Source organism: Halovivax ruber XH-70, from assembly GCF_000328525.1.
Lineage (GTDB): Archaea > Halobacteriota > Halobacteria > Halobacteriales > Natrialbaceae > Halovivax > Halovivax ruber.
Map to the genome: position 1 here is coordinate 2431706 of NC_019964.1, position 225740 is coordinate 2657445.

General features: G+C 65.3%; 212 protein-coding genes, 4 tRNA genes and 3 pseudogenes (1 of these 219 cut by a window edge). 104 read left to right on the top strand and 115 right to left on the bottom strand.

Annotated elements, in window-relative coordinates; all coding sequences use genetic code 11:
- Positions 1-233: 233 nt before the first annotated feature.
- On the bottom strand, positions 234-524 hold the full coding sequence (locus HALRU_RS11700) for a HalOD1 output domain-containing protein (RefSeq protein ID WP_015301595.1): 291 nt from the start codon (positions 522-524) through the stop codon (positions 234-236).
- A gap of 162 nt (positions 525-686) precedes the next feature.
- Here HALRU_RS11700 and HALRU_RS16295 point away from each other — a divergent pair, with 162 nt between their 5' ends.
- The gene (locus tag HALRU_RS16295) at positions 687-1043 is read left to right on the top strand and encodes a DUF7344 domain-containing protein (protein WP_015301596.1); all 357 of its coding nucleotides are present in this window, start codon (positions 687-689) and stop codon (positions 1041-1043) included.
- Between the two features lie 282 nt (positions 1044-1325).
- Here HALRU_RS16295 and HALRU_RS16300 read toward each other — a convergent pair.
- Positions 1326-1463, bottom strand: a pseudogene (locus HALRU_RS16300) (DUF7389 domain-containing protein); the annotation flags it as partial.
- 369 nt (positions 1464-1832) lie between these two features.
- On the opposite strand from HALRU_RS16300, the gene HALRU_RS11710 reads away from it, so the two are divergent.
- On the top strand, positions 1833-2645 hold the full coding sequence (locus HALRU_RS11710) for a hypothetical protein (RefSeq protein ID WP_015301597.1): 813 nt from the start codon (positions 1833-1835) through the stop codon (positions 2643-2645).
- Between the two features lie 154 nt (positions 2646-2799).
- Positions 2800-3405, top strand: a pseudogene (locus HALRU_RS11715) (transposase).
- Between the two features lie 417 nt (positions 3406-3822).
- Here the strand turns inward: HALRU_RS11715 and HALRU_RS11720 are convergent.
- From HALRU_RS11720 to HALRU_RS11760, 9 genes are all read right to left on the bottom strand, one after another.
- Positions 3823-4602, bottom strand: a complete 780-nt coding sequence (locus tag HALRU_RS11720) for a helix-turn-helix transcriptional regulator (RefSeq protein ID WP_015301602.1) — start codon at positions 4600-4602, stop codon at positions 3823-3825.
- Positions 4603-5440: 838 nt separating this feature from the next.
- Positions 5441-5512: transfer RNA gene (locus HALRU_RS11725), tRNA-Ala, on the bottom strand.
- A gap of 66 nt (positions 5513-5578) precedes the next feature.
- On the bottom strand, positions 5579-6184 hold the full coding sequence (locus tag HALRU_RS11730; RefSeq protein ID WP_015301603.1) for a rhomboid family intramembrane serine protease: 606 nt from the start codon (positions 6182-6184) through the stop codon (positions 5579-5581).
- Positions 6185-6308: 124 nt separating this feature from the next.
- Positions 6309-6617 carry a 30S ribosomal protein S10 gene (gene rpsJ, locus HALRU_RS11735; protein ID WP_007703032.1) on the bottom strand — a complete coding sequence of 103 codons (309 nt, stop codon included), beginning with the start codon at positions 6615-6617 and terminating at the stop codon, positions 6309-6311.
- Positions 6618-7883, bottom strand: a complete 1266-nt coding sequence (tuf, locus tag HALRU_RS11740) for a translation elongation factor EF-1 subunit alpha (RefSeq protein ID WP_015301604.1) — start codon at positions 7881-7883, stop codon at positions 6618-6620.
- A gap of 221 nt (positions 7884-8104) precedes the next feature.
- A complete protein-coding gene (locus HALRU_RS11745; RefSeq protein WP_015301605.1) occupies positions 8105-9157 on the bottom strand; it encodes a homoserine dehydrogenase in 1053 nt (350 codons plus the stop codon).
- Positions 9157-9723 carry an ACT domain-containing protein gene (locus HALRU_RS11750; protein WP_015301606.1) on the bottom strand — a complete coding sequence of 189 codons (567 nt, stop codon included), beginning with the start codon at positions 9721-9723 and terminating at the stop codon, positions 9157-9159. The genes HALRU_RS11745 and HALRU_RS11750 overlap by 1 nt, the downstream gene beginning before the upstream one ends.
- Before the next feature lie 198 nt (positions 9724-9921).
- Positions 9922-10293 carry a NifU family protein gene (locus HALRU_RS11755; RefSeq protein ID WP_015301607.1) on the bottom strand — a complete coding sequence of 124 codons (372 nt, stop codon included), beginning with the start codon at positions 10291-10293 and terminating at the stop codon, positions 9922-9924.
- Positions 10294-10388: 95 nt separating this feature from the next.
- Positions 10389-11369, bottom strand: a complete 981-nt coding sequence (locus HALRU_RS11760) for an ROK family protein (RefSeq protein WP_015301608.1) — start codon at positions 11367-11369, stop codon at positions 10389-10391.
- Positions 11370-11554: 185 nt separating this feature from the next.
- Between HALRU_RS11760 and HALRU_RS11765 the strand changes: the two genes are divergently transcribed.
- Entirely contained in the window at positions 11555-13054 is a 1500-nt protein-coding gene (locus HALRU_RS11765) for a sensor histidine kinase (protein WP_015301609.1), read from the top strand.
- Between the two features lie 146 nt (positions 13055-13200).
- Here the strand turns inward: HALRU_RS11765 and HALRU_RS11770 are convergent, their stop codons facing one another.
- Positions 13201-16374 carry an ATP-binding protein gene (locus HALRU_RS11770; protein WP_015301610.1) on the bottom strand — a complete coding sequence of 1058 codons (3174 nt, stop codon included), beginning with the start codon at positions 16372-16374 and terminating at the stop codon, positions 13201-13203.
- A 114-nt stretch (positions 16375-16488) separates the two neighbouring features.
- Here HALRU_RS11770 and HALRU_RS11775 point away from each other — a divergent pair, with 114 nt between their 5' ends.
- The gene (locus HALRU_RS11775; protein WP_015301611.1) at positions 16489-17229 is read left to right on the top strand and encodes an SDR family NAD(P)-dependent oxidoreductase; all 741 of its coding nucleotides are present in this window, start codon (positions 16489-16491) and stop codon (positions 17227-17229) included.
- A gap of 214 nt (positions 17230-17443) precedes the next feature.
- On the opposite strand, the gene HALRU_RS11780 is transcribed toward HALRU_RS11775, so the two are convergent.
- Both HALRU_RS11780 and HALRU_RS11785 read right to left on the bottom strand, forming a co-directional pair.
- Positions 17444-18487 (bottom strand): BtrH N-terminal domain-containing protein, encoded by a 1044-nt coding sequence (locus HALRU_RS11780; protein WP_015301612.1) that lies wholly within the window; start codon positions 18485-18487, stop codon positions 17444-17446.
- Between the two features lie 114 nt (positions 18488-18601).
- The gene (locus HALRU_RS11785) at positions 18602-19147 is read right to left on the bottom strand and encodes a VOC family protein (protein ID WP_015301613.1); all 546 of its coding nucleotides are present in this window, start codon (positions 19145-19147) and stop codon (positions 18602-18604) included.
- 78 nt (positions 19148-19225) lie between these two features.
- On the opposite strand from HALRU_RS11785, the gene HALRU_RS11790 reads away from it, so the two are divergent.
- Entirely contained in the window at positions 19226-19675 is a 450-nt protein-coding gene (locus tag HALRU_RS11790; RefSeq protein WP_015301614.1) for a PaaI family thioesterase, read from the top strand.
- 80 nt (positions 19676-19755) lie between these two features.
- Here HALRU_RS11790 and paaK read toward each other — a convergent pair whose 3' ends face one another.
- The 5 genes from paaK to HALRU_RS11815 all read right to left on the bottom strand — a co-directional run bounded on the left by paaK (position 19756) and on the right by HALRU_RS11815 (position 26090).
- On the bottom strand, positions 19756-21039 hold the full coding sequence (gene paaK, locus HALRU_RS11795) for a phenylacetate--CoA ligase PaaK (RefSeq protein WP_015301615.1): 1284 nt from the start codon (positions 21037-21039) through the stop codon (positions 19756-19758).
- Positions 21040-21254: 215 nt separating this feature from the next.
- The gene (locus HALRU_RS11800; RefSeq protein ID WP_015301616.1) at positions 21255-21977 is read right to left on the bottom strand and encodes an ABC transporter ATP-binding protein; all 723 of its coding nucleotides are present in this window, start codon (positions 21975-21977) and stop codon (positions 21255-21257) included.
- The gene (locus tag HALRU_RS11805; RefSeq protein WP_015301617.1) at positions 21974-22774 is read right to left on the bottom strand and encodes an ABC transporter ATP-binding protein; all 801 of its coding nucleotides are present in this window, start codon (positions 22772-22774) and stop codon (positions 21974-21976) included. The genes HALRU_RS11800 and HALRU_RS11805 overlap by 4 nt, the downstream gene beginning before the upstream one ends.
- Complete coding sequence (locus HALRU_RS11810; protein ID WP_015301618.1) at positions 22774-24822, bottom strand: ABC transporter permease; 2049 nt, start codon at positions 24820-24822, stop codon at positions 22774-22776. The genes HALRU_RS11805 and HALRU_RS11810 overlap by 1 nt, the downstream gene beginning before the upstream one ends.
- A gap of 11 nt (positions 24823-24833) precedes the next feature.
- Positions 24834-26090 (bottom strand): ABC transporter substrate-binding protein, encoded by a 1257-nt coding sequence (locus HALRU_RS11815; protein ID WP_015301619.1) that lies wholly within the window; start codon positions 26088-26090, stop codon positions 24834-24836.
- Between the two features lie 201 nt (positions 26091-26291).
- Here HALRU_RS11815 and HALRU_RS11820 point away from each other — a divergent pair, with 201 nt between their 5' ends.
- Positions 26292-27068: a proteasome assembly chaperone family protein gene (locus tag HALRU_RS11820; RefSeq protein ID WP_015301620.1), complete on the top strand. Its 777-nt coding sequence runs from the start codon at positions 26292-26294 to the stop codon at positions 27066-27068.
- Between the two features lie 113 nt (positions 27069-27181).
- On the opposite strand, the gene HALRU_RS11825 is transcribed toward HALRU_RS11820, so the two are convergent.
- The 5 genes from HALRU_RS11825 to HALRU_RS11845 all read right to left on the bottom strand — a co-directional run bounded on the left by HALRU_RS11825 (position 27182) and on the right by HALRU_RS11845 (position 39348).
- Positions 27182-28351 carry an SPFH domain-containing protein gene (locus HALRU_RS11825; protein WP_015301621.1) on the bottom strand — a complete coding sequence of 390 codons (1170 nt, stop codon included), beginning with the start codon at positions 28349-28351 and terminating at the stop codon, positions 27182-27184.
- Positions 28352-28428: 77 nt separating this feature from the next.
- Complete coding sequence (locus HALRU_RS11830; protein WP_015301622.1) at positions 28429-36933, bottom strand: outer membrane protein assembly factor BamB family protein; 8505 nt, start codon at positions 36931-36933, stop codon at positions 28429-28431.
- 1 nt (position 36934) lies between these two features.
- Positions 36935-37372 carry an ester cyclase gene (locus tag HALRU_RS11835; RefSeq protein WP_015301623.1) on the bottom strand — a complete coding sequence of 146 codons (438 nt, stop codon included), beginning with the start codon at positions 37370-37372 and terminating at the stop codon, positions 36935-36937.
- Positions 37373-37635: 263 nt separating this feature from the next.
- Positions 37636-38271, bottom strand: a complete 636-nt coding sequence (locus HALRU_RS11840; RefSeq protein WP_015301624.1) for a hypothetical protein — start codon at positions 38269-38271, stop codon at positions 37636-37638.
- A 78-nt stretch (positions 38272-38349) separates the two neighbouring features.
- Positions 38350-39348, bottom strand: a complete 999-nt coding sequence (locus tag HALRU_RS11845) for a winged helix-turn-helix domain-containing protein (RefSeq protein ID WP_015301625.1) — start codon at positions 39346-39348, stop codon at positions 38350-38352.
- Positions 39349-39586: 238 nt separating this feature from the next.
- Between HALRU_RS11845 and HALRU_RS11850 the strand changes: the two genes are divergently transcribed.
- The 3 genes from HALRU_RS11850 to HALRU_RS11860 all read left to right on the top strand — a co-directional run bounded on the left by HALRU_RS11850 (position 39587) and on the right by HALRU_RS11860 (position 43985).
- The gene (locus tag HALRU_RS11850) at positions 39587-40012 is read left to right on the top strand and encodes a universal stress protein (protein ID WP_015301626.1); all 426 of its coding nucleotides are present in this window, start codon (positions 39587-39589) and stop codon (positions 40010-40012) included.
- A gap of 210 nt (positions 40013-40222) precedes the next feature.
- Positions 40223-43222, top strand: coding sequence for an excinuclease ABC subunit UvrA (gene uvrA / locus HALRU_RS11855; protein ID WP_015301627.1), 3000 nt, complete (start codon positions 40223-40225; stop codon positions 43220-43222).
- A 172-nt stretch (positions 43223-43394) separates the two neighbouring features.
- Positions 43395-43985, top strand: coding sequence for a flavodoxin domain-containing protein (locus HALRU_RS11860; RefSeq protein WP_015301628.1), 591 nt, complete (start codon positions 43395-43397; stop codon positions 43983-43985).
- A gap of 61 nt (positions 43986-44046) precedes the next feature.
- Here HALRU_RS11860 and HALRU_RS11865 read toward each other — a convergent pair whose 3' ends face one another.
- Positions 44047-45054 (bottom strand): Acg family FMN-binding oxidoreductase, encoded by a 1008-nt coding sequence (locus tag HALRU_RS11865; RefSeq protein ID WP_015301629.1) that lies wholly within the window; start codon positions 45052-45054, stop codon positions 44047-44049.
- 324 nt (positions 45055-45378) lie between these two features.
- Here HALRU_RS11865 and HALRU_RS11870 point away from each other — a divergent pair, with 324 nt between their 5' ends.
- Positions 45379-47319 carry a serine hydrolase gene (locus HALRU_RS11870; RefSeq protein ID WP_015301630.1) on the top strand — a complete coding sequence of 647 codons (1941 nt, stop codon included), beginning with the start codon at positions 45379-45381 and terminating at the stop codon, positions 47317-47319.
- A 102-nt stretch (positions 47320-47421) separates the two neighbouring features.
- On the opposite strand, the gene HALRU_RS11875 is transcribed toward HALRU_RS11870, so the two are convergent.
- Positions 47422-48873 carry a PAS domain-containing sensor histidine kinase gene (locus HALRU_RS11875; protein ID WP_015301631.1) on the bottom strand — a complete coding sequence of 484 codons (1452 nt, stop codon included), beginning with the start codon at positions 48871-48873 and terminating at the stop codon, positions 47422-47424.
- Positions 48874-48990: 117 nt separating this feature from the next.
- Between HALRU_RS11875 and HALRU_RS11880 the strand changes: the two genes are divergently transcribed.
- A complete protein-coding gene (locus HALRU_RS11880) occupies positions 48991-50004 on the top strand; it encodes a WD40/YVTN/BNR-like repeat-containing protein (RefSeq protein ID WP_015301632.1) in 1014 nt (337 codons plus the stop codon).
- Here HALRU_RS11880 and HALRU_RS11885 read toward each other — a convergent pair.
- Both HALRU_RS11885 and HALRU_RS11890 read right to left on the bottom strand, forming a co-directional pair.
- Positions 50001-50843, bottom strand: a complete 843-nt coding sequence (locus HALRU_RS11885; RefSeq protein WP_015301633.1) for a hypothetical protein — start codon at positions 50841-50843, stop codon at positions 50001-50003. The genes HALRU_RS11880 and HALRU_RS11885 overlap by 4 nt on opposite strands.
- A complete protein-coding gene (locus tag HALRU_RS11890) occupies positions 50843-52042 on the bottom strand; it encodes an outer membrane protein assembly factor BamB family protein (RefSeq protein ID WP_015301634.1) in 1200 nt (399 codons plus the stop codon). The genes HALRU_RS11885 and HALRU_RS11890 overlap by 1 nt, the downstream gene beginning before the upstream one ends.
- A gap of 186 nt (positions 52043-52228) precedes the next feature.
- Here HALRU_RS11890 and HALRU_RS11895 point away from each other — a divergent pair, with 186 nt between their 5' ends.
- From HALRU_RS11895 to rdgB, 5 genes are all read left to right on the top strand, one after another.
- Complete coding sequence (locus tag HALRU_RS11895) at positions 52229-52558, top strand: 30S ribosomal protein S24e (RefSeq protein WP_015301635.1); 330 nt, start codon at positions 52229-52231, stop codon at positions 52556-52558.
- Between the two features lies 1 nt (position 52559).
- Complete coding sequence (locus HALRU_RS11900) at positions 52560-52694, top strand: 30S ribosomal protein S27ae (protein ID WP_015301636.1); 135 nt, start codon at positions 52560-52562, stop codon at positions 52692-52694.
- A gap of 105 nt (positions 52695-52799) precedes the next feature.
- Complete coding sequence (locus tag HALRU_RS11905; protein ID WP_015301637.1) at positions 52800-54509, top strand: bifunctional N(6)-L-threonylcarbamoyladenine synthase/serine/threonine protein kinase; 1710 nt, start codon at positions 52800-52802, stop codon at positions 54507-54509.
- Between the two features lie 171 nt (positions 54510-54680).
- Positions 54681-54953: a DUF5808 domain-containing protein gene (locus HALRU_RS11910; protein WP_015301638.1), complete on the top strand. Its 273-nt coding sequence runs from the start codon at positions 54681-54683 to the stop codon at positions 54951-54953.
- Positions 54954-55033: 80 nt separating this feature from the next.
- Complete coding sequence (rdgB, locus tag HALRU_RS11915) at positions 55034-55594, top strand: RdgB/HAM1 family non-canonical purine NTP pyrophosphatase (RefSeq protein WP_015301639.1); 561 nt, start codon at positions 55034-55036, stop codon at positions 55592-55594.
- 36 nt (positions 55595-55630) lie between these two features.
- On the opposite strand, the gene HALRU_RS11920 is transcribed toward rdgB, so the two are convergent.
- From HALRU_RS11920 to HALRU_RS11940, 6 genes are all read right to left on the bottom strand, one after another.
- The gene (locus tag HALRU_RS11920; protein ID WP_015301640.1) at positions 55631-56104 is read right to left on the bottom strand and encodes a DUF7384 family protein; all 474 of its coding nucleotides are present in this window, start codon (positions 56102-56104) and stop codon (positions 55631-55633) included.
- Complete coding sequence (locus tag HALRU_RS15750; protein WP_015301641.1) at positions 56097-56234, bottom strand: hypothetical protein; 138 nt, start codon at positions 56232-56234, stop codon at positions 56097-56099. The genes HALRU_RS11920 and HALRU_RS15750 overlap by 8 nt, the downstream gene beginning before the upstream one ends.
- Before the next feature lie 128 nt (positions 56235-56362).
- On the bottom strand, positions 56363-57478 hold the full coding sequence (locus HALRU_RS11925) for an N-acetylmuramoyl-L-alanine amidase (protein WP_015301642.1): 1116 nt from the start codon (positions 57476-57478) through the stop codon (positions 56363-56365).
- A gap of 94 nt (positions 57479-57572) precedes the next feature.
- Complete coding sequence (locus tag HALRU_RS11930; RefSeq protein WP_015301643.1) at positions 57573-58442, bottom strand: dihydrodipicolinate synthase family protein; 870 nt, start codon at positions 58440-58442, stop codon at positions 57573-57575.
- Positions 58443-58664: 222 nt separating this feature from the next.
- Positions 58665-59003, bottom strand: a complete 339-nt coding sequence (locus HALRU_RS11935; protein ID WP_015301644.1) for a DUF7344 domain-containing protein — start codon at positions 59001-59003, stop codon at positions 58665-58667.
- A 108-nt stretch (positions 59004-59111) separates the two neighbouring features.
- Positions 59112-59792: a helix-turn-helix domain-containing protein gene (locus HALRU_RS11940; RefSeq protein ID WP_015301645.1), complete on the bottom strand. Its 681-nt coding sequence runs from the start codon at positions 59790-59792 to the stop codon at positions 59112-59114.
- A gap of 218 nt (positions 59793-60010) precedes the next feature.
- Here HALRU_RS11940 and HALRU_RS11945 point away from each other — a divergent pair, with 218 nt between their 5' ends.
- Positions 60011-60205 (top strand): hypothetical protein, encoded by a 195-nt coding sequence (locus HALRU_RS11945; RefSeq protein ID WP_015301646.1) that lies wholly within the window; start codon positions 60011-60013, stop codon positions 60203-60205.
- A gap of 145 nt (positions 60206-60350) precedes the next feature.
- On the opposite strand, the gene HALRU_RS11950 is transcribed toward HALRU_RS11945, so the two are convergent.
- Positions 60351-61007 (bottom strand): lactate utilization protein, encoded by a 657-nt coding sequence (locus HALRU_RS11950; RefSeq protein ID WP_015301647.1) that lies wholly within the window; start codon positions 61005-61007, stop codon positions 60351-60353.
- A gap of 184 nt (positions 61008-61191) precedes the next feature.
- On the opposite strand from HALRU_RS11950, the gene HALRU_RS11955 reads away from it, so the two are divergent.
- The 3 genes from HALRU_RS11955 to HALRU_RS11965 all read left to right on the top strand — a co-directional run bounded on the left by HALRU_RS11955 (position 61192) and on the right by HALRU_RS11965 (position 62771).
- Positions 61192-61869, top strand: a complete 678-nt coding sequence (locus HALRU_RS11955; RefSeq protein WP_015301648.1) for a TIGR00266 family protein — start codon at positions 61192-61194, stop codon at positions 61867-61869.
- Between the two features lie 97 nt (positions 61870-61966).
- Positions 61967-62257, top strand: a complete 291-nt coding sequence (locus HALRU_RS11960) for a transcriptional regulator (RefSeq protein ID WP_015301649.1) — start codon at positions 61967-61969, stop codon at positions 62255-62257.
- Positions 62258-62396: 139 nt separating this feature from the next.
- Positions 62397-62771: a DUF7344 domain-containing protein gene (locus HALRU_RS11965; RefSeq protein WP_015301650.1), complete on the top strand. Its 375-nt coding sequence runs from the start codon at positions 62397-62399 to the stop codon at positions 62769-62771.
- A 43-nt stretch (positions 62772-62814) separates the two neighbouring features.
- Here the strand turns inward: HALRU_RS11965 and HALRU_RS11970 are convergent, their stop codons facing one another.
- From HALRU_RS11970 to HALRU_RS11990, 5 genes are all read right to left on the bottom strand, one after another.
- Positions 62815-63795: an aminotransferase class IV gene (locus HALRU_RS11970; protein WP_015301651.1), complete on the bottom strand. Its 981-nt coding sequence runs from the start codon at positions 63793-63795 to the stop codon at positions 62815-62817.
- On the bottom strand, positions 63792-64526 hold the full coding sequence (locus tag HALRU_RS11975) for an anthranilate synthase component II (RefSeq protein WP_015301652.1): 735 nt from the start codon (positions 64524-64526) through the stop codon (positions 63792-63794). The genes HALRU_RS11970 and HALRU_RS11975 overlap by 4 nt, the downstream gene beginning before the upstream one ends.
- The gene (pabB, locus tag HALRU_RS11980; RefSeq protein WP_015301653.1) at positions 64523-66106 is read right to left on the bottom strand and encodes an aminodeoxychorismate synthase, component I; all 1584 of its coding nucleotides are present in this window, start codon (positions 66104-66106) and stop codon (positions 64523-64525) included. The genes HALRU_RS11975 and pabB overlap by 4 nt, the downstream gene beginning before the upstream one ends.
- A 219-nt stretch (positions 66107-66325) precedes the next feature.
- Positions 66326-67120: a helix-hairpin-helix domain-containing protein gene (locus tag HALRU_RS11985; RefSeq protein ID WP_015301654.1), complete on the bottom strand. Its 795-nt coding sequence runs from the start codon at positions 67118-67120 to the stop codon at positions 66326-66328.
- A 71-nt stretch (positions 67121-67191) separates the two neighbouring features.
- Complete coding sequence (locus HALRU_RS11990) at positions 67192-68067, bottom strand: shikimate dehydrogenase (protein WP_015301655.1); 876 nt, start codon at positions 68065-68067, stop codon at positions 67192-67194.
- Between the two features lie 174 nt (positions 68068-68241).
- Between HALRU_RS11990 and HALRU_RS11995 the strand changes: the two genes are divergently transcribed.
- Together HALRU_RS11995 and ftsZ are read left to right on the top strand one after the other, a co-directional pair.
- Entirely contained in the window at positions 68242-69612 is a 1371-nt protein-coding gene (locus tag HALRU_RS11995; protein WP_148680524.1) for a D-aminoacyl-tRNA deacylase, read from the top strand.
- Positions 69613-69834: 222 nt separating this feature from the next.
- Positions 69835-71073, top strand: coding sequence for a cell division protein FtsZ (gene ftsZ / locus HALRU_RS12000; protein ID WP_015301657.1), 1239 nt, complete (start codon positions 69835-69837; stop codon positions 71071-71073).
- 227 nt (positions 71074-71300) lie between these two features.
- Here the strand turns inward: ftsZ and HALRU_RS12005 are convergent, their stop codons facing one another.
- Positions 71301-71630, bottom strand: coding sequence for a 2Fe-2S iron-sulfur cluster-binding protein (locus HALRU_RS12005; protein WP_015301658.1), 330 nt, complete (start codon positions 71628-71630; stop codon positions 71301-71303).
- Between the two features lie 135 nt (positions 71631-71765).
- Here HALRU_RS12005 and HALRU_RS12010 point away from each other — a divergent pair, with 135 nt between their 5' ends.
- The 6 genes from HALRU_RS12010 (at position 71766) to HALRU_RS12035 (ending at position 78086) form a co-directional block, all read left to right on the top strand.
- A complete protein-coding gene (locus HALRU_RS12010; RefSeq protein WP_015301659.1) occupies positions 71766-73175 on the top strand; it encodes a geranylgeranyl reductase family protein in 1410 nt (469 codons plus the stop codon).
- Between the two features lie 10 nt (positions 73176-73185).
- Positions 73186-74232, top strand: coding sequence for a Zn-dependent protease (locus HALRU_RS12015; RefSeq protein WP_015301660.1), 1047 nt, complete (start codon positions 73186-73188; stop codon positions 74230-74232).
- A 120-nt stretch (positions 74233-74352) separates the two neighbouring features.
- Positions 74353-75033 (top strand): LemA family protein, encoded by a 681-nt coding sequence (locus tag HALRU_RS12020; RefSeq protein WP_015301661.1) that lies wholly within the window; start codon positions 74353-74355, stop codon positions 75031-75033.
- A 6-nt stretch (positions 75034-75039) separates the two neighbouring features.
- The gene (locus HALRU_RS12025) at positions 75040-75837 is read left to right on the top strand and encodes a hypothetical protein (RefSeq protein WP_015301662.1); all 798 of its coding nucleotides are present in this window, start codon (positions 75040-75042) and stop codon (positions 75835-75837) included.
- A 105-nt stretch (positions 75838-75942) separates the two neighbouring features.
- Positions 75943-77157: an MFS transporter gene (locus HALRU_RS12030; RefSeq protein WP_015301663.1), complete on the top strand. Its 1215-nt coding sequence runs from the start codon at positions 75943-75945 to the stop codon at positions 77155-77157.
- A gap of 116 nt (positions 77158-77273) precedes the next feature.
- Positions 77274-78086: an aminoglycoside N(3)-acetyltransferase gene (locus tag HALRU_RS12035; RefSeq protein WP_015301664.1), complete on the top strand. Its 813-nt coding sequence runs from the start codon at positions 77274-77276 to the stop codon at positions 78084-78086.
- A 6-nt stretch (positions 78087-78092) separates the two neighbouring features.
- Here HALRU_RS12035 and HALRU_RS12040 read toward each other — a convergent pair whose 3' ends face one another.
- The 3 genes from HALRU_RS12040 to HALRU_RS12050 all read right to left on the bottom strand — a co-directional run bounded on the left by HALRU_RS12040 (position 78093) and on the right by HALRU_RS12050 (position 80430).
- On the bottom strand, positions 78093-78347 hold the full coding sequence (locus HALRU_RS12040; protein WP_015301665.1) for a hypothetical protein: 255 nt from the start codon (positions 78345-78347) through the stop codon (positions 78093-78095).
- A 344-nt stretch (positions 78348-78691) separates the two neighbouring features.
- Entirely contained in the window at positions 78692-79966 is a 1275-nt protein-coding gene (locus tag HALRU_RS12045; protein WP_015301666.1) for an amidohydrolase, read from the bottom strand.
- 140 nt (positions 79967-80106) lie between these two features.
- Positions 80107-80430, bottom strand: a complete 324-nt coding sequence (locus HALRU_RS12050) for a 30S ribosomal protein S10 (protein ID WP_015301667.1) — start codon at positions 80428-80430, stop codon at positions 80107-80109.
- 96 nt (positions 80431-80526) lie between these two features.
- Here HALRU_RS12050 and HALRU_RS12055 point away from each other — a divergent pair, with 96 nt between their 5' ends.
- The 3 genes from HALRU_RS12055 (at position 80527) to HALRU_RS12065 (ending at position 83090) form a co-directional block, all read left to right on the top strand.
- Entirely contained in the window at positions 80527-80967 is a 441-nt protein-coding gene (locus HALRU_RS12055; RefSeq protein WP_015301668.1) for a bis(5'-nucleosyl)-tetraphosphatase, read from the top strand.
- 295 nt (positions 80968-81262) lie between these two features.
- A complete protein-coding gene (locus HALRU_RS12060; protein ID WP_015301669.1) occupies positions 81263-82000 on the top strand; it encodes a hypothetical protein in 738 nt (245 codons plus the stop codon).
- 61 nt (positions 82001-82061) lie between these two features.
- The gene (locus tag HALRU_RS12065) at positions 82062-83090 is read left to right on the top strand and encodes a DUF5787 family protein (protein WP_015301670.1); all 1029 of its coding nucleotides are present in this window, start codon (positions 82062-82064) and stop codon (positions 83088-83090) included.
- A gap of 11 nt (positions 83091-83101) precedes the next feature.
- Here the strand turns inward: HALRU_RS12065 and HALRU_RS12070 are convergent, their stop codons facing one another.
- Complete coding sequence (locus HALRU_RS12070) at positions 83102-83725, bottom strand: alpha/beta hydrolase (protein WP_015301671.1); 624 nt, start codon at positions 83723-83725, stop codon at positions 83102-83104.
- 135 nt (positions 83726-83860) lie between these two features.
- Between HALRU_RS12070 and HALRU_RS12075 the strand changes: the two genes are divergently transcribed.
- Positions 83861-84661, top strand: a complete 801-nt coding sequence (locus tag HALRU_RS12075; protein WP_015301672.1) for a PspA/IM30 family protein — start codon at positions 83861-83863, stop codon at positions 84659-84661.
- A 417-nt stretch (positions 84662-85078) separates the two neighbouring features.
- Entirely contained in the window at positions 85079-85633 is a 555-nt protein-coding gene (locus HALRU_RS12080; protein ID WP_015301673.1) for a hypothetical protein, read from the top strand.
- Here the strand turns inward: HALRU_RS12080 and HALRU_RS12085 are convergent.
- The gene (locus tag HALRU_RS12085) at positions 85630-86001 is read right to left on the bottom strand and encodes a hypothetical protein (protein WP_015301674.1); all 372 of its coding nucleotides are present in this window, start codon (positions 85999-86001) and stop codon (positions 85630-85632) included. The genes HALRU_RS12080 and HALRU_RS12085 overlap by 4 nt on opposite strands.
- 196 nt (positions 86002-86197) lie before the next feature.
- On the opposite strand from HALRU_RS12085, the gene HALRU_RS12090 reads away from it, so the two are divergent.
- The 3 genes from HALRU_RS12090 to HALRU_RS12100 all read left to right on the top strand — a co-directional run bounded on the left by HALRU_RS12090 (position 86198) and on the right by HALRU_RS12100 (position 88884).
- Positions 86198-87022: a M48 family metallopeptidase gene (locus HALRU_RS12090; RefSeq protein WP_015301675.1), complete on the top strand. Its 825-nt coding sequence runs from the start codon at positions 86198-86200 to the stop codon at positions 87020-87022.
- A 201-nt stretch (positions 87023-87223) separates the two neighbouring features.
- Complete coding sequence (locus HALRU_RS12095; RefSeq protein ID WP_015301676.1) at positions 87224-88270, top strand: hypothetical protein; 1047 nt, start codon at positions 87224-87226, stop codon at positions 88268-88270.
- Positions 88271-88386: 116 nt separating this feature from the next.
- Positions 88387-88884, top strand: a complete 498-nt coding sequence (locus HALRU_RS12100) for a LabA-like NYN domain-containing protein (protein ID WP_015301677.1) — start codon at positions 88387-88389, stop codon at positions 88882-88884.
- Between the two features lie 134 nt (positions 88885-89018).
- On the opposite strand, the gene HALRU_RS15755 is transcribed toward HALRU_RS12100, so the two are convergent.
- Positions 89019-89195: a hypothetical protein gene (locus tag HALRU_RS15755; RefSeq protein ID WP_015301678.1), complete on the bottom strand. Its 177-nt coding sequence runs from the start codon at positions 89193-89195 to the stop codon at positions 89019-89021.
- Between the two features lie 172 nt (positions 89196-89367).
- Here HALRU_RS15755 and HALRU_RS12105 point away from each other — a divergent pair, with 172 nt between their 5' ends.
- The 4 genes from HALRU_RS12105 (at position 89368) to HALRU_RS12120 (ending at position 92022) form a co-directional block, all read left to right on the top strand.
- Positions 89368-89841, top strand: a complete 474-nt coding sequence (locus HALRU_RS12105) for a PUA domain-containing protein (RefSeq protein WP_015301679.1) — start codon at positions 89368-89370, stop codon at positions 89839-89841.
- A 54-nt stretch (positions 89842-89895) separates the two neighbouring features.
- Positions 89896-90735, top strand: a complete 840-nt coding sequence (locus tag HALRU_RS12110) for a hypothetical protein (RefSeq protein ID WP_015301680.1) — start codon at positions 89896-89898, stop codon at positions 90733-90735.
- Between the two features lie 161 nt (positions 90736-90896).
- Positions 90897-91268 (top strand): nascent polypeptide-associated complex protein, encoded by a 372-nt coding sequence (locus tag HALRU_RS12115; RefSeq protein WP_015301681.1) that lies wholly within the window; start codon positions 90897-90899, stop codon positions 91266-91268.
- Positions 91269-91275: 7 nt separating this feature from the next.
- On the top strand, positions 91276-92022 hold the full coding sequence (locus HALRU_RS12120) for a methyltransferase domain-containing protein (protein ID WP_015301682.1): 747 nt from the start codon (positions 91276-91278) through the stop codon (positions 92020-92022).
- Between the two features lie 52 nt (positions 92023-92074).
- Here the strand turns inward: HALRU_RS12120 and HALRU_RS12125 are convergent, their stop codons facing one another.
- From HALRU_RS12125 to HALRU_RS12135, 3 genes are all read right to left on the bottom strand, one after another.
- Positions 92075-92305, bottom strand: a complete 231-nt coding sequence (locus tag HALRU_RS12125; RefSeq protein WP_015301683.1) for a YgaP family membrane protein — start codon at positions 92303-92305, stop codon at positions 92075-92077.
- A 346-nt stretch (positions 92306-92651) separates the two neighbouring features.
- Complete coding sequence (locus HALRU_RS12130; protein ID WP_007702818.1) at positions 92652-92960, bottom strand: transcription factor S; 309 nt, start codon at positions 92958-92960, stop codon at positions 92652-92654.
- A 297-nt stretch (positions 92961-93257) separates the two neighbouring features.
- Positions 93258-93512, bottom strand: a complete 255-nt coding sequence (locus HALRU_RS12135; RefSeq protein WP_015301684.1) for a DUF5789 family protein — start codon at positions 93510-93512, stop codon at positions 93258-93260.
- A gap of 140 nt (positions 93513-93652) precedes the next feature.
- Here HALRU_RS12135 and HALRU_RS12140 point away from each other — a divergent pair, with 140 nt between their 5' ends.
- Entirely contained in the window at positions 93653-94951 is a 1299-nt protein-coding gene (locus tag HALRU_RS12140; RefSeq protein WP_015301685.1) for an MFS transporter, read from the top strand.
- Positions 94952-95034: 83 nt separating this feature from the next.
- Positions 95035-95538, top strand: coding sequence for a DUF5797 family protein (locus HALRU_RS12145; protein ID WP_015301686.1), 504 nt, complete (start codon positions 95035-95037; stop codon positions 95536-95538).
- Between the two features lie 43 nt (positions 95539-95581).
- Here the strand turns inward: HALRU_RS12145 and HALRU_RS12150 are convergent, their stop codons facing one another.
- Positions 95582-96820: a polysaccharide deacetylase family protein gene (locus HALRU_RS12150; protein ID WP_015301687.1), complete on the bottom strand. Its 1239-nt coding sequence runs from the start codon at positions 96818-96820 to the stop codon at positions 95582-95584.
- A gap of 281 nt (positions 96821-97101) precedes the next feature.
- Here HALRU_RS12150 and HALRU_RS12155 point away from each other — a divergent pair, with 281 nt between their 5' ends.
- Positions 97102-97503 carry a pyridoxamine 5'-phosphate oxidase family protein gene (locus HALRU_RS12155; protein ID WP_015301688.1) on the top strand — a complete coding sequence of 134 codons (402 nt, stop codon included), beginning with the start codon at positions 97102-97104 and terminating at the stop codon, positions 97501-97503.
- Positions 97504-97616: 113 nt separating this feature from the next.
- Here the strand turns inward: HALRU_RS12155 and HALRU_RS12160 are convergent, their stop codons facing one another.
- On the bottom strand, positions 97617-97799 hold the full coding sequence (locus HALRU_RS12160; protein ID WP_148680525.1) for a DUF5786 family protein: 183 nt from the start codon (positions 97797-97799) through the stop codon (positions 97617-97619).
- Positions 97800-98095: 296 nt separating this feature from the next.
- Positions 98096-98773, bottom strand: coding sequence for a DUF7504 family protein (locus HALRU_RS12165; protein WP_015301690.1), 678 nt, complete (start codon positions 98771-98773; stop codon positions 98096-98098).
- Between the two features lie 685 nt (positions 98774-99458).
- Between HALRU_RS12165 and HALRU_RS12170 the strand changes: the two genes are divergently transcribed.
- On the top strand, positions 99459-100811 hold the full coding sequence (locus HALRU_RS12170; RefSeq protein WP_015301691.1) for a ribonuclease J: 1353 nt from the start codon (positions 99459-99461) through the stop codon (positions 100809-100811).
- A gap of 466 nt (positions 100812-101277) precedes the next feature.
- Positions 101278-101517, top strand: a complete 240-nt coding sequence (locus tag HALRU_RS12175; protein ID WP_015301692.1) for a hypothetical protein — start codon at positions 101278-101280, stop codon at positions 101515-101517.
- A gap of 49 nt (positions 101518-101566) precedes the next feature.
- Here the strand turns inward: HALRU_RS12175 and HALRU_RS12180 are convergent, their stop codons facing one another.
- From HALRU_RS12180 to HALRU_RS12190, 3 genes are all read right to left on the bottom strand, one after another.
- Positions 101567-102004, bottom strand: coding sequence for a hypothetical protein (locus tag HALRU_RS12180; protein ID WP_015301693.1), 438 nt, complete (start codon positions 102002-102004; stop codon positions 101567-101569).
- A gap of 168 nt (positions 102005-102172) precedes the next feature.
- Positions 102173-103417, bottom strand: coding sequence for a hypothetical protein (locus tag HALRU_RS12185; protein ID WP_015301694.1), 1245 nt, complete (start codon positions 103415-103417; stop codon positions 102173-102175).
- 93 nt (positions 103418-103510) lie between these two features.
- Positions 103511-103583, bottom strand: a tRNA-Pro gene (locus HALRU_RS12190).
- 280 nt (positions 103584-103863) lie between these two features.
- Between HALRU_RS12190 and HALRU_RS12195 the strand changes: the two genes are divergently transcribed.
- Complete coding sequence (locus HALRU_RS12195) at positions 103864-105582, top strand: alkaline phosphatase family protein (RefSeq protein WP_015301695.1); 1719 nt, start codon at positions 103864-103866, stop codon at positions 105580-105582.
- Positions 105582-107129 carry a flippase gene (locus HALRU_RS12200; RefSeq protein ID WP_015301696.1) on the top strand — a complete coding sequence of 516 codons (1548 nt, stop codon included), beginning with the start codon at positions 105582-105584 and terminating at the stop codon, positions 107127-107129. The genes HALRU_RS12195 and HALRU_RS12200 overlap by 1 nt, the downstream gene beginning before the upstream one ends.
- A 214-nt stretch (positions 107130-107343) precedes the next feature.
- On the opposite strand, the gene trmY is transcribed toward HALRU_RS12200, so the two are convergent.
- The gene (gene trmY, locus HALRU_RS12205; RefSeq protein ID WP_015301697.1) at positions 107344-107940 is read right to left on the bottom strand and encodes a tRNA (pseudouridine(54)-N(1))-methyltransferase TrmY; all 597 of its coding nucleotides are present in this window, start codon (positions 107938-107940) and stop codon (positions 107344-107346) included.
- Between the two features lie 105 nt (positions 107941-108045).
- On the opposite strand from trmY, the gene HALRU_RS16190 reads away from it, so the two are divergent.
- The 4 genes from HALRU_RS16190 to HALRU_RS12220 all read left to right on the top strand — a co-directional run bounded on the left by HALRU_RS16190 (position 108046) and on the right by HALRU_RS12220 (position 111302).
- Positions 108046-108213, top strand: coding sequence for an HVO_A0556 family zinc finger protein (locus tag HALRU_RS16190; RefSeq protein WP_015301698.1), 168 nt, complete (start codon positions 108046-108048; stop codon positions 108211-108213).
- A gap of 108 nt (positions 108214-108321) precedes the next feature.
- Complete coding sequence (locus HALRU_RS12210) at positions 108322-109101, top strand: alpha/beta fold hydrolase (RefSeq protein ID WP_015301699.1); 780 nt, start codon at positions 108322-108324, stop codon at positions 109099-109101.
- Positions 109102-109176: 75 nt separating this feature from the next.
- On the top strand, positions 109177-110475 hold the full coding sequence (locus HALRU_RS12215) for an AMP-binding protein (protein WP_245547745.1): 1299 nt from the start codon (positions 109177-109179) through the stop codon (positions 110473-110475).
- Positions 110476-110576: 101 nt separating this feature from the next.
- Positions 110577-111302 carry a type 1 glutamine amidotransferase gene (locus HALRU_RS12220; protein WP_015301701.1) on the top strand — a complete coding sequence of 242 codons (726 nt, stop codon included), beginning with the start codon at positions 110577-110579 and terminating at the stop codon, positions 111300-111302.
- On the opposite strand, the gene HALRU_RS12225 is transcribed toward HALRU_RS12220, so the two are convergent.
- The 3 genes from HALRU_RS12225 to HALRU_RS12235 are packed head-to-tail and all read right to left on the bottom strand — an operon-like array spanning position 111303 to position 113453.
- Positions 111303-111761 (bottom strand): MaoC/PaaZ C-terminal domain-containing protein, encoded by a 459-nt coding sequence (locus HALRU_RS12225; RefSeq protein WP_015301702.1) that lies wholly within the window; start codon positions 111759-111761, stop codon positions 111303-111305.
- A 16-nt stretch (positions 111762-111777) separates the two neighbouring features.
- Complete coding sequence (locus tag HALRU_RS12230; RefSeq protein ID WP_015301703.1) at positions 111778-113004, bottom strand: acyl-CoA dehydrogenase family protein; 1227 nt, start codon at positions 113002-113004, stop codon at positions 111778-111780.
- Complete coding sequence (locus tag HALRU_RS12235) at positions 113001-113453, bottom strand: RidA family protein (RefSeq protein WP_015301704.1); 453 nt, start codon at positions 113451-113453, stop codon at positions 113001-113003. The genes HALRU_RS12230 and HALRU_RS12235 overlap by 4 nt, the downstream gene beginning before the upstream one ends.
- Positions 113454-113743: 290 nt before the next feature.
- Here HALRU_RS12235 and HALRU_RS12240 point away from each other — a divergent pair, with 290 nt between their 5' ends.
- Positions 113744-114577, top strand: a complete 834-nt coding sequence (locus HALRU_RS12240; protein WP_148680527.1) for an SDR family NAD(P)-dependent oxidoreductase — start codon at positions 113744-113746, stop codon at positions 114575-114577.
- 58 nt (positions 114578-114635) lie between these two features.
- Entirely contained in the window at positions 114636-115403 is a 768-nt protein-coding gene (locus HALRU_RS12245) for an enoyl-CoA hydratase/isomerase family protein (RefSeq protein ID WP_015301706.1), read from the top strand.
- A 54-nt stretch (positions 115404-115457) separates the two neighbouring features.
- On the opposite strand, the gene HALRU_RS12250 is transcribed toward HALRU_RS12245, so the two are convergent.
- Entirely contained in the window at positions 115458-116831 is a 1374-nt protein-coding gene (locus HALRU_RS12250; RefSeq protein ID WP_015301707.1) for a hypothetical protein, read from the bottom strand.
- Positions 116832-117062: 231 nt separating this feature from the next.
- A complete protein-coding gene (locus HALRU_RS12255; RefSeq protein ID WP_015301708.1) occupies positions 117063-118712 on the bottom strand; it encodes an acyl-CoA synthetase in 1650 nt (549 codons plus the stop codon).
- 275 nt (positions 118713-118987) lie between these two features.
- Between HALRU_RS12255 and trpB the strand changes: the two genes are divergently transcribed.
- Positions 118988-120145 carry a tryptophan synthase subunit beta gene (gene trpB / locus HALRU_RS12260; RefSeq protein ID WP_015301709.1) on the top strand — a complete coding sequence of 386 codons (1158 nt, stop codon included), beginning with the start codon at positions 118988-118990 and terminating at the stop codon, positions 120143-120145.
- 13 nt (positions 120146-120158) lie between these two features.
- Here the strand turns inward: trpB and HALRU_RS12265 are convergent, their stop codons facing one another.
- Complete coding sequence (locus HALRU_RS12265; protein WP_148680529.1) at positions 120159-121136, bottom strand: alpha/beta hydrolase; 978 nt, start codon at positions 121134-121136, stop codon at positions 120159-120161.
- 171 nt (positions 121137-121307) lie between these two features.
- On the opposite strand from HALRU_RS12265, the gene kynU reads away from it, so the two are divergent.
- The gene (gene kynU / locus HALRU_RS12270; protein WP_015301711.1) at positions 121308-122615 is read left to right on the top strand and encodes a kynureninase; all 1308 of its coding nucleotides are present in this window, start codon (positions 121308-121310) and stop codon (positions 122613-122615) included.
- 76 nt (positions 122616-122691) lie between these two features.
- On the opposite strand, the gene HALRU_RS12275 is transcribed toward kynU, so the two are convergent.
- On the bottom strand, positions 122692-123858 hold the full coding sequence (locus tag HALRU_RS12275) for an indoleamine 2,3-dioxygenase (RefSeq protein WP_015301712.1): 1167 nt from the start codon (positions 123856-123858) through the stop codon (positions 122692-122694).
- Between the two features lie 229 nt (positions 123859-124087).
- Between HALRU_RS12275 and HALRU_RS12280 the strand changes: the two genes are divergently transcribed.
- The 6 genes from HALRU_RS12280 (at position 124088) to HALRU_RS12305 (ending at position 131222) form a co-directional block, all read left to right on the top strand.
- Positions 124088-124939, top strand: coding sequence for an LLM class flavin-dependent oxidoreductase (locus tag HALRU_RS12280; RefSeq protein WP_015301713.1), 852 nt, complete (start codon positions 124088-124090; stop codon positions 124937-124939).
- A 4-nt stretch (positions 124940-124943) separates the two neighbouring features.
- Complete coding sequence (locus HALRU_RS12285; RefSeq protein WP_015301714.1) at positions 124944-127109, top strand: oxidoreductase; 2166 nt, start codon at positions 124944-124946, stop codon at positions 127107-127109.
- Positions 127110-127243: 134 nt separating this feature from the next.
- A complete protein-coding gene (locus tag HALRU_RS12290; protein WP_015301715.1) occupies positions 127244-128407 on the top strand; it encodes an acyl-CoA dehydrogenase family protein in 1164 nt (387 codons plus the stop codon).
- 665 nt (positions 128408-129072) lie between these two features.
- Positions 129073-129486 carry an HIT family protein gene (locus tag HALRU_RS12295; protein ID WP_015301716.1) on the top strand — a complete coding sequence of 138 codons (414 nt, stop codon included), beginning with the start codon at positions 129073-129075 and terminating at the stop codon, positions 129484-129486.
- Between the two features lie 123 nt (positions 129487-129609).
- Positions 129610-130782 carry an MFS transporter gene (locus tag HALRU_RS12300; RefSeq protein WP_015301717.1) on the top strand — a complete coding sequence of 391 codons (1173 nt, stop codon included), beginning with the start codon at positions 129610-129612 and terminating at the stop codon, positions 130780-130782.
- Between the two features lie 116 nt (positions 130783-130898).
- Positions 130899-131222, top strand: a complete 324-nt coding sequence (locus tag HALRU_RS12305; RefSeq protein ID WP_007702698.1) for a 4Fe-4S dicluster domain-containing protein — start codon at positions 130899-130901, stop codon at positions 131220-131222.
- Between the two features lie 258 nt (positions 131223-131480).
- On the opposite strand, the gene HALRU_RS12310 is transcribed toward HALRU_RS12305, so the two are convergent.
- Positions 131481-131867 carry a DUF5611 family protein gene (locus tag HALRU_RS12310; protein ID WP_015301718.1) on the bottom strand — a complete coding sequence of 129 codons (387 nt, stop codon included), beginning with the start codon at positions 131865-131867 and terminating at the stop codon, positions 131481-131483.
- A 58-nt stretch (positions 131868-131925) separates the two neighbouring features.
- A complete protein-coding gene (locus HALRU_RS12315; RefSeq protein ID WP_015301719.1) occupies positions 131926-132702 on the bottom strand; it encodes a DUF7093 family protein in 777 nt (258 codons plus the stop codon).
- Between the two features lie 117 nt (positions 132703-132819).
- Between HALRU_RS12315 and HALRU_RS12320 the strand changes: the two genes are divergently transcribed.
- The 3 genes from HALRU_RS12320 (at position 132820) to HALRU_RS12330 (ending at position 135161) form a co-directional block, all read left to right on the top strand.
- On the top strand, positions 132820-133116 hold the full coding sequence (locus HALRU_RS12320) for a DUF6432 family protein (protein WP_015301720.1): 297 nt from the start codon (positions 132820-132822) through the stop codon (positions 133114-133116).
- 147 nt (positions 133117-133263) lie between these two features.
- Positions 133264-134445: a CAF17-like 4Fe-4S cluster assembly/insertion protein YgfZ gene (gene ygfZ / locus HALRU_RS12325; RefSeq protein WP_015301721.1), complete on the top strand. Its 1182-nt coding sequence runs from the start codon at positions 133264-133266 to the stop codon at positions 134443-134445.
- A 113-nt stretch (positions 134446-134558) separates the two neighbouring features.
- Entirely contained in the window at positions 134559-135161 is a 603-nt protein-coding gene (locus HALRU_RS12330; protein WP_015301722.1) for a hypothetical protein, read from the top strand.
- Between the two features lie 60 nt (positions 135162-135221).
- Here HALRU_RS12330 and HALRU_RS12335 read toward each other — a convergent pair whose 3' ends face one another.
- On the bottom strand, positions 135222-136304 hold the full coding sequence (locus HALRU_RS12335) for a geranylgeranyl reductase family protein (protein ID WP_015301723.1): 1083 nt from the start codon (positions 136302-136304) through the stop codon (positions 135222-135224).
- A 211-nt stretch (positions 136305-136515) separates the two neighbouring features.
- On the opposite strand from HALRU_RS12335, the gene HALRU_RS12340 reads away from it, so the two are divergent.
- Positions 136516-136833 (top strand): cupin domain-containing protein, encoded by a 318-nt coding sequence (locus tag HALRU_RS12340; RefSeq protein WP_015301724.1) that lies wholly within the window; start codon positions 136516-136518, stop codon positions 136831-136833.
- Between the two features lie 93 nt (positions 136834-136926).
- Complete coding sequence (locus HALRU_RS12345) at positions 136927-137346, top strand: PaaI family thioesterase (protein WP_015301725.1); 420 nt, start codon at positions 136927-136929, stop codon at positions 137344-137346.
- Positions 137347-137386: 40 nt separating this feature from the next.
- Here HALRU_RS12345 and HALRU_RS12350 read toward each other — a convergent pair whose 3' ends face one another.
- From HALRU_RS12350 to HALRU_RS12370, 5 genes are read right to left on the bottom strand one after another with little or no spacing between them, the layout of a single operon-like run.
- Positions 137387-137962, bottom strand: a complete 576-nt coding sequence (locus tag HALRU_RS12350; protein WP_015301726.1) for a GTP-dependent dephospho-CoA kinase family protein — start codon at positions 137960-137962, stop codon at positions 137387-137389.
- 22 nt (positions 137963-137984) lie between these two features.
- Entirely contained in the window at positions 137985-138182 is a 198-nt protein-coding gene (gene spt4 / locus HALRU_RS12355) for a transcription elongation factor subunit Spt4 (protein WP_015301727.1), read from the bottom strand.
- A 2-nt stretch (positions 138183-138184) separates the two neighbouring features.
- Entirely contained in the window at positions 138185-138754 is a 570-nt protein-coding gene (locus HALRU_RS12360) for a DNA-directed RNA polymerase (RefSeq protein ID WP_007702661.1), read from the bottom strand.
- Entirely contained in the window at positions 138755-139195 is a 441-nt protein-coding gene (locus HALRU_RS12365) for a PIN domain-containing protein (RefSeq protein WP_015301728.1), read from the bottom strand.
- Positions 139192-140430, bottom strand: a complete 1239-nt coding sequence (locus HALRU_RS12370) for a translation initiation factor IF-2 subunit gamma (protein WP_015301729.1) — start codon at positions 140428-140430, stop codon at positions 139192-139194. Before HALRU_RS12370 ends, HALRU_RS12365 begins: the two co-directional genes overlap by 4 nt.
- A gap of 158 nt (positions 140431-140588) precedes the next feature.
- Here HALRU_RS12370 and HALRU_RS12375 point away from each other — a divergent pair, with 158 nt between their 5' ends.
- Entirely contained in the window at positions 140589-141593 is a 1005-nt protein-coding gene (locus HALRU_RS12375; protein ID WP_015301730.1) for a winged helix-turn-helix domain-containing protein, read from the top strand.
- A gap of 77 nt (positions 141594-141670) precedes the next feature.
- Here the strand turns inward: HALRU_RS12375 and HALRU_RS16135 are convergent, their stop codons facing one another.
- The 3 genes from HALRU_RS16135 to HALRU_RS12385 all read right to left on the bottom strand — a co-directional run bounded on the left by HALRU_RS16135 (position 141671) and on the right by HALRU_RS12385 (position 143105).
- Positions 141671-141793: a hypothetical protein gene (locus HALRU_RS16135; protein ID WP_015301731.1), complete on the bottom strand. Its 123-nt coding sequence runs from the start codon at positions 141791-141793 to the stop codon at positions 141671-141673.
- A 42-nt stretch (positions 141794-141835) separates the two neighbouring features.
- On the bottom strand, positions 141836-142147 hold the full coding sequence (locus tag HALRU_RS12380; protein ID WP_007702644.1) for a DUF7091 family protein: 312 nt from the start codon (positions 142145-142147) through the stop codon (positions 141836-141838).
- Positions 142148-142253: 106 nt separating this feature from the next.
- A complete protein-coding gene (locus tag HALRU_RS12385) occupies positions 142254-143105 on the bottom strand; it encodes a hypothetical protein (protein WP_148680530.1) in 852 nt (283 codons plus the stop codon).
- A gap of 278 nt (positions 143106-143383) precedes the next feature.
- Between HALRU_RS12385 and HALRU_RS12390 the strand changes: the two genes are divergently transcribed.
- Together HALRU_RS12390 and HALRU_RS12395 are read left to right on the top strand one after the other, a co-directional pair.
- Positions 143384-144313: a single-stranded DNA-binding protein gene (locus tag HALRU_RS12390; protein ID WP_015301733.1), complete on the top strand. Its 930-nt coding sequence runs from the start codon at positions 143384-143386 to the stop codon at positions 144311-144313.
- Position 144314: 1 nt separating this feature from the next.
- Positions 144315-144941, top strand: coding sequence for an RPA family protein (locus HALRU_RS12395; RefSeq protein WP_015301734.1), 627 nt, complete (start codon positions 144315-144317; stop codon positions 144939-144941).
- A gap of 156 nt (positions 144942-145097) precedes the next feature.
- Here HALRU_RS12395 and HALRU_RS12405 read toward each other — a convergent pair whose 3' ends face one another.
- From HALRU_RS12405 to HALRU_RS12420, 4 genes are all read right to left on the bottom strand, one after another.
- On the bottom strand, positions 145098-145598 hold the full coding sequence (locus HALRU_RS12405) for a DUF367 family protein (RefSeq protein WP_015301735.1): 501 nt from the start codon (positions 145596-145598) through the stop codon (positions 145098-145100).
- 90 nt (positions 145599-145688) lie between these two features.
- Positions 145689-147560, bottom strand: coding sequence for a Rieske (2Fe-2S) protein (locus HALRU_RS12410; RefSeq protein ID WP_015301736.1), 1872 nt, complete (start codon positions 147558-147560; stop codon positions 145689-145691).
- Positions 147561-147864: 304 nt separating this feature from the next.
- Positions 147865-149076, bottom strand: a complete 1212-nt coding sequence (gene ilvA / locus HALRU_RS12415; RefSeq protein ID WP_015301737.1) for a threonine ammonia-lyase — start codon at positions 149074-149076, stop codon at positions 147865-147867.
- A 327-nt stretch (positions 149077-149403) separates the two neighbouring features.
- Positions 149404-149820, bottom strand: a complete 417-nt coding sequence (locus HALRU_RS12420) for a gamma-glutamylcyclotransferase family protein (protein WP_015301738.1) — start codon at positions 149818-149820, stop codon at positions 149404-149406.
- A gap of 71 nt (positions 149821-149891) precedes the next feature.
- On the opposite strand from HALRU_RS12420, the gene HALRU_RS12425 reads away from it, so the two are divergent.
- Together HALRU_RS12425 and HALRU_RS12430 are read left to right on the top strand one after the other, a co-directional pair.
- Entirely contained in the window at positions 149892-151274 is a 1383-nt protein-coding gene (locus HALRU_RS12425) for an MATE family efflux transporter (RefSeq protein WP_171814992.1), read from the top strand.
- 90 nt (positions 151275-151364) lie between these two features.
- Positions 151365-152621 carry a hypothetical protein gene (locus tag HALRU_RS12430; RefSeq protein WP_015301740.1) on the top strand — a complete coding sequence of 419 codons (1257 nt, stop codon included), beginning with the start codon at positions 151365-151367 and terminating at the stop codon, positions 152619-152621.
- Between the two features lie 39 nt (positions 152622-152660).
- Here the strand turns inward: HALRU_RS12430 and HALRU_RS12435 are convergent, their stop codons facing one another.
- Positions 152661-152903, bottom strand: a complete 243-nt coding sequence (locus HALRU_RS12435) for a hypothetical protein (RefSeq protein WP_015301741.1) — start codon at positions 152901-152903, stop codon at positions 152661-152663.
- A gap of 83 nt (positions 152904-152986) precedes the next feature.
- Entirely contained in the window at positions 152987-154135 is a 1149-nt protein-coding gene (gene citZ / locus HALRU_RS12440) for a citrate synthase (RefSeq protein ID WP_015301742.1), read from the bottom strand.
- 169 nt (positions 154136-154304) lie between these two features.
- Here citZ and HALRU_RS12445 point away from each other — a divergent pair, with 169 nt between their 5' ends.
- Positions 154305-155789: a stage II sporulation protein M gene (locus tag HALRU_RS12445; RefSeq protein WP_015301743.1), complete on the top strand. Its 1485-nt coding sequence runs from the start codon at positions 154305-154307 to the stop codon at positions 155787-155789.
- 73 nt (positions 155790-155862) lie between these two features.
- On the opposite strand, the gene HALRU_RS12450 is transcribed toward HALRU_RS12445, so the two are convergent.
- Positions 155863-157260, bottom strand: coding sequence for a hypothetical protein (locus HALRU_RS12450; RefSeq protein ID WP_015301744.1), 1398 nt, complete (start codon positions 157258-157260; stop codon positions 155863-155865).
- 195 nt (positions 157261-157455) lie between these two features.
- Here HALRU_RS12450 and HALRU_RS12455 point away from each other — a divergent pair, with 195 nt between their 5' ends.
- The 3 genes from HALRU_RS12455 (at position 157456) to argS (ending at position 161501) form a co-directional block, all read left to right on the top strand.
- Positions 157456-158412: a succinylglutamate desuccinylase/aspartoacylase family protein gene (locus HALRU_RS12455; protein WP_148680691.1), complete on the top strand. Its 957-nt coding sequence runs from the start codon at positions 157456-157458 to the stop codon at positions 158410-158412.
- Entirely contained in the window at positions 158412-159623 is a 1212-nt protein-coding gene (locus HALRU_RS12460) for a pyridoxal-phosphate dependent enzyme (protein WP_015301746.1), read from the top strand. Before HALRU_RS12455 ends, HALRU_RS12460 begins: the two co-directional genes overlap by 1 nt.
- Positions 159624-159719: 96 nt before the next feature.
- Entirely contained in the window at positions 159720-161501 is a 1782-nt protein-coding gene (argS, locus tag HALRU_RS12465; protein WP_015301747.1) for an arginine--tRNA ligase, read from the top strand.
- Between the two features lie 126 nt (positions 161502-161627).
- Here the strand turns inward: argS and HALRU_RS12470 are convergent, their stop codons facing one another.
- The gene (locus tag HALRU_RS12470; protein ID WP_015301748.1) at positions 161628-161987 is read right to left on the bottom strand and encodes a DUF7344 domain-containing protein; all 360 of its coding nucleotides are present in this window, start codon (positions 161985-161987) and stop codon (positions 161628-161630) included.
- A 77-nt stretch (positions 161988-162064) separates the two neighbouring features.
- Positions 162065-162895 carry a MinD/ParA family ATP-binding protein gene (gene minD / locus HALRU_RS12475; RefSeq protein ID WP_015301749.1) on the bottom strand — a complete coding sequence of 277 codons (831 nt, stop codon included), beginning with the start codon at positions 162893-162895 and terminating at the stop codon, positions 162065-162067.
- A 135-nt stretch (positions 162896-163030) separates the two neighbouring features.
- Between minD and prf1 the strand changes: the two genes are divergently transcribed.
- Entirely contained in the window at positions 163031-164290 is a 1260-nt protein-coding gene (gene prf1, locus HALRU_RS12480; protein WP_015301750.1) for a peptide chain release factor aRF-1, read from the top strand.
- 255 nt (positions 164291-164545) lie between these two features.
- Positions 164546-166381: a bacterio-opsin activator domain-containing protein gene (locus HALRU_RS12485; RefSeq protein WP_245547746.1), complete on the top strand. Its 1836-nt coding sequence runs from the start codon at positions 164546-164548 to the stop codon at positions 166379-166381.
- 14 nt (positions 166382-166395) lie between these two features.
- On the opposite strand, the gene HALRU_RS12490 is transcribed toward HALRU_RS12485, so the two are convergent.
- The 3 genes from HALRU_RS12490 to HALRU_RS12500 all read right to left on the bottom strand — a co-directional run bounded on the left by HALRU_RS12490 (position 166396) and on the right by HALRU_RS12500 (position 167833).
- Complete coding sequence (locus tag HALRU_RS12490; RefSeq protein WP_015301752.1) at positions 166396-166785, bottom strand: DUF6276 family protein; 390 nt, start codon at positions 166783-166785, stop codon at positions 166396-166398.
- Between the two features lie 25 nt (positions 166786-166810).
- Positions 166811-167521, bottom strand: a complete 711-nt coding sequence (locus HALRU_RS12495; protein ID WP_015301753.1) for a V-type ATP synthase subunit D — start codon at positions 167519-167521, stop codon at positions 166811-166813.
- Positions 167522-167629: 108 nt separating this feature from the next.
- Positions 167630-167833 carry a zinc ribbon domain-containing protein gene (locus tag HALRU_RS12500; RefSeq protein WP_015301754.1) on the bottom strand — a complete coding sequence of 68 codons (204 nt, stop codon included), beginning with the start codon at positions 167831-167833 and terminating at the stop codon, positions 167630-167632.
- A 58-nt stretch (positions 167834-167891) separates the two neighbouring features.
- Between HALRU_RS12500 and HALRU_RS12505 the strand changes: the two genes are divergently transcribed.
- A complete protein-coding gene (locus tag HALRU_RS12505) occupies positions 167892-168110 on the top strand; it encodes a hypothetical protein (protein WP_148680531.1) in 219 nt (72 codons plus the stop codon).
- Positions 168111-168196: 86 nt separating this feature from the next.
- Here the strand turns inward: HALRU_RS12505 and HALRU_RS12510 are convergent, their stop codons facing one another.
- The 8 genes from HALRU_RS12510 to ahaH form a co-directional block, all read right to left on the bottom strand.
- Positions 168197-169621 (bottom strand): ATP synthase subunit B, encoded by a 1425-nt coding sequence (locus HALRU_RS12510; RefSeq protein WP_015301756.1) that lies wholly within the window; start codon positions 169619-169621, stop codon positions 168197-168199.
- Between the two features lies 1 nt (position 169622).
- Positions 169623-171386, bottom strand: a complete 1764-nt coding sequence (locus tag HALRU_RS12515) for an ATP synthase subunit A (RefSeq protein ID WP_015301757.1) — start codon at positions 171384-171386, stop codon at positions 169623-169625.
- A 1-nt stretch (position 171387) separates the two neighbouring features.
- Complete coding sequence (locus HALRU_RS12520) at positions 171388-171714, bottom strand: V-type ATP synthase subunit F (RefSeq protein WP_015301758.1); 327 nt, start codon at positions 171712-171714, stop codon at positions 171388-171390.
- Positions 171711-172763 carry a V-type ATP synthase subunit C gene (locus HALRU_RS12525; protein WP_015301759.1) on the bottom strand — a complete coding sequence of 351 codons (1053 nt, stop codon included), beginning with the start codon at positions 172761-172763 and terminating at the stop codon, positions 171711-171713. The genes HALRU_RS12520 and HALRU_RS12525 overlap by 4 nt, the downstream gene beginning before the upstream one ends.
- Positions 172760-173341 carry a V-type ATP synthase subunit E gene (locus HALRU_RS12530; protein ID WP_015301760.1) on the bottom strand — a complete coding sequence of 194 codons (582 nt, stop codon included), beginning with the start codon at positions 173339-173341 and terminating at the stop codon, positions 172760-172762. Before HALRU_RS12530 ends, HALRU_RS12525 begins: the two co-directional genes overlap by 4 nt.
- A gap of 16 nt (positions 173342-173357) precedes the next feature.
- A complete protein-coding gene (locus HALRU_RS12535) occupies positions 173358-173642 on the bottom strand; it encodes an ATP synthase subunit C (protein ID WP_015301761.1) in 285 nt (94 codons plus the stop codon).
- A 178-nt stretch (positions 173643-173820) separates the two neighbouring features.
- Complete coding sequence (locus HALRU_RS12540) at positions 173821-176127, bottom strand: V-type ATP synthase subunit I (RefSeq protein WP_015301762.1); 2307 nt, start codon at positions 176125-176127, stop codon at positions 173821-173823.
- Positions 176114-176446: an ATP synthase archaeal subunit H gene (ahaH, locus tag HALRU_RS12545; protein ID WP_015301763.1), complete on the bottom strand. Its 333-nt coding sequence runs from the start codon at positions 176444-176446 to the stop codon at positions 176114-176116. The genes HALRU_RS12540 and ahaH overlap by 14 nt, the downstream gene beginning before the upstream one ends.
- A 237-nt stretch (positions 176447-176683) precedes the next feature.
- On the opposite strand from ahaH, the gene HALRU_RS12550 reads away from it, so the two are divergent.
- Positions 176684-177304, top strand: coding sequence for a methyltransferase domain-containing protein (locus tag HALRU_RS12550; RefSeq protein WP_015301764.1), 621 nt, complete (start codon positions 176684-176686; stop codon positions 177302-177304).
- A 179-nt stretch (positions 177305-177483) separates the two neighbouring features.
- Here HALRU_RS12550 and HALRU_RS12555 read toward each other — a convergent pair whose 3' ends face one another.
- Together HALRU_RS12555 and HALRU_RS12560 are read right to left on the bottom strand one after the other, a co-directional pair.
- A complete protein-coding gene (locus HALRU_RS12555) occupies positions 177484-177975 on the bottom strand; it encodes a type IV pilin (protein ID WP_015301765.1) in 492 nt (163 codons plus the stop codon).
- 119 nt (positions 177976-178094) lie between these two features.
- On the bottom strand, positions 178095-179315 hold the full coding sequence (locus HALRU_RS12560) for a DUF7096 domain-containing protein (protein ID WP_015301766.1): 1221 nt from the start codon (positions 179313-179315) through the stop codon (positions 178095-178097).
- Positions 179316-179546: 231 nt separating this feature from the next.
- Between HALRU_RS12560 and HALRU_RS12565 the strand changes: the two genes are divergently transcribed.
- Positions 179547-180725 carry a helix-turn-helix transcriptional regulator gene (locus HALRU_RS12565; RefSeq protein WP_015301767.1) on the top strand — a complete coding sequence of 393 codons (1179 nt, stop codon included), beginning with the start codon at positions 179547-179549 and terminating at the stop codon, positions 180723-180725.
- 223 nt (positions 180726-180948) lie between these two features.
- Here HALRU_RS12565 and HALRU_RS12570 read toward each other — a convergent pair whose 3' ends face one another.
- A complete protein-coding gene (locus HALRU_RS12570) occupies positions 180949-181944 on the bottom strand; it encodes a radical SAM protein (protein ID WP_015301768.1) in 996 nt (331 codons plus the stop codon).
- Between the two features lie 92 nt (positions 181945-182036).
- On the opposite strand from HALRU_RS12570, the gene HALRU_RS12575 reads away from it, so the two are divergent.
- The 3 genes from HALRU_RS12575 to HALRU_RS12585 all read left to right on the top strand — a co-directional run bounded on the left by HALRU_RS12575 (position 182037) and on the right by HALRU_RS12585 (position 186664).
- Positions 182037-183989, top strand: a complete 1953-nt coding sequence (locus HALRU_RS12575; RefSeq protein WP_015301769.1) for a sensor histidine kinase — start codon at positions 182037-182039, stop codon at positions 183987-183989.
- A 99-nt stretch (positions 183990-184088) separates the two neighbouring features.
- The gene (locus tag HALRU_RS12580) at positions 184089-185195 is read left to right on the top strand and encodes a DUF373 family protein (protein ID WP_015301770.1); all 1107 of its coding nucleotides are present in this window, start codon (positions 184089-184091) and stop codon (positions 185193-185195) included.
- A gap of 107 nt (positions 185196-185302) precedes the next feature.
- A complete protein-coding gene (locus HALRU_RS12585; RefSeq protein ID WP_015301771.1) occupies positions 185303-186664 on the top strand; it encodes a hemolysin family protein in 1362 nt (453 codons plus the stop codon).
- Positions 186665-186714: 50 nt separating this feature from the next.
- On the opposite strand, the gene HALRU_RS12590 is transcribed toward HALRU_RS12585, so the two are convergent.
- The 5 genes from HALRU_RS12590 to HALRU_RS12610 form a co-directional block, all read right to left on the bottom strand.
- Positions 186715-187557, bottom strand: a complete 843-nt coding sequence (locus tag HALRU_RS12590) for a polyprenyl synthetase family protein (RefSeq protein ID WP_015301772.1) — start codon at positions 187555-187557, stop codon at positions 186715-186717.
- 60 nt (positions 187558-187617) lie between these two features.
- Positions 187618-190002 carry a methyl-accepting chemotaxis protein gene (locus HALRU_RS12595; protein ID WP_015301773.1) on the bottom strand — a complete coding sequence of 795 codons (2385 nt, stop codon included), beginning with the start codon at positions 190000-190002 and terminating at the stop codon, positions 187618-187620.
- A complete protein-coding gene (locus HALRU_RS12600) occupies positions 190002-191276 on the bottom strand; it encodes an ABC transporter substrate-binding protein (RefSeq protein ID WP_015301774.1) in 1275 nt (424 codons plus the stop codon). Before HALRU_RS12600 ends, HALRU_RS12595 begins: the two co-directional genes overlap by 1 nt.
- A gap of 537 nt (positions 191277-191813) precedes the next feature.
- The gene (locus tag HALRU_RS12605) at positions 191814-192770 is read right to left on the bottom strand and encodes an electron transfer flavoprotein subunit alpha/FixB family protein (protein WP_015301775.1); all 957 of its coding nucleotides are present in this window, start codon (positions 192768-192770) and stop codon (positions 191814-191816) included.
- The gene (locus HALRU_RS12610) at positions 192767-193558 is read right to left on the bottom strand and encodes an electron transfer flavoprotein subunit beta/FixA family protein (RefSeq protein ID WP_015301776.1); all 792 of its coding nucleotides are present in this window, start codon (positions 193556-193558) and stop codon (positions 192767-192769) included. The genes HALRU_RS12605 and HALRU_RS12610 overlap by 4 nt, the downstream gene beginning before the upstream one ends.
- Positions 193559-193737: 179 nt before the next feature.
- Here HALRU_RS12610 and HALRU_RS12615 point away from each other — a divergent pair, with 179 nt between their 5' ends.
- The 3 genes from HALRU_RS12615 to HALRU_RS12625 all read left to right on the top strand — a co-directional run bounded on the left by HALRU_RS12615 (position 193738) and on the right by HALRU_RS12625 (position 195409).
- Complete coding sequence (locus tag HALRU_RS12615; protein WP_015301777.1) at positions 193738-194232, top strand: TRAM domain-containing protein; 495 nt, start codon at positions 193738-193740, stop codon at positions 194230-194232.
- 128 nt (positions 194233-194360) lie between these two features.
- A complete protein-coding gene (locus tag HALRU_RS12620) occupies positions 194361-194981 on the top strand; it encodes a DUF309 domain-containing protein (RefSeq protein ID WP_015301778.1) in 621 nt (206 codons plus the stop codon).
- Positions 194982-195160: 179 nt separating this feature from the next.
- Complete coding sequence (locus tag HALRU_RS12625) at positions 195161-195409, top strand: hypothetical protein (protein ID WP_015301779.1); 249 nt, start codon at positions 195161-195163, stop codon at positions 195407-195409.
- Between the two features lie 3 nt (positions 195410-195412).
- Here the strand turns inward: HALRU_RS12625 and azf are convergent, their stop codons facing one another.
- The gene (azf, locus tag HALRU_RS12630) at positions 195413-196174 is read right to left on the bottom strand and encodes an NAD-dependent glucose-6-phosphate dehydrogenase Azf (RefSeq protein ID WP_015301780.1); all 762 of its coding nucleotides are present in this window, start codon (positions 196172-196174) and stop codon (positions 195413-195415) included.
- Between the two features lie 152 nt (positions 196175-196326).
- On the opposite strand from azf, the gene HALRU_RS12635 reads away from it, so the two are divergent.
- Positions 196327-196743 (top strand): dihydroneopterin aldolase family protein, encoded by a 417-nt coding sequence (locus HALRU_RS12635; protein ID WP_015301781.1) that lies wholly within the window; start codon positions 196327-196329, stop codon positions 196741-196743.
- 148 nt (positions 196744-196891) lie between these two features.
- On the top strand, positions 196892-197296 hold the full coding sequence (locus tag HALRU_RS12640) for a DUF5790 family protein (RefSeq protein ID WP_015301782.1): 405 nt from the start codon (positions 196892-196894) through the stop codon (positions 197294-197296).
- Between the two features lie 22 nt (positions 197297-197318).
- Here the strand turns inward: HALRU_RS12640 and HALRU_RS12645 are convergent, their stop codons facing one another.
- Complete coding sequence (locus HALRU_RS12645) at positions 197319-198059, bottom strand: creatininase family protein (RefSeq protein ID WP_015301783.1); 741 nt, start codon at positions 198057-198059, stop codon at positions 197319-197321.
- A gap of 146 nt (positions 198060-198205) precedes the next feature.
- Here HALRU_RS12645 and HALRU_RS12650 point away from each other — a divergent pair, with 146 nt between their 5' ends.
- Positions 198206-198550, top strand: a complete 345-nt coding sequence (locus tag HALRU_RS12650) for a DUF5789 family protein (RefSeq protein ID WP_015301784.1) — start codon at positions 198206-198208, stop codon at positions 198548-198550.
- Here the strand turns inward: HALRU_RS12650 and HALRU_RS12655 are convergent, their stop codons facing one another.
- Positions 198551-199174 (bottom strand): YIP1 family protein, encoded by a 624-nt coding sequence (locus tag HALRU_RS12655; protein ID WP_015301785.1) that lies wholly within the window; start codon positions 199172-199174, stop codon positions 198551-198553.
- Positions 199175-199389: 215 nt separating this feature from the next.
- Positions 199390-201330, bottom strand: a complete 1941-nt coding sequence (locus tag HALRU_RS12660) for an ABC transporter ATP-binding protein (protein WP_015301786.1) — start codon at positions 201328-201330, stop codon at positions 199390-199392.
- Positions 201331-201554: 224 nt separating this feature from the next.
- Between HALRU_RS12660 and HALRU_RS12665 the strand changes: the two genes are divergently transcribed.
- The 10 genes and pseudogenes from HALRU_RS12665 to ilvD all read left to right on the top strand — a co-directional run bounded on the left by HALRU_RS12665 (position 201555) and on the right by ilvD (position 213099).
- Positions 201555-201628 (top strand) — tRNA-Val (locus HALRU_RS12665).
- A gap of 331 nt (positions 201629-201959) precedes the next feature.
- Complete coding sequence (locus HALRU_RS12670; RefSeq protein WP_148680532.1) at positions 201960-203168, top strand: LeuA family protein; 1209 nt, start codon at positions 201960-201962, stop codon at positions 203166-203168.
- A 440-nt stretch (positions 203169-203608) separates the two neighbouring features.
- Positions 203609-205498 carry a biosynthetic-type acetolactate synthase large subunit gene (gene ilvB, locus HALRU_RS12675; protein WP_015301787.1) on the top strand — a complete coding sequence of 630 codons (1890 nt, stop codon included), beginning with the start codon at positions 203609-203611 and terminating at the stop codon, positions 205496-205498.
- Positions 205495-206154, top strand: a pseudogene (gene ilvN / locus HALRU_RS12680) (acetolactate synthase small subunit); the annotation flags it as partial. The gene ilvB and the pseudogene ilvN, both read left to right, overlap by 4 nt.
- Positions 206155-206323: 169 nt before the next feature.
- Positions 206324-207583 (top strand): ketol-acid reductoisomerase, encoded by a 1260-nt coding sequence (ilvC, locus tag HALRU_RS12685; protein ID WP_015301789.1) that lies wholly within the window; start codon positions 206324-206326, stop codon positions 207581-207583.
- Positions 207584-207722: 139 nt separating this feature from the next.
- Positions 207723-208112, top strand: a complete 390-nt coding sequence (locus HALRU_RS12690; RefSeq protein WP_015301790.1) for a hypothetical protein — start codon at positions 207723-207725, stop codon at positions 208110-208112.
- Positions 208109-209527 carry a 3-isopropylmalate dehydratase large subunit gene (gene leuC / locus HALRU_RS12695; RefSeq protein WP_015301791.1) on the top strand — a complete coding sequence of 473 codons (1419 nt, stop codon included), beginning with the start codon at positions 208109-208111 and terminating at the stop codon, positions 209525-209527. Before HALRU_RS12690 ends, leuC begins: the two co-directional genes overlap by 4 nt.
- A gap of 55 nt (positions 209528-209582) precedes the next feature.
- Complete coding sequence (gene leuD, locus HALRU_RS12700) at positions 209583-210263, top strand: 3-isopropylmalate dehydratase small subunit (protein WP_015301792.1); 681 nt, start codon at positions 209583-209585, stop codon at positions 210261-210263.
- Entirely contained in the window at positions 210256-211308 is a 1053-nt protein-coding gene (locus HALRU_RS12705) for an isocitrate/isopropylmalate dehydrogenase family protein (RefSeq protein WP_015301793.1), read from the top strand. The genes leuD and HALRU_RS12705 overlap by 8 nt, the downstream gene beginning before the upstream one ends.
- Positions 211309-211344: 36 nt before the next feature.
- Positions 211345-213099, top strand: coding sequence for a dihydroxy-acid dehydratase (gene ilvD, locus HALRU_RS12710; RefSeq protein WP_015301794.1), 1755 nt, complete (start codon positions 211345-211347; stop codon positions 213097-213099).
- Between the two features lie 32 nt (positions 213100-213131).
- On the opposite strand, the gene HALRU_RS12715 is transcribed toward ilvD, so the two are convergent.
- Positions 213132-213356, bottom strand: coding sequence for a hypothetical protein (locus HALRU_RS12715; RefSeq protein ID WP_015301795.1), 225 nt, complete (start codon positions 213354-213356; stop codon positions 213132-213134).
- A gap of 481 nt (positions 213357-213837) precedes the next feature.
- Positions 213838-214284 carry a DUF7344 domain-containing protein gene (locus HALRU_RS12720; protein WP_007702473.1) on the bottom strand — a complete coding sequence of 149 codons (447 nt, stop codon included), beginning with the start codon at positions 214282-214284 and terminating at the stop codon, positions 213838-213840.
- 185 nt (positions 214285-214469) lie between these two features.
- On the opposite strand from HALRU_RS12720, the gene HALRU_RS12725 reads away from it, so the two are divergent.
- Positions 214470-214543, top strand: a tRNA-Phe gene (locus HALRU_RS12725).
- Between the two features lie 348 nt (positions 214544-214891).
- On the opposite strand, the gene HALRU_RS12730 is transcribed toward HALRU_RS12725, so the two are convergent.
- From HALRU_RS12730 to HALRU_RS12740, 3 genes are all read right to left on the bottom strand, one after another.
- The gene (locus HALRU_RS12730; RefSeq protein WP_007702471.1) at positions 214892-215098 is read right to left on the bottom strand and encodes a hypothetical protein; all 207 of its coding nucleotides are present in this window, start codon (positions 215096-215098) and stop codon (positions 214892-214894) included.
- Complete coding sequence (locus tag HALRU_RS12735; RefSeq protein WP_015301796.1) at positions 215088-215705, bottom strand: type II toxin-antitoxin system death-on-curing family toxin; 618 nt, start codon at positions 215703-215705, stop codon at positions 215088-215090. The genes HALRU_RS12730 and HALRU_RS12735 overlap by 11 nt, the downstream gene beginning before the upstream one ends.
- 214 nt (positions 215706-215919) lie before the next feature.
- A complete protein-coding gene (locus HALRU_RS12740) occupies positions 215920-216561 on the bottom strand; it encodes a hypothetical protein (RefSeq protein ID WP_015301797.1) in 642 nt (213 codons plus the stop codon).
- 241 nt (positions 216562-216802) lie between these two features.
- On the opposite strand from HALRU_RS12740, the gene HALRU_RS12745 reads away from it, so the two are divergent.
- Positions 216803-217339, top strand: coding sequence for a hypothetical protein (locus HALRU_RS12745; protein ID WP_015301798.1), 537 nt, complete (start codon positions 216803-216805; stop codon positions 217337-217339).
- A 174-nt stretch (positions 217340-217513) separates the two neighbouring features.
- On the opposite strand, the gene HALRU_RS12750 is transcribed toward HALRU_RS12745, so the two are convergent.
- From HALRU_RS12750 to HALRU_RS12760, 3 genes are all read right to left on the bottom strand, one after another.
- The gene (locus HALRU_RS12750) at positions 217514-218860 is read right to left on the bottom strand and encodes a PQQ-dependent sugar dehydrogenase (protein WP_015301799.1); all 1347 of its coding nucleotides are present in this window, start codon (positions 218858-218860) and stop codon (positions 217514-217516) included.
- A 94-nt stretch (positions 218861-218954) separates the two neighbouring features.
- The gene (locus HALRU_RS12755; RefSeq protein WP_015301800.1) at positions 218955-221135 is read right to left on the bottom strand and encodes a beta-glucosidase; all 2181 of its coding nucleotides are present in this window, start codon (positions 221133-221135) and stop codon (positions 218955-218957) included.
- Between the two features lie 179 nt (positions 221136-221314).
- Positions 221315-223000 carry a multicopper oxidase family protein gene (locus HALRU_RS12760; RefSeq protein ID WP_015301801.1) on the bottom strand — a complete coding sequence of 562 codons (1686 nt, stop codon included), beginning with the start codon at positions 222998-223000 and terminating at the stop codon, positions 221315-221317.
- Positions 223001-223297: 297 nt separating this feature from the next.
- Here HALRU_RS12760 and HALRU_RS12765 point away from each other — a divergent pair, with 297 nt between their 5' ends.
- Entirely contained in the window at positions 223298-225121 is a 1824-nt protein-coding gene (locus HALRU_RS12765) for a formate/nitrite transporter family protein (protein WP_015301802.1), read from the top strand.
- A 117-nt stretch (positions 225122-225238) separates the two neighbouring features.
- Positions 225239-225740, top strand: partial view of an acyltransferase gene (locus HALRU_RS12770; RefSeq protein WP_015301803.1) — the beginning only. Its footprint extends 611 nt past the window's final position; 502 of the gene's 1113 nt are visible here — the first part of the coding sequence; the start codon lies at positions 225239-225241; the stop codon falls past the right edge of the window.

Here is a 225740-nt window from a genome sequence, read left to right on the forward strand (position 1 = left end):
ACCGACGCTGGCAGTCTTCGTCGACAGCAGTTCAGGCAGTCGATGGGTGGAGCCCGTCAGTACTCAGCGTCGAACCCGCGCCGAAAGGTGGTGTCCAAGGGAATGCAATGGCTGCTGGCATCGGACCGCACGGCAGAGGTAGGTTTCGGCAACCGATGTGTGCCGAGCAATTGACTGGAGAACTACCAGCAACAGTGGTCTGGAATACGGTCGGCGCGAGAGTAGAGCGACGGTTAATCGACTGGTTCGGGGTCGTGGCTCCGTTCTGTGGGTGGGCGAGCACCCATTCGTGCCTCGTTCGAGTCGACTGTGACAGAGTAATCTGCCGAGACAGTGACTGTGTACCCCGCGTACTCGAATTGAATCTTCCCGTTCGGACGGTTCGTTCCAGCAACCGGTTCGAACACGGCGTCGAGCGCCTCCGGATCGATTACGTCGTAGAGCGGTGGATCGAGCATCGAGGGGTCGATTCCCTCACGCGCAGCGATTTTACTGACAATTCTGACACCAACGGAGTCGGCCATGCTCGTGGTTGGCCCTCGACTGCGATAACGATTGGCGAATATTCCGCGGAGAATTCCACACGCGCAAATAGACTACGCAGGACGGGACGTTCCGCTATACTCACCCACCGCCTCGACACACAGCAATTGGCCTTTATTACACGATGCGTGGTTACAGCGTACATGTCTCGGGGAAATGAGGATGCGCCCAACAAGCACCAACTCTCAGTCGATTTGGTTCTCGAAATCCTGAGTCAGTATCAACGACGAGAGATTCTCCGGTTCTGCCGAGATGCACCCACGAATACGTTCCCGATGCACCAGGTCATCACCCACCTTCGAGACATCGAGGCCGAGCTGAACGACGAAGAGCCGGGAACCGATCACTTACAATCCGTCCTGATGCACGTTCACGGCCCGAAATTGGATACGGTTGGGCTGGTGGAATACGACATCGGTGAGCAGTACATCGAGTACTTTCCCAACGACCAGATCGAAACCGCCCTGGAGCATATCGACCGGATGGAAGACGACTGGTGAGTGGATCTCAGCACTGTCGTCCAATGCGGAAGACTCCGTCGCTGCTGTCGATAGCGGACTGCTCACTCGCTTCCATCGTTCGACGGCGACGGTGTGTATTCGGTACCGTCGTTTCACTCCCTAAGAACAACGTCCTCGTTCTTTATCTCACAGGTGAAAAACGGTTCCCAGTCGTACTCATCGACGACATGTTTTGGGTCCGGGTTGGCCAGATAGAGCGGCAGGACCTCTCACTGATGATCGCCTCCGCTCCTGCTGAGGCGGCGAAAACAGTGATCGCCGCTACCCGTCTTCTTCCTCGGGCTGGATCTGACAGACGTCCTCAGCGAGATTTTGGATGTATGCTCTGAGGATTCTCATGCCCTTGGGAGCGTCTTCGAGGGTCTTGCCTTTCGCCTTCGCGACGATCTTGTCCTGGTCATAAACCACGGAAGTAGGATTAATCTAATACGAAGTGTAGTGAGATAGTAAAAAAGTCAATTACTGATCAATCAATCAGTGGATATGATAATTTCCAATCGGGAACTAATGACCACTTTTTGATCCCAAAATCAACTCCCGTTCAATTCGTTTTAATATACTTCACTTGCCAACTATTGGGATATTCATCAACAATTAGCGTAACCCTCCATCCTGCTGAAATCTACATTGGTCACCCGATGACTGACCCAATACAACCAAACCGAACGAGGCGAAAAAGCGATTAAAGCACTTGGGGTTGGTGTTCTCGGTACCACACTCCCCATAGGATCTGCAGTTGCTCAAAGCAGTCAACAGGGATGGGAATCAATGATCTTCCCATCTGAAGCCCCATTGGACGCAAAGAGGAAGAAAGCCGGTGATGTAGACGGTGTTCAGATCAAGGAACGGAAGGACGGTTCGTGGATAGTGAAAGTGGATCGATCGGAAGCCGAAAAGCCTGATCCCGCTCCTCTCGAGGAGACTCAACGGGCAGTCCGAAACTCGGAGGAAGCTCAGATCAAACAGGAGCTACAGACTCAGACGATTACGCCCGCTAGTACTGACGTGCCAGTAGGGACCCAGTCATATATCTGGCACATGACTCGGGGGGATGAATCATCAAGCTCCTCAGGCCATATTGTAGAATTTGGCGGACAAGATTACGACACAAGTGCGGAAGAAGCAACGGCAGCAACCCTCGGAACTGTCGGTTGGGGTGCAATGACGAGATCGTCATGGATTGGCACCCCGTTCCGTGGAACTGGTTCTGGCACTCAAAGTGCTACAGTAACTGCGTACGGAGACTACAACGGTTTTATGGTAACGGCAGGATCTGGTTCCTTTAGCGCAGATGTGGAATTCGTCCTGCAGAACCTATCAACGAACGCTGAATGGTCCACAACAATCTACCAAAACTCAGGTTCGCTATTAGGGGGCCACGTAACTGGAGAAACAAACTACACTGCCTCTGTTCACCCGGAAATTAGAGCAGGTGATGACTATCTTGCATACACACGATTAGAGACCTCCGTAAATCTAACCGGTGGAGCTGACTGCAGCTCGGATTTCGGCCCTCAAGACGGCGACGATGCGCCCAAGGGTCAAGGTGTGGGGCTCTATTATATTGGGATAGATTTCTGATTTTATCACTCTAAATCCCCATCTCACCAATTAAATATTAAATTAAAAAAATTTGAAATTCTCCTCTTCCCTATCCACAAACGAGCAAAAAGACCTCATCCATCTCAATGAGTCGTCACATCAAATTGGCTGGCGAACCAAGCGACGGTTACCGATAGGTGAGCGGGTTAGGCAGGTTTTCTTCCCACCGCGTGAGCGGTGCTTTGAGCGGTTCCGTCACGCCGGATCCGGCGAGACGGTGAGGTGTGTCCATTGGTAGAGTAACGACGTTGTCAAGCGGGGTATGACCGACAAAGATGTTCATCAGTACTGGCGTGAGAACTGCGAGACGTACCTCAACGACCTTATCGAGACAATATTTGGCAATATCGCTTCAGTCTCGAAGAAATGTTCTACATTGTCAAGGAGATACGATCTGAGCGGACCACCCAGACCGCTCGTGATCTTGATCGGGACTATGAGACAGTTCTCAACTTTGTCCACAAAGTATAGGACGTCAGTGGTGAGGTTGAAGAGATTGACCGCTACGGCGTGTGTGAAGCCGACTAGGTCTACGTAACTGCTCATGAGAAGGGAGTTGAAGACGAAGATTTTCCTCCGCGTGTGGCTGGCGAAGCTCAGCGGAGCCTCGAAACACCATCTCCAGAGGCATCTCAACTTCCTCGGACTGAAACTCAACTCACTGGAAGACTGGTTCGAGAAACCCCTATGTTACAATGTGTCGGTGTGGGCAAAAGGTTTATATATGCTGACAAAATAGTCTTATCCATAATGTCCCTAGGAGAGATTCAGTTGCTCGCGATATTGATAGCTGGTTGCCTAGTCATGCTCTATGGCCTCTATACGGTCTTTAATTTAGGGAGCTTCGTTGCAAACGCTCTCAGGAAGTGAGGCCTATCCTATCTCCGCGGTTTAATCCGGACGAGTGTATGGTTTCCGCGAAGACGTTTCAGTTTGTTGATTATATTTAACGAGGCGGGAAGACGTCACCAATTAGACGTGCTTTTCCGTAACGTTGACGTGAGAGGTTCCTCGCGCTGAAACGCCATAGACACCATGGAGGGGCACTCTCTGCAACACGCGCGATCGACCTCGAAACGAGTGCTCTACTATACCGTAGAAGTGGGACTAAGTTGTCATAATGCAACTGCGATCATTCCTCCCGTCTGAAATTCAACTACCCCTGCGTGATTGGGTCAGCCCTTTCCCGATACTCGCTGTAAGTATCATGTGCCCACGTAACCGCAACATCCGAGTCATTGATTAATACCCCTTTCAATCCTCCTGAAGTGTGTACAGCGATACCCGCCACGTCTCCAATGTCGCCATTAACGAACCATAGGCCGAATGGAAGATTTGCATCGAGGACATACATTGATATATCTTCAGTGGCCACAATCTGATCAAACCGAGCGGGAAAGAATTCCTGAAAGGCTTCAAGCGTGTTTTCTTCCATGATTATTTCGGTATTTAAGCCTTCATCTCTTGTGAGTTCGACGATACCATCGAGATAGAACGGTTTAATTACAGTAACGAATGTACTCAATTCGCTTGAGTTTTTAATATACGAAATGCTCGTTTCGAGGGAAGCCTCAGGAGCGGACGGATTCGTATGGTCAACCTGGCTTCCTCGAAGGAACCGTGAGGTAATGGAACCTTTAGGTAATTCGAGGAGAATATCACTTGATCGGTTTACTTTTTCGATCGTTTCGTGATATTTCTGGTATTCACGTAAGGCAATCATTCCAACGGAAGTCAATTCATATTCATTATCAGGCCGTTCTATACAATCGAGGTCAATGAGATTTCTTATGGCTCGGTTTATTGTGGGCCGGGAGGGCGAGATATTTTCGACGATCTCAGGCTTCGTTTGAGGACGTTTTGCAAGAGTTTCCAGTACCCCGTGCCTTTTTTCGACTACTCTTCGGAGTTCCTTGCTTTCGTCCTGCTCATCCATGGTTGGATATTCTTGTAATTCTATTAAAACCTATTGATATCGCTCACTTTCAAGTGAAATTCGATCTTGAGCCATATGGATTAGGTATCTAGTTCATATCTCATCGGCACGTATACTCTGATATGACCCCCTGGGGTGGTAAAGTAACTGGCGACGAGAAACCGACCCGAAGGCGATCAAACGGATCACGGCTGCGTTGCTGTATCTCGATGGAGACCCACCAGCGGCGATCCAGCAGCTGCTGGACATTGACGGACGACGATTTATGACTGGCTCGACGACGTCGCCGAGCGCGTCAGCTTCGCGCTCGGCGACCGCCCACGCGACGGGAATTCCGCCATACTCACTAACCAACAGTGGAAGGAACTTGCAGGGTGCGGGACGGACGTCCGTGACTCAACATCGCAGAGCGTCGAAGCCGGAACGAACCCCGTCATTGCTGCGCCTCCACTCCGCTGGTTGCCGATGGACACGTTCGATATGAGCCCGTCCGCTCGAGTCGACGGGGACACGAGCGCGCATGACCGACCTCAGAGTGTCCGTCGAGGAGGACGGTACACCGTGCACGGCGCTCCGAACAGCGGAATTCGCGGCTCTTTTCCGGCTCAGGATTGATCGACTCGTTCTCCAGGAGCAGCCGAATCACCGCGTCGGAAAACGTCACGCCGACCACCCCGTTTCACTCGGTAAAATCGCCCGATGGCGTCGGGGCGGAACAAATACCCTCGTCTCACTCCCAAAATTGGCCGTTGATTTCTCACCCGTGGTAGTGCAAATTGTATGGAGAACCGCCGAGGCTGTGGCTACCGGGAGACTTCGAGAAACGTAAGAATTCTGATGGACTCGCTGGGATTTGAACCCAGGGCCTCTTCCTTGCGAAGGAAGCGATCTACCACTGATCTACGAGCCCGCGGAATTTGGTAGCCGGGAGAGCTATTAGTAGCTTGTGTTTCGATGGCGGCGAGGTGCCGCCAGCTCAGACGGAGCGGCGACGGACGTGCGAGGGGACGTCGAGGACGCCGACCCGGCCGGCAACCAGCCCCAGCAAGAACCCCGTAAAGTGAGCGAGCAGGGCGACCCGTGGGGCGGCTGTCGCGAGCGTAATGAGCGCGGCGAGGACGACGAACACACCCAGCGCGACCCACGGAGAGACCTGCACGCGCGAGGCCAGCCCGTCGGAGAGTCGGTTGCCCGCCAGTAGATACCCCATCAGCGCGAAGACGGCACCGCTCGCCCCGAGCACCGGCGTCGCCACGCCGACGATCCCGGTGCCCACGACCTGTGTGATCCCCGCGATAGCGCCCGTCGCCAGGAAGAACGCGTGAAAGCGCAGGTGCGTCGTCGCCCGGGCGACCGGCCAGCCAAAGAGGACGAGTGCGGCGCTGTTCGACAACAGATGACCCAGGTTCTCGTGAGCGTAGACGCTCGTCACGATCGTCCACGGGTTGGCCTCGAGCGGCGGCGCCAGGACGAACAGTCCGGCCATCAACCCGACGCTGAACAGCGCCGCGATCCACTGCAGGACGAAGACCACGGCGAAGATCACCAGCGTCTCGACGAGCGGACTCCCGGAGCGTGCCATACGACAGAATTCGACGGACACTCCCTTAATCGGTCGGACGGTGTCGTCACTCGACGGTCGAGAACGCGAGTCGAACGTGCTGCGAGTACAACGTGCGCGAATCGATCCGAACAGCGGGTGCCGATCAGTCCTCGAGGACGATCTCGATCGAGACGTCGTTCGGCACCTGGATGCGCATGAGCTGTCGGAGCGCACGCTCGTCCGCATCGAGGTCGATCAGGCGCTTGTGGACGCGCATCTCCCAGTGCTCCCACGTCGCCGTCCCTTCACCGTCCGGCGACTTGCGGGTGGGAATTTCGAGCGTCTTCGTCGGGAGCGGGATCGGCCCGCTCAGGTTGACGCCCGTGTTGCTTGCGATTTCGCGGACGTCATCGCAGATGTTGTCCAGGTCCTGCGGGCTCGTCCCGGCGAGACGGACACGTGCTTGCTGCATTTATTTCTCGTCGACGCTCATGACCTTGCCTGCCGCGATGGTCTGACCCATGTCACGGATGGCGAAGGAACCGAGTTCCGGGATCTCGCTGGCCGGCTCGATGCTGAGCGGTTTCTGCGGACGGATGGTGACGACCGCGGAGTCGCCGGACTGGATGAAGTCGGGGTTCTCCTCGGCGACGTCGCCGCTCGAGGGATCCATCTTCTTGTCGATCGACTCGATCGTACACGCGACCTGCGCGGTGTGGGCGTGGAAGACCGGGGTGTAGCCGGCCGTGATGACCGAGGGGTGCTGCATGACGACGATCTGAGCCTGGAAGGTCTCGGCGACCGTCGGCGGATCGTCGGCCGGGCCACAGATGTCGCCGCGGCGGATGTCGTCCTTGCCGATGCCGCGGACGTTGAATCCGACGTTGTCACCGGGTTCGGCCTTCGGGACCTCCTCGTGGTGCATCTCGATCGTCTTCACTTCGCCGCCCACGTCGCTGGGCTGGAAGGAGACGTTGTCGCCGATGTTCATGACACCGGTCTCGATACGTCCGACCGGGACGGTCCCGATGCCGGAGATCGTGTAGACGTCCTGAATCGGGAGTCGGAGCGGCGCGTCCGTCGGCGGCTCGGACTCCGGCAGGTCGTTGAGCGTCTCGAGCAGGGTACGACCGTCGTACCACGGCGTGTTGTCGGAGGTCTCGGCGATGTTGTCGCCCTCGAAGGCCGAGATCGGGATGAACGAGTCGTCGGCGACCTCGAAGTTGACCTGGTCGAGGAGCTGGTTGACCTCGTCGACGACGGAGTTGTAGTCGTCCTCGGAGTAGTCGACGACGTCCATCTTGTTGATGCCGATGATCAGCTTCTCGATGCCCAGGGTGCGCGACAGGAAGACGTGCTCCTGGGTCTGGGGCGCGACACCGTCGTCTGCGGCGACGACGAGGACGGCGTGGTCCGCCTGGGACGCACCCGTGATCATGTTCTTCACGAAGTCGCGGTGGCCAGGGGTGTCGACGATGGTGAAGTAGTACTGGTCCGTGTCGAACTTCTGGTGGGCGATGTCGATGGTGACACCACGCTCTCGCTCTTCGGCGAGGTTGTCCATGACGTAGGCGAACTCGAAGCCACCCTTGCCCTTCTCTTCTGCTTCTTCGCGGTGCTGTTCGATGACGTGCTCTGGGACGCTCCCTGTCTCGTACAGGAGTCGACCCACGAGCGTACTCTTCCCGTGGTCAACGTGGCCGATGATGGCCAGGTTCTGGTGTGGTTTGTCGCTCATTGTTGTAGCTCACGCGCAAAGGCGCTTATACCGGGGATGTTGTCCGGATGTGGTTAAAACCATTTCGAAACCCGCATGAGCGGACCCCGACGCCGTCGTGCGGTTTGCGAGGTGTTCACACGAGGGGAGCCCGATCGCACCGCCGACCGGCCAGGTCGACGGCGAGTTGGCCAGTAAGGTATTCAGGCACCTGCCGTCCAACGTCACCAGCCGATTCGAGCTTACAGCGACGGCAACCGGCCGATGTCCGCGAGCACTGCAGTCGCCGTCTCGGGGCCACCAGCACCGGCGCCGCTGTTGTGTAACGTGCCCGCGTATTCGGTCTCGAACTGGACGATGTTTCGCGTCCCGCTGACCGCCAGCGGGCCGTGTTCGGGGACCAGCCGGGGACCGACGCTGACGCCCTCCCGAGTAGCTTCACCGACGAGACGGATCGTCTGCCCGTCTTCGGCGGCCAGCTCGAGCGCGCTCCGTGGCACGTCATCGATACCGGTCACGTCGGCATCCTCGAGCGAGAACCCGTCGTCCGCGAGGACGTTCGCCAGAATCACGAACTTCAGGGCGGCGTCCGTGCCGTCGACGTCGAACGACGGGTCCGCCTCGGCGACGCCCATACCCTGGGCCTCGGCCAGGACGTGCTCGTAGTCGAGTCCCTCGGTCGCCATCCGACTGAGGACGAAGTTGGCCGTCCCGTTGAGTACACCGCGAACGGCGGTCACGGCGTCCGGTGTCAGGTCCTCGATCGTCGAGCAGACCGGGATCGCCCCGCCGACGGTCGCCTCGAATCGAACGCGACCGGCACTTGCCCCGGCGAGTCGCTGTAACTCGTCATAACGCTCGGCGACGGGGCCCTTGTTCGCCAGGACGACGTGGCAGTCGGCGGCGAGCGCCCGTCGGGCGTGGCCGAATCCGGGCTCGGCGTCGCCGAGGGTCGTCGGCGTCGCCTCGATCAGGACGTCGTAGTCGACCTCGAAGATGGCCTCGGGCGCGGCGTCGCCGACCGGTTCGCCGCGCTCCTTGCGCGCCAGGGCCGACGCGACGTCGATACCGATATCGTCGGTCGTCGCGCCGGACGAATCGGCAGCCGCCTCACCGGACGAGCCAGCTGTCGCCTCACTGGTCGAGTCGGCAGGCGCTCCACCTGTCGAGTCGGCGACCATCGCACCGGTCGAATCGGCGATCCCCACGACCTGGTGGCCGTACTGGCCTGCCAGTTCGGCAACCGAGCGGCCGACGGAACCGGCACCGGCGATCGCGAGACGGTGGCCGGCCATTACGACCGACCCCCGATGAGCGGCTCGACGACGGTGAGGTCCTTCTCGGCGGCGACCTCGCCGACCGCGGCGAGCGCGTCGGCGACCGAGTTGTCCTCGACGGCCAGTTGCAGGCGGGCGCAGGAGGCGCCCTCGGTCCCCTCCGGCGCGGCGAGCGAGACGTCGACGACCGAAGCTCGACCGAATGCCTCGATGCGGGCGAGCGTCTCAGAGAGGTCGGAATCGACCAGGTGTCCGATCAGCACGACGTTGACCGTTCGGTCGTAGCGTCGCTCCCCCGCCTGGATGATCGGGACGCCCGCCGCCTCGAGACGCTCGACCAGTCCGTCGAACTGCGCGGGCGGACACGACAGGTCGATCTCGACCGGAATCGTCCCGCGCGGCGTTCGTTTGTCACGCTCGTGGTGGATCGATCGCAGATTCGCGCCGTGCTCGGTGATCGGCCCGAGCGCGTGTTGCAATCGCCCCGGTTCGTCCTCGAGTTCGAGACGGATCGTGTACGCGGCGTGCTCGTCGTCGGCTGTCGACCGTACTGTCGTCGCACTCCCGCCGTTCTCGTCACTCATCGACGTCACCACGGTTGCGAGCACCGCCACGGGGCTCCATACGGTCACGGACGAGGGTCGGTCCTAAAAGCGTGTAGTCCGACTCAAAATTGGCCGGCGATAGCCGATGGGCCGGGTGCGTGCGAAATCACACGAAGCGGCACTCACAGACGGGCGAGGGCCACAGACGAGTGGCAAGCACAGGTGTCGCGGTGGCGACTACAGGTGATCCTTCCCTGGGTTCGACGAGCCCCAGTCGCCGCGGCCACCTTCGGTTCGATCGATCCCCATGATCGACTCGGCTTGCTCTGGACCGCCGAGTTGCTCGCGCGCATCGGGGACCCTGATGGTGACGTCCTCGATCTCGTCCCACGTGAGGAGTTCGGCCTGGATGTTCCCCGTCGTCACGTCGCTGACCGAGCAGCCGCGACAGCCGCCACCGAGCTCGATCACGACTTCGCCGGTCTCGGCGTCGGCCGTCCTGACGGCGCTCGTCCCGCCGTGCATCTGGATGATCGGCATCTGCGTCGCGAGCCAGCGCTCGACGCGATCGCGAAGCGAGTCCGACGTCTCCGACTCGGACGCTGTCATACTCGACTGTAGGCAGTCCGAAAGGGAATACGTTGGGGTTTCCGTGGGAGCTTGCTGGACACCATCGAGGACCGTGGCGAAACCGGAAAGCGACGCTATTCCCGGACAACAATCGCCGACGCGTCGCCCGACCCGTCGGTGATCGCGCTGGCGAGTGCCCCGCGGAGCACGACCGACTCGCCGAGTGTGGCCGGGGTGACGGCTGGAACGTTCGAGATGACCGCCGTCTGGAGACGCTCCCGGATCGGGTCGATCACGAGTTCCGGGTTGTTCGTCGCGACGGCCCCGCCGATCGAGACGACCATCGGAGCGACCGCGTGGACCAGCGTCGCGATGCCGATCGTGTTCCAGTCGGCGACCCGGTCGATCACCCGCGCTGCGAGCGGGTCGGAATCGGCGGCCGCGAACACGGTCGCCGCATCGAACTCGTCCGATTCGAGTGGAAGGGCGGTCTCGAGGTCGGACCGACGTGCGAGTTCTCGCGCGTACGTTGGGATTCCGCGGCCGGAACAGTAGGCTTCCCAGTGGCCCGCCCGGCCGCAACCGCAGGTGAGCGCCCCATCGGGATCGACGACGATGTGGCCGATCTCGCCGGCGTTTCCGTCCCATCCGGAGAGGACCGAGCCGTCACAGCAGATGCCGGCCCCGATCCCCGACGAGATCGTCACGTAGCACATGTCGTCGGGGTTTCGCGCGGCGTAGAAGCGTTCGCCGATGACACCCGCCGTCGCGTCGTTGTGCAGGGCGACGTCGTCGACGGCGACGAGCCGTTCGACCGGACCGGTGAGCGGGATACGATCGATCGAATCGGGCAGGTTCGCCGGGTCGACCACGGCCCCCTCGGCGAGGTCGAACGGCCCGATCGAGCCGATCGCGGCGTCTTCGATGGCGGTTGGCTCGATCCCGGCGTCGGCACACGCGTCCCGAAGGGTGTCCAGCACGGCTTCCGTGACGTCGATTCCGGTGGGTCCCTGCGGCGTCCGCCGACGGCTGGTCGCGATCGGCTCGCCGGCGTGGTCGCCCACGATCGCACGGACGTTGGTCGCGCCGAGATCGACGCCCGCGAAGTAGGTCATCCAGTGACTCGAACGCCGGCTACGTACTTAACGCCACAGACCGCAACGGAAGCGACCGGACGACCCGGGCACGCCGATTCGGTCCGGGGGACGGACACGGTGACAGCGAGCGCTGCCGGTGACGATCCAGTGACCGACGGTATGCGCCAAAACCTATAGGTTTCCGCCAGTCGTCGTCTCGAGCCATGACGCCGGAGCGCCGAAGGACCGACCCCCGTGGCCGGGCCGAGTCGACCGTCGCGGACGAATCGGAACCGATCGGCGCCCGGGCCGGAATCGCTCGCGAGTCGGTTCGCACCGACGGTGGCGACGCCCAGTCGGACGGCTTCGCGTCTCATCCCGACCCACTCGTCCACGTCGACGCCGACGGTCGAGTTATCGCGATGAACGAGCGGGCACAGATCCTCTTCGGTGACGAACTGTCCGTGGGTTCACCAGCCACGGCGTCGCTCGCTGGGGCGGCCGCGGGCGACGTGATCGAACGGGAAGTGGCAGGGGCCACTCGACAGTTCGAAGTGTACATCGTCGCGGGTCCAGCCCATCGTGTCGACGAGCAGCGAGTGCTTCACGTTCGACCAGTCGACGGATCGACCAGTCACGAGATGGAAGCGACCGAGGCACCAGAATCGGTCCCGAGCACCAGTACCTTCGAACAGTACGAGACCATCATGCAGGTGCTCCCGGATCCAGTCTACGCGACCGACGAGACCGGCACGCTCACGTTCGTCAATCGGGCCTTCACGGAGCAATTCGGCATCGACCGGACGGCTGTCACCGAGTCGGAGATTCACTTCGCCGAGATCACCACCGACGACGGTGCCGCGTCCATCGTCGAGACCCTTCGAACCCTCCTCGACGACGGTGACCCCACTGCCCGGAAGACGATCGAGAGCGTCGTCGTGACGGCCGACGGCCGGCATCTCACGGTCGAGAACTCGCTCGCACTCAGACCGACACACGACGGGTTCGCCGGCGCAGTCGGCGTGTTGCGCGACGTCACCGAACGCCAGCGCCGCGAGGAGATCGTTTCCGTCATGGACCGCGCGCTCAGGCACAACCTCCGCACGAACGTCAACATCATCTCCGGTTACGCCGAGACGCTCGAACCCGTCGTCGACGACGAGCATCGTGAGGCACTCCGGACGATCAAACGATCCGCCACGTGGCTCTCAAAACTCGGTGAGACGATACGGACGCTCGAACGCTCGATCGAAACGGCTCCCGACGGGACCCACCGTGTCGACGTCGAGCGACTCGTCACCGACTGTGTCGACTGGGCCCGCGAGCGACACTCGTCGGCCTCGATCGACGTCACCATCTCGAGTTACGGCGAACTCGACGTGGGCGATCCGATCGAGATCGCCCTTCGAAACGTCATCGAAAACGCCATCGTCCACAACGACGCCGCAGCACCGACCGTGAACGTCTGGGTTGGTGACGCCCCGCAAGAGGGCTGGGTGGAACTCACCGTCGCGGACGACGGCCCGGGAATCCCCGAGACGGAACAGGCGGTCGTCCTCGGGACGGCGATGCCGACGCAACTCGCTCACGGGAGCGGGCTCGGCCTCTGGTTGACCTCCTGGATCGTCCAGGTGTTCGACGGTGAGATGGATATTCAGGCAAACGACCCGACCGGCAGCGTCGTCACCCTCACGCTTCGGCGCGCACGGAATGCGTCCGACTGATACGTCCGAATAACACGTCTGAGTGAGTCGAACGCGATCAAATCGAGCGAGGGCACCACTCTGACTAGACGACGCGGGTCCAGTCGAGCGGCTGACGCGGGTCCAATCGAGCTACTCCTTCGGTGTGACCTGGACTGGCGAACCGGTCACTCGAGTCGACGGTGGAGCTGGTCGACACGCTCACTGTACATCGCGAGTCCATACTCCTGGATCACCCCGTTCGCGACGCTGAGCGAATTCGCCGCCTCGCCGGGCCGGTCGGTGTCGAGTTCGAGTGCACACCGCGCCAACAGCGTCTCACAGCGGTCGACGACTGCACCGAGTGCCTCCTGCGCCTCACACGCCTCGTCGAGTGCTCGCTGGGCCGCCTCGAACGCACCACACCGCCGGCAGGCACGGCCGTACCGGGTGCTGGCCCGTGCTGCGAGGACGCGTTCGTCCGCCTCGTCAACGACGGTCCGGGCCAGCGACGCGAGTTCGTCTGCGGAGTCACGTTCGGGATCGGCGAGCCGGTCAGCGATCGCTTCGAGACGATACGTCATCGCCGCAACGTCGGCTCCGCCGTCGGCCGAGAGCGACGCGGCGGCCTCGTGGTGGGCCAGCGCGTCGGTCACCTCGCCTGTCGATCTGGCGACCAGCCCGAGTGCGTTGCGTGCTGCGGCGACCCGGTCGTCGTTGCCGAGGTCGCGAGCCAGCGAGAGTGCACGTTCGGCGTCCGCGCGTGCGTTCTCGAACTCGCCGGCACAGCGGTTGATAGCCGCCCGAGCCGTGTACGCGAGAACGAGCCCGTCCGACGCACCAAGCCGGTCGAACGCGTCGATGGCCGCCTGACACCGACGGAACGCGAGTCCGAGGCGACCCCGCTCTGTCAGGACTTGCGACAGGTTCGTCCGGGCTTTCGCCGCCCGTTCGTCGCGCCCACTATCCATCGCCGCGTCGATCGCGGCCTCGTACGAATCCGTCGCCAGCGCGAGGTCGCCGCGCGCGTACTGGAGTTCCGCCTGGTTCAGGAGCGAGTCGGGGAGCGTCTCCAGGTAGCCGTACTCCCGTTGAATCGCGAGGGCCCGATCGTTTGCCGCGAGCGCGTCGTCGAGTCGACCGCTCCGGCGGTACACGAGCGCGAGGTTCGTCAGTGACTTTGCCCGGAGGTTCGGATCGTCGAGTCGGTCGAACGCCGCCGCGGCCGCCGCGAGTTTCGCTTCGGCGCACTCGATCTCCCCGGTCATGCCCGCGAGCGTCCCGCGATCGTGGTCGGCAAGCGCCAGGAGCGAGTCGTCCGCTGCATCTGCGGCGACGGCAGCCTGCTGTTCGAACGCATCCCGTGCGTCGGCCAGTTCGCCGCGCTGAATCAAGCCCCAGCCCAGCACGCGATGTAACCGACACCGATCGGCGGCCGGGACGTCGTCGGTGACTGCGCCGAGTCCGGCCGTCGCCGTTTCGATGCCCCGGTCGACGTCACCGCGTTTGACCAGAATCTCCGCCAGCCGGTGGTGCGCCCGAGCCGAATTCGTCGCGTCGGTCGCGCCGTCGCGGGCGGCGACGAAGTGCTCGGCAGCCAGTTCGTACTCACCCCTGACGAATCTGGTCTCACCCAGCGCCAGTTGCAGGTCGGCGACGCGTCGTGTCTCGTCGATCTGGGTCGCGAGATCGAGTGCGCGCTCGTACAGTTCGATCGCGTTCGACCCGGCGTAGCGACGATGCGCCCGCTGCGCCGCTCGTTCGAAGTACTCGATCGCACGTGAGGAGGCGTCGGCTTCCGCACAGTGGTGGGCGATCGTCGCCGGCGGGGCGTCGGTGTCGACGAGCGCGTCAGCTGCCCGTCCGTGGAGTTCTCGACGCCGGTCCGGAGCAGTCGAATCGACGACCGTCTCTCTGACGACCTCGCTCGGGAAGGTGAGCGTCTCGCCGTCGTCGGTCCGATCGAGAAACCGTGCGTCGACGAGCAGCCGAACGTACGCGGAGACGTCCGATTCGGGGAGCGACACGATCGACCGAAGGACGTCCGGCTCGATCCTGTGTCCGAGGATGGCTGCAGCCTCGATGACCGCCCACCCGGCGTCGTCGAGCGGTTCCAGCCGGCGCTCGATCGCCCGTTCGGGAGCTGCCGGAAGCTCGAGCGAGGTGGCTGGTCCAGCCGAATCGGCCGCTGCAGTCGGGTCCGTCGTGGCACCGGATTCGGCCAGCCCGGCGAGGGTTTCGGCGACGAACAGCGGGTTCCCACCCGCCGTCTCGTGTATCCGATCGACGAGCTGAGTCGAGACGTCCGGTCCGCGGGCGAGTCTAACGAGCCGAGCCGTCTCCGCGCGCTCGAACGGTTCGACGACCTGGTCGTCGATCCGGACGTCCGTCGACAGGCGGGCTCGCATCGCCGCCAGCGGTGCGGCGTCGCCGACTGCCCGCGGCCGGTAGACACCGACGAGCATGAGTGGATAGACCCACGCGGCACTCGCCGTTGCGATTCGTTCGAAGAGTGCGAGCGTCGACGCACCGGCGTTGTGGAGGTCGTCCACGACGAGGAGGGTCGGTCGATCGATCACCCGATCACAGACTGCGTCGGCCACGTGTCCCAGCAGCCCCGATCGACGGGCGGCAATCGACGCACCGTCGTCGAGCGTCGCTGCTGGCGGATCGATCAACGCGTCGGGAACCGGTTCGTCGAACGCACGGTCGATCGCTCGTCTGAGCGGGCCGTAGGGTTCGTCTGCGTCTCGCGAACAACGGGCGCGACCGACGGCGACGTCCCGCTCGCGAGCCTGTTCGATCACGCGGGCGCACAGTGTCGATTTGCCCACGCCCCGGTCGCCGGTGACGAACAGCGTTCGACCACCGCGACGATGAATCGACGACAGGGCCGAGTACAGGAACTCAAGTTCCGCTTCGCGACCCACGAACCGCGTCTCGTCCGGTTCTCCGCCATCGTTCGGTTCCACCGGTCGTGGCGGGCTATACACGTCGTTCTCTTGCCAGTCGATTCCCGCAGCTGGCTGGTACTCCTCCCGGTCCGTATCGGGCGGCGAGTCCAGCGTCCGCCGGACGTCACGGGCTCGTGCTCGCCCACTATCGGTGAGTTCGTAGACGGTTCGCTCGTACCCGGCCGCCGTCCGCTGGACCGTCTCCGTGAGGAAGCCGTCCGTGACGAGCCCCGTCAGCGCCTCGAAAACACCGAGGCGGCTGCTGATGTCCGCCGGGTCGATGCCGATGCCGGTGGCGATATCGACCGGGGCAGCAGGCGACTCGGTCTCGGCCCGGGAGCCATCGTGCTCACTGGCGGGGTCCGCTGCCAGATAGAGGCAGACGAGATCGGCCAGCGAGTGATCCATACGACCGCATATCACACCCCTCGATAATGAAGGTGACCGCCACGGGCTGGCTAGAGCGACCCGGCTCACGCTCCCGTCCACTACACCTAACCGACCCGACGGCGAAGCGATCGTATGGACGGACCCGAACTCGACGGACGGACGGTGCTGGTGACCGGAAGCGGGCGGGGGCTGGGGCGAGCGATCGCCCTCGCCGCGGCCGAGCGCGGCGCTCGCGTCGCCGTCCACTACCACACGAGCGCCGACGCTGCGGCGGCCGTCGCCGAAACGGCCGACGAACGCGGCGCACCGGCGACGGCCACCGTCCAGGCGGACGTCACCGACCCCGACAGCGTCGACGGCCTCTTCGCGACGATCGAATCCGAACTGGGACCGGTCGAGTGTCTGGTCAACAACGTCGGTGACTTCGCCCCGGACCACTGGGCCGACATCGACGTCGACACCTGGCAACGCGTCTTCGATACGAACCTCACCGCGACCTGGCTGTGTGCAAAACGAGCGCTCCCCGCGATGCGCGATCGGGCGTTCGGCCGGATCGTCAACGTCGGGTACGCCTCCGCCGAAAAAGGACTCGTCAACCCGAAGAATTTCCCGTACTTCGCGGCGAAAGCGGGCGTCCTCATGTTCACCCGAATGCTCGCCGCCGACACCCAGGACGACGGCATCACCGTCAACGCCGTCTCACCCTACGTCGTCGAGAACTCCGCGGAGTTCCCCGACGAACTGCCCCGCGGCCGGCCCGCCAGTTTCGACGACGTCACGCGGCCGATCCTGTTCTTCCTCGACCCCGCAAACGAGTACGTCAGTGGCGAAAATATCGAGGTCGACGGTGGCTGGCTCCCCGAGAACGTCTGACCGCGAGTGAACGGAGTGAACGAGCGGCTTTTTGGTCCAGATTTTTGCCCGAGCGGTCGCGAGGGAACCGAGCGACCCGAGCGGGAAAAAGGTGGGTGTAGAACCTCGAGGTGGACGGTGGTTGGCTCCCCGAGAACGTCTGACCGCGAGTGAACGGAGTGACCGAGCGGCGTTTTTGTCCAGATTTTTACCCCCGAGCGAGTCAGTAACGCGCTCAGAGAAGCGTCTCGCGAAACGCTCGGAGCAGGCGTTCCTCGCGGTCGGCTACGGCGTGGATCGCCTCGCTCGCCTCGGTCAACAGCGCCTCGAATTCGGGCTCGTCGGCGCTGTCGAGTTCGCTCGCGGTCTTCAGCGTGGCGCCGATGTCGGTCCAGTCGTCGGCGACGGCTGCCGTCCGCTCGGACAGGGCCGGGTCGAGTTCGTCGAGTTTGGGAACCATCCGGTCCAGGAACCTGGCGTAGAGGCAGCGGAAGGTGCCGCCGCCCGTCCCGCGGCGTTCGACGTTCTGGTAGGCGAAGCGGGCCGTCCACTGGGGATCCGGGAGCGAGGACCACGTCGGGACGTCGTCTGCCAGTGCACGAATTCCCGCGACGCCGTGGGTCGCTGGACCGAGCGGACGATCGACCGCCTCCGGTTCGAGAGCGTAGGTGGCCGTCTGTGTGATCGCCGCTCGCGCGGCCGTCGGCAAGTCGACCGTCGGTTCCGGGTCGGTGACGACGAGATGGCGGTAGCCCAGTTCGAAGACGGCCTCGGAAGCCATCGCCGCGCGCAGGTCCGCGAGCGGGATCCGCTGGAGGTCGTCGAACTCGCTGTCCGAGAGGACGACCTCGTCGCCGTCGACCGCGACGACGAGCAGCGTGTGCGGGGCGAAGTGCGTGTCCGTGCCGAAGTACGGGAGGTGGTAGATGTCGGTGTAGACCAGCACCGGGTCGCCCGCGGCCGTCTGCGTGCGGAGTCGGTCGACGATCGCGTTCCAGCGGTCGGCGTCCACGGTGGAATCCGTGGCGACGCCGGGTTCGAAGAGGTCGAAGCCAATCCCGAGGTGGGAGAAGAAGGCGTCCTCGATCCAGAGTGGCCGGCCGAAGAAGCCGCGGTGAGGGCTCTCCGACAGCTCGAAGAATGTGAAGCCGAGACCCGACGCGAGGCCGAAGCTGGTCGGTTCGTCGCTGTCCCAGCCGTAGTGGGTCGCGAGATTGCGGAGCGAGGTCGACCCGCAGTGGTCGCCGGTGCCGTGGGCGTAGCCGTCGACGCGAGACATACGCCGACGTCGGAGGCCGATTCCGATAACGGTTCTGAAGCCCGATGACGGGATCGCACAAGTCAGCCCCTGACTCCCTGCGAGCCGCCCGTACCCGCCCGAATTAGGCACAGTTCAGCGCGACTCGGCCGGGTCGAGATAGCTGTGGTCGGTCAGGAGGTCGTGACCGACCCCGGGTTCGCCGTAGGCCTCGCAGTAGCCGGGTTCGTACTCCATCAACTGGAAGAGGACGCCGCCCGTCGAACGCGGGGAGACGAACGCCTCGCGGTACTTCTCGTGGTCGGCCCGGTCGACGACGCGCAGGTCGTGTTCGCGAAGGTGGGCGACGATGTCGTCGATGGCCGCGACCTCGAACGTGACGTGGTGGAAGCCGGTTCCGTTCCGATCGAGAAAGTCGGTGAGAAACGTGTCCGGGGCGGTCGGCTCGATCAGTTCGATCCGACTCAGGTCGCCCAGTTCGTACTGGATCCAGCGGAAGCCGTCTGCGGGTTCGTCGGCGATCAGCTCCCCGCCGAGAAGTTCGAGCACGGGCGCCAGCGTGTCGCGATCCTCGACGGCGATGCCGACGTGATCGACGCGAATACGAAGATCGCGATCGGGGTTGGCGGCTGTGCTATCGGGGTCGCCGTCTCCGTCTTCTGATGACGACGGCTCTGTCATGGCCACTGCAACGGACGGCATCGACAAGAAGATACCCCCGAAGCGGACATTCAAGGTGGTTCGGATCCAGTCACGGCTATGGACGAGGAGGTCTCTCCCGACCGCGAGGCGCTGATCAGCGACGACCCCTATTGTTCGTTGCTGGGCATCGAACTGGTGTCGATCGGCTCCGGCTCGGCGACCACCCAACTGTCGATCACCGAGGACCACCTGAACTTCCACGGGGTGCCCCACGGCGGCGCCATCAACTCGCTCGCCGACGCGGCCTTCGCCGCCGCCTCGAACGCCGACGGCGACGACGCGTTCGCCCTGGAGACGAACGTCTCCTTCCTCGAAGCCGTCGAGGTGGGGACGACGCTAACCGCGACCGCCCGGCGAACCCACGAGACCCGACAGACCGGCGAGTACGAGGTAGTCGTGACGCCCGATACCGAGGACGGCAGAGCAGACGACGAACAGGAGAGCGCTGGCGACCCCGCCACCGACGGCCGGATCGCGACGTTCCGTGGACGAGTGTACCGACCCTGACAGCCTCACAGCTACGCTATCGACGGGTACTGGACGGATTCGAAGAAGTCGATTCGAGACGGTGAGCGCGCCGACTGCGACTACCGGTGGTCGAAGACGCGCTGGACCTTACCAGTCTCCTGGCGCTCGATCTCGCCGTAGGGGACGACCGAGAGGTCGTCGACCGTGACGTCGAGTACCTCGTGCAGACGACGGTCGATCAGGTCGTGGATCTCGTCGGCGCTCTTCGTCGAGTCGACGTGGCGCTCGACGGTGATCTCCATCGTATCGAGCGTCCCCTCCCGGTAGAGGTCGATGCGGTAGTAGGGAGCCACGTCGTCGATCTCGATCATGAGTTCTTCGATACTACTTGCGTAGACGTTGACGCCGCGGACGATGAGCAGGTCGTCGACGCGGCCGCTGACGTTGTCCATCCGGACCGTGGTTCGGCCGCACGCACACTCGTCGTAGCTGAGGCTGGTGACGTCGCCGGTTCGGTAGCGGATGACGGGCAGCGCTTCCTTGGTGAGCGAGGTGAGCACGAGTTCGCCACGTTCCCCTTCGGGAAGCGGTTCGCCCGTGTCCGGATCGACGATCTCCGGGTAGAAGTGATCTTCCTGGATGTGCATCCCGTCCTGGGCCTCGGCACACTCGACGGAGACGCCGGGGCCGATGAGTTCCGAGAGGCCGTAGATGTCGATGGCGGTGACGTCGAGGGCGGCCTCGATCTCTTCGCGCATCGGGTCGGTGAACGGCTCGGCGCCGATGACGACGGTCGAGAGCGGCAGGTCCGTCGGATCGATTCCCCGGTCTTCGGCGGCTTCGGCAAGGTAGAGGCAGTACGACGGCGTGCTGCCGAGGGCGTCGACGTCGAGGTCCTGAAGGAGATCCAATTGCCCGGCCGTGTCGCCGCCGCCGGCCGGAATCACCGTCGCGCCGAGTTCTTCGATGCCGTCGTGAAAGCCCATCCCGCCGGTGAACAGGCCGTAGCCGTAGGCGTTCTGGAACGTCTGTCCCGGCTCGACGCCCGCGGCGGTCAGCGAGCGAGCCATCACGTCGCGCCAGACCTGAAGGTCGTTCTCGGTGTAGCCGACGATCTTGCGCTTTCCGGTCGTCCCCGACGAGGCGTGGATGCGCTGCACGTCCGCGTCGTCCACCGCGAACAGGCCGTCCGGGTACTGGTCTCTAAAATGTTCTTTCCGCGTGAACGGTAGCGCCGTGATGTCCTCGATCGACTCGATGTCGTCGGGCGAGATGCCGGCGTCGTCGAGCCGTTCGCGATAGAAATCGACGTGCTCGTAGGCGTGTCGAACCGTCTCTCGCAGTCGCTCGCTCTGTACGTCGGTCAGTTCGTCTCGTGGCGTGGCTTCGATATCCTGATACATTGGTCCTCAGTTACGCAGTCTGTCTCGTTCGCTCGCCGGCCGGGCCCCGAATCGGCGTCGAGCGTCGGTCGAATAGTTGCTCGTCGATTCTGTATATTGGTACCGATACGCGAAGGGGCTGCCGCCACCGGGCGACGACAGCCGACCGCTGGGGGTCTGCCATCGCCGACCGGATTGCTGACGCGCTCCCCAGGTCGGTAGCTGGGCGCGAGCGATCACAGCGACACCCCCAGATACCGGTCGAGAACGGCCTCGTCGGCCTCGAGTTCGCTGGAGCCGCCCTCCCAGACGATCTCGCCCCGATCGAGCACGTAGTTGCGGTCGGCCAGCTCGAGGGCGACGTGGACGTTTTGCTCGACGAGCAGGACGGTGATCCCGCGCTCGTTCAGATCGCGCACGGCGTCCATCACGTCCTGGACGATGTAGGGGGCGAGTCCCTCCGTCGGCTCGTCGAGCAGGATGCAGTCGGCCCCGCTGACCAGCGCGCGCCCGATCGTCAGCATCTGCTGTTCGCCGCCCGAGAGGGAGGCTCCGTCGTTGTCGGTTCGATCGGCGAGATTTTCGAACGTATCGAGCACCGCGTCGATCGAGAGGCCGTCGGCGTCGGTCGCACCGCCGTAGGCGGCGAGTTCGAGGTTCTCACGAACGGTGAGTTCCGGGAAGATCCGCCGCTCCTCGGGAACGAGCGCGATACCGCGTTTCGCCGTGTCGACCGCGTCGAGCCCGGTGATCGCCTCGCCGCGGTACTCGATCGACCCGGCGGTCGGTTCGACGATGCCCACGATCGATCGGAGCGTCGTCGTCTTCCCGGCGCCGTTACGGCCGACCAGCGAGACGACCTCACCCTCCCCGACGTCGAGCGAGACGTCCGTGAGGATCTGCGTCTCGCCGTAGCCGGCGTCGACGTTGGCGAGCGAGAGCATCGGATCGGGGCTCATTCGACCATCCCCCCGAGGTAGGCGTCCTGAACGGCCTGGTCCGCCGCGATGGCGTCCGGCGGGCCCGACGCGATGACTTCGCCCTGATTCAACACCGTGATGCGATCGGAGAGGTCCATGACGAGTTCGATGTCGTGTTCGATGAGCAACAGCGTCTGGTCCGCGAGCACGTCCTCGATCAGGTCGATCGTCGCCTCTGTCTCCTCGATGCTCATCCCCGCGGTCGGTTCGTCGAACAGCACGACCTGCGGGTCCGTCGCGAGCACCATCCCGATCTCGAGGCGGCGTTTGCCGCCGTAGTCGAGCGCGGCCGCTTCCTCGTCGCCCACGGACGCGAGGTCGATGCGATCGAGCACGTCGTCGGTACGGGCGTTGATCGTCTCGTGGCGGTCGGTCGGTTTGAACAGCGATTCGAAGAAGCCGTAGTCGTCGCGATGGACCGACTGGGCCGCCAGCCGAACGTTCTCGCGAACGGTGAGTTCCTCGAAGATGTTCAGGATCTGGAACGACCGGCCGAGTCCGCGGTGGACCCGCTCCTGGGGCGCGAGGTCGGTGATCTCCGTCCCGTCGAAGCGGATCGAGCCCTCGGTGACCGGCAGCGCACCCGAGAGTAGGTTGAACAGGGTGGTCTTGCCCGCCCCGTTCGGCCCGATGATGCTCCGGAACTCGCCCTGTTCGATCGAGAGATCGACGTCGTCGACGGCGGTGAACGCACCGAAGCGTTTGGTCAGGCCATCGGTTTCCAGCATTCGGTCGACGACAGACTCGTCTTCGGCAGGTGTCTCAGTTCGCGACATCAGTCACCATCCCCCGTCTGGATCTCTGCAGTCGGTTCCGGCTCGGTTTCGCGGCCTCGATCGGGGGCGAGCGCGGCGAGTTTCTCCGGGATGGAGACGAGTCCCCGCGGGAGAAAGATCACGAACAGGATGAAGACGGTACCGAGTAGTAGTCGCCACCGGTCGGTGTGATCCATGAGGAGTTCCTCCAGTCCGAAGAACGTGAACGCGCCGAGGATCGGCCCGTAGAGCGTTCCCATCCCGCCGAGCAGCACCATGACGACGACTTCGCCGGATTTCAGCCACTCGGTCGCTTCCGGGAAGACGGCGCCGGAGTTGAGCACGTACAGTGACCCCGCGAGCGTCGCGAAGATACCGCTGACGACGAAGGCGCGCCGTTTGTACACCGTCGGATTGTACCCGAGGAAGCGGACACGTTCTTCGTTCTCCCTGATCGCCTTGAGGACGCTTCCGAACGGTGACTGGAGCATCCGACGGGTGACGAGGTAGGCGACGACGAGCGACCCAAGGGCGATGTAGTAGAACAACTCCGTTCCAGTCAGGGAGAGTGGGCCGACGAACAGTGCGATCTCGTCGAGTTGGATGCCGACTCCACCGATCCCGTAATACGCTGAGAAGCCGAACAGGCCTTCGGACCCGCCGGTAAGTTCCCAGCCGAGCCAGCCATCGACGCTGGTCACGACGTTCGTGTATAGTTCAGCGAACGCCAGCGTGATCATCGCGAAGTAGACGCCGTGGACGCGGACCGAGAGAAACCCGACGGCCCAGGCGACCGCCGCACCGACGACGAGCGCGACGCCGACGGCGACGAGCGCTGACTCGGTGCTGTGTACCAGCACGACCGCCGAGACGTACGCCCCAAGTCCCCAGAACAGCGCGTGGCCAAGGGACACGAGGCCGGTGTAGCCCATCACGAAGTCGAGCGCGAGGGCGAACAGTCCCCAGAGCAGGATCCGCACCAGCAGCGTCACGTAGTACGTCGAGAAGACCGATCCGGCTAGCAACGGCACTATCGCCAACAACACGAGGACTCCGACACCCAGTTTGAGGCGAGCGCCATCCGAAAGGAGTCCGCCTCCGGTTCCGGTCAGGAGTTCGCCGCCACCTTCCTCGAACTCGGTGCCGAACAGGCCTCGCGGGCGGACCATCAACACGCCGATCATCAGGAGGAAGATCACCATTCCCTCCAGTTCCGGGGCGTACGGGCGCAGAATCGACTCCTGCAGAACACCGACGGAGAGGCCACCGACGACGGCGCCGCGAAAGCTCCCGAGGCCACCGATGACGACGATGACGAACGCCGGAATGATGATCTGGGTTCCCATCTCGGGCGTGACACCCGATCGACTCCCCAGGATGACGCCGGCAACTGCGGCCAGCGCCGCGCCGAGACCGAAGATGAGCGAGTAGTAGCGGTCGATACCGATCCCGAGGTTCTTGACCATCTGGCGGTCCTGGGCTCCCGCCCTGATGATCAGCCCGAAGCGCGTGTAGGTGAGTATAGCCCAGACGGCGGCTGCGATCGCACTCCCGATGACGATGATGAAGAAGTTGTAGACGCTGAAGGCCCGGCCGAACAACGGAACGGTCCCGCTGATCACATCCGGGGTCGGCAGCGTCTGTGGACTGGTTCCCCAGACCAGATAGATCAGGTCGTTGATGACGATCACGAACCCGAACGTCAACAAAATGTGATACAACGGATTCCGCCCGTACAGCGGCTGGACGGCGTATCGCTCCATCGCGACGCCGATCACGCCGACGATCAGCGGCGCGACGAGGAGGGCCGCGACGAACCCCAAGCCGCCGCCCAACACGCCACTGGTGACGCCCAGCACGGAGATCGCGAAGAACGCCCCCAGCGCGAATAGCTCGCCGTGGGCGAAGTTGATGACGTGCATCACGCCGAAGATGACCGAGAGACCGGCGGCGAGGAGCACGTAGATGAACCCGCGGGTCAGGCCATCCAGCAGTTGCTGTAAATGCTCGGGACCGAGGAATCCGACGACTGCACCGTCGACGAACGACTGTGTAATAGCTCCTCCCATCGTGACGATCGTTACAGCGTACAGCCGGTGTCCTCACATGCCGGTGCGGCCTCCTCGCCATCGAGTTCAGTCAGCAGGTCCACGTCGGCGACCTCGCCGCCGCCAGACGGGGCAACGTTCTCGGCCATCCAGACCGGGTTCGTCGCCTGCTGGTCGCACTCGCGGAGCGTCACGTCGCCGAAGATGGACTCGTAGGTCATCCCGGACAGCGTCTCTCTGACGACGCTGGGATCGCGGGAACCCGCCTCCTGAATCCCCTGCGCGACCATCATGATCGAGCCGTAGCCGACGCGGGAGAAGTTGTCCGGTTGGGCGTCGTACTCGGCCTCGTAGTCCGAGACGAACTGCTGGTTCGTCCCGGTTTCGAGACCGGGAACGTACCGTGTCCCGCTGTAGATGCCCTGGGCGGCCTCGGTCGCGCCCCCGCGGACGACGGCGAACGAACCCGTCGTCGTCACGATCGGGATCTCCTCGTGGAGACCACGCTCGTAGGCCTGCAGGAGGAAGCGGATGAGGTGACCGCCGGTCGCGCCGACCACGAGCGCGTCAGCGTCGGCCGCGTTGTCGGACAGTTGCGTGATGAACGCCTCGAAGTCGGTCGCACTCTCCGCGGGTTCGACGGTCAGAACCTCCTCGTAATCGTCGGTCTGTTCCTGCATCCGCGAGCCGAACTCCTCACCGACGGACTCGCCGTAAGCGTAGTCCGCGAGCGAGTACATGATGCTGCTCCCGAGGTTCTCAGCGGTCCACTGGGCCATCACTTCGGCGATCTGGGCAGTGGATGTCTCGAAGCGGAACACGTACTCGTTGCACTCCTGCCCGGTGATCGAGGTGTCCGCCGCACCGGGCGTGTAGATGACTTCGTTCTGTTCTGCGATGCCGTTGATCGCGAGGGCGACCGAACTCGAGATCGCCCCAGTGAGGAACTGCGCCCCGTCGCGCTCGATCGCCTGATTCGCGGCCTGAATACCGTCCTCCGCGTTGAGCTGGGTGTCGTACTCCTCGTACTCGATCTCGAAGTCGAACTCGTCACTCGCGTTGATCTGTTCGATTGCCAGGCGCTCGCCCTGATTTCGCTCCTCGGCCAGGTCGGCGAAGTCGCCGGTGAACGGTTCGAGAACGCCGAACTGGACCGTGTCGAAATTTTCGTCGTCACCATCGTCGACCTCGTCTGGATCGCCAACGCACCCGGCCAGGGCCGAAACGCCGGCGACGCCCGCCGCTTTCAGCACGGATCGCCGTCGATGATTTGTGATATCACGTGGCATAGGACACGGAGATACGGAGAATACCAACTCCAATAGTCTGTTCCCACTATATAACAGGGTTTTAAATATTGTATCCGGAATTTTCGATGCCCAATACAATCACCAGGAATTACAGCCGTCAGAGACAGCGATTCCGGATTTGAAGTGTGAATCACGACTTTGCAAAGATCCTTGACAGTCCCCGTCGAACGTGCCGGTGAGATGTCCGCAGACTCTTCGACGACCTACGAGCAACTCGCCGAGTTGAGTGCCGACGAGCCGACGCTCATCGAGGGGCTCCCAGGTCACGGACTCGTCGCCTCGATCGCGGTCGATCTGCTCAACGACCAGCTCGATCTCACGCACTGCGGGAACATCACGTCCGACGCGTTCCCGCCAGTCACCACGTTCGACGAGGGATTCGTCCAGGACCTCGTCCGGGTGTACGGCTGTGGTCATCCGGCCGTCATGACACTGCAGAGCGACCTGACGATACCCGAGACAGCCTACGAACCACTCAGTCGATGCGTGATCGAGGACGTCGCGAGCGAGATTGGTCGAGCGATCTTCATCGCGGCCGCTCCGGCGAACTCCGAAGAGCAACTGGGCGAGGTGACGGCGATCGCGACGACCGAGGCGATTCGCGACGAACTCGAGGCGGCCGACATCGAGATGGCCGACGAACGCGGCGTCGTCGGTGGCGTCACGGGTGCACTCGTCAGACAGTGCTACCAGGCCGGCGTGCCCGCCGCGTTGCTCGTCGTTCGCGCCCACCCACAGCTGCCCGATCCCCGCGCCGCGAAGTCCGTCGTCGAAAACGCGCTCGAACCGCTCGTCGACTTCGACGTCGACACCACGCCACTCGACGAACAGGCCGAAGAGATTCAACAGCGCATGCAACAGGTCGCGGATCAGTTCCAGCAAGCCCAGCAGGCAAACGGGCAAGAGGCGACCAACGAGCGACAGTTCCGGTCGAAGGGCTCCGGCATGTACCAGTAGCGGCGACAAGCGACATCCTCGACGGGCCGGATCGTCGGCAACTCGACGTGCAGAACCGATGCCAACCAAGAGGAGACGGTGTCACGACCACTGGCCGCGAACCCTGTCCGGCCTCACTCCGAATCCGACGGTTCGGGCGGGACATCCGTTCCGGCTGATTCGTCCGTTCCGACAGACTCGCCCATTCCGGCTGAATCGTCCATCCCGATGTCCTGGCCCTCCTTGATCGCCTTGGCCTGCTCTTCCATCGCTTCGACGTCCATTTCGGCCTCCGCGTCGATCTCGCCGATCATCTCGGCGATGTCGTCGAGGCCGATCAGTTCGCGGGTCTCTTCGTCGAACTCCAGACTGTCGAGCGTGCCGTCGTCCGTGGCGACGTCGCTGCCGGTCAGGTGCTTGCCGTAGCGACCGACGAGCGAGGACAGTTCCTGCGGGAGGACGAACGTCGTGGACTCGCCCTGGCCGATCTCCGAGAGCGTCTCCATCCCCTTGTCGATGACCGCCCGTTCACCCATCGATTCAGCGGATTTGGCCCGAAGGACGGTCGAGATCGCGTCACCCTGCGCCTCCAGGATCTGGCTCTGCTTTTCACCCTGCGCGCGGATGATGTCGCTCTGTTTGTCACCCTCCGCTCGTTCGACCGCGCTCCGGCGTTCACCCTGGGCCTCGAGAATCATGGCGCGGCGGGTGCGCTCCGCGGAGGTCTGTTTCTCCATCGCTCCCTTGACGTCCTTCGAGGGCGTGACCTCGCGGACCTCGACGCTCTCGACGCGGATCCCCCACTCGTCGGTGGGCTCGTCCAACTCCTCGCGAATGCGATTGTTGATCATCTCTCGGCGAGAGAGCGTGTCGTCGAGTTCCATGTCGCCCAGCACGGCTCGGAGCGTCGTCTGGGCGAGGTTCGACACTGCCGGCATGTAGTCGTCGACCTCGAGGAACGCCCGCTTGGCATCCATGACCCGGATGTAGACGACCGCGTCGGCGGTGACCGGCGAGTTGTCCCGCGTGATCGCCTCCTGGTGTGGGACGTCGATGGTCTGGGTCCGCATGTCGAAGCGGTAGGTCCGCGAGACGAACGGCGGAATGATGTTGAGCCCCGGTTCGAGCAGCCCGCGGTACTCGCCGAAGACGGTCAGCGCCTCGCGATCGTAGGCGTCGACGAATCGGACGGACTGCCAGAGCGTAACGACGACTACGAGGAGCGCGAGCGCACCGATGCCCAAAAGCATCGTCGGGCCGTTCGCGAGCAGTGGTCTGACCGGCACGAACCCGGGTAGTATCATACGGCCACTACGGGTGCCAATCGGAAAGTGTTTCGCCTCGACACCGACCGCGACGGGCACCGCGGCGTCGAAACCCGTCAGGTTCGGGGTCGTCGAAGCGACACAGACGCGACCGCGACGAGGACACCGAGGGCCACCAGGATGCCGAAGCCAGGGATCGCGTCGTCTCCTGATTCGTCTGACTCGCCGTTCCCCGGCGCTTCGTCATCGGTCGGGTCGGTGTCGGTCCCGTCGGTTGTGGGCGATCGGTCGGTAGCTGGCGAGCGATCGGCTGCGTCGTCGGGGTCGGTGACGGTCACCGTCGTCGTCACGGCGTCGTCACCGACGTCGACGCGGACGTCGTACTCGCCGACTGTGAGTTCGGCTTTCGGAATCTCGAACTGCAGTGTCACCCGGTCGGTTCCCTCCAGTTCGAGCACGCGCTCGTCGATCGGCTGTCCGTCGAGATCCAGCGCGACCGTCGTCGTTCCCGACTCCTCGCCGGTGTTTTGAACGGTCGCCGTCACCGTAACTACGTCGCCCGTCTCGACCTCGGTAGGTGCGTCGATCTCCGTGATCTCGAACTGGGCCGGGTCCGGCGATGGGGCGGGCGGAAGCGACGGTATCCCACCGGAGTCATCGGAGAGCGACCCGACATTGATCGTTCTCGCGTCGTGGTTCGTTTGACTCTCGACGTACAGTTTCATCCCGAGTCGGTCGCCCTCGTCCATCCCCATCGCGAGATTCTCGGTCGTCACGAATCCGGGTTCGAGATCGACGTCGCTCTCGTCGACGGGTTCGTCGTCGACGAAGAGGGTGACCGATTGACTATCGGCCGTCTGGCCCCGGTTCTCGACCGCGACATCCACGGCGAGATCGTCGCCGGACGCGTCGGGTTCGCGGACGTTCGTAATGGTGACGTCGAACGTGGGGCGATCGGCGTCGTACACCGGCCCAATCTCGTCGCTGAGACCGTTGCTCGACGCATCAGCGTCGGGGACGTCGCCCTCGGCGACGATGGTGACGGGTGTTCCCAGCTCGATTTCGTCGAGCTCGACCGGGACGACCGCGAACGTGGGGCTCTCCTCGGTGGCGTGCGCGATCGACGCGGGTGCTTCGCCGACCACCGCCCCAGCGTCGTCGACGATCCGCACGGTTGCCTCGGCCGCCAGGTCCCCGCGGTTGGCGACGGAAACGTTCGCAGTGAGGCTGTCGCCGTCCGCAGCGTACTCGACGGCGCCGACCGCGAGATCCGGCCGAAGGAACCACGCCGAGCGCTCGGACTGCTCGATCGTGGCGGCTCCGAGGGATCCGTGGGGATCGAGACGCACCGAATCTGCAACCGTCCGGTTCAGCGCCGCCGTGTCGACCGTCACCGACGCCGTCGCGTTCTCCAGTGGCTCGATCCGCTCGACGGTCGTCTCGGCGATCGTTTCGGTTCCAGTATCGAAGGAGACCGGGACGTCGACCGCCGCTGCGCCGCCGTCGTTTTGCACCACGGCCGAGATCGTCACCGTCGCAGCGTCGATACGTTCGCCAACGATCGACTCGATCGAGAGCGAGGGCGTGGCGGCGACGACGCTCACCTCCTCGACCCCGTCGTGGACCGTCTCCCCGTGGTCAACGTGCAAGTCGAATGTCCCACTCGCATCGACGGACAACACGACCTCGCCGGAGACGGTCTCGCCCGCTTCGAGGGAGTCGTGATCGACCTCGGCGACGACCCCCGTCGCGTTCGAGATTGCGACTGTCACGCCCTCGGTGGTCGCGACGTCGCCGACGTTTCGAAGGTCGTAGGCGACCGTCGACGCCTCGCCGGCGGGGGCCTCGGTCGCAGTCGCTGTGAGGTCGAACGCCGGGCGGAACTCGTGCTCGGCCACGAAGACGTCGTTCACGGCGTCCATGTCGAGCTTCTGGACGGCATAGGCGGCGTAGAAGCCCTCGCCATCGGCGGCCGGCGTCACGTCGGCGAGCCACGCCGTGTGATTGGCCTCGCCCACGGCGACGTGTTCGCGGTCGTGGATCCAGCCGTCGCCCCGGTCCAGCCGGTAGACGAGGTCGTGGGCACTCTCGCCGTCGGTCATCGCGCGGTAGGAGAGGACGGTGTCGTCGCCCGCCGTCGCGAGTGAGAGTTCCGAGACGTCGTGGACGTCCGAGCGCAGGTCGAGGTCTCCGGTGGTGCCGGAAGCCTCGCTCTCGTGGAGGGTCGGGTCGAGAGCGCCGTCGACCCAGACCGTCCGCCCGGCGTCGGTGGCGATCGAGGTGGCGTTGCCCGCGTCGTGGCGGTGCAGTTCCTCGCGGCCGCCGTCGGCGGCTACTCGCTCGGTGACGACCGCTCCGGTCCGGCTCTCGCCGGCGAACGGATCCGCGGTCGGACCCTCGTCGACGGTGGCGTAGGCCAGCGTGACCGCGTCACCGTCGCCCCCGGGCGCGACGCCCAGCGCTGGCAGCGTCGCGTCCTCGATCGACTCCACGTCACCGGCCTCGCCGCTCGCGTCGACGGTCACGTACCGTACGTCGACGCCGGAGACGTTCTCATCCACCAGGCCGACGGCCTCCCAGGCGAGCAGCCACCGGTCCTCGATCCCGACGACCGACGGCGCGGTCTGCATCCCGTCGGTGTCGGTGAGGATCGCTGGCTCGCTCCAGCCGTCACCGTCGTCGATCGCGAACGCGATCTCGTGGCGGGGGAACAGGTCACCTGGGCTCTGGATCTCCCCCTCGTCGACGGACTCGTTCCACGTCGACCAGACGGCGAGGACGCCCTCGTCGGTTGCCGCGAGCGACGGCCGCTCGTCGCTCGTCAGGTCGTCGGTGAGCGACGCGACGTCGGACCATTGCTCCTCGCTCCCGTCGTAGCGCTGGTAGTGCAGGTCGCGGCCGTCGGAGACGTTCTTGTCGCCGTCCTGGGCGCTCCAGACGGTCACGAGGTCGTTGCCGTCGACGGCGATCGTCGGCTGGGTGTCTGCCAGATCCCGATCCGTCAGCCGCTCGACGCCGTCGGCGGTGCCGATCGCTCCAGCACCCGCGGCGGTCGAGACGGTATCGTCCTCGTCGGCGAACGGTCGCTCGCCGTACTTCGAGGCGAACGCCCACTCGGGATCCTCGACCGCCTCCGCGCCCATCGCGAGCGTGAGGCCGTCGTCGAGGCCGCCGCCCCACGTGGCCGGACCGAACGTGGGGCCGTCGCTCCACTCGAGGGGACCACAGAAGACGCCGAGTTCGGCCGAGAGCGTTCCTTCTCCACGGAAGTTCGTCCCGTCGACCTGTTCGCCGAAGTCTCCCTTCCCGTCTATCGAGCCCGAGCCGCCCGTGTGTACGCCACAGCCAAGGATGTCGAGTATCGCGTCGATCGAGAGCGTGAACCCGGCGCCCATCGAGCCCTCTTCGACGTCGGGCTCGCCCGCTTCGTCGAACAGCTCGTCGCCGAAGTCAGCCTCGAGCAGGTGCCTGGAGTCGAGCGTGCTCCCGACGCCGACTTCACCGACCCAGGGTACCGAGAACCCGACGCCCGGACCGGGGACGTTGTACATCTCCCCGTCTACACTCAGGGAGGACGACTCGACTGCCAGATCCGAGTCGAACGTGACCTCGGACACCACGTCAGCCTTCGAGCCCGTGTCGATGAACGGACTGAGGGACGCACCGGCTTCGCCGTCGAAGGTGGCAGTTCCTGCGACGGCGTCCGCGTCGTAGGTGAACGTCGCGATAGGTTCGCTGAACAATATAAACGTGGTATCGGAGGTCGGGAGCCCCTCGACGGTCGTCGTCTCGTCGAGCACCGTTTTCGGTGCCACCATCGTCGTGATCGTACCCTCCGCCCGATCGATCTCGGCGTCCTCGAGCGGGTCCTCGAGCCACTCGGGCGTCTCGAGTACCGACACCAGCTCGGTCATCTCCCACTCACCGCCGTCGGCGGTGACCGCGGTCACCGTCAGCACCTCGTCACCGTCGAGGTCGCCGAGGTCGAACGTCGCCGACGCCTCCTGTGCGAGTCCGTCGGATTGGGGGAGTTTCGTCTGCGTCTCGTCGCCGAGTTCGAAGACGAACTCCTCGACGTCCACCGCCTCAGCGCCGACGGTGTCCATGCTGAGCAGCCTGGCCGTGAACGTCTCTTCCCACTCGACGCCGGAGAGCGGGACGCCGCCGTACTCCCGATCGATCGAGGTCGAGGCCATCGGCTGTGGATCCCACTCGAGCGTCGGTGGCCGGACAGGGACGTCGAACTGTTCTTCGGTGCCGTCGACGTCGGTCACGGTCACCGACCGCGTTCCCCAGGGCCACTCGTACTCGTGGAAGACGAACGATCCCTGAGCCGTAGTTCCGTCGCCGAACTCCCACGTCGGGTTCGCCGCGTCCGACGCGTAGAAGGTGACGGTCTCGTGCGGTTCGGGTTTGGTGGGCCAGAACACGATGCCGAGGTCGTCCGCTTCGACTGCGACGGGTACGGTCTCCGCATCGTCGGCGGTAACGGCCGTGAAGTAGTACTGGCCGACGTCATCGGGACCGGTCTCCCACTCGAGGGTGACCGGCTCGCTCTCGCCGGCGTCGAGGTCGACCGTCTCGCTGGCGAGCATCTCGTCGTCGGCGTCGCGGAGTTCGACCGTCTCGGTTCCGGATTCGTCACCGACGTTCTCGACCGTCGTCTCCACCTCGACGGTCTCGTTCGCGGTCACCGGGGAGTTCGTCGAGTCCAGCGTGAGTTCGAACGTCGCCTGAGTGAACGCCTCGACCGTCACGTCGACGTCGTCCGCGTCTGCACTCGCTTCGACCCGGAGGACGTGGGTGCCGACGTCGTCGCCGTCGGTCTCCCACTCGAAGGCGACCGTCTGGAGGCCGTCGTCGTCGAACGCGACCGTCTCGCTGGCGAGCAGTTCGTCGTTGGGGCCCCTGAGTTCGACCGTCTCGTTGGCCGGCCCATCGCCCACGTACTCGACGCTGACCGCGACGTCGACCGTCTCGCCTTCGACCACCAGCTCGTTCGTCGACTGGATCTCCACGAAGAACAGGACCGGATCGAGCTCGACGCCTTCGGTCGTTTCCTCGCCGGCTTCGACCTCGACGGAATCGACACCGCGGGTTTCGTACTCGTCGGCGCTGACGACGACGACGTAGCTGCCCGAATCCAGGCCGTGGACTTCGTAGCTGCCGACCGCGTCGGTCTCGGCCTGGGCGACCGTCGCGTCGGTCTCGGTGTCGATGACGGCGATCGTCGCACCCGCGACCGGATCGCCGGTGTCGGCGTCGGTGACGGTCCCCGAGAGCGACGGGACGGGTGACGGCACGCCGCCGTGGCTCCGGAGCGTCGGGTAGCTCTCGGTAGTTTCCCAGCGCTCCTCGAAATCCAGTGCGGACATCGCCTCGTCGGCGTCCTCACCGCGCATCTCGTCGGTCTCGAGTCCCACCAGGCCGCTCGTCGTCGCCTCGTTCGCACCGATGGCCGCCGCCTGGGTCGTCGCCTCGACGTCCCAGTAGGCGTCCGTCGCCGTCCCGGCCTGGGCGTTGCCGATCAGTCCGCCCGTCGTCTCCGCGTCCCCGCCGTCGACGAGGCCGGCCGCGTAGGAGGTCTCGAGGGTCGGTGCGGGACGGTCCGGATCGCTCTCCTCGAGCAGTCCGGTCAGCCCGCCGACGTACTCGTCGCCGACCACGCCCGCGACCGCGTACGAGTCCGCGAGCGAGCCGCCGTACTGGGCGCCGGCCATGCCGCCGACCCACCGATCGCCGGTCACGTCGCCGGCGACGCTCGACGTCTCGAGCGTCGAATCGACGAGTTGACCGACGCTGCCGCCGACTCGATCGCCGCCAGAGACGTCGACGTCCGCGTGCGTGTCGGAGACCGAGGCGTTCGCGGCCACGCGGCCGGCCGCACCACCGGCCCACCAGCCGGTCCAGCTATCGACCGACCCCTCGACGGTGGAATCGGCCAGCTCGGACGTCCCCAGATAGCCCACGATGCCGCCGACGTCGTATCCGTCGCCGGCGACGGTGACATCGACGTCCGCGTCGACGCCCTCGATCGACGAGTTGTCGTACGCGCCGGCGACGACGCCGCCTACGGTGCTCGAGTAGCCCTGGGCCGTGACAGAGCTCGTCAGTGTCGCGTTTCGAAGCGTCGAGCGGTCGTCCAGCACGCCGACCGCCCCGCCGACCGTCGAGCCGTCGCCGCTGACCGAGACGCTGTCAGCCTCGACGTCCGCGACCGTCCCGCCGGTCACGGTCGCGACGAGTCCGAGATCGGCGGTGCCGTCGACGGCCACGTCACTGATCGCTAGATCCGTCACGTTCCCGCCGTCGACGGAGCCGACCAGCCCGACTCGATAGTCGCCCGAGACTGTCGCACCGTCGACCGTCAGGCCCGTCACGTTCCCGCCGTCGACAGAGCCAATCAGCCCGACGTCGTCGCCACCCGCGACGCTCGCGTCGGAGATCGTGAGGTTCCTCACCTCGCCGTCCTCGAGGGAGCCGAAGAGACCGACATCGTCCTTCTCGGGCCTGTCGATCGTCAGGTTCGAAATTTCGTGTCCGGCGCCGTCGAACGCGCCCCTGAACGTGACGTCGGAGGCGCCGATTGGCTCGAATCCCGCGCCGCCGTTCCAGTGCTCCGTCTCCACAGCGACGATGTCGTCGCCGAGAACGTAGTGATCCCACCGGCTGTAGCCGCCGCTTACGCGTATCTCGGACGCTACCGTCTGGAGCACGTCGACCGTCGTGATAGCGTGGGGTGAGTCGGCCGAGCCGTCCCCCCAGGGCAGCATATCGACGTCGAGCGTGGTCGTGACGTCGCCCTCGACGACGACGCCGTGCTCGTGGATCGGCGCGTGATCGCCCTCGTACTCGTCGGTGGCGAACTCGACCCGGTGGGTGCCGGCCCGAAGTTCGAGCGCGTACGTACCGTCGGCGCCGGTCGTCGTCTCCCCGATGACGTCCCCGTCGTCGATCGCCGTCACCTCGACGTCCGCGATCGGTTCGCCGTCGCTCTCGTTCCTGACGACGCCGGCCAGGTCGCCGCGCTCGCTCACCAGTATCGGCTTCGTCACCGACGCGGTCGACTCGGCGTCGTCGACGACCTCGAGGGTCACCTTGTACTCGCCCGGCGCGTCGTACGCGTGGGTGAGTACGGGGTCGCTCGTCGTCTCGTCGACGCTCCCGTCACCCGTCAAGTCCCACTGGTAGGTCGCAACCTCGCCGTCGACCGCTGTCGAGAGTGAGGCGTCGAACGTCGTCTCCTCGTTTGTCTCGGGTTCTACCGGCTCGTTGGTGAACGAGGGGAGCAGGTCGCGGTCGTGGTGTCCGAGGGTGCCCGCCAGTACGCGGGAGTCGAGGCTGGTGCCGACGCCCGCGCCGATCGCGTAGAGTCTGCCGTCGCGGCTGCCGACGTAGACGGTCCCGTCGACGACCGTCGGCGAACTCCGGATCTGGTGTCCCGTCTCGAACGACCAGCGCTCCGAGCCGTCCTCGACGTCGAGCGCGTAGAGGTTGTTGTCGTAGCTCCCGACGAACACCGCGTCGCCGGCGACCGTCGGCGAGGACCGGAACTCGCCCGTGTTCAGCCGGCCGACCGTGTAGTTCCACACCTCGGTCCCGTCGTTCGTTCGAACCGCGTGGACGGTTCTGTCCATGGTCCCGACGTAGACGACGTCGCCGGCGACGGTCGGCGACCCGGGAATCCCGCCATCGGTTCCGAACGACCACCGTTCGGCACCGGTGTCCGTGTCAAACGCGTATAGCGCGTGCTCGTGGCTTCCGCTAACCCTGTCGAAGCTCCCTACGTACACCGTCCCGTCGACGACCGTCGCAGACGACTGAACCTGTCCATCGACGGTTCTGCTCCACGCCACGGATCCATCATCCGCGTCGAGGGCGATGACGTTCGCCTCCCCGTAATCGGAAAGGTCGCCGACGAAGACCAGCCCGCCCGCGACCGCCGGCGAGGACCGGACCGAGGCCTCCCCGAAGAACTTCCACTCCACCTCGCCGGTCTCGGCGTCCAGCGCGTAGACGGTCGCGTCGTGCTCCCTGGAGGCGTTCTCGTAGCTCCCGACGTAAACGGTGCCGTCGACTACCGTCGGCGACGACCGAACGCTCGCCCAAGTGGATGCGTTCCACACCTCAGTGCCGTCCTCGGCGTCGATGGCGTAGACCGAATTATCCTGACTTCCCACGTACACCGTTCCGTCGGCGACCGCCGGCGACGAATCCACGGCGTCGCCGGTTTCGAACTGCCACTCGAGGGAGCCATTGTCGACGTCGACCGCGTACACGTTGCCATCGTGGCTCCCCACGTAAACCGTCCCGTCGACGATCGTCGGCGAAGAGCGAACGTCATCGCCGGTGGGATACGTCCAGCGGGCCGTCGGCGGATCTACGTCGGCTGCCGCGGGCTGGGCGGCCGACTCGAGCGACGTGGCGTCGAAAATCTCGAGTCCTCCGTCGCCGTCGTCTCCGTCAGCCACCGCCCCGCCCGTCGTCCCCCAACCGACGAGAGCCAGCGATGCGACGAGCAGGACAACCGTCAGTACGGCGACGGCGATCGCGGGGACGCGAGTCCACGCGCCCGCTTCCGGTCGATATCTCCGCCACCCCTCTGTAGACTCCGTCCCCATCTCAGACGACCTCCGGGAACGCGCCGATCTGCGAGAAGAGCCCGAACGTATCCCAGACGTCGACGGTCTCCACCAGCCGACCGTCGTCCACGCGGAATACGGACGCGCCCTCCAGTTCGAACGAGCGACCGGTCGGCGCGATCCCCATGATCTCGCCGTCGTGGGTGCCGGTCGAGGTGTAGGTGAGGATCACCGCGTTCCCGTCGACGTACGTTTCGCGGACGCTCTTGGTCAGGGTGGGCGATCCGGTCCGAACCGTCCCGACCCACTCTTTCAGCGCGCTCGCCCCGGCGATCGGCTCGTCGAACAAGGGGTCGTAGTGGACGTGTCGGTCCGCGACGAGTTCGTCGATCAGTTCGATATCCCCGGTGCTCCACACCTCGCGGAGCATCAGGTGGGCCGGGTTTGCCGTCGATTTCGGTCCGGTTGCGGCTGTCATCGGAAATTGAGAGAACTTCGAACGTGACGATCATAAGAATAATCTGTATGACAATACTGTGAGTTCGGCTACTATACCGCGATACTGTGATTTTCCATACAGATTGACGGAGAGTGGCCCGTTGCAACCCGGTCGAAGACACCCGCCACTGGCAGGGATCGGAGGAGCCAATAGGCCCTTCAGGAGGATTCTGACAGCTGTAGCTCGCGCGGGGTCCTCACGATTCGAACGCAGTACCACAGGCGAGGTATAAACCTACGATCTCAGGGACACTCGTCGGGAAGCGAGATCGGGTCGGTCGCGCCCCAGGAGTGAAAGTCCGCCTGCGTGGTGGGCCCCTCGATTCGAACCGGATAGCCAGTGTCGACGCTGACGTATATCGTGTCCGGCCCGTCCTCGAACACGTACACCTCCTCGCCACCGATGGAGGCCGTACCGACCGCCGGAAGCGACGCCGTGCTCGCATCCGGTTCCTGCTCGGCGTCGACGTACTGTCCCTGGTCCGCATCGCGACTGTCGGGATCACAGTGGCCCATCACGTTGATGTAGTGCTGGCCGTCGATGCCGTACATTTCGACGACCTGGCCGTCCTCTTCCTCGATTTCGACCCGGTAATCGCCCTCGTAGACGACCTGTGTGCCGCTAGCCGCCATCTCGCCAGTGATGACGAGATCGACGGCGAAGGACGACTCGTATTCGACGACGTCGCCGTAGGTTACGTCATCCGGGGCGGGGCCGGTGTCCTCGACCTCGGCATCGGAGTCGGCGCCCGTGTTCGAACCGAGTGCACCGGAGCCGTCGTCCGGTGCATCCTCGTCGGATAAACAGCCGGCCACAGTAGCCGTCGCCGTCGTTCCAAGCAGTGCGAGCGCACGTCGTCGGGAGATCCCGTCGGACATCGAAGACCACTCGGGTTGCCACGACGATAAGTATAATCTGTATGATATTACTGTCGGGCCGACGACTGTATCGTCGTACTATCCGTCCACTGATAATTTCGTGATGGCATCGACGACTTCGAGCGATTCGTCGAGCGTCAGTTGTAACCGATCGTCGTCACATGGAACGGTCAGTCGGATACGAACCGGGTCGGTATCGACGACGTCTTCGGAGACGGTCTGGGCCAGGTGGAACGTCTCCCACGAGGCGAAGTGGTGGACGGCACCGTGGTCGTGCAGGAACGAGATCAGCGTCGGATGGGCGAAGATAGCGATCGTGAGCGGTCCGCGCGCCACCGATTTACACCGGTTGCACACCGTCGAGACCTCGATCCGGTGGCGTCGATGGCAGTCCGGACAGCCGCCCCGTCCGCCGGGTTCGTGCGGCTCGCAGATATCGAGCGAGCCCTCGACCACGCTCGAGCAGTCGGGACAGACGCCGTGGATGAACGATCGTATCCGGTTGAAGTTGTACGCGAGCGTCGCGTGAAACGCTTCGTCCGGCGTCCTGTGTGACAGCCCCGCCGGCGGGAATGCGAACGTGAACAGGACGCCCTCGTCGCCCGCCGCGTTTTGCCAGATGCCCAGACATTGGCTGCACGAGACCTTCACGTGGTGGTTCTCGTAGGAGACGACGACCGGAGCGTCACACCGAGGGCACGTAGCGTCGATCTCCGCGGTGTCGATACTCGGCCGTTCGCTGACCGTGCCCGCGATGACCGCCCGAGCGATCTCGAAGCCGGCCTCGGTGAGTTCGTACCCGGAATCCGTCCGGCGGACGAAGTGGTCGGTGAGCTGTTCGATGTGGTAGTTGAAGTTCCCGGTGTCGCCGTAGCCGACCCGGTCGTACAGCTCCGAGAACGTGACCGCGGTGTCCCCGTCGTACAGGTCCGCGAATTTGACCACGTTGGCCGGGTCGTCCGGCTCGTACAGTTCCCACAGCGCCCGAACGATCTCGAATCGCGTTTCGTTGGCCAGGACGGCGAAGGCGTCGTCCGGTGCCAGCGTCGCCGCATCGGCCGCGTCCCCACGAGACATGCGCCTCATTCGAAAGTAACGCGTGAAGTACTTTTCCACCGTGGCGCCGGGAGAGCGTTCCCGGAGGGGCGGAGATCGCCGTGGACGGCGCTAACTGGCTCCTCCTGATCCGACCCGGAACGGCCCGCCTCGCCGACCCGTCCGCTCCACGGGCGTGAACGACCCGCCACCGCGCACGATCCACAGGGATCGAACGGGAACGATATTGACCCGTCCGGACGTAGGGACACGCACACCGATGTACGACGCGATCCTGGCGGCCACCGACGGGAGCGATGGGGCGGCGGCCGCCCTCGAGCACGCAATCGCGCTGGGCGAGACGACGGGTGCGACGGTCCACGTGGTCACCGTCGTCGAGAGCACGGACAACCCGATGAAGTTCGGGACCGCCGAGGTGGACGAGCTCAACCGCGCGGCGGAGGAGATCGTCGACGAAATCGTCGACGCTTACGATGGCGAGGGCGTCGACATCACGGGCGACGTTCGCCGGGGCCGGCCGTCGGAAGCGCTCCGTGCGTACGCCGAGGAAGCCGACGTCGACCTGATCGTCGTCGGCGAACGCGGCGCGGGCGGCGTCGCTGGCGCCCTGCTCGGCAGCACGGCCGACCGGCTCTCCCGGACGGCCACCGTTCCGGTGACGGTCGTTCCGGTCGAGGCGGAGTGACTCGCTGACCGGGAAGCGGTCGGTACGTCGCAGGTTGGTTGCCAGCACCTGCGAGATGGAATCCTATTTCCCGACCCACGGACACACGGGTCTGAACCCGACACCGGGCGACGACGAGCTGTGCGGCAGGCCGACCGGCTCGTCCACTTTCACTCCGGTACCGTTCCGAACCGACAGTCCTTACCTCCTCGGGGCGCTGTCGACTGCTAGATGACCGCCGAGCACATCGAGGTCCGCGGTGCCGAAGAGCACAACCTGAAAGACCTCGACGTCTCGATCCCCCGGGAGTCGCTGACCGTCGTCACCGGTCTCTCGGGTTCGGGCAAGTCCTCCCTCGCCTTCGAGACGATCTACGCCGAAGGCCAGCGACGCTACATCGAGAGCCTCTCCGCGTACGCCCGGAACTTCCTGGGCCAGATGGACAAACCCCAGGTCGAGACCGTCGAGGGCCTCTCGCCCGCGATTTCGATCGACCAGAAGAACGCCGCGAACAACCCCCGCTCGACCGTGGGGACCGTCACGGAGCTGCACGACTACCTTCGCCTCCTCTACGCCCGCGTGGGGACGCCCCACTGCCCGGACTGTGGTCGCGAGGTCGGCGAGCAGTCGGCCCAGAACATGGTCGAGCGCATCTTCGAGCTGCCCGAGGGCACCCGCCTGAAGCTCGCCGCACCCGTCGTCCGTGACCAGAAGGGCGCGTTCGAGGACCTCTTCGACGAACTCGTCTCGGATGGGTACGCCCGCGTCGAGGTCGACGGCGAGGAACACGACCTCACGCTCGACCGCCCCGACCTGGACGAAAACTACGACCACACGATCGACGTGATCGTGGATCGGGTGAAGGTCGGTCCCGAAGACCGGCCGCGCATCGTCGACAGCGTCGAGACGGCCTTAGACGAGGCCGACGGCGTCCTCAAGTTGATTCTGCCCGACCCCCCCGAGGCCGCCGCCGACGATCTCGGCGAGGAGGCCCGGCGGACGGGCGATCTGGGGGCGGTGACCGACGACGAGGCTGGCGACGACGCCGACGCGACCGACGCCCAGGACCGGCTCGTCGTCGAGTTCTCGCAGGAACTGGCCTGTACCCACTGCGGGATCGACATCCCGGAGATCGAGACCCGAAGCTTCTCCTTCAACTCGCCCCACGGCGCCTGCCCGGAGTGTGAGGGTCTCGGCGAGACCAAGGAGATCGACGAGGACCTCGTCATCCAGGATTCATCGAAGACGCTCAAGAACGTCTTCGAGCCCTGGAGCTACTCGCGATCGTACTACCAGACGCGACTCGACGCCGTCGCCGAGCACTTCGACGTCTCGCTGTCGACGCCGTTCGAGGACCTGGCTCCGGACGTGCAGGACGCCTTCCTCTACGGGACGAGCGAGCAGGTGCTCTTCGAGCGCTCGACGCGAAGCGGCAGCCGCCGCAAGCGCCAGCGGTTCGAGGGCGTCATTCCCAACTTAGAACGGCGTTACGTCGAGACGGACTCGGACTCGACCCGCGAGCACATCGAGGACTTCATGTCCGCGACCGCCTGCCCAGCCTGTGACGGCACCCGCCTGAAGCCGGCCTCGCGGGCCGTGCTGGTCGACGACACCTCGATCACCGCGATCAACGCGATGAGTATCGGCGACGCGCTCGCCCACTTCGAGTCGATGGAGGCCGACCTCACCGAGCGCGAGCGGACCATCGCCGAGGAGATCTTGAAGGAGATCCGCGCGCGGCTCGGCTTCATGGTCGAAGTCGGCCTCGAGTACCTCACACTCGACCGGGAGGCCTCGACGCTCTCGGGTGGTGAGAGCCAGCGCATCCGCCTGGCGACCCAGATCGGCGCCGGCCTCGTCGGCGTGCTCTACGTCCTCGACGAGCCGTCGATCGGGCTCCACCAGCGCGACAACGACCGACTGCTGAACACCCTGGCAGAGCTTCGCGACCTCGGCAACACCCTCATCGTCGTCGAACACGACGAGGAGACGATGCGCCGGGCGGACACCATCGTCGACATGGGCCCTGGGCCCGGCAAGCGCGGCGGCGAGGTCGTCGTCAACGGCCCGATCGAGGAGGTCAAAGCCTGCGAGGACTCGATCACCGGCGACTACCTCTCCGGGCGCAGACAGATCCCCGTTCCCCAGGAGCGCCGCGAAGCTGACGGCCACCTCACGATCGAAGGCGCCCGCCAGCACAACCTGCACGACCTGGACGTCGAGTTACCCTTCGGCTGTTTCACCGCGATCACCGGCGTCTCCGGTTCGGGCAAGTCGACGCTGATGCACGACATCCTCTACAAGGGCCTGGCACGGGAGATGAACAACAATTTGAGCGTCGTCCCCGGCGAACACGACGCGATCGACGGCATCGACGAGATCGAGACGGTCCGCCTGATCGATCAGTCGCCGATCGGTCGGACCCCGCGATCCAATCCGGCGACCTACACGAACGTCTTCGATCACGTCCGCGAGCTGTTCGCCCAGACCTCGCTCTCGAAACAGCGCGGCTACGAAGTCGGGCGCTTCTCGTTCAACGTCAAAGGCGGGCGCTGCGAGGAGTGTGGCGGCCAGGGGACGGTCAAGATCGAGATGAACTTCCTCTCGGACGTCTACGTCCCCTGCGAAGAGTGTGGCGGCGAGCGCTACAACGACGCGACGCTCGACGTGACCTACAAGGGCAAGACCATCTCGGACGTCCTCGACATGAGTGTCGAGGAGGCCTACGACTTCTTCGAATCCTCGGGACAGATCCGTCGGCGCCTTCAACTCCTCAAAGACGTCGGCCTCGACTACATGCGCCTCGGCCAGCCCTCGACGACGCTCTCGGGCGGCGAGGCCCAGCGGATCAAACTCGCCGAGGAACTCGGCAAGAAAGACAGCGGCAACACGCTCTACCTGCTCGACGAGCCCACGACAGGGCTGCACTCCGAAGACGAGCGCAAGCTCATCGACGTCCTCCACCGCCTGACCGACAACGACAACACCGTCGTCGTCATCGAACACGAACTCGATCTCGTGAAGAACGCCGACCACATCGTCGACCTCGGCCCCGAGGGCGGCGAGAACGGCGGGGAACTCGTCGCGACTGGCACGCCGGAAGAAGTCGCGCGTACGGAAGGGTCCTACACCGGCCAGTACCTGCGCGACCTCCTCCCCGACGTCGACTTAGACGGTCCGCGCGGCCAGCGCGTCGAGCCGGTCACGGCGCCCGCGACGGACGACGACTGAGCGACCCCGCACGCATTTTGGATAGGATTTCCGCTGGAAACGGGCGTAATACCCTCCGGATGGATCTGTAGAACCTCTCCAGACACGTCGGATCGAGTGGCGCCGCCCTGTCCGCTACGCCATCGGGTCGGTACTTTATGGAAAGAGAGCGTAGGTAACTTGGAGATTCGACGTGGTTTCGTTCCTGATACCTTACGGAACCGGTGAGGGCCAGACAGAGAAAGTGGCTACCCACATCGGCGATGCGATCGCGAAGCGTGGACACGATGTCACCGCAGTGGACGTCAACGAGATGGCTCCGGACGTTGTCGTCGATGACTTCGAGGCGGTGCTCGTCGGGGCGTCCGTCCACGCCGGCAACCACCAGACAGCGGTTGCCAACTTCGTCCGAACGAACCAAGACGGACTGGCGGTGAAACCGACCGCGTTCTTTCAGGTGTCACTCTCGTCGGCGAGCGAAGACGGACGGGCGCAGGCTGCTGAATACGTCGAGAAGTTCGTCGAGGACACCGGGTGGCATCCAGATCGAATCGGCCTCTTCGGCGGCGCGTTGCGCTACTCGAAGTACGGATTCCTCAAGCGATTGTTCATGAAACAGATCGCCAAACGGACCATGTCCGACCTGCCTGACGCGGACACCGCTGGAGACGTCGAATTCACGGACTGGCACGAGGTCGAGGCGTTCGCCGCCGATGTCGCCTCGTTCGTCGAAGGTCGGCTCGGACAGACGCCTCCCTCGAAGGAGGGAAACGGGTCCACCTGACAGTAGGTCGACGGTCCCGCGTGGCGGGCGTGCTAGTTGTGGAGACTGCCCAGCGGCAATTTTAGGTCCGTTCGACGAGGAACTTTTCGAGCGGCCAGCGGGGCGTGTGCCCCGCTTCTTCCGCGGCGTAGCCGAGCCGAAACAGGTGCTGGGGCAACGCGTCGTCGGCGTCGAGGAGCGTAGCGAGTTCCGCCCGCATCGCCGGTCGTTCGAGAATTTGGCTCATCGGGTGGACCGCGACCCCCTCGGCCGACGCGGCCAGGGCCAATCGCTGAAAGCTCCGGCCGGTCTCGACTCGCACCGTCGGCGCGTCCGAATCCGTAGTCAGCACGGCGACGATCGGAGCGCTTCGGACGAGTTTCGAGTTCTTCTGGGCCTCGCGACTCCCCACGTTCAGGTGGCTGACGACCGCCTGGCCGATTCGCGCCTTCAGCCAGGAATCGCCGAGGGCACCGGTTCCAATCCAGTACCCCAACTCCCTCCGGTACGCCGAGTCCGCCAGCTGTCGCTGGTCGGCTTCGGCCTGTAACGCCGCGATCGACTCGTTCAGCTCGGGATCGGCTACTAGGCGCACGGAAACGTCGTCCTCGATCACGCACGCCCGCAACTGCTCCAAGAGCGCGTCGGAGACGGCAGTGGCCTCGAATGGGAGATGGTTCGTCGTTCGTTCCGTAATCGCGCCGAACAACCCGAATGAACGGTCCGATGGCGGTTTGGCATCCGGACGCAACGTCACGACCGATATTGGAGTGGCGTCATCGTGATATTCGATCTCGTAACCGAGATCGAAGTGTGCCGCGGCGATGCACAGGTTCTCGATCGCACACCCGAGGCTTACGTACAACTCCCGCTTGTCCGGATCGGCTGCATCCAACCAGCGGTCCTCGGCGGCGTGGATCTCGATCGAACCGCCGTCGACCGTGAACGCCCAGGGCTGGGAGTTGTGACTCGAAGGTGCCAAAATCGCGTACCGGAGGAGGAACCGAGCCCGTTTCTCGATCGACCCGTCAGCTGGGAATTCCGCGGCGTCGATTCGCCACACGTCCTTCGTCAGGTCGTGGGTATCCATAACACGACATTCGACCAGGTATCGTTTCAGTGTACTGCCGGACGGGATGTCGAACGAGTTCGATACGGAGCCGTCGCCAGAACTGCACCGCGATTCGGATCGTGCACTGGACGTGATCACCGCGGCTCCCGTCAGACCGACTCCTTCTACGGTCGGTGACTCGCCGCGCAGCAATCAGGGTGCGGTGACATGTCTCGGTACCACAGTTCGTCACCCCCACTCGGGCAGCTCGGAGAATCCGAAGGAGGGACGTGTCTCTCAACGAGATAACGGGTACACCACCGTCTTATACCGGACGTTCACGTACTGGTATCGCATCGAACCATGGACTCCCGCTCGCGCCGATCTGTTCTCGGCGGACTCGCCGCTCTCGGAGCAGCAAGCGTTTTTGCTCCTCCAATCACCAGTGAAGAAAACGCGGCTCTACCCTGTGCGCAAACAGATGACGGACATCTGGCCAATCCGGACGCGTTCGAGTCCTTTCTCGACGGTCTGGTAACCGCCCAGTTGGAGGCCCACGAGATACCGGGTGCCACGGTCGCCGTCGTTGACGGCGACGAAACGTTTGCGAAGGGATACGGGTTCGGCGACCTCGAATCGAGAACGCCAGTTCGGGGCAACGAAACGCTCTTTCGCATCGGTTCGCTGTCGAAACTGTTCACCTGGACTGCCGTGATGCAAGGCGTCGAACGGGGACGGCTCGAACCCGACGTCGACGTTACCCGGTACCTCGACGAGGTCGAAATTCCCGCGACGTACGAGCAACCGATCACACTTGACCACCTCGGGACGCACACGGCCGGATTCGAAGATCGGGCCCACGGGACGTTCGTGGTGGACAAGACCGATCTCCAACCACTGGAGCAGTCCCTCGTCGAATCGCAACCTGCTCGCGTCCGGCCGCCGGGTCAATTCACCGCCTACTCGAACTACGGTGCCGCGCTGGCGGGCCACATAGCCGCAACGACTGCCGGGACGTCGTTTCAGCGGTACGTCGACGAGAAGATATTCGAACCGCTCTCGATGTCCCGGAGCACGTTTACCCAGCCGGTCCCGGACGATCTTCGTATCGATCTTGCAACGGGGTACACAGCCACGGACGGCGGGTACCAGGATGGTGACTTCGAGTTCGTCGGCATGCCGCCAACGGGTGCGATGAGTACGACCGCGACCGATATGGCACGGTTCGTCCGGGCCCACCTTCAGGACGGAACCGTCGATACCGGACAGCTCCTCGACTCGGAAACGATCACAGAGATGCACCGACGGCGATTCGCGAACGACGACCGAGTGAACGGGATGGCATTCGGCTTTTACGAGATGAGTCGCCACGGGGTGCGCGTGATCGGTCACGCCGGTGACACGCCGACGTTTCACAGTCTCCTCTTTCTCCTCCCAGATCACGACGTTGGGGCGTTCGTTGCGTACAACAGCCCGGGAGGAGTCGACGCTAGAGAGGAGTTCATCGACGAGTTGGTCGACCGATACTTCTCCATAGACGAACCACCAGTTGCGGTTCCAGATAGCCGGCCGACGCGCGAATCGGACCTGGTGGGGACGTATAGATCGCTCAGGAGGCCCTATACGACCTCCGAGAAGTTCATCGGGTTCGGCGAGACCGTCTCCGTCTCGATCGACGAGCGAGGACGGCTAGTTACGACGAACGCCGGGGAAACGAAGCGGTGGGTCGAAGAAGAGCCGCTCTTCTTCCGGGAAATCCGCGGCCCCGACCAGCTCGCATTCCGCGAGACAGACGGAGCCGTCACGCATCTCTTTCTGGGGAGCCGACCCCCCTCAGCCTACGAGCGGCTCTCGATCCTGGAGCGACCGCGGGTTCACGGTGCGATCATCGCCAGCTCGGTACTCACGTTCGTGGCCTCCCTGGTCGGCTGGTCCGGCGCAGCCCTCCGTCGCCGGTATCGTGGCGCTGGACGATCACGGGACGATTCGCTGCTACGGTTCGCACGGTGGACTGGCGGCCTCGCAGCCGCCTGTTTCCTCCTCTTTCTCGTCGGTTTCGTGGCAGGACTGGCGGTGCGACCGACCGAGTTCCTGTACGGAGATCGGCTCCTGTTCCGGCTCCTCACGATCCCCTCACTCCTCGGTGCAGCAGCGAGCATCGTGACGGCCGTCCTGGCCGGCATTGCAATTCGGACGCGAGCGTGGGGCCCCTTGTTGCGAATCTCTTATATGGTGGTCGCTCTCGCCGCAATCGCGTTCACGGCATTGCTCTGGTACTGGAACCTCCTCTGGTATCAGATGTGATCGGTGAGTAGCAATCGGTTTGGACTGTGCAAAGCGACACGGTCCTGGTTCTTCGCGGAATCGAATACGTCGTAGCCAGAATCCGTCCCAGCAGTCACGATGTCACGCCGTCGCCAGCTGTCCGAGCCCGTCGGCCGCCTGCGACTCGTCGTCGCCGTACGTGATCGTCACCTCGGTCCCGCCGGACGAGGGTTGGGCGAACGCGATGTCGCCGCCGGTGTTGGAGACGATCCAGTTGACGAGCCAGAGGCCAAGACCGGACCCGTGTTCGAGCGGCGTCTCCTCCCCGTCGATGATCGCGCGTCGATCGGCCTCGGGGATGCCTGGGCCGTCGTCGACGACCGTGAACTCGAGTCGGCTCGTTCCACCCGTCTCGACGGTCTCGACTGCCACCTCGACGGTCGGGTCCGGGCACGGTGCGTGTTCGACCGCGTTGTCGACCAGTTCGTTCAGCGCCTCGACGATCCGGGCGTCGACCGCCTGCAGCCCGGACTCCTCGACGTGAGAGTGAATCGAGGCGGACGGATACGTCGCCGTCGCCCGATCGACGACGGTGCGAACGGCCTCGGACGGATCGATCTGCTGGACCTCGGTGGGCCCTTCGAGCGTCTGTTCGAGGCCGCGAGCCTTGTCCGCGGTCGCGAGCAGATCGGTGATCTCGTTTCGGATGGGTTCGACGTGGCCCTGGGCCAGCTCCGGCGCCTTCTCGGCGAGGAGATTGGCGTGGCCCTGAATCACCGTGAACGTGTTTCGCAGGTTGTGTCGCAGGACGCGATTCAGGACCTGGATGCGCTGTTCGCGCTGGCGCTGTGTCGAGACGTCGCGGACGACGATGACGTGGCCGTCCTCGACCGCGGAGGAGGTAACCTCTTTGGGAAACGTCGTGCCGTCGGCTCGCCGACCGGTCAACCGACCGCGCCAGTAGCGCTGTTCGGTCAGTTTCGGGATCACCTCGCGTTCGATCGTCGCGAGCGACTCGCTGGTGTAGAGACGATACCACGACTCACCCTCGAGGAGAGCTGGGCCAGGAAAGTCGTAGAGTTCGGCGTAGGCGTCGTTGACGTAGACGTGTTCACCGTCCTCGATGATCGCCATCCCGTCCATCGAGCTGTCCATCGCGCGCGAGAGCCGAGTCGTCTCCCGGTTCTTCGCCGACAGCGATGCGTGGATGTGACCGACCATCGCGCCGAGGGCGCCTCCGATGGTGAACCCGAGGAGTCCGATCTGGAGATAGTCGACTGACCGGCCGAGACGCAACTCGACCAGCACGACCGCCCAGCCGGCAAATAGCGCACCGAAGACGGCGAAGAGGAGCGTCCCGGCAGCGACGAGTTCCGTGCGCCGCGGTGACGGTGACTCGTCGAACGTCCGGAACCCATCCCACAGCAGCGCGATCCCGACCAGCACGAGCAAAAACACGTCCAGGAGCACGAGCGACAGCGAACCCTCGTGGAAGGCCGCGTACGCGGCGGCGACAGCCAGAAAGCCTCCACCGACGAGTGTCACCGAATGGTGACGGAGGGCACGGACGACTGGCTCCGGGGCGAAGCGCATTCGGGGGTCTATCCGAGAATATCACCACTATGGTATAATTGATGTGGCCAAATAGCGACGGCACCTACCGATCGATACCGGCCCAAGAACCATCTGTATCGGCGACAAACGGGCAATATGGACGTCGTTCATCTCGCACTGGCAGACACACTGCTCACGGTAACCGGGACGGGAGCCGATGCGTCGCGTCGAACCCGTTCGCTGGACGCCGGGCGACTGGAGTGTGTCGCCAGTCCACCGACCGACCCCACCACCGTGTTCGTCGGAACGTTCGATGGCGGTGCAGTTCGACTCACGGACGAGGGCGTGGAGTCGCTCGACGTCGGCGGTGAGCTCGATGGTGGCGACGATCCAGTCACGGCCCTGGCGATCTCGCCGCACGACCCGGATACCGTGTACGCTGGAACGGAGCCGAGTCGGCTCTACCGCTCTCGCGACGGCGGCGAAACGTGGACACACCTCGCTGGAATCGCCGACCTCCCCTCGGAGCCGGAGTGGTTCTTCCCACCGCGGCCGGACACCCATCACGTTCGCTGGATCGAGGTCGATCAGTTCGATCCGGATCGCCTCTACGTGGGCATCGAAGCGGGCGCGTTCCTGCTGAGTACGGACGGCGGCGAGAGCTGGCAGGAGCGACCACCGGGCGCACGACGTGACAATCACAGTCTGGAGACACACCCCGACCGAGAAGGACTCGTCTACGCCGCTGCAGGTGACGGGTTCGCCCGATCGACGGACGGCGGCGAAACCTGGGACCACCCGCAGGTCGGGCTCGACCACCGGTACTGCTGGTCGGTCGTCGCCGACCCCAGCGACCCCGAGTCGGTGCTCGTCTCGGCCGCCTCGGGTGCCTCGCAGGCCCACCGCCAGGGTACGGCCGACTCGTACGTCTACCGACTGCAAAGCGAGGACGCCTGGGAACGCCTCGAGGGGACTGGCCTCCCGACGGGCGACGGCGTCGTCAGGGCCGTCTTCGCGACGACGGACGAAGCGGGCGTCGTCTACGGGGCGAACAACACCGGCCTCTACCGGTCGAGCGACTTCGGCGACAGCTGGCGACCCGTCCCGATCGAGTGGGACGACGCGTTCGAGACGCAGACGCCCCGTGGGATCGTCGTGCGGAGCGATTAGGCGCCAACACCGGTATCTCCGTCCTCCGCAGCCGACACCCATTCGAACACGACGACCAAGGTGACCGCTTGCAGCGGGGCGATAAACAGCCCCGTAAGAAGTGTCCCGACGATCGGAACGCTCGCGAGCACCCAGGTACCAAGCCCGAAGAGGAGGATCAATCCGAAGAACGACCAGCCGTGTCCGAACGAGCGCTGATTACTCTCCCTGATCGCGACCGGGAGAGAACGGCCCGCGACGAGCAAAACGGGCGTCAGAAAGAGTCTGACGCCGACGACGGCCGCCACGATCAGTACCGGCACACCGATGAGCAGCGGCATCTCCTGAAACACGCCGAGACCACCGACGAATCGACCGAGCAGGTCGACGGCGACGACGAACCCGAGATAGGACGCGAAACGATCACGAACGGGCGGCGTGTCAATTCTCGCGTCGGCGAGTCCCTGGTTGATGACGATCACGCCCGCAAGGACGATCGACCCGATCACAAGGAATTCCAGCCCGGCAGCCCAGAGCAGATACGGGACGTCGAGATCGATCAGCGCCTGCAGCGGCCGGACCGTCTGGGACTGAGGCGTAGGGTAGAGAGCGTAGTCGACGTTGATCGTTCCAGGCGTCACCGATTCCCACGTGATCGCGGGGATCGGATCCCGACGTCGAAGCACGTCGACTCCAGTCAGCACCAAGGCGAATGCAGCGAACGGGAGGAAGAGAATCGGCTCGCGAACCAGTCGACCGGCGGCGCGTCCGAGAGAGCCGACCGCCAGTCCCGACCGGTCCCTGTGCGTTCCGATATCACCGGACTCGTCGTCGCCAGGGTCGGTCGAATACCCGGACATCACGCTTCCTCCAGGGCGACGATTCGTTCGTGTCCAGCGGCGTACAGGACGCCGTCGCCAACGATCGGCTGAGAGAGCCCGTAGGGACTCTCCCACGTCCACAACCTGTCACCCGTCGCCGCATCGAAGGCGGTCACCTCGTTCGTCCAATTGTACGCCACGTAGACGACCCCGTCGGCGACGATCGGGTCGACCTGGCGGGTGTACTCGACGGACCAGACCTCGTCCCCGCTCGCGAGGTCGATCGCGTGCAGGAATCCGTCGCCGTCGGTCAAAAAGACGGTGTCGTTCGCGACCGCGGCGCTCCCGTCGGTCGCGTTGCCATCGTATTCGTAGGTCCACCGCGTCTGGCCGTCCGTCGGATCGACCAGTACGACCGCGTTCCAATCGGGGACGACGACCCCCTCGCTGGTCGCCGTCGGCGGGAGAATCTCGTCGGCGTCGAGTTCCACCTCCCACAGGGAATCACCGGAGTCGACGTCGACCGCGTGGAGAAAGTTCGGCCAGCTCGCGAGATACGCGACGCCGTCCCGGACGGCCGGGCGGTGGAGCGGGTCACCGAACGTGTCACCGACGGTGTGTTCCCACTCGATGCGCCCGCTATCGCCGTGGAGGGCGACGAATCGACGCGTCTCGGGGACGGCCGCGATAACCGTGTTATCGACGGCTACCGGTGCCGTCGCTATCGGGGAACCGAGCAATCGACCGGCCGGGTCCCGACCTGGCGCGTGCCAGCGTTCGGCGCCGATCGACCAGCCGGCCACTTCGTAGCCACCGCCGGCGTTCAGTCCGAAGATCCCGTCTCGGCCCGTTACCGCCAGCGTATCGGTCTGATAGACGTTGCTGCCGACCCACGACGGAGCGGAGGTATACGATCCCTTCCTGTCGAAGCGTCGCTCACCGGTCGCTGCGTCGAACGCTGCGTGCGTCCGACGACCGACGGCAAAGAGCGTCCCGTCGACGAGGATCGGCGGGGCGGGACCGGCGAACGAGTCGTCGGTTTCTCGCTCCCAGCGGACCGCGACGTCGTCGGTCGGTCCCGAGCCGGCGGGGTTGTGTCCGGTGCCGGCGGCGTCGTGTCGTGGCATGGGCCAGTCCGTCGGCGCCGGTTCGAGTCCGTCCGAGCGAACGGCTCGAACGCCGACAACAGCGGCAGCGAGCCCACCGGCCCCGGCGACGAATCGGCGTCTGGAGGGCATTTTCTGAGCGTTGAACCGCCCCAGTATAAACTCTTGTTATCTCCCAGTCACGTTCGGGCTGGCCCCCTCGCCCCCGGATCGAGCGGTGAGAACGGCCAGGCACCCAGTCGAGCGGACGACGGGCGGGGGTGGCTTCGAAATCCTTTTAGCGCCGACCGGGGGATAGTAGAGTAACTGAGTGATATCATGGACGTCGACATCATCGAAGAAGACGAGAACCCCATGTTGCATCGGACGGACGTTACGTTCGAACTGACCCACGACGACGCCACGCCGTCTCGGCTCCAGGTCCGCGACAGTCTCGCCGCCAAGCTGAACAAGGACGCCAACGAGGTCGTCGTGCGCAACCTCGATACCAAGTTCGGCATGCGAAAGACCGTCGGCGCCGCGAAGGTCTACGAGACCGCAGACGCCGCGACCGAGGTCGAGCAGGACCACATGCTCGAACGCAACAAGATCGGCGTCGACGCCGACGAGGCGGCCGACGACACCGAAGCCGAAGCGGAGGAAGCCTGAGATGAGCCGACACGAACTCTACGCCGACGACGGCACGGTCGAGCGCGAAGAGTGTCCTCGCTGTGGCGACTCCTTCCTCGCCGACCACGGTGACCGCCAGCACTGCGGCAAGTGCGGCTACACCGAGTGGGAATAGCGATGGGCCGGGCGGAGCGAGGCGTATCGACGATCGCGAACGGCCCATTGTGCCGTGAGCGGACGACGAGAACACCGCGCACGCGCTCGTGAGCGCACGATCGCCGTGACTACTTCACCGCGAATTCTCGGGATCGAGGGGACGGCCTGGGCGGCCAGCGCCGCCGTCTACGATTCCGAAACCGATTCGACGTTCATCGAGAGCGACGCCTACGAGCCCGATAGCGGCGGGATTCACCCCCGAGAGGCCGCCGAACACATGCACACGGCCATCCCGCAGGTCGTCGAGGCGGCGCTTTCACACGCCCGCGAGTTGCAGGCCGAAGCCGACGAGTCGACGGGTGACGACCCGGCCGGAATCGCCGCTGACCCGCCGATCGACGCCGTCGCGTTCTCCCGGGGCCCCGGCCTCGGGCCGTGTCTGCGCATCGTCGCGACGGCCGCACGAGCGCTCGCCGGAACGCTGGACGTGCCCCTCGTCGGGGTCAACCACATGGTCGCCCACCTGGAGATCGGGCGCCACACCGCCGATTTCGAGGATCCGGTCTGTCTGAACGCCAGCGGGGCCAATGCCCACCTGCTCGCCTATCGGAACGGGCGCTATCGCGTCCTCGGCGAGACGATGGACACCGGCGTCGGCAACGCGATCGACAAGTTCACCCGCCACGTCGGCTGGTCACACCCCGGCGGGCCGAAGGTCGAGGCCGCGGCGGCGGACGGCGAGTACGTCGATCTGCCCTACGTCGTGAAGGGAATGGACTTCTCGTTCTCGGGGATCATGTCGGCCGCGAAGGCCGCCGTCGACGATGGCACACCCGTCGAAGACGTCTGTGCTGGCCTCCAGGAGACCATCTTCGCCATGTTGACCGAAGTGGCAGAGCGCGCGCTGTCGCTGACTGGCCGCGACGAACTCGTCCTCGGCGGCGGGGTCGGACAGAACGAGCGCCTCCGAGCGATGCTCCGGAAGATGTGCGAAGCGCGCGGCGCGACGTTCCACGCCCCTGAACCGCGATTCCTCCGAGACAACGCGGGCATGATCGCCGTCCTGGGCGCCAAAATGTACGCCGCTGGCGAGACGATCGCGGTCGAGGAATCGGCGGTCGATCCCGACTTCCGTCCGGACCAGGTCGACGTGGTCTGGCGTGGCAACGAGACGGTCGAAGCGAACAGATTCGGGGCGGACGAGGACGATCGGACGACCGTCGACGGTGCCGAAGCCGTCGTCACCGTCGATCGTGAGGCGGACCGGGTCACGAAACGGCGGGTTCCGAAGCCGTACCGACATCCGACACTGGACGAACGACTCCGGCGCGAGCGGACGGCGATCGAGGCGCGACTCACGAGTCTCGCCCGGCAGGTAGGCGTGCCGACGCCGGTGATCCACGACGTCGATCCCTACGAATCGACGATCACGTTCGCACACGTCGGTGACCGGGATTTGCGCGACGCACTCACCACCGAACGCGTGCGGGCCGTCGGACGATCCCTGGCGACCATCCACGACGCCGGGTTCGTCCACGGAGATCCGACCGTCCGGAACGTTCGCGTCGCGACCGGTTCGGACGCAGGCCGGACCGAGCCGGAGGCGGCCGCGGACCGACCATACCTCATCGACTTCGGTCTGGGCTATCACACCGACCACATCGAGGATTACGCGATGGATCTGCACGTCTTCGACCAGAGCCTCGTCGGGACCGCGCCGGACCCGAAACCCCTCCGGGAGGCGGCGATCGACGCCTATCGCGAGGTCGGCGACACGCGGGTCCTCGATCGACTCGCCGACGTGGAAGGGCGCGGCCGGTACGTCGGCGAGTGAGTGCGCAGGGATGGCGGCCCCGATCGGACGCTGTCAGCCTCCACGGACGGATCAGTTCAAGCGACGGGGAGTGATGGCCCTATCAGGCTGACCCGTAGGTCTGTCGCATCGGTTTCACAGCACGCGGACGCTCACGCAATATTCTTGGGCCTTCGCGTCGTATCCGTCGGTATGGCAGACAAACCAACGTCCGGAGAGATCCTGGGAGTGCCGTACAACTTCGAGCGGCCGAGCATCGGTCGAATGCTCTCGTCGTACTGGCAGCCCGGCAAGAGCATGCTGGTCGAGAAACCGTTCGGCGTCGGCTACACGCTCAACCTCGCGAACTGGCGCTCGTGGGTCATCGTCGGTGTCGCTGCCCTCCTGCTGTGGAAGGAGAGTACGGATGGAAGCGACGAAACCGAGGAGAGCGAACCGGTCGAAGTGCTCGTCGACGACGAGTAATCGTTCACAAATTGCTCCCCGGCCGACGCAGCGCTCGATCGATCGACGCGACTATTTCCGTTCGGCGTTGGCTCTCGACCATGAGCCTGCGATTCGTCACCGGCAACGAGGGAAAGGTCCGCGAGGCGCGGGCGTACTTCGACGGGATCACCGACGTCGAACAGGTCGCCTACGACTACGCGGAGGTTCAGGCCGACGACCTCGAGACGATCGCGAGCCGGGGTGCCGTCGAGGCCTACCGCGAACTCGACGGGACGGAGCCGCTCTTCGTCGAGGACTCCGGACTCGCGATCGAGGCCCTCGGCGGGTTTCCGGGGCCCTACTCCGCGTACGTCGAGGACACGCTCGGCATCGAGCGGGTCTGGAACCTCGCCGCCGACGAGGAAAATCGACGCGCCCGGTTCGAGTCCGTGATCGCCCACGTCGACGGCGATCCAGCCGACCCCGACGTCGAGACGTTCACCGGCACCGTCGCGGGCACCATCGTCGCCCCGCGCGGCGAGGGCGGCTTCGGCTACGATCCGATCTTCGCGTACAACGGGGCGACGATGGCCGAGATGGGTGCGACGGAGAAAAACGCCATCTCACATCGCGGTCGTGCGTTCGCCACGTTTGCCGAGTGGCTCGCCGAGGACGAGTGAGTCGGTATCGCGGACGACGACTGAGTCGGTACCCGCTTACGCCCGCGGGTCGCGATCGGGTCCGGGATACGTGCCGCCTTCGACGTGTTCGTAGAGACTCTCGGGATCGAAGAGCGTCGCAAAGGCGTCCGGCGGTCGGATGCTCACGTCGACGCGGGGCTTGATCGTGAGTCCGGCGGTCGCCGAGGTGAGCCGTTCGTCGTCGGAGAGGAGATGGGCAGCCTCGCCGGCGTACGCCGACGCCAGCGCCGGGTGGTCCTCGGCCGGGTGCTCGACGCTGACGCGCTCGGCGGCGAGTCGGTCGCGGTGATCGGCCGCGAGTTCGGCGTCGGCGATGATCGTGACGAGCGCCTCCGTCGCATCAAGCAGGTGGTCGCTCGCGACGAGTTCGACCCAGGAGTGGCGCCGGACGCAGTCGAGCGCCTCGCGTGCATCGGCGCCGACGAGCAGGTCGGCCGCGAGGACGTCCGCATCCGCGACGACGCGTGCTGGATTCGGTCGATCAGCCATCGGTTTCCTCCGTACCGTCGGCCGCCGATGCGGACGCATCGGATCGCTGTCGGTCGAGCGTCTCCCGGATCGTCTCGCGATCGGCGGCTACCGTCGCAGCTCGTTCGAACAGGTCGGCCCAGGTCGTCATCGGGCGGACTTCGGTCCGCGACGAAAAAAGCGTGTGCGTCCGGATTGTGGGGTGCCAGTCGGGCCCAGATGGTCGCGCCGCCAGGATTGGTAGTGGTCGCGCCGCGAGGGTTGGTGGTGGCCAGCAGCTCACTCGTTCGAAGCGAGGTAGTTTCCGGAACACCAGGCCCAGATCCCGTAGTCAGGAACGTGCAATCCCCACCAGCGGATGCCGTCGGCGTCGGTGGGTCCGTTGACGACCGTCGCGGTGGTCCCCTGTGGAAGCGTCTCGACGACGTCGTACCCGAGGCCGGGGCCGTCGCGTGCGTTGAGCGAGGAGGCCGTGGTGACGACCGACTCGTCCATGAAGAACGCGACTTCGGCGAGGTAGTTCCCGGAACACCAGACCCAGGCGTCCTGTTTCGAGAAGTGCAGGCCCCACCAGGTGATGCCGTCGGCCGTCTCTGGTCCGTTCATGATCCGGCCGACAGAGCCCTCCGGAAGGGTCTCGACGACGTCGTAGTCGAGCCCCGGTCCGGATCGTCCGTTGAGATCCGTCGTCGTCATCGCACCATCTTCCATCTCGAACGCGCCATCACCGCCGCCTCCGCCACCACCGCCGTCGCCGTTGCGGACGTAGTCCATGAAGGTGTCGGGGTCCCAGTCCGGCCCAGGACAGGACTTCGACGGCAGGTCGTTGCAGTAAGCGTCCTGCGGTGCGTGGCGGTGACCGATGATGCCGCCGGCCTGATTACAGCGGGCGCTGCCGTACTCGTAGTACTCGAGCGGGATGTCGTACTGATCTGCCAGTTCGCGGACGACGGCCGCCGACGCCTGGTAACACTCCTCCGTGAAGTACCCGCCGTAGTCCGAGTGCCACTCGTGTTCGATCCCGATCGAGGAGGAGTTCGTCCCGCTCGCGTGCCACGCCATATCCTCGTGGTGGACCATCTGTGTGACGTGCCCTGGATCGTAGGCGGTGTGCTCGTAGTTGCTGATCACGTAGTGTGCCGAGACGTTCGCGCTCGGGTCACGGAACCAGTCGATGGCACTCGTGTACGAGCCGACCGTGCAGTGGACGACGATCCAGTCGATCTCCGCCGTGCCTCGATTCGCCGCCGAGTAGTTGCTCGAATCCGCAGCGAGGAACCGGTCCGCTGTGTTCGTCTGTCGGTGCGACGCTCCCGCGGTCATCGAGCCGGCGCCGAACGCGCCGCCGATGCCCGCCGAGAGCCCACTCGTCTTGAGGAAGGTTCGTCGATCCATCGCATCAACAGTGATTTCCAACGGAAGTAATAAATTACTAGCTCCGTTCACCACAACGAGTGGCGCGTCGACGAGCGAATGCGTTCGCCGACGATCACAGTGCGTCGACACGCTCCAGTTGTTCTTCGATAGCTGCCCGCCCGTCCGCATCGAGCGGGCGGAGCGGGGAACGCGGCGTCCCCGCAGGCCGACCACGGAGTTCGAGCGCGGCCTTCACGCCCGCCACGCCGAACTCACTCACGGCGCATTCGTTGAGTCCGGCGATCGTCGCCTGGATCGATCGGGCAGTGTCGCCGTCCCCGCGAGCGTGGGCGGCTGCCAGATTCGCCACCAGTTCCGGAACGAGATTCGCGACCCCCAGAATACCGCCGTCGGCGCCCACGTCGAGCGCCGAGGCGTAGACGCCGCCGCTGCCCACGAGCACCGCGAAGTCCGCATCGGCGGTCAGCCCAACGGTGCGCTGGAGCCGGTCGACGTTCCCCGAGGAGTCCTTGATCCCGGCGATCGTCTCGTGGCTGGCCAGTCTGGCGACCGTCTCGGGAGCGAGCACGCAATCGGTGAATTTGGGCACGCTGTAGAGGTAGATCGGGATCGGACTCTCGTCGGCGAGGTCGCGATAGTAGGTCTCGAGTGCCGCCTGGCCCTGGCCGTAGTACGACGGCGTGACGACCAGCGCGGCGTCGGCCCCCGCGTCGGCCGCCGCCTCCGTCGTCGCGAGGGTGGATTCGAACCCCTCGCGACCAGTCCCGGCGAGGACGGGCCCGTCGGCCGCGTCGGCGACGGTCTCGACGACCGTCTGGCGCTCGCCGGACGTGAGTAACGGCGCTTCGCCGGTGGAGCCACACGGGACGAGAAAGTCGACGCCGTCTGCTTCCAGCCAGGTGACGAGCGACGCGAGCCGGTCGTGATCGACGCTGCCGTCGGCGGCGAACGGCGTGACGATGGGAACGCCAGTACCCTGCATAGCGGCTACTGAACGGCGACCGAGAAAAGTGTCGGGCTCGGGGCGATCTTCGGACGATGCAGCCCGATCGTGAGTTCCCGTCCGTGCGCGTTTGGGCCGATCACCATGCCCAACTGCGTTGGCGCAACGGACACGACTCGGTCGGGGAAATAGTCCCGACTCGTTCATCGGACGGTTCCGACCCGTGCGGCGGAATCGGCTCCGACTCGGTCTGTGGAATCGCTACTCTCCAAGCAAATCGACAGGAGGTTCCGACGCGATTCCGTCTCCCTGCTGGACGAAGGGAGCGATCTCGTTCCACGCGGGGCCTTCACTGATCGTCCCGTCCTCCCGGTCCCAGCAGATGTAGTCCATCGCCTCGAGTTTCGGCAGATGCGCGTGGTGAAGCATTACCCTCACGGAAGCGGCCCGTCCCTCACCACAGTCCGAATCGCCGGCGACACTGCGCGTTGCGTCCGCGACGGAGAGTGGGGCATCCTCCTGTATCGCGGTCAGCACTCGCCGTCGGTGGCCGTTTTGCAGCGCCTCCATAACCTGATCGACAGAAGTCCCGTTGCCCATAGTGTCGAGTGTATAGCCACACAATTACGGACGGTGCATGGCACACGAGGCCGTTAACCCATCCCACCACTCGGTGGATACAGACTGGAGAGCCACAAAGAACAGACGTCAACTAACCCGCTGGAACGCTTCAGACTCCTCGGCTTCCATCGCGATGAGTGAATTCGTCACGAGCGTCTCGATTCCCCGACGCAGTCGTTCGGTAACGGCCTGATCGGAGATACCCAGCGCGTCGCCCATATCCTGTGTGGACACCTGCCGTGGAATCGAATAGTAGCCCTCTTCGACCGCCCGGATTAGCGTCTCTCGCTGGGCGGTCGTCAGCCCATACCACATGCCGGTTCCCGGGCGAACGGGGTTGTAGATTCGACCGACTTCGAGGGAGATACTCGCGTCCGCGCAGTACTCCTGGAAGTCGCTGAGGCGTTCGTGAGTCTGGAAGCGAATTTCGAACTCCCAGGTGCTCGTAGTGCCGGTCGCACTGAGTAGCTGCCCACCGATCTCGGCGATTCCAAGAAAGAAGTCGTCCGTGGTGACGTCCCAGTCGAGTGAATACAGCCGTTCGTTCTTGTGCCGGCTCACTTCGACGATTCGATCCACGGCCGAGTGGTCACGGACGTTCTTTTCGAAAGACTCGCGGGCCTCGTCACTGACCGAGAAGAACGGTACTGCCTTCTCCCCGAGCGGCACCATGGTTTCGAGTTCGACGGTTGCACCGGGGTCCAGCCTGAGAATGCGTCCCAGTTCGAACGCGTCGGCGGGTATCCGGAGGTGAGCGATGACGGCCATTCCCTTCCCTGTGTCTGGGTCCGATCCGTGTAAAAAGGACCTGCATGGTATACCAACCTGCAAGCAAGTGCATGGTCCACCATGGTTAGGGTAGCCCTTTGCGGGCGGCGCGCCTTGCACGAACTGGACCGAACGCCCTGCGCGGATATCGGTCTCGTCAAAGGCGACGAGATCGTGACTAGCGCCACTCTTCGAGTCGTGGTCAGACGGCCCACTCCATGACACGAAATCCACTCACGGACGTCTCGATTACGAGCCCCGGAGAGTTCGAGACCGTTCTCGCCGCAGCCGTCGAAACGGCAATCGGAGCGAACGTAGACGTCCGCAGCGCGTGGGAGTTCGAAACCCGCGGTTCGACCCACAACTGGGAGGTTCAGATCGTCGAACTGGCGAAGGAGTTCGACGACGAGTAACTCGAGTCGCGTCCAGGGCACCTACCACCCTTCCGTCCACGAACAGCGCGACTGCGCCGTCAGGGCAGATTCGATTCTGGCACTACGGACGGCCCGACCGAGAAAACTGGCTCAGAAACGGCGTTCGGACGGGAGGAATCGGCCCTCAGTAGCCGAACTGGTCGCGGACGAGGACGACCGTGGTGCGGCCCTCCTCTAGTTCCTGACGGAAGATGAGCTGTTTGGCGATGGCCGAGTCGACGCCGTAGGCCTCGTTGGCCCGCTCGTTCTCCAGCGGGTAGGCGACGGATTCGAGCCGGTCGAGCGCGTCAGAGAGCGTCGGCACGATCTTGTTCACGCCGCTGACGATGACGACGTTTCCGGCGGCGAAGGGGTACGCGCCGATACGGCTCCCCGATCGGTCGGCCGCGACGAGTTCGCCGGTCTGGGCGATGGCGTTGACGCTACCGAGGAAGTAGTCGGCCGTCTGCGACTCGCGCCGGGCCGCCTGGCGCTCCTCGTCGTCGTCGATGCTCCAGACCTGGTCCGGAAGGCTCTCCCACTCGTGGTCACCCTCGCTCAGGTACTCGACGAACCCGATCTCTTCGAGCGTCGTCGAGTGGCCGTTCATCACGGACGCCCCGGCGGGAATCTGTGACTGGACCGCCGTGAGCGCCTCGTCGGCCGAGTCGACGACCACGACGTCGAAGCCGTGGTCCTCGAGATTCGAGACGGCCTCGTCGATGGCGTCCGCGGCGGGGAGTTCGTCGAGCGACTCGTCGATATCGGTCTGGGAGACGTAATCAGATTTCTGCTGTGACATGGTGCGTGAGTCGACGCTCACAGATAGTGTGAGATCACCCAAAAGTGCTCGCTGACACCGGTGTCGGGAGGTGATACCAGTGTTACTCCGTGAGACCGACGCGGAACCGACGAGGATTTCGAGAGAACACCCAAGTTGATAGTCGGTGTGTCTAATTTCTCTGCTGGAGGAACAATACGTCTCTATGGAAACGACATTCACCCACCAACCGTCGTTCACCCACCTCGTCGTCGAACTCGCAGCTGGCGAAACGATCCTCGCGGAACCCGGCGCGATGGTCGGGCACTCCCCGAACGTCGAGATTTCGACGGCCAGCAGCCGTGATGGGTTGCTCAGCTCCGCGAAGTCGATGCTTGGCGGGGAGTCACTGGTCGTCAACGAGTTCACTGCGGAAGGTGGTCCCGGCGAGGTGCGTCTGGCACCGCCAACACCGGGCGACGTCAAGGAACACGAATTGCAGGACGAGACGCTGTACACTACTGACGGCGCGTTTCTGGCGTCGTCGCCAGGTATCGACATCGACTCGGAATTCGGCGGGCTCAAGTCGATGCTCGGCGGGGCGAGCCTCACGCCGCTAGCTCTCAAGGGAACCGGCACCGCCTTCATCGACGCCTATGGCGGGCTCGAACGTCTCGATCTGGACCCTGGCGAGTCCTACACGCTGGACAACGAGCACCTGATCGCCTGGGACGACAGCGTCGAGTTCGATACTCGGCGCGTCGGCGGGCTGAAATCGACGCTGCTGAGCGGGGAAGGACTCGTCTTCGACTTCACCGGTCCGGGGAGCGTCTGGTACCAGACCCGAGACATCGATAGTTTCGTCGGCATACTCGCACCCAGAATCCAGACCAGCGACAGTTGATCAGTCGACCGATCGACGACACCTCGCTGGGGCTGTGGGAAGTGAAACGACCGGAGTGCGGAGAAACGGATAAACGGGATCACATCGTTGGGTCGGTATGGTCGAGACCGCTGCGACGACGCGTCGCCGACTGGCCGATCGACTGCGCGAGGAACCCGGCACGCCCGCGGAGCTCGGTCGCGAGTTCTCCCTCTCACCGTCGACCGTTCTCACACATCTCGAACATCTCGCACACAGCCTCCAACACGACGACGAGGAGTTGCTCGTCGCACCACCCGAGTGTCGCGAGTGCGGCTTCGACGACTTCGACGACCTCCTCAATCGCCCGTCTCGCTGCCCCTCGTGCAAACACGAGGGGATCCGGGAACCGACTGTCACCATCCGGTGACAGATCAACGGAGTGACGCTGGATTCGTATCCGATACGCCTTTCAGTGTCCGCGGAGTCCACACTGACGAACCCCCGACACCGGCGGCTTTCGATGGATTCGACGCCGAGTGACGACCCTGTCGGGGCCCCGACGATCCATGACGACCCCTGCACCCGACACAACCGATCTGACGCTCTCCGTCCTCGACGCCCTCCCAGCGGACGCACCGGCAGCCCCGCTGACGAGCGCGCTCGACATCCTCACGAACGAACGCCGGCGACACGTCCTCCGGGTCGTCGGCGAGCAGGGCGAGACGATGACGCTCCCCGACGTCGCCGACGAGGTCGCCGTCCGGGAGTGTGGCCGCCCACTCCCCGAGATCCAACCCGAGACCGTTACCGAGACCTACATCTCGATCTACCACGACCATCTCCCGCGACTCGTCGACGCCAACCTCCTCGCGTACGATCAGGAACGCGATCTCGTTCACCCCAGGTTCGCTACCGACGCGGTCGATTCCCCCACGAACTAACGCACTCCTCCCGGACGAACGCACGCCAACCGCAGTCGCTCACTCAGTAATAGCGTGCGTCGACGCGCTCGTCGAACGCCCGTTGTAGTCGCGCGGTCAGCGGCCAGCGACTCGGTTCCTCGACTGTGTCTGACCAGCCAGCGGGCCAGGACCCAGCCACATCGTCGAGCGCCGATCGCTCGTCACCGGCCCCTCGATTCTGACCGACTGCTTCCCCGTCGAACCGGCAGACCGGTCTGAGTTCCCACGTCGAGTTCGTCAGGAACACCTCGTCGGCCGTCGCGACGTCTTGCAGTTCGACCGAACGAGTGGCCGCCGGGATCTCCAGCTCGGCGGCCAGTTCGAGGACGACGCGGCGGGTGATCCCCGGCAAGACGGGACCGTCGGTCGACGGCGTCACGAGTTCGCCGTCGTCGACGAGGAAGACGTTGCTCGTCGCGCCCTCGGTCACGTGCCCCCGACCATCGAGCATGAGCGCCTCGTCGGCGTCGGTGCCGCGCAGTTCTAGTCGGGCGAGGATCCCGTTCGCGTAGTTGTGCGTCTTCGCCGCCGACGGGAGGGCGGCGTCGGGTATCCGTCGGGTCTCGACCGTCCGGACGACCGCCGGCTCCGCCCAGACCGGCTGTCCGTCGACGCCGCCACGCGGGAGTGGCTTCACCCAGATGACGACGGTCGGGTCGACCGGCCGCTGGGGCGTCACCGTGCCGGGCTGGACGCCCCGCGTGATCGAGAGCCGGACGTACGCATCGGCCAGTTCGTTCGCGGCGAGCGTCTCGTCGATGCGCGCTCGCAGGTCCTCGCGATCGAATCCGTGCGCTATCCCGAGCGTCTCGCAGGTTCGGGCTAACCGATCGGCGTGGGCGTCCCACTCGAAGATCGAGCCGCCATACGCCCGCACCGTCTCGAAGGCCGCGTCGCCGTAGCGAAAGCCGCGATCGTCGACGCTGACCGTCGCCTCCTCGGCGGGCACGAGCTCGCCGTCGACGTGGTACAGCAACGACTCCGCGTTGTCGGGGGCAGTCACGAGTCTCCCCTCCGGCGCTTGCGTGCGGCAAGCTCACAGAAGTTCTCGACGAGTCGCCTGCCGATGGCGAGCGAGATGCCGGTCGTCCGATCAGTCTCGGTGGCGGTGTCGCCGGGTTCGCCCGTCGACGATTCGTCGCGGCGAACGCTCGACGATCCCTCGACCGTGCGGGTCAAGAGACTCTCGGGATGGAACTGGACGCCGACGTGCGGGCGCTGTCGGTGGCGAACGGCCATCACGACCTCGCGGTCGTCGACTGTCTGGGCGGTCTCGACGAGCGAGTCCGGAATCTCGGTTCGCGGGACGGCGAGCGAGTGGTAGCGGCCGACCTGCACCCGTTCGGGGAGCCCCGAGAAGATGCCCTCGCCGTCGTGCGTGACGACGGACGGTTTGCCGTGGACGACGTCGGGTGCCTGGCGGACGTCGGCCCCGTGGGCCGCACACAGTGCCTGGTGGCCCAGGCAGACGCCCAGAATCGGGTATCCGGTCTCCGCGAACAGCGGGATCGAAATTCCCGCGTCGGCGGGCGTTCCGGGTCCGGGCGAGATCACGATCCCGTCCGGGTCGAGCCGACGCACGTCGTCGACGTCTATGTCGTCGTTCCGGCGAACGAGTACCGACCCCGCCACGCTCCCGACGTACTGGACCAGGTTGTAGACGAACGAGTCGTAGTTGTCGATCACGAGGATGGTCGGCCCCTCGCTCGACCCACCGCCATCGCCGTCGATCACGCCCGATCACCCCCATCGGATGTTGCATCGTCGATGTCGGCACCGGTCGCACCCGTCTCGACGGCGAGCGCGGCACGGTCCCCCAGGGCGTCGTCGAGCGCCGTCACGAGCGCGCGTGCTTTGTCGAGCGTCTCGTCGTACTCGTGTTCGGGGACCGAGTCGTGGACGATACCGGCACCGACGCGGAGGTGGTAGGTTTCGGCCTGGCGGACGAGCGTCCGGATGACGATATTGACTGTCGCCCGGCCGTCGAAGCCGAAGATGCCCATACTCCCGGTGTAGGGGCCGCGGCGTGTGGCCTCGAACTCGTCGATGAGTGCCATCGTCCGGGGTTTCGGCGCACCGGTGATCGTCCCACCGGGGAACGTCGCGGCGATGGCGTCGGCGAGCGTCGCGTCCTCGCGGAGGCGGCCGCGAACGTCGGAGACGAGGTGCATCACCTCGGCGTAGCGGTCGATCCGGCGGTACTCGGCGACCTCGACCGAGCCGTATTCACAGACCTTGCCGAGATCGTTGCGCTCGAGATCGACCAGCATAGCGTGCTCGGCGCGTTCCTTCTCGTCGTCGCCGAGTTCGGCAGCCAGCGCCTCGTCTTCGGCTTCGGTTTCGCCACGCGGCCGCGTACCGGCGATCGGCTCGGTCCGGACGAGGTCACCGTCGCGTTCGAGCAGGAGTTCCGGACTCGCACTGACGAGGTCGGCCGACCGGTACTCCAGCAGGCCGGAGTACGGCGCCGGATTCACCCGGCGAACCGCATCGTAGGCGGCGACGGGGTGGACAGCGGCGGGTGCCGCCAGTCGCTGGGAGATGTTCGTCTGAAACGTCTCACCGGCCCGAATGCGCTGTTTGACCCCCCGGACACGATCGGCGAACGACGCGCGGCCACACTCGCTCTCGAACGTCGCGTCGGTCGCGTCCACCGGTGGTGGGCCGGTCGACGGTTCACCCTCGAGAATCGCGGTTGCGAGGGCGAGCGCTCGATCGCGGCCGCGTTCGAAGAGCGACGCCGAAGAGTCGGCCGCTTCGACGCCGTCACCACTTTCTGGGTCGAGACGAGGGCACGCCGAAATCCGCAGCGTCGTCGGGCCGTCGACGGGGCCCTCCCACGCGGCGAGGCGGTCGAAGACGGCGAGTTCGAGACGGGGGAGTGTGCGATCGTCGACCGCCGATTCGGGCACCGTCTCGAGTTCGCGGGCGACGTCGTAGGAGAGCCAGCCGATCGCCCCGCACGGGTAGGGAACCCGCGTGTCGTCCTCGTCGGGGGGTCGTGTGATCGACTGGGTCGCGAGCACCCCCTCGAGGGCGGCGAGCGTCGGTGACGGCGCCGCCGTCTCGATCGATTCGGCCGGTTCGGAGACAGTCAGACGCTCGACGGGATCGACGCCGAAGTAGCCCCAGCCGGGCTGTCCGCCGGTCGTCTCGAGAAATGCACCGCCGGGCCCCCGACGGGCACGGCGGTAGGCATCGAACGGATCGTCGACGGTGAGCCGCACCTCGACGGGAATTCGCGACCCTGGCGGGGCACGTTCGGCGGCCGCCCGGACATCGTCGAGGGTCGTCACCACGTGCGGCTCGGTCATACGCCGACAGACACAGACGGGGGTCAATCCTCTTACGGTAGCGGTTGGCGTGGACGGATACGACAGTGGCGCCGATTCCCCTGGTTCGTCCCGCAACATCGGCAGGTGCCGTGGTCGGCGGAGCGAGCGATTCGACCCCAGTGGTCGGGGAGGAGAAAAAGTGGTGAAAGCGTGCGGAGAATGCGCCTCGATCGGACAGAAATGGCTCGATCGGACAGGTTAGCGATCGTTCGCGCGATCGATCCACTCCTCGATGCGCGAGGCGGCGATGTCGGTCTCCGCGGCCAGTTCGTCGGCGTCGCTCTCGGCGAGCGCCAGCGTCGAATCGACGCCGGCGGTGGCGAGGCGCTCACCGTAGGCCGGACCGATTCCCTTGATCTCGGTGACCGGTTCGCTCTCGACCTCGGTCGGTTCAGGTGTCGAATCGGTCGTCTTCTCGGTCGTCGGCGTCGCGTCGGTATCGGCAGGGCCAACGGCCTCGGCAGGTTCGGCGGCCCCGTCTTCAGGGGGTTCGCGCGAGATCGAGCCGGTCGACCCGCTGGCGTCCGTTCCCGCGGCGACCGCATTCAATTCGTCCGAGGAGTCGTCTGCCGAGTCCGGCTCTGCCTCCTCGATCGTTGCGGCGATCGATTCGGTCTCGTCCGTCTCGGCGTCAGTGTCGGCCTCGTCGGCGGACGGCGTGTCATCCGCCTCGGGCGCAGCGTCGTCTTCGGCGTCCGATGCAGTATCGAGGTCGTCAGCAGCCGACTCCGCTTCGTCGTCGGACGTATCAGCGATATCGTCGCCCGTGGGTTCGGCGTCTTCGGTAGCGTCGACGACAGTACGGTCGTCGGCGCCCGTATCGGTCGGTTCGTCACGATCGCGGCTGCTCATCGGTGGCGGTGCCTCGCGTCCGGATCGTGCCGTCGAGTCGGTCGAGTCAGTGTCGACCGTGACGCCACCATCGCGGTCGCGACGCTTCGACCCGCTTCCCCCCACACCCAGCAGGGATTTTAGCTTCTCCAGGAGTGCCATATCGATTCGATAAACGGTTCGCCCGCTAAAATCGTTCGATTACGGCAGCGGCCGGTGTCCCTCTCGACCAATCACCGTTCCTGATCGGTGTTTGCCTCGAAACTGGACCGCAGTACCCGCCCCATCGCCGCGACCGGCGCGTCGCGACCGGTCCAGCGTTCGAACGCCGCCGCCCCCTGATAGAGGAGCATCCAGGTACCGTCGACGGCGGTCGCTCCGGTGGCAGCCGCATCGCGAAGCAACCGCGTCTCGCGCGGCCGGTAGACCGCGTCCATCACGACGAGGTCCTCGTGGAGCGCCTCGCTCGGGACGATCGACTCGTCCGATTCCATCCCGACGCTGGTGGCGTTGACGAGGACCGTCGCGTCGGCGAGGAGCGTTGGGAGGTCGTCGAGGCCGTGACCCGACGCGTCGGGCACCTCGCTCGCGAGCGCCGTCGCCCGCTCGACGGTCCGATTCGCGACGCGAACGGTGGCGCCCGCCTCCGCCAGCCCGAAGGCGATCGCCCGACCGGCCCCGCCCGCTCCCACGACGACCGCCGTCGCACCGTCGAGCGAGTCGTCACGATCGGCGAACCCTCGCTCCCGAAGCGCCCGAACGGCGCCGGCTGCGTCGGTGTTGTGTCCGGTCGGCCGGGTGACCGCGTCTCGGTCGTCGGCTCCCGCCGAGCCGCCCTCGGGGAACGCGATCGTGTTGACAGCCCCGATACGGGCCGCCAGATCGTCCGGCTCGACGTGGTCGATCGCCCCCTCCTTGAACGGAATCGTGACGTTCAGTCCCGCGATGCCGAGGGAGCTAGCGCCCCGAATCGCGTCGCCGAGCGCGTCGCGGTCGGGTTCGAACGTGACGTAGGTCGCGTCCATCCCGCGGGCCTCGTACGCCGCCTCGTGCATCGGTGGCGAGAGCGAGTGGCCGACGGGGTTGCCCAGCAGGCCGTAGACGTCCATACGTCGAGTGGGCACGGGCCGCAGTTAATGGGGTCGGTGTGGTCCGCATCGGATCCGCGGAGGACGGGAGACGTAGAAGGGGGAACCGGGACGACTCGACGGTCCCCTCGAGTTGAAGCGACGCTCGCCACCGAACCGAGAACCGACGAGTATTCGACGGGTGCGGCCTCATCTGTGTCCGTGATCGCGATCGTCGAGAGCCGCGCGGACCGTGCGTCGGTGCACATCTGCGACCAGCTGCGAGACCTCGTCGCGTGGAACGCTCGCGAGGACGAGACGCGTCCCGACGCCGACGGTGGCGGGACGTACTATCGAACGGACGGGTTCGAACTGCGCTCGTTCGAGGCGCTCCACCTCGATCTCGTCGACCCGGCCGCGGCGTTCAGCGAGGAACCCGACCTCCTCGTCTTCGCCTCGCGCCACTCCGGCGAGACGGGACCGCTCCTGACGGCCCACTTCACGGGTAACGTCGGTCCCGCGGAGTTCGGCGGCGAACCGAACGCGTTCGCCGACGCCGCACCGAACGCCCTCGCCGAGCTGCTCGCCGCTTACGATCGGTACGCGCCGGATCGCTACGAGGTCGGGATGGAGTGTACCCACCACGGGCCCACCGCCGTCGGCTGTCCCTCGCTCTTCGCCGAACTGGGCAGCGACGACGAGCAGTGGGACGACCCTGAGGGCGCCGAAGCCGTGGCACGTGCCATCCTCGAGTTGCGAGGGGTCCCAGCACACCGGACCGATCCCGAGACCGGTCGCCCGCGCCAGGTCGTCGGCTTCGGGGGCGGCCACTACGTCCCGCGATTCGAGCGCATCGTCCGCGAGACGCCGTGGGCCGTCGGCCACATTGCAGCCGACTGGGGCCTGGACGAACTCGACGATCGGGACGCGGTCGAAACCGTGGTCCGGCGTGCGTTCGCGGCGACCGACGCCGACGTCGCCGTCGTCGAGGGGACCAAACCCGACCTCCGGAGCGTGATCGAGGAACTCGGCCATCGTGTCGAACGCGAAGCCTGGGTGCGCGAGGTCGACGACCGGCCGCTGTCGCTCGTCGACGCGGTCGAAACCGCGCTGGGTCCGATCGCAGACGGCGTTCGGTTCGGCGATCGGGAGACCGAGGCGTTCGAAGTCGTCTCCCTGCCGACCGACCTCGTCACGACGGCGGAGGGTGTCGATCCGGAGCGAACGTGGGACGCCGTCACGGCCCACGCAGTCGCGGTCGAAACGTCGAACGGCGGCAGCCGACTCGGAGGCCGGGCTGCGATTCCAACTGACACCGACGCCGACCGAACCGCTCGCGGACTCCCTCGGTCCCTCGTCGACGCGCTGGCCGACGTCATCCGGCCCGAATTCGAACGCGTCTCGGTCACCGACGCGGGCGTCGAAGTCGTCGAGACCGCCTTCGACCCGTCGCTGGCACGCGACCTCGGCGTCCCCGACGGACCGCTGTTCGGCGAACTGGCGTCGGGCGAGGCCGTGACCGTCGACGGTCGCCAGATCGAGCCCGAGGAGGTTCACGAACGCAGAACGACGCAGTTCCCCTGTTGAGCGCCATCGGCCGACCGTCGGTCACTGTCGCCGATCGGGCGATCGCCGTTGCCAACCGACGGAGACCGTCATCCGGACGGTAGCCTCATCGCGAAACTGCCGGAACTGTCTGCCGAGACCACCGTAAAATCAGCTGCCGGTTCGATATGGGCAGATGTCTGACGTCCGCATGACGTTGTGGGGAAACGATCATAACGGTGGGGTCGTAATGGCGTTTCAAGAATGGATTCAATTGTCGAAGACGCCATCGACGAGGCCGAATCGGGTGACCCCGAGGCGCGGGCCGACCCCGTCTCGGACGAGCCCGCCCAGTCGTCGAACGCGTCGGGGACGATGACCGACGAGGAGCTAAAGGACGTCCTGCAGGACCTCCAGACGGACATCACGGTCGTCGGCTGTGGCGGGGCCGGTGGCAACACGGTCGACCGGATGGACGAAGAGGGGATCCACGGCGCGAAACTGGTCGCCGCGAACACGGACGTCCAGCACTTGGTCGAGATCGAGGCCGACACAAAGATCCTCATGGGCGAGCAGAAGACCTCCGGCCGCGGCGCCGGATCGCTCCCGCAGGTCGGCGAGGAAGCCGCCCTGGAGAGCCAGGAGGACATCTACGACGCGATCGAGGGCTCCGACATGGTCTTCGTCACCGCCGGACTGGGTGGCGGGACGGGTACCGGCTCCGCGCCGGTCGTCGCGAAGGCCGCCCGCGAATCCGGCGCCCTGACGATCTCCATCGTCACGACGCCCTTTACCGCGGAAGGAGAAGTTCGCCGGACGAACGCCGAGGCTGGCCTCGAGCGTCTCCGCGACGTCTCCGACACCGTCATCGTCGTGCCGAACGACCGCCTGCTGGACTCCGTCGGTAAGCTCCCCGTCCGCCAGGCGTTCAAGGTGAGTGACGAAGTCCTGATGCGCTCCGTGAAGGGCATCACGGAACTCATCACCAAGCCCGGTCTCGTCAACCTGGACTTCGCCGACGTCCGCACCGTCATGGAGAAAGGTGGCGTCGCGATGATCGGCCTCGGGGAGTCCGACTCCGAAGCGAAAGCCGAAGACTCCGTCAAGACCGCCCTCCGCTCGCCGCTGCTCGACGTCGACATCTCCGGTGCGAGTTCCGCGCTGGTCAACGTCACCGGCGGGAACGACATGTCCATCGAGGAAGCCGAAGGCGTCGTCGAGGAGATCTACGACCGCATCGACCCCGACGCCCGCATCATCTGGGGCACCTCGATCGACGAGACCCTGGAGGGCAGCATGCGAACCATGATCGTCGTCACCGGCGTCCAGTCGCCCCAGATCTACGGTCGCCCGGAGGGCGAGGCCGTCCAGCCTCAGGGCGTGGGCGGACAGGCCGGCGGCCAGCCACCGGCAGGCGGGCAGGGCGCCCCCGGCGGGCAGAACGCCGGCGGTCAGCCTGGCGTCGACGCCGAAGATGACGACGATATCGACTTCGTCGGCTAACTCGTTCGACGATCCATACGCTATCTGCGTCGTCTCCTGACGGTTCTCGTCTCCGCTCCGTTCGATGTTGTTCGCTTGTCTGCGACCGCTAGATGTGAGCTACCGGCGGGGCTGGGTAAGAAAACGACGACCGACTAGGCGAAGAAATGACGGCGAACTGGGTAGCAGAGGGTGACGATAGAACGGAGCGCCAGCACGGACGACGATCTGAGGCGGCAGAACCGGGTCTAATCGTCGCCGAACGCCTCGCCGGCCGCGCTCGTCGCGTCGCCCTCGATGCTCGGCGGGTACTTGCCCCGTTCCAGTTTGAGGTCTGACTGCGGCCGTGCCATACAGGTCAGGGCATAGTGCTCGGCCTCTTCCTCGGTGAACCCGCGTGCGGCGGGCTGGGTGACCTCGCCCTCGACGATCTCGGCCGTGCAGGCCAGACACATCCCGACGCGACAGGAGTACTCCTGAGCGATTCCCTCCTCGAGACAGCGGCTCAAGATCGTCTCTTTGTCCGAACAGGTGATGGTCTCGCCCGTCCCCACGAACTCGACGGTGTACTCGGTCATACGGGCGGCTACGAAGGACGCCGTCAAAATACTTCGCTTGTCGTGGACGTTCGAGTGGCGTTTCAGTCGATTACCCGAATCACCCCGCCGAGTCGCACGAAAAACGTTTTCTACCAGCGCTCACGACTGATCGGTATGAGTACACAGGAGGCCGACGGGGTCGGTGCGGGCGACCTCGGGCGGGACAGCTGGGACGCGGTGGTCGTGGGCGCCGGCACGGCCGGCTGTTACGCCGCGGCGACGATCGCGGACGCGGGCTACGACGTGGTCATCATCGAACGCAAGTCGCCCGAAGAGGCGGGCCACATCGCCTGCGGCGACGCGCTGAAGGGCGCCGACACCTTCCCCGACGCGATTCCCAAATCGCAGCTCGAACCGGCGTTCACGAACACCGGCGTCGACCACGGCCGGTTCGAGATCCCGCAGGAAGACACGGTCCTCGAGATCCCCGTCCCCGGCGAGCTCGCCGTCGTCGATCGCTGGACGTACGGCCGGAAGGTCATCGAGGGCGCGGCAGACGCCGGCGCAACCTTCCACTACGACACCGTCGTGCAGGACGTCCGCCAGACCGACGACGGCACGGTCACGGGCGTCGACGCGATCCGGAAGGGGACGCCCCGGACCTACGACGCCGAGATCGTCGTCGACGGCGCCGGCGCGCTGTCGATCCTCCAGGACAAAGCCGACCTCGCCGACTCGACGTTCGACACCAACGTCACCTACTCGCAGTTCTGCTCGGCCTACCGCGAGATCGTCCACGTCGACGAACCCGTCGAGTGGTCCGACGCCCTCGTCTTCAAACCGACCGAGCGCGCCGCGGGCTACCTCTGGTACTTCCCGCGCACCGAGACCGAGATCAACGCCGGCCTCGGTTTCCAGATGACCGAGGAGCCGATGCACCTCGTCGACGACCTCAAACGCGATCTCCGGAACCGCGCCGAGTTCCAGGGCGCTCGCGTCGAAGACAAACTCGGCGCCGCGATCCCCACCCGTCGCCCCTACGACTCCGCGGTCCACCCCGGATTCGTCGCCGTCGGCGACGCCGCGGGCCACGTCAATCCGACGACCGGCGGCGGCATCGCCGGCGCCGCCTACGCCGGCACCTACGCCGCCGAGCAGGCGATCGAGGCGATGGAGCAGGGAACCATCGACGAGGAGGTCCTCTGGCGGTACAACGAGCGCGTCATGGACCACTTCGGCGCACGCTACGCCGCCCTCGACGTCTACAACATCCTCTCGACCGCCGTCGACATCGACGAACTCATGGGCCTGCTCGCGGCCATGCCCGGCGAACAGATCGCCGAGGCGCTCTACTCCGGCAGCGCGAACCTCGGCTGGGGCCTGAAGATCAAGGCCCTCCTCAAAGCCCGCGGCCACTACGGCACCGTCTGGAACCTCTACAAGACCAAACAGCGCGCCGACGAACTGCTCACCCACTACGAGGACTACCCCAGCTCGCCCGCCGGCTTCGACGCCTGGCAAGCAGAACGCGACCGCCTGATGGAGTCGGTCTACGAGACGACCGGCGCAGACCCAAAATATTGAGTGGGTGTCGATGGCGATTTTCCCGCCGACACGGCGACCGACCGTCGACCTCGTCGTCTTCGGCGACGAACCGGTCGACATGGTGCCGATCGCTCGTCGAACGCTTCGCGAGCGATTCGGCGTCGATCCCGGTGTCCGGCGGATAGAGCCGGTCGACTACTATGCAGACCTTGTGGCTCCCGCCGGGTTCGACGAGCCGACGTACTATCCCGCCACGGAGTTACTGGACCCGACGAAAGAGGCGAGCGAAGCCGATCGGGAGATCGGCCTGGTTGCCGACCCGCTCATCCTGGACGAACAGCCCAGAATCTTCGGGGTCGCACTCGTCGGCGAGTCACCGGCCGTGATTACGAGCGATCCACTGACTGACGGCGGCGATCGATTCGAAACGCGGGTCGAAAAGCAGGTGACGAAGCAACTCGGCCATCTTTTCGGCATCGAGACGACGCACGCAGGGTGTGTCTTCGAAGAGACGCCGACGCTCTATGACCTAGACGAGTCACCGCCGACGTTCTGTGAATCGTGTCACGCTCGGCTCACGGATCCCACGACCAGTCCGAAGCCAGCCGACTGGTTCGTCAGGGACACCCGCGTATACCGCGAGGTCACGGGGGACGATTCCCGCGACGGGCCTGCGAAGGGAGTCGAGGAACCGGTTGCTATCCGGGACGAGAAATCGGAGACGGTCGTGACCGACGACCGGACGGCGGTCGGAGGTGAGGCGTCCGGCCGACAGCAGTCCGCAACCGGCGATCGAGGGCGCTCGGCCGCTGGCCAGTCGGCGAATCACGGCACGGGGCTCCCGGCGGGCCTTCGCCGCCCAGTCCACGGCCTGTACCGGTACGCCCGTGTCTGGGGGTTGATACTCTGTTTCGCTGCCTTCACCATCCTCGGCTTACTGATCGAACTGGAACTGTACGCGCGTTTGACCGGCGAGACGCCGTCGACCGGGGTGACCTGGGGAATGCTCGTCGGCGCCGTCGGCATCGGATACTACGGCCAGCGGACGGTGCGGCGGTGGGTCGGCCGTGGGCGGGCCCGTCTGACCCGGTCGTAGGGGCGGCGACCGAGACGAAGCACCTCCGTCGTCCGACACCCGCCGAGACGACCGTTTCAAAACTATCGTCAAGCTGAATTTCGATATTACTAACTCGTTCGGGGAGGAATCCCGCCATCGATGGTGGGGTTGACGACGATCGTCGGGGGCTTCGTGGGGCTCATCGTAGCCTACAGTGGCGTCAGGTACGCAGGCCACGTCGAGCAACACGTTCTCGAGGCCGACGAGCGCTGCGAGCGGGCGTGGGCGAACGTCGAAGTCCTCCTCGAACGGCGCGCCGACGAAGTCGGGTCGCTGGTCGACCTCGCCGCCGAACACGCCGGACACGAGCAGGCCGTGCTCCAGCAGGTGCTCGACGCGCGCGAACGCGCCCTCGAGGCCCAGCAACCCGCCGAGGCCGCCGACGCGAGCATCGAGATCCGGGAGGCACTCGCCGAACTGTTCTCGACGGCCGACGCGGTCCCGTCGTTGCAGTCGGCCGACCGATTCGACGAGATTCGCGATAGCCTCACCTCGATCGAGCGCCGCCTCGAGAATCGCCGCGAGCACTACAACGAGGCGGTCGCCGCCTACAACGTTCGGATCGCCCGGTTTCCTGAACGCCTGGCCGCGTCGCGCCACGGGCTCGAATCGCGCGAGCCGTTCCGCGCGTCCGATCGGGCACACGAGCGCGTCGACATCCGCGATCGCTTCGACGTGTCGATCCCCACGCCGACGGCAGGTGACGAGTCCACTCCCGACGGGCAGCCAGTCGAGTCAGACGGCACGCCGTCGGACGCCGACGAGCACACCTCCGGGTGAGCGGTCGTGATTCTCGTCGCCTTCCTCTACGTGGGGGTCCTCGTCTTCTCGTTTCTCGGTATCTTCTACGGGATCGTCGTCGTCCTGAACGGGTTCAAACGCTACCGGCAGGCGGTCCTGATCGCAGATACGCCGGCGTCGAAACTCGACTCGGTCGCGACGGGCCCGGCGGCCGTCAGCGGTACGGTGGAGCCGACCCGTCGACCGCTCGTCGTGCCGATCGTCGAACGGCCGTGCGTCGCCTACGAGCTGACGGTCTCCGACGCGGGCGCCGGTTCGACCCGAACGCCCTGCGAAGAACGACGGCACCTCTCGTTCGCACTCCGGGACGAGACCGACACCGTTCGCGTGACCGCTGATGCCGTGGCCGACGCGGACGTCGATCTCACCCTCGATCGCCAGCGAGAACTGGAAGTCAAGAGCTTCGAGGAGTCGCCCGCTCCCGTCGCGAGGTTCGAGCGCGATCGGAACCTGCCCTCGCGCGGGATGACGTTCGACCGGACGTACGAACTCAGCTGGATCGAACCGGGTGACGAGATCTACGTCTACGGGCGCGTCGAACCCGACACGACGGCAGCGACGCCGGACGGGAACCGACCAGCCGATTATCACGCCAAAAAGCGCGTCGCAGCCGGAGCGGACGCCCCGGAGCCGTTCCTCTCGAACAAGGTGCCTGAAGCGATCCTCACCGAACGCAAGTACGGCCTTGCAAAGGCGCTCGCGAAGGGGATCGTCGTCGCCGCCGTCTCGCTGCCCGTCTTCCTCTTCGTCTCAGGCATCGCTCCGGTCTTCCTCGCAGGGTGACCGAGAACGGAGTACTCGGCGCGAGTGGGTGCTTGAGCGAATTTGGAGCAGCCGGGACGCCTCGCCGTGTCGGGTTATACGATCTGGTTTCGCGTACCCCACCACATGAGCGCGTCGACCGGTCGTGAGCGAAGCGGCGTGCCGTGGCGGTCGCGGGTGTTCTGGACCGTTCTCGCGAGCACCGTCGTCGTGCCGCTGGGCGTGCCGCTCGTGAGTTCGCTGTTGCCGCTCATGCGGGACGCGTTCGCGGTGTCGGACGTGCGAGCCGGTTACGTGCTCAGCATCTACTTCGTGCCGGGGATCTTCCTCTCGCCGCTCATCGGGCGGTTGCTGGACCGTGTCGGACGTCGTCCCGTCCTCCTCGGCAGTCTCGTCTCGTTCGGAGTCGTCGGGGCGATCATCCCCTTTCTGGGCGGCTTTACGCTCGTCCTGGGGGCGCGACTGGGACAGGGTGTGGCCGCCGCGGGCATCTTCGTGACGACGGTGACGATCGTCGCAGACGCCTTCGAAGGCCCACAGCGTAACACCGTCTTCGGGATCAACGTCGCGATCCTCTCGACCGGACGCACCCTATATCCCGTCCTCGGCGGGACGCTCGCGCTGTACGGGTGGAAAGTGCCGTTCGCGTGTTACCTGCTCGCCGTCGGCGCCGCCCTGTTCGTCGCGCGGGAGTTCGAGGAATCGGCGGACACGAACGGATCGACGAGTGTGGACGATTCGACCGAACGGGCGACGATTCGACGAGCTATCGGAGAACTCTCCGTTCGCCGCACGATCCAGCTGTACGGGGCGACGATCCTCGCGGAGACGGTCGTCTTCGGGACGCTCATGACGACGCTCCCCTTTCTCCTCGCGAGGGACTTCGACGCCTCGGCCGCGACGATCGGCGCGGTGATCGCCACGGCGATGCTCGCGTCGGCTGCCGTCGCCGCGGCGAACGGTCACCTCGCCCAGCGGTACGCGAACCGCTCGCTCGTCGCCCTCGGCTTTTGTTGCTTCGGCCTGGGACTCCTCGGCATCGGGGTCGCTTCCTCGCTGCGCACTATCGATGCGCTGGCGTTCGTGTTCGGTGTCGGAATCGGTCTCGTGCTCCCCTCCGTCGACGCTGCGATCAGTCGGTCCGTCTCCGCGGCGTCGAACGCGAGTGCGATGAGCCTGCGGAACAGCGCGACCGGCCTGGGGCGAGCCTCCGGGCCGATCCTCTTCACCGGACTGGCCACCCAGACCGGGTATCGGAGTCTGTTCACCCTGACAGGAGTCGCGACGCTCGCACTCGGGCTGGGATTTCTGGTGCTCCGGCGGGCACGAACCAGCAACTGAGCGGGCGAAGGGAAGACTGCTCTTCGCTCGTCGAAGACGGCTATTCGGCGACGAAGGTCGAACCGGGCATTCCTCGGATTCACCAAGCTTATGCCCCCTATCCCCAACCCGACGACATGAACGAGACGCTCCCAAAAGATCGCTCGCCGGAGCCGATCACCGTCGAGTCGATGGCGACGGACCTCCAGGAACTTGGTGTCCAGACGGGCCAAACGATACTCGTCCACGGCTCCCTCTCGGAACTCGGCTGGGTCTGTGGCGGCCCGCAGGCCGTCGTCGACGCCCTCCAGCGCGTCGTCGGCGCGGACGGCACGATCGTGATGCCGACGCACTCACCGGGGAACATGAACCCGGCCGACATGGGACATCCGCCGGTGCCCGAATCGTGGTACGACACCGTCCGCGAGACGATGCCGCCCTACCGCCCCGAGTCGACGCCGACGCAGGGGATGGGTGCGATCGCCGAGTGCTTCCGGAACTATGCCGACGTGGTGCGAAGCGACCATCCACAGCACTCCTTCGCCGCGTGGGGTGCCGAGGCCGAATACGTGACCGACGATCACGCCTTAGAGAACTCGCTCGGCGAAAGTTCCCCGCTGGCCAGGGTCTACGAGCTCGAGGGCGACGTCTGCTTCCTCGGGACGACCCACGCCACCAACACCTCGCTCCACCTCGCCGAGTACCGCGTCGACCTCGATCTCGGGACGGCGCCACAGCAATCCGCGATCCTCGTCGACGGCGAACGTGAGTGGGTCGAGTGGGACGACATCGACTTTACGGACGAGGACTTCTCCGAGTGCGGAGAGGCCTTCGAACGCGAGCACCCGGAGGCGTTCGAGTCCGGGACCGTCGGCGTCGGTGACGCAACGCTACTCTCGCAACCGGCCCTCGTCGACTTCGCGGTCGAGTGGTTCGAAGCGAATCGGTGACCGGCGCTACCCGTCCGTCGAATGTTCACCCCGCCGAGCACGCGCTTTCAGGTGCTCGGCAAACTCGGAGAGGTTCATCGCGGCCGCACAGCCCGGACAGCACAGGCGTTCTGCGGTCTGGTAGTCGTGCGACAGCGCGGCCGGCGGCTCGGAGACGAGCCGAAAGAGCCGCGCCGGTTCCACGTCCCGATCACACCGATAGCACTCCCGATTCGGAGTCCTGTCGCCGGTTCCGTCGCTCGTTCGCTCGACGGATGTCATCCGAGTGTCCTCCGCGGTGGCCCAGCTGACCAGCCAGCGGCACTCGGCCCCCCATCCCCGAAACCGAAACTCTGCGACGGATAGCGATACGACTCTCTAGGTAACGGGCGTGCGAGACCTTTTTGTCTCGATAGTGTCTTTCGGAACATGGCTGACAAAATCCCTGCTACAGGATTTGGAAGCCACGTCCCGGGTGTCTCTAGCACCCGGGGCACTTTCGTACCCGAACGGACGGAGCTTCCGTCTGTATCATTGACGTAATGGATAATATAGTTACTGGTGGTCGTGTGCAAACAACCCGAGCTTCCAGACAACAGACGTCGCGTGACGCTCCATCCAGGCCGCTACGGTCGCGTTTCGGCGATCTCCACGATCGCCCCCGCGAGCGTGTCAATGCCGTGCTGGATCGTGGGCTCGTCCACGTCGAATGTGGCGGTGTGGTGGCCGCCGGGGTGGTCAGTGCCCACGCCGACGTAGGCGGCGAGGCCGCCGTTGTCCTGGACCTCTTTCATGAGGAAAGTGGCGTCCTCGCTGCCGCCGAGGCCGGCCGCGTCGACGACCGTGTCGACGCCGTCGACCCCTTCTGCGACCGAGCCGACGATCTCGCGGAGTTCGTCGTCGCTCGCGGCGCTCGGTGCCTCGGCGCCGATAGTGATCTCGACCTCGCAATCGTGCATGTCGGCAGCCGACTCGAAGACGCGCTCCACGCTGTCGCTCATGTATCGCATGAGGTCGGTCGTCTGGCCCCGGACTTCGGCGACGATGCTGATCTCCTCGGCGACGATGTTCGCGGCGGTCCCGCCCTCGACGACGCCGATGTTGACCCGCGTCGGCCCGTCGGAGTTGCGCGGGATCGCGTAGGCGTTCTGGATCGCGGTGCCGAGCGCCTGCATGGCGTTGCGGCCCGCCTCCGGTTCGGCACCGGCGTGGGCGGGTTCGCCGGTGAACGTCGCTTCGAGGTGGCGCACGGCGAGGAAGTCCTCGATGCCGGCGACGACGGTGCCGGTGGGGTGGTCGAGCCCGACGTGCGTCGCGAGGAGGTAGTCGACGTCCCGGATGTGCTCGCTCTTGGCCATCGACTTGCCGCCGCCGATGACCTCCTCCGCGGGCTGGAAGAAGACCTTGAGCGTGCCCTGGAAGTCCTCGTCGTCTGCGACGGCTTCGAGCGCGCCGATTCCGATCGCGGCGTGGGCGTCGTGGCCGCAGGCGTGCATGGACTCGCCGGTCGCTGACCGGAAGCCCTCCGCTGCGGGCAGGTGATCGTCGGTGTCTGCCTCCTCTCGCGGGAGCCCGTCGATGTCGACGCGGAGGCCGATCGTCGGTCCCTCGCCGCGTTCGATCACCGCGACGGCACCCGTGTAGCCGCCTTCGAGCTGGGCGAGGACGTCGGGGTCGGCACCGGCATCACGGGCGCGGTCGTACCACCGTTCGAGCTCCGCGTCGTCCGGGACGGCGAGGCGATTGTCGCCGTCGATCGCGTCGGGGCCGACGTAGAGGGCGTCGAGGTCGAGTTGCTGGAGTCGGTCGACGATGCGCGCCGTCGTCTCGAACTCACGCCAGGCGGGTTCGGGGTGACGATGCAGCTCGCGACGAAGGGCCACGGGATCGATCGAAGACATACTGGAGTGGTAGCTGGTGACACGTAAAATCGTGCCGACTCCGGCGAAGGGGCGTGGTGAGCGAGGGCGACACGGGCGATCGGCAGCCGAACACTGCGACCGGATCGTGAGTGGCCAGGTTCCGCACGTGGGCAGGTTCCTCAGGCGCCCTGGACCTGTTCGACCTCGACCTCGACGTGGACCGAGTCAGGGAACGAGCGGCCTGCGACGTCGCGGGCGAACGTCTGGTAGCCGTGGATCTCGAGCTCGCGAGTGAAGACGGTGTAGGACCAGGGCGACGACTGCCGGTCGTCGTCGGCGTGGAGACGCTGGTGCTGTGGGACCGAGAAGTGATCCGGTGGATGGGTGTGTGGTCCTTTCAGCGCCGCCCCTTTCCGTTCGGCTGTGCGTTTGATGTCGTCGACCACGCCATCGAGAGCGGCCCGGTCGCCGCTCTGAAGCGTGAGGCACGTAACGAAGGTCATAGATACTGCGCTAGTCCGTCCGGCGAGCCTAAAAACCTCCCGAGATGGGATCGTCAGTCCGATATTCTCATTACGGCTCGGCCGGTACAGCCTGCAATGGCAGTCGAAGCTACGAGCGCAGGCGCGATCCTCTTCCGCGACACGCGGGGCCGGCGCGAGTATCTTCTGCTCAAGAGTCGCCCGGGTGACTGGGAGTTTCCGAAGGGCGGCGTCGAGGGAGACGAAGAACTACAGCAGACGGCGATCCGCGAAGTTAAAGAAGAGGCAGGGATAGCAGACTTTCGACTACTCGACGGCTTCCGCGAGGACTACAGCTACGTCTTCGAGGCGAACGGGAACACCATCCACAAGACGGTCCACCTGTTCATCGCTCGCTCGTTCGAGGCGAGTGCCGAGCTGTCGAACGAACACCGCGACCTCCAGTGGCGCGATTACGAGCAGGCAATCAACACCGTCACACAGGACGGGCCGCGCGAGATCCTGGAGCGAGCACACGAACACATCGACACGCTGGAGGAAGAACAGCAGCAACAGTAACCCCGCAAAGGGGAGCGAAACCCCAGCAACGGAGAACGCAACCCCCAGCAAAGCGGACCCACGCGGCACCCAGACGGCGGACACCGAACAGCGACCCCGTCCGACCCGCCACCCGGAGCGACGTCCATCGACCACCTACCCGATTCGTCCACAGAGCGACTGCCCGGTGCGGTCATCGACCGACTACCTGGTGCGAACCGTCGACCGACGGCTGAGCTCGTGCCGTCGGGCGAGCGCCACGGCTGCCGGCCGTCCTCGTAAGGACTTTACTTCCGTTGTCCCTCTTCGGACGTGAATGCTAGAGGCCGCCGTGTCCGACGTGCTAGACGAGGACTGGGCCGACCGGACGACTGTCGGCTGGTTTCTCGCCCTCCCGTTCGTCGCGGCCATCGGTATCTGGGCAATCTTCGATCACCAGCTATCGGTCCCGATCGGCGCGATCGGTCTCCTCCTGTTGATCGGCTACGGGCGTCACGTCGTCCTCGGCTCCGTCGTCGACCCGGAGCTGCCGGCCGTTGGCGATATCGGCGGACTCGCGAAATCGGTGCTGGTCGGCGGCGCCGTCGTGATCGGACTCGTCGGCGTTCCGACGGGACTTGCCGTCCTCGCACTCTGGGCCGACGCGAGCCCGATCGCCACGGCGGTTTCCGAGTTGACCGCTGCCACGGTCGTCGCGGTCGTCTTCCTCGCCGGGGCGTACCTCACACCAGCGGCCCTGGCCGTAAGCGGGCGCCGCCTGAGAGTCGCCGAGTCATCGGCCGGTGACCGGCGTGCGTCTCGCACCGACGCACTCGTCGCGATCGTCTCGAGTCGCGATTACGGGATCGCGACGCTGCAGGCGATTCTCGCACTCTTCGCCATCGGTGCGGCCACGCTGATGTTGATCGTGACCGTGTTCGGCCTGGCCGTCCTGCCAGCGGTCGTCTACCTGGCAGTCGCCGTCTCCGCGCGGCGGTACGCCTACGCGGTGGATCGAGCGCTCGATCCGCGTGCCGTCGACGAACTCGAAGACCGGACGGTTTCGTGGCTGTAGCCGGTCGGCTGGACCGCACGCCGAGCCGCAAGGCTTTCGCCGTGCAGTTCGAACGACGTGTGTGAGCACGCCGTCGAACGAGTTTGCCTTCGAGTTACGCGTCTGTCGATGGGCCGAGCGCCACTGGCCTCCCGACGGTGAGCGAGCGGGCCCCGTCATCGTCGCCCGACAGTTCGGGGCCGCCGGCAGGCGCTGGGATACGATCGTGATCGAGTGCGATCCGGACGAACTCGGCGAGCGAGCAGCCTTCGGCCAGGAGCGGCTGGACGGCGACCTCCTCGACGTCGTGCGGTACGCGCCGGCCGAGTGGGCCTACTATCGGGAGGCGCTGCCGGACCCCGGCTATCCGTGGCGGTACGTCCGGGAATCGATCCATCGAGCCGACGACCGGGGGATTCTCGAGACGCGCCGGCGTGGCAACCGAATCGAGATTCGCCGGCGCTTCTCGTACCCCGACTGGGTCGAGCGAATCGTCGCCATCGAGAACAAACCGGATCTGGACGCCAGCGCGGCCCGCGCGCTGTCCGACCAGCTAGAGCGGGACGTCGCGATGGGACTCGCGGACGAGGTCTGGATCGCGATCGAAGCCGACGACGACCGCGTCTCGGCGGCACTCTTCGAGGACGTCCCCGTCGAAGCCGGGATCGTCGAGGTGGATTCGACCGCGCTCACTGCCGACGTCGCGTGGTACCCGCGCACGCTGGCGGTCGATCGACCGGGGACACGAATCCTCGAGCGACCCGACGGTGGCGCACACGACGCCTCCGCGGCGCAGTTCGAGTACGTGGAAGCGAGCGAGAAACGAGAGAGACGGCTCGAGATCGCCGAACGCGCCTACGAACGCGGCTGGCGGTCGTACGTCGACACGATGCGACCCGACTGCCGCCACTTCGAGGGACGCACCGACGGGCAGCTACTCCCGTACTGTCGAGCGAAGGGGCGCCAGCCGACCGCACGGGAGTGTGCCGGAAGCTGTCCGGCCTTCGAACCGGAGCCGCCGACGTGGCGAACCAGGGGGTGGCCGATCGAGGGCGGCCCAGGCGCGCGAATAAAACAGATTCTGGCCGATCGACGGGAGCGGCGGCGATAGCGCACTTTCACCTACGTATTCTCTTCGATGAAGTCGACGACGTCGGTCGCGACCTTCGCCTCCTGACCAACGAAGAAGTGGTCGGCCGACCACTCGACGAGGTCGGCACCCCGTTCGGCCGCGGCGTCGCGAACGGGTTGCCAGTCAGCGGTCTCGTCACGAGTGCCGTAGACGACCTGCAGCGGGACCGCCTCGTCGAGCGATCGAACGGCGTCCGCGACGTCGAGCTCCGGGGCGATGGTCGCGGCCGGTGCCAGCGCGGAGACGCAGGCGACGGGCGTCTCGACGGACGCGCTCGCCAGGATCGCCTGCGAGGCGCCGAAGCTGAAGCCGAAACAGGCGACCGTCTCCGCCCGGTCGCTCGCCCAGCGAAGGGCGTTTCGCACGTCCTCGCGCTCGCCGTAGCCCTCGTCCCAGTCGCCGTAATCGATGCGAAGGCAGCCGACGTCGCGGTCCGCCAGCGCGTCGGCGACGGCTCGCAGTCGCCGGTCCGTTCGGGAACCGCCGTGCTGTGGGTGTGGCGGGCAGGCGACGACGAGGACGTCCGGGGCTTCCGGGCCGTCGAGCGTCCCACGGACGTCCCGCGCGCCGGGGATCAGGACGTCCGTCTCCGCGCCGGTGTCAGTCTCGTCCATACGCGTCGGTCGTCGCCGGGTGCCCTTGAACCCGTTCGATCCTGCGCCGAAGTGGTCCGAAGTCACGCGAGACCTGCCAGCTTGCCGGGACAACGTGTGTGATGTTTTTAAGTAACGGGAACAACAGATACCAGTATGGGCATCCTCTCTCGGACATCCTACATCATCAAATCGAAGGTGAACTCGATCCTCAACCGGGCCGAGGATCCGACCGACACGCTCGATTACTCCTACGAGCAGATGCGTGATCAACTCCAGCAGGTAAAGCGGGGGATCGCAGATCTGACGACGCAGAAAAAGCGCCTCGAGATGCAAAAGCGCCGGCTCGAGGAGAACGTCGACAAGCACAACCAGCAGGCGCGTACGGCGGTCGAACAGGACCGCGAGGATCTGGCACGCAAGGCCCTAGAGAAGAAGAAGGCCAAGATGAACCAGATCGAGGAGCTCGAACGCCAGATTTCGAACCTGCAGAACCAGCAGGACCAGCTCGTCGAGCAGAAGGACACCCTCCAGACGCGCATCGAAGAGTTCCGCACGAAAAAAGAGACGATGAAGGCCCGCTACTCGGCCGCCGAGGCGAGTACGACCGTCAACGAGGCGATGACGGCGACGGGCGAGGAGTTCGAGGACGTCGGTCGCGCGATCGAACGCGCCGAGGAGCAGACCCAGGACATGGAGGCGCGCTCGGCGGCGATGGACGAACTCCGCGAGACGGGCGCGTTCGACGAGGTGCTGACGGACAAGGACCAGATCGACCGGGAACTCGACCAGCTGTCGACCGACAGCGGCGTCGAGGCCGAACTGGAGACGCTCAAGTCGGAGGTCGGCGACGAGTCGGCCGCCGACGAATCGACGTCGGAATCAGACGCCACGACCGAGGAGGTCGACGCCGACGTGGAGGCAGAGCTGTCCGAGATTCAGGAAGAAGAGGGGTAGTTCCGCTCTCGCGGGGAGTCACTGTGCGAGGAGTGAGTGGGTGTGAGAGTCCAGGAGAGAGAGAGTGGGGAGTGAGAGAAAGTACGTACGTTTCTGACGGTCGGTCACCGGCGGCACCGAGACGAACGGGTCGAAGCGTCTCTGAACGGTCGGAGCGTCTCCGAACGGGCCGAAGCGTCTTCTGACGTATCAGTGGGTGACGGGCGCCACCGCCCAACCAAGGCAAGTAACCATCAGTAACGGAAAACGGCAGAGACAGTCTCTCTCCCACAAATCTACACGCGAGTAACCGGTAGATTTATCACTGCATTCGTGATTCTCGCGGACGACGGGAGACGGTTCGGGGGGTACCCGACGGACGCGTCTACCAGCAGGACAAACGTTAGGATGCCAGCCTCGAAACCACCAACCGACGGAATGCCCACTTCGTATCGAGGACTCGGCAGGACAGCGCAAGCGTACTGGAAAGCCTACGCGACGGTCTTCGTCTCGGCAACGGTGCTCTTCGTCCTCACCGGCTCGGCGATCGCGCTCGGACTGAACTGGGTGTACCCGCAGGCCACGCCGCTGGTCGGGATCACCGTCGTGAGTTTGAGTTTCCACATGGCCGTCCTCTACGTCCGCGACGTGTGGGCGGGCGAGTACAATCCAGACCAGACACAGGTGGCCTCCTCTCGGAGCCTCTTCGCGCTGCTTTTGATCGCGGTGGCCTTCGCGGCCGTGTTCGTCGCACTCGGAACGGTGGCCGGCCTCGCCGTGGCATACGCGATCGGCGACGTTCCGTACGCGGCGGCGGTCGCGGCGACGTACTACCCGGTTTTCGACCTGGTCGGCCTGCGTCGCGGCCACTGGACGCCCGGTTCGATCGTCCTCGCCGGGGTCGTCACCGTGCTCGCGTCGGCACTAGACGTCAGGCGGACGGTGTTCGAGTCGATGCCCGTGATCGGGAACCGACGTCGGCCACACCTCTAACTGGAGTGCTCCGGTGGCTCCGATCGGTTCCCCTCGCTCATACACCAGCCGACGAACGTGATCGAGACGGCGATGCCACAGCCCCACGAGAGGATACTCGCGTACCCGTAGCCGATGACCCCCAGCCAGCGAGCCAGGAGGCCGACGAGCACGGCCAGTCCGACCGGGACGGATTTGACGGCGAACTCGTAGACGAACTTCGCCCAGAACCCGACCGCCTGTTCGTGAAAACGGTCGGATCGGTAGAGTTCGTTGAGCCGTCGCTGGTATCGCACCGTCCACTCTTCGTCGGCGAGCCCCGGTTCGTCAGCAGGTTCCTGCGTCGACGCTGCCTCGTCGTCGGTCGCCAACTGCTCTTCGTTCCCCACAGCTACATTCGGTGTCCACAACCCCACGCAAAAACCTTCTTGTACGAGCGCGTAATCAACCGACAGAACGGAGTTCGCTGATACCCATAGGACCGGATCGTCCGGGCAAACCGTCCCCGATCGCCCGCGTTTCGAGTGGGTGATCTTCACACGCAATACCGCCGAACTTATGCCTCCGGCTGACCAATCTGTCCCCATGACAGACTTCGGATTGAAGGTACGGATGGTGGTCGTCGGCGCCATCCTGTTCGGGTTCTACTTAGCTTCGATGACGGTCGTCTCCGCGATGTTCGGTATCGACCTCATCTGGTTACTCCCGCTCGGACTCGTCGTCCTCCCCCCACTTCAGTACAAACTCGGCAAGTGGCGAGCGCTAAGGGGTGCCGATGATATGCCAGAAGAAGGACAGTATCTGGAAGTTCATCGAATGACGGAAGCGCTCGCTCGTGATATGGAAGTGAAGAAGCCGAAGCTCAAAGTCATGGAGATGGGGACACCAAACGCTTTCGCCGTCGGCCGGAAGGGCGCCGGCGTCGTCTGCGTCTCGACGGAGCTCATGGCGATACTCGATCGGGATGAACTTGAGGGCGTCATCGCTCACGAAATCGCACACATCAAAAACCGAGACGTGATCACGATGATCATCGGCCAATCTATTGGGATGATCGTCGGCTGGGTCGCCTACATCGTCTACATGGCCGGTGGGGATCGTAACGCTGGCAGTATCATCGTCGGTATGGTCATCGCGAACGTCGCCCAGTTACTGGTGACGGCCTTCGTTTTGGCTATCTCGCGCTACCGCGAGTACGTTGCCGACGATGACGCCCGCGAGGCGATTGGTAGTGGGGATCCACTAGCTCGCGCACTCGAAAAAATCTCACGTGGAGCCGAGGGTCGCGAATCAAAGGTAGATGATAGTATGAGTGCGCTCTGTATCTTCAATGGTGATAAGAGCCTCTTGTCTAAGGTCTTTTCCACGCATCCCCCTATGGAAAAACGGATCGCAAAGTTGCGAGGTTGACGGGAAGGAAGCGATAACAAGTCCACCAATAGAAAGGTTGGTTGTACACAATTAGGCTGACATCGGACGCAGGCAGGAACAGTGAAGTACTGGTTTTGATACTCAATTATCAGCCACCGCTAGTAGGATCAGTATCCTCACAAGTTCAATTATTAAAATGAGATGAATAACTATATATACCCTCATGTATTTTTACATTCGATGTCGCGGAAGAATGCCGATGACAGCGGAATTAGTCGGAGAAATGTGTTGCGTGCGAGTGCCGGGACAACCAGTGCCGCCGTCGGTGTCGCCGGTCTGAGTGAGCTAGTAACAGCCCACGATACGAACGAGAATAAACTGACCGAAATTGAACGGATACCGGAGGTCCGATCAATACTTGGTGAGCTCGGTTACGAAGAACTACCCCAGCCCGATTCCGCCGAAACGGTGGAACTGGAATACGATTCGATCGTGGCTTCGGTCACGGTCATTGACTTCGGATATGGTGAGCTGCACGTCGGAGAAGCTGATGGGCAGGTCGTTGCAACCTTCCATTTCGACGCGAACGGATCCTCGATTACTACTGGACAGCATAAACCAATCAAAAAATATCAAAAGATTCCCGACGGGACCCAAGCGTGGCTCGAAGGATCGGTTACGGGAACTAAATTCTATCGCACAACGACGAAAGATGAGCGTGAATACGCCCTCTCGAGACTCTCACTCGAGAACAAAGAGGATGCGTCGGTCTACGCTACCGGCAGGGCTAATAGCTTCTATATCGATGTGCCCAGATCTAGTATCGCCGGCAATCCGAGCGAGCCAATAGGAGATGTTGCCAGGGCTAATACGAACGCTCCGCAATCCGCCGATAACGGTGACATAATCCGGTATAAAGTGACCCCCACGGGAACGTCCATCGCATCGATCAGGTCAGCAGGAACCAGTCATGGAGCTAACGACGTTGGCACAATGATAATTTCAAACCCGATTAAAAAGGCGGCAGAAAAGGTCGCCAGGAATATCATCAAAACTCTCGGATGGGAAAGTGCCGACCAAGTAGACGATTCGTGTGGTTCCAAAGTCGGTGGATGTCTAGATGGCATCTTATCGACGCTCGATTGCTTGAAGTGCAAGCCGATCTGTCTCGGTTCACCAACCGGAATCGGTGCTGTGCTGTGCATCGCATGCGTGATGGTTTCCTGTAGTCAAGCACTCAACACGAAATCTTGTGCCTTGGCAGTCAATTGTATCGAGAATCGGTAAGCACTGACAGAGCAGTTTCCTAAATACAATACGAAAATCCAACCACCTGGCCAAATTTTGACCAACAGATCAATCATAGCGGAAATCCTTTGACCCAGTGGCGATTTGAAGCACTCATGACTGACGTTCACCCCGGCCAACGGGTGGCGGTACTCGTCGACGCACAGAACCTCTATCACTCCGCACAGAGTCTCCACAGCCGCAACATCGACTACGGCGAACTGCTGGACGCTGCGGTGAACGATCGCCAACTCACCCGGGCGATCTCCTACGTCATCCGCGCCGACGCCCCCGACGAAGAGAGCTTCTTCGAGGCACTCGAGGACATCGGCTTCGAAACCAAGATCAAGGACATCAAACGGTTTCCCGACGGATCGAAAAAGGCCGACTGGGACGTCGGGATGAGCCTCGACGCCGTCACGCTGGCCAATCACGTGGACACCATCGTCCTCTGTACCGGCGACGGTGACTTTTCACGACTGTGTTCGCACCTCAGACACGAGGGCGTCCGCCCGGAGGTGATGGCGTTCGAGTCCTCGACCGCCGAAGAATTGATCGAAGAGACCGACTCGTTCGTCGACCTGGACGGCGACACCGACCGATTTCTCCTCTGATCGGCGTGCAACTTCGTCGGCTGCGGACAGCAGAGAAAACCGCAGAATCGACGCGGCTCAGACCGAACGCGACTACCGGTTCCGAATCGCCCACACACGGTTCGCTTCGCTCACCGGTCGTCGTTCCGAGATTCTCACTCCCGTTGCTCGTTCCGAATCTCGCCGACGATCCCCGCAGCAAGGGTCAGACAGACGCCGAGGAGGGCGATCGCGTGGAGTGCCGGCGTCGAACCGGCGACCGATTGTCCGACGGTGATGAGCCCGGCGGCGACGAGGAGAATCGTGCCGAGCGCGACCTGCGTGACGTCCATTCGTGCCTGCACTTGTTCATACCCTGGTAAAAACACTACTGATTTTGAATAGATAAATAATTCCTGCCTGTTGTTCCAAGATTCGAAGATGGGCCGACCATCGATGACGGTGGAACCCGTTTCGGTGTGGCGTGTCGATACGTTTTCGACGCTTCGTCGAGAACGGTCACCGATGACTGACACGGTCGATCGGGCGACGCTACGACAGATCGCCGCGTACCAGTTCGGCGCGGGTGCTGGCGAGGCACTGTTCCCCGCCGGCGAATCGCGGACGATCACGCGGACGAGCGGCGGCCGTCCCCAGCAGATTCACGTCGACGACGAGCGACTGGTCTCGTTCGGCACCGACGGCCGCTACACGCTGGGTATCGAAGGTGGCCGACGGCTCGCCGAGGCGTTCGATCCGCCAGCCGGACGGATCGTCGTCGACGACGAGAGCGAACCGTTCGTCAGGGACGGCAAGAACGTCTTCGCGAAGTTCGTCTGCGACGTCGGGAGTGCGGTTCGCCCCGGAGACGAGGTGCTCGTCTCCCACGAACGCGGCGACCTCCTAGCCGTCGGCCGCGCGGAACTGTCGGCCGAAGGAATCCGTGACTTCGAGACGGGGATGGCCGTGAAGGTTCGGGAGAGTGTCGAGAGACGGTAAAACGCCCATTTCAGCTAGGGGAGAGACTTTCGTACTGGTATCCGATTATCGAGTATGAACCGACGAACAGTGCTGGCAGCGCTCGCTTCGGGGAGTGGGGCTGGCGCTGCAGGATGTCTCACCGATGGTGACGACCCCGACGATCCGGGGGAGAACTCGACCGATGACCCGCCCACGGAGGGAGTTTCGGGTGAGACGTGCGGGCCGGCATCCGAATCCCTGGCCGACCGCCTGACCGACGAGCCGGGCGACGGCGAGTCCTGTCCGTCCGATCCGGAAGTCTCGCTGGCCGTCGAGAACGCCCGCGAAGAGAAGGCTGCGGTGGCGGTGACGGTCAACACGCCCGGCGGGGAAGACGACCCCGCATTAGACGAGCGATACGACCTCGATCCGGGCGAGCACGTCGTCGAATCCTCCGGGGTGCCGACCACCGGTGACGTGACAGTGACGGTGAGTAGTGACGACGGTACCGAAGACGAGTGGACGGCGAGCTGGGACGAGCGGTCGTGTAAGCGCCACGGAATCGTAATCGACCGCGACGGGATCGAAGTGGGCTACGTCGACCCGCTCTCGGGACCGGTGGACACCCAGCACGATTGCTACGCTGGCGACGGCGCCCCCATCAGGGTGGCGAACCGTGGACAGGCCCGGACGGTGTCGATCATCGTCGACGACCGCTGTTCAGGCGATCGGACGGAAGCGGAACTCGACATCGACGCCGACGACGTCGAGACGGTCAACGATGCACTCGTGAACGGTGGCATCTTCGAAGTGACGGTCGACCCGGAGGACGGGACGAGTGACACCTACGACTTCGACGAGGAGTGCTGGGGCCTCTCGGTCGAGATAACCGACGACGGGGCCGTCGAGATCCGACGCACGGAGATCGACTGAGGGCCCGACGGAATCGGGAGACCTCACAGTGGCCACGCCGTACTGGCCGGCCTCGTCACGGTACTCGTTCGAGACCCGACGACCGGGTCGCCGATCGCCTGGGCGAAACCGTGTCGGGTTCCTTCGGTAGTCTTTTTGCCGCGCGTGGCAAGGAACCCAGTATGTTCGGGGGAGGCGGCGGACTCGACCCGCGGAAGATGGAACAGATGATGAACCAGATGGGCATCGACATGGACGAGCTCGATGCCGAGGAAGTGATCATCCGGACGGACGAGCACGAACTCGTCTTCGAATCGCCGGACGTCACGAAGATGGACGCCCAGGGCCAGGAGACCTACCAGATCATCGGGACGCCGGACGAGCGAGCACGCGGCGCCACCGACGAGGCCACGTCGGACGCGACCGGTGGGTCGGTCGATCAGGGTGACGTCGAACTCGTCGCCAGTCGGACGGGCGCCAGTGAGGAGGCGGCTCGCGACGCCCTCGAAGCGAACGACGGCGACCTGGCGGCGGCCGTCGCCCAGCTGGAGTGAACCTCGCGTGACGGTCCTCGTCGTCTACGAGGACCGCGAGTACCTCGTCGAGCCAGGCGAGGAGTTCGGGACGGACCTCGGCGTGCTCGAGATCCCGACCGACGTCGAACCGGGACAGACGATCGAGACGCATCTCGGCACCGAGTTTCGCGTCCGCCGACTGCGCGGCCCAGACCTCTTTCATCACCTAGAACGGACGGGTGCACCCATGGTGCCGCGCGATATCGGTCTGATCGTCGGGGAGACGGGCATCCAGACGGGTGACCGCGTCCTCGATGCCGGCACCGGGACGGGCGTCCTCGCCGCGCTCGTGGCCAGAGCCGGCGCATCGGTCGTCACCTACGAACGCGACCCCGAATTCGCCGACGTCGCTCGCGAGAACATGGCACTCGCCGACGTCGCCGACGCAGTCGAGGTCAGAACGGGCGACCTGACCGACGAGATCGACAGCCTGCTGAGCGATGGGGACGAATCGATTCGTCCGTTCGACGTCCTCACACTCGATACGGGTGACGCACCAGCAGTCGTCGAACACGCACCCAACCTGCTCGTCGAAGGCGGCTTCGTGGCGGTCTACAGCCCGTTCGTCGAGGACACCCGCGAGGTCGTGATGGCCGCGACCGAGGCCGGGCTCGCCGACATTCGGACCCGAGAGACCATCCAGCGCGAGATGGACTTCGACGACCGCGGCTCGCGGCCCTCGACCGCACCCGTCGGGCACACGGGCTACCTGACCATCGCGAGAAACGAGTAACGGTACCGCGAACTCGAGGACGATCCGCCTCTTCGGTTCTGGAGCGCTCGCGTCACCGACCGCGGTAGGTATCGATGCCGAGCAGACGGTTCACCACGCACAGTTGCGTGACACCAGTGAACAGCAGTACCAACCCAGCGAGCACTGCGAGTACGCCGAGGGCCGTTCCGAGCGTGCCGCCGACGCCCAACCAGCCAGCGAGGATGGCGACGCCGATGAGCGCCAGGATCGGCCCAACGACGAGTCGCATCGTTCGATCAGTACCGCCCACGTTCTTTTCCATGTACGATCACCGGTAGCACCTAGCACGTCAGAGAAAATAAGCACACCGTCGACCCATCAGTATCCGTCGAGGTCGCGGCCGGTCGCAAATTACCACATATACACAAGGTCATACCTAGCTGCAGAATCACCTACCTGCGGCTCGAACGAATAGGCAGAGAGTGTGGCGGGTTGTGGTTTCGGACGGTGCGTAAAGCACGCCGTTTCACCACGAGCACCCTCGCGGTCGCAACTCTCCGCGCGAGCGGAGCGAGCGCGGTTCCCCGGCGGCTCCGCCGCCGGCCTTTTTCATCGAAGTTTTTGCGCAAGTGGTTCGCCTCTGGCGAACCCGCGCCGCAAAAAGTTCGTTAGTGGTCGTCTTCGCGCCACTTGTGCTCGCACTCGCTACAGATGAAGAAGCGAGTCTCGGATTCGTCGGCCGAGCGAGTTTGCTGGAGGTACCAGTAGGCGCGGTCGTTCCCACACTCGGGACACAGGGCGTCGGTTTCGGGGAGCGACGTTTCCTCGGACGATTCGATAATCTCACTGGCCTCCTGATCGTCCGTGACGACGTACTCGTCGGTATCGCCTTTCGGTTTCGAGTAGTCGCAACTCCCACAGACCCACAGGCCGTCGTCGGCTTTCATCATCGAGCCGCACTCGTCGCAGAACTCCATTGGTGTCCTGAAACTGGCGCGTCGAGGGACTTAAGCGACGTGTTTGGGCTGTCGGTTCCCGCGCACAGCACACCCGTTCAGCGTGCGGAATTGGACGGTCTCAGGCGGTTTTCGACCCTGTCGGTGGCCGTGGGGAAGCGTCCGAGACCCGACCGCCACGAGAGCCGGCGGGCCGCCGCTTGCGCGCAACAGTCCACGATCAATTCGGGAGGCACTCGGTGACAGCCAGACTGAGACCGCTGACGCAGCATGCAGCCGAGGCGCAGGCGAGGTGGGAACCCCGAAGTGGCGATTCCGCTAACCCTCGCCTTCCGACTGATACGGTTCGCCGACGGCGTTTCGCGGGAGCGCACCGAAGAGTTCGGATTCGAGTTCGTTCTCGCTGTCGAATCGATCCGTGCCGACGAGTTCCAGCGTCTCACCGATCGTCGTTTCGCCGTCCGCGAGCTGGAGCGTCGTGTCGCCGAGTTTACGGTCGACGGTCTCCAGTGAGACCGGGTACGAAAGCGTGGCGAGACGGTCAGTGAGTTCGTTCAGTGTGATTGCGCCCATACAGACCGATTCAGCGAGGAGGGTCTTGAACGGATGTCGCCGTCGGGCGGAGAGTCACCGGAGCGGACAGGTGACGATCGAGGAGGTGATCGAGTTGCGGTTCGGAATCATCATTGACGTCGCTACCGAAGGGGACACGAATGCTCCGGTCGGTTCTCCAGTCGATCCGCGCGGCGTTCACCGTGGATCGTCGGGTCTTCGCGCTCGCGTTCGCCCGGCTCGCGGACGGCATCGGGAACTCCTTTCTGATCATCGTGATCCCGCTGTACGTGGCGAGCGACGTCGTGGGCGGGCGGACGTTCGGCCTCGAAGAGGCGATGATCATCGGGATCGTCCTCTCGCTGTACGGGCTCCTCAACAGCCTCTTCCAGCCGTTTACGGGGCGGTTGTCCGACAGTCGCGGGGCGCGAAAGCGCTTCATCCTGCTCGGTCTGGGCGGCCTGGCGACGACCAACTTCCTCTACCTGTTCGCGGGGTCGTACCTCTCGCTCGTCGTGCTCCGCGCGTTGCAGGGCGTAAGTATCGCGTTCATCGTCCCGACGTCGGTCGCGCTGGTCAACGAGCTCGCGACGGCCGGCGACCGCGGCGGGAACATGGGCGTCTACAACACGTTTCGGCTCGTCGGCTTCGGCGCCGGGCCGGTCGCCGCCGGGGCCGTGGTCGCCGGGGGTCCGTACGATCTCGCACTGGGTGGCTCGACGGTGTCGGTCAGCGGGTTCGAGGCGACGTTCCTGATCGCGACGCTGACGGCGCTCGTGAGCCTCGCGATGGTGGCCACGTTGATCACCGATCCGGAGGGGACGAAGCGGCAAGCCGGTGGCACGCCGTCGGTCCCGTTCACCGACCCGCGAGGAGACAACGTGTTGAATCCCGTGATCACGCTCGGGATCGCCACGCTGTTCATGATGATCGCCATCTCCATCTTCGCGACGCTGCAGAACACCGTCAACGCCCGGCTCGATCAGGCCTCGACCTGGTTCGGCCTGCAGTTCTCGGCGTTCGTCATCGCCCAGATCTTCCTCCAGACGCCGATCGGCCGGGCGAGCGACCGGTTCGGCCGCCGGCCGTTCATCCTCTGGGGGATGGTCATCTTGCTCCCGACGACCCTGGTCCAGGGGTTCGTGCAGACGTCGCTGGCGATGTTCGCCGCCCGCCTCGGACAGGGGGTCGCCGGCGCGATGGTGTTCGCCCCGTCACTCGCGCTGGCGGGCGACCTGGCCCCCGAAGGCGAGTCGGGGACGACCCTCTCCGTGCTGACGATGGCGTTCGGATTCGGGATCGCCCTCGGACCGCTCATCTCGGGTTTTCTCGTCGGCATCGACTTCGCCATCCCGTTCGTCTTCGCCGCCGGGCTCGCCCTCGTCGGTGCCGCACTCGTCGCGACGCAAGTCGAGGAAACCCTCGAAGAGAACGTATCGACGCCGTCCGCAGCCGAGTGAGAACGGCCCTGCGTCAGATGGTCGCACACGAACGGTGGAAAATGTCGCAACGCAAAAGTACCGAATCCCCGTAGCCCCGGGTAATGAGTCTCTCCGAGGAGGCACGCGAACGCCTCGCCGACGTGGTCCAGTTCCAGCCGACCAAGAACAGCGAGCTACAGGATCGATGGGAACTGGAGAGCGGCAGTGAGGTCCACCAGTATCTCGAAACCGAGCTCTCGGAGTACTACTACCGCGACGACAACAGCCTCATCAGGGCCACGCCAGAGGCGGCCGACCTCGTCGACGTCGAGCCGGGTATCGAGAGCGATCCGGACGACGACGCCGCGCCGTCGAAGGTGAGCGTCACGCCGCTCCAGGAGACGATCCTCTCGGTCGTCCCCGGCCCCGACGAACGGTCGGCGAGCGTCGTGTCCGTGCTCCAGGCCGTCCGCGAGACGGGTGACGCCGACCCCGACGTGGACGAGGTCAGATCCGGACTCTCCCGGCTCAAGCGCCTCGGCGTCGTTACGGTCGAGTACCGAACCGTCCCGACCTACCGGCTGGCAGTCGCACGCGACGAGTTCGACGTGACCGTCACCGAGTAGCTGACGAGGATTGCACTCGATCAGATTCCTGCCGTCTCCGGAGTTAGAAGACGTACTCGTCGGCTAACTGCGCCGGCGAGATCAGCGACAGATCGCCGGCCTCCTGCTGTTCAGCGATCGACGATGCGAGAGCCTCGACCGTGGATGCGACGCTGTCGTCGACGTGCGTGAACGCGATCGAGGTGATCCCGCCCACTTCGGCGGTCCACTCGACCAGATTTCCTGCCGTCTCCGGATCGGGATTCGCCACGCGCGTACAGAGGTGTGGGTTCGCGGCGTAGCCCTGCGCCGGGAATCGGCCGGCGAACGCGAGGTCGTGCTGGTCGGCGACGGCATCGTAGGTGACCTCGTCGAACTGGCCGCCGGGGAACGCGAAGAAGCGGGCGCCGTCCCCGTACCCGTTGTCTTCGAGCCACGCGGCCGCGTCGCGAACCTCGGCCTCGCGGTCCTCGGGGTCGAAGTCGAGCATACGGAGGCCCCGATTCGCGTAGCTACCGACCGTCCAGCCGGCGTTCGAGAGCTCGTCCAGGTGCTCCGTCGTCAGCCGGTTCCCCTCGGCGTTTTCCGAGGTCCGGACCCGGCCGGTCGCGACGAACGTCGTCGCCGGGATGTCGTGTTCGTCCAGGATCGGGTAGGCCGTCTCGTACTCCGACTCGTAGCCCCCGTGGAACTGGACCATCACCTGGCCGTTCTCGCTTCGGGGCGCGAAGAAGAGGTCGTCGATCCAGAGGTCTCCCTCGTGGTCGTCGCCGAGCCAGTGGACGATGTGAATCTCGCCGATGCGGGTGAGGTCGACCTCACCCCCCATCTTCGAGAGGCCGAAGTTGCGCCGGACGAAGGGATTCTCGGGATCCGTCTGCTGGCGATACTGGGCCTTGTGTCCGTTCTCGTCCCACAGCTGGATCGCGGGGGCGTTGCTCGATTCGGAGGCCATGGCGAGGCCGGGGACGACCTCGGAGCAGTCGAGCGGCGACGAGAGGGACTTGACGATTCGACCCCTGGCATCCGAATCGGGCGAGAGGCGCACCGACTGCGACCCGGTGACGGAGCGGTCGGTGTCGGCTGCCATCGACCCCTTGGTCGCCGTCCACTCCTCGAGCGATTCGAAGTCGTCCCAGGTGCCCGCGAGGTCCGGCGGCGCCTCCGACGGCTCGTCGTCGTCGAACTCGCCGAACTCGTCGTCGGAGTCGTTGTCGGGATCGTCGTCACCGCCGCTCGTACAACCCGCCACCGCGAGCGCCGTCGTTGCCGTTGCCGTCGTCAGATACGTGCGTCGCTTCATGTGTGACCCTACCGAGGGTGCCTCCAGCGACCGGTTTGTTATGCAGGCACTGGTTCCGACGTGGGGGAGCCGTACACCACCGGCAACGAGAGAGTACAGTGGGCCGTCCGCTCGGGTCGACGCGCGCGCCGATTCGGCGCCGCCGCCGGCGCAGCTCGCGCTGGAAGCCAGGTCTGGTGAGAGCGCGCTGGGTGTATCCTCTCGTTAGAACGTCAGTTCGGACCGCGAGCTGGACCGGGTTCGAGGGGCGCAATTTTGTCCCCCCGGGACGAACGGAGGCTATGGCCGAGATCCCCACCGACGCGACCGACCTGTTCACGAAGCAGACGTTCGCCCACGTCTCGACGCTCCTGCCGGACGGCGCCCCGCACACGACGCCGGTGTGGATCGATTACGACGCGGACGCGAACCGTCTCCTGGTCAACACCGAACGCGGCCGTCGGAAGGACAAGAACGTCCGCGCCGACCCGCGCGTGTCGGTCAGCATGACCGACCCTGACGACCCCTACCGGATGCTCTCGGTGACCGGCGAAGTAGACGAACTCACGACCGACGGCGCCCGCGAGCACGCCGACGAACTCGCCGGGCGCTACACTGGTACCGCGGAGTATCCCAGCCCGATCCAGACAGAACGCGTCATCATGCGGATCCGCCCCGATCAGGTCAGGTACTCGGGAGCGTAGATCGGACGCGGTCGTCAGTCGGACACACCTGTAAGATTCGTCCCAAACACAAAGCGTCCACCCGGTCGATCAGCGCCAGTGGACGTACGACCGTTCGACGATACGATCGTGCCTTATTCTTCGTCCGTCTCTTTCATCTCCTGCAGTTGCCCGATGAGATCGTCGGTCGACGCCCCAGTCTCGACCGTCATCTCCCCGTCGTGATCGTTCTCGTGGACGGAAACGGCAGCATCTTCGTCCTCGTCACTCATCTCTGGCTGCTGCTGCTCGGATTCGTCGTAGCTACCAAAACCCATGAAACAAACCACACCGACCACGCTTTTAGCTGCATCGGTTCTGGCCGCACAGTGACGCAGGATCTCACGCACTGCGGCGATCGGCGTGGTAACCGACGGCATCGGTGGGCGGTGAATCGCGATCCGGAGAGTCGACGGGCGACCTTACCACAGCGGGCAGCGGCGACGGACGAGGATTGCTTCCAATTGAGCTGGCACCCGCCACGCTGGATCGAGGCCGTGGCTGCTGCTCTGCGATAGGTTCTGTGCAGTCACAGGCGCCGAGCGGGTCACTGGACTATCGTCGACGTCGGGTGTCAGGGCTTCCTCGCCGGAATCGAGCCCGAAAACCGCCGTGCCGACTGGTACTCGAACACGAGTTCGTCCGCCGAACCGTGAGTCACCCAGAGGATGCCATCGACCAGCTTCGCGAGCGACGCGACCGTCTCCTCGTCGTGTTCCGTGTACTGGATCCCGACGTAGCCGATTCCGTCCCCGGTTCGGACGCCCTCGATCCGCTGGAGCACGTTACAGACCCGGTCGGTGGCCGCGTGTTCGAGAAACGGCGTGACGGAGCGGACGACGAGGTGACGGGAGTCGGTGGATGGAATCGCCGTCTGGGTGAGTTCGGAGAGGGCGATGACGACGCGTTCGAGATCGGCCGTCGACGGGGTGAACACCGTCGGCGTCGGCCCGTACAGTGACGACAGGTACTGCCGTTCCGACTGCGTATCGACGAGTCCGAGCGACGGGCCGTCCCCGTCACAGATCGAGTCGTAGCTCGTGGTCGTCTGCTCTGCGCTTTCGGTGCTGGTTACGGCGAGTGCGGCGTCGTCCGGCCGGCCGTACTGACACAGCGTTCGCAGTCCGAGTGAATACGTCGAGGGGTCCATCGTCCCCGCGACGAGCACGGTCGATCCCCCGGTAACCGCGTCCGGAAACGGTGGAATCGATACCGAATCGGCGTCCGTCGGTGTGGTGAGTGATTCGTTCATGGCGTATCTGGTTCGAGTCGGGATGGGTTCCTGTCTCAGTGAGTATACACTTCGAACGGGGTTTGTGTCGTCCCGAACACCCCGTAGCGCGCAGCAGTCTCGGTCGGCCCCGGTCGCTGCACACAGATCGGCGATCGTCCCTGCTTAGCTGCCCACCGGTGGTGTCGTCACGGACGGCACCCGGTGTGGGTCGTCCGTCAGTCGGACACAGTCGGTGTCTCGGCCCGTATGGAGTGCCCGACACGAACAGTGGCGGGCGTTTCACACGATGATCGGAGTGGCGCACAGCCGCACCCCCCGTGGCAGCGAGAGAAAGACGGGACGGGCTTCGTCCGTAGATAGTTCCGTCGAACGCACAAATACGTTTCGCCACACGAGGCAGATTGCGACGAATCGGAAGGTGACTCGCCTCACCACGGCCGTTGTCAGCACACCAGTCGTCCACGGTATGGTGTCTCGTGGCACCCCCGTCGATCGCCTCGGCCCGTACCAGTGACTATTTACGAGCAGGACAAGTCTTTGCAGGCAACCGAAATACGCGCTGTCCACGACGTGGTAGCGAACGATCTTGCGACGCGGATCTGCGGAGGCGAACTCACACGCGGCGTTCGTCGGCTGGGAGGCCTCGTTCTGCGTGCCCCTTTGGGCGATACCATGCGTTTGACCGCTCTGATCGGATCGACACATGGAAATCGAAATTGCAACAATCGGCGGCTACGAGGAAGTCGGCCGGCAGATGACTGCCGTCCGCGCAGGTACCGACATCGTCATCTTCGACATGGGGCTGAACCTGTCGAAGGTGCTGATCCACGACAACGTCCAGACCGAGGGGATGCACAGCCTCGATCTGATCGACATGGGAGCGATCCCGGACGATCGGGTCATGGCCGACCTCGAAGGTGACGTGCAGGCGATCGTGCCGACGCACGGCCACCTGGACCACATCGGCGCGATCTCGAAACTGGCCCACCGTTACGACGCACCCGTCGTCTCGACGCCGTTTACCAGCGCGCTGGTCGAAGAGGAGTTCGACGACGAAGAGAAGTTCGGCGACGCCAACGAGCTGGTCACGATGGACCCCGGCGAGTCGATGTCGATCGGCGACACCGGCCAGGTCGAACTCGAGTTCGTCAACGTCACCCACTCCATCATCGGTGCGATCAACCCGGTGCTGCACACCCCCGAGGGTGCCGTCGTCTACGGACTGGACAAACGGATGGACCACACGCCCGTCCTCGGCGACCCGATCGACATGGAGCGGTTCCGCGAGATCGGTCGCGAGGGCGAGGGTGTTCTCTGTTACATCGAAGACTGTACGAACGCGAACAAGCAGGGTCGGACGCCCTCCGAGAGCGTCGCGCGCGAGCACCTGAAAGACGTGATGTACAGTCTCGAGGACTACGACGGCGGGATCGTCGCGACGACGTTCTCGAGTCACATCGCCCGCGTCAGCTCGCTCGTCGAGTTCGCCAAGGACATCGGCCGACAGCCGGTCCTCCTCGGGCGCTCGATGGAGAAGTACTCCGGTGCCGCAGAGCGTCTCGGCTTCATCGACTTCCCCGACGACCTCGGGATGTTCGGCTACCGACGCTCGATCGACCAGTCCCTCGAACGAATTATGGAAGACGGCAAGGAGAACTTCCTCCCCGTCGTCACCGGCCACCAGGGCGAGCCGCGCGCGATGCTCACCCGGATGGCCCGCGGTGAGACGAACTACACCCTGGACGAGGGTGACAAAGTCATCTTCTCCGCCCGCGTCATCCCGGAGCCGACGAACGAGGGCCAGCGCTACCAGGCCGAGAAGCTCCTCGGCATGCAGGGCGCGCGCGTCTACTCCGACATCCACGTCTCCGGCCACCTGTGCCGAGAGGGCCACTACCAGATGCTCGATGCGCTCCAGCCCCAGCACGTGATTCCGGCCCACCAGAACATGAGCGGCTTCTCCGGCTACGTCGACCTCTGCCAGGACGAGGGCTACACGCTCGGTCGAGACCTCCACGTGACCTCGAACGGGAACCTCATCCAGCTCGTCGAATAAGGCCAGTCCGTTCGTCGAGTGGGTTCGATTGGGAGAGACGGCACGCTCCTGACCACGGACGAGCCAAATTATCTGCGACCGTTCTTCGTATTATCCTGAGTGGCTACCACGATTGTTCATAAGATCCAAAATGACGGAGTGGTTTGGCGCTTGTTTCTAAATTCCCACCCTGTCCAGTAAGTATAATATACAGTAGCACGTAGCCCACGCTGGAAGCCAGCGTCTCCATCCGTCGCAGGGGACAGCGCTGAGAAATGTCCCGGGTGGTGAGGCACCCGAGACGCGTGGCTTCCAAACCGCATCGCGATTTGGTTGCCATGTTCCGGAAGACACCATCGAGACAAAAAGGTCTCGCACGCCCATTGCCTAGAGAGTCGTATCGCTATCCGTCGCAGAGCTTCGTTTACGGGGATTGGGGGCCGAGTCACTTCGCTCGGTTCAGACCTTCGAATCGCGAGGTGCTCGGATGAAATCCGTCGAGCGAGAGCGCGGCGGAGCTGGCGATGTGGCTCGCGATCGGGAGTGCTATCGGTGTGACCGGGACGTGGCACCGCCGCGGCTCTTTCGGGTGGACGTCGAGCCGCCGGAGATCTTCTCGGCGGACTACGCCCACTCGGTTCGGTACTGCTGTCCGGACTGTATCGCCGCGATGGGGATGCTGGAGTTTACGGAACGGTGGAAGGAGGAAGCAGGGTTGCTAGAGTAGGCGGCCTGAAATGACTCGGTTGCTGTTTCGATTATTTTGTCTCACAATTTCACATACGTGGGATCCACTCTGGAAACATCCAAGTTGGAATCAAAAGAGGCTCACGAGAGATATCCTCGTTCAAAACATTCTCTCTGAATAACTCTGGTTCCCTAAACGCGGTTGCATCGGATTCAGAAGCCATAGCTATCGTATAGAGAAACGTCAGGGATAGGAAGAGAAGAGAGGGAGAACTCTCCACTAAGAAAAGCAATGCCGAGAAGATTCCAAAGGGCAACCAAACAAATGGTGCTATCCCAGAAAAGCGAATGACCTCTTCGTCCACTGACTCAATGTTTCTAAAAAATACACCGTTAGGAATCACCCAAAGTCTGAAACTTACCTTTGGATTTGCATTCGCTAATTTCCCTACGACCCAATGAGCACCCTCATGAAGATACGTCGCAGGTATTATAGCCAGTATAAACGGAATCGCGTATTCTTCCATGACAGCCAAATAGATTCCCTATAAAAATAATTTTTCTGCAGAGTATTCCCAGCAACTCTCACTTGTGAAGTCCGGTTAGTTATTCTCTTCTGGTTACGGCCTCGGTCACGACATCGAACTGGACAGTCATCGTCGAGAGGGTCTCAACGTACAAATGGTGGGAAGAACTCAGTTTTCCATGTTTTTTAGCCAATCTTCCCGGAGAACATAGTAGTCCTGTTCATCAATCATATCCCATATCACTAAACAGCACAGGGTTAACCCAAGAACACCAATAATTGCCCCACTCCCGTTACCATGTATGTTGAAATTCCTTTGCTCAGACATCACCGCCAAAAAATTCTGTGTAGAGTCCCGCTCACGGTCCAAAATTGAAGTATTTCCCATCACTCCCGCCAACAGTTGCAACTCAGATAGAGAATACCTATTTAAATCATTTATTATAGATAATGAATCATTTGTGGTGTCAGTAGCAACGTGCTCCTTCCAATGCTGGAGCCTATCATGATATGTTAATCCGCTCCGATCTGGAGAACCAGGTCGCCACGTAGCCTCAATTTGACCTGAATTTACGTTTCCCTCTTGGTCTAAGTTAGGGCATCTTCGCTTAACTAATCCATCCAAAATGGCCAACGAGGTAGGCCCAGCGATTCTAAAAGCAGATTCAGGCGAAGTGGCTCCTAAGCCAGTGATGTTTTTCACGAATTGCTGGGTTGGTCTATCAACACCCTGGATTCGCTGTTCCACCAACACATAATCGATAAGGCTTCTAAAATCATGTACGATTCCAGCAAAAGCAAAGTTGTCGGGTTGCCCGGCTGTATCAGGGTTTGTAAGCCTGTCAAAAACATCACTTTCGCCAAGAGAGAAAGATAGGAAATCCTTAGTGAAATTCCAATAGCTTAGGAAATCAGTAGACACTGTGGAGGTTTTCGACCTCAATATTAGATCAAAAAGGTATCTAGGATATGTTCTTAGATCACCGATGGTACTGAAGTGAATTGGTTGGTCAAACAGTATGTTACTGCCTGTGAAAATTACTGGTTGTGCAATCTTAACACCATCGCCTCCCAGAGTCAGTCCTTCATTTAGTTTCTCTATGAAATCTTCAAGTCTGTCTGATGGTGTATCGCCTTGGGGATCGGGAATTGGACTAAAGTCATTTTCCTGGTTAGATTCATTCTCATATTGGATTATTTGGGCAGTTATATAATCAACACTTTCAGTGTCTGGTTTCTCTAAAATGGACTGAAGAACATCTGGATCACCTTGGAACTTAACGAGATATTCATCTTCTGAAATTCTTGTAGAATTGTACCCATTTACTTCTTCATGGTATTTTGGCGCATCCCCCCTGAAGTCTTCAGGACCATCAATTTCAACGACCGGTACTCGAAACCATTTTTCTGCCATGCAACCAATATATCGGCACGGATTGGTTTATAATTTGGCAGTGGAAGGATTCAATACCCTAACATCGCTCGTCGGTTCGAAATGCGGGAGAAGTGGGCCGGCGCGAATTCGAATCGCGGTTACGGCCACCCGAAGGCCGAAGGATACCAAGCTACCCCACCGGCCCGCAGGTGAAATGTTGCGACGGCCGCGTATAATTATTGCGTTGTACGCCTCGGCGGACCGGGCGACGACCTGTGGACGGACTCGACGCCTAGCCGGTCACCTGGCCGGAACCACCGGTTCGAATACGTGAACGTTGCCTCGTCCCGACGGACCGAACCAGCTCGATAACAAAGGCGTGAAACGGACTTTTTCAGGGGTATGAGACGTTCGAGAGAGACGGACGGAGGGCTTTTCCCGGCGATTGCGCGCCGTCCGACCGACGCCTCCCCGCGGAGGGCGGCATGACGAAGACGGTCGTGCTCGGGTTCGACGCACTCGACTTCCGGTACCTCGACCGATTCGCGGACTCCCTGCCGAACTTCGCCGCCATGCGCGAGGAAGGCGTCGAGGCGCCGCTCGAATCGACCCACCCGCCCTGGACCGGCAGCGCCTGGCCGTCGCTGTACACCGGCTGCGATCCGAGTCACCACGGCGTCTACGGCTTCTTCGACATCGACGGCTACCCCGACGAGGGGACCGTCGTCTCGCGAGCGGACGTGGGCCCGGCCGCGATCTGGGACTACCTCTCGCGCGACGACCGTCCCTCGGTGGTGATGAACGTCCCTGTCACCCATCCCGCCGGGCCGATCGAGGGCGTCCTGCTCCCGGGCTACCTCGCGTCCGAGGACGATCCCGGCCACCCGAAGGGGATCCGGGACGAACTCGAGGCGGAGCTCGGAGAGCCCTATCGAATCTACTCGCGGGGCGAACTCAGCGACGACCCCGAAGCAAAGTTCGCGGGCTATCTCGAATTGCTCGACCTGCGGCGGCGGGCCGCCCTCGCACTGCTCGAGCGCGAGGAGTGGGAGCTGGCGTGGATACAGGTCCAGAAGACCGACGCGGTGTTCCACAACTTCGACGAGGAAGCTCGCTTCCGGGAGGTGTACGAAGCCGCCGACCGACTGGTCGGAGACGTCCGCGACGCCGTCGGCGACGACGTCAACGTGCTCTGCTGTTCGGACCACGGAATCGGCCCCGTCACCGGCCACGTGATCTACGTCAACGAGGTGCTCCGCCGGCACGGCTTCGTCACGGTCGACGAGGGCAACGGCGACGACGGGCCGTCGCTCTCGGACGCGAAGCCGTCACTCGCGACCGCAGCCGATCGCACGGGATCGAACGGGGCCAGCCCGCTCGAACGGGCGTTCACGATCACCCGACGCGGCGCGGAACGGGTCGGGCTCGACCCCGCGACGGTGTACGGCGCGGCCGAGCGGATCGGGCTCGACGGGGTTCTCCTCGACCTCGTGCCCGATTCGGTCGTCCAGAACACCGGCGAGGCTGTCGACTGGCGCCGGTCGCAGGCCTACTGCGCCAGCGCGACCCGGATGGGGGTCCGGATCAACCTCGAGGGTCGAGAACCCGCGGGCGTCGTCCCGCAGTCGGCGTACGAGACCGTTCGCGACGAGATCATCGCGCTCCTCTCGAACCTCGAGACGCCCGACGGGAAGCCGGCGTTCGATTTCGTCTGTCGGCGCGAGGAGCGCTACGACGGCCCTCACCTCGGGAAGGCGCCTGACGTGCTCTTCCGCCCGCGTGAGATGAACAACACGGTCAAGACGGGTCTGTACGGCATCGAAACGGCGCGAACCGACGTCTTCGACCACAAACTCGAGGGCGCGTTCGTCGCCGCGGGCCCCGACGTCTCGAACGAGCGGGAAGAGGCGGGAGGGCGGGACGGAGCGAGGGAGGCCGGACCGGAACGCCTGTCGATCACCGACGTCGCCCCCATCGCGATGGCGCTGCTCGACCGGCCGGTTCCCGAGCAGATGACCGGCTCCGTCCCCGATTCGGTGGTCGCCGGCCCCGTCGAACGGTCGCGGTACGCGGACGCTCGCGATGGGCCGCCCGTGGGTGCCCGGGCAGGCGACGATGACGGGGAAGGACCGGACAGTGAAGCCGACAGCGGCAACGCGGACAGCGAGGTGACCGCCCGCCTCGAAAACCTCGGGTACATCTGATGGCCGATCGGGCGCGGGAACTCTCGGCGCTTCTCTCGAGTGCTGCGCTCGTCGTCGCCGGTGGAATCGTCGGCTCGGTGGCGAAACTCGGCGAGCGGGTCGTGATCGGACGACTGCTCTCGCCCGACGCCTACGGTGAGGTGAGTATCGGTCTCGCACTCTTGACGTTCGCGGCGACGTTCGCCATCGCCGGCTGCACCCAGGGTGTCTCCCGATTCGTCCCGCGGTACACGGACCCCGCGGACCGGCGGGGCGTCTGGGTGAGTGGCCTGCTCGTCGCGGAGACACTCGCGCTCGCGCTCGCGGCGTTCCTGTTCGTCGGCGCGGAGGGGTTCGCCGTGCGCCTGTTCGAGACCGACGCGGCGGTCCCCTTCCTTCGCGTCCTCGCGATCGCGTTGCCGGTCGTCGTCGGGTTTCAGATCGCCGTCGCCGCCATCAGAGGGTTCGAGAACACCGTCTACCGGACCGTCATCAGGGATCTCCTCGACCCGGCGCTGCGAACCGGGCTGATCGCGTTCTTGCTCGTCCTCGGGTGGGGCATCGTCGCCGCGGGCGTCGCCTACCTGCTGGCGGCAGTCGTGACGGTCGTCGTCGCCCACCTCTTTCTCTCCCGGCTCGTGGCGCTGCGCGGCCCCGTCCGCACCCACGTCCGCGAGCTGGTCACGTTTTCCGCGCCGCTTGTGGTCGCGACGATGGTTGGGACGCTCCTCACCCAGACGGACACCATCATGCTGGGCTACTTCCGGAGTTCCGCCGAAGTGGGACTCTACAGCGCCGCCTACCCGCTGGCATCCGGCCTGCTCGTCGTCCTCACCGCCTTCGGTTTTCTCTACCTTCCCATTGCCTCCAGACTCGACGCCGACGGCGAACGCGACGCCGTCGACGACATCTACGCGACGACGACGAAGTGGGTTTACGTCGTCACCTTCCCCGCGTTCGTCCTGCTCGCGGTGTTTCCGGCGGACGTCCTCGCACTCGTCTTCGGCCCGGCGTACACCGACGCGGCGGTCGTCCTCCCGATCCTCGCGACCGGGTTCTTCGTCTCCGCGGCCGCCGGCCGTGACCGGGAGACACTCTCCGCGTTCGGGTCGACCAGCTGGATCGCTATCGGGAACGGCATCGGCCTCCTGTTGAACGTGCTCGTCAATCTCGCCCTGATCCCACGCTTTGGCATCCTGGGCGCCAGCGTCGCCTCGGTCACCTCGCTCGTCGCCGTCCACGCCGTCATCTGCGCCGTCCTCGCCGTTCAGTACGACATCACGCCGTTCTCGCCGGAGGCGACACGGACGTACCTCGTCCTTCCAGCAACGATACTCCCAGTGACGGCGCTCGCGGCCGGGTGGCTCACCATTACGCCGGTCACCATCCTTCCGTTCCTCGTGGGCACGGGACTGTGCTCACTCGTCGTGGTCGGCATCGCCGGCGGCTTCGAACCCGACGACGTCGTCGTTGTCGACGTCCTCGAAGACTCGCTCGGCCGATCGATACCGCTCGTCCGCCGATGGATTCCAGACGCGAGATCCGAATCGTCGCTCTCGGCCGATTGAGACGATTCTCGAGAGCCCATTCGATGTGATTCGCAGGAGTTGTCGAGAGATTCGAACGACAGTGGAGGTCACCACCCCCGAACCCAGGATCGAGCGAGTCGCAGGTTCCAGTGTGGCCCAGAACCCTGTGGGCGCGGGTTCTCCTGTAGCGCAGACGACAGAGATCACAGCTTCCGGCGCGGCGCAGAAGTAATGGTCGCAGAACGCAGGTGGCTCAGAATCGCTCGTAGCCGTCCGTGTCGAGCGCGTGGTGAGCGACGGTGATCGCCTGGTCGGCGTGCAGCGCGTGCGGACCCAGACGAACGCGGCGATCGGTGTACTCGGCGAGCGTCTCGCGTTCGGCGTCGGTGAAGTCGCCGTGATCGGAGAGGACGAACGCCGGTTCCTCGGGGAGCGGGCCCACGACCAGCGGGTCGCCGTCCTCGTGAAGGTGGACGATCGTCGCCTCGTCGGCGAGCTCGTCGAGTGTCGCCGCGAAGCCGCGCCGATACACCTCGAAGCCGGGGCTCGGTTCGGCCGGGAGCGCGCCGATGGCCTCGTCGCGGTGTTCGAGGGCCGTCCTGATGCGGGCGGCCGTCGAGCGCTCGTCGGGGTTCAGCCGGCGGACCTCGCGCCCGTCGACGGAGATCGTGAGTTCGTCCTGCAGGACGAGGTGGACGCGGACATCTTCGCGGATGCCGTGCGAGCGCAGGAGGGCGGCCGTCAACGATCTGCAGAGGGCGTCCAAGCGACCGGCGCCGCCCGCGAGGTCGTCGAGCGAGAACGACGGCGTCGTCGGCACCTCGTGGGCGAGACAGACGAACTGGCGCATACCGACTCGGTCGCGGACGCGGCGGAAAGGTGTCCCGATTCCGAGCGGTACGGGTTGCATACACAGGCCGAATCGGTATGCGTGGACCCGGCGACCGGAGATGGTATGGCGAAGGCAGAATCCGACGGAGACGCGATACTGTGGCGGTTACGCGGACATTCGTGTCCGAGTTGCGAGGACGGAACGCTCGTCCTGAAACCCTACAAGGGCAACCGGGCCGTGGTCTGTGACGGGTGCGATACCCCACGCGCCCAGGTGTGGGACCAGGTATGAGTCGGCGGGCGAGCGACAGTGCGCTCAGGTGTGGGATCGGACAGTAGCTGACGGGAGACGGCACACGACATCGAAAGGATCCTGTGAGCCGAGCGCGTCGGGCCACGCATGCCGACGGTTTCGAACGACGGCGTCTCGCTGCACTACGAGGTCGACGGAGCGGGGACGCCGGTCGTCTTCGTGAACGAAGCGGGCTTCGGCGGCTGGTCCTGGGGGTGGCAACACCGGGCCGTCGCGGGCCCCTACCGGAGCGTGGTCTGGGACCTCCGGGGGACGGGCCGCTCCGACGCCCCCGACGGGCCCTACGAACTCGAGACGCTCGTGGACGATCTCGAGGCGATCCTCCAGGCGCTCGACGCCCGCAACGCACACGTCGTCGGAGCCGGCCTCGGCGGCGTGATCGCGCTGCAGGCCGCCCGCGACTCGACACGGATCGAGACGCTCACGGTGATCGGGACGCCCGCACGGACGGAGGCGGTCGATCGTGACGCACTCGTCGTCGACCGGGATCGAGCCGCCCTCCGGGCGTCGACCGAATCGCTCCTCTCGTCGTCCTTCCGGGCCGACCAGCCGGACGTCGTCGACGGCATCGCCGAGTGGCGCGCAGACGGTGACGCCGATCCGGCGTCCACGCGCGCCCAGCTCGACGCCGCCTCCGGGTTCGACGCGACGGCGTGGGGCTACGAACTGACGACGCCGACGCTCGTCGTCCACGGCACCGCAGACTCGGTCGTCCCCCACGACGCCGGTCGCCGCCTCGCCGAGTCGCTCCCCCGTGGCGAATTGCGATCGATCGACGGCAGCGACCACCTGCCACAGATCGAACGGTCGCGGGCGGTCAACGATCACCTGCTCGGGTTTCTGGCGGACCAGACAGACGACGAATAGCGTGGGCGGTATCGAAGCACCACGCCAGATCCGTCCCGGCGAATCCGGCCCGCCGGTTTGACGGGGACCGCCGTCGTGAATCCCAGCGTGTCCATCGACGCGCGGGCCGCCCGGTGGGGCGACCGAACCGCGATCGTCGACGTCGCCGAGACCGACCGGTTCGCCCCGGCGGGGACCATCGACGACGATCGCCTGACCTACGTCGAACTCGCCACCCTGTCGTCGTGGCTCGCCGACGCGCTGGCAACCCAGGGCGTCGAGGCCGGCGAGACCGTCGCACTCCTCTCGCGCAACCGAATCACCGGCGTCGCACTCCTCTTCGCCTGTCGGCGCCTCGGGGCCACGTTCGCCCCGATCTCGCACCGACTGACCCCAGTCAGCGTGGAGACGCCGCTCTCGCTGCTCGAGCCGGCAATCGTGCTCGCCGAATCCGCCCAGCGCGACCTCGTCCGAAGCGTCGATGGCGCCCGGACGGTCGCGCTCGAATCGCTCTTCGACGCCGACGGTGGCGGGGCCGACACGACCGTCGGCACGGACGAGGGGCCAACCGACACTGCCGCCGACCCACCCAACCATTCGACGCCACCCGCAGACGGCCCGAGTCGGGGTGAAGACGGCGAAGCGACCCCACTGCTGGCCCTCAACGGGAGCGACGGCGCGCCGATCGCCACGTACTCGTCCGAAACGGTCGAGGCGAACTGTCTCGCGGCGGTCCTGACGTGGGGGCTCGGACCGACCGATCGGACGGTCCTCCTTCGGCCGCTCTCACGACCGGACGGGCTCCTCGCCGTCGCATTGCCGATCCTCTACGCGGGCGGTCGACTCGCTCTCGATCGGGCGTTCGACCCAGCCGACGCGGCGAAAGCGATCGCGGCCCACGGAGCGACCCACCTCGTCGGAACGGCGGACGAGTATCGGTCGATCCTCGCGAGTGACGGCGGCGCTGCGGCACTTTCCGCCGTCGATCGAGCAGTCGTCTCGGGGCGAACCGACGGCGAACTCCTCGACTCACTCGACGCGTGCGCCGGGACCGTCGACCGATCGTTCGGCTGGCTGGGCTGTCCGAACGCGCTCGCGAGCGACCGTGGGACGCCCGAATCCACACACGACCAGCACGCGAGTTCCCACCCAGAGGTGATCGGCCGCCCGTTCCTCGACGTCGACGCCCGGCTGGTCGACGACGGGACCGTCGTGGCGGGTGCGGGAACCGGTGAACTTGCCGTATCCGGGCCGGCCGTGGCCGACGTTGTGGTCCCCGACGAGGACGCGGGGAACGCTTCACAGCCACGACGGTGGCGACGGACGGAGACCCGATTCCGGCGCGACGAACGCGGTCGATATGCGCTGGAGACGGGCATGGACGGGACGCCCTGACGAAACAGTGAGACACAGCGAAGCCGGTTCCCAGAGACGATTGGCGACGATCAGGGGGCCGGCACAACGCATATTGAGCCGGCAACCCAAACACGACTCGAATGCGCCGACCGCGACTCGCCTTGCTCGATGCCAGCCACGGAGACGAGAACGTCCCACGGAACTACCGCCGCGAGCTGTCGGCCTCGCTCGCCGAATTCGACGTGACGGCTGGGTCGCTGCCGACGGACTACGACGTCGACGGCGTGGTCGTCACCGGGTCGCGATCGTCGGTCTACTGGGACGAAGACTGGATCGAGGCGACGAAGGCGTGGGTCGAGGGCGCGATCGACCGCGGGGTTCCCTGCCTCGGCGTCTGCTGGGGTCACCAGTTACTCGCCGACGTACTCGGCGGCGAGGTCGCCGATATGGGCGTCTACGAGATCGGCTACCACGAGATCGACCGGACGACCGACGAGTCGGTCCTGCTAGCGGGCATCGACGAGACGTTCCTTGCCTTTACGACCCACTCTGACGCGGTCGTCGACCTCCCCCCGAAGGCGATCGAACTTGCCAGGAACGAGTACTCGAACCACGCCTTCCGCCGCGATCGCGTCTTCGGCGTCCAGTTCCATCCAGAGTACGACGCCCAGAGCGCCCGCGATCTGACGATGGAGAAGGAGCTGGACGACGACCGTCGCGAGCGCGTCCTCGCCGGCATCACCGACGAGAACGCCCGGCGAGCCGCCGGAGCCAAGCAACTCTTCGAGAACTTCGTGGCGTACGTCGAGGGCGGAGCCGGCGTGTCCGACGCCACCGACGGCGCCGAACGCGTCGACGCCGACTGATCACGCCGTCCCGCGTCGTTCGACGATCACGAGGTCGGTCCGGGTGTGGACCGGGTCGCCGGCGTCGTTCGTCGCACGGAGACGGAAGGAAACCTGGCCGCGATCGTCGCTCCAGGGTGCCTTTTCGACGACCGATATCTCGACGGCGAGTGCGTCGTCGGGCCGAACCGGTTCGTGCCAGCGGAGGTCGTCGACGCCCGCGGCGGCGACGACGGCCACGTCCGCGAGGACGGTCTCGACGAACGGTCGCATGCAGGCCGCGGCGGTGTGCCAGCCGCTCGCGATGAGGCCGTCGAAGTGGCGTTCGGCGGCGGCTTCGTCGACGTGGAACGCCTGGGGGTCGTAGCGCTCGGCGAATTCGAGGAGTTCGTCCTCGGTGATCGTGACAGTGCCGACGTCCCACTCGTCGCCGACGGCGAGATCCTCGTAATACAGCGGCGATGCGATGTCGGTCGTCATGAGTGGGTGACCTCCATCACTCGTAGAGACGGTTGGCGACGACGAGGCGGTTGATCTCGTTGGTTCCGTCGTATATTTGGGTCCCCTTCGCCTCGCGCATGTAGCGCTCGACGGGGTAGTCGGTCGAGTAGCCGCGAGCGCCGTGGACCTGGACGGCGTCGGTCGCGATCTCCATCGCGGCGTCGGTCGCGAACGTCTTGGCCATCGCCGCGTCCTGGGTGATCCGCTCGCCGCGATCTCGACGGTCGGCTGCGGCGAGCGTAAGGAGGCGAGCCGCCTCGGTTCGAGCCGCCATGTCCGCGAGCGAGAAACTCACGCCCTGAAACTCGCGGATGGGCTGGCCGAACTGCTCGCGGTCGTCGGCGAAGTCGCGGCTGGCGGCGAACGCGCCCTGGGCGATGCCGACGCCCTGGGCCGCCGTGCCGAGCCGGCCGATGTCGAGCCCTTCCATGATGTAGCGAAAGCCGCGGCCCGCTTCGCCGACGAGGTTGTCGGCCGGGACCCGAAGACCGTCGAAGCGGAGTTCGCTCTCGACGGCCACGTCGCCCTCCATGCACGGAATGTTCCGGACGACCTCGATCCCGTCTCGCTCGTGGGGGCGCGGGACGCCGATGATGCTGATCCCGTCGTGGCGAGCGCCGCCACCCGCCGCGTCGTCCGTCGCACCGTCGTCCGCCGCTCCATCGGTCGGATCGGCCCCCTGTTTGTCGGCCGGATCACTCGTTCGTGCGACGATCAGGAGGAGGTCGGCGACGGCGCCGTGCGTGGTCCACCACTTGTGGCCGTCGATGACCCACTCGTCACCCTCGAGCCGGGCGGTGGTTTCGAGCGCCGCAGCGTCGCTTCCCGCCTCGGGTTCGGTGAGCGCGAACGCCGGGATCCAGTCGCCGGAGCAGACGTTCCCGAGCCACTCTTCGCGCTTTCGGTCGTCGCCGAACGTCGCGAGCGGGTAGCCGACGAGGCCGCAAGCGATGTTGACCGCACCCGCGAGCAGCTTCCACGAGCGGGCCAGTTCCTCGACCGTGATCGCGAACGACCGGAAGTCCCGGTCCGCGCCGCCGACGTCGGTGGGGTATGGAACACCGACGAAATCTTCTTCGCCGAGCCGTCTGACGAGAGCCTCCGGAAACTCACCCGCCGCTTCGAGTTCGTCGACGCGGGGGTCGACCTCGCGCTCGCAGAAATCCCGGACGCGCTCGCGCTGGGCCTCGTGGCGTTCGTCTATGGTAAACCGTTCGATCATGGCGACCTCGACGACTCGGCAGCGGTCGCGTCAGGCCCGCCGTCGTCGGCGTCGTCGATCACGGCGAAGCCCTCCATCTCGATCAGCGCCTCGTCCTGGTAGAAGCCGCTCACCTCGAACAGCGCCATCGCCGGATACTCCTCGACGTAGTCGGTGAAGATATCACCAACCTCGGCGAGGTGCTCGCGGTACCGGTCGCGATCGGCGACGTAGACGTTCAGCTTCACGATGTCGTCGCTCGACCCGCCGGCCTCCTCGACGACCGCGGCCAGGTTCGCCATCACCCGATCGAACTGACCGACGAGGTCGCCGGGGGCGACGATGTCGCCGTCGGGGCCGGAGGCGTCCTGCCCCGCGAGGAAGAGCGTCTTCCCGCCGTCGACGAGGAAGCCGTGGTTGAACCCATGGGGCTCCGCCAGGCCCGGCGGTGTCACGATCTGTCTGTCCATTGCCTGTGGGATTGTGGGGCCGACTCTTGAAGGTTGACCCCGATTCCGTCGAAATCGACGGGCGCGAGCGGCCGCTCACCCGACGGTTCCGGCCCGGCGATCCGACGCTGGCGATTCCAGTCCAGCGGTCCCGATCAGGAAGTTCCAGTCCAGCGACCCTGAGCAGGCAGTTCCAGCCGGCGGCTCCGGCCGATTCGACGAAAGACGCTTTGTCCCAGCCGACACACGACTCGAACTGTGATGGACGACCAGCGAACGGGCCGATGGGCGCGAAATGCGAGGAGCCAGCGATGAACGAGGAGGACGGAACGAACGGCACGGAAGCGACGGGCGAGGAGGGGGCAACCGACGGCGACGGCCGATGCGTGGGCCCGGAACTCTCCGGTCAGGTCGCCGTCGTCACCGGCGGCACACGTGGGATCGGCCGCGCCATCGCCGAGTCGCTGGCGGCCGCGGGGGCGGACGTCGTGCCAGTCTCGCGCACCGACGCAGACGTCGCGGACGCGGTCGCAGCCGTTCGCGAGCGCGGCGCCGACTCGCTGGCCTGCCCGACGGACGTGACGGACGACGCGGCGGTGAAGACGTTGGTGGATCGCGCCGTCGCCGACCTCGGCGGGATCGACATCCTCGTCAACAATGCGGGGATCAACCCCGTCTCGGCGATGGGGCGCCCGGAGACGCTCGATCCCGACGAGTTTCGGCGGGTCGCCGAGGTGAACCTCCAGGGCGCGGTCACCTGCACGAGCGCGGCCGGTGACGCCCTGCTCGAGGGAGGCGGCGCCGTCGTCAACGTCGCGAGCACGGCCGGCGTGGTCGGAATCAAGCGCCAGCACGGCTACGTCGCCTCGAAGCACGGACTCGTCGGGTTCACGAAGAGCGCGGCGCTCGACTGGGCACCCGAGGTGCGTGTAAACGCCGTCGCGCCCGGCTACGTCGACACCGACCTCACGGCGCCCGTTCAGGAGTACGACGAGCTCTACGATCGGTTGACCGATCGGACACCGGCCGGCCGCTTCGGCGAGCCCGCCGAGGTCGCCGATGCCGTCTGCTTCCTGGCGAGCGATATGGCGTCGTTCGTCACCGGCGAGTCGCTCGTCGTCGACGGCGGCTTTACGGTGCAGTAGCCTGCATCGAGGCCGGCGGGGCGAAACACTGACGGATTCGCGTGGCGAGGCCCTCGCCATGGTCAACGCCGCGTTCACGGTCGAGGACGACGTCGGACGGATCGAGTTGCAGCGGCCAACGGCGTTAAACGCCGTCGATCTCGCGACGAAAGACGCGATCATCGAGCACGTCCGCGAGTTCGACGAGCGCGAGGACGTCCGCGTCGTCGTCTTCCAGAGCGAGGGCGACGTCTTCTGCGCGGGCGGAGACATCGAGGAGGTCCGCGAGCTGGGATACGAACTCGAACCGTTCACCGAGAGCTGGAACGAGCTCTTCGAGGCGATGATGGGGCTGTCGGTCCCGACGGTCGCCCGGGTCGACGGCTGGGCGCTCGGCGGTGGATTCGACCTCGTCTTGCACACCGACATCCCGATCGCCGCGGACGACGCGAAACTCGGCCAGCCCGAGACCGGCCTCGGCATCGTGAATCACTTCTCGCCGCCCATCCTCCAGGAGACGGTCGGCCTCACGAAGACCCTCGACATGATCCTCACCGGCGACCCGATCTCGGGGACGGAGGCGGCCGATCGCGGCCTCGTCGCCCGGAGCCTCCCCGCCGAGGAACTCGACGCCGAGGTCGACCGCGTCGTCGACGCGCTCCGAGAGAAGCCACCGGAGATTCTCCGGAAGGCGAAGCGAGGGATCTACGCCACCGCCGAGATGTCGCCGCGTGCGAGTCGGTCCTACCTCGAAGCGATCGCTCTCGAGAGCGCTCGGGAAGAACCGTACTATCGGGAAGGGGTTACGGCGCAGCTCGAAGATCGACCGCCGGAGTGGGTGCCGTAACGGCCGGGACATCAACTAACTACGACGGGCCGAAGACTGCCCATTGAGCGCTCTTCACTCAGCGACGGAACCCGTTCGCTGCCCGTCGAAGGCCGTCCGCGAGACCGACGCGGCCGATCGACTGAGTTCGACGTCGAGGTCGGTCTCCGGGTCGAGAAGGAGGCGAACCACGTCGCCGTCGACGGTGTGGATCGAGACCTCCGTCTCTCGTCGCCGTGAGAGCTGGACGCCGGTGCACTCGGTCCCGTATCGACGAGCCACCGCGACGAGACAGAGACTACAACCGGCCGCGGCGAGGGCGAGGAAGACGAGCGGGGCGGTACCGATGACGACGAGCGAGCCCACCGACACGATAGCGAGGAGCCCGGCGAACACGCGGGCCACCCGCCGTCCACGCGCCGATGGGGCGGGAGACGACAACGAGAAGGACGGCCGTCGCGGCCGACGCGGTCGCTCGACGGCCGGCACTCGCGAGCGGACGGCGTGGGTCACCGTCGACCGACTCGTGCGCACCGTCGAGCGGAGTCGCCCGACGGGTCGCCGTCGAGCGATGGCAATCAGCGTCACACGTCCCCGGCGGATCGCCCAGGTGCTCGCCACCCCGAGCGCGCGCCACGCCGTCAGAGCGAATCGGCGTGCGAGTCGAACCGGTGCGGACCGCCACGCCGTCAACACCGATCGTACGAGAGGCGCGAGCGGCTGGTCCGTCCGCACCGCATACTGCCGATAGGCGGCGTCGACGGCGGTCTCGATCCGGTTCAGAAGCGATCGGACCTGGACCGAGATCCACCACGCCGTCGTCGACCGAAGCGAGTGGCCGTGCCGGGACAGTGCCTGCGTTCGGTCGCCGAACCACCGGGCGACTCCCGCGCCGTGCCGTCGGAGCCACCAGTACGTCCGCGAACTCTGCTCGACGACGGTGACGGAGAGACCGTCCCACAGGCCGCCGATCCGCCGTCCCACGGTGGCGAGCGTGGCCCAGCGGTTCCCCAGCCAGCGATTCGCGCTCGACGCCGCGCGAGTCGGGAACAGCCGGCCGCCGAAGATGGCCACGAGGGCGGCGAGCGCCGCGAGGGAGACGAGTGCAGGCCGTACGATCGACTCACCATCCGTCCACGAACCGCCCGTGAGCGAGAGGGCGACAGCGACGAACGTCGCGGACAGGCCGCCGAATACGACGGTGAGCAGGCGGCGGTCGATCCCCTCGACTGTCAGTCGCGATCGCGTGAAGCTCCGGATCGTGCTGATCGTCGCGTACTCGACGTCGACGAGGTCACCCGCCGAGGAGAGGCAGACGACTCGGCGGTCGGTCAATCCGATCGAGAGGTGGCCCCGGATCGAATCGTCGACCAATCGCCCCTCAGTCACGACACGAAGATCCTCGTCGGGAACGAGGCGCGCTGAAAGCTGCCGACGCGAGGGCTGCATCGGCTCGATACGCACCACCGATCGGCTAAGTAAGTGACTGCCTAGGGGCTAGGTGGAGACCCCGGTTCCCGTTCAGAAATCCAACGGAGAGCGTGGGAGACTGGTGTCTGGAGCTCCCCGTCGTCGAGAGCGAATCGGCCGGTGCGTCCGTCGTTCCGCGACAAGTCTCCCTCCGAGACCGTCCCCGTAACACTGGAGCCCGTGGCACGCGTTCCGACGACACCTCCGGCGCTAGTTCGTCCCGGTCTCCTCGCGTTCTCGTAACTTCGAGCGCTGTATCTTGCCGGTCTCGGTCGTCGGGAGTGTGTCGAGATACTCGATTTCGCGCGGGTACTTGTACGGGGCGATTGCCGCTTTCACGTGCTCCTGCAGAGCCTCGGTCAGCGCCGGCGCGGGCTCGGCGCCGTCTTCCGGAACGACGAACGCCTTGACGAGCTGGCCGCGCGCCTCGTCGGGCGCGCCGATGACCGCCGTCTGGTAGACGGCGTCGTGTTCCAGGAGGACGTCCTCGACTTCGGGACCGGCGACGTTGTTCCCGCCGGTGATGATCAAGTCGTCCGCGCGCGAGACGTACTCGAAGCGACCGTCCTCGCGGTGGATGTAGATGTCACCCGGCGCGCTCCAGCCGTCGTAGATGGCTTCGGCTTGCTTCTCCGGGCGATCCCAGTACGTGACGCCGGTGGGGCCGCGAACGACGAGGAGGCCGGCCTCGCCGCGCGGGAGTTGCTCGCCCGTATCCGGATCGATGACCTTGGCCTCGTAGCCGGGGACCGGGAATCCCGTCGCCGTCGGATCCATCTCGTCGTGATAGCGGTGGCTGATGAAGATGTGTAGCATCTCGGTCGAGCCGATGCCGTCGGAGGCTTCGACGCCGAAGTGGTCGCCGATCTGCTCGTAGGTCCGCGGGGGAAGCGGCTCGCCGGCGCTGACCGCCCGGCGCAACGAGGAGACGTCGGCGGACTCGAGTTGGTCCTCGTGCTCGGCGAACAGCTGGTTGTACGCGGTCGGGACCGAGGCGAGGATGGAGACGTCGTGCTCGTCGACGGCCACGAGGAGGTCGGTCGGTTCCGGATCCTGTACGAGCACCGTCGTGGCACCAAACCTGAGCGGGAAGGCCACCTCGAACCCGTAGCCGAACGTGAAGGCGATCGGGGCGTTGCTCGCGAAGACGTCGTCGGGGTTCGGATCGAGGCAGTAGCGGGCGTAGCCGTCGCAGATGGCCAACATTTGACGGTGCGTGTGGACCGTCCCCTTCGGTTTGCCCGTGGTCCCGCTCGTGTAAGCGATCATGACCACGTCGTCTCGGGTCGTCGTCGGCGCCGAGAGATCGGAGCTCGCCGCGTCGATGAGGTCGTCGTAGCTGTGATGATCGTGTTCGATCCCATTTTCTTCGACCACGACGATCTCGGCGAGCGACTCGAGCCCCCGTTCGTCCCGTGCGATCTCGAGTTCGTCGAGGAGGTCGTCGTACACGATGGCGACGGACGCACCGGAGTCCTCGACGACGTAGCTGATCTCGGTCGCGCGCAAGAGCTTCATCGACGGAACTGTCACCGCGCCGATCTTCTGCGTCGCGAGACAACTGACGACGTACTCCGGCCGGTTCGGGAAACGGACGAACACCCGGTCGCCCGGCTCGACCCCCAGATCGAGGAGGGCATTGGCGAGCCGGTCGACTCGGTCCTGGAGGTCGGCGTACGTGATCGCTTGGCCATCGAAGATAATCGCCGGTTCGTCACCACGGCCGTGCTCGACGTGGCGGTCGACCATCTCGGCCGCCGCGTTCACCTCCTCCGGGTAGTGCAGTTCTGGGAGCGCGTGGAACAGGTCCGGCTGTATCGCGTCGTCTGGAAGCCGCTCGGTCGGGATCGACTCCTGCATATAACGAGTGTGGTTTTCTATCCCATACCATAATTGTACCGCCGGGGATGGACAAACGGAGAGTGACTCGCGGGAATGGCCCATAATCGGCAAAAAGGTTAATGAAAACAGCATAGACGCCCAGATATACCCTGTCACCACCAGAATTGTTCGTCAGCGACGGTTATCCACCCGTTGGCTAGCAACGACCGACGCAACCGAACCGGTTGGCGCACCCTATCGTGGTACGTGACGGCATACCTTTATTTGACGGGCGATAGTTTCCCCGGTCGAACATGTCGAGTGGCACGTTCGGTGAGTACGGCGGCAGACACGTCCCGGAACCGCTCGAGGAACCGCTTTCGCAACTGGCGAATGCCTACGACGACCTGGGAACAAGCGAGGGGTTCCAGCGGGAGTTTCGCGACCACCTCCGCGAGTACGCCGGGCGGTCGACACCCCTCTATCACGCCAGAAACCTGAGCGATCGGTACGACGCGGAGATCTACTTCAAACGTGAGGACCTGCTCCACGGCGGCGCACACAAGATAAACAACTGTCTCGGGCAGGCGCTGCTCGCGAAGAAAGCAGGCAAGGACCGGCTCATCGCCGAGACGGGCGCGGGGCAACACGGCACCGCGACCGCGATGGTCGGAGCGCTGTTCGACCTCGAGACCGAGATTTACCAGGGGAAGAAAGACATCGAGCGCCAGCAGATGAACGTGTTCCGGATGCGCCTGCTGGGCGCGCAGGTAAACGAGGTCACACAGGGCGGCGCGGGGCTAGCGGACGCGGTCGACGCAGCGCTAGGGGATCTGGTCGAGAACGTCGAGGACACCCACTACCTCGTCGGCAGCGTCGTCGGCCCCGACCCGTTCCCGCGCATGGTCCGTGACTTCCAGTCCGTCCTCGGCGAGGAAGCTCGCGAGCAGTTCGTCGAACGGACGGGTGACCTGCCCGACGCCGCGGTCGCCTGCGTCGGGGGCGGATCGAACGCGATGGGCCTCTTCGACGCCTTCCGCGACGACGAGGAAGTCGCCCTCTACGGTGCCGAGGGCGGCGGAAAGGGCGCGGCGTCGACCCAGCACGCCGCGCCGCTCGCGGCCGGGCGGGACGACGTGATCCACGGGATGAAAACGCGCGTCCTCGACGACGACGTCGAGGTTCACTCCGTCTCCGCCGGCCTGGACTACCCCGGCGTCGGCCCCGAACACGCCATGTTCCGTGACTCCGGTCGCGTGACCTACGAGGGCGTCACCGACGACGAGGCCCTGGCCGCCTTCCGCGAACTCAGCGAGACCGAGGGCGTCATCCCCGCGCTGGAATCGAGCCACGCCGTCGCGCGGGCGATCGAACTCGCCGAGGAAAGCGATCACGATACCATCCTCGTCAACCTCTCCGGCCGGGGTGACAAGGACATGGAGACCGCGGCGGAGCAGTTCGACTTCGCCTGACCGACGAGAAGGGTTATTCCACCCACTCCCGAATCGCCTCGGCCAGCGCGTCCATCGCCTCGTCCGCCCGTGAGACGCTGTCGGTCAGGCTCAGGAAGCCGTGAGTCATCGACGGGTAGTGGTCGTGGTCGACTGCGACGCCGTGATCGGCCAGTCGTTCCGCGTAGGCCGCGCCTTCGTCTCTGAGCACGTCGTGACCGGCGGTCACCACCGTCGCGGGTGCCACGCCGGCGAGATCGGGCGTGCGGCAGACGGTCGCGAACGGGTTGTGTTCGTCGACCGGGCTGCGGAGGTACTGGTCCCAGAACCAGCGAACGTCGGCCTCGGTGAGCAGCGGGCCATCGCCGTGTTCGTCGTAGGACGGGCGGTCGAACCGCCGGTCCGTCATCGGATACAGGAGGAACTGACCGTCGAGGTCGAATCCGGCGTCTCGCGCCCGGATCGCCGACGCGGCCGCGAGGTTCCCGCCGGCGCTCGTCCCGACGACGCCGAGTCGGTCGGGATCGCCGCCCAGTTCGGCCGCGTGCGCGGCAGCCCACTGCAGGGCGGCGTAGGCGTCGTCGGTCGCCGCCGGGAACGGGTGCTCGGGCGCGAGTCGATAGTCGACCGACAGGACCAGCGCGCCCGCACGGCTCGCCAGTTCGCGACAGATGTTGTCCGACGAGTCGAGCGTCCCGAGCGTCCAGCCGCCGCCGTGGGTAAAGACCAGCGTCGGCGGGTTCTCGCGGTCGGGCCGGTAGACCCGGATCGACAGGTCGCCGCCGGGGCCGTCGATACGCAGGTCCCGCACGGTTCGCAGATCGGGGCTGGCCCCGCCGGAGAACACCTCGTCTTCGATGCGCCGCGCGCTGGCGACCGAGAGCGCCGACCACTGGGGCACGCCGGCCGCCTGGATGTCCGCGACGACCGCGGCGAGTTCGGGGTCGAGTTCGTCGGTCGACTCCCGATGCGGTTCGTCGTGCTCGCTCGATTCGACTGCGGTCTCGTCCATGCGCGGGACATCGGCGGACTGGTAGATGAGTCCACCGCCCGGAACGGAGGACTCGCTCGGTTTGCCGGCGCACAAATCCGATACCTCGCCGGCGATCGTGCACACCAGCGACGAGATCCGACCGTTCCGACGTCGAAAGCTACCTGTAGGTCGACCACGACAGCCGACATCATGGTTGACAGCGAAAGTGAGGGTGACGCCGCGGCCGATGCGAGTCGCCGCGACGCCCGCGAACGCGACCGGGCCGATCCCCTCGCCGACTTCCGCGAACGCTTCGAGATTCCCGACGACTACTACATGGACGGCAACTCGCTGGGACCGATCTCCGACGCGGCCGAGGAGAGCCTCCAGCGCGCCGTGGACCAGTGGCGCGACCAGGCGATCCGCGGCTGGACCGGCTCGGAGCCGCCCTGGTTCTGGTACGGCGAGCGACTCGGCGAGGAGCTCGCCCCCCTCGTCGGCGCGGACCCCGACGAGGTCGTCGTGGGCAACTCGACGACGATCAACATCCACACGCTCGTTGGAACCTTCGTAGACGCGCGCGAACCGGACGAGCCCCGCGGTGTCCTCGTCAACGACCTCGACTTCCCGACGGACCACTACGCGATCCAGTCCCAGCTACGCCAGCGCGGGCTCGACCCCGACGAACACCTCCACCTCGTCGAGAGCAGGGACGGACGGACCATCGAAACCGAAGACGTGATCGACGCGATGGATACCCACGATGTCGGCATCGTCTTCATGCCCTCGGTGCTGTACCGCAGCGGGCAGCTGTTCGATATCGAGGCCATCACGGAGGCGGCCCACGAGCGGGACATCCTGGTCGGGTTCGACCTGGCGCACTCGATCGGCGTCGTTCCCCACGACCTCTCGGAGATCGGCGTCGACTTCGCCGTCTGGTGTTCCTACAAGTACCTGAACGCGGGCCCCGGCGCCGTCGCGGGCCTGTACGTCAACGAACGCCACTTCGGCGAGTCACCCGCGCTCGCGGGCTGGTGGGGCCACGACAAGGAGTCACAGTTCGAGCTGAACCTCGACTTTACGCCCGCAGGCGACGCCGGCGCCTGGCAGGCGGGGACGATCCCGGTCTTCAGCGCCGCGCCGCTGTTTGGTGCGCTCGAACTCACCCACGACGCCGGCATCGATGTGATCCGCGAGAAGTCGGTCGACCTGACGACCTACCTGATCGACCTCGTCGACGAGCACCTCGCCGAGCGCGGGGTCTCGGTCGGGACGCCCCGTGATCCGACCCGCCGCGGCGGCCACGTCGCCCTCGAACACCCCGAAGCCGAGCGAATCAGCGAGGCACTTCGCGACCACGAGGTCGTCGTCGACTTCCGCCCACCGAACGTGATCCGCGTCGCCCCTGCGCCGCTGTACGTGCGCTACGAGGACGTCTACGACGTCGTCGAGATCGTGGCCGACATCATCGACGAGAAGCGCTACGAGAAGTACGAGGCAGCCGGCGACGTGACGTGATCGGCGCGCTGGCCAGTGACGAATCGGCACGCTGAAACAGCGCTGTAATCGACGCACCAGGGTCAACCGGCCCGATTCATCGCGTCTGCGCCGCCGTCTCCTCCTGCATCACCTGCAAGAACTCCATGTAGTCCGTCCCGCCGGTACCGGTCGTGTCGCCGGTCACCGCCCGAATGTACTGGATGACCTGCCCGAAGTGGACGCGCCGGAAGGTGGCGAGCGAGTCGGTACAGTCGTTGTACGCCTCGCGGAGGTCGTCACGGTCCGCCCGGTCGACGTACTCGCCGATCGCCGGTCCACGGTCGAACGCGTCGATCACCTCGCGGTGGGATTCGGGCATGTAGCTGCGCATGTCCGTGAGCTTCTCGACGAGTTCGGTCGTGGCGTGGTCGACGCCGAGGGCGGCGTCGAGCGAGGGAAGGATGGAACTCTGGGCGCCGGACCCACCGCGGTAGGTGCGCGTCTCGCCGTCGAAGCCGTCGACGCCCTCGTAGACGACGTCGTCGAACCCCTCGTAGTACGGGCGGTACTCGCGAGCGAAGACCTCGGGGTCGTTGCGCTCGGTCATCCGGCGCATGATCTCGGTCTGGGCATCGATCGAGTCGGCGAGGGTCTCGAGTTCGCCGACCAGTGCGTCCGGATCGTCGGCACGGACAGCCTCCTGCGCGTTCGCACCGGCCCAGAGCGCTTGCCCCGCCCGTGCCTCGATCGCGACGTGGATGACGACGAACCAGCGCTCGTCGTCGTGCTCGGTGAACTGAACGAGTGCCTCGAGATTCGTCGGCTCTGTGAGCGCGGCGTCTGGTTCGTGGCGGCGCCAGTTGTGGAGACAGAGCTGGTCGTAGGAGAGGATGGGTTTGCGACCGAACCGGCGAGACGTTTCCACGAGCGGGACGGCGACGGACTCGGGGAGCCGATCGGCGGACGCAGCGTCGACCTGGTGGACGTACGCGCTGGCGAAGAAGCCACTCAAGGTGCAGAGCCGGATCGCCTCGCGATCCGAGAGCGAGGCGACCGCGTCGGCCGACAATTCGGGCAGCGAATCGACCGCCGGCCGGACGGTCCCCTCGTCCAGCCGCGCCGGCAGTTCCGCGCCCAGCCGGTCGAACGCTTCCAGGGCCGCGCCGACCGGCGATTCGTGGGCATCGGACTCGAACGAAGGGAGAGGATCGCGCTCGGGGAGAAAGCCGCGTTCGCGAGAGATATCGTGGTGATCGAGAACAACCGCGGCGGATCGAGTCATCGTCGAAACGGACGCGAAGGAGCCGTATCAATATTTATCCGGTAATAGACACACCGATGGCGAGAGGTGCGGATCAGCACGAGAGGGCGGGCCCCAGTGTGTAAATCCACACGTTGATGGGCGGTTGTTGACATCGACGCGGGAGACAGTGGCTCGACGAACGAACGGGTCGGACGAATCGGTCACGCTCACCGTCAGGTATACGTGAACACCTGTCGAGGCTGTGGCCATGCACGTCGGAATTGGCCTGCCGAACACGCTAGACGCCGACGGCGAGACGCTCCTGTCGTGGGCCCGGCGCGCCGACGACGGACCGTTCTCGAGTATCGGCGTCTTCGATCGGCTGGTGTACGAAAGCACGGACCCGCTCACGACGCTCGCGACCTGCGCCGGCGTCACCGAGGACGTCCGGCTCGCGACGTCCATCGTCGCCGGCCCGCTCCGAAACGACGCGTTGCTAGCAAAGCGCGCGGCGACTGTCGACCAGCTCTCGAACGGGCGACTCACGCTCGGACTGGCGCTCGGGGCCCGCCGCGAGGACTACGAGGCCGCCGGGGCGAGCTACGACGACCGCGGCAAGCGCTTTTCGCGGCAGTTGAGTCGACTTCGGGAGATCTGGGACGACGACGCGTTCGGCCCCGAGCCCGTCCAGGACAGCGGCCCGCAGGTGCTCGTCGGCGGCGACAGCGACCCGACGTTCCAGCGCGTCGGTCGGTACGGGGACGGGTACATCCACGGCGGCGGCCCGCCGCGAGCCTTCGAACGGAACGCCCAGCAGGCCCGGGCCGCCTGGACCGAATCGGGACGGCCGGGCGACGCCGACCTCTGGGGGCACGGCTACGTCGCGCTCGGCGAGGAGGCCGAGGAACGCGGTCGCGAATACCTGCTGGACTACTACGCCTTTACGGGCCCCTTCGCGGAGACGATCGCGGACAGTCTGCTGACCACCCCGCAGGAGGTGCTCTCGTTCGTCCGCGGCTACGCCGACGCCGGCTGCGACGAACTCCTGCTGTTTCCGACCGTCGCCGACGGGGACCAGTACGAGAAACTCGAGACGCTGATCGAGACCGAGTGGCGGTGATCCGATGCAGGTAACCGTCGTCGGCGGCGGCCCCGCCGGCCTGTACGCGAGTCTCTTGCTCAAAAAGGAGTACCCCAACTGGGAGATCTCGGTCTCCGAACGCGACCCGGCCGACAACACCTACGGCTGGGGCGTGGTCTTCTCCGATGCGACACTGTCGAACCTCAAAGAGGCGGACACGGAGAGTCACGAGCGCATCACCGACGCTTTCGTTCGCTGGGATCCGATCGACGTCCACCTGAAAGGTGAGTCCATCCGCTGTGGTGGCCACACCTTCGCCGGCATCATGCGCGCGGACCTCCTGACGATCCTGCAGGAGCGGTGCCGGGCGGTCGGCGTCGACCTGAATCACGACGTCGCGATCGATGATCCCGAAGCGCTGGAAGCGGAGTCCGACCTGCTGATCGGCGCCGACGGGCTCAACAGCACGGTCAGGGAAACCTACGAGGACGCGTTCGCTCCGAGCGTCTCGTCTGGATCGGCCAAGTTCGCCTGGTTTGGCACCGAGAAACCGTTCGACGTCTTCACGTTCATCTTCCGGGCAAACGAACACGGCCTCTGGCGCGTCCACGCGTACCCGGGGCGGATGAGCACGTTCATCGTCGAGTGTACCGAGGAAACCTGGGACGCCGCGGGGATGGACGAGAAGGACGAGGCGGACGCGATCGCCTACCTGGAGGACCTGTTTTCCGACCACCTCGACGGCTACGACCTGCAGAGTAAGCTCTACGCCTGGCGGAACTTCCCCGTCGTGGAGTGTGGTTCGTGGTCGAAGCGCGACGAGGTCGTCCTCCTGGGCGACGCGGCCCACACCGCGCATTTCTCGATCGGCTCCGGGACGAAACTCGCCCTGGAGGACGCCATCTCGCTGCTCGAGGGGTTCAGAGAGCACGGCACCGACGTCCGCTCGGCGCTCAATCACTACGAGAAGGAGCGTCGCCCGCGCGTCGAAGGCCTCCAAGCCGCCGCCGAGCGCAGCCAATCGTACTTCGAGAACGTCGAGCGATACTGGGACCTGCCGCCGGAACAGTTCGCCTACAATCTGCTGACTCGAAGCGGTCGCATCTCCTACGACAGCCTCAAGCAGCGCGACGTGGGCTACGCCGACGCCTACGACCGGTGGTTCGAAGCGCAGGCATCGGTCGGCGAGGGCGGGGCCACAACGCCGAGTGACGGAATCGAGCCGCTCGCTGCCAGTCGACCGCTGAACCAACCGCTCACGCTCCGCGAGACGACCGTCGACAACCGGCTGACCGTCACCCGGCCGCCGAGCAACGGGTCGACGGATGGGGTCCCTGGGGCCGCGTACCTAGACGACCTCCGTGAGCGGGCGAGGGGCGGGCCCGGCCTCCTGCTGACCGATCCAGTCGCCGTCAGTCCCGACGGGCGGATCACACCGGGCACTCCCGGACTGTACGAGGACGCACACGTCGACGCCTGGGGCGCGTTCGTCGACGAGGTCCACGCGGAGACGGATACCGCGGTCGGCCTGCAGCTGGTCCACGCCGGCCGGCGTGGGGCCACGCGCCACCGCGAATACGGCCTCGACCGGCCGCTCTCGCCCGAGGAGCGCTGGGAGCTGTACGCACCCTCCGCGAATCCCTACGTCCCAGGCGGTCCCACACCGACCGCGATGGACGCCGACGACTGCGACCGGATTCGAGAGCGCTTCGTCGGCGCCGCTGAGCGCGCCGCGAACGCCGGGTTCGACTACCTCCAGCTCCACGCCGGCCACGGCTACCTCCTCTCGTCGTTCCTCTCGCCGCTCACGAACGATCGCGCGGACGAGTACGGTGGCTCGCTCGAGGCGCGGATGCGATACCCGCTTTCGGTCTTCGACGCCGTGCGCGACGCCTGGCCCGACGGGAGGCCGCTCGGGGCCGCGCTGCAGGCGACCGACTGGAACCTGAGCGGGTTGAAGACCCGAGACTCGCTGCAGGTCGCCCACGAGTTCGCCGACCGGGACTGCGACCTGCTCTCGATCGTGGCCGGGCAGGCGACCGTTCGCGAACGGCCGCGCTACGATCCAACCGTCCTCGCCGACTTCACCGAGACCTATCGAAACGAGACCGGGGTTCCGGCGCTCTCGACGAACTACGTGACGACCTACGACGAGGTCAACACGCTCGTCGGCGCGGGCCGCGCCGACCTCTGTACGTACAGATCCTAGCCCGGTCGGGTGGGCAGGTCTGCGGGCACGGTTTGCCGCAGTTGCTCGCGATGAGACCACCTCGTCCGAGCACCCCGAGTCTCCCGGCCAGTGAGATAGGAGCGCTTTTCACGTCGCTCGTCCCAACAACTGGCATGCTGGATTACGTCTCCCTGGAGGCAGATTTAGACGCCGAGGAGCGGATGATCCGTGACACGGCCCGCGAATTCGTCGACGAGAAGGTCCGCCCGGACATCGCCGACCACTACGAGGCGGGGACCTTCCCCACCGACCTCATCCCCGAACTCGGGGAACTCGGGTTCTTCGCGCCGAACCTGGAGGGCTACGGCCTCCCGAACGTCTCCGAGACGGCCTACGGCCTCCTGATGCAGGAGCTCGAAGCCTGCGACTCCGGTGTTCGATCGATGGCCTCGGTGCAGGGCTCGCTCGTCATGTACCCGATCCACGCCTACGGCAGCGAGGCCCAGAAGGACGAGTGGCTCCGAGACATGGGGACGGGCGAGGCCATCGGCTGCTTCGGCCTCACCGAGCCCGAACACGGCTCGAATCCCTCCGGGATGGAAACCGCCGCGGAGAAGGACGCGGACGGCTACGTCATCAACGGCTCGAAGACCTGGATCACGAACGCGCCGATCGCCGACGTGGCGATCATCTGGGCGCGCGATCGCTCGGCCGACGACGAACCGGTTCGCGGCTTCCTCGTCGAGACCGACCGCGATGGGTTCTCGACGAACAAGTTAGACGACAAACTCTCGCTGCGCGCCTCGATCACCGGCGAGATTGGCCTGAACGACGTCCGCGTTCCCGAGGAGAACGTCCTCCCCGGCGTGGAGGGGATGAAGGGGCCGCTGTCGTGTCTCACGCAGGCTCGCTACGGCATCGCCTGGGGTGCCGTCGGTGCCGCCCGCGACGCATTCGAGCAGGCCCGCGAGTACGCCCTCGAACGCGACCAGTTCGACGGCCCCATCGCGCGCTTCCAACTCCAGCAGGAGAAACTCGCCGAGATGGCCACCCAGATCACCACCGCCCAGCTGCTGGCCTACCGTCTCGCCGAACTCAAAGAGCGCGGCGACCTCCGCCCACAGCACGTCTCGATGGCCAAACGCAACAACGTCCGCATGGCCCGCGACCAGGCCCGTGTCGCCCGCGAGATGCTCGGCGGCAACGGCATCACGACCGACTACTCGCCGATGCGCCACATGGCGAACATGGAGACGGTCTACACCTACGAAGGCACCCACGACATCCACACGCTGATTCTTGGCCAGGATTTGACTGGGATTGCGGCTTTTGAGTAGCGAGGTTCGGAGGCCCGAAGGGCCGAGAACCTCGGAAAAGCGAACGGGGAGCGAAGCGACCCGTGAGTAGCGCGAGATTCGAACGAGCGGTGCGAGTGAGAATCTCGGTATGACGAACGGCGACCAGCGGGAGCCGTGAGTAGAGCGCGGTTCGGAGCGTGCGAGGCCGAGCGAAGTGAGGCCTCGGGAACGCGAACGGGGAACGGAGTGACCCGTGAGCGCCGTAGGCGCGAGAACCGCGATAATACGAGCGGGGAGCGAAGCGATCCGCGAGTAGCGCGAGATTCGAACGAGCGGTGCGAGTGAGTATCTCGGTATGGCGAACGGCGACCAGCGGGAGCCGTGAGTAGAGCACGGTTCGGGGCGATCGAGGGCTGAGCGTAGCGAAATCCTCGGTATGACGAACGGTGAGCGCAGCGAACCGTGAGCAGCGCGAGGGGCCGAACGCAGTGAGGGTACTCAGAAGGACGGGCGGGGAACGTAGCGGGCGAAGCGAGTGAGAATCGCTAGTAAGACGAAGGGCCGACCGCAGAGAACCCTCGATACTGCGAGCGACGAGAATCGGGCCACCAGCCCACAATTTTGGACGCCCGCACGTGCCGAATATCTGGGCGAGGGAAGGCGGTGGGCAATACGTTGATTGGACTGGCCTGCGGGGCATCCGTATGGACGAGTGTCCGTTCTGTGCGATTGCCGCCGGCCAGGAGCCGGCTCACAGGGTGCTCGAGGACGACGAGACGGTTGCGTTCCTCGATCACGCGCCCATGACGACAGGCCACACGCTCGTGATCCCGAAAACGCACGTCCCGACGCTGTCGGTGGCCGATCCCGAGACCGTTTCGAGGGCCTTCCAGACGGCCAGGCGCGTGGGGCGGGCCGTCGAACGAGCGTTCGACGTGGACGGTTACTCCATCTTGCAGTCCAACGGTGCCGTCGCCGGCCAGGAAGTCCACCATCTGCACGTTCACGTCGTGCCGCGGTTCGAGGGAGACGGCGTCGAGATCGGCGCCGATCACGAACCACTGTCGCCCGACCGTGGTGCGGACGTGTCCAGGTCGCTCAGGGCGGTGGTGGAATAACGCTACCCTCGAAGGCATGGCACACCCGGAGGAGAGTCGGCGGTGACGACCGGTATCAACGACGCTTTTTCCCGCCGGTGACGAAGAGTCGGTAGACTCGACCGTAACTGGTGACTCCACGACATGCGCTGGCCATACAAACGGACGGTGCTCGCGCTGACCACGCTCGCGTTCTTCGCGACGATGGCGGCGCGGATGGTCATCAGCCCCGTCGTGCCGCAGATCCGGGCCGACTTCGGCGTGTCGAACACCGTCGTGGGGGTTGCGCTGACAGGCCTGTGGATGTCGTACTTTCTGTCGCAGTTTCCGAGCGGCGTGCTGGCCGACAGGTACGGCGAACGGCCGGTGATCTTGCTCTCGCTCGGCGGGACGGCGCTCGCCAGTCTCGCACTCGCGCTCTCACCCGTCTTCGGCGTCTTCGTGGTGGCGACGCTGGCGCTCGGGGCGCTGGCTGGCCTCCACTACAGCGTCGGGACGACGTTGCTCACGCGGACGTACGACGACGTCGGGAAGGCGATCGGCGTCCACACGGCCGGCGGCCCGATCGCGGGCCTGGCGGTCCCGGGGGTCGCAGCGTGGGTCGGCGTCCGCTACGGCTGGGAACCGGCCATCGCGATCGGGGCCGTCGTCGCCGGCATCGTGTTCGTGCTCTTCGCCCGGTTCGTCCAGCCGACGGAGCCCCAGCGGCCCGCCCAGCCGATGCGCGAACGGTTCGAGGGCGGCCCCTTGCTCGAACTGCTTCGGCGGCCGCCGATCGCTTTCGCGATCGGGGTTTCGATTCTCTCCGCGTTCGTCTGGCAGGCGACGGCCTCCTTCCTCCCGACGTTCCTCCACGAGTTTCGCGGCTACCCGGAGCCGGTGGCCGGCGGCGTCTTCGCCGCGTACTTCCTCGTTCAGGGCGTCGCCAGTCCACTCGTCGGGACGGCCTCGGACCGCTACGGGCGCGACGAGACGACGGCGATCAGTCTGGCGATCGCGGCCCTGGGATTCGTCGCCCTCGTCGCCGTTCCCGGCTGGCTCGCGACCGGGTTCGCCGTCGTCACACTGGGCGTCGGGCTGAGCTGGTCGGCGGCGTTCCTCCCGCGCTTTTTCGACGTGTTCACACCCGAAGAGGAAGGCGCCGGGTTCGGGTTCGTCCGGACCGTCTACGGAATGCTCGGCGCGCTCGGCTCCGTTGGGACGGGCCTCCTCGCCGACGCCTTCGGCTGGGGCGTCGCGTTCGGCGTCCTCACGGCGCTGCTCGTCACCGTCTGTGCCGCGCTCCTCGGAAATCGCGCGGTTGGCGGTCGCTACTGAGGGACACGGTTGTGGGGAGTAGACTACGTCGATGGAAGGATCGCTCACCAGCGTGCGCGTCGCCGTTCGAGCCGGACATAGATTTAAGGGCTGCCGGCCAGTCACCTCTGCTAGCGATGGCCATCGACCCACAATTTCACGAGAACCGCGACCAGGTAGACGAACACGAGGGACACAGCGTCTGGGGCCCCGTCGACGAGCCGGAAGAACTCGGTATCCACGGGACCCACGTCGCCGTCGACTTCGACATCTGCCTCGCCGACGGCGCCTGTCTCGAGGACTGCCCGGTCGACGTCTTCGAGTGGGTCGACACGCCTGGCCACCCCGAGAGCGAGAAGAAGGCCGACCCGACCCACGAGGCCCAGTGCATCGACTGCATGCTCTGTGTCGACGTCTGTCCGGTCGACGCGATCGACGTCGACGCCGGCCGGACGGCCTGACCGGGCGAACGGCCTGAACGGACCGGACGAGGCTCGACGGCCGTCGGCGTGGCTCCCACGGCAGCAGTGCAATTTTTGAGCAGTAACGGAGTACAGCAGTGGCGAGCTGACGGGCCGGTGAGGCGCTGACGGACCAGTGACGTGCTGAGCTCGGGCCAGTGACGTGCTGACAGGTCACTACCGATCTGGCAGACACTCCTCGCAGCATCGCTCACAGACTCGTGAGGGATCTGGACGGACAGTCGTCGAAAATCGGCGTTACTCGACGTCGTGGTCGGGGTCGTCTTCGACGGCGCGTTTGAGGGAGTCGCGTCGGGCTTTCGCGTCGCGACCGGTCGCTTCGAGGAGGAAATCGTTCTTCGCGTCGACGGCATCGGCGGCGGCCTCCAGTTCGTCCGGACCGAGTTCGGTGGGGTCGCGTTCGTGGAACTCGACGGCGAGTTTGTCCTTCTTCCCGGAGTATTCGACGGCGCCGACGACGATTCGCTCGAAGACGGGATTGGCTGGTTCCGCGACGACGTGCAGCGAACTACCCTTGAACTCCTCCGTCCCGGTGATCGGGCCGAAGTAGTCCTCGATGGAGGCTTCCATGTCGGGGATCCGTTCTTCGAGGTACTCACCGCGGCGCATCTTGTACTCCTTCATGGCTCGTTGGAAATACGGGAGGCTCTTTACCTCTTTTCATCCGCGACGAACGAGGATCTCAGCGCTCGCGTTCGCCGAGGTAGCCCTTCTTGCACTCGGGGCAGATATCGCCCGCTCGAAGCGAGCTTCGGTCGCCCGGCGCGACGAACGAGCAGCGCGGACAGAAGAACTCGACGGGGACGTCCTCGTGCGGCCCGGTCTCCCCGGGCGTCGGGGCAGCCCCCGCGCGCTGGATCCCGCTGGTGGCCGTCGCCGTCTGGCGATCGGCTGCCGTCGAGGCTGCTTCCGGTGAGCCGCCCTCGTCGATCGGGTCGGCCTCGGGAGCGGCAGTCTCGTCGGACGCAGCCGCCGGCCACTCGGTCGGTTCGTCGGACGCGTCGTCCTGGCCGACGTCGTCGGAGTCTGGCCACGCACCGTGCGCACGGTCTCGATCGTCCTCGGCGGTGGGTTCGGCGGCTGGTTCCTCCAGAATCTCCGCGTCGTCGGTGATCGGTTCGCCGTGTTCGTCGGTCGGGAGTGATTCGGACTCGGCCTCGGCCGACTGTGAGTCACCCACGGGCGCCTCGGAATCGGCCGCAGGGGTCGGTTCGGCCGGCACCGTTGCGTCGTCGGCCGACTCCGAAGCGGCCCCGGCGGACGTCGCCGGCTCGGGGTCGTCCGCCGGCTCGATCCCTCGGACTTCGGTGTTCTCGCTGATAACGGTTCGTTCGCCACACCGTGTGCAGGATTCGTACTCCGTCACGGTGACGACGACTTCACTTCCGCGTTCTTCGCGCTCGCGTTCGACTTCTGTCGCCCCGAAGTCGTGCCCGAGCAGCGAACATCGAACAGCCATTGAGTTGGGTAGCCCACGCGGGAGTGAAAAACGTACCGCCTGGTGTCTGACGGGCGTCTCACCCAGACCCCGTCGAGGACGACAAACGTCAAATCCTGCGGGCACGAAGAGGCAAGTATGCGAGTCAAGCGGGAGTATCGTGACCGGGACGAGACACAGGTTACGATACTCGACGCTCTCGTCGACCGGAACGAGGATGGGATGACCGTCTTCGAGCTCCGGGCCGCCGTCTCGATCGACATCGATCGACTGGAGACCGCACTCGCCAACCTCAACGACGACGACCTGATCGTCGTCGAGAACAGTGCGAGCGAGACGGTGATCAAACCCGCCCCCCGGGTCGTTCCGGAACCAGGCGCGGACGAGTCCGACGGGTCGATCGTGGAGTGGGTGCGCGAGCGATTCCCCTTCTGAGTCGGCGTCCCGTGACGGACATCGTCCCGACGCGACGATCAGACGGTTTCAGACGCCCGAAATCGACGCCCCAGGTTTGCCGTCGACGCCAGGCAGCCGTCACGGCGGATCGCCACGTAAAAGGGTCCGTATCCCCGACTAGTGACGATGACGAGCATCGAGTCGACTCACGCCGATCACGGGGCGACGTTCGCCACTCGAGGCGGCGAGACAGTCGTCTCTCACTACGGGCGCCCGGAGCGGGCCCATCGCGCCGTGCGAAACGGCGTCGGACTGATCGAGCGGGTCGTCGGCGTCGTCTCCGTCCGGGGCGACGATCGGATCGACTACGTCGACAACGTCCTCTCGAATCGGGTTCCGTCCTCGGAAGGGGAGGGCTGTTACGCACTGTTGCTCGACCCCCAGGGTGGGATCGAAACGGATCTGTACGTCTACAACGCCGGCGAGCGGGTGCTGTGTTTCACGCCACCAGGCCGGGCCGCGGCACTCGCCGACGAGTGGGCCGAGAAGGTGTTCATCCAGGACGTCGAGATCGACGACGTGACGGACGACCTCGCGATCTTCGGCGTCCACGGCCCGCAGGCCACCGAGAAAGTCGCGAGCGTCCTCCACGGTTCGGCGACGCCCGACGAACCGCTCACGTTCGTCCGCGGCTCGACGGCTGACGCCGGCGTGAGCGTGATTCGAACCGACGCGCCGACCGGCGAGGAGGGATACGAGATTATCTGCGATGTCACGGACGCAGCCGCCGTCTTCGAAGCACTCTCCGTGCAGGGAATGAACGCCGCCCCCTTCGGCTACCAGACCTGGGAGTCGTTGACGCTCGAAGCCGGGACACCGCTCTTCGAGCACGAACTCGAAGGCACGATCCCCAACGTCCTCGGACTCCGGAACGCCCTCGACTTCGCCAAGGGCTGTTACGTCGGCCAGGAGGTCGTCTCACGGGTCGAGAACCGTGGGCAACCCAGCCGCCGCCTGATCGGATTGACGCTCGGAACTGAGGACGATACGGGCGAGGCGGACGACACGACCGCGGTAGGCGACTCGACCGAATCGGCCGAGACAGGCGACGGAGCAGCCGAACCGGCCGACCGAACCGCCACGTCGGGTGCGGCCGTCTTCGATGGAGACAGTGCCGTCGGCGAGGTGACGCGATCGGTAACGAGTCCGACGCTCGAGACGCCGATCGCGCTGGCGCTGGTCGATTTCGACCTCGAGGCGACGGCCCTCACCGTCCGTATCGGCGGCGAGGAGATCCCCGCGACCGTGACCGAGTTGCCCTTCATCGACGGGTCCGAACGGTCCGCGCGGCTGCCGAGTTACCACTGACCACGCGTCCCGATCGGTCGACCGACGCGGCTGTGTGAAGGGCAACTAGAGAGTAGTTGACGGAGATGTCCACATTACACAATATTTTTAAATTTCCAATCTGTTGTCGGGGTATGCATAGAAAGTGGCTCTGCGGGATGCTTTCCGGAGGGCTGTCTCTCGTGGTGGCGACCGGGACGGTCGCGGCGAGTCCCGGCGGGCCAAGCGTCGGACGGGCGACCGGAGCCCAGGGTGGTCTCGGTGCGGCGATCGTCGGCGGACTCGTGACGCTCGTCGTCGGTGGATTCCTCGTCTGGGGAGCCCGTTCGTATACCAGCACGGTCACCGACATGGCGCGGTCCGAATCGGGCCGATCGTTCCTCGTCGGGTTCGTCGCATTTCTGGGTATTTTGGGGCTCATATTTCTCGGATTAGCCACTGGAATCCTGCTTCTCGTCGCGATACCGGTGGCGTTCGTGTACGCCCTCCTCTGCATCGTCGGCTCGATGATCGGTTTACTGGCGATCGGGCGTTCACTGGCCGAGTCGTGGGTGAGCGCCCTTCTCGTCGCGGTGGTCGTCAGCCTGTTCGTCTCTGGCGTCCCGTTCCTCGGCGGCCTCGTCGGGTTCGTCGTCACCACGGTCGGAACGGGTGCCGTCATCAACCACGCGCGGGACGATTCGAACACTCGGTACCCGGGATCGTACCCACAACAGGTGAACAAGCGTAACTGGTGACAGGCCGGGGACGGATAGGAACCCTCCCGGTCATCGGGCACCCGTCGTATTCGGGTCCGACTACCGGGACAGCATCGCCCGAAGGTGCTCGGTCGAGAACACCGACGTCGGTCGGTCCATGTGGACGCCGATCTCGCCGGAGAAGGTTTTGAGGCCCGCGTGCTGGACCGGTTCGGGGAGCGAGTAGGCGCGCCGAATCCAGTGACCGAGTTGCTGGTCGGTGGCAATGTCGCGCCGCCAGGCGCGTTCGTAGGCGGCGACGGTCGAGGGGTGGTCGGGGTCGATCTCGCGAGCGGCGTGATCGGCACAGCGCATCCCGTAGAGGATGCCACCGCCGGTGAACGGCTTCGTCTGGGCGGCCGCGTCGCCGAGCAGGAAGGCTCGATCCGCGGTGACGCGGTCGGGGGGACCGACAGGGATCGCACCGGAGCAACGATGGGAGACGGAGACGCCGTAGTCGGCGACGAGATCGTCGAAGTGGCGTTTGACTGCCTCACCCGGCGGCGCGGCCAGCCCGTACTCGACGCCGGCGTCGCCGCGGGGGATCCGCCAGGCGAAGAACGTCGGCGCCGTGAGGTGGACGTCGACGAAGTCGTCGTGATCGGGGTCGTCGTCGAACGCCAGGACACCGTGGAGGAATTCGTCGGGCTCGGGGAGCGAAAGCGCATCACGGACTCGCGATCGGGGCCCGTCACAGCCCGCGACCAGCTTCGCCGCGAATTCGTGTGTCTCGTCCGGGCCGGCAGCGGTCAGGACGACCCGGTCGGCCCGCTCCTCGACGTCGGTCACCCGATGGCCCTCGCGGACGTCCGCGCCGGCTTCGCGAGCGAGGTCGGCGAGGTGGCGATCCAGTTCGACGCGGTCGACGACGTTCGAGACCGGTTCGTCGCGGTAGAACGGATAGGCATCGCTTCCAGGCCCGTCGACGTGAAAGCGGGCACCTCGCACCTCGTTTTGCAACAGGTTCCCACGGGCACCGTCGCCGGTGAACTGCCAGAGGTCCGTACTGACGTGGCCGGAACAGGCGAGCGGGGTGCCGATCTGACCGCGTTCGAGGGCGAGGACGTCGTGACCGGCGGCGGCCGCCCGTCTGGCGAACCGTGCGCCGGCGGGGCCGACGCCGACGACCGCGAAGTCGTACATGGATCGAGTGACTGCCGCGACGGATAAATAGCTTCTCGACGATCACAGCTGGATCGAAAACTGGGACCGACAGGCCACGGACACCGATCGACCGGTGAACGGGACAGCTGACGGGAGAGCGGGACGACTGACGAGCGAGCGAGACACCTCCGAACAGCACGGAGACGCGGCCGCAACTTCTTGCCGCTGGCGCCCAAATCGGAAGGCGACGATGCCAACGACAGCCAACTACACAGACGTCGACGCGACCGCGGGCGCACTGCACTTCATGCGGGACGAACTGGACTGCGAGGAACTCGGGTTTAGCGTCCTCGAGTGCGACCCGGAGTGGGAAGGGATGGAACACGACCACGCCGATGACGGCCAGGAGGAGGTTTACTACCTCGTCGACGGTTCTGCCACGGTCACGGTCGAGGGCGAGGAGATAACGATGGAACCGGGCGACGCGATTCGGCTGGCGCCGGAGGAGACACGGCAGATCCGAACCGGCGACACGACGAGCACGTTCGTCATGGCTGGCGCTCCATAAGCGGCTTCGACGGCCGTTCCTCGACGACGTGGTCCGGCGAATTTTCGTTTACCGCGGAGTAACAATAATATCAGACCGGTTCGAGTACCGACTATGGACGTTCTCGAACGTTTCAACGACCGCTACCCGTTCGGCGAGCACCTCGGCATCGAGCTCACGCACGTCGAGGAGGGCTACGTCGAAGGCCAGCTCGAACTCGACGACCACCACTCGCTCTCGGAATCGACGCAACTGGCCCACGGGGCCGTCCCGTTCGGCCTCGCCGATTCGCTCTCCGCGGCGGCGATCGCCTCGGTCGAGGGCACCCCTGGCCCGACCCTCGACGTACGGATCGACTACCTCCGTCCCGCGACCGGTGACATCTACGGCGCCGCGGAGGTCGTCAGATACGGCAACGATACCGGCGTCGTCGAGGTCGAACTTACGGATGCGGAAGATCGGCGACTCGCGACGACACGCGGCGTGTACAAGACGAATCTCGTCGACGGCGCCAACCCGTTCGTCGACTCCTGATCGACGGCCTGGCGGCTCGCAGGGTCACCACGACCGCGACTCAGCGATCGAGAATCGAAAACAGCGCTTCGGGATCGCCGTCGAAGCGAGTCAGCAGCGATCGGATCGCTGCGCGGCGCTCGTCGGTGACGACCGCGTGGACCATCCCCTTGTCGGGCTGACCGTAGACGACGCTCGCGCCTTCGGGTGCGGCGACGATGGCCGGCAACGTCGCCAGGTCTTCCTCGCCGTCGACCAGAATCGTCACCGGGTCGGGGTCGTCGATCGCCGCGACGAGCGCCCGAATCAGCGCGTCGGTGAGCGCACCCTGTGGATTTTCGACGTCGACCGTCTCGCCGGCCGTCACGGTCTCGCGGATGACGGCGTCGACCGCCTCGCGTTTGGTGATGCCGTCGACGATGGCGACGTCAGGCGTCCGACCGGCCTCGAGAACGTGGTAGGTGACGACGTCGCCGACGGTCACGAGCGGTTCGCCGGCAACCTCGAGAAGTGAATGTGGGTCCGTCTCGACGGGCCCGATGGGGTCTTTGAGTTCGTGTCGGAGGGACTTCGGCAGCGAGACCAGCGGCTCCGGTGGGGAAGCGTCGTCGGCGTCTGACGGAGACGAATCTGTCACTGGTAGCGTGTGAGCGGTGTGCTCACCGGACCTTGAGCGCGTACGCGCCGGGTTCGTCGACCTGCATCTCCGTCGCGATCTCGGACTCTTCCGGGTGGGCGATGACGACGTAGCCCGCCCAGTCTTCGGTGAGGGAAGAGGACGCACAGGACGCGCAGGTCTCCGCGTCGGCCTCGTTGACGAGGTGGCACTCGCGACAGACGAGTCGGTTCGACGCCATCGTCACTCACCCGCCGTGGCTTCCGGCTCGTCGCGCGCTTCCTCGAGCCAGCCGTGCTTGCCGAGGCCGGGCTGTTTGGCCGTCAGCCCGATCTTGGAGTCACGCGGGTTGCGCTCGTCGATGCTCTTCGTGACGATCCGGGTGCGGATGGCGTCCTCGACGCCGAGGGCCTGGTCGGACTCTGACGAGGAGAGACGCTGGTTCTCGCGATCGAACGCCAGGTACTCGTCGGAGATCTGCGAGACGTGCAGCAGGCCGTCGACGGGGCCGATGCCGACGAAGGCGCCGAACTCGACGACCTCGACGACCGTCCCGTCGACGACTTCCTGCATCTTCGGATCGAACGTGACGGCGTCGAACTCGGCCTCGTAGTAGACGCCGGGTTCGTTCGGCAGGACCGTCCCCTCGCCGATGTCGTCGACGTCGACGACGGAGACGATGGAGCCGACTTCTTCGTCCATCCGTCCCTCGAGTTTGTCCTGGAGCAATCGCTTCACGAGGTCGGGCGAGACGTCGCCCAGAGCCTCCGGTGGTACTTCGACCGTGTCTTTCAGTCTGACCCGTTTGTACATCTATGGTTGAGTGAGTCCCAATTTGTTTCTCCCGCGTAATGCAAGTACCGGTATCCCTTCCGCGAGCACGCGCTCACGCAGCGGCCGATCGTTCGTGACGACGGCGTCGACCATCCCCGCTTCGGCGAGCTCGACCAGGGCGTCGTCGGCGTACGATTCTTCCGTGTCGACGGGCAGGCAGCGCTCGGTCGCCAGATCGTGGCCGACGGACGCGGCCGTCCCTTCGGTCCCGCCCTTTTCGGCGAGTCGACGGAGTTCTTCGAGAACCGGCTGCGGCGTGACCGGCTCGTAGCCGCCTGCCGCCGCCAGTTCCTCGTTCCCTTGCAGGTCGATTGGACGTGGCCCGCTGTCGAGTAGACGATCGAGTTCGTCGAACAGCCGCACGTCGAGTTCGACGGGCATCATGAGCGCACTCGTATCGAGGGCCACGCGTGTCGTCATTCGTCAGTGAGGGTGCCGACGCCGATCAGTCGCCAGCGCGCACCGATGCGGCGGTTGATCGCGATCTTTGCGCCCGGTTCGGCACAGACCGGCCGTTTGAGGTTGACCTCGCACTCGCCCGACCGCGCGCTGGTGACGGCGCCGACGGTCGTCGCCGTGCCGACGGTCATCATGAGCGGTTCGCCGGTCGAGATCTCGTCGATCTCGCCGTCGGCCTCGTCGGCCCCGACGACGCGATCCAGCAGTTCTACCGACATCGTAAAGGACTGCCACGTCGGTGGGAGCGATCCCGGTGGGCCGGCGAGGCGGCCAGCCAGTGCGTCGCCCTTCGTCAGCGACGGGTCGAGGCCGGTCCCGATGCCGAGCAGGCCACCGGGGGTAGCCGTCTCGACCGAGTCGCCCGCCGCTTGCAGCGAGCGAATCGTCGTCTCGATCGGAACGTACTCGGATTGGCCGCCTTCCTCGACTTCGCGACCGGGTCGGATCTCGATGGCGTCGTCGACGGCGAGTTCGCCCTCGACGAGACTGCCACCCAGCACGCCACCGGCGAGCTCCGCGGCCGTCGTTCCCGGTTTGTTGATGTCGAAACTCCGGGCGACGTGCATCCGCGGATCGGCGTCCGGGTCGCGATCCGGCGTGGGGATCTCTTCCTCGATGGCCTGGATGAGCAGATCCATGTTGACGTTCTGGCCGGCGCTGACCGGAACGACGGGAGCGTCCTCGGCGACGGTGCCGGCGACGAACTCCTGGATCTCCTCGTAGTTCTCGCGCGCCCGCTCGCCGTCGACGAGGTCGACCTTGTTCTGGGCGATGACGATATTGTCGATCCCGATGATGTCGAGCGCCATCAGGTGCTCTTCGGTCTGGGGCTGGGGGACGGGTTCGCTCGCCGAGACGACGAGGACGGCGCCGTCCATCAGCGATGCCCCAGAGAGCATCGTCGCCATCAGGGTCTCGTGACCCGGCGCGTCCACGAACGAGACGGTCCGTATCGGCTCGCTCTCCGAGCCATCCGGACACTCCTCCTCGACGGTGAAACACTCGGGTTCGTCGACGTCCGGACACTGCCGGAACGTCGCGTCGGCGTAGCCGAGGCGGATGGAGATACCGCGCTTCATCTCCTCCGAGTGCTGGTCCGTCCAGGCGCCCGAGAGCGCCTGCACCAGCGTGGTCTTGCCGTGGTCGACGTGGCCGACGAGTCCGATGTTCACCTCCGGTTGATCGTTTCCTGACATAAGACGAGAGTAATCTCTACCGGGTTTTCGCCGTCTGCGATTGATAAACCTACTGTTCCGGCACGGTTGCGGGACTGGCGGTTCGTGGAGAAGTGAAAGCGGGACAACGTAACTGGAACTTGGCGAACCTTTTACCCGGTGTGGCGAGAGGCGCCGGTATGAGCGGAACGCACCACTCGGAGTTCGATCCGTTCGCCGAGGACGCCGTCCCGGCGGACGATCCAGTCTTCGCGTGCACGGACTGTCTCGAACCGGCCGAAGCCTTCGCGCTCGTCGCCGACGAGACTCGACTGGGAATCTTGCAGGCGCTGTGGGCCGCCGACGAGCGGCCAGTCGCATTCTCGGACCTGCGCCGAGCCGTCGGCGTTCGCGATTCGGCGCAGTTCAACTACCATCTCCAGCAACTCGAGGGACACTTCGTCACCAAGGTGGACGACGGAAGCCGGGCCGACGGCCGCGGCGAATCGAGGGGCACTCACGGTGGTGACGCCGACGGCGCCACCGGGTACGACTTCAAACACGCCGGCGAGAAGGTCGTCCGGTCGGTCATCGCGGGCTCGTTCAACGAACACCCGACGATCGAGCCGTTCACCGTGCAGGGGCGATGTGTCGACTGTAACGGCCAACTCGAGGCGAGCTACGGCGAGGAGCACCTGGCGATCGCATGCACCGCGTGCGGGCACGGCCACGGCGAGTACCAGTTTCCGCCGGGCGGCCTCGGCGACCGCTCCCGCGTCGAGATCGCCGAGGCGTTCGATCAGCGAGTGCGCCACTTGCACTGTCTGGCCGCCGACGGCGTCTGTCCGGAGTGCAGCGGCCGCATGGAGACTCGCGTCGTCGAGGCCGACGCCGACTGCTGTCTCGGCGCCAGCACGCGCGTCGACCACGAGTGCTCCCAGTGCGGGCACACCCTCTGCTCCGCTCCTGGCCTGCGCCTGCTCGATCACTCGACCGTCGTGAACTTCCATCAGGAACGCGGTGTCCGCCTCGAAGAGCGACCGTACTGGACGCTCCCGTGGTGCGTGTCCGACGAGTACACCGAGCTCGTCGACCGCGAACCGGCCCGCCTCGCGGTCCGAATGCCACTCGACGGCGACGAGCTTCGCGTGACGATGACCGGTGAGCTCGACGTCCTCGAGACGCGAATCGTCGAGTCGACGTAGGAGAAACGAAGCGGGAGACTCCCGATAGGAGAATCGAAACGTGAGACTCCCGATAACTGACGAGCGACGAGCGCCCGCTACGTGAGGAGACCGAGCACGTCGAGGAGTTTGTCGACGTACTTGTCGTATTTCCCCTCCTTCGGGTCGCCATCGTCGGAAGCCGCGTTGGAAGACGCCTCGGACCGTTCGTCGCGAGCCATAGCGCTACAACGTCCTAACGGATTGATAGTGTTGTCCCCATCTTACCACGTCTCGATCCGCCCGGCGCGGACGTCCTCCGCACAGCCCTCGCAGTCCGGGTGGCCCGCCTCGAAACACGCCGGACGGAACTCCTCGTCGAGCAGGGCGGCGCGGCGTTCGGTGTGGCGACGGCAGACGATCTTGGCCCGGCCCTCCTCGTCCGAGGGAATCCCGCGGGCGTTCCTGGCGTGCTGGTAGGATTCGCGGGCCTCGGCGAGTTGATCGTCCGTCGAGCGCCGTAGCGACTCGTACTGCCGACCTGCCTCCTGCAGTTTCCGTGTGAGGAGCCGCTTCAGGCGTCGCCGGTTGGACATGTCGATGCCATCCCTTCGTCCGGCACCCACATAGGCCCGTCGCCGCCCCGCGCATTCGCAGCCCAAAAGCGTCGATCGGGGCCGCGCATCGAACGGTTTCAGCAGGTCAGAACGGGTCAATCTCCGCAGGGAGCACGTCCGGGACGAGCCAGTCGGGGAGCGTCTCCCAGCCGAGCGCGTCGTCGCCTGGTCGGGCGTTCGTGTCGAGTCCCGTCCGGTCGGCGGGCCCGTCGCGATACTTGGCCGGCGGCGCGTCGTGCGCATAGACGCTCTCCGGGTGATCGACGGCCCAGACGTGTAGCACGCACGGCGTCCGGCAGGGCGGCAGGAGCGGCGGGTTACCCTCGTCGTAGACGGCCTGGTAGTACCACCAGGCCTTGCGCCCCGGGAGGCCGGCGTGATAGTGCCACGGCGAACAGCGCGCGTCGTCCGGTTCCCCTTCGCCGTAGACTGGCGGCGGATCGACGGGTTCGCCGTCACGCGACGCGATGAACATCACGCCCAGCGCTCGCCAGGTTCGGTTGTCGACGAGGACGGAGCCTGGGCGCTCGGGATCGAGTACCGTATCGTCACCGATGTACTCGGGATTGAGCCAGTGGGACCACCCGTCCTCGCCTCGCTCGAGCGTGTCGAAGTACGGGCGGTAGCCGTCGTCGACCAGCGCCCCGACGGTCGGGTACTGATCAGCGAGCGCTTCGGCAACCGCGGTCTGGATGGCGACCGTCTCCGGGTGGTCGTCCGCACAGCCGCCCGTCGTGGACTCCTCGCAATGGCCGTGACTCGGCTCGATCGTGGCGTCGGGACACCGTCCGTCGAGCCACCGTGCACGTCGGCCCCGATCACCGCCCGGCCGCTCCGCGCTCGCCCCCGCTCGCCCGGTCGCCGTCGCAGCGAACGCGCCACCCGATACAGCCAGGAGCCGTCGACGGGACAGGACCGGTCTGTCGTTTGCGCTCATTTCGTCCAGTCCGACACCAACTCCCATCGTAAATCCCACGTCACGCGAACGTGACTGTCACCGATCCACTCCCATCGAACGCCTCACACGTGTCGATCACCCGGCTCTCGATCGCCGAAACCCGGGGAGAGACGGCCACGTTCCGGCCGAACGGGCGGTCAGCGGGTCCGCACCGAATCGCCTGACTGAAACACTTTCGCCCCGGTTACGGCACTTTAAATACGATCGGGCACCAATCGGCGTATGCCTCCCGTTGAACACAAGAGGAGGCGAGCACTATGAGCGACGTTAGCCAGCACGCGGCAGACATACACGAGCAGTTTTCAGACCATCTCGACGTCTCGGTCGACGACGTCGAGGACAGACTCACGACGCTCGTCGACGAGTACAAGGTCCCCATCGAGGAGGCCCGACGCAGCGTCACCAATCACTACTTAGAACAGGCGGGCCTCGAACGCGAGGACATCGCGAGCGGCGGCAGCGAATCCGTCGAACTCGCCGAGATCGACGAGCCCGAGCAGTGGGTCGACGTGACGGTGAAAGTGATCGAACTCTGGGACCCCCGGAGCGATTCGGTCGCACAGGTCGGCCTCCTCGGCGACCCGAGCGGGACGATCAAGTTCACGAAGTGGGCCAAATCCGAGCTCCCGGCCCTCGACGAAGGCGGCGTCTACCGCCTCGAGAACGTCGTCACCGACGAGTACCAGGGACGATACTCGGTCAAGTTGAACAAGACGACCGTCATCGAGGAACTCGACGACGACATCGAGGTCGGCACCGACACCTCCGAGATCGAGGGGGCGATGGTCGCCATGCAGAGCGGCTCCGGCCTCATCAAGCGCTGCCCCGAGGACGACTGTACGCGCGTCCTCCAGAACGGCCGCTGTTCGGAACACGGCGAGGTCGAAGGCGAGTTCGACCTCCGGATCAAGGGCGTCGTCGACGACGGGATCGACGCCCACGAGGTCATCTTCGACCAGGAGGCGACGGAAGCACTCACGGGAATCACCCTGGAAGAAGCCAAAGAGATGGCGATGGACGCGCTCGACACGACGATCGTCGCCGACGAGATCGCCGACGAGATCATCGGCACCTACTACCGCGTCGAGGGACCGACGTTCGGTCGATACGTCCTCGCCGACGACGTCACGGAGCTCGACGAGCCGGCGGATCCGGATCCCCTGCTGATCAGAGCGAGGTCGATGTAACATGAGCCAGGCAGAACTCTCGCGCGAAGTCGCCCGCCGCGTCTTCGCCTCGGAATTCAACGACGCGACGTACACGTTCAAGGAATCGGACGACGAACGCGCGCCCAACTACGCGCTGTTGCCCACCGGCGATCGGGCCAACCGCGTCTTCGCCGTCGGCACCCTCACCGAGACCGAGGACGTCGGCGACGACTCGGAATACTGGCGCGGCCGCGTCGTCGACCCGACGGGCACCTTCTTCGCCTACGCCGGCCAGTACCAGCCGGAGGCCGCCGCCGTCCTCCGCGAGGCAGAGGCGCCCGAGTACGTCGCCGTCGTCGGCAAGCCCCGCACCTACGAACCCGACGACGGGTCGGTCACCGTCTCGCTGCGACCCGAGTCCATCTCGATCGTCGACGAGACAACCCGCGACCGCTGGGTCGTCGAGACCGCCGAACGCACACTCGACCGCATCGAGGCCTTCCAGGAGTGGGAGGCCGAGCGCGACGACCCCGAGGGCGGCTCGACCGCCCCGACGAACGAGTACGCCCAGCTCGCCCGCGAGGAGTACGACTCCCCGGTCGAGAACTACCGCCAGGCCGTCGTCCAGGCGTTAGAGAGTCTGGACGAACTCGAAGCGACGGCGTAGCCACGCACAGACGCCCCGCTGCCACACGTTTTTCACCGCCGTTCCGGCTGCCACGCAGCACTATCGGAACCGACGACTGACGAGAACGATCACAACCACTGCCGCGAGAACGCCGACGATCGTCGGGACGAGCTGGCCGCGAGCCCGTAACGACACTCACTCGTCGACCAGATACTCGTCCTGGACGGCGACGACCTCGCTCGAATCCGCACAGTCGGCGTACCGTCGCAGGGGCTCTTCGTTCAGTTCGAGGAAGGTCTCGCCCCAGCGGAACGGATCCAGCAGTTCCTCGGCGTGGCCCGGTTCGCCGAGGATCCACAGGCCAGCGGCAAGCGCCTCCACGGTGGTCAGCCGGAACGGCCGCCCGAAGTTGATTGGGTTGGCCGCGACGAGGAAGGGCAGCGCGCGGTGTTCACCGGGCATCGAGAAGGCCGCTTCGCCGGCGGACTCCCACGAGCAATCGAGCGCGACGAGGGTTTCTATCGCCTCGTCCCGATCGGCGGGCGACAGCGCCCGTTCGGCGTGGGGATTGAGGACGACGCCGTAGGGAACCTGCCCCATCGAACGATGGAGGATCGCCTCGTCGAAGCGCTCCAGCCGCCGGGCCGTACACTTCTTCGGATCGTCGTCGCCCTCGTAGTAGACGTGGACCTCCACTATCGCTTCCCCTCCACGTCTGGTCCTACGGGCCGCGGGCGAAAAGCGAGTCGGTTCCGACTGGTCGGGTACCCGAACTGCCGGTGGCGCTCACCCCTCGTGAACGCGCTCGCCACGGTTCAACCGGGCAGCGATGGCGAACGTCTGTTCGGCCTCCCGATTCGTCGGGAAGTGAGCGGCCATGTAGCGCGCCGTCGCGACGAGCGGGAGCCGTCGATCCGCGTCGGTTTCCGCGAGCGAATGCTGGCGAAACGCCGCTTCGACGTTCTGGAGGGTGTGGAAGCCGGCGTCCTCGCGGAGGAGTCCGTGACCGAGCGTGCGCTGCAGGTCGGCGGGCTCCCCGCCGCAGTCGAAGTACTCCGCGACGAGTCGACCCGCCTCGTTCACCTGTCCCTTCTCGTCGAAGGTCGCCAGAAGGTCGTCGCGAACGTCGCCCGGGTCCCGACCGGTCTCGTTGTCACCGGGCTCCGGGATCGGGGCCGGCGGCGTGTTCAGGAAGCGGTCGAGGTAGACGCTCAGTGCGGCGTCGAACACGCCGCGGTAGAGCGCGACGGCGTCGGTCCGGCGGGTCGCCTGGTGGACCGCGTTCGCGTAGGTGAACGTGTGGTGGACCGTGTTCCAGTCGCCGAATTCGTTCGCGGTACCGAACTGTGCGACCCGCGTCGTAGCCGCTCGCGTCACTTCGGCGGCGAGGTCCGCAGCCGTCGCGCCGTTTCGAATCGCATCGGTGAGCGTCTCGACGATGGCTGCCGGATCGTCGCCCAGAAGCGTCTCCCGAACGTCGGCGGGTCGATCCCACGACTCGCCGCGGCCGGCCTCGACCAGCGATTCGATTCCGCTCGTCTCGGTCACGTCGTCGCCGTAGACGTCGGCGAGGAGGGCGACGAGATCGACGGGCTGGCGCCACGACGACGTCTCGTCGCTGCGCGTCGCGGTCGCGAGCGGCTCGACGAGCGAGGCGAGCGTGTCGGCGACCAGCCCATCTCCGCTGCCGGTGGCGGACGAGCCAGCTCCCGTACCGGTTGCGCTCGCATCGGTCGTTCCCGTCCCGACTCGGCCGCCGTCGGGCCACCCCACCGCATCGAGGCTCTCGAACGCCTTGTTCGCGAAGTCGAGTGTATGGCCCGTCGAGAGATAGGGGTGATCGGTCGCCGCCGTGAAGACGAGGTCGGCGAGCGCCGCGTCGTCGTATCCGGCGGCGACGGCGGTCCGCAGGCAGCGCTCGGCGCCATCCTGATCGCGGACCTCGATGCAGTCGCGAAACCAGGAGCGGAGCCTGTCAAGTGACACCTCACCCGTCGAAAACGACGGCTGGTCGAATTTGGCGGGCTGGCCGGCACAGTCGGCCGCCACGTGTCGAATGCCGGTATACAGGGCCCGTTTGCGGTCGTCCTCGTCCAGCGAATCGAGTAGATTCGCCATACAACCCTGGATCGTCAACCCCGACGACCAGCCGTCCTCGCGATACTGAGTGCCGAACTCGAGCGCCGTGGTAAGCGGGTCCTGCGGATCGACGTCGGCGTCGAGCAACCCGATCGTCGACTTCGCGACCACGAGCCGAAGGTTCTCCTGCAGGCCGCTCTCCAGCCGGTCCGCCCAGTGTTCCGCCGGTGGCCGGTCGAGCGGCGGGTTCGGATCGACGTGAACCGTCCCGTCACGAATCTCGACGGGATAGGTCTGCACGTCGTCCGCCCACGGGTCGAACGTGTCTCCGCAGGACAGTTCGAACCGCGCGTGGTGCCAGTGACAGGTGAGGATGCCCTCCTCGACGGTCCCGTCCGACAGCGGAAAGCCCATGTGCGGACACCGATTGTCCACCGCTCGCACCGCTCCCTCGTGGTGAAAGAGCGCGATCGCCGTCCCCTCCGGTGTGACGAGTTTTCGCCCCTCCGATTCGAGTGCTGCCGCGTCGACGACCGGGACGAACCCGTCCGCATCAGCCTCGTTCGCATCTGATTCCATGCGAACAAGCACCAGCGCAGATAACAAAACGGTTCCCTGAATCGCGTTTTTGTTCCTTCATCGACATAAGTGAGAGACGAGATGGCCGGGAGCGCGTGATCGCGACAGCGATCCGCGCAAGCATGGGGAAGGGCAGGCATACTCCAGGGATTTCACCGGGAGCGAGTCCGCGTCGCGGACGAGCGAGCGGGCCGACGACTGACCCAGAAGCGCCGCTTCGCGGCGCTGTCGGGGAAGGAGGAAGGCTTTACATCAACGTTTTGCCGAGGGCGCGGCCGTGCCGCGCCCGCAGCGCAAAAGGTTGTTAGTCGAGTTGTTCTACCTGGTACCCCGCCTGCCGCAGCGAGTCGACGAGGGCGTCGGCGTGATCGTGGCCGCGGACCTCGAGTTCGAGCTCGATCTCGGCGTCCGAGAGTTCGATCTCGCGGGAGGTACGGTCGTGGTGGATAGAGTAGATGTTGGCGCCGTGGCCGGCAGCGATGGCGAGCAGTTCTTCGAGCGAGCCGGGGCGGTCCTTGAGGACGGTACGCAGTTTGAGGTAGCGACCCATCTCGACGAGGCCGCGCATGATGACGGTGGTGAGCGTGTTCATGTCGACGTTGCCGCCGGAGAGCAGCGGGACGATCACCTCGCCTTCGTCGTAGTCGAAGGCGTCGAAGATGGTGGCGGCGAGGCCGACCGCGCCGGCGCCCTCGACGACGGTCTTCGAGCGTTCCAGCAGGTAGACCATGGTGACGGCGATCTCCGCGTCGGTGACGGTGACGACCTCGTCGACGTACTCCTGGATGTGAGCGAAGGTCCGATCCCCGATCGATCGGGTGGCGATGCCGTCGGCGATGGTTTCGACGTCGTCGATGACGACGCGTTCGCCCTTCTGGAGCGAGGGGGCGGCGCTGGAGGCGCCGGCAGCCTGGACGCCGATCACGCGGATGTCGGGGTCGATGCCTTTGACGGCAGCCGCGATGCCGCTGATGAGGCCGCCGCCACCGATCGGGACGACGACGGTCTCGACGTCGGGGCACTCCTCGACGATCTCGAGGCCGAGGGTTCCCTGACCAGCCATGACCTGCTCGTCGTCGAAGGCGTGGACGTAGGTGCGATCTTCCTCGCGCTCGATCTCGTGGGCGCGTTCGGCCGCGGCGTCGTAGTTCGCCCCGTGGAGGACGACCTCGGCGCCGTAGTTCTCGGTGGCCTTGACCTTCGCCGTGGGCGCGTGTTCGGGCATGACGATGGTCGAGTCGACACCGACGCGGGTCGCGGCGAGGGCGACACCCTGGGCGTGGTTGCCGGCGCTCGCGGTGACGACGCCTTTCTCCTTGGCCGCCTCGGAGAGCGTGGCGATGCGGTTGGTCGCGCCGCGGATCTTGAACGCGCCGGTTCGCTGGAAGTTCTCGTGTTTGAGGTGGACCTCCGCGCCGGTCATCGCGGTATAGGTGTGTGAATACTCGAGGGGTGTCCCACGGGCCGTCTGGGCCACGCGCTCACGGGCGGCCTCGATGTCTGCGAGTTCGAGCATACCGTAGCCTACACACAGGTCACTGTTAAGGATTGTAGTCGGTGCGGGCGCAGCCCGATAGCGCCAGGCCCGCCCACCCCCAGTGTGATGACCCGGATCAGACAGGATTGCGGGTCGGTTCGCGTGCGAGAGGGAATACAGGATGCACGGCGTGTGTCGTGCATCTGTACTCGGGGCCGGGGCCTACATAAACGTAGGGGACCCGCAGTGAAAGTGAAACCGGGAGACTGCGGCGGGGAAAATCGATCGTCAGACGGAAAGCGGACGACCGTCATTCGTGATGGCAATTCAGCGAGCGGTAGAGCCGATCACCGGACACGCAGGACGTTACGACCGCGGCCCGACGACGGTGCAGTCGGCGACCCCGTCCTGGACCCGCGATTCGAACGATCGGTCACCGGGCCACTCGGCGGCAGCATCGAGACGGGTCGGCTCTCCCACGTACGTCCAGACGCAGTCCGCGTCGACCTCGGGATGGGAACACGAGACGGCGACGCGGACGTACAGCCCGCGGTCGACGCCCTCGTACTCGTCCAGCGCGTCGAGGCCTGGATCGTCGACGGCGAGCAGTGATCCCTCGACGGACCCGCCGGGTGCGAGCGTCGGGTACTCGCCCTCGACGCGGTGGAGTCCGTCGAGTATCGCGGGCCCCAGATGCGCGGCGTCGGCGGAGCCGACGACGGCCTCGACGCGTGCGGGATCGGTGAGCGTCCCGTACACGAAGCAGGTGTGTTCGACCGTCACTATCGGAGGGTGGACGCCGGTTCACTTTCCGTTATCGGCACACTCAAATCACCGCCGATATTTCGGATCGTATGAGCGATGGGGGCGTTCGCTCGCGGATGCTCGCCGTCTGGCGGCGCGTCATCGGGCTCGCGTGGCCGATCATGGCCGAGCAGACGACGCGAACGCTGATGCGGACGGTCGACATCATCATCAGCGGCATGTTCTCGCCGGCGGCGATCACCGCGATCGGACTGGCAGACCTCTACGCGCGCCTCCCGCTTCGCATCGGGCTCGGTCTCGGCGGTGGCGCGATCGCCCTGTCGAGTCAGGACACCGGCCGCGGAGCAGGCGATACCCGCGACGAGGCCATCACGCAGGCGATCGTGCTCGGGGCGATCGCGGGCGTTCCGTTCGTCCTCTTCGGGCTCGTCCTCTCCGAGTTCGCGATCAGCGTTCTCGGTGGAAACGCTGCCGTCGTCGCCTACGGGTCGGTCTACCTCGCACTCGTGATGGTGACGGCGCCGGCACGGCACGTCGGCCTGATCGCCGCCCGGGCGCTTCAGGGGACGGGCGACACCATCTCGCCGATGATCGTCAACGTCGTCGCGAACGTGGCCAACGTTACCGGGTCGGTCGTCCTGGGACTCGGCCTCTTCGGCGCGCCCCGCCTGGAGATCGTCGGCGTCGGAATCGCGACGGCCGTCGCCAACGTCTTTACCGGCATCGTCCTCGTCGGCGTCATCGCCAGCCCGTTCCGGCAGGGACGCCTCGTCCGCCCGACGGACTGGGTCGTGACGAAACAGCTCGTCGCGGTGAGTACGCCTCGCGTCGGCGAAGGGATGGTCGCGACGGCCATCGAGTTTCCCTTCAACTCCCTGCTGCTTCTCCTCGGGACCGAGGTGAACGCTGGCTATCAGGTCGGTCGGCGAGTGTACCAGCAAATCACGAGCCCGCTCGGCCGGGGCTACAACGTCGCCGCGAGCGTCGTGGTCGGCCAGTCCCTCGGGGCGGGCAAGCCCGACCAGGCGCGATTCGAAGGCTGGTCAATCGCCGCGCTCGGCCTCGCGACCGTCGGGGTAATCGGCATCGGACTCGCCCTGGAGGCGGATACGTTCGTGGCGATCTTCACCGACGACCCCGAGACCGTCGAGTACGCAATCACCTTCGCCGTCGCCTACGGGCTCGGGGCGCCGCTCCTGGTCACCTACATCGTCATCGCCGGCGCGCTCCAGGGGGCCGGAGAGACGAAGATCCCGTTCGTCGCCCGGGCGAGCGGACTCTTCCTGTTCTACCTCTGTGGCTCGTACATCGCCGCCATCCCCCTCGGCTACGGCGCGGCCGGCGTCGGCGCCGGGATCGTCGGCTACTTCGCCTGGTCGTTGCTCGTCGTCACCGTCGGCTTCAGGTACGGCGACTGGGCCGGGAAGGCGGCGCGGATGATGGACGAGCGCACGGATTCGGAACGCAGCTGATCGGCCCGGCAGCGTCGGTTCGACGAGAGACAGGGAAGGGAATCTATATGTGGGGAAAGGTTTTCGGCGAATGCCTCCATACGCACGGTCGTGCGGATCGAAATTCGACCCCAACTGGCGGTCGCGTTGCTCTTTGCCGTCCTGTTACTGACCGTCGGGGGGTCGATCGCGAGTTCGGAACTCGACGAGCCCGCTCAACGTGGCGAGATTGCGACGGAATCGTTGGAAGACGGCTCGGAACTCTGGCCGTACACGAGTCGCGGCGAGACGACGAGTCAGCGCACGCTGGCACTCAACGTCATCGTCTACGGCGACGCCGACGTGACGGAACGATACCTGCGAGAACGTTCGATGGGAGACTGGGAGGAACTCGAGGCGGAAGAAGCGGACGTCGCACCGGAAGAAGAAGCCGTCCCGGCCAGTAACGAAACGAGTTCCACCGCCTGGGGACAGGCTGACGGCGCCAACCGTTTCACCTACGTCGAGACGCCGTCGGGGCAGGGCTACTGGCTCCCGGAATCATATCAGCTCAAAGACGGTACCTATCTAGGTGAGCGCCACCACATTCGCGCGTACACCGATCCGGCCGCTGGAAACTGGACGGCGATGCAGGCCCACCACGAACACTGGGATTGGTTCCAGCTGCGTCATACCGTCCACGGCATCGAGCAATCCCAATCGTACGTCGATGCGGAATTCAAAGATCGGTGGTTCGTCGAGGAGCTGATCCGAACGAACGTCGGCAACGACCGCAGCGCCGACGCCGACGGCTGGATGACCGTCGTCACCCTGCGCGGCAGCGAAACGCTCGCAATCCTCTCGCTCCTTCTGGTTGGCTCGATCGGCTGGGGATCGATGGGCCGGAGCGACGTCTACACGTTTTGGAACGACGATGCCGTCCGGGGAACAATCAACGCGCTCCTCGTCGTGACGTCGATCGTCGCGTTTTACACCTTGATCAGGGTGGCCGGCATCGAAGCCGAACAGTTCTTCGCTGACGCGCCGCCGAAGGCGATCGTGTCCGTACTCTACCCGTCACTGGTCGTCGGCCTCCCCGTCATCGTCTATCTCGGTTCCCGGCACCTCTCGGCGACGCACGCCTTTACCGCCGCGTCGCTCGGGTTCGTCGTCGCGATGTTCTTCGATTACACGAACATGGGCGTAACGACACTCCCGCTCAACACGATCGTCCACCAGGCCGCTCTCGCGACGGCACTCGGGTTCGTCGCCGCAGGCGCCTCCCAGACCGCCCGATCGCCAGTCGTGGAGCCGGGGCACGTCCGAACCGGCGTCCTGCTGTGGGCCGCAGCGATGGCCATTCCACTGTTACGCTACCTCGGCGTCTGAGCGGGCCGCTAGCGAACACGACCGCATTTCTGTCCGGTGTCAATCCGGGCTCCGGTACGGACGCTCCCAGGTCGGCGTCACCCGCGTGTACAGCACGACGCCCGAGAAGATGACGACGTAGAGCAACCACGAGGGTTGTTCGAGCCAGTCGAACGTCGCCGACGCGACGAACATCCAGCCGAGTAACAGGGCGACGTCGGCGACGATCCGACCGCCGTTGTACCGCAGGTACGCGAGCAGGCGTCGCGGCCGCGACTCGATGACCGGCTGCTCGGAGTCCATACGGAGACGTGTAGACGGGCGACAATAGGCGTGTCGGCGCTCGCATCCAGACGACCGCGACGGGCGGTACAGCCAGTCGGTCGTTATCGCTCGTCGATCGGGACGTACTCCCGCTCTTCGGGGCCGATGTAGCGCCCGCGCGGGCGGATCAAGCGATTGTCTGCCTGATATTCGAGAACGTGTGCGGTCCAGCCACCGGTGCGGCTCATCGCGAAGATGGGCGTGTACATGTCGATCGGGATGCCCAGCTGATAGTAGACCGACCCGGAGTAGAAGTCGACGTTAGGGGCGATTCCCTTCTCGACGAGGCCCTTCTCCTCGGAGAGGTAGTCCTCGATCGTCGTCGTGATCTCGCACCAGGTGTCGTCGCCGTTCGCGGCGAGTTCCTCGCTCCGGACCTGGAGGATCTTCGCGCGCGGGTCTTTGACGTTGTAGACGCGGTGGCCGAAGCCGGGGATGCGTCGGCCCTCGTCCGTCGCGCGCTGCACCCACTCGCGGGGATCGAGGTCGCTCTCGTCGATCTCGAACATGACCTCCATGACGTCCTGGTTCGCCCCGCCGTGGAGCGGGCCGGAGAGGGCGCCGACGCCGGCCGTGACGGCCGCGTACATGTCCGCCATCGTCGAGCCGACGACCATCGCGGTGAACGTCGAGGCGTTCAGGCCGTGGTCGGCGTGGAGGATCAGCGCCTGGTCGAACGTCTCGGCGGCCACCTCGTCGGGTTCCTCGCCGGTGAGCATGTAGAGGAAGTTCGCCGCGAGCCCGAGGTCGGGATCGGGATCGATCGGCGATTCGCCCTGGCGCACGCGATCGTACGCCGCGAGGATCGTGGGCGTCTTCGCGACGATCCGGCGGGCCTTCCGGCGGGCCGCCTCACGATCGTCGGCGGGGGCGTCGGCGTCCCCGTCGGTCGCCGAGAGCATCGAGACGGCGGTCCGCATCGCGGCCATCGGTTCCTCGTCGGCCGCCGCGAGCGAACGGATCGTCTCTTCGACGGCGTCGTCGATCGTGCGTTCGTCGGCCATCGCGGCCGTGAACTCGTCGAGTTCGTCCCGTGTCGGGAGGTGGCCCCGCCAGAGCAAGAAGAGCACCTCCTCGAAGGATGCCTCGGCCGCCAGGTCCTCGATGTCGTAGCCACGGTAGATCAGCCGGCCCGCGTCGCCGTCGATCGAGCTCAGCTCGGATTCCGCGGCGAGTACACCTTCTAGCCCTTTGGTGAGCTCGTCAGCCATACCATGGACTTTCGGTCGGTAGTGGAAAAGAGTTGCCGTTTGCGAGGGATTCTACCACGCGATTGCTGGCGATCCGTCGCCGGTCGGCTGTCCGGACACAGACAGTGTCCACACGTACTCTGGCGAAATCGGACGGATAGTTTAACTGTCGGCTCGTCCAACCACCGCTATGCGACTCGATCGTGCCGTTTCGACGGCCTGGCACGTGTTGTGGGATCGGCCGTCGGATCTCCTCCCGCTGTACGTCCTCGGGCTGGCCATCAGCGGGCTCACACAGGCGGGCGTCCTGCTCGGGGCCGCGCTGATCGGCCTCTACCTCTCGCTGACCGGCCGACTCGAGACGATTCAGGACAACCTCTCGGGGCTCGGTGGGCCACCCGATCCCGAGCGCGCGCCCGACGCGTTCGCCGCGTGGACCGAGTCACTCGGAACGGCACTGGAACCGGCGATGACGCTCCCCGTGGGTATCATCACGATCGGAACGACCCTCGTCGTCGTGCTCGTTGCCGTCCTGACCACGACTGCCGTCACCGCCGGTCGGCTCGCTGGCTGTCTCGGCCGACTCCGGGACGAGCGGGGCCTCGTGGCCGGCCTCGCCGGTGCCAGACGCTACTGGCGATCGATCCTCGCGCTGTACGTGCTCGAACTGGTCGCCTGGATCGGTATCACGCTGCTCGCCGTCCTCCTCGCGCAGGCCGGTCCGATCGGCGTCCTCGTCGCCGTGGTCGGCTGGCTCGTCGGCGCCATCTCGATCCGCGCGATCTTCGCGTTCGCCCCAGTCGCCGTCGTCGTCGACGAGACGGGCGCCCTCTCGGGCCTGCGATACGCCGCCAGCTACGTCCGCCACCGGACGATCGAGGCCGCCGGGTACTACCTCGTCGTACTCGTCGCACTCGTCGGGTTCGGCGCCGTCACGGCTGCACTCGGGCGTCTCGGCGTCGCAGCCGGAACGGGGCTTGGCTACGCGCTACTCGTCCTCCCGTTGCTCGATCTCGTGAAGACGACGCTCTACGGGGGCGGTCGGTTCGCCATCGACCCACCGGCCCGGGTCGAGCGGTCGCTCGTCGATCAGCTAGTGAGCGCCCTCGGTCGGAGTCTGCGCGAACTCCTCGCGTTCGTCAGGGCGACGCCCGGCGCCCACACCATCGCGACGGTGACGCTCGTCGGGGGCGTCGTCGCGGGCTGGTTCCTCGCCACACCACTCGCGGGCGCCGTCGAGAGTTCAATCGCCGGACGGCTGGTCGGCCACTCGGCGCCAGTCGCCGCGGCCGAGTTCTTCGGTAACAACTGGACGGTCGCACTGACGATGGCGTTCGCCGGGTTCTTCGCGGTCGTCCCGGCAATCGTCACGCTCGCGTTCAACGGACTCGCCATCGGCGTCGTCGCTCGCACCGAAGTCGAACTGGCCGAGTTACTCGCCTTCATGGCACCCCACGGCGTGATCGAACTGCCGGCGATCGTCGTCGCCGGCGCCGTCGGCATCTTCCTCGGGACGACCTGGGTGCGGACCTGGCGCGGGTCGGGAAGCCGCCTCGAATTGGCCGACGCCCTGGAACAAGCGTTCTGGGTCCTGCTAGGCGTCGGCATCCTGCTCGCGATCGCCGCCCTGATCGAGGGATTCGTCAGTCCCTACTACTGGCGACCGTTCCTGTAGGCCCCGGTGACGGGCGACGGACGACCGGTCGACTGATTTGTGCGGTGCTCTGCGGAACCGAGGAGCCGCCACCTCAGGCGTAGGCCTCGAACTCCTGGCCGAAGACGAGGAAGTACGCCGTTCCGACGAGACCGATGACGGTGGCGAGTACGAACGCGAGCGTCGGCGATCCCTCCACGATCGTCGCCCCCGAAAGCGGGTTCGAGAGGCCAGACCAAAGAACCCCACCCAGCGCCGCGCTCGGGATGACCAGCACGTTCCTGACGAGGTAGTACGAGCCAGTCACACGCCCGCCGGCGTCCCGGTCGGCGGGCCCGACGATCAGCGCCTTGTGCGCGGGCAGTCCCGCGAATCTGAGCCCGGAGAACGCGAAGAGGGCGGCGACGACGGCGGCGTTCGCCGGTGCCGAGATCAACGCGATCGGGAAGACGGCGTAGACGGCGAATCCCAGCGCGACGACCGGTTTCAACCCGACGCGTTCGGCGAGTTTCGACGCGGGGATCATCACGAGCAGGGCGACCAGCATCTCGAGCGCCAGGAGGAGCCCGAAGAACGCCTGGGGCGAGAGCGCGTCGCCGAGGACGGGGAGCGAGACCGGTAGTGTCAGCCCGACGCCGAGTTCCCGGGTGACGACGAGGACGAAGAAGACGTAGACCATCCCGTTGGCGAATCGGACGAGTGCGTCACCGACGAGCAGCGGTTTCAGCGGTGCCGGAAGGCTCCCGAGGTCCTCGCGGATCTGCGCGACGCCCGCGAACTCCGAGCCGAGGCTGTCCTCGCTCGCGTCGTAGAGGACGTGCTGGGCGACCGTTCCCAGAATACCGAACCCGATCGCGATGGCGAGGATCCACTGGAAGGCGGTGACGACCGACGCCGCGGACAGGGCCTCGGCCGTCGGCCCGCCGAACGCGAGGAAGACGACCGCGGCGAGCAGCGGCCCGACCAGAAACGCCGTCCGGCGGAACGTCTCGGTGCTCGCGAACCCCGCGGCGAGACGCGACGGTGGAACCGCCTGTTTGACGATGGCGAACGTGGCGCCGAGGCCGAACGACTTCCAGGCCTGCGAGAAGAGCAGTCCGACGAAGAGCGCGACGATGGCGAGCGACGTCGGTCCGATCGTGACGTCGGCGAGTGCGGGCGCGACAAACCAGATCGCGAACCCGGCCGTCGAGATGGCGCCGAACGCCGTCAGCGCGTACCGCGAGCCGATTCGGTCCGAAATCGCCCCACCCGGGTAGGGATAGACCGCCGAGACGACGTTCCCGACGGTCCCGAACAGCCCCACGGCGATCCCGCCGGCACCGAGGGCGACCATGTACTCGGCCATGTACCGGCTCGTCATCTGGAAGCCGAGGCTGAAGGCAAACATCGCGAGCGAGAGCACCAGGACGTCTCGCTCCAGCGCGAGAAACTGCCTGACTGGATCCAGCGGATCCGGGTCGGCGTCGGTCGCATCCGCCGTGTCGCTCATGGCGAGGCGTGTGCGGTGGATCCACTTGTCGATTCCCGTTTCGGGCCCGGCCAGCCAGTTCGATCGATGATTCGATCGAGCGGACCGATCAGTCGCTTCGGTCGAGCGGGACCACCGGACGACGGGACCGTCCTCACCCGGGCCGACGTGCCGGAGACCGAACCAGTAAAGACACGCGCCACCATCGTCCATCCCATGACGACGCTGGGAACGGCGAACGCGGCCCCCGGGGAGCTCGATACGGGTCGGCTCGAGGTCGGCGAGACTCGAGACGGCTCGCCGTTCGGGCTCCCGGTCGCCGTGATCAACGGGGCCGACTCCGGATCGACCCTCTACCTGCAAGCAGCGAGCGACGGCGACGAACTGAACGGCGTGGGCGTCCTCCAGCGCGTGGTGCCACAGCTCGATCCCGCCGAGCTCTCGGGGACGATCCTCGTGGTCGGGATCGTCAACTACCACGCCTATCAGGTCGCCGAACACCGTAACCCGATCGACGACCGGAAGATGAATCGGACCTACCCCGGCGACGAAACCGGGACATCGAGCGAGCGCATCGCGGCGGCGACGTTCGAGGCCGCGAGCCGGGCGGACCTCGTGCTCGACCTCCACCAGGGATCGACGAGCCGCATGATCGACGAGGTACGCGTCCGCTGCGGCCAGCGCCACCGACTGCACGACGAGTGTCTCGAACTCGCCCGCGTCTTCGGCGCCGGCCACATTTTGGACCAGAAAGGGCCGGAGGGACAGCTGGCCCGCGTCGCCCCGGACGAGGGGATCCCGACGGTCGACCCGGAACTCGGCGGCTGCGTCGGGTGGGACGAATCGAGCATCCAGACCGGCGTCGAGGGTGTCTTCAACGTGCTCCGGTACTACGGCTTCCTCGACGGCGACGCGACGGTCGAGCCCCAGATACGCGCCGACGATTTCGACCAGTTCAGTGCGCCGGCGGGCGGGCTCGTGAGCCTCGCGTGCGATCTCGGTGACCGCGTCGAGGCCGGCGAGACGCTGTTTACGGTGACGACACCGTTCGGCGAGCCCAAGGCGACCGTCCGTGCGAAGACCGACGGCGTCGTCTGGCGGACCCGACGACTGCCGCAGGTCGCCACCGGCGAGTACGTCTGTTCGGTCGGAACCGGGGTGGAGACGGTCTGATGGCGTCAGATCTCGTCTGCCCCGACTGCGACGCCGTCTACGAGGCCGGCCCCGACGAACCCTGGCGCTGTGGCTGCGGACACGCCCTCGAGTTCGTCGACCGACCGTACCCGGAGGGCCATCCCCGGCCACTGTCGAGTCTCGACACCTCCCGCGGTCTCTGGACGTTCTTCGAGTTCCTCCCGATCGAGGAACACGTCACCTTCCACGAGGGCTTCACGCCGCTCGTCGACGCCCCCGAGTGGAACGCCGACTTCAAACTGGAGTACGTCTTCCCGTCGGGCTCGTTCAAAGACCGCGGGGCGACCACGACGCTCTCGCGGGCGGTCGAACTCGGCGTCGAGAAGGTGATCGAGGACTCCTCGGGCAACGCCGGTGCCGCGATCGCCACCTACGCTGCACGGGCGGGGCTCCCCGCCGACATCTACGTCCCCGAGGACGTCAAACAGTCGAAACTGATGGCGATCCAGCGCGTCGACGCCCGGCCCGTCCGGGTGCCGGGCTCGCGCGAGGACGTCACGGCCGCCTGCGTCGACGCCGTCGAGGGCGTCCGTGCGGCCACCGGCAACCAAAACGGCGCGGCGGCTGACCGTGAGGGTAGTGACGGCCACCCGACCCCCGCCGACGGCCATCCGGACGCCCCCTATCAGACCGGACGCGGCTGGTACGCCAGTCACGCCTGGAACCCCGCCTTCTACGCGGGGACGATGACGTTCGCCTTCGAGATCGCCGCCCAGCGCGAGTGGAGCGCCCCCGACGCGCTCGTCCTCCCGATCGGACACGGGACGCTCTTCCTGGGAGCCTACCGCGGCTTCGACCTCCTCCGTGAGGCAGGCATCACCGACACGATACCTCGTCTGCTCGGCGTCCAGTCGGTCGGCTACGACCCGATTGTCACCGTCGTCGACGGCGACCGCGTCGTCGAGGAAGGCGAATCCGAGGCGTCCATCGCCGACGGCATCCAGATCCGCGAGCCCGCCCGCGGCAGTCAGATCGTCGAGGCGATCGAAGCGACGGACGGGACCGCCATCGGCCTCGGCGACGGCGCGGTCGAGAACGCCCTCGATCGACTCCACCGCGGCGGGTTCTACGTCGAACCCACGACGGCCGTCGCGCCGGCCGCACTCGCCCACCTGCGCGAACTGGGCCACCTCGACGAAGACGAGGACGTCGTCGTGCCGTTGACCGGCTCCGGCCTGAAGACGATGTAGCGACGTCCGACGACCGCCCCACCGCAGTGACCGCGCGGCATCCGCGGACCGGCCGAACCCGACATTCCTATACCCGCGCCCCGAAAACGGAGCGATATGTTCCCAGCGCTTCGCGACGAGGTCGCCTCGGCGCTCGACGCGGCCCTCTCGGCCCGCGAGTTGCCGACCGACGACCTCGGGATCGAGGAACCGCCGGACGACGTCGACAGCGTTCTCGCCTCGAGCGTCGCCTTCCGGCTCGCCGGCGAGGTTGGTGCCGCGCCGCCACAGGTCGCTGCCGAGCTGGCCGACGAGATCGACGTCGACGAGTTGCGCTACGTCGACCGCGTCGAGACCCAGGGACCCTACGTGAACTTCCTGCCGAGTCCCACCTACTACGCCGAGACGGTCGAGGCAGCGACGGCCGACGACTACGGACACCGGCCGGATCGTGACGAGTCGGTGGTCGTCGAGCACACGAGCGCCAACCCGACGGGACCGGTCCACGTCGGCCGCGCCCGCAACCCGATCATCGGCGACGCCGTCGCGACGCTGCTTTCCTACGCCGGCTACGACGTCGACCGCCACTACTACGTCAACGACGCCGGGCGCCAGATGGCCGTCTTCACGTGGGCCTACGAGACCTTCGACGAGGCCGAACTCGACCGAGAACCCGACCGCAACCGCATCGAGTACGACCTGGTTCGCTACTACCGCGAGGGCAACGCGTTCCTCGAAAACGGCCCTGACGACGAGGTCGCGGCGGCAGAAGCCGAGATTGAATCGATCATGCAGGGGCTCGAGGCGGGCGACGAAGCGACTTACGAGCGCGTGAGCGAGGTTGTCGATCAGGTGCTCTCGGGCATGCAGGAGTGCCTCGCTCGCTTGCCGGCCGAGTTCGACGAGTTCGTCAAAGAGACGCGCTTCATGCGCGACGGATCGACCGACGACATCGTCGCCCGACTACAGGACAGTGAGGTCGCCGAGCGTGAAGAGGATGCCTGGCAGCTCGATCTCGAGGCGTGGGGGATCGATAAGTCGTTCGTCTTCCTGCGCTCGGACGGCACGTCGCTGTACACGACGCGCGACCTGGCCCACCACGAGTGGAAGTTCGAACGTTTCGATCGCGCCGTAACGGTCCTAGGCGAGGATCAGGAGCTACACGCGCGACAGCTCGCGGCCGCCCTCGAGGTGCTCGGCAACGACACCCATCAACTCACCTCGATGTTCTACGGGTGGGTCAACCTCCCCGGTGGCGAGGGGATGAGCACCCGTGAGGGGACCGGTATCGACCTGGACGACCTCTTAGACGAGGCCATCGACCGTGCTCGCGAGGAGGTCGAAGACCGCCTCGACGACCGCATCCGCGACGACGACCTCACCGAGGACGACATCGATCGCATCGCCCGACAGGTCGGCATCGGCGCCGTTCGCTACGACATCGTCGCCAAGCAGCCGACCAAGGCCATCACCTTCGAGTGGGACCGCGCGCTCGACTTCGAGGCCCAGTCGGCGCCGTACGTGCAGTACGTCCACGCTCGCTGCTGTGGCATCCTCGAAGAGGCTGGCCTGGACCCCGGAAACGCACAGGACGGACTCGCGACGACGATCGACACGGACGCACTCGCGACCGACGCCGAACGCGACCTGATCGAGACCATCGGCCGCTTCCCGTGGGAGATCGAGGAGGCTGCCGACGACCTCGAACCCCACCGCATCGCGACGTACACGCGCGAGTTCGCCGAGACGTTCAACGCGTTTTACCGGGAGTGTCCGGTCCTCGCCGACGACGTCGACACAGACACCCGGGACGCCCGCCTCGCGCTCGTCGCCGCCTCGAAGCACACGATGGCGAACGCGCTGGACGTCCTCGGCGTCGCCCCACCGCGGTCGATGTGAGCGAGACGACCATCTCACACCGAGGGTCGCAGCCGCTCAGATCGGGAGCACAACACGACGATCGGTGACCCGCGCTACCGGCTACCCTCGCTCCAGCCCAGCTGGCGATACAATCAGACCGGTCGATCAGTTCCCGTCCGTAAGCGTCGCGACGGTCGGCTGACGATCGTCCGGGGCGAGTTCGGCAATCCGGTCGAGCGCGTCGAACCCATCGCTTCGAACCACGTCACCCGACCGGCTGTCCCACTCCAGGACGCCGTGGTCGACGAGCCGCGGGATGTGGTTGTGGACGAGTTCGATCTGCGTCCGTTCGGCGGTCGCCGACGAGCCAGCCGCCGACGGCGCCGTTCCGTCGCGATCGACGAGTTCGACCGCGAGTTCGTCGATCGGCCAGACCGCCCGGTCACGGAACAGTTCGAGCACCGACCGCCGGAGGGGGTCCGAGAGAAGTTCACAGGCCTCGGTTGTGTCGATGGGGGTAGCCATATCAAATTGCTCCGGCTGAAAACGTATGACAATTTCCCCAAACTGTTTAGGTTCTCTGGAGTCGGGCGGAGACGGGCTCAGGCGTCAGGTTCGGCGTCGGTGATCGCACTCGAGACCTCGTCGTGGGACGCAGCGTCGTCAGGGTCGGCTGTCGATGAATCATCCGCCGCAGCCTCGTCCCCCGACGGCCCGGCAGTCTCGACGCCGGTCAACGTCGTGGCGAGTTCGCGGTACGCGACCGCCGCGTCGCTCTCGGGGGCGTGGACGACGAGCGGTGTCCCCGCGTAGACGCTCGCTCTCACCGCCCTGTCTTCCGGAATCGCCCCGAGTTCCGCGACACCCAGTTTCTCGGCGATGGTTTCTGGGGGGACGTCACCGGACGGATGGGTCCGCGTGACGAGGAGGCCGGCGACCTCACCGTCGACTCGATCGACGAGTTCGATCGTCCGCGAGACGTCCTGCACCGCGGCGGGTTCCGGCGTCGCGACGAGGACGACGGCGTCGGCGAGCCCGAGTGGGAGTATCGACTCGTGGCTCACGCCGGCGCCTACGTCGATGAGTACGTAGTCCACGCGGTCACGGAGGGTCTCGACGACCTCGCCCAGGCCATCGGGTTCCGTCTCGGCGTAGTCGGCGAGTTCGTTACCGCTTGGTACCCCGACGATGTTTGCTGCGAGCCGGTAGGTCGCGTCCTCGATCGATGCCTCGCCCGAGAGCACGTCGTGGAGCGTCGCCGACCCGGGAGAGAGACTGACGAATCCGGCCAGATTCGCCATCCCCAGGTCTGCGTCGACGATCGCGACCCGCTCACCCGCCTGCGCGAGGGCAGTCCCGAGGTTTACCGTCGTGGTCGTCTTCCCGACGCCACCCTTCCCGCTCGCGATGGCGTACACCGTCTCCTGGGGCATGGTCACTATCGGATCAGTGGGCCGGGATCACCTTAAATCGTGGCAACCCGTCCGACGGGCGGCAGACGGCTCACGCCGACACGGGCGCTTATCGTGTCAACAGGTACTTAGCCCTCGCTCCGTTTCGTTTGGACAATGAGTAGCGAGGGAGCCGAGGGCCAAACCGACCGGAAGAAATACGAGTTCCGGAAGGTGATCGAGGACCTCAAAAATTACGAGGGGTCGGGGACCCAGCTCGTAACGATCTACGTCCCCGACGATCGCCAGATCAGTGACGTCGTCGCACACGTCACCCAGGAGCACTCCGAGGCCTCGAACATCAAGTCCAAGCAGACCCGGACGAACGTCCAGGACGCGTTGACGAGTATCAAAGACCGCCTCAAGTACTACGACACCTATCCCCCGGACAACGGAATGGTCCTGTTCTCGGGGGCCGTCGACTCCGGCGGCGGCCGGACCGAAATGGTCACCCAGGTCCTGGAGGGACCGCCCCAGCCGGTCGAATCCTTCCGCTATCACTGTGACTCGGACTTTCTCACCGAACCGCTCGAGAATATGCTGGCCGACCAGGGGCTGTACGGCCTGGTCGTCCTCGATCGGCGAGAAGCAAACGTCGGCTGGCTGAAGGGCAAGCGCATCGAGCCAGTCAAGTCCGCCTCCTCGCTCGTCCCCGGCAAACAGCGCAAAGGGGGCCAGTCGGCCCAGCGATTCGCCCGCCTCCGACTCGAGGCGATCGACAACTTCTATCAGGAGGTCGCGGGCATGGCGAACGACCTCTTCGTCCCCGAACGCCACGATATCGAAGGTATCCTCGTCGGTGGCCCCTCGCCCACCAAAGAGGAGTTCCTCGACGGCGACTACCTTCACCACGAACTGCAAGACTCCGTCATCGGCAAGTTCGACGTCTCCTACACCGACGAGTCCGGGCTCCGCGAACTCGTCGACAACGCCCAGGACGCGCTAGCCGACGCGGAGGTAATGAAAGACAAGCGCCAGATGGAGACCTTCTTCGAGGAACTCAACGCTGGCGAGCTGGCCACATACGGGTTCGAACAGACCCGGCGAAATCTGGTCATGGGCTCCGTCGAACGGCTCCTGATCAGCGAGGACCTCCGCAAGGACGTCATCAGCTACGATTGCCCCGACTGTGGCACCACCGACCGCGAGGTCGTCGACCGGCGCAAGTCGACGACCGATCACACCTGTAGCGAGTGTGGGACGGAAGTGGACGCCGACGACGCCGAACGCGAGGACGCGATCGAACACCTGATCGAGATCGCCGAACAGCGCGGCACGGAGACGAAGTTCATCTCGACGGACTTCGAGAAAGGCGAGCAGCTCTACGATGCCTTCGGCGGATTTGCCGGCATCCTCCGGTACTCGACCGGCGTCTAAGGACCCCGAGTACCCCGTCGTACACCGCCCACGGTCCACCCCCGTTTCGCCCGTCCATCCAGTTCGTCACGGTCGCCCACTCTGGTTCCGCGGTGTAATCGTCCGATCGAACTATCGTCGGCTCCCGATTCTCACGAGTGATCCGCTCACCGTCCCCTGTTCGCTCACGACCAGCTGCAGATGACTGGCGAAGACAGCGACACGGCCGACGCCGCCGACGGAATTCTTAAACCCGTGACCGTATACGATAGTCATATGTCATCACCGGCTGGCGAGGAAAATGGAGACACCGACGTTCGGGCGGTGTTTTCGTCGGCCGGAACCGGTGAGCCGCTCTCGACGGGGGAAGTCGCCGACGCGGTCGGTCGTGATCCGACGGTCGTCGCCGATCAGTTGGCGGCGCTCGCCGAGGCGGGCGTCCTCGACTCGAAATCGATCGACGACGGTGAACGGCTCTGGTGGGAGCGATCCACCGATGATCGGGGGCCGTTCGAAGCCACCGGCTCGCTAGCCCGGCGCGTCATCGAAGTGGTTGGCGAACCTGTCTTCGAGATCGACGGCGACGGCACGCTCGTCGCAGTCAACGACGCGTTCACCGCTCTCCTTGGCTACGATCGGGCGGACATACAGGGACGGGCACTGTCGTCGATCGGCCCCGGCAACGTCACGACCCAACTCGACGCCCGGCTCCGCGCGACCGAGGACGAAACGACGACGACCGACCTCTCGCTCGAGTTCGAACTGGAGCGCGTCGACGGAACGACGGTCCCCGTCACCACGGCGTTCGGCGCGTGGACCGACGACGCAGGTGCACTTCTGGGTGCCGTCGGAATCGTCCGGGACGACCGCGATCGAAACGCGCGCGAGGCGACGCTCGCCCGCCAGCAGGAACGGCTGGCGATCTTGAACGACCTTCACGACATCGTCAGCGACGTGACCGCCGCCGCGCTCGAAGGGTCGACACGAGACGAGATCGAAGAGGCGGTCTGTACCAAGCTCGTCCAGTCGGACGCCTACGCCAGCGCCTGCATCGCCGAGGTCGATCCGACGGGATCGGAACTACAGCCGCGGGTCGAACGTGGCTTCGACGGCTACGCTGACGAGGTGACGATCTCGACCGATCCGGAATCGCCCCTCGGACAGGGGCCTGCCGCCCGCGCCGTCCGAACGCGGGAGGTACAGGCCTGCCCCAACGTCCAGGCGGACCCCACGTTCGAACCCTGGCGAGAGGTCGCCGCCGAACACGGCTTTTCGGGCTGTGTCGCGATCCCGATCCTCCACGAGTCGACGCTGTACGGACTACTCTGTCTCTACACCGATCGGACCGACGCCTTCGACGAGGACGAACGGGCGGTCATCGGCCAACTCGGCGAGACCGTCGGCCACGCTATCTCCGCCGCGGAACGCAAACGGGCGATGATGAGCGACGATATCATCGAAATCGGCCTGCAGTGTCGCGATTTCTTCGAGACACTCGGACTGAGTTACTCCCCGACAGGCACGGCCCAGTTCCACCAGACGATCCCCGTTGGCGACGGCTCGTACGTCCTCTACGGAACGGCCAGTGACGGCGGCCTGGCCGCCGTCGAAACGCTCGTAGACACCGACGAAACACCCCAGTACGAGTCCTGCGAGGTCATCTCGACCGATGGCGACGAGACGAGTTTCGAAGTTTCACTCACAGACGCACCGATTCCCTCCGTGGTCGCCGCCAACGGCGGGTACGTCGACGACGTACGGCTCGTCGACGGCGACCTGTTTACCCGCGTGCACCTCCCGCCTGGTGCCGACGTATCCCGCCTGATCGCTGGCCTTCGCGACAATTACCCTGGCATCGAACCGGTAACCAGACGCCAGAAGACGAAACGACGCCCGACCGAGGACTACGTCTCGTCCGTCCTCGAATCGACGCTCACCGAGCGCCAGCTGGCCGCCCTGAAAGCCGGGTACTACGCCGGTTTCTTCGAGTGGCCACGCGACAGTTCCGGCGAAGACGTCGCCGAGACGCTCGATATCAGCCCCGCAACCTTCCACCAGCACGTCCGCACGGCCGAGCGAAAGATCCTCGACGAATTCCTCGACGGGCGCTGACCGACCCCCGCGGTTCAGTACAGTAGACTTTCGAGTTTGTCCCGACGGCGCTCCAGATCGATCGCCGGCTCTACGTCCGGATCGTCGATCAGCCGGTCGATCACGAGCAGCGTGTCGGTTCCAGCCCGCTCGGCGGCATCTAACGCCGATTCGATCGCCGACCGGTTCAGCGCCAGCGACTCCAGGAGTCCCAGCGCGAGCGCAAGCGCGATAGCCCCTTCACCGTCCGGGAAAGCCACACTGATCCGGGAGAAATCGGGCTCGGTCGACGAGGAATCGGGAGCCGACGCGACGGTCAGACAACGAGGACAGATCGCCGCCGCAGCCGCCTCGTCCGGCGCACACGCTCGAAGTGACTCGGGGACGATGAAGACGACTGGGTCGACGGTGCACGGACAGTCCATAGGAGAGAAAGCGAGGGGTCCGAACTCAGTTGCCGCCGGCGACTGATTCCTGGACGTCGGCGTCGACGAACGGGTCAGCTTCCTCGGCAGCGGCCGCGTCCTCCGCCTCTTCGGCCTCTTTCTTGTCCTTGATCTTCTTCATGCGGAAGATCTCCTCACGTTCTTGCTCTTCGAGTTTCTGCTCGATGTACTCCTCGCTCTCGTAGAGGTCGGGGAGCAATTTGAACTCGAGGGCGTTGACGCGACGCTTCGTGGTCTCGATCTCCTCTAGCATCTTCTTCATCGCCGTCTCGACTTCGGCGGCGAGAATGATGCTCTCTAAGAGATCCTCGTAGGCCTCGGCGGCCTCGTCGATACGGGCCGAGGTGCCCATGAGCCCGTAGCCACGCTGGTCCAGGCTCTTCGAGACGCGCGAGGACTCGATCTGCGGGACGACGACGCCCATGATGTTCTTCGACTCGGTAGTGATCTCGGGATGTTCCTGCAGCGCCGCGGCGGCACCGCGAACCGCGACGTCGCCCTCCATCGCACGGGCCATGTTGATCGTCCGCTGGGCCTCCTCGTAGTCCGAAGTGAGTTCGCCCCGGACGTCCTGCGCGCGATCGAGGATGTCCATGAACTCCATGATGAGGCCGTCGCGCTTTTGCTCTAGCGTGCCGTGGCCCCGCTCTGAGAGTTCGATGCGATCCTCGATCGCCATCAACTCCTTGCGGGTCGGTTTGACGTCGGTGGCCATCTTACCGAGACCTTTCGCACCCAGGCGGATAACTGTTTTCAGATGTGCCGGAGACGGTCCAGCGACGACGTCCGACCGAGTCCGGAACCACCCGACACCGATTCCGACTTACCCCAGAAACAGATCGATCATGTTCCCCGAGGATTGTCCCCGGTACAGCTCGGAGTAGCCGCAGTTGGTGCAACTGACGACCTGAAAACTCCGGTTCTGGATATCGAACATCTTCGAGAGTCCACCGCCAGTCGTCGAGATCTTGTCCGTCTCCGTCTTCGTATGCCCGCACTTCGGACAGCCGCGTTCTCCGTCCTTCATATCACGAGATGGAATCCGGAGAACAAAGTATTTGCCGGTCGAGTTGACACGTATGGCTATGGTAGCCGCGACGATGGTTGCTCTCCTCTTCGTTTCGCTCGCCATGTTCTTCGGCCTCTGGTGGCTGATCGAGGAAGAAACCGCCGATCCGCCGGTGATGGACCGGGCGGAGGCCGAACGGCGCGCGATCGAACAGGGCGGGCGCGGAACGAAAGACGGGTCACCAGACGAGCGGCCGAATGACGAACGCGACGACGATGACGTCGGCTGGGACTGACTGAGACCGACAGCAACCACTCGAGACGAGCGACGCACTGGTCAAACGCGTTCGATACCGACAGCAGAACGGAAAGTCGCGAGCGATCAGTCCGCGGACGCTTCGACCGTCTCGCTCTCGTCTTCGACGTAGTACTGGTCGATGAACTCCTCGTCGACGCGGTTGAGTTCCGCCTTCGGGAGCATCGAGAGGAGCTCCCAGCCGACGCCGAGCGTCTCCTCGATCGTCCGGTTGGTGTCGAAGCCTTGCTGGATGAACTCCGCTTCGAACCGCTCGGCGAAGTCGAGGTACTTGTTGTCACGCTCGGAGAGGGCCTCGCGACCGACGATGTTCACGAGGTCGCGCAGGTCCTCACCCTCCGCGTACGCGGCGTAGAGCTGGTCGGAGACGTCGCCGTGATCCCCACGGGTGAGGCCTTCGCCGATCCCGTCGTCCATCAGGCGCGACAGGCTCGGGAGGACGTCGATCGGCGGCTCGACACCCTGACTGTTCAGGGATCGGTCGACGATGATCTGACCTTCCGTGATGTAGCCGGTCAGGTCCGGGATCGGGTGCGTGATGTCGTCGGATGGCATCGTCAGGATCGGAATCTGCGTGACCGATCCCTCCTGGCCCTCGATCCGACCCGCCCGCTCGTAGAGCTGGGCCAGGTCGGTGTACATGTATCCGGGGTAGCCACGGCGACCCGGGACCTCCTCACGTGCGGCGCCGATCTCGCGCAGCGCCTCACAGTAGTTGGTCATGTCGGTGAGGATGACCAGGACGTGGTAGTCCTTCTCGAACGCGAGATACTCGGCGGTCGTCAGCGCCAGGCGCGGCGTGACCGTCCGCTCGACGGCCGGGTCGTCCGCGAGGTTCATGAAGACGACCGAGCGCTCCAGCGCACCGGTGCGCTCGAAGTCTTCCATGAACTCGTTCGCTTCTTCCTGCGTGATCCCCATCGCACCGAAGATCACCGCGAACTCGGAGCCCTCGTCGTCTCCGTCACCGCTCTCGTCTTCTTCCGGCACGGACGCCTGGCGCGCGATCTGCAGCGCCAGATCGTTGTGTGGCAGGCCGGAGCCCGAGAAGATCGGGAGCTTCTGGCCGCGCACGAGCGTGTTCATGCCGTCGATACCGGAGACGCCGGTCTGGATGAACGCTTCCGGGTACTCCCGGGAGTAGGGATTGATCGCCTCGCCGACGATGTCCTGGCGTTCGTCCGGCACGATCTCCGGGCCACCGTCGATCGGGTTCCCGGAACCGTCCAGCACCCGTCCGAGGAGATCCTCGGTGACGGGCATCTTCATGGTCTCGCCGAGGAAGCGGACCGACGCGTTGCGGTCGATCCCCTCGGTCCCCTCGAATACCTGGATCGCGACGAGCCCTTCGCTCGACTCCAGGACCTGCCCACGCAGCGTCTCGCCGGCGGGCGTTTCGATCTCGACCATCTCGTCGTAGCCGACGGCTTCGTCGACCTCGGCGAAGACCAGCGGTCCGCTGACCTCGGTGATCGTCTGATACTCCTTCATGTTAGTACAACCCCCTGAGCTGCTCGGCGAGATCAGCTTCGATCTCGTCGATGAACTCGTCGTACTCCTCGGCCGTGCCCATCCGGTTCAGGCGCGGCGCGGCGTCGACGCTCTGAATCTCGTCGACGGGGACGCCAGCGTCGAGTGCCTCGAAGGCCTCGTCGTTGAACGTCTTGATCGCCCCGAGCATCTGGTAGGTCTTCTCGGGTTCGCAGTAGGTGTCGACGTCGTGCAGGGCGTTCTGCTGCAGCCACGCCTCGCGGAGGTAGCGTGCGACCTCCAGCGTCAGCTGCTGGTCCTCCGGCAGCGCGTCCTTGCCGACGAGCTGGACGATCTCCTGCAGTTCTGCCTCCTCGTCGAGCACGTCGACGGCCCACTGACGGATATCCGGCCAGTCGCCGGCGACGTTGTCGGTGAACCAGGGATCGAGCTGGCCACGATACAGCGAGTAGGACTCGTCCCAGTTGATCGCCGGGAAGTGTCGACGCTCGGCGAGGTCCGCGTCCAGCGCCCAGAACGTCTTGACGATGCGCAGCGTGTTCTGGGTGACCGGCTCGGAGAAGTCCCCACCCGGTGGCGACACCGCGCCGACGACCGAGATGGATCCTTCGCCGCCGTTTTGCAGTTCGAATCGACCGGCGCGCTCGTAGAACTCCGCCAGTCGCGCGGCGAGGTAGGCCGGGTAGCCCTCCTCACCGGGCATCTCCTCCAGCCGGGAGGAGATTTCGCGCATGGCCTCGGCCCACCGCGAGGTGGAGTCGGCCATCAGCGCGACGTCGTAGCCCATGTCGCGGTAGTACTCCGCGATCGTGATTCCCGTGTAGATGCAGGATTCACGCGCCGCGACGGGCATGTTCGACGTGTTGGCGATGAGGCAGGTCCGGGCCATCAGCGGGTTCCCGGTCTGCGGGTCCGGCAGTTCCGGGAAGTCCTCGATGACCTCGGTCATCTCGTTGCCACGTTCGCCACAGCCGATGTAGACGACGATGTCCGCGTCGGACCACTTGGCCAGCTGCTGCTGGGTGACGGTCTTGCCCGAGCCGAACGGACCCGGAATCGCAGCCGTCCCACCCTTCGCGAGCGGGAAGAGGCCGTCCTGGATCCGCTGGCCCGTGACAAGCGGTTCCGTCGGGGTGCGTTTCTCGGCGGCCGGACGGGCGGTCCGAACCGGCCACTCCTGGTGCATCGAAATTGCCTCGCCGGTGTCGAGTTCGACGACCGTCTCCTCGACGGTGAACTCGCCGGACTCGACGGCGACGACTTCGCCGCCCTCGGAGTCGGGCGGGACCATCACCTTGTGTTCGATGGTGACGGTCTCCGGAACGACGCCAACGACGTCGCCGGGTTCGACGACGTCGCCCTCGTCGACCTTGGGTTCGAATTCCCAGGTCTCCTCCAAGTCGATGCCCGGTGCGTCGACACCGCGGTCGAGGAACGCCGATCCCATCTTCTCCTCTAGGGCGTCGAGCGGGCGCTGGACACCGTCGTAGATGGAGTCGAGCATCCCAGGTCCAAGGTCGACGGAGAGGGGGTCGCCCGTGTTCTCGACGGGCTCTCCGGGGCCGACCCCGGAGGTCTCCTCGTAGACCTGGATCGTTGTGACGTTTCCTTCGATCTCGATAACCTCGCCCATCAGCCCTTCGTCGCCCACGTAGACGACGTCGTTCATCCGGGCGTCGAGGTCCGTGGCGGTCACGACGGGACCGCTCACGCTGTCGATGACACCGTCCTCCTGGACGGTCTCTGTATCTGTTGCCTGACTCATACTAGTCTTCTTCCTCCATCAGGTCGATCCCGATCGCGCGTTTGATCTGCTCGCGCAGTCCGCTGCCACCGGTACCGCTGCCGATCGTGACGACGACGGGTTCGACACTCGTTTCGACGCGCTCGCGGACACCCCGCGAGAGGTGCTCGACGTCGTCGTCGTGCATGACGACGATACCGACACCGTCGTCGTCGAGCGCTCGCTCGGCCGCGTCGTCGAGTTCGTCGTCCTTGTCGTCGTCGGCCACGTTTTCGAACCGTCTGACGCCGGCGAGCCGGAATCCAGTCGTAAACTCCGGGCTGCCGACGACGGCGATTTCCTGGCTCATAGGACCACCAGTTCGTCTTCGATCTCCGCTTCGGAGAGGCCGACTTCGCGACCGCGCGCGATGGCGCGGATGTTCTCGACCTCTCGTTCTTTCGCGAGGATGTACGAGAGCACCGCCGATACCGACACCGGGTAGATGCTCGAGAGTCGATCCGAGTACTCGAGCAACGCCGCATCGAGGGCGTGCTCGAACTGGATGAGGCTGTCGGCCTCGCGCAGTTGATCGAGTGCGGTCGACAGGCGGTCACCGTACGTCCGATCCTCGGTGATGTGTGTGACGAGTTCGTCGCGATCGTTCACCAGTCGGTTCAGTTCCGACTCGGTGAACAGGGTACCGCCCTCGATGTAGAACGCCGACGGATCGAGGTCGGCCCCACTCCGGGCGAGCCTGAGTGCGTTCCGGGCGTTCCGGAAGTCGATCTCGGCCTGCAGGAACTCGACGTACATCGCTTCGGGCCCCTCCTGCGGGCGACCGAGGTCGGCCAGCAGGCGCTCGTAGAACGTTCGATCGAGGGCGTTCTCGAGCGGAACGAGCGTGCCGGACTCCTCGTAGACCTCGAACGCAGCCGACAGCGGCTCGTAGAAGATCGTCCGGTTCAACAGTTCGATCACGTCTTCGATCTCGCCGGCGTCGACGAGTCGGTCGAGCAGGGCGTCGTCGAGCTCGCCGGCGCGGATGAGATCCGTGCGGATCTCCTCGGCCGGCGTGTCCGTGTAGATGCCCCGAATAACCGTCTTGACGTTCCAGACGTCGAACTTGCGCAGATACCGGGCGATCAGGTCGTACAGCCGCCCCTCCGACCAGTCGAGCAGGTCGTCGAAGTGTTTCGCGAGGTTGCGATTGAGGGCGTACTCGATCAGGTCGACGCCCGAAAAGCGTGCGCCGAGTTCGTTGATCTCGTCTTCGTACTCGCGCTCTTCCATGAACCGCGCGATACCGCTCGGCCCCATCCGGATCAGCTTCCGGTAGTCTTCGTCGGCGAACAGCGTCGCTCTGCGTGACCGGACGCGTGCGTTGACGAACTCCGGATTCGAGGCACCTGTACTCATTGCTCGAACAGTTGCTCGCTGATTTCGCGGAGATTGTCCTCCCAGACGTCTGCGAGGACCGAGTCGAACGTGTTGTTGACCCGGACTCTCGATCCCTCGCTTTCGACGACGACGCCGCCGAGGCAGTCGTACTCGCCGGCCACCTCGTAGCCGTCGTAGTCGTCGACGATGGATGCTAAGAGTTCCTGATCTCCGGCACGACCGTAGACGCGCACGTCGTCACCGGCCTCGAACTCGTCGCTTGCAGCCGAAAGCAGCGTTCGGGTGAGTTCCTCGCGAGTGTCACCGTCGAGGGAGGTAAGCTCCTCCTCGACGGCCTCGCGAACGTCGCCCAGCACGTCGCGGCGCGCCTCGAGACGCTCCTGCTTGGCCTCGAGTTGCGCACTGGAGAGGCGCTGTTCGCGCAGCTGCTCGATCTCGCGGTCGGCCTCCCGTTCGGCCTGGTCGCGGATCTCCGCAGCGTCGTCCTCGGCGTCGGCGACGATCTCGTCGGCGCGAGTCTCGGCCTCTTCGCGGAGTTCCTCCGCACGCGCGTGGGCTTCCTCTCGAATATCCGCTACGACAGTATCCAAACTCATTGTGAGAGGTGGTCGCTTACTGGACCAGGAAGATGACGACGATGGAGAAAATGACGAGCGTCTCCGGCAGGACTGTCAGCAGAATGCCGGGCGCGAGCATGTCACGGTCCTCGGCGATCGCGCCGACGGCCGCAGCGCCGATTCCTCGCTCTGCGTAGCCGGAGGCGAGCGCCGCGAGCCCGACACCGATCGCCGCCGCCGCAGCGGCCATGTACGAGGCCACTTCGACGTCAGCATCGTTGGTCGCCGCTTCAGTCGTCTGCAGTGCCGTGTCGAGTAGGTCGGGTACGTTTTCGATCATGATTGGATGAAGTCCGCACGTTCAGTTGGCTGTGAACAGTCGTACCTGGCTCTGCACACCCCATAAATCCCTCGAAAGAAATCGATACCGCTAAAAGCTGGGTGGCCCGATTTCGGGAGAATTTGACCGCTGTGAGCGTCGATGGCAGACGCGAAACGGGCAAGCAGTGAGACCGCGTTCAGTCGGCCGTCTGGCCGACGTCACGCCCGAACGGCTCGTACTCCTCGCCGCCGCCCTCGTAGAACTTCTGGTAGAACTCGACCCACTCGAGGCGGAGCATCTGAATGCCCGCCGAGGTGATCCCGAGGATCAACACGAGGACGTGTCCGAAGACCAGGACCAGGATGCCGGCCACGATCGCGATAGCCGAGACCAGTGGGCCGTCACCGAGGTGGATCAGACCGACGAACTCCATCTCGTAGCCCGAGACGTCGTACGTCGGGAGGTTGAACACCGTGTGACCGTGGCCGTCGGAGTAGCCACCCCAGACGAGCAGGTTGACCGCGAACGCCATTCCCGCCTTCGCGAGCAGCACCGCAGTCAATCGGAGGTACGAGAGGACGTGCCCGAACATCCAGGCCGGCGATTCGACGAGGCCGGTCGCCCCCTCGCCGATGCCGACCATCACGAGGCCGACGAACATCGCGATCAAGCCGAGGATACCGACGAGTTCGGGGAACCCGGCGAAACCGAGGTAGTCGTAGAGGACGGCCTGGTCGGTCGCCCCCGCGAGGAATGCGGGCTTCATGCTGCCGAATGTCATGTCCCCCGGCAGGAATCCCACGCCGTGATCGAAGCTCCCGGCGTCCTGGTGGGAGAAGATCCAGATGAACAGGCCGTTCATCCCGAGGATCCACGAGAACTTCTCGTAGAGGGCCGCCTTGAGGCCGTGTTTGAGCTCGTTGAAAAAGCCCATGAGCAGTCCCAGGTTCAGGTGGATCAGGCCGAATACGAGGCTGATCACGATCCAGAACAGGGCCCACTCAGAGGACTGCAGCCCCTTCGCGAGCGATTCCATGAGCGGGAGGCCCTCGATGCCGAGGTACGAGAGGTGTGTACCGAACAGCTCGCCGTACAGGTAGCCGAAGATGGCGGTGAAGGCGCCGGCCCAGATCCCGATCGTCCCGAGCGCCTTGCCGGCGCTCGAATCCATGCCCTTCCAGAGCCCGTAGCCGAGAGCCATGTAGAGCAGCCCGTAGCCGATGTCACCGATCATGAACCCGAACGCGATCGGGTACGTGAGGAAGACGAGGAAGGTCGGATCCAGCTCGCTGTACTTGGGCTGGCCGACCATCTTGACCATCATCTCGAACGGCTTCGCCGGCGTGAGATTGTCCATCACGACCGGCGGATCTTCGTCCATGGTCACCGCGCCGGACGCGCCGGAGACCGTCGTCCCGCCGTCGGTCGCTTTGGCCGGTTCCGGTTCCTCCTCGGCCGCCGACTCCGGTGACTGCGTCTCTCGGTCGCCGGTTTCCGCGCGGTCTTGCTCGTCGGCGTCGCCCACCTCGTGTGCGTTGCCGTGGGCGTGTTCTTCGTAGTCGGCGATCTCGAGTTCCTCGATCTCGACGCTCTCACCGGCCGTGTCGCGAAGCGAGGCTTCGAAGGCGTCGAATCGTTCGGCCGGGATCCAGCCCTCGGCGACGAACGCGTGCTCGGTCGTGGCGAACCGAAGCGGCGCCTCGGCACGATCGACGTCGACCGTGAGCTCGCGCTCGACGCGCCGCAGGAACGGACCGCGATCGGTCGCGAGTTCCGCGAGTTCGGTCTCGATCTCGGTGAGCGTTCGATCGAGTTCGTCGCGGCGTGTCTCGAGGTCGTCGAGGTACGCCGCCGGCGTCTCGTCGACGTCGGGAACCTCGTAGTTCGTGAACTCGACGCTGACGAGCGCGTCGGCGACGAGCCCGCGAGTGTCGGCCTCGGTGGGCGCTTCGTCGGTCGCCGGCGCCGCGGCGATCGCGACGACGCCGTCGGTGGCGAACGTCTCGAACGCGCGGATCTCGTCGGCCGACCCGAGTTCGGCTTCGATCTCGGCTCGATCACCCTCGCCGACGACGAGATCGATGCTCTCGTAGCCGGAGAGCAGATCGAGATCGATGCCGAGGGCGGCGAAGGGTGCGAGGCGGTCGATACGATCAACGACCTCGCGCCGTTCGTCGCGAAGGGCGCTTCCCTCGTCGTCGAGTTCGTTGACGCGGTCGCGCAGGTCCGCCAGTCTCGTCTCCCAGTCGTCCGGCAGCGTCGGCTGGGGCGCGACGTCCTCGGCTGTCACGTCGAGCGTGCTCTCGAGCGCCCGAACCGTGACGAGCTTCTCGGAGGCTTCCTCGGCGCCCTCGATCGGATCACCGTTGTCGAAACCGTCCCAGGAGCCGTCGTAGTCCGAGAGGTGGACGAGGCCGAGTTCGTGCAGCGTCTCGATGACGTCGGGCATAACTGCCCGTGCACCCGTCACCGAGACCTTCGCCATCCGTTCAGGCCTGAACATCGACTTCCTCCTGGAACAGGCTCACGACGTAGTCGGTCACCTCGTCTACCTGCTCGCGCGCGCTGTCGGCGAGAGCCTCACGTTCGGCCTCGCCCTCGCGGAGGATTCGCTCGCACTCGGCGTCGATCTCGTCTCTGGCCTCCTCGAGACGCGCCTCTTTCGTTTCTCGAGCCTCGGTCTCGGCTTCGGAGCGGATCTCCTCGGCGCGCTCCCGGGCCTCGGCGATGCGTTCGTCCCTGTCTCCGGCCGCCTCGGAGACGATCTCGTCGGCTTCTGTCTCCGCCGACTGTATCCGTTCGAGAACCTCTGGCCTCGGCATAGTCGAATCGTGCGGATTTTGGCGGGGCGCCGTATAAGGTAGTTGCGAAACCACATTGACCGCGGCCAATCACAGACGTGACCGACGATCGATCCGCGCCGGCCGATCAGGTGTCGTTTCCCGACAGTACCGGCCGCTCAGCCGTCGACGACGGCGTTCGACCGGTTAGCGAGGATCCATGGGCTGGATTGACACCGATCAGCAGACATATTGCGGTCGCCACAGCAGTAGCGGGTAATGGGAATTCTCGAGAACAAGGCTCGCGCGCGGTTCTTCTACAAGTACCTCTCGCGGGTCTACGACCAGGTGAACCCGTTCATCTGGAACGAGGAGATGCGCACGGAGGCGCTCGACTTGCTCGACTTCGACGGCGAACCGCTGGTCTTAGACGTCGGCTGCGGAACCGGCTTCGGGACCGAGGGCCTCCTCGAACACGTCGATCGCGTCGTCGCGCTCGATCAGAGCCCCCACCAGCTCCAGCAGGCCTACGGCAAGTTCGGCAAACGCGGGCCAGTCGACTTTCACCTCGGCGACGCCGAACGCCTGCCGTTCGCCTCGAACACCTTCGACATCGTCTGGTCGTCGGGGTCGATCGAGTACTGGCCCCAGCCGGTGCGAACCCTCCGCGAGATCAGGCGAGTCCTCGTCCCGGGCGGCCAGGTGCTCGTCGTCGGGCCGAACTACCCCGACCACACGATCACCCAGAAACTCGCCGACGCCATCATGCTCTTCTACGACGAGGCCGACGCCGATCGCATGTTCACCAAGGCCGGGTTCGAGGACGTCGAACACGTCCTGATGGGACCGAGCTACGAGCCCGAGGTCGCCATCACCACCGTCGGGCGCGCGCCGGAGTGACACTCGTCGAGGCCGAGTAGGTGCACAGCTGCCGACGACTGCCGGTGACAGAGCGGCCGACGGCCGGCCGGTTGGGCAGAATCGCCAACGGCCGGCCGGTTAGACAGAGTCGCCAACGGCTGAGTGGGTTTGACCGAATCGTCAACGGTCAGCGGATCGTGGCGAACTGCCGCCCACTACTACTCGGCGACCGTCGACGCCTGGCCGAGCAGATTTCCGTCTCGTTCGATCGAGACGACGATTTCGTCCCCCGGATCGATCGTCGGCGCGTTCGTCGACGCGAGTCGAAATCCCGCTCTCTCGCCGACACGCCACCGAGAATCCGCCCGAGAGTTGAACGGACCGCTGGGACCGCCTCGAAATCCGTCTTCCTGGAAGAAGGGGACAGGTGGCTGGACCGCCAGCGCCTCGCCGTCGACCGTCACTACCACGTCGATCGTCGAGACGTCGATTTCGTCCCCATGCTGGTGTTCGAGGACGATTCGATCGGTTGCACTCTCGGCAGTGGCCTCGAAGCCGAACGCAGGCGACTCGGCACCGATTTCGACCGAGCTGACTCCGACGGCGACGACGGCGCCCAGACAGACTGTCAGGGCGACCAGCGCGATGACACCAACGACCGGCGATATCGACCGGAGGCGAGGGCGTCCGGTATGAGGGCGTCTGACCACGGGACCCGCTGGCCGCGGCCTCGTATTTTAACCCGCGGACGGGGGTCGCCGTGGCCCACGCAACGCTCAAAGATCAAAAATACAGGAATCGACGTCAGCGACCGGTACCAATCTTGGCGTTAGCTGCCGGGTTCGACGGAGATCGTCTCTCCGTCGACCTCGACGGCGATCTCCGACTCGGCCAGCGGCCGAACGACCCAGGCCGCCCCGTCGTCACCCGTCCGTGTAACCGGTTCGCCATCCACGAGGACAGTCGCGTCGAGTGGTGTGCCCGTCTCCGTGTCGGTGACGTTGAACTGGATCGGACCGTCCCGTGGCGTCACGTTCAGTTCGACGGTCGCCGCGTCGCCAGTCCAGCTCCCCGCCGTCTCGATCGGGAGTCGCGCGAGTTCGAGTTCCTGCGTTTCTCGGAAGACGTCGGTCGTCCCGCTGTCCAGGTGCACGCGGAGCAGCCCCTGCGTGTGGTACATCTCGAACGTGAACTGGTGGCGCGAGAGGAACTGATCGTGTGAGTTGGCCGCGTCTGCCTCCGGGCTCTGGGCCCACGGATACAGTTCACGCAAGCGGTCGTTGCCGTCTGACATCCCCTCCAGCTGGCTCGGACGCGAGAGATCGCGGTTGTCGTACCGGTTCACTTCCCGGAGATACGACCCGTCGGTCACCGACGAGACGAGAACGCCCGAGTCGGTGGTCTCCACGAGGACCGGCGTGTCGAATTCGGACTGGCTCCCGGAGGAGAACGTGTGGAACGCCTCGTCTCGGACCGGTCCCTCGTGCGTTTCGATGGCGCCTTTCGTCGTCCGTGTCATCGACATGAAATCGCGCGAATTGGGGGCGTAGGTCGAAAGCCGGTCGAGGTTCGACCGGAGGATCTCGGCTTCGTGGTCGTTTCTCGCGAGCGTATTGAGGACACGAGACACTGGAGCGTCACCGGCGGTCATCGCTCGAACGGCCGCCTTCTCACGAGCCTCCAGTTCGTCAAGTCTGTCGAGAACCTGGTCGTTGTACGCTTCGATCCGCTCTTCTCGCTCACTGTCGGGGATCTCGTCCCAGTTGTACTCGAGTTCGTGGAAGGTCCACTCGCGACGCAACTCGTCGTCAGTCGCGGCGAGCGCCGTCCCGAAATCGGGCGACGGGTCGGCATAGGCCGAGGTGGCCGACCCCTCGAGGCCGAGGCGTTCGGTCGTTCCATCCGGGGCCGTCTGCTGTGCGACGGCTGTGCTCGCTTCCGACGGGCTCGCGACGGTCGAACCACTACCGGGCGCAGCTGCGACCGACGCCAGTGGGAGGAGGGAGGTTACGAGGAGGGCGGCAATCGCCACGGAGAGCGCGTTCCTCATCGATTCCGTCGTTTTGAGCCCAGGTACAAAAACCAGTCGTCTTTTTCTTCGTTTGCTGAACGCGTAAATGAGAAGGAACGAGTCGTGACACGGTCGCCCCAGACCGACCCCAGGCGACTGAAATCGGCAGAACAGTCCTGCCTGGTCTCCCGCCTGCCGGTTCGCAGCCGGATCCGAGAAATGGACGTATAGAAAGGGTTTTTTGACACGGGGCCGCACCGAAACACATCAATGCGGGTCCGATCGGCCCTCCTGGTCTCCCTCGTCGTCGCCCTCCTGCTCACCGCGGGCCCCACGCCAGTCGCGGCGCTCGACGACGGTACCGGGGACGACCGTCGACAGGATATTCGAGTCGAGTTGCTGGAAAACGGCGACGCGAGCTGGACCGTCGAACACCACATCGTCCTCCGGAACGAGTCCGATCGCGAGCGATTCGACGCGTTCGCCGAAGACATCAAAAGCGGCGACCGAGACGTCAAGCTCGACCGGTCGTGGTTCGAAGGCTTCGTCCCCCATGCCGAGGCAGGCACCGGTCGCCAGATGGCCATCGAAGACGCAGGCTGGGAAGAGCCAACGGTCCGATCGGCGTCCGAAGTCGGTGCGTACGAAGCCGGCGAAGTCGGGCCCGACACGCAGATCGGAACGCTGCGCTATAGCGTGACGTGGACGAACTTCGCCGAAACCGACGGCGACTACCTCCGTCTGCAGGAGACGTTCATGACCGCGTCCGGCGACACCTGGCTCTCCGGCCTCGAACCGCACCAGCGCCTGATCATCGAGGCCCCGGACGAACACGACATCGTCACGGCACCCCAGGGAATCGAGAACAACCGAATCGTCTGGAACGGCCAGACGACACTCGGTCCGGGCGACTTCGAGATCGTCTTCGCCTCCCAGACAGGTGTCGTCGGATTCGTCCAGGACTCGTGGCCACTACTGCTCGGTCTCCTCTCGCTGGTCGCCGTCGGAGGCGGTGCACTCTGGTACGTCCGAACCACGCGCGACGGCGAGTGGGACGAGGACGACCGCCCCGACTGGTGGCCCTCGATTGCGCCGGTGGCGACGCGACTGCGCCACCTCATCACCGACGCTGACCCGGGCGACGACACCGACGACCGCGACTCGATCGACGAGCCGTCACCGGAACCGACGGAGTCGGCTGTCGCCGACGAGGATCACGACGCGGTCGATCCCGAACTCCTGAGCGACGAAGAGCGCGTCATGCACTTGCTCACGGCGAACGGTGGCCGCATGAAGCAGGCCGCCATCGTCGACGAAACCGGCTGGTCCAACGCCAAGGTGTCCCAGCTCCTCTCCCAGATGGACGAAGACGACGACATCGAGAAACTTCGGATCGGCCGCGAGAACCTCATCACGCTCCCGGACGTCGATCCCACGCAGGTCGAGTGACGACGGCTCCGCTCGCATTTTCGCGGGTAGTACGCCGCGCTCGCGCGATCCGCTCCGCCAAAAATCTGCACCAAAAAGTCCGCTCGCTTCGCTCGCGGTCAGACCAGCGGTGTTCGCTCGACGACCTGGCGCGTGCACCTTTTTCTCGTCGGGATCGCTCCCGGTGGTCGCGATTCGCTCCGCCAAAAATCTGCACCAAAAAGTCCGCTCGCTTCGCTCGCGGTCAGACCAGCGGTGTTCGCTCGACGACTTGGCCGTCGTACGTCGGGTATTGCTCGACGATTTCCCCGTCGTCGAGGTCTCCCTCCTCGATCATCTCCTCTAAGAGCCACCAGGCGACCTCGACGTGGTTCGATTTCACCGTGTAGAATTCGGCGGGCACCCCGAGGGCCTCGAAGCGAGTGGGATCGGCACGCGTCTTGCCGTAGACGAGAGTCCCGTCGTCGGTGACGTCGTCGAACTCGCGACGGATCTGGCGGGCCATGCGTTTGAGACGACGGCGGTGCTGGGCGGCGTCTTTGAAGACCGACGTACAGAAGTAGACCTGCTCGTGGTCACCCATCACGTCGAGGATCTCCTCGCGAGAGCCGTCGACGGCGCTCATGTGGTCGTCTTTGAGTTCGAAGCCTTCCTCCTGCATTCGGCGATAGTTGCCGTCGGACATCTCGAACTCGTTGACGTTACAGAAGTCGGCAGCGCCCTCGTCTAAGAAGTCGAGAAACTCCGGTTCGGGGCGGATGCCGGGGATCTCGAACGCAGGCGTGAGTCCTTCCTCGCGAGCAATATAGAGGATGTCCTCCCACTCGGTGCCGTGGAGGTCGCCCCACTGTTCGAGCGGTGGGTGAAAGCGGATCTCGTCGAGGCCGGCCTCGGCGAGGCGGCGCATGTTCTCGCGACCGCCCGTGATCCCCGTGTAGAGGTGCGTGTGGTGATCCTCGCCGAACTCGTCTTTCAGCAGCGAGAGGTAGTGGCAGGTCCGGTCCAGGGCCTCCTGGGGTTCACCACCGGTGATCGAGGTCCCGAGAGCGTTCATCCGGTGGGCCTCTTCTAGGACGTCGTCGTCGGTCTCGACGAGCCGTTCGTTGGCGTAGACGTCGGTGACGTTCTTTCGATTCTCACCGAGCGGGCAGTAGAAACAGTCACGCTGGTCACAGTAGCCGTAGACGAACATAACCATCTTGCCGCCTTTCGCGCACTGCTCACAGCCCTTCGAGATCATTCGGTACGTCCGATACTGGGCCGGGCGTCAAAAGCACCACGCATCGGCTCCAGCCTGAAACCTTTTGAGACGGGCGCCCCTCTCCCGAGACTATGCGAGAGCGGATCCGGGTGTGCTGGGTCGGCCCGACGCCGGAGGGGCAGACGCAGGCGATCGTCGAGCAGGCGATCCACCCGATCACCGTCACCAACCGGTCGGTCGAGTGGCTCCACGACGGTGAAACGACGGGAGCGACCGTCGAGCACGATGCAGACACACCGATCGCAGACTGTTTCGTTCTCGACCTCGACGCCGAGGGACGAGACGCCGGGATCCGCGCCGTCCCCGGGCAGACGCCCGTCGCCGTCGTCCTGGGACACGACGAGGACACCAGCCACCCACTGGAGGCGGGTGCCGCCGACGTCTTCCGGCGCGACACGGTTCAGCAGGAACCCGCCCTCGTGGCTCGACGGCTCCGTTCCGTCGTCGACGCGAGCGCGTCGCGCCCGCCGCTGACGCGAGTGTCGGCCGATTCAACCCGACTCGGGCGCTATCAGACGGTCGTCGAGCGAGCGGCCGACCCGATGTACGTACTCGACTCGTCGGGCCGGTGCGTCCTCGCAAACGACGCGCTCGCCCGGTTTTCGGGGTACGAGCGCACCGACCTCGTGGGAACTCACGCCAGTACGTTCATCGGTAGCGCCGAATTCGAGCGAGCAGGGGAACTCCTCGCCGACCTCGCGTCGAGCGATGAGTCGGCGGGTCGATTCGAATTCACCCTCGAAACGGCTGACGGCGACGAGCGCGTCGGGGAGGCCACCATCGTGCCGGTGACGACGGACGATCGCGTCCTCGGCTCGGTCGGCGTCGTTCGCGATATCTCCGAGCGGACGCGCCGAACCCGCGAACTCGCCCGCTTTCGGACCATCGTCGAGACGGCACCGGTCGGCCTCTTCAGCCTCGACGAGACGGGGACGATCTCCTGGGCGAACGACGAGTTCGTCGCACCGTTCGCGGAGCCGGCCGACGAGATCGTCGGCGAGCCATTTCAGGCATTGGTCGAGCGCGGCTACTTCTCCCCAGAGGAGATCGACGCGTACGCCGAGCGCGTCCGAACCCTGCTGAGCGACGACACCGACGTCACGGAGATTACCCACGAGCCGAGACTCCACACGCCCGACGGCGAGACGAGGACCTACCGGGCGACGCTAACCACGTTGCCGCTCGACGACGGGGAGTTCACGGGGACCGTCAACGCGTTCCGCGAAATCACCGACGAGCGGCGGTACCAGCGGGAGCTGGAGCGACAGAACGACCGACTCGAGCAGTTCGCCAGCCTGGTGAGCCACGATCTCCGAAATCCTCTCAACGTCGCACAGGGCCACGTAGACCTGCTCGAAGAGGCCGTCGACCACGACTCCGTCTCGGAGGTATCGTGGGCCATAGAACGAATGGCGACGCTGATCGACGACCTCCTGACGCTCACCAGACAGGGCGAAACCGTCGGGGACCCCGAGCGTGTCGACCTCGCCGCCGTCGTCGACGATGCGTGGGCCGTCGTCGAGGGACCGGTCACGCTGCGTCGCGACGTGGCCGGGACGGTGGCCGCCGATCGAAGTCGGCTGGTCGAGCTCTTCACGAACCTGTTCCGCAACGTCGTCGACCACGGGATGGCCGACGAAAATCGAGCGCCCATCGACCACGACGCCCACGCGAACGAAGCGGCCGTCCACGACCCGGAAGCGACCGACAACGAGCAACACCCCACGAACGAACCCGAGTCTGCCCGTGAGATTACCGTCGGCTGGCTCGACGATGAGGCGAGCGCCTCGGCGGCTCCGACGGGTTTCTTCGTCGATGACGACGGGCCTGGCCTCCCGGACGCGGACGTCTTCGAGGCGGGCGTCACGACCGACCCGGACGGGACTGGTATCGGCCTCGCCATCGTCGCCGAGATCGCCGAGGCCCACGGGTGGACCGCCACGGCCGGCGAGAGCCCATCCGGTGGCGCACGGTTCGCGTTCCGCGGGGTCGACTCGGCGCGGGCAGAGCGGTCCGCACGATGATTCGGCGGGGCGAACTGGGGGCGTGGTACAGTCGCTCCGGCACCAGCCAGCGGTTCGATCCCCGAAGACCGATATAGGCGGCTTCCGTACACTCGCTCGATGCTGCTGGTCCTCTGTGTCGACCTCGACGACGACCTCGGTCGGAAGACCGGCTTCACCACGCCGGTCATCGGGCGCGAGCCGGTCGAGGAAGCCGCCATCGCCATGGCGACGGCCGATCCCGAGGACTCCGACGCGAACGTGATCTTCCAGGGACTGCACGTCTACGACGAGATCGACGCGCGCGACGAGAGCGTCGAGGTCGCGGTCGTGACCGGCAACGAGGAGGGTGAAGTGAGCGCGAGTCGAGAGATCGGCGACGAAGTCGATACGGTACTCGCCAGCCTCTCGACCGGCGAGGACGTCACGACCGTCGTCGTCACCGACGGGGCACAGGACGAGTCGGTCCTCCCCGTCATCCGTGCACGCGTCCCCGTCGACGGCGTCCGCCGGGTCGTCGTCCGGCAGGCCCAGAATCTGGAGTCGATGTACTACACGATCAAGCAGGTGATGGCAGATCCCGAGACCCGCGGGACGATCCTGATTCCGCTCGGTATCTTGCTCTTGATCTATCCACTCGCGCTCGTCGGCGCGCTCCTCGATTTCCCGGGGCTCGTCATCGGGTCGGTGTCGACGCTGCTCGGTGTTTACCTCATCTCCAGCGGTCTGGGATTAGGCGCCTCGGTCGGCGGCGTCGCCACGAGTCTCCGGCGGTCGCTCTACGCGGGCCGGATGACGATCGTCGCGTACCTCGTCGCCATCGCCCTCGTCGCCCTGGGCGGAGTCAGCGGATTCGAAACGATCCAGTCGCTCGGGTCCAGCCAGGAGGCGATCGCGCTCCCGATCGGCGCCGCCGCATTCCTCCACGGGGCCATCCAGTGGTTCGGCGCCGCTGCCCTCACGACGAGTCTCGGTCAGCTCACCGACGCCTACATCGGTGAGCGACTCGAGTGGCGCTACCTCAACGCCCCGTTCTACGTCGTCGCGATGACCGTCGTGCTCTACGCCGTCAGTGGGTTCTTCGTCGACCGAATCGACGTGGCGGCGCTGGCGACGGCGCTCACCGGTGGCACTGTCCTCGCCATCCTGAGTACGCTCACCTTCGCGATCGTCGAGTCGCGGATTTCACGTGACGGGAGCCCGCGGACAGTGAACGTCGGGGAGTGACCACCGGTTCGCCGCCCATTTGGAGCCACCTGTAGGGAAAGCATTACGACGATCGGCCACTCTGCTTGCGGTATGCACCACGTTCTGGCCCCGGCGAGGCGATCTGCATGGTAGACATCGTCTTCTCACTCGGTCGGCTCTTCGTCGCACTCGCACTGGTCGCTGTGAACGGATTCTTCGTCGGCGCGGAGTTCGCGCTCGTCCGCATCCGTCCGAGCGTCGTCGACCGACTCGTCGATGAAGGGCGAACGGGCGCCGGAATCCTCCAGGAGGCAATGGAGAATCTCGACAACTATCTCGCAGTCACGCAACTCGGCATCACGCTCGCCTCGCTCGGATTGGGGTGGGCGGGAGAGCCTGCCGTCGCGGCACTGATCGAACCGCTCCTGGGAGAGGTCCTCCCGACCGGTGTCGTCCACCTCGTCTCCTTCGCACTCGCCTTTACCTTCATCACGTTCTTGCACGTCGTCTTCGGCGAACTCGCGCCCAAGACGTTCGCCATCGCCCGGACCGAACAGATCGCGCTCTTCGTCGCCCTCCCGATGAAGCTGTGTTACTATATCCTCTACCCCGGGATCGTCGTCTTCAACGGCGCCGCCAACGGATTCACCAGTCTGCTCGGTGTACCGCCCGCCTCCGAGAGTGAGGAGACGTTCACCGAAGCGGAGTTACTCACCGTCCTCTCACAATCGGGTCGCGAGGGGAACTTCGATCCGGACGAAGTCGAGATGATCCACCGCGTGTTCGAACTCGACGACATCGCCGTCAAAGAGATCATGATTCCCGCCCCAGACGTGGCGAGTTTCGACGCAGCCGACGATCTCGAGTCGATGCGAGCACAGATCGTCGAGATCGGCCACACCCGGTATCCCGTGCTCGGCACGGACGACGAAACCGATCGCATCGTCGGCTTCGTCGACGCCAAAGACGTCGTGCGAGTCATGGGACCCGAAACGGCGGCCGACGAGACGACGGCCGAATCGCTCGCACGCGACCTGCCCGTCGTCCCCGAAACGGCGCGCGTCACCGACCTGCTCACCCAGTTCCAGACCGAAGGACGCCAGCTGGCCGCGATCGTCGACGAGTGGGGCGTCTTCGAGGGGATCGTGACCGTCGAAGACGTCGTCGAAGTCGTCGTCGGCGACCTCCGCGACGGGTTCGACGAGCACACGCGGGCCATCGAGCGCCAGTCGGACGACACGTACGTGGTCGACGGTGGCGTCACCGTCGCACACGTGAACGACCGACTCGGGACCGCGTTCGAAGCCGAGCAGGTCGAAACCATCGGCGGAATGATCCTCGAACAACTGGGCGAAGTGCCAGCACCCGGCGACAGTCTCGAACTCGACGACGCTACCCTCACCGTCGACGACGTCGACGAGAATCGCATCACGCGCGTCGTCGTCAGCCGAGCCAGTCAAGCGGATCGTCCAGACGACGGTGATGACGGGCAAGACGGGGAGAAGTAATCGAGACAGTGCCGGAGTAGAGCGGGCCGGTCAGTCGAACGGCCGATCCATCACTGTTCACGTTCGACGACGAACTCGGCGAGTTCACGGAGGTACGCCTCCGCCTCGGTGTCGACCGGTTCGATCCGCTCCAGGGCGTCGATCGCCAGTTCGACCTGATCGCGGGCACGCTGGTTCGCCGCACTCGGAGAGAGGTCGGTGACCTGTAACAACGACGGTCGATCGAGCGACGCGTCGCGACCGGTCGGTTTCCCGAGCAGTTCCGGGTCGGCGACTGCGTCCAGGACGTCGTCGCGGATCTGAAACGCGACGCCGACGCGCTCTGCGTACTCGCCGATGGCCGCGACGGTCTCGTCGTCGCCGTCCGCCGCGATCGCACCGAGTTCCGCCGCCGCTCGAAACAGCGCACCGGTCTTGCGGCGCGCGAGCGTCATGTACTCCGCCTCCGTCGACGGGATCGAGACGAGCTCCATCGCCTCACCCTCGCCGAGTTCGACCATCGCCGCGGTCACCGATTGCATGGCCGCCGGATCGGTCGAAAAGTGATCGAACGCCTCCCCGAGCAGTCCGTCGCTCGCGACGATCGCGGGTCCGTGCCCGAACGCGCTCCACGCGCTGGGCGCATCGCGACGGATCGGCGACCGATCGATGATGTCGTCGACGACCAGCGACGCGGTGTGGACGAGTTCGATACCGACGGCGAAGTCGAGCGCGTCGGCCGGGTCGCCGCCGACGAACTCACACGAGAGGATCGTCACCGTCGGCCGCACGCGCTTGCCACCCGCGAGGGTCGTCCGGGAGACCTGCTCGCGGAGATCGGGGGGCTCGATAGCCGTGACGACCGCTTCGAGCCGGTCGTCGATCAGTGCCTGTCGGCGTACCGGACGCTCCATTATCGGGTAACGGGGCGACACGAAAAAGTACGTGACGGATCGAAACGGGTCAGTCGGCAGTCAGTTCGTGTTCGAGTCGTCGAACGTGAACTGATCGCCATCGCCGCCTGCATCGGTCGCAGGAGACCAGTCTTCGGCTGTGCCATCCTCGAAGAGCTGGCCATCGCCAGCCGTGTCGACCTCGGCTGGGACCGCGTCGCCGTCCTCGACGGTGATATCGACGGCCGTGTCGAATCCGTCGAGCGCTGTACTGAGTTCGTCGGCCTGTGACGTCAACGAGTCAGCACGGTGGCTGACGGCGGTAATCGCCGAGGTCTGTTCTTCGGCCGCAGCAGCAACTTGCTGGGCTTCGTCCGAGGTCTCTTCTGCGATTTCGGTCGCCGAGGAGACCATGGCGACGACTTCTTCGGTGGAGGCCGCCTGCTCTTCGGTCGCAGCGGAGATCTCCTGGACGCCGTCGTTGGTCTCCTGGGCGTACTCGGCGATCTCCTCGAGGGCTGCAGCGGCGTTCTCGACGGAGTCGACCTGTTCGGTCACTCGATCGGCAGTCTGCTGGACTTCCGCGGAAGCCCTGTCGGTTTGGGACTTGATGCTGTCGAGGCGTTCTTCGATGTCCTCGGCCGCCTCCTTCGTCTCGGAGGCCAGTTCTTTGACCTCGTCGGCGACGACGGCGAAGCCGTCACCCGCGTCCCCACCACTGCCGCTTCGGGAGGCCTCGATGTTGGCGTTCAGCGCCAGCATGTTGGTCTCGTTGGCGACCGTCGAGATGAACTCGACCAGTTCGTCGATCTGGTCCATCTCGGCTTCGAGTTGCTCGATCGCGGCGACGGCATCGGCCGAGTCCGCCTCGATCTCGTGCATGCCCTCGATGGCGTCCTGGGCGGCGTCACGACCTTCGGCACCGGTCGTGGCCGTTCGCTCGGCTACGTCGGCCACCTCGTTCGAGGAGGCAGCGATCTCCTCGGTCGTCGTCGAGAGCCCCTCCATCTCGCCCGCGACCGATCGGAGGTTCTCGTGCTGGCGATCGGCACCGTCCGATATCTCCTGGACGGATTCGCTCACCTGGGCGGAGGCGGACTTGACCTCCTCCGCGCTGCCCGTGACGTCCTGGCTCGCCTCGGCGACGATCTTCGAGAACGCCTGGGCACGCGCCGTCGTCTCCTCCAGATCGGCGACCATGTCGTTGAACGCGGTGGCGATCTCGTTCATCGACTCGTTCTCGCTCGACGGTTCGAGACGCCGGGTGAGGTCGCCCTCGGCGCAGTCGGCCATCACCTGCTGGTACCGTTCGGCCGTCGCCTCCAGGTGTTCGTTCATCGCCTGGGTTTCGGCGCGGGCCGCCTCGGCTTCGTCACGAGCCTGCGTCGCCTCGTCGATCCGGGCTTTCAACGACGTGCGCATGCTGTCGAACGCGTCGTACAGCCGCCCGATCTCGTCGACCCGGTCGGTCTCGAGATCGACCTCGAGATTGCCGTCTTCCATCGCAGTCGCCCGGTTTCGAAGCTGCGTGAGCGGGACCACCGTCTGGCGGCCGAGTACCATCCCCATCACGCCGAGCGACAGGAGACTCAAGCCGATCAGGACGAGAACGTTGCGCCCGACGGCGTTCGCGACGCCGTAGGCCTCGTCGGTCGGCACGGTCGTCACCGCGACCCAGTCGCTGTTGGCGACCGGAACGTACGCGGCGACCGTCTCGTCCGATTCGACGACGTCGGTCTGTCCCGTCATCGCGGTCTCGAGCGCGTCGGCGTCGATGGCGGGACGGTCGGCCCCGTCGGTCGATTCGAACACCGGCGAGCCGCTCGCATCGACGATCGTCGTCGTCGCAGCGGCCGAGGGCTGCTGGAGTTGTTCGACGCGATACTCGAGCGTCCCGATCACGACCGCGACACGATCCGTCCGTTCGTTGACCGGGCTGACGAACGCCATGACCTGGTCTTCGAGGACGTCGTCCTCGTAGGATGCGTCGGTGTGCCAGACGTCGTCGTCGTAGGACAGTTCGGCGGTGACGTCCGAGCGCGCCCAGGGTTCGTCGATCTCGCCGAGGGCGACGCCGCGCTGGGACGGGCTCGTGCTCGTAACGATCTCCCCACCGTCCGTATCGACGTAGTGGATCGCTCGAACGTCGACCGACATTCGTGCCTGTTCCTCTACGAGGTGTGCCTGAACGTCCTGCACAGCCCCGTCTCGGAGCGGCGCTGCCGCCGAGATCGTTCGGGTCTGAACGCCCATCGTTTCGACCCAGTCACCGATCGAACTCGCCTGCAGTTGTGCCGTGGATTCGAGTTGCTCGTTCGAATCGTCTTCGACGGTCTGTTCGGCCTGTACGTAACTGGCTCCGCCCACGAGTCCGATGACGAGGACGACGGCCAGAATCGAGATGACGAACTTCGTTCGGTAGCGCCGACGCACGAACGACGGCACCAGTTGTGATCCGAGAGACATCAGTATTCCACCGTATCGAGTTGCGTAATCGAGTCGCCTTCGTAGGTCCAGTACGAGAAGTTCGCCGCGACGACGTCCCCGTTCTCGTCGAATCTGACGCCACTCGAGGCGCCGACGTACTCGACGGGGTCGCCCTGCGCGGCGAGTTCGATCCCCCGTGCCAGGTCCGACGGGCCGATCCGCTCGCCGGTCGCGTCGGTCACCGCGGGGATCGATGCGCGAATCAGTTCACCGTCGTTTGCGCCGGCGTAGGCGTTGGCGAGCAGGAGTACCGCCGTCGCGTCGTAACTGTGTGCGTTGAAGGGTGTGCTATCCGGCGGTGCGTCGTAGGTCGACTCGTACGTTCGATCGAAGAAGTCCTTCCCGGGACCGGCCGAAAGTGGCGCCGTCCCCCTGACGTGATCGATCGGTTCGCCGACGCGCCCGGGGAGACTCTCGTCTCGCATCCCGTCGGTCACCAGCACCGCGGGATCGGCCCCATTATCGTGCAAGTCGCGAAGGAGTTGCGCTCCGCTGTTGGCGTACCCGATGAGAACGAGGACGTCCGGATCGTCGGCGAGGGCCGTCTCCAGTTCGTCGGCGTAGGAGATCGACCCGTCTTCGGGCGCCTGCTCGAAGGGGACCTGTGCAGCAACCGTCCCGCCAGCCTCCCGGACGAACGCCCGTTCGAACGCGCGACTCAACTGATAGCCGTAGTCGTTGTTCACGTAACACGTCGCGGCGCTGGAGTAGCCCTCGTCGGCGGCCTGCCTCGCGAGGACGGCCCCCTGCAGGGTGTCGGATACCGCCGTCCGAAAGACTAACCCCCGGTCGTTCAGCGTCGTGATCGTCGGCGACGTGCTCGCCGGCGAACAGCTCACGGTCCGGTAGGGAATCAACACCTGCTGGGTCGCCTGAAGCGTGACGTCCGAACTCAGCGCCCCGTTGATTGCCGGATACTTCGCCTGCGCGAGGCGCAGTGCCTCTCGAACACCCACGGCCGAATCCGTCTCCGCGTCGGCCCGTCCGACGTCGAACGCCAGATCGACGTCGGCAGCCTCTAGCTGTGTGATCGGCAGTTCACCGGCGTTACGAATCGGCTCGCCGACGTGACTCAGGTCACCAGTAAGCGAGTGTAACATCCCGATCTTTATCGTGCGACCAAGCCCGCCGGGGCCGTCGTCGGCCTCGCCGGACCCGACTCCCGGAAGCCGATCCAGACACCCCGAGAGTGACCCGAGAGCACCAACGGCAACCCCCGACAGCACTGTTCGTCTCTTGTGGCGATCCACCATGGCCCTCGGTTGTCAGAGTACCACTATAATATCTCCGGAGTGTGGTACTAGTATGATATATTGTTATTCGTAGGTTTTGGTCGACGGGTGCGTCAATGAACAGGCCCCCTGTGTGCACTCGACGCATTCATCTGATGATAAAAACGACACAGACACGCACCGGACTCACCCGCTCCGTCGCCTCCTCGAACCCACACGGCTCGCGGGCTACGCTGTTACGTGACCGACAATCAGCGGGTTTCGCTCCGTTCGACCTCGGCGTTCCCACTGCCAATCTAAATCAAAAAGCCGCTCCCTTCGGTCGTGCTCGCGGGTCACTCCGTTCCCCGTTCGCGTAACCGAGGTTCCCGCTCGCGATTCCGAGGCGGAGAGTAGAGCGAGGCGCCTCGTCACGCTCGCTCACGGGTCGTTCCTCCCCGTTCGCGTAACCGAGGTCTTCGCTACGCTCAGACCTCGCTCGCTCCGAACCGCACGACTCGCGGGTCACTCCGTTCCCCGCTCGCTGTTTCGGGATCCTTACTACGTTCGGATCCCGCCCTACTGGAACTCTTCGATCAACGCCGGCACGACGTCGAAGAGGTCGTCGTGAATCGCGTAGTCGGCGATGTCCATGATCGGGGCGTTGGGGTCGGTGTTGATCGCGACGATCGTGTCCGAGCCCTTCATGCCGGCGACGTGCTGGACGGCGCCGGAGATGCCGATGGCGATGTAGACATCGGGTGTGACGACCTTCCCGGACTGGCCGACCTGGCGGTTCGCGGGGAGCCAGCCGTTGTCGACGATCGGTCGCGACGACGAGAGCGTGGCGTCGAGTGCGTCGGCGAGGTCGCGAATCAGATCCAGGTTCTCCTCCTCTTCGATCCCGCGGCCGATCGAGACGAGCAGGTCGGCCTCGCTGATGTCGACGTCGCCGCCGGCGACCTCCTCGAAGCCGGTGACCGTCGAGCCGACGGCGTCCTCGTCGATCTCGGCGTCGAAGGCCTCGATCGGGGCGTCGCCAGTGCCTTCGGCTTCGGGCCACTCGCCTTCCCGGATCGTGGCGAGGGCAGTGCCGGCATCGAGTTCCGTCGTCGTCTCGACCTTGCCGCCGTACATCTCGCGCGTCGCGATCAACGAGTCGCCGTCGACGGCGAGGTCGACGACGTCGGTCACGATCGACAGGTCGAGGCGCCCGGCGACCGCCGGTGCGTAATCGAGTCCGTTGACGCTGTTGGGAACGAGGACGTACTGCGGGTCGATCGCGTCGACGAGTTGCTCGATCGCCTGGACGTAGACGTCGTGGTTGAACTCCTCGCCGTCTGAGACGGTGTGAACGACGTCGACGCCCTCGCGAGCGAGTTTCTCGCCGAATTCGTCGACCGCGCCACTGATGACGGCCAGGTGCAGGTCACCGTCCGTCTCGTCGGCGAGTTCGCGCCCCGCCGTCGCGAGTTCGTAGCTCACCGGTCGGAGTTCGCCGCGGCGGTGATCGGCGATCGCGAGGACGTCCGTCATGCCGTCACCCCCTTCTCGCGAAGCATCTCAGCTAACTCGCCCGCGGTTTCCTCGGCACTTCCCTCCCAGACCGTCGCATCGCTCTCGGACTCCGGTTCGTACATATCCGTCAGTTCGAGGCTGCCCTCGACGACGCCCGCGTCGACGGCGATGTCGTCGAGCGTCTTCGCGTCGAGCGGCTTGCGCTGGGCCTGGCGGATGCCGCGCAGGCTCGCGTAGCGCGGTTCGTTGATCCCGGTCTGGATCGTCAGCACGGCCGGGAGGTCGACCTCGCTCAGCTCCTCGACGCCGCCCTCGAGTTCGCGTCGCACGGACGCGGTACCGTCCTCGAGGTCGTGATCGAGGTCGTTGACGACGGCCGACCACTGGAAGTCGAGCGATTCGGCGAGGGAGACGCCGGTCGCCATCCAGCTGTCGTCGCCCGTCTGGACGCCCGAGAGGATCAGATCGGGTTCCTCTTCGGCGACGACGGCCTTCAGGATCTCCGTCTTCGCGCGGACGTCGAGCAGGTCGACGCCCTCCAGGGACTCGTCCCAGACACGGATGGCCCGGTCGGCACCCTTCGCGAGCGCCTGTCGGATCGTCTGTTCGGCGTCTTCGGGGCCGATCGTGACGGTGACGACTTCGTCTGCCACGCCGCCCTCCTGCAGCTGGACGGCCTCCTCGATGGCGTAGTCGTCCCACTCGTTCAGATCGGCATTCAGGTACTGGTCGGCGATCTCGGTACCGTCGATCTCGAACTCGTCGTCGACGGTTGCCACCTCCGCGACCGTTACGAGGATTTTCATCGCCTCGAACTCCGACCGCAGGACCGTAAATGCTTTCGAAACCGGCTTCGTCGCGTCGGTAGTTGATCCGTCGAACCGCAGCCAGCTAGCCCACAGTCCAGCCGTCGTGACGGATTCGCCCCAGTCACACCCAGTGGGCGATACGCAAGCGGTTTAACGCTGCCGGCGCTACGGCGGGTATGGCAGATTGTCCACTCGCCGACGACTGTCCGCAATTCTCGGAGCGGATCGCTGGCATGGGGTGTCAGCACTACGGCGACAAGGGTGGCAAGGAGTGGTGTAACCACTACAACCAGCCGATCAGCGAACTCAAAACCCAGCCCGTCAAGAGCGGCGAGGAGGTCGTCGTCGACATCGTCGACATGCACGAGAGCGGCGCCGGCGTCGGCCGGACCGAGGACGGCTTCATCGTGATGGTCGACGGTGTCCTCCCGAAGGCCCGTTCACGCGTCGAGATCTCCCGCGTTCACAGCAACCACGCCCGGGCAGAAGAGATCGAACGCCTGCCGCTCGACCCCGACGAAGACGAGAGCGACGACGAATCCGACGCCGACGCAGACGATGACGAGGAGGGAGATGCAGACGCAGACGCAGACGCGGACGACCACGAACGCGAGGACTCCGGCCCCGATCGCCCGCAGCTTGGCAGCCGCGAGAACTTCTGGGGCTCCTGAGGACTCGCCGCGGCGACACCCCGTCCGCGAGTGGTGACACACCTGCCAATCCGTTCCCCGAAACCGGTGCAGCCGGCGACCCCACCTGCCCCGCGACGTTTTTCCCCACGGACCGCAAACGCCGAGCCATGCGAGCCCCGCTCCGGGCCGGCATCGCCGTCTACAACGACGGTCACTACCACGCAGCCCACGACGCGTGGGAAGCGCACTGGCTCGATCTCGAGACCGGAACCGACGACGAGCGGTTGCTCCACGGGTTGATCCAGTTCACCGCGGCGGTTCACCACGCCCACCGCGGGAACTGGGAGGGTGCCGTCGGCCTGGCCGGGAGTGCCCGCGAGTACCTTGCCGAACTGAACGCGGCCTATCGAGCGTGCAACGTGGGTGCCGCGCGACGGTTCCTGGCCGACCTCGCTGCCGACCCCGAACTGGTCGAGCGACGGGCACCGCTCGCGCTCTCCCACGAAGGCGAGATCCTCACGCTCGCCGACTGCGCGCCCGCGGAGACGGCCGTCGCCGCCCACGTCCTCGCCGAGGAGTGGGGCTACGACGAGGAACCCATCGAGCGAACCGGGGAGTTCCTGCGAACCGATATCGATCGCGGACGGGCTGAAACGCCGTTCCAGGCGTTACTCAAGGATTTCGTCGCCGGCGACGGCGCCAATCGGGCGATCATCTACCAGCGACTCGAACAACACGTCGACCGTCGGCGATCGGAAGTCGAGGACGTGGCTGGACTCTTCGAGTGAGTCGCCGGGCGAAACGTGTCCGTCCACGTCAGTTCATGGCAGCCTCGACTGGGTTCGACGAACGGGCGCTGTTCGGTTCCGGTAGTCGATCTCGGCCCGATCGAGGAAGCAGCCCACCGATCTGTCTGACTAGCGTACATTCTTAACACATTTACCACTCGGTCGGAGAGCATAGTGAGATGACAGACCAGTCCTCCATTCCTGACTCACTCCCGGTCCAGGCGTACATCGAAGACGGCGCACGCCTCGCCGCCATCCTGCTCGTCTGGGGTATCATCAGCGCGTTCTTCACGTATGGCTTGACCGAACTCGGCATCTTCGAACAGCTTTGGTTCCAGCTCGGCGAACTGTTCGCGCTCGTCGGCGTGTTGAACGCGACGCTCTACCTCGGCTATCGCGTCGTCGACTACTGGCGTGCGACCGCCTGACGATTACACGACTCGTTCGTCGCCGTTCCACTCCGCGGAGTTGTCCTGTGGCTCGTAGCCGAGCACCTCGCGAGCGCGCTCGATGGAGTAGTACTTCCGGTCGTTGTCGGAGATGCCGTAGACGATCTCGTAGCCGTAGTCGGCCTCGATACAGCGCTGAAAGAGGTGCGCACAGTCACGATAGGAGAGCCACATCGCCTGGCCGCGCTCGTAGTCGATCGGCGGGTGGCCCTTCGTGAGGTTGCCGATACGGACGCACGCGACCGATAGGTCGTGCTCGTCGTGGTAGTAACGCCCGAGGAGTTCGCCGGCAGCCTTCGAGACGCCGTAGAGGTTGCCGGGGCGCGGGAGTTCCGTCCCGTCGAGGCGGAATTCATCGTCCTCACGATACATCCTCGGCGTGCGCTCGTCGGTCTCGTAGTGGCCGACGGCGTGATTCGAGGAGGCGAACGCGACCGTGTCGACGCCCGCCTCGACGGCGGCCTCGTAGACCACACGAGTACCGTCGATGTTGTTCGGGAGGACCGACGACCACGGGGCCTCCTTACGCGGGTCGCCCGCGAGGTGGATCACGGCGTCGATTCCCACCATCGCCTCGCGGACGGCGTCCTCGTCGGTGATGTCGGCGACGACGAACTCGCCCGGCAGCTCCTCGGTCGGTGGATCCCGATCGAGAAGTCGCCATTCGTACTCGTCGGCGAGGTCGCTCAGGACCGCCGAACCCACGCGACCCGCCGCCCCGGTCAAGAGGACCGACTGTGCCATTCGTTCGACCGATAGGCCCACCCAGATACGTAGCTTGCGGTCTGGGACGACGATGGGAGCGCCAGTGAACAGCCGTAACGCGAGCCCTGGACGCCCGTCGAGATGTCCAGCGACCGGAACGGCCAATGGGCTCGGGGACTGATCGACAAACCATGAATCAGACGTCACCGTCGGGTGAGAAGCCTGACGCGACCGAGCCGACCACGGGCGAGGTCGCCTGCTTCGAGACCGGGATCAAGTTCGGATCGCTGTACCACCAGTTCGCCGGGTCGCCGGTCTCGCCCGCGAGCGTCGACAGCATCGCCCGCGCGATGGAAGACGCCATCGAGAACCAGCCTCACTGTGAGTCGGTGACCGTCGCGGTCGACACCGACGCACTACAGGCCGAACTCGACGAATCGAGCGCCGACTACACCGAGTTGACCGGCCGCTTCCTCGACGTCGAGATCGTCGTCGGCTACGAGGGCCACACCGTCACCGCCCAGATGGCGATGGAAGACGGCTACCCGCTGATGCGCGTGGTCGACGTCTCGAGCGAGGAGGGCCGAGACACGGACCACGGCAGGTGACTGCGTCTCGACAGCTTCGAACCAGGGGCGGCAACTTCGACCACCACGCATTGGACGGAGTTACCGACGAGAGAGCCCACCTCACGCCCCAGTTTTCACTTTCACTTTCGGGCGATCGTTTAACCCCAGCCAGGTCGTACATTCAGGTATGAGTCAGGCCTCACTCACCGACGACGACCTGTTCGGCGAGGCGGCGAACGAGATGCGCGAGGACGTCGAATCCTCGCTCGCCGACGCCCGCGACGCCCTGCCGGACGCCGAATCGATCTGGGAGACCGACGCCGACAACGTCCTCGGCGCCCTGAACGGGTTGAAGTCCGCACTCGAGACGGGCGACGCCGAGGAGCACCTGCGTGACGCCAAGAAGTGGTACACGATGGGCGAGCGCGCCGACGCGTTCGACGACGCCGAGGACCTCGCCGACGAGATCGAGACGCTCGAATCGACGATCGGCGATATCGAACAGGCCGGCGACCAGGTCGGCGACCTCACACAGACGATCCCGGGACTGCGAAGTACCCTCCAATCCGCCGACGACGAAGACGAGGAGTGAGTTCCGACGGGAGGCCCAGCCACTAGTGTGTCGGTGAGGGGGTATCGAATTCGCGGGTGTCGACGGCAGTAAGGAGGCGGGCGAGCGACTCGGCTGCCAGTTCTCGCAGTTCCTCGCCACGGTCGGCGTCGCCGTCGGTCGGATCGCCGACGACGCCGTTCTCGGTAAACTCGGCCGAATCGTGGGCCAGGTTCGTGTGACTTACCCACTCGCCCCAGCCGTCCGCAGCACCGTCACGGGCCGACGCCACCCTGTCCTCGCGGACGAGGTCGGGTTCGATCGCCCTGAGGAGCGACGTTTCGAGCGGGCCCGCGTGGCCCATCTCGGCCGAATGCTCGCCGACGGCCTCGAACCAGGTGAACGCGACGGCGTAGGCGTCGTCGTGACGGCTGATCTCGGCGGTGACTTCGTTTAGGGCGTCGACGTTTCCGCCGTGCCCGTTGACCACGACGACGCGATCGAACCCGTGGTGGGCGAGGCTCCGGACGCAGTCGCGGACGGCGTCGCGGAACGTATCGGGTTCGAGCCAGAGTGTCCCGGCGAAGTGACGATGCTCTTCGGCGATCCCGACGGGGAGCGCCGGGGCGACCGCGACCTCGCCGTCGAACGCCTCGACGCCGGCCTCGGCGACAGCGGCCGCCGCCAGCGTGTCCGTCCCGAGCGGGGCGTGGGGCCCGTGCTGTTCCGTGCTGCCGACGGGGAGGACGGCCAGGTCGGTGTCCAGATCGGCCGCCTCCGGCCACGTGGCACGTTCGAGGTCCATGTCCGCTCTCACGGATGGTCGGGTCTTGTAAGCACCGTCTCTGCCCGCGTCCCAGGCAGCGGGGCAACCTCGTGTAGAGTGACCTCGGCGATGCACACGCGCTGGCAGGGCGAAGGGGTTTCCGGCGGTCTCCCAACGGACCGGGTATGAGTGACGAAAATCGCGAACAGGGTGTCGAACTCGGCGAGCTCGGGACGAAACTCGAGGAACACGATTATCCCGCGAGCCAGGACGAACTGCTGGAGGCTTACGGTGAGGAAGAAGTGAAGATGGACGAGGAGACGACGACGTTCCAGGAACTGCTCGAACCGTTCAACGAGGATGGCTACGAATCGGCGGCCGAGGTCGAACAGGCGATCGTGACGATGGTCGGCGACGAGGCGATCGGACGCAAGAACTACAGCGACCGGACGCCGCCTGCGCCGGGCGAAGATCGTCAGGACGAGGGCGCGCCGGGGCAGGACGGCCAGCGAGAACAGGAGTCGTTCTAATCACCCGACGAGTGTGAGGAAGATCGATCCGACACCGACGATGACGGCAGGGACCATCGCCGTGTCCAGCGACACGTCGTGTGTTTCTGAGACGCCGTAAGAGAGGATGTAGACGCTCCAGGCGGTGGTAACGAGCAGACACGCAATGGGGACCAGCTCTGTCGATGCCTGGGTAGCGAGTTCGTTTGCCCGGTTCGAAAGGCGGGCGGGATCGGACCCGTCCAGGTCGAGAGCGCTTATTCTGTTCCAGCTGTAGACTACCTGCGGAACGAGAAAAAGGAGTTCAGGAGCGTAGGCCCAGCCTGCCACGCCGAGTGCATCGCCAAAACTGCCGCCGTTCGACGAACTGCCGCTCCCGAAGTGCATGATAGCTGCGACGACGAGCCAGGCGATGAGAAACCCGATAGCCACGAAGAAGAGGAGCGATGGAACGAGCGAATTGAGCACGCGTTCTTGTTCGGGAGAAAGCCCACTGATCTGATCGAACACGTGTTGAATGACGACGAACGCGACGACGAGACTGGCGAACGCGTACACGAGGAACACGGAGACACCAGTGCCAAACGGTTGGGAGTTGGCCGAGAAGTACGCTTTCGGATTACGAAGGGGAGTACGTGGAGCCATAGGCCACCTGATTTTTCAATGAATATTTGCATTTTGTAATTCGTCCATATTTTAAGAAGATCAACGGATCTGGGTCGGTCGAAAAGCGAGAGAAGCCACTATCAGCCGAACCGGCAACTGGACGTAACACTCCGGAGAGCCGTGTAGCAGGAAGCAAAATCGGTTCGAACGGCAGTACCGCGACAGATCAGCCGAACCGAGGGAGCGCGTAGCGATCAGTCGTCTTGCTGCGACTCCGTTCGAGCGGTCCGGCGCTGGGCGCGCTCGATGAACTCCTGGGGGAGTTCGTCGATCTCACCGGCCTGGACGCCCCAGAGGTGCGCGTAGAGGCCGCCGTTGTCGAGGAGGTCGTCGTGAGTGCCACGTTCGACGATCTGTCCACCCTCGAGGACGACGATGGTGTCGGCGTCTTTGATCGTCGAGAGGCGGTGGGCGATGGCGAACGTGGTCCGGTCGGCGGCGAGTTTGTCGATCGAACGCTGGATCAGCATCTCCGTCTCGGTGTCGACGTCGCTCGTCGCCTCGTCGAGGATGAGGATCTCCGGATCTTTGAGGATCGCCCGCGCGATGGAGATGCGCTGGCGCTGGCCGCCCGAGAGCTTGACGCCGCGTTCGCCGACCTCGGTGTCGTAGCCCTCCGGCAGGTTCTCGATGAAGTCGTGGGCTTCGGCCATCTTCGCGGCCTCGATTACCTCGTCGCGGGTCGCGTCGAAGGTCCCGTACTTGATATTCTCCTCGACGGAGCCGTAGAACAGGAACGAGTCCTGGCTGACGTAGCCCGTCCGCTCCCGCAAGCTCCGGAGGGTGACGTCCCGGAGGTCCTGGCCGTCGATCCGGATCTCGCCATCGTCGATGTCGTACATCCGCAGCAGGAGCTTCAGGATCGTGGACTTGCCGGCACCGGTCGGGCCGACCAGCGCGAGGGTTTCGCCGCCCTCGACGTCGAAGTCGACGTCCTCGACGATCGTCTCGTCGCCGTAGCCGAACGAAACGTGATCGTACTCGACGTGTCCCTCGGTAACCTCAAGTTCCGTCGCGCCGGGGTTCTCCTCGACGCGGCTCGGTTCGTCCATCAACCCGAACATCCGCGCGGAGGACGCACGAGCACGCTGGTACATGTTGATGATCTGCCCGAACTGGGCCATGGGCCAGATGAAGCGCTGCGTGTAGAGGACGAAGACGACGAAGTTCCCCTCGGTCAGCGTGCCGGTGAACGGCCCCGGCGCCGTGCCGTTGAACACCCACAGGCCACCGACGAGGAACGTGATGACGAAGCCGACGCCGGCGATGACCCGGAGACCGGGGAAGAACTTGATCCGGGTTTCGATCGCGTCCCAGTTCGCGTCGAAGTAGCCCATCGAGACGTCGTCGACGCGATCCGACTCGTAGTCCTCCGTCGTGCTTGACTTGATGACCTGGATACCGCCCAGGTTGTTCTCCAGCCGGGAATTGACTTTCCCGACGGTCGAGCGGACCTTGGCGTACTTCGGCTGGATGATCTTGACGAACGCGTACGTGAACGCGGCGATCAGCGGCACCGGGAGCAGCGCGACGAGCGCCAGTTGCCAGTTGATCCACAGCAGCAAGCCGCCGATTCCGAGGACCATCACCGACATCCGGAACAGGGAGTTCATCCCGTCGTTGAGGAATCGCTCGAGCCGATTGACGTCGTTCGAGAGAATGGACATCATCTCCCCCGTCTGCTTGTCGGAGAAGAAGTCCATGTTCAGCCGCTGCATCTTGTCGTAGGTGTCCGTCCGGACGTCGTGCTGGATGTTCTGTGCGAAGGAGTTGAACCCCCAGTTTCGCACCCAGTGGAAGATCGCCCCCAGGCCGAACGCACCGATCAGGACGGCGATCGTAAACCAGAACTGACCCTCTTGCGTCCCTGGCAACAGGCCGTCGGGGAGAACAACCAATGGAATCTGTTCGGAGAATGACGCGGCGCCGCCATCACGAAAGATCGAGTCGATGGCGATGCCGAGCATCAGCGGCGGCAACAGGTCGAGCAACCGAGCAAAGATACTCGCGAAGATCCCGACCAACGCCTGAAACCTGTATCGAGACCCGTACTCGCGGAACAGCCGCTTCATCGGGTTCTCGATCTTGTCCCGTTGTTCCTCGAAAGGGTCATCTTCTTCCCATTCTACACTCATTACACCGCCGTGCGAGAGCACGCCCAATAAATATTCCCTTCGAATCGAAATACTCCGGTATCGGCCGGCCCACTCTCGACAGATCGTCGGACCGACGCTCGCACACGACGGACGCAAACGCGCCGACAGCCGGCGACGGAACGCCGCTGCTGGCCTGCAACTGTCCCGTTCCACCTGGCACAGAAGGTAACAGTTATTCGAACGCGTCACCACCGGTTGATTACGGGCTCGTGGTCTAGCTGGTTATGACGTGGCCTTTACAAGGCCGAGGTCGGTGGTTCGAATCCGCCCGAGCCCACTCCTGCCGGCGCGAACAATTGGTGAGCGCCGGCTGCGTGACGTGAGGACGGATTCGAATAAGACGCCACCGAGCGTAGCGAGGTGACGGCGTGGTTCGAATCCGCCCGAGCCCATAATTCTGCCGCGAGCAATCCGCAAGCGGCAGAACTCTGATTCGAGGGCGATTCGAATGAGACGGCACCGAGCGGAGCGAGGTGACGGCGTCGTTCGAATCCGCCCGAGTTCGTGCTGCGTACGTCGCGTTCGACGGCAAAGGTTGGGCCGACCCCCTAGGTTTATGATGGCAGATACGCTCGGTGAGAGCGCAATGACGACACCAGAGGGCGCCTCTGTCACCCGGCAGGGGAGTCGAGTTCTTCGACGGTACTGAAGCGGCTACTGTAGCCAACGCAGACGACGTACAGATTTTCGATACGACGCTTCGTGACGGTGAGCAGGCAGCACGCGTCTCGTTCACGTACGACGATAAACGCGAGATAGCGGCGGTGCTCGACGAGATGGGTACGCACGTCATCGAGGCGGGGTTCCCGGTGAACTCCGGGGCCGAGTTCGAGGCGGTCCGCGACATCGCCGAGGCGAGTGATGCGACCGTGGCCGGCCTCGCTCGGATCGTCGACGAAGACGTCGAGGCGGCACTCGACGCGGGCGTGGATATGGTCCACGTGTTCGCGTCGACCTCGGACGTCCAGCTCGCCGATTCGATGCACGCGACGCGAGAGGACGTCAAACGCCGATCGGTTGCCGCAGTCGAGCGCGTCGCGGCGGCCGGTGTCGAGTGCATGTTCTCACCGATGGACGCGACGCGGACGGAGCCGGCGTTCCTGGCCGAAATGGTCGCGGCCACCTCGGCGGCGGGCGCCGACTGGATCAACGTCCCCGACACCGTCGGCGTCTGCACACCCGCGCGAATGCGAGACCTCGTCGCGTTCGTCGACGACCACGCCGACGCGAGGATCGACGTGCACTGTCACGACGACTTCGGCCTGGCGACGGCGAACGCGGTCGCCGGCATCGAAGCCGGCGCGAGTCAGGCGCAGGTCTCGATCAACGGCATCGGCGAGCGCGCGGGTAACGCTGCCGCCGAGGAGGTCGTGATGGCGATCGAGTCGGTCTACGGGATCGACACCGGTGTCGACACCACGCGATTCGTCGAGCTCTCTTCGCTCGTCGAGGAGCGAAGCGACGTCCACGTCCCCCGGAACAAGCCGGTCGTCGGCGAGAACGCGTTCAGTCACGAGAGCGGCATCCACGCCGCGGGCGTGATCGAGAACGCGGCGACCTTCGAGCCCGGCGTGATGACCCCGGAGATGGTCGGCGCCGAACGAGCGTTCGTCCTGGGCAAACACACGGGGACCCACAGCGTCCGCAAGCACCTGCGAGAGGCCGGATACGATCCGACTGACGAGCAGGTGCGCGAGGTGGTCGATCGGGTCAAATCGTACGGCGCAACCGAGGGCGACGTCCCCCAGGACGTCGTCGAGCGGTTCGCTCGCGAGGTGGACGCCGACCGACGACGCGTTCACGAGGGACCCATCTGATGGCCGTCCGGAGACGGGTGATCGCCACCCACCACCAGCCGGCCGCTCCACAGTCGGCACGACGTCGCCGGTCGGTCGACGCGGCACACCATCGACGATCGTTGCACCCGAGCGGTGACTGTCCGCGGTCGGTGGACACCGACAACGTGAGTTGTGGCGATCGTTGCAGGCGCCGACAGATATATAAAATCAGCCGTCGACTCAGCGGGTACAGTGCGACCGAACGCTCCCGCTCACGGCTTCGCTGCGGTCACGGGAGCTGTCGCTGCAATTCTCGGTGGTTCGATTATTGTAGGGGCCTAGTCCCCTACACACCCCTCTTCCCCGACCGGACGTATCGTCGACCGTCAGCCAGCCGTCTGGCACCTCGCTCGCACCGACCAGTGCCGACGAGGCTCGCGTTCGAATTGTCCTGCAGCAGCGACTGACAGTATGCCCACATGACCGACACGAAGACGACGTATCGAGAACACACAGACGACACAGCAGATCGAGGCACAGCACCAGGCTCGTCGCCGGACGCAACGACAACCGGAGACGAGACAACTACCGAACTGGGCGAACCCGCAACTGACGACACCGCGGACGAAACGGGGGATGCCACGACCGGCGCTGACGCCGTCGCCCGCGCACTCGAAGCGAGCGGCGTCGAGTTGGCCTTCGGCATACAGGGCGGGGCGATCATGCCGGTGTACGACGCACTCGCAGGGTCGTCGGTCCGGCACGTGACGATGGCCCACGAGCAAGCGGCCGCCCACGCAGCCGACGCGTACGGCCTCGTCGCGGGGAAACCGGGCGTCTGCCTGGCGACCTCGGGACCGGGCGCGACCAACCTCGTCACCGGCATCGCCGACGCGGACATGGATTCCGACGCGATGGTCGCCCTGACGGGACAGGTCCCGACCGACCTCGTCGGCAACGACGCGTTCCAGGAGACCGACACGATCGGCGTCACCCGACCGATCACGAAGTACAACGCGTTCGCGACCGACGCGACGACGGTCGGTTCGACCGTCGAGGAGGCCTACACGAGGGCGCAATCCGGTCGACACGGTCCGACGCTGGTCGACCTGCCGAAGGACGTTACGCTCGATGAAGCGGCTGAATCGGGCCGTGGAGCCGACGAGCGCGCATCGGCCACGGAGACCGGATCAGGGGCAGAGGAGGAAGCCGATTCACGACCCCAGGCAGCTCCGTCGGCCGTCGACGAAGCGGCGCGCGCGATCGAGTCGGCCGACCGCCCGGTGTGCCTGTTCGGCGGTGGTGTCGTCGCGGCGGATGCGAGCGACGTCGCGACGGCGTTCGCGCGCGCGAACGGGATTCCGGTGACGACGACGATGCCAGGCCTGGGTTCGTTCCCGGAGGACGACGACCTGTCGCTATCGTTCGCCGGCATGCACGGCACCGGCTACGCGAACATGGCGATCACGCACACCGACTGCCTGATCGCCGTGGGGACCCGGTTCGACGACCGGCTGACCGGCGGGATCGACACGTTCGCGCCCGAGGCCGAGGTGATCCACGTCGACATCGATCCGGCCGAGATCAGCAAGAACGTCCACGCCGATTATCCGCTGATCGGCGACGCGGGCGCCGTCATCGAACAGTTATCGGCGGCGGTCGAGTCGCCGCCGGCGGCTGCCGATTGGCGTACGCAGTGTGCGGAGTGGACGGAGACGTATCCGCTGACCTACGCCACGACCGACGACGGGCCGTTGAAACCGCAGTTCGTCGTGGAGGCGTTCGATGCGGCGACGGCCGACGACACGATCGTGACCACCGGCGTCGGCCAGCACCAGATGTGGGCCGCCCAGTTCTGGACGTTCGCCGAGCCGCGCACCTGGGTCTCGTCGCACGGACTCGGTGCGATGGGGTACGGACTTCCGGCGGCCATCGGGGCGCGACTCGCCGCGGACGAAGCGGGTGGGAACGACCGTACCGTCGTCTGTTTCGAGGGCGACGGCTCGTTCCTCATGACGATGCAGGAGCTGTCCGTCGCCGTGCGCGAGCAGCTGGACATCACGGTCGTGGTGCTCAACAACGAGCACATCGGCATGGTTCGCCAGTGGCAGGACGCCTTCTTCGAGGGACGGCGGATGGCCTCGGAGTACGACTGGGTGCCGGCGTTCGATACGCTCGCCGAGGCCTTCGGTGCACGCGGCTTCCGCGTCGACGATCCCGCCGAGGTGGCCGACACCGTCGAAGCGGCGCTCGACGACGACGGCCCCGCCGTGATCGACTGCCACGTCGACCCGGAAGCAAACGTGCTGCCGATGGTGCCGAGCGGCGGCGCGAACGGCCAATTCGCGCTCTCGGAGGAGCACCTATGAGCGACGAGGGTGCCCAACCTCGAAGCGACGGGCACGAGCGGAACGACGGACCCCCCGGCCCGGCCCCGTCGGACCGACCGCATCCCGAATCGCGCCGAACCACGGACGGGATTCGAATCGACCCGGTCGTCGAAGCCGAACACGATCGGCGACGAGCGGTCGTCTCCGCCCTAGTCGAACACGAACCGGGCGTGCTCGCGCGGGTGTCCGGCCTGGTCTCGCGCCGACAGTTCAACATCGAGAGCCTGACCGTCGGGCCGACGACCGTCGCGGGCCACGCCCGGATCACGATGGTCGTCGAGGAGACCGATCCCGGGGTCGACCAGCTCAAAAAACAGCTCCGGAAGCTCCCCGTCGTCATCGCCGCGGGCGAAATAGCCGGGGAGACCGTCTCTCGCGAGCTGGTCCTCGTCAAGGTCCGCGGCGACGAGCCCGAACGGGTCCACGCGATCACCGAGATGTACGACGGCGAGACGATCGCCGCCGACCCGCAGACGATCACCGTCGAACTCACCGGCGACGAGTCGCGAGTCGACGCCGCGATCGACGCCTACCGGCAGTTCGGCATCGTCGAGATCGCCCGCACGGGTCAGACCGCGCTCGCCCGCGGCGACGTGCCGACGACGCCCGGCGAAGCGCCCGCCCCGGGGTGCGAGGCCGCCCGGCGGGAGGCCTCGGATCAAGCGAGCAGAGACACTGCGAGCGGTGAGAGACAAAGCGAGGGAAACGGACCGACCGACGCGGGCGGAGACAGCCCGAGAACCGCGACGACGGAACGGACAGGCCGAACGGAGAAACACGGACAGCCACCGGCTGAGTGAGAGCATGACGAGAACACACCCACAACACGACACGACAACGACACACGCCACAGACAGCGGACGAACCAACCACGAACAGACGGTCGAGCGAATGGCCGAACGACGGGCCGAGCGGACGACCGTCACCGTGACTGGGAGAACGGCTGGCGAAACGGATCCAGACGACAGAACTGCCACCGACGAGGCAGTCGAGGCCTCGACCGAACGGACGAAGCGATGTCTCACCGACGGCGGGACGGACGTCGCCGACGAGTCGCCGTCGTTCGACGCGACGGTCTACTACGAGCGTGACGCCGACCGCCACGCCCTCGACGACGAGACAGTGGCCGTCCTGGGCTACGGCTCGCAGGGCCACGCACACGCCCAGAATTTAGCAGAGAGCGGCGTCGACGTCGTCGTCGGCCTCCGAGCGGATAGTTCCTCCTGGACGGCTGCGGAGGAAGACGGGCTGCGGGTCGCGACACCGGACGAGGCCGCGGCCCAGGCGTCGGTCGTGAGCGTCCTGCTCCCAGATACGGTCCAGCCCGCCGTCTACGAGGAAGCGATCGAGCCGACCCTCGAGCCCGGTGACACGCTGCAGTTCGCCCACGGGTTCAACGTTCACTACAACCAGATCCAGCCGCCCGAGGGTGTGGACGTAACGATGATCGCACCGAAGTCGCCGGGCCACCTCGTTCGGCGCAATTACGAGAACGGGCAGGGGACGCCCGGTCTGCTCGCGATCTACCAGGACGCCACCGGCGAGGCCCGCGAGCAAGCGCTGGCGTACGCCGACGCGCTCGGCTGTACGCGTGCCGGCGTCGTCGAGACGACGTTCCGCGAGGAGACCGAGACCGACCTCTTCGGCGAGCAGGCCGTCCTCTGTGGCGGCGTCACCGAACTCGTCAAGGCCGGCTTCGAGACGCTCGTCGACGCGGGGTACGCTCCCGAGATGGCCTACTTCGAGTGCCTGAACGAACTCAAGCTCATCGTCGACCTGCTGTACGAGGGTGGCCACATGGAGATGTGGAACTCCGTCTCCGATACCGCCGAGTATGGCGGCCTCACCCGCGGCGAGAGCGTCGTCGACCGCGAGGGGATGGATGAAATCCTGCAGAACGTCCAGAACGGCGAGTTCGCCCGCGAGTGGATCAGCGAAAATCAGGCGAACCGTCCGGCGTACACCCAGTACCGTCGAGCCGAGGAGACCCACGAGATCGAGCGCGTCGGCGCCGAGTTGCGGACGTTGTTCGCGTGGGACGAGGACGCGGAGGGCGAGCGATGAGCGACGATCGTCGGCGAGCACACGTCGAGTCCACCGCCGGAGCTGGTGGGCCGATCGATCACCGAACAGACCGGACCCGACGAGCACCGACGACGCACCGACCGATTCCGAACCGAACCCAGCACACCCAACCGACAGCATGACCGAACACGACACCGAACCCAGCCGAACGCGATCGCACCGAGACGAACACGCAGACCCGACCGATGCCGAAACCCGACCGGATACCGCGTCGGGGGCGGATGGGACCACCGACGGAAGGCACCCCCGACGCGTGAAAGACAGGGACCACACCTCGCCGGTCGAGGGCCCGGAACGAACGTTCGATCGCTACCACGAGGGGCGCTCGGCGCAAACGGACGGCGGCCGACGGCCGAACGACGAAGCGGACGGCGACGCGTCGGAGGCACCCGCGACCGACGATGACGCCCCGCGACGACGAGTGAAGGACAGAGACCACACGTCACCGGTCGACGGTCACGTCCGGACATTCGGCCGTGGCAGCGAAACCACCGATCGGTCGAAATGAGCGAGGGAACGCTCTACGACGCGGTCTGGGACGCCCACCGGGTGCGGACCCTCCCGACCGGGCAGGACCAGCTGTTCGTGGGCCTGCACCTGGTCCACGAGGTCACGAGCCCCCAGGCGTTCGGAATGATAGACGAGCGCGGCTACGAAGTGGCCTACCCCTCGCTCACGCACGCGACGGTCGATCACATCGTCCCGACGGCCGACCAGTCGCGACCGTTCGCGGACGACGCGGCCGAAGCGATGATGCAAGCGCTCGAGTCGAACGTCGCCGACGCCGGGATCGAGTTTTCGAGCCCGGAGACGGGCCGACAGGGCATCGTCCACGTCGTCGGCCCGGAACAGGGGCTGACCCAGCCCGGAACGACGATCGTCTGCGGCGACTCCCACACGGCAACCCACGGCGCGTTCGGCGCGCTCGCCTTCGGTATCGGCACCTCGCAGATCCGCGACGTGCTCGCGACCGGCTGCGTGGCGATGGCAAAACAGCGGGTGCGCAAGATCGAGCTCACGGGCGACCTCGACCCGGGCGTCACCGCCAAGGACGCCATCCTGGCGATCATCCGCGAGCTGGGAACCGACGGTGGCGTCGGCTACGTCTACGAGTACGCGGGCGACGCCGTCGAGTCGATGGGCATGGAGGGACGAATGACCCTCTGCAACATGTCGATCGAAGGCGGCGCCCGCGCGGGCTACGTCAACCCGGACGAGACCACCTACGAGTGGCTGGCGGAGACCCCCGAATTCACGGACGATCCGGACCGACTCGAGTCGTTGAAGCCCTACTGGGAGTCGATCCGTTCCGATCCCGACGCGACGTACGACGACGTCGTCCAGCTCGACGCCTCGGCGCTCGACCCGATGGTCACCTGGGGAACGACCCCGGGACAGGGCGTCGGCATCACCGAGCCGATCCCCGACCCGGCCGAGTTGCCCGACGACGAACAGGACGTCGCCCGGGAGGCCCAGGACCACATGGACGTTACGCCCGGCGAGACGATGGTCGGTTACGAAATCGACGTCGCCTTCCTCGGCTCCTGTACGAACGCCCGCCTGGCCGACCTGCGGGCCGCAGCCGACGTCGTGTCGGGCCGCGAGGTCCACCCGGACGTCCGCGCGATGGTCGTCCCCGGCAGTCAGCGGGTCAAGGCCGCCGCGGAACGCGAAGACCTCGACGACGTCTTCCGCGAGGCCGGCTTCGACTGGCGCGGCGCCGGCTGTTCGATGTGTCTGGGGATGAACGACGACCAGCTCGTCGGCGACGAAGTCTGTGCCTCCTCGTCGAATCGCAACTTCGTCGGCCGCCAGGGCAGTCCGGACGGGCGAACGGTCCTGATGAGCCCGCAGATGGTCGCCGCGGCGGCTGTAACTGGAACAGTGACTGACGTCCGTACGCTTCCGGAGGTGGTCGCATGAACGAAGCGAAGCGAGTTCATGCGATTACGCCAGAGCTCGCTCTGGAGGTGGTTGTATGAACGATTCTGACGGCGCCACGACCGGCCCGGAACCGGTCGAGCGCGTCCGCGGGACCGGGGTCCCGATCCGCGGCAACGAGATCGATACCGACCAGATCCTGCCGGCGCGCTTCCTGAAGGCGGTTACGTTCGAGGGTCTGGGCCAGTTCGCCTTCTTCGATCAGCGGTTTGATGAAGAGGACGAACCGCTCGAGCACCCGTTCAACGACGATCGGTTCGAGGGTGCGTCGGTCCTGGTCGTGAATTCGAACTTCGGCTGTGGCTCCTCGCGTGAACACGCCCCGCAGGCGCTCATGCGCTGGGGGATCGACGCCATCGTCGGCGAGAGCTTCGCCGAGATCTTCGCGGGCAACTGCCTCGGCCTGGGCATCCCGACGGTGACGGCCGGTCACGAGGAGATCGCGGCGCTGCAAGCGTGGGTCGAGACCAACCCCGACGACCCGGTCACGGTCTCCGTCGCGGACGAAGCCGTCACCTACGGTGAGACGACCCTCGACGTCACGGTGGACGAGGCCCAGCGGCGTGCGCTCGTCGACGGCAACTGGGACACGACGGCGCTGATGCGGCAGCATCCCGAAACCGTTCACGAGACGGCCGCATCGCTCCCCTACGCCGACCTCGAGGCCGGCGACGGTGTCGGTCGAACGGTCGACGCCGGGGTGACGAGCGATGAGTGACGCAACGCGCGCCGGCGGGGACGTCTCCGGCGGGAACGGTGGAACCGACGACGAGACGATCGTCGTGATCCCGGGCGACGGCATCGGCCAGGAAGTCGTGCCGGCCGCGGTCGAAGTTCTCGAATCCCTCGACGCCGGGTTCGACCTCGTGACGTACGAGGCAGGCGACCACGTCGCGGCCGAGCGGGGGACGCCGCTGCCCGCGGAGACCCGCGCGGCCGTCGAGACAGCGGACGCGACGCTGTTCGGCGCGGCGGGCGAAAGTGCCGCGGACGTGATCCTCCCGCTTCGACGTGCCGTCGACTCGTTCGTCAACGTCCGCCCAGCACGAGCGTATCCGGGGGTCGACGCCCTCCGGCCCGAGACGGACCTGGTCTTCCTCCGCGAGAACACCGAGGGCGTCTACGCCGGCCTGGGACGGCGGCTCACCGACGACGTGGCGACGGGAACGCGACTCACAACCCGCTCCGCGTCGGAACGGCTCGCCGAGTTCGCCTGTCGCTATCTCGCAGACGCCGCGGCCGACTCGTTCACCGTCGTCCACAAGGCGAACGTGATGGGCGAGACGGACGGGCTGTTTCGCGAGTCGGTCTTCGATGTCGCGGCCGACCACGGCGTCGAACCCGACGAGGCGCTCATGGACGCCTTCGCGACGCGCGTCTGTCTCGACCCCACCCAGTTCGACATCGTCGTCTGTCCGAACCTCGCTGGCGACGTACTCTCCGATCTGGCAGCCGGGCTCGTCGGTGGTCTCGGCCTCCTTCCCTCCGCAAATCTGGGGCCCGAACGCGGGCTGTTCGAACCCGTCCACGGAACGGCACCGGACATCGCCGGACAGGGCCTCTCGAACCCGAGCGCGACGATCCTGTCGGCCGCGATGCTTCTGGAATTCCTCGGGTACGACGAGGACGCGCGGGCGGTTCGCCGGGCCGTCGAGTCCGTGCTCGAATCGGGCCCGCGGACGCCCGACCTCGGCAGCGACGCGACGACGAGCGACGTCACCGCGACGATTATCGAGCGGATGTCGACCGATGAAGCACCGTAGACGGAAGCCGATCGAACCAACCAAAGTGACCCACTAATGACACAGAAACACGACGATATCAGCGACGACGGCCTGCGAACCGCCAAATCAACATCGTTACCGAGTTCCGACGTCACCGAGGGGGCCGATCGTGCGCCCCACCGGGCGATGTTCTACGCGATGGAGTACGACGAGGAGGACCTCGCCTCGCCGATGATCGGGATCGCGAACCCGGCCGCCGACGTCACGCCCTGTAACGTCCACCTGGACGAACTCGCCGAGGCGGCGTGGACCGGCGTCGATGACGCAGGCGGCATGCCGATCGAGTTCGGGACGATCACCATCTCCGACGCGATCTCGATGGGGACGGAGGGGATGAAGGCCTCGCTCGTCTCCCGCGAGGTGATCGCGGATTCGGTCGAGCTGGTGGCCTTCGGCGAGCGACTCGACGGACTGGTGACGCTCGCCGGCTGCGACAAGAACCTCCCAGGCATGATGATGGCGGCGATCCGAACCGACCTCCCGACCGTCTTCTGCTACGGCGGCACCATCCTCCCCGGCGAGTTCCACGGCGACGACGTCACCATTCAGGACGTCTTCGAGGGCGTCGGCGCCCACGCCGAGGGTGACCTCTCGCGCGAGGAACTCGACGAACTCGAACACGCCGCCTGCCCTGGCCCCGGGTCCTGCGCCGGCATGTACACCGCGAACACGATGGCCTCGATGAGCGAAGCGCTCGGGCTCGCTCCCCTGGGCTCCGCGACCGCACCCGCCGTTACGGACGAACGCGCCGAGATCGTCGCCGAGGCGGGCGCACTCGCACTCGAAGCGGTCGAGGCAGATCGGCGCCCCTCCGACATCCTCACCCGGGAGTCGTTCGAGAACGCCATCACGCTCGACGTCGCGATCGGTGGGTCGACGAACTCCGTCCTCCACCTCCTCGCGCTCGCGGCGGAGGCCGGTATCGACCTCGCGATCGAGGACTTCGACGAAATCTCCCGGCGGACGCCCCACATCGTCGACGTCCGCCCGGGCGGCACGCACGTGATGGCCGACCTCCACCAGCAGGGCGGCATTCCGGTCGTCCTCCGACGACTCTTGGACGCCGACTTGCTCCACGGCGACGCGATGACCGTGACCGGCCGAACGATCGAGGACGAACTCGACGCGCTGTCGCTGCCGGCCGACGACGACGTCGACCCGGCGGTCGTCCGGCCGATCGAGGACCCCATTCACGAGGAGGGCGCCCTCGTCATCCTCACCGGCAACCTCGCCCCCGACGGCTCGGTGTTGAAAGTGACTGGCGACGACGAGCTCTACCACCAGGGCCCGGCCCGCGTCTTCGAGCGTGAAGAGGACGCCATGGAGTGGGTCCAGTCGGGCGGGATCGAATCGGGCGACGTCGTCGTCATCCGGAACGAAGGGCCCCGCGGCGGTCCCGGCATGCGCGAGATGCTCGGCGTCACGGCAGCCGTCGTCGGCCAGGGCCACGAGGACGACGTCGCGCTGCTGACCGACGGTCGCTTCTCCGGCGCGACGCGCGGGCCGATGATCGGCCACGTCGCCCCGGAGGCGGCCGACGGCGGCCCGATCGCCGCCGTCGAAGACGGCGACATCGTGACGGTCGACATCCCGAATCGCGAACTCTCCGTCGCGCTCGACGACGCTGAACTCGAATCCAGACTGGACGCGAGAGACGAGCCCGAACCCGCGTACACGTCGGGTGTCCTCGCGAAGTACGGCCAGGCGTTCGGATCGGCGGCGACCGGCGCTGTGACGAATCCGGCGGCGAAACGCGACGACGACCGATAAGGCAGCCACTGCGTGGGGCCACGACGGATCGATCACTCCTCCTCGTCGTCCGACTCCGTGTTTCGAACGTGAATCCGGAGGCGATCGGCGATTTCGATCGTCGCGAGCGTACCGCCGAAGTAGACGAGCAGCAGGATGCCGGTACCGACGAAGACGACGGTCGGCTGGGCGTTCTTCAACACGACGAACGCGCCGAACGCGAGCGTCAGCACGGCAAACAATCGCGCGTCGGTTCTCGTGGGATCGTCGGAAGGCATGGGTCTGTAGGTCGCAGGGAGGCAGGTTGGTGCAATGGAGTCGGTGCAGGTGGTATCAGGTCGTGTGAGGTTCGCTGTGTGGGTGACGGCGAGGGGCGGTTGTGGGTGAACGTGCTATCGCGACCATGACCGGACGGGTGATCCTGTAGCCGCGGCGAGGCGGTAGTTTGACGGGAGTAGTATCACGTGATTGTGCTTTTCTACGTGTTTTCACATCTACGTGATTTCGCGTTATCTCCGCGCATGCACGCGTGGACCGTTTCCACACTCCAACACAGTGGGTCGGCGGTAATGAGTGGCACCGACGCCCTTCCAGTACTGCCCGGATCGGCAGTAGTGGCGTAATCAGTCCGTAGCGAAGCAACGCAGGCCTACAAGAGTTTCCAATACCCATTTCCGAAGCTGCAGACAGAGTGGATCGTTCGAAGACGACGAGTCGAATACTGACAGTCCGCGGCGGGCAGCGCCACTCGAAGCGGCGTCAGTGCGTCAACCGAGAGACGTTCTCCCGGATCGAGCGGAAGAATCCGTCCCCGGAGTGCGAATCGAGTGCACGCTGAAGCGTCGAGTTCTCGGGCTCGTCACGGATGACGACTTCGAGATAGGGTTCGAGCTGTTCGTAGTTCTCCGCGAGGATGACCGAGTGGTCGTTGGTATCGTGGTCGACGACGCCTGCCTCGGCGAGTTTCGGCACGTGACACTGGACCGACGAGACGTACACACTCTTGTAATCGTTCTTTGCCACTTCGTCGGGTGGGACGTCGTGTTCCCAGCCCGCGACGGTTTCGGCCAGACGGGACAGTTCGATGGGATCCGTTCGCCCCCTGAGTGCGTAGAGAAGATACCGGCGACGGCGGTTTGCCAGTAACTCGAGGATAGTATCCGCCGTCAGTGTGCCGGAATCCGCTTCTTCGGTAAGCGGTGCCATAACAATGTCTTACCCACTCGCGGGCAAAAGTGTGTCTTGAATATCAGCGAGGAAAATACACGTGATTCGGATACTCTCGACGGGTCACTGAACACGATCTCGATCGTACCCACCGCGTACCACCGACCCCCTTCGCCGACGCCATTCGAAATCCTTTTTTGTGCTATCGACGGAGAACAGTACAGGCCGCCTTAGCTCAGACTGGGAGAGCACTCGACTGAAGATCGAGCTGTCCCCGGTTCAAATCCGGGAGGCGGCATACTTTTGCGGCGAGCAACACCGCGAGCCGCAAATATGTGATCCGACCGGATTTGATCTATACCGGAAAGGCGCAGCGAACCGAGCATTTACGGACGTAGTTCACAATCCGGGAGGCGGCATTTCTATTGCGGATAGACGGGGAATCGGGTCTGAGAGCGGCAGATCACCTGAAACAGCCGATCGAATTTGTATGAGACGAGCTGGGTGCAGGGGTTCAAATTGGGATGCGGCCGGTTCGTATGAGAGACTGCCGCTCAAAGCGGAGTTCAGTTGACGGGCTCTCACAAGAATACGTCAGGGGGCGAAGTCGAGAGAGAGAGAGGCGTGTTGCGCTGCAGGAAAACGGCTATTCGTCTGCGAGTGCGTCGTAAACGTCCCGGTGTTCGTCACGTCCTTTTTTCGCTAGCGACCGAAGAATATCTCGGCGAGCGTCGTGCAGTATCGCTTCCGGCGGTTCTTCGCCGTGTTCCTCTACGTATCGCTCACGAAAGTCCGCTAGCAGCGTCTCGAGTAGATTCTCCTTGCCGTTAAAAGCGGCTTCGTCAGCTGCCATTCTCCTGTGTGCCTTTGTCCTCGTCGATGTTAACGGTTCCGTCGTATATCGTTGTGAGTCCCCACCCCTCCCGAACACGGGCCTCGTCGTAGTCGTCGGGTAGATACTCATCAGGGTCAACATCCAGATACTGAATGAGTGCGGCGACGAGAAGAACACCGAGAGCGGTCCAGGGGTCGATGTCCTCTTCAATATCGATTGGCGTCGCCTGATCGGACAAATAGAGAGGGCCGATAGAACGATCGATCAGCGATTCTCTTACGGAAAGTAATTTGAGCATCGAACGGATGTCCTCTCCGTAACTTAGTTCGTATCCGTTGACGAGATAGAAGAGTTCGGTGGTATTGAGGGCAGTCCGCTTGTTACCGTCGACGAACCAGTGATTCGACGCAAGTAACCGCATCAGGTGAAACGCCTTTTCGTGGATCGTATTCGGGACCTCGCCGAAGTGACCGTGTTTGACGTAATTGATCGCAAATTCGATTCGGTCCGGGTTGGTTACGCCAGGGCTAGCCTCACCGTCTTCGGAGACAATGTCTTCATGAAGCAGCAGGATATCGTCGACTGACGGATACCACAATTCATCTTCGTTATTGTCCGTCGACATCAGGTAGTGGGAAGTATGGGAGAAGGTTGCGTAAGTACTCCGGTATTGCCCGTACTCTACAGTTCAAATCCGGGATGCACCACTTCCGTTTCTACCCGGTGAGCGGAGCGGCCGCGTGAGAGTTCGGTGTGCTATCTGGCGCGGCGAGTACCGAAATCGAGGGCCTGAGCAGCGCGAATCAAGAGCGCTCCCAACTGGATCGGCACACGGGCGGTCACCATGGAACTCGGAGCCCGACCGAGTGAGAGTCGTCGACGATGTCGTATCCGTGCGCCGCGTATAACCGATCGACCGTCGATCCCAAGAGCATCATCATGAGCAGGGACAGTGCATGAACGTCGGTTCGCTCGACCGTCAACGTGACCCGCGTTCCGGTTTCGACTGATTCGACCGAAGCGCGTGCCGTGACGATCGAGCGCTTGTCCCGTGAGATCGTCAGTACGATCGTCTCGTCCGGTCGCTCCGTCGCGACCAGCCGATACTGTTTCGACGTGAGGCCGAGCGGCCCGTTGCGCCGGAAGTGGACCGCTCCGGCGTCAGAGTCTGTCTCGATCTGGGCGGCATCCGTGAGCCACAGCGACGTCAGTGGGTTCGCGACCGACGAGAGCTCGTCACAAACCGTCGCGACTGACTCGTCGGTTCGTGCTCGCATGTTTCCTATCAGCGTGAACAGCGGGGCGTGAATCAGCAGATGTCCAGCCAGGGCGACAGCGGTCGCGGTCGGGAACCCAAACAATCGAAGGAGACCGAGAAAGGCGATGATCAGCAGCGCAAGATAGGCATACAGGAATCGATTGAACGAGCGCATCGCATCGGCCGTCGCAGTTGCAGACTCCGTGTCGACGTCGCCCGTCATCGCACTGACGTTCTCGAAACGCTACTAAATAGGTTCGGTCTGTTGATGAGTGGGAAATCCTCGAGAGGGGCTCTGTTGCAAACCGCGACCAAAGTGAGTCTGAAACTGCCCTCACCGGATTTGAACTATACCGAGTTTCTGTGACCGAAGCGAACACCCCGGACTGTCTCGGCGGAGTACAGATTACGGACACTGCACAGGAAGGGAACAGAGGTATTTCCGTTCTCGACCTGCATACCCTATGAGACTGGGCCATGTGACCGTGCTGGAAGACTTCGGAACGCGCTCGCTGTTAATTCACGGCATCATGGTGGTAGTCTTCGCCAACGCGATTCTGGTGGGGCTTCTCGTCGAGGGGTTCGTCGGTGTCGGCACGTTCGTCGCCTTGCTCAGCTTCACTGCTGGGTTGTGGATCGCTCATTCGATCAATTCGCTCGGGAATGCCGTTAGCGAGGATGGATACGAGGGAATTCTGAACGAACTCGTTCCGTCTGACGGTTCCGGGGTCGATTTCGGCCTTGGTCGGTTCGGTCGCCTGCTTGCACTCATCGCATCGGTAACTGCGATCGCGCTTCTCACCTCCGCACAGGTGTTGTCCGGACCGCTCGTCGCCATCGTTGTCGTGGCTATCGGCGCCGTTGCGGTGGTGACCGCCATTGTCGGGTTCCTCATTGCGCTCGGACACTCGTACGACGCTTCCCAAGATCGAACGATGGCAGCGATCGAACGGAACCAATCTGCGTCAGACACCGACGAGGAGACGGTAAGCGATAGGTAGGACGGGGCAGCCAACAGCTCCTTTCACCCGTAGGGACAAATCGAGGTGGCGTGTTCTCCAATCAGAACCCGGCAAACGGCACTTCTCGCGACGCGTCAAACGGCGAGCGGCGAAGTCCGCCTGCCGTCTATTCCCCCAGCAGCTGTCGCTGCAGACTGTGTTCGGCCCTCAGCGTCACACTGCGGGGACGATGCGAAAGAGCCCACCGTCCTCGGAGCCGGTTCCGAGAACGTACACCTCGCCCCGGTCGTCCCGACCGAACGAGAGGATACGGGTGAGTTTCCCCGCGTCGTCGAGTTCGATGGCGGCAGTCGACCACAGTTCGTCATCGTTGTCCGACGGCGTGGCGACGAACAGTCGTCCATCCGGGATGAAATCGCCGAAGACGTAGCGCTCGTGCAGGTCCGGGAGTGCCGACCCGCGGTAGACGTACCCGCCCATGACCGAGACGCCGCTCACCGAGCCACCCTCGTGTGGGTACTCGATGATCGGATCGACGAGCGGTTCGCCACCCCGCACGTGGTCGGGCGTCTCGTCCGGACAGTCCTCGGCCTTGAAACAATGCGTGCCTTCCTTCACGTTCCAGCCGTAGTTACCGCCGTTTTCGACGAGGTTCACTTCCTCGTAGCTGCTCTGGCCGACGTCTGCGACGTACAGGTCGTCGCCGTCGAACGAGAGGCGCCAGGGATTTCGGAACCCCCACGCGAAGTGTTCGTCCAGGCCGTCCCGACCGACGAGCGGATTGTCGTCCGGAATGGCGTACCCCCGTCCGTCCTGGCCACCTCGTCCGTCGTCCGCAGCGTTCCGGTTCCCGGACGAGGGTTCGTCGACGTCCAGCCGCAGGATGCTGCCGAGGAGGTTCTCGGTCACGTCCTGGCCGTTGCCGCCGCCCCCGGGCCCGTGCCAGCCCTCCTCGGGGGCGGCACCGCTGTCACCGACAGAGACGTAGAGAAAGCCGTCGGGTCCGAACGCGAGGTCCCCACCGTTGTGGAGATCACGTGGTTCCGGAATTTCGAGGATCCGCCGTTCGGTGTCACGCGGCGCTCGCGTTCCGTCCGCGGTCACCTCGAACTCGGCCAGGACGAACGTGTGACTGTAGTCCGCCGGCATCCCCTCGCGGAGCGGACCGCTGTAGCGGACGAACAGCCGCCGATTGTCGGCAAAGTTCGGATGCACGGCCATGCCGAGCAGTCCCTTCTCCCCCTCCGGTTCGACCGTCTCGCGGAGATCGAGCACAGGGTCGTCCTGCAGGCCGTCCGATCCGTGGCGGAGGATGCGGCCGTCGCGTTCCGCGACGTACCGGGACGCTGCATCGGGAACGAACGAAACGGCGAGCGGCGCGTCCAGTCCGTCGACGACCGTCTCGAGACCGACCGCCTCGGGAACGGATTCGACCTCGGTCGGGACGGCATCCGAGTCCGTGGTGTCGAGAGAAAACTCCCCTGCACAGCCGGCGAGTCCTGTCGCGGCACCGACGGCGGCACACGTCAGGAACCGCCGGCGACCAGTGTGTGGCACCATAGCACAGTCGTATGCCAGCGAGCGGGAAATACGCCTATTCCGGCGACGATGGATGCCACGCCAATCAGACTGTCAATCGCTCCGGTAAGGGGTCCTATCGGATCGTGACTGGGTGACTCGCCCGGATGTCTCGTGAGGAACTGCCAGCGAGGATCGTGTACTCGCCCGGGTCGACCACCCAGTCGGCCAGCGAGTCGTCGTAGTAGGCGAAGTCGTCGGCCGAAAGCGTCAGTTCGACCACGGACCGTTCACCGGGTGCGAGCGTCACCGTCTCGAACGCGCGAAGTTCTTTCGGCGGGCGAGGGACGCTCGGTCCCATCGGCGCGACGTACACCTGGACGACCTCGCGCCCGGGCCGATCCCCGGTGTTCTCGACCGGGATAGCGACGGAGATCGGTCGGCTGAGCGCTGTTTCCGCGGGTGACACCGACAGCTCGCCGTAGTCGAACGTGGTGTAGGACTCGCCGTGACCGAAGGGAAACAGCGGATCGATATCGTGGGCGTCGAAGTGGCGGTAGCCGACGAAGACGCCCTCCGCGTAGGTGACCGTGTTGGCGACGCCTGGGTACTGTTCGGGAGTGGAGACCGGGTAGTCGTCGAACCGCTCGCCGAACGTGATCGGCAGTTTCCCGCCGGGGTCGACGTCGCCGAAGACGATGTCCGCCGTCGCCCGCCCGTCTTCCATCCCCGGATACCACAGTTCGCAAACCGCCGGAACCGACGCCACCCACGGCATCGTGACGGGGCCGCCGGTGTCGAGGACCACCGCGACGCGGTCGTTCGCCTCGGCGACGGCCGACACGACCTCGTCCTGTGTCCCGTGAAGCGCCATGTCGTATCGATCAACGCCCTCGGTAGCGGCGTCGTGGACGAAGATCAGCGCACATTCGACGGATTCGGCGACGTCGACCGCCCGGTCGATGCCGTTCGTCGGGTCCGCGGTGACGATCCGCACGTCCGCACCCAGTCGGGTTTCGATCCCTGCAAGCGGACTCACGGTGTAGGGTGGAGAGACAGCGGAGGAGCCACCGCCACCGACCGTCGCCGTGTCGATTGCATCGCCGATGACCGCGAGCGAGTCGATCCGGTCGGGGTCGATCGGCAGGAGGGGATCGCCGTCACCGATCGGCTCGTTTTTCAGCAACACCGCACCGTGGGCGGCCGTCTCGCGCGCCAGTCGCTGGTGTTCGGCCGTGTTCGCCACGCCGGGCGGACCCACCCGCTCGCCCTGCAAGATACCGAATCGCTCCATCTGTCCGAGCGTCCGTTCGATCATCCCGTCGATGGTAGCTTCGTCGACGCTTCCCAGCGTGAGCCCCAGCCGGAGCGGAAGACCGTAGAAGAGCCCGTAGGGCATCTCGAGATCCAGCCCGGCCTCGATCGAGCCGTCCCGACTCTTGACGCCGAGAAGCCAGTCAGAGACGGTGAACCCGTCGAATCCCCACTCATCCTCTAGCACGTCGAACAGGGGTGCGTTCTCCGAAGCGTAGTCGCCGTTGACGCTGTTGTAGGCCGTCATCACCGCCCCGACGTCGGCCGCTTCGACGGCAGCCCGGAACGCGGGCAGGTAGAGCTCTCGGAGTGCACGCTCGCTTACCTGCGAGTCGACCACGAAGCGCGATCCACGCTGGAGGACCGATCTGAGGACGGGAACGTCCGAACCGGTCCGGAAGCGAGGCTTGCCTTCCTGATTGTTCGCGACGAAGTGTTTCGCGGTCGCGATCGTGCCCGCGTCCTGAATCCCCCGGATCGTGGCCACCGCACCACGGGCGGCGAGGGACGGATCCTCGCCGAAGTACTCGAACGTCCGGCCGCCCGTGGGGACCCGAACGATGTTGATCGCCGGGGCGAGGAGAACGTCCTGCTCCGCAGCCTTCGCCTCGCGACCCATCGCGTGACCGACGGCGTACAGTCGATCACAGTCCCAGGTCGAGATCTGACTCACGCCCGCCGGAAAGGCGGTCGCCGGACCGTGGCGAACGCCGTGTGGCCCGTCGGTCAGTTTCAGCGGTGGAATATCGAGTTCGGGAACGGGTGCTACGTAGCCCGTCTGGCGGCGATCGAAGGGGTTTCGATCGAACGCGTGACCGTGGGTGAGCGCCGTCTTCTGTCCGAGATCCAGTTCGTCGATCAGTTCGGCGGGCGATCGGTCGGTCCCCAGCTCGGTCTCTGACTCGTCACCACCCCCGATCGTGCTGGCAACGAGCGCTCCGATTGCCAGCCCAGCGGCCAGCACGGACGACAGCCGGCAGGTTGTCGCTGGCACTCTGGACATACCACGCGTCGTCGCCGCCGTCGTCGATTACTAGGCACCACAATCCCGTCAGTAACGGCAGGTTACGACATCGCACGCCGAAGAGACGAAGTGGTGCTGGCAGTCGCTTCTCGCCCACTGGCGGAACGGTCGCTTGGGTTCACCCGCAGTCAGTCGGCTCTCGACTCGTCGGTGGCCGCTTACTCGTCGCTGTCCTCGCCAACGACTTCTAGCGGGCGCATCATGGCGTTGTCTTCGTGTTCTAAGTTGTGACAGTGGAACGGATAGGTGCCCGCGTGGTCGTCGAACGCGACCGTGAGCTTGACGTTCTGGTTCGGCATGACCATGACAGTGTCCTTGCCGCTTCGCTCGTTCGGACGCGGATCCTCGAACTCGTCGGCGCCGAGGTCCTTGCGCCCCTCGACCCAGAACCGGACCAGGTGGAGGTGGATCGGATGGGACTGCATCGTGTCGTTTTTGAGTTCCCAGGTCTCGGTCGAGCCGAGCTGGGGCCTGATGGCGACGTCGTCGAACGGGCCCCGATCGTTGAGCGTGTGGAACATCGGCGCTTCGTTCATGTCCATCTGCATGGTGATCTCTCGGGTCTCGACGGCGTCCGCCGGATCCGGTCGCTCGGGCGTCGGGAACTCGATCTCGTGCGGATCGCGCGACGGATCGTCGACGCGATCGCGCGAGACGCGAAACTGCATGACTTCGTCCAGATCGGGCGCCGGACTGCTCGTGTTCGGATTGTGGTGGTCGCCGTGCGGATAGGGGAAGAGGGCGTGATTGGTGACGGTGAACGTCTCGCCGGGGAAGTCAGCGAAGTCGATGACGACTTCCGCGCGTTCGAACGGCGAGAGCAAGAGTGTGCCGAGGTCGCCGTACGGACCGACCCCGACGACCTCGTCTAAGTAGCCGTGACCGGCGGAGAGCTGCGTCATCTCGGGGACCTCCTCGCTATCGTCCGCCTCGTTTCTGAGTCGGAGTCCCCAGGTGCGCCCGTTCGACGGATTGAGAATGCGAAAGCGGTATCGACGTGGCTCGACCTCCATGTACGGCCAGATCGCCCCGTTGACCGTGGCTTTCTCGCCGCCGAACATGGGGACGAACTCGTCGGGATAGTACAGTGCGCCGTCGTCGGTGACCGATCGGTCGGCCAGGACGAGCGTGACGTCGTACTCACCGGTTGGGAGGCCGAGTTGCCGTTCGGACCCGTCTCGAACGAGGTACGGACCGATGACTCCAGCGTAGTTGTTCAGTCGGCTGATGGCACGCGTGTGGTCGTGGTAGGTCGTCGAGAGGCGGGGCTGTTGATTGGGGATCACTTGTACGTCCCTGCTCCGGCGAGGCCCAGTGACGCCGTCCGGTGACACCCACATGTCCGCCTGTCCGTCTGACGCGGCCTGCACGGCGAGTCCGTGGAAGTGAATCGAGTTGCGTACCTCGGGAACGGGGCCGTCGTGACCGGGGTAGTTCGCCGTCGTGGTCCCCGCGATTCGCTCGTCGACCGAGAGCAGGTGTTCGTCGGGCAACCCGCTGTTGTCCACCTCGACCGCGAGCTGGAGGCCACGAAATCCGGGGATGATCGGCCCGGGGAACTGGCCGTCGAACCCCCAGAGTGTCGTCTCCGGCAGATCGGGATGGAGCTGCTGGGTGAACTCCGTGATCTCGAGATTGTGGTACTGACCGATCCCAACCCAGTCGTCGGGGTCGCGTTCGTCGAGGATCGGCAACGGCTGCACGTACTTCTCGAGTTCCGGCCCCTCGTGGTCCTGCAATCGGTCGTCCGAATTCGACCGGCCGACGACTCCGGCCGACGCGAGGCCGGCCAACCCGGTGGCACCGCCAAGCTGGAGGAGTCGACGCCTGGATACCGGCCGCATCAGTTCCACCCCCGGACCGGACCTGCAGTGCGTCCGGCGACAGTCGCTCGATACGTCCGTTCTGATACCGTGCTCTCGGATACCATATCCCCCACAAACACAGACAGCAGAAATTAATCTTTTTATTATAGTAGCTTCAATTATATATTTCCGGTTTTGTGAGCGACGGGTGACGCAGGAGGCAGGGAGGAACCTGCAGAAGCAGATCGGGTCAACGAACGACCACACACAACCGTTACCCGACGCAGTCGATCAAAAGACTAAACGGTTTTAGTACCCCGTCCAAATACTCCGACAATGAGTGGGGCCGACGAGACGTCCGTAACACGTGAACCCGACGGACAAGACGAATCAGACGTCCCGACGAGTGGCGAAGTCGTCCCCGAGCGATTCTCCTCCGACGAACTGTTCCAGCGGATCATCGCCGACGCGGACCACGAGATCACCTCTGGAACGCGCGAACTCTTCTTCAGCGCCGTGGCCGGCGGACTCGCGATTTCGATTACGTTTCTCGTCTACGCGTCGCTCTACCCCCAGGCCGACGGCGGGATCGCACGCGTGTTGCTGTACCCGCTCGGATTCATCTACATCATCATCGGCGGCTACCAGCTCTACACGGAGAACACCCTTCCCCCGGTCGCGCTGACGCTCGAACGACTGGCGTCCGTGCCCTCGCTCCTTCGCCACTGGCTGATCGTCCTCCTCGGTAACTTCGCGGGCGGGGCGATCGGTGCGATCGTCCTCGCCTACGGCGGCGTGTTCGAGCAGCCGGCCGTCGACGCGGCGATCATGTTCGCCGAAGACGGGGTCGCCACCGCCCGGTGGGACCTGTTCTTCAAGGGTGCGTTCGCCGGACTCGTCGTCGCCGGCCTCGTCTGGGTCGACTTCGCGGCCCGCGATACGATCTCTCGGGTCGTCCTCATCTACATCGCCTTCCTGACGATCCCCCTCGGGAATCTCTTCCACGTCGTCGTCTCCTTCACGGAGGTCGTCTTCGCGATGTTGGTCACCGACCAGATCGCGTTCATCCCTGGAATGACCGACTTCGTGATCCCGGTGTTGCTCGGGAACACGATCGGCGGCGTCGTGCTCCTCACGGTCGTCAACTACTATCAGACGAGCGAGCACCGCCTCGAATCCGGTCGATTCGCCGACGCGAGAAAGCTCTCGGTGCGCGAGTGGCTCGCCGGTGGCCTCGCCGGACGGACGTACGTCCCGGTCGTAGACACGATCGAAGAGATCGTCAGGGACACGGATTCCTACCGCGTACTCGTCCCGATTTCGAACCCCCGAACCGAACGGGACCTGGTCAAACTGGCGTGTACCCTCGCCGGGTCGCGAAAGACCGGCGCCGTCCACGTCGTCCACTTCGTGCAGGCACCCGAACACGGCGCCTTCCACGGCGACCCCGAGCAGCACGATCGGATTGTCGAAGCGTCCGAGCGCCAACTGGAAACCTTCGAACCGATGGGTGAACACCACGACATCGAGTTCCAGACGTCGACCGTCGTCACGCCCCGGTCCTTCGAAGACGTGTTCGACACGGCGAACCGGCTGAGTCCCGACCTCGTCCTCATGGGCTGGGGCCGTGATACGGTCTGGTCGTCGGCACGAGCCGAACGACCGCTCGACGAACTCACCAACCAGTTGCCGACCGACTTCCTGATCGTCAGAGATCGCGGCCTCGAACCCGACGAGATCCTCCTCCCGACGGCAGGCGGGCCGAACGCGGGTCTCGGCGCCGAGATCGCCGGAATACTGCAGACCACTGCAGACATCGAGGTCACCCTGCTACACGTCGTCGACGGGCCGGCAGAACGCGAGGCAGGCGAACGATTCCTCCACAAACTGGCCGACGACTACGACCTCGACGAGCCGAATCTCGTCGTCGACACGTCCGGCGACATCGAGCGAGCGATCTGCGATGCGGCCCACAATCGAGCGATGGTCATCATCGGCGCCAGCGAGCGCGGTTTGCTCTCCCGGCTCGTCACCGATTCGTTGCACCTCTCGATCCTGGACGACGTCGAGGGGTCGATGCTCCTCGCCGAGCGACCTTCCGAACGGACGTTCATCGAACGGCTGATCGGTGCGGGGAGTCGTGAGAACAGACGTGAGTGACGGTTCCCGGGGACACTCGTAGAACGAACGGTCCCCAACGGAACTGCCTGGTTCGATCGGTGGAACGGACGATCGAACTGGAAAGACATATAGGATTTCTGTGACTGTGACACGGCAATGATCGAGCGGATCGCGAGCATCGACGTCGGCCGGGCCGTCGCGATCGGCTTCGTCGTCGTCCTCCACGCCGAAGTGTTTCGCGGCATGGGCGTGGCCGGCAACGCCGTCTACTTCGCGACGGACGCGGTCGGTCGGTTCGCCGTCCCGTTTTTCTTCCTGACGTCGGGCTACCTCTTCGCGAGGAATACCGACCGAAGCCCGGCCGAGAACTACGTCCGCTCGTACGTCACTCGCGTGGCGAGTATCTACGGATACGCCGTGGCAATCTACCTGCCACTCGCGGTGGTGACCGCCGGCGCGCTCGCCAGTCAGTCCGGGGCGTCGGTCGGGCAGGCGGTGATCGAATCGCTGGCCTCGGGTCTCGACCCGCTCGGACTGGCCTACTACGGCGACTCGATCATCTACCACCTCTGGTTCCTCCCCGCCCTGCTCTTCTCGATCGCCTTCCTCTACGCGTTCGTCGCGACGGGACTGATCCGGTTCGCCCTGCCGATCGCCG

Excerpts from the sequence above, each read along its gene's own strand:
- HALRU_RS12755 (WP_015301800.1), bottom strand. The coding sequence starts at position 221,135 with ATGTCCAGAGTGCCAGCGACAACCTGCCGGCTGTCGTCCGTGCTGGCC.
- HALRU_RS12500 (WP_015301754.1), bottom strand. The coding sequence starts at position 167,833 with ATGAAGGACGGAGAACGCGGCTGTCCGAAGTGCGGGCATACGAAGACG.
- HALRU_RS12520 (WP_015301758.1), bottom strand. The coding sequence starts at position 171,714 with ATGAGCCAGGAAATCGCCGTCGTCGGCAGCCCGGAGTTTACGACTGGA.
- HALRU_RS12195 (WP_015301695.1), top strand. The coding sequence starts at position 103,864 with ATGACGAAGACGGTCGTGCTCGGGTTCGACGCACTCGACTTCCGGTAC.
- HALRU_RS12310 (WP_015301718.1), bottom strand. The coding sequence starts at position 131,867 with ATGAAGGAGTACAAGATGCGCCGCGGTGAGTACCTCGAAGAACGGATC.
- HALRU_RS11865 (WP_015301629.1), bottom strand. The coding sequence starts at position 45,054 with ATGGATACCCACGACCTGACGAAGGACGTGTGGCGAATCGACGCCGCG.
- HALRU_RS11935 (WP_015301644.1), bottom strand. The coding sequence starts at position 59,003 with ATGGGCAACGGGACTTCTGTCGATCAGGTTATGGAGGCGCTGCAAAAC.
- HALRU_RS12275 (WP_015301712.1), bottom strand. The coding sequence starts at position 123,858 with ATGACTCGATCCGCCGCGGTTGTTCTCGATCACCACGATATCTCTCGC.
- HALRU_RS12375 (WP_015301730.1), top strand. The coding sequence starts at position 140,589 with ATGAGCGGAACGCACCACTCGGAGTTCGATCCGTTCGCCGAGGACGCC.
- azf (WP_015301780.1), bottom strand. The coding sequence starts at position 196,174 with ATGGCACAGTCGGTCCTCTTGACCGGGGCGGCGGGTCGCGTGGGTTCG.
- HALRU_RS12030 (WP_015301663.1), top strand. The coding sequence starts at position 75,943 with ATGAGCGCGTCGACCGGTCGTGAGCGAAGCGGCGTGCCGTGGCGGTCG.
- HALRU_RS12580 (WP_015301770.1), top strand. The coding sequence starts at position 184,089 with ATGCTGCTGGTCCTCTGTGTCGACCTCGACGACGACCTCGGTCGGAAG.
- HALRU_RS12750 (WP_015301799.1), bottom strand. The coding sequence starts at position 218,860 with ATGGTGCCACACACTGGTCGCCGGCGGTTCCTGACGTGTGCCGCCGTC.
- HALRU_RS12585 (WP_015301771.1), top strand. The coding sequence starts at position 185,303 with ATGGTAGACATCGTCTTCTCACTCGGTCGGCTCTTCGTCGCACTCGCA.
- HALRU_RS12070 (WP_015301671.1), bottom strand. The coding sequence starts at position 83,725 with ATGGACGAGACTGACACCGGCGCGGAGACGGACGTCCTGATCCCCGGC.
- HALRU_RS12395 (WP_015301734.1), top strand. The coding sequence starts at position 144,315 with ATGAGCCAGGCAGAACTCTCGCGCGAAGTCGCCCGCCGCGTCTTCGCC.
- trmY (WP_015301697.1), bottom strand. The coding sequence starts at position 107,940 with ATGCGCCAGTTCGTCTGTCTCGCCCACGAGGTGCCGACGACGCCGTCG.
- HALRU_RS12720 (WP_007702473.1), bottom strand. The coding sequence starts at position 214,284 with ATGGCACCGCTTACCGAAGAAGCGGATTCCGGCACACTGACGGCGGAT.
- HALRU_RS12330 (WP_015301722.1), top strand. The coding sequence starts at position 134,559 with ATGCATAGAAAGTGGCTCTGCGGGATGCTTTCCGGAGGGCTGTCTCTC.
- HALRU_RS12530 (WP_015301760.1), bottom strand. The coding sequence starts at position 173,341 with ATGAGTTTGGATACTGTCGTAGCGGATATTCGAGAGGAAGCCCACGCG.
- HALRU_RS11835 (WP_015301623.1), bottom strand. The coding sequence starts at position 37,372 with ATGACAGCCGCAACCGGACCGAAATCGACGGCAAACCCGGCCCACCTG.
- HALRU_RS12150 (WP_015301687.1), bottom strand. The coding sequence starts at position 96,820 with ATGAAGCGACGCACGTATCTGACGACGGCAACGGCAACGACGGCGCTC.
- HALRU_RS12005 (WP_015301658.1), bottom strand. The coding sequence starts at position 71,630 with ATGACCGAGTACACCGTCGAGTTCGTGGGGACGGGCGAGACCATCACC.
- HALRU_RS11730 (WP_015301603.1), bottom strand. The coding sequence starts at position 6,184 with ATGGCACGCTCCGGGAGTCCGCTCGTCGAGACGCTGGTGATCTTCGCC.
- HALRU_RS12455 (WP_148680691.1), top strand. The coding sequence starts at position 157,456 with ATGACGACGCTGGGAACGGCGAACGCGGCCCCCGGGGAGCTCGATACG.
- HALRU_RS12340 (WP_015301724.1), top strand. The coding sequence starts at position 136,516 with ATGCCAACGACAGCCAACTACACAGACGTCGACGCGACCGCGGGCGCA.
- HALRU_RS12010 (WP_015301659.1), top strand. The coding sequence starts at position 71,766 with ATGAGTACACAGGAGGCCGACGGGGTCGGTGCGGGCGACCTCGGGCGG.
- leuC (WP_015301791.1), top strand. The coding sequence starts at position 208,109 with ATGAGCGAGGGAACGCTCTACGACGCGGTCTGGGACGCCCACCGGGTG.
- HALRU_RS12600 (WP_015301774.1), bottom strand. The coding sequence starts at position 191,276 with ATGGTGGATCGCCACAAGAGACGAACAGTGCTGTCGGGGGTTGCCGTT.
- HALRU_RS12655 (WP_015301785.1), bottom strand. The coding sequence starts at position 199,174 with ATGGCTCCACGTACTCCCCTTCGTAATCCGAAAGCGTACTTCTCGGCC.
- HALRU_RS12055 (WP_015301668.1), top strand. The coding sequence starts at position 80,527 with ATGGCAGTCGAAGCTACGAGCGCAGGCGCGATCCTCTTCCGCGACACG.
- HALRU_RS12080 (WP_015301673.1), top strand. The coding sequence starts at position 85,079 with ATGCCCACTTCGTATCGAGGACTCGGCAGGACAGCGCAAGCGTACTGG.
- HALRU_RS12760 (WP_015301801.1), bottom strand. The coding sequence starts at position 223,000 with ATGCGGCCGGTATCCAGGCGTCGACTCCTCCAGCTTGGCGGTGCCACC.
- HALRU_RS12460 (WP_015301746.1), top strand. The coding sequence starts at position 158,412 with ATGGCGTCAGATCTCGTCTGCCCCGACTGCGACGCCGTCTACGAGGCC.
- HALRU_RS12730 (WP_007702471.1), bottom strand. The coding sequence starts at position 215,098 with ATGGCAGCTGACGAAGCCGCTTTTAACGGCAAGGAGAATCTACTCGAG.
- citZ (WP_015301742.1), bottom strand. The coding sequence starts at position 154,135 with ATGGCTGACGAGCTCACCAAAGGGCTAGAAGGTGTACTCGCCGCGGAA.
- HALRU_RS12660 (WP_015301786.1), bottom strand. The coding sequence starts at position 201,330 with ATGAGTGTAGAATGGGAAGAAGATGACCCTTTCGAGGAACAACGGGAC.
- HALRU_RS11960 (WP_015301649.1), top strand. The coding sequence starts at position 61,967 with ATGGTCGAGACCGCTGCGACGACGCGTCGCCGACTGGCCGATCGACTG.
- HALRU_RS11805 (WP_015301617.1), bottom strand. The coding sequence starts at position 22,774 with ATGTCGCGAACTGAGACACCTGCCGAAGACGAGTCTGTCGTCGACCGA.
- HALRU_RS11955 (WP_015301648.1), top strand. The coding sequence starts at position 61,192 with ATGGAAACGACATTCACCCACCAACCGTCGTTCACCCACCTCGTCGTC.
- HALRU_RS11800 (WP_015301616.1), bottom strand. The coding sequence starts at position 21,977 with ATGAGCCCCGATCCGATGCTCTCGCTCGCCAACGTCGACGCCGGCTAC.
- HALRU_RS12615 (WP_015301777.1), top strand. The coding sequence starts at position 193,738 with ATGGCAGATTGTCCACTCGCCGACGACTGTCCGCAATTCTCGGAGCGG.
- HALRU_RS11895 (WP_015301635.1), top strand. The coding sequence starts at position 52,229 with ATGGACGTCGACATCATCGAAGAAGACGAGAACCCCATGTTGCATCGG.
- HALRU_RS12095 (WP_015301676.1), top strand. The coding sequence starts at position 87,224 with ATGTCGCGGAAGAATGCCGATGACAGCGGAATTAGTCGGAGAAATGTG.
- leuD (WP_015301792.1), top strand. The coding sequence starts at position 209,583 with ATGAACGATTCTGACGGCGCCACGACCGGCCCGGAACCGGTCGAGCGC.
- HALRU_RS11815 (WP_015301619.1), bottom strand. The coding sequence starts at position 26,090 with ATGCCACGTGATATCACAAATCATCGACGGCGATCCGTGCTGAAAGCG.
- HALRU_RS12180 (WP_015301693.1), bottom strand. The coding sequence starts at position 102,004 with ATGGAAGAATACGCGATTCCGTTTATACTGGCTATAATACCTGCGACG.
- HALRU_RS12115 (WP_015301681.1), top strand. The coding sequence starts at position 90,897 with ATGTTCGGGGGAGGCGGCGGACTCGACCCGCGGAAGATGGAACAGATG.
- ilvC (WP_015301789.1), top strand. The coding sequence starts at position 206,324 with ATGACGAGAACACACCCACAACACGACACGACAACGACACACGCCACA.
- HALRU_RS12125 (WP_015301683.1), bottom strand. The coding sequence starts at position 92,305 with ATGGAAAAGAACGTGGGCGGTACTGATCGAACGATGCGACTCGTCGTT.
- HALRU_RS12735 (WP_015301796.1), bottom strand. The coding sequence starts at position 215,705 with ATGTCGACGGACAATAACGAAGATGAATTGTGGTATCCGTCAGTCGAC.
- HALRU_RS11930 (WP_015301643.1), bottom strand. The coding sequence starts at position 58,442 with ATGCAGGGTACTGGCGTTCCCATCGTCACGCCGTTCGCCGCCGACGGC.
- HALRU_RS11775 (WP_015301611.1), top strand. The coding sequence starts at position 16,489 with ATGGACGGACCCGAACTCGACGGACGGACGGTGCTGGTGACCGGAAGC.
- HALRU_RS11840 (WP_015301624.1), bottom strand. The coding sequence starts at position 38,271 with ATGTCCGACGGGATCTCCCGACGACGTGCGCTCGCACTGCTTGGAACG.
- HALRU_RS11700 (WP_015301595.1), bottom strand. The coding sequence starts at position 524 with ATGGCCGACTCCGTTGGTGTCAGAATTGTCAGTAAAATCGCTGCGCGT.
- HALRU_RS12015 (WP_015301660.1), top strand. The coding sequence starts at position 73,186 with ATGGCGATTTTCCCGCCGACACGGCGACCGACCGTCGACCTCGTCGTC.
- HALRU_RS11920 (WP_015301640.1), bottom strand. The coding sequence starts at position 56,104 with ATGGCTGATCGACCGAATCCAGCACGCGTCGTCGCGGATGCGGACGTC.
- HALRU_RS12505 (WP_148680531.1), top strand. The coding sequence starts at position 167,892 with ATGGTAGCCGCGACGATGGTTGCTCTCCTCTTCGTTTCGCTCGCCATG.
- trpB (WP_015301709.1), top strand. The coding sequence starts at position 118,988 with ATGTCGAGTGGCACGTTCGGTGAGTACGGCGGCAGACACGTCCCGGAA.
- HALRU_RS12605 (WP_015301775.1), bottom strand. The coding sequence starts at position 192,770 with ATGACGGACGTCCTCGCGATCGCCGATCACCGCCGCGGCGAACTCCGA.
- uvrA (WP_015301627.1), top strand. The coding sequence starts at position 40,223 with ATGACCGCCGAGCACATCGAGGTCCGCGGTGCCGAAGAGCACAACCTG.
- HALRU_RS12705 (WP_015301793.1), top strand. The coding sequence starts at position 210,256 with ATGAGTGACGCAACGCGCGCCGGCGGGGACGTCTCCGGCGGGAACGGT.
- pabB (WP_015301653.1), bottom strand. The coding sequence starts at position 66,106 with ATGACCGAGCCGCACGTGGTGACGACCCTCGACGATGTCCGGGCGGCC.
- HALRU_RS12305 (WP_007702698.1), top strand. The coding sequence starts at position 130,899 with ATGGCCATCGACCCACAATTTCACGAGAACCGCGACCAGGTAGACGAA.
- HALRU_RS11945 (WP_015301646.1), top strand. The coding sequence starts at position 60,011 with ATGACACGAAATCCACTCACGGACGTCTCGATTACGAGCCCCGGAGAG.
- HALRU_RS12230 (WP_015301703.1), bottom strand. The coding sequence starts at position 113,004 with ATGATCGAACGGTTTACCATAGACGAACGCCACGAGGCCCAGCGCGAG.
- HALRU_RS12255 (WP_015301708.1), bottom strand. The coding sequence starts at position 118,712 with ATGCAGGAGTCGATCCCGACCGAGCGGCTTCCAGACGACGCGATACAG.
- ilvB (WP_015301787.1), top strand. The coding sequence starts at position 203,609 with ATGACCGACACGAAGACGACGTATCGAGAACACACAGACGACACAGCA.
- HALRU_RS11790 (WP_015301614.1), top strand. The coding sequence starts at position 19,226 with ATGGACGAGGAGGTCTCTCCCGACCGCGAGGCGCTGATCAGCGACGAC.
- HALRU_RS12470 (WP_015301748.1), bottom strand. The coding sequence starts at position 161,987 with ATGGCTACCCCCATCGACACAACCGAGGCCTGTGAACTTCTCTCGGAC.
- spt4 (WP_015301727.1), bottom strand. The coding sequence starts at position 138,182 with ATGGCGTCGAACCGACTCGTCTGTCGCGAGTGCCACCTCGTCAACGAG.
- HALRU_RS12170 (WP_015301691.1), top strand. The coding sequence starts at position 99,459 with ATGGAAATCGAAATTGCAACAATCGGCGGCTACGAGGAAGTCGGCCGG.
- kynU (WP_015301711.1), top strand. The coding sequence starts at position 121,308 with ATGGTTGACAGCGAAAGTGAGGGTGACGCCGCGGCCGATGCGAGTCGC.
- HALRU_RS12160 (WP_148680525.1), bottom strand. The coding sequence starts at position 97,799 with ATGGGTTTTGGTAGCTACGACGAATCCGAGCAGCAGCAGCCAGAGATG.
- prf1 (WP_015301750.1), top strand. The coding sequence starts at position 163,031 with ATGAGTAGCGAGGGAGCCGAGGGCCAAACCGACCGGAAGAAATACGAG.
- HALRU_RS12100 (WP_015301677.1), top strand. The coding sequence starts at position 88,387 with ATGACTGACGTTCACCCCGGCCAACGGGTGGCGGTACTCGTCGACGCA.
- HALRU_RS12020 (WP_015301661.1), top strand. The coding sequence starts at position 74,353 with ATGGTGGGGTTGACGACGATCGTCGGGGGCTTCGTGGGGCTCATCGTA.
- HALRU_RS12610 (WP_015301776.1), bottom strand. The coding sequence starts at position 193,558 with ATGAAAATCCTCGTAACGGTCGCGGAGGTGGCAACCGTCGACGACGAG.
- HALRU_RS12235 (WP_015301704.1), bottom strand. The coding sequence starts at position 113,453 with ATGGACAGACAGATCGTGACACCGCCGGGCCTGGCGGAGCCCCATGGG.
- HALRU_RS12345 (WP_015301725.1), top strand. The coding sequence starts at position 136,927 with ATGGACGTTCTCGAACGTTTCAACGACCGCTACCCGTTCGGCGAGCAC.
- HALRU_RS12245 (WP_015301706.1), top strand. The coding sequence starts at position 114,636 with ATGGTCAACGCCGCGTTCACGGTCGAGGACGACGTCGGACGGATCGAG.
- HALRU_RS11710 (WP_015301597.1), top strand. The coding sequence starts at position 1,833 with ATGATCTTCCCATCTGAAGCCCCATTGGACGCAAAGAGGAAGAAAGCC.
- HALRU_RS12525 (WP_015301759.1), bottom strand. The coding sequence starts at position 172,763 with ATGAGTACAGGTGCCTCGAATCCGGAGTTCGTCAACGCACGCGTCCGG.
- HALRU_RS12450 (WP_015301744.1), bottom strand. The coding sequence starts at position 157,260 with ATGAGCGACACGGCGGATGCGACCGACGCCGACCCGGATCCGCTGGAT.
- HALRU_RS12320 (WP_015301720.1), top strand. The coding sequence starts at position 132,820 with ATGCGAGTCAAGCGGGAGTATCGTGACCGGGACGAGACACAGGTTACG.
- rpsJ (WP_007703032.1), bottom strand. The coding sequence starts at position 6,617 with ATGCAGCAAGCACGTGTCCGTCTCGCCGGGACGAGCCCGCAGGACCTG.
- HALRU_RS11985 (WP_015301654.1), bottom strand. The coding sequence starts at position 67,120 with ATGGCACTCCTGGAGAAGCTAAAATCCCTGCTGGGTGTGGGGGGAAGC.
- HALRU_RS11765 (WP_015301609.1), top strand. The coding sequence starts at position 11,555 with ATGACGCCGGAGCGCCGAAGGACCGACCCCCGTGGCCGGGCCGAGTCG.
- HALRU_RS12040 (WP_015301665.1), bottom strand. The coding sequence starts at position 78,347 with ATGACATCCGTCGAGCGAACGAGCGACGGAACCGGCGACAGGACTCCG.
- HALRU_RS12365 (WP_015301728.1), bottom strand. The coding sequence starts at position 139,195 with ATGACGACACGCGTGGCCCTCGATACGAGTGCGCTCATGATGCCCGTC.
- HALRU_RS12560 (WP_015301766.1), bottom strand. The coding sequence starts at position 179,315 with ATGAGGAACGCGCTCTCCGTGGCGATTGCCGCCCTCCTCGTAACCTCC.
- HALRU_RS12335 (WP_015301723.1), bottom strand. The coding sequence starts at position 136,304 with ATGTACGACTTCGCGGTCGTCGGCGTCGGCCCCGCCGGCGCACGGTTC.
- HALRU_RS12535 (WP_015301761.1), bottom strand. The coding sequence starts at position 173,642 with ATGATCGAAAACGTACCCGACCTACTCGACACGGCACTGCAGACGACT.
- HALRU_RS12165 (WP_015301690.1), bottom strand. The coding sequence starts at position 98,773 with ATGAACGAATCACTCACCACACCGACGGACGCCGATTCGGTATCGATT.
- ilvA (WP_015301737.1), bottom strand. The coding sequence starts at position 149,076 with ATGCTCGAACTCGCAGACATCGAGGCCGCCCGTGAGCGCGTGGCCCAG.
- HALRU_RS12410 (WP_015301736.1), bottom strand. The coding sequence starts at position 147,560 with ATGGAATCAGATGCGAACGAGGCTGATGCGGACGGGTTCGTCCCGGTC.
- HALRU_RS11940 (WP_015301645.1), bottom strand. The coding sequence starts at position 59,792 with ATGGCCGTCATCGCTCACCTCCGGATACCCGCCGACGCGTTCGAACTG.
- rdgB (WP_015301639.1), top strand. The coding sequence starts at position 55,034 with ATGAGCCTGCGATTCGTCACCGGCAACGAGGGAAAGGTCCGCGAGGCG.
- ygfZ (WP_015301721.1), top strand. The coding sequence starts at position 133,264 with ATGACGAGCATCGAGTCGACTCACGCCGATCACGGGGCGACGTTCGCC.
- HALRU_RS11750 (WP_015301606.1), bottom strand. The coding sequence starts at position 9,723 with ATGAGTGACGAGAACGGCGGGAGTGCGACGACAGTACGGTCGACAGCC.
- HALRU_RS12715 (WP_015301795.1), bottom strand. The coding sequence starts at position 213,356 with ATGCCTTCCGACGATCCCACGAGAACCGACGCGCGATTGTTTGCCGTG.
- HALRU_RS11845 (WP_015301625.1), bottom strand. The coding sequence starts at position 39,348 with ATGTCTCGTGGGGACGCGGCCGATGCGGCGACGCTGGCACCGGACGAC.
- ahaH (WP_015301763.1), bottom strand. The coding sequence starts at position 176,446 with ATGCCGAGGCCAGAGGTTCTCGAACGGATACAGTCGGCGGAGACAGAA.
- HALRU_RS11875 (WP_015301631.1), bottom strand. The coding sequence starts at position 48,873 with ATGCGCTTCGCCCCGGAGCCAGTCGTCCGTGCCCTCCGTCACCATTCG.
- tuf (WP_015301604.1), bottom strand. The coding sequence starts at position 7,883 with ATGAGCGACAAACCACACCAGAACCTGGCCATCATCGGCCACGTTGAC.
- HALRU_RS12590 (WP_015301772.1), bottom strand. The coding sequence starts at position 187,557 with ATGGAGCGTCCGGTACGCCGACAGGCACTGATCGACGACCGGCTCGAA.
- HALRU_RS12635 (WP_015301781.1), top strand. The coding sequence starts at position 196,327 with ATGAATCAGACGTCACCGTCGGGTGAGAAGCCTGACGCGACCGAGCCG.
- HALRU_RS12650 (WP_015301784.1), top strand. The coding sequence starts at position 198,206 with ATGAGTGACGAAAATCGCGAACAGGGTGTCGAACTCGGCGAGCTCGGG.
- HALRU_RS12210 (WP_015301699.1), top strand. The coding sequence starts at position 108,322 with ATGCCGACGGTTTCGAACGACGGCGTCTCGCTGCACTACGAGGTCGAC.
- HALRU_RS12140 (WP_015301685.1), top strand. The coding sequence starts at position 93,653 with ATGCTCCGGTCGGTTCTCCAGTCGATCCGCGCGGCGTTCACCGTGGAT.
- HALRU_RS15755 (WP_015301678.1), bottom strand. The coding sequence starts at position 89,195 with ATGGACGTCACGCAGGTCGCGCTCGGCACGATTCTCCTCGTCGCCGCC.
- HALRU_RS11890 (WP_015301634.1), bottom strand. The coding sequence starts at position 52,042 with ATGCCCTCCAGACGCCGATTCGTCGCCGGGGCCGGTGGGCTCGCTGCC.
- HALRU_RS12485 (WP_245547746.1), top strand. The coding sequence starts at position 164,546 with ATGTCATCACCGGCTGGCGAGGAAAATGGAGACACCGACGTTCGGGCG.
- HALRU_RS12435 (WP_015301741.1), bottom strand. The coding sequence starts at position 152,903 with ATGGACTCCGAGCAGCCGGTCATCGAGTCGCGGCCGCGACGCCTGCTC.
- HALRU_RS12490 (WP_015301752.1), bottom strand. The coding sequence starts at position 166,785 with ATGGACTGTCCGTGCACCGTCGACCCAGTCGTCTTCATCGTCCCCGAG.
- HALRU_RS11770 (WP_015301610.1), bottom strand. The coding sequence starts at position 16,374 with ATGGATCACTCGCTGGCCGATCTCGTCTGCCTCTATCTGGCAGCGGAC.
- HALRU_RS12620 (WP_015301778.1), top strand. The coding sequence starts at position 194,361 with ATGCGAGCCCCGCTCCGGGCCGGCATCGCCGTCTACAACGACGGTCAC.
- HALRU_RS12060 (WP_015301669.1), top strand. The coding sequence starts at position 81,263 with ATGCTAGAGGCCGCCGTGTCCGACGTGCTAGACGAGGACTGGGCCGAC.
- HALRU_RS12075 (WP_015301672.1), top strand. The coding sequence starts at position 83,861 with ATGGGCATCCTCTCTCGGACATCCTACATCATCAAATCGAAGGTGAAC.
- minD (WP_015301749.1), bottom strand. The coding sequence starts at position 162,895 with ATGCCCCAGGAGACGGTGTACGCCATCGCGAGCGGGAAGGGTGGCGTC.
- HALRU_RS11900 (WP_015301636.1), top strand. The coding sequence starts at position 52,560 with ATGAGCCGACACGAACTCTACGCCGACGACGGCACGGTCGAGCGCGAA.
- HALRU_RS12285 (WP_015301714.1), top strand. The coding sequence starts at position 124,944 with ATGCAGGTAACCGTCGTCGGCGGCGGCCCCGCCGGCCTGTACGCGAGT.
- HALRU_RS12645 (WP_015301783.1), bottom strand. The coding sequence starts at position 198,059 with ATGGACCTCGAACGTGCCACGTGGCCGGAGGCGGCCGATCTGGACACC.
- HALRU_RS11810 (WP_015301618.1), bottom strand. The coding sequence starts at position 24,822 with ATGGGAGGAGCTATTACACAGTCGTTCGTCGACGGTGCAGTCGTCGGA.
- HALRU_RS12295 (WP_015301716.1), top strand. The coding sequence starts at position 129,073 with ATGGACGAGTGTCCGTTCTGTGCGATTGCCGCCGGCCAGGAGCCGGCT.
- HALRU_RS12390 (WP_015301733.1), top strand. The coding sequence starts at position 143,384 with ATGAGCGACGTTAGCCAGCACGCGGCAGACATACACGAGCAGTTTTCA.
- HALRU_RS12300 (WP_015301717.1), top strand. The coding sequence starts at position 129,610 with ATGCGCTGGCCATACAAACGGACGGTGCTCGCGCTGACCACGCTCGCG.
- HALRU_RS12130 (WP_007702818.1), bottom strand. The coding sequence starts at position 92,960 with ATGGAGTTCTGCGACGAGTGCGGCTCGATGATGAAAGCCGACGACGGC.
- HALRU_RS12045 (WP_015301666.1), bottom strand. The coding sequence starts at position 79,966 with ATGTCTTCGATCGATCCCGTGGCCCTTCGTCGCGAGCTGCATCGTCAC.
- HALRU_RS16295 (WP_015301596.1), top strand. The coding sequence starts at position 687 with ATGTCTCGGGGAAATGAGGATGCGCCCAACAAGCACCAACTCTCAGTC.
- HALRU_RS12090 (WP_015301675.1), top strand. The coding sequence starts at position 86,198 with ATGACAGACTTCGGATTGAAGGTACGGATGGTGGTCGTCGGCGCCATC.
- HALRU_RS12265 (WP_148680529.1), bottom strand. The coding sequence starts at position 121,136 with ATGGACGAGACCGCAGTCGAATCGAGCGAGCACGACGAACCGCATCGG.
- HALRU_RS12050 (WP_015301667.1), bottom strand. The coding sequence starts at position 80,430 with ATGACCTTCGTTACGTGCCTCACGCTTCAGAGCGGCGACCGGGCCGCT.
- HALRU_RS11965 (WP_015301650.1), top strand. The coding sequence starts at position 62,397 with ATGACGACCCCTGCACCCGACACAACCGATCTGACGCTCTCCGTCCTC.
- HALRU_RS12595 (WP_015301773.1), bottom strand. The coding sequence starts at position 190,002 with ATGTCTCTCGGATCACAACTGGTGCCGTCGTTCGTGCGTCGGCGCTAC.
- HALRU_RS12745 (WP_015301798.1), top strand. The coding sequence starts at position 216,803 with ATGAGACTGGGCCATGTGACCGTGCTGGAAGACTTCGGAACGCGCTCG.
- HALRU_RS16190 (WP_015301698.1), top strand. The coding sequence starts at position 108,046 with ATGGCGAAGGCAGAATCCGACGGAGACGCGATACTGTGGCGGTTACGC.
- HALRU_RS11780 (WP_015301612.1), bottom strand. The coding sequence starts at position 18,487 with ATGTCTCGCGTCGACGGCTACGCCCACGGCACCGGCGACCACTGCGGG.
- paaK (WP_015301615.1), bottom strand. The coding sequence starts at position 21,039 with ATGTATCAGGATATCGAAGCCACGCCACGAGACGAACTGACCGACGTA.
- argS (WP_015301747.1), top strand. The coding sequence starts at position 159,720 with ATGTTCCCAGCGCTTCGCGACGAGGTCGCCTCGGCGCTCGACGCGGCC.
- HALRU_RS12155 (WP_015301688.1), top strand. The coding sequence starts at position 97,102 with ATGGCCGAGATCCCCACCGACGCGACCGACCTGTTCACGAAGCAGACG.
- HALRU_RS11910 (WP_015301638.1), top strand. The coding sequence starts at position 54,681 with ATGGCAGACAAACCAACGTCCGGAGAGATCCTGGGAGTGCCGTACAAC.
- HALRU_RS12640 (WP_015301782.1), top strand. The coding sequence starts at position 196,892 with ATGAGTCAGGCCTCACTCACCGACGACGACCTGTTCGGCGAGGCGGCG.
- HALRU_RS12385 (WP_148680530.1), bottom strand. The coding sequence starts at position 143,105 with ATGAGCGCAAACGACAGACCGGTCCTGTCCCGTCGACGGCTCCTGGCT.
- HALRU_RS12240 (WP_148680527.1), top strand. The coding sequence starts at position 113,744 with ATGAACGAGGAGGACGGAACGAACGGCACGGAAGCGACGGGCGAGGAG.
- HALRU_RS11880 (WP_015301632.1), top strand. The coding sequence starts at position 48,991 with ATGGACGTCGTTCATCTCGCACTGGCAGACACACTGCTCACGGTAACC.
- ftsZ (WP_015301657.1), top strand. The coding sequence starts at position 69,835 with ATGGATTCAATTGTCGAAGACGCCATCGACGAGGCCGAATCGGGTGAC.
- HALRU_RS11830 (WP_015301622.1), bottom strand. The coding sequence starts at position 36,933 with ATGGGGACGGAGTCTACAGAGGGGTGGCGGAGATATCGACCGGAAGCG.
- HALRU_RS12575 (WP_015301769.1), top strand. The coding sequence starts at position 182,037 with ATGCGAGAGCGGATCCGGGTGTGCTGGGTCGGCCCGACGCCGGAGGGG.
- HALRU_RS12690 (WP_015301790.1), top strand. The coding sequence starts at position 207,723 with ATGACCGAACACGACACCGAACCCAGCCGAACGCGATCGCACCGAGAC.
- HALRU_RS15750 (WP_015301641.1), bottom strand. The coding sequence starts at position 56,234 with ATGACGACCTGGGCCGACCTGTTCGAACGAGCTGCGACGGTAGCCGCC.
- HALRU_RS11755 (WP_015301607.1), bottom strand. The coding sequence starts at position 10,293 with ATGACAGCGTCCGAGTCGGAGACGTCGGACTCGCTTCGCGATCGCGTC.
- HALRU_RS12625 (WP_015301779.1), top strand. The coding sequence starts at position 195,161 with ATGACAGACCAGTCCTCCATTCCTGACTCACTCCCGGTCCAGGCGTAC.
- HALRU_RS12250 (WP_015301707.1), bottom strand. The coding sequence starts at position 116,831 with ATGCAGCCCTCGCGTCGGCAGCTTTCAGCGCGCCTCGTTCCCGACGAG.
- HALRU_RS12380 (WP_007702644.1), bottom strand. The coding sequence starts at position 142,147 with ATGTCCAACCGGCGACGCCTGAAGCGGCTCCTCACACGGAAACTGCAG.
- HALRU_RS12110 (WP_015301680.1), top strand. The coding sequence starts at position 89,896 with ATGAACCGACGAACAGTGCTGGCAGCGCTCGCTTCGGGGAGTGGGGCT.
- HALRU_RS11825 (WP_015301621.1), bottom strand. The coding sequence starts at position 28,351 with ATGATACTACCCGGGTTCGTGCCGGTCAGACCACTGCTCGCGAACGGC.
- HALRU_RS12035 (WP_015301664.1), top strand. The coding sequence starts at position 77,274 with ATGAACGAGACGCTCCCAAAAGATCGCTCGCCGGAGCCGATCACCGTC.
- HALRU_RS12175 (WP_015301692.1), top strand. The coding sequence starts at position 101,278 with ATGAAATCCGTCGAGCGAGAGCGCGGCGGAGCTGGCGATGTGGCTCGC.
- HALRU_RS12290 (WP_015301715.1), top strand. The coding sequence starts at position 127,244 with ATGCTGGATTACGTCTCCCTGGAGGCAGATTTAGACGCCGAGGAGCGG.
- HALRU_RS11990 (WP_015301655.1), bottom strand. The coding sequence starts at position 68,067 with ATGGACGTCTACGGCCTGCTGGGCAACCCCGTCGGCCACTCGCTCTCG.
- HALRU_RS12550 (WP_015301764.1), top strand. The coding sequence starts at position 176,684 with ATGGGAATTCTCGAGAACAAGGCTCGCGCGCGGTTCTTCTACAAGTAC.
- ilvD (WP_015301794.1), top strand. The coding sequence starts at position 211,345 with ATGACACAGAAACACGACGATATCAGCGACGACGGCCTGCGAACCGCC.
- HALRU_RS12220 (WP_015301701.1), top strand. The coding sequence starts at position 110,577 with ATGCGCCGACCGCGACTCGCCTTGCTCGATGCCAGCCACGGAGACGAG.
- HALRU_RS12200 (WP_015301696.1), top strand. The coding sequence starts at position 105,582 with ATGGCCGATCGGGCGCGGGAACTCTCGGCGCTTCTCTCGAGTGCTGCG.
- HALRU_RS11820 (WP_015301620.1), top strand. The coding sequence starts at position 26,292 with ATGTCCGCAGACTCTTCGACGACCTACGAGCAACTCGCCGAGTTGAGT.
- HALRU_RS12570 (WP_015301768.1), bottom strand. The coding sequence starts at position 181,944 with ATGATCTCGAAGGGCTGTGAGCAGTGCGCGAAAGGCGGCAAGATGGTT.
- HALRU_RS12135 (WP_015301684.1), bottom strand. The coding sequence starts at position 93,512 with ATGGGCGCAATCACACTGAACGAACTCACTGACCGTCTCGCCACGCTT.
- HALRU_RS12105 (WP_015301679.1), top strand. The coding sequence starts at position 89,368 with ATGACTGACACGGTCGATCGGGCGACGCTACGACAGATCGCCGCGTAC.
- HALRU_RS12565 (WP_015301767.1), top strand. The coding sequence starts at position 179,547 with ATGCGGGTCCGATCGGCCCTCCTGGTCTCCCTCGTCGTCGCCCTCCTG.
- HALRU_RS11925 (WP_015301642.1), bottom strand. The coding sequence starts at position 57,478 with ATGGATCGACGAACCTTCCTCAAGACGAGTGGGCTCTCGGCGGGCATC.
- HALRU_RS12510 (WP_015301756.1), bottom strand. The coding sequence starts at position 169,621 with ATGAAGGAGTATCAGACGATCACCGAGGTCAGCGGACCGCTGGTCTTC.
- HALRU_RS11850 (WP_015301626.1), top strand. The coding sequence starts at position 39,587 with ATGTACGACGCGATCCTGGCGGCCACCGACGGGAGCGATGGGGCGGCG.
- HALRU_RS12425 (WP_171814992.1), top strand. The coding sequence starts at position 149,892 with ATGAGCGATGGGGGCGTTCGCTCGCGGATGCTCGCCGTCTGGCGGCGC.
- HALRU_RS12360 (WP_007702661.1), bottom strand. The coding sequence starts at position 138,754 with ATGTACAAACGGGTCAGACTGAAAGACACGGTCGAAGTACCACCGGAG.
- HALRU_RS12765 (WP_015301802.1), top strand. The coding sequence starts at position 223,298 with ATGAGTGGGGCCGACGAGACGTCCGTAACACGTGAACCCGACGGACAA.
- HALRU_RS12280 (WP_015301713.1), top strand. The coding sequence starts at position 124,088 with ATGCACGTCGGAATTGGCCTGCCGAACACGCTAGACGCCGACGGCGAG.
- HALRU_RS11950 (WP_015301647.1), bottom strand. The coding sequence starts at position 61,007 with ATGTCACAGCAGAAATCTGATTACGTCTCCCAGACCGATATCGACGAG.
- HALRU_RS11785 (WP_015301613.1), bottom strand. The coding sequence starts at position 19,147 with ATGACAGAGCCGTCGTCATCAGAAGACGGAGACGGCGACCCCGATAGC.
- HALRU_RS12740 (WP_015301797.1), bottom strand. The coding sequence starts at position 216,561 with ATGACGGGCGACGTCGACACGGAGTCTGCAACTGCGACGGCCGATGCG.
- HALRU_RS12495 (WP_015301753.1), bottom strand. The coding sequence starts at position 167,521 with ATGGCCACCGACGTCAAACCGACCCGCAAGGAGTTGATGGCGATCGAG.
- HALRU_RS11870 (WP_015301630.1), top strand. The coding sequence starts at position 45,379 with ATGGACTCCCGCTCGCGCCGATCTGTTCTCGGCGGACTCGCCGCTCTC.
- HALRU_RS16135 (WP_015301731.1), bottom strand. The coding sequence starts at position 141,793 with ATGGCTCGCGACGAACGGTCCGAGGCGTCTTCCAACGCGGCTTCCGAC.
- HALRU_RS12315 (WP_015301719.1), bottom strand. The coding sequence starts at position 132,702 with ATGGCTGTTCGATGTTCGCTGCTCGGGCACGACTTCGGGGCGACAGAA.
- HALRU_RS12370 (WP_015301729.1), bottom strand. The coding sequence starts at position 140,430 with ATGTCAGGAAACGATCAACCGGAGGTGAACATCGGACTCGTCGGCCAC.
- HALRU_RS12540 (WP_015301762.1), bottom strand. The coding sequence starts at position 176,127 with ATGTTCAGGCCTGAACGGATGGCGAAGGTCTCGGTGACGGGTGCACGG.
- HALRU_RS12515 (WP_015301757.1), bottom strand. The coding sequence starts at position 171,386 with ATGAGTCAGGCAACAGATACAGAGACCGTCCAGGAGGACGGTGTCATC.
- HALRU_RS12185 (WP_015301694.1), bottom strand. The coding sequence starts at position 103,417 with ATGGCAGAAAAATGGTTTCGAGTACCGGTCGTTGAAATTGATGGTCCT.
- HALRU_RS12225 (WP_015301702.1), bottom strand. The coding sequence starts at position 111,761 with ATGACGACCGACATCGCATCGCCGCTGTATTACGAGGATCTCGCCGTC.
- HALRU_RS11760 (WP_015301608.1), bottom strand. The coding sequence starts at position 11,369 with ATGACCTACTTCGCGGGCGTCGATCTCGGCGCGACCAACGTCCGTGCG.
- HALRU_RS12445 (WP_015301743.1), top strand. The coding sequence starts at position 154,305 with ATGCGACTCGATCGTGCCGTTTCGACGGCCTGGCACGTGTTGTGGGAT.
- HALRU_RS12145 (WP_015301686.1), top strand. The coding sequence starts at position 95,035 with ATGAGTCTCTCCGAGGAGGCACGCGAACGCCTCGCCGACGTGGTCCAG.
- HALRU_RS11745 (WP_015301605.1), bottom strand. The coding sequence starts at position 9,157 with ATGGCCGGCCACCGTCTCGCGATCGCCGGTGCCGGTTCCGTCGGCCGC.
- HALRU_RS11720 (WP_015301602.1), bottom strand. The coding sequence starts at position 4,602 with ATGGATGAGCAGGACGAAAGCAAGGAACTCCGAAGAGTAGTCGAAAAA.
- HALRU_RS11885 (WP_015301633.1), bottom strand. The coding sequence starts at position 50,843 with ATGTCCGGGTATTCGACCGACCCTGGCGACGACGAGTCCGGTGATATC.